244 protein-coding genes and 1 tRNA gene (2 of these 245 cut by a window edge) are annotated in these 230,686 nt (G+C 32.9%); 11 read left to right on the top strand and 234 right to left on the bottom strand.

The window, feature by feature from the left end:
• The 71 genes from R9X47_RS01910 to R9X47_RS02260 form a co-directional block, all read right to left on the bottom strand.
• A protein-coding gene (locus tag R9X47_RS01910; protein ID WP_432664998.1) for a ClpP family protease crosses the window boundary here: on the bottom strand, positions 1 to 485 show its 5' portion. The gene continues 382 nt to the left of window position 1, outside the view; the window shows 485 of its 867 coding nt (coding positions 1–485); its start codon is at positions 483 to 485; its stop codon lies beyond the left edge, outside the window.
• Positions 486 to 657: 172 nt separating this feature from the next.
• Positions 658 to 1,878, bottom strand: coding sequence for an aspartate kinase (gene dapG / locus R9X47_RS01915; RefSeq protein WP_432664999.1), 1,221 nt, complete (start codon positions 1,876 to 1,878; stop codon positions 658 to 660).
• 212 nt (positions 1,879 to 2,090) lie between these two features.
• On the bottom strand, positions 2,091 to 2,360 hold the full coding sequence (locus R9X47_RS01920) for a YlmC/YmxH family sporulation protein (protein ID WP_432665000.1): 270 nt from the start codon (positions 2,358 to 2,360) through the stop codon (positions 2,091 to 2,093).
• Between the two features lie 97 nt (positions 2,361 to 2,457).
• The gene (locus tag R9X47_RS01925) at positions 2,458 to 3,735 is read right to left on the bottom strand and encodes a M16 family metallopeptidase (RefSeq protein ID WP_432665001.1); all 1,278 of its coding nucleotides are present in this window, start codon (positions 3,733 to 3,735) and stop codon (positions 2,458 to 2,460) included.
• A 134-nt stretch (positions 3,736 to 3,869) separates the two neighbouring features.
• Positions 3,870 to 4,577, bottom strand: a complete 708-nt coding sequence (locus R9X47_RS01930; RefSeq protein ID WP_432665002.1) for a polysaccharide deacetylase family protein — start codon at positions 4,575 to 4,577, stop codon at positions 3,870 to 3,872.
• A gap of 100 nt (positions 4,578 to 4,677) precedes the next feature.
• The gene (locus R9X47_RS01935) at positions 4,678 to 6,780 is read right to left on the bottom strand and encodes a polyribonucleotide nucleotidyltransferase (protein WP_432665003.1); all 2,103 of its coding nucleotides are present in this window, start codon (positions 6,778 to 6,780) and stop codon (positions 4,678 to 4,680) included.
• Between the two features lie 276 nt (positions 6,781 to 7,056).
• Positions 7,057 to 7,323, bottom strand: coding sequence for a 30S ribosomal protein S15 (gene rpsO, locus R9X47_RS01940; RefSeq protein ID WP_432665004.1), 267 nt, complete (start codon positions 7,321 to 7,323; stop codon positions 7,057 to 7,059).
• Positions 7,324 to 7,530: 207 nt separating this feature from the next.
• Complete coding sequence (locus tag R9X47_RS01945) at positions 7,531 to 8,466, bottom strand: bifunctional riboflavin kinase/FAD synthetase (RefSeq protein WP_432665005.1); 936 nt, start codon at positions 8,464 to 8,466, stop codon at positions 7,531 to 7,533.
• Between the two features lie 20 nt (positions 8,467 to 8,486).
• Entirely contained in the window at positions 8,487 to 9,383 is an 897-nt protein-coding gene (truB, locus tag R9X47_RS01950; RefSeq protein ID WP_432665007.1) for a tRNA pseudouridine(55) synthase TruB, read from the bottom strand.
• Between the two features lie 58 nt (positions 9,384 to 9,441).
• Positions 9,442 to 10,407, bottom strand: a complete 966-nt coding sequence (locus tag R9X47_RS01955) for a DHH family phosphoesterase (protein WP_432665008.1) — start codon at positions 10,405 to 10,407, stop codon at positions 9,442 to 9,444.
• Complete coding sequence (rbfA, locus tag R9X47_RS01960; RefSeq protein ID WP_432665009.1) at positions 10,400 to 10,780, bottom strand: 30S ribosome-binding factor RbfA; 381 nt, start codon at positions 10,778 to 10,780, stop codon at positions 10,400 to 10,402. The genes R9X47_RS01955 and rbfA overlap by 8 nt, the downstream gene beginning before the upstream one ends.
• Before the next feature lie 25 nt (positions 10,781 to 10,805).
• Entirely contained in the window at positions 10,806 to 12,839 is a 2,034-nt protein-coding gene (infB, locus tag R9X47_RS01965; protein WP_432665010.1) for a translation initiation factor IF-2, read from the bottom strand.
• 329 nt (positions 12,840 to 13,168) lie between these two features.
• The gene (locus R9X47_RS01970; RefSeq protein WP_432665011.1) at positions 13,169 to 13,477 is read right to left on the bottom strand and encodes a L7Ae/L30e/S12e/Gadd45 family ribosomal protein; all 309 of its coding nucleotides are present in this window, start codon (positions 13,475 to 13,477) and stop codon (positions 13,169 to 13,171) included.
• Positions 13,467 to 13,745, bottom strand: coding sequence for an RNase P modulator RnpM (gene rnpM, locus R9X47_RS01975; protein ID WP_432665012.1), 279 nt, complete (start codon positions 13,743 to 13,745; stop codon positions 13,467 to 13,469). Before rnpM ends, R9X47_RS01970 begins: the two co-directional genes overlap by 11 nt.
• A 22-nt stretch (positions 13,746 to 13,767) precedes the next feature.
• Positions 13,768 to 14,820 (bottom strand): transcription termination factor NusA, encoded by a 1,053-nt coding sequence (nusA, locus tag R9X47_RS01980; protein ID WP_432665013.1) that lies wholly within the window; start codon positions 14,818 to 14,820, stop codon positions 13,768 to 13,770.
• 12 nt (positions 14,821 to 14,832) lie between these two features.
• Positions 14,833 to 15,300, bottom strand: coding sequence for a ribosome maturation factor RimP (gene rimP, locus R9X47_RS01985; protein WP_432665014.1), 468 nt, complete (start codon positions 15,298 to 15,300; stop codon positions 14,833 to 14,835).
• Between the two features lie 406 nt (positions 15,301 to 15,706).
• Positions 15,707 to 19,993: a PolC-type DNA polymerase III gene (locus tag R9X47_RS01990; protein ID WP_432665015.1), complete on the bottom strand. Its 4,287-nt coding sequence runs from the start codon at positions 19,991 to 19,993 to the stop codon at positions 15,707 to 15,709.
• A complete protein-coding gene (gene ispG / locus R9X47_RS01995) occupies positions 19,994 to 21,070 on the bottom strand; it encodes a flavodoxin-dependent (E)-4-hydroxy-3-methylbut-2-enyl-diphosphate synthase (protein WP_432665016.1) in 1,077 nt (358 codons plus the stop codon).
• Between the two features lie 26 nt (positions 21,071 to 21,096).
• Positions 21,097 to 22,107: an RIP metalloprotease RseP gene (rseP, locus tag R9X47_RS02000; RefSeq protein WP_432665017.1), complete on the bottom strand. Its 1,011-nt coding sequence runs from the start codon at positions 22,105 to 22,107 to the stop codon at positions 21,097 to 21,099.
• 11 nt (positions 22,108 to 22,118) lie between these two features.
• Positions 22,119 to 23,264 (bottom strand): 1-deoxy-D-xylulose-5-phosphate reductoisomerase, encoded by a 1,146-nt coding sequence (locus R9X47_RS02005; protein ID WP_432665018.1) that lies wholly within the window; start codon positions 23,262 to 23,264, stop codon positions 22,119 to 22,121.
• Between the two features lie 24 nt (positions 23,265 to 23,288).
• Positions 23,289 to 24,080, bottom strand: a complete 792-nt coding sequence (locus tag R9X47_RS02010; RefSeq protein WP_432665019.1) for a phosphatidate cytidylyltransferase — start codon at positions 24,078 to 24,080, stop codon at positions 23,289 to 23,291.
• A 15-nt stretch (positions 24,081 to 24,095) separates the two neighbouring features.
• On the bottom strand, positions 24,096 to 24,851 hold the full coding sequence (locus R9X47_RS02015; protein ID WP_432665020.1) for an isoprenyl transferase: 756 nt from the start codon (positions 24,849 to 24,851) through the stop codon (positions 24,096 to 24,098).
• A gap of 53 nt (positions 24,852 to 24,904) precedes the next feature.
• A complete protein-coding gene (locus tag R9X47_RS02020) occupies positions 24,905 to 25,102 on the bottom strand; it encodes a hypothetical protein (RefSeq protein WP_432665021.1) in 198 nt (65 codons plus the stop codon).
• A gap of 5 nt (positions 25,103 to 25,107) precedes the next feature.
• Positions 25,108 to 25,662 carry a ribosome recycling factor gene (gene frr, locus R9X47_RS02025; protein WP_432665022.1) on the bottom strand — a complete coding sequence of 185 codons (555 nt, stop codon included), beginning with the start codon at positions 25,660 to 25,662 and terminating at the stop codon, positions 25,108 to 25,110.
• Positions 25,663 to 25,664: 2 nt separating this feature from the next.
• Positions 25,665 to 26,375 carry a UMP kinase gene (gene pyrH, locus R9X47_RS02030; RefSeq protein ID WP_432665023.1) on the bottom strand — a complete coding sequence of 237 codons (711 nt, stop codon included), beginning with the start codon at positions 26,373 to 26,375 and terminating at the stop codon, positions 25,665 to 25,667.
• 373 nt (positions 26,376 to 26,748) lie between these two features.
• The gene (gene tsf / locus R9X47_RS02035) at positions 26,749 to 27,396 is read right to left on the bottom strand and encodes a translation elongation factor Ts (protein ID WP_432665024.1); all 648 of its coding nucleotides are present in this window, start codon (positions 27,394 to 27,396) and stop codon (positions 26,749 to 26,751) included.
• Between the two features lie 94 nt (positions 27,397 to 27,490).
• Positions 27,491 to 28,240 carry a 30S ribosomal protein S2 gene (gene rpsB / locus R9X47_RS02040; RefSeq protein WP_432665025.1) on the bottom strand — a complete coding sequence of 250 codons (750 nt, stop codon included), beginning with the start codon at positions 28,238 to 28,240 and terminating at the stop codon, positions 27,491 to 27,493.
• Positions 28,241 to 28,863: 623 nt separating this feature from the next.
• A complete protein-coding gene (locus tag R9X47_RS02045; protein WP_432665026.1) occupies positions 28,864 to 29,382 on the bottom strand; it encodes a DUF6115 domain-containing protein in 519 nt (172 codons plus the stop codon).
• Between the two features lie 11 nt (positions 29,383 to 29,393).
• Positions 29,394 to 29,684, bottom strand: a complete 291-nt coding sequence (locus R9X47_RS02050; RefSeq protein WP_432665027.1) for a hypothetical protein — start codon at positions 29,682 to 29,684, stop codon at positions 29,394 to 29,396.
• A gap of 13 nt (positions 29,685 to 29,697) precedes the next feature.
• The gene (locus R9X47_RS02055) at positions 29,698 to 31,101 is read right to left on the bottom strand and encodes a DUF342 domain-containing protein (RefSeq protein ID WP_432665028.1); all 1,404 of its coding nucleotides are present in this window, start codon (positions 31,099 to 31,101) and stop codon (positions 29,698 to 29,700) included.
• Between the two features lie 13 nt (positions 31,102 to 31,114).
• Positions 31,115 to 31,852 carry a sigma-70 family RNA polymerase sigma factor gene (locus R9X47_RS02060; protein ID WP_432665029.1) on the bottom strand — a complete coding sequence of 246 codons (738 nt, stop codon included), beginning with the start codon at positions 31,850 to 31,852 and terminating at the stop codon, positions 31,115 to 31,117.
• Positions 31,853 to 32,097: 245 nt separating this feature from the next.
• Complete coding sequence (locus R9X47_RS02065; protein WP_432665030.1) at positions 32,098 to 32,586, bottom strand: chemotaxis protein CheD; 489 nt, start codon at positions 32,584 to 32,586, stop codon at positions 32,098 to 32,100.
• Positions 32,576 to 33,202 (bottom strand): chemotaxis protein CheC, encoded by a 627-nt coding sequence (locus R9X47_RS02070; RefSeq protein WP_432665031.1) that lies wholly within the window; start codon positions 33,200 to 33,202, stop codon positions 32,576 to 32,578. Before R9X47_RS02070 ends, R9X47_RS02065 begins: the two co-directional genes overlap by 11 nt.
• A gap of 14 nt (positions 33,203 to 33,216) precedes the next feature.
• Positions 33,217 to 33,660: a chemotaxis protein CheW gene (locus tag R9X47_RS02075; RefSeq protein WP_432665032.1), complete on the bottom strand. Its 444-nt coding sequence runs from the start codon at positions 33,658 to 33,660 to the stop codon at positions 33,217 to 33,219.
• Positions 33,661 to 33,692: 32 nt separating this feature from the next.
• Positions 33,693 to 35,747: a chemotaxis protein CheA gene (locus R9X47_RS02080; RefSeq protein WP_432665033.1), complete on the bottom strand. Its 2,055-nt coding sequence runs from the start codon at positions 35,745 to 35,747 to the stop codon at positions 33,693 to 33,695.
• A gap of 3 nt (positions 35,748 to 35,750) precedes the next feature.
• Positions 35,751 to 36,818 (bottom strand): protein-glutamate methylesterase/protein-glutamine glutaminase, encoded by a 1,068-nt coding sequence (locus R9X47_RS02085; RefSeq protein ID WP_432665034.1) that lies wholly within the window; start codon positions 36,816 to 36,818, stop codon positions 35,751 to 35,753.
• Positions 36,819 to 37,481 carry a flagellar brake protein gene (locus R9X47_RS02090; protein ID WP_432665035.1) on the bottom strand — a complete coding sequence of 221 codons (663 nt, stop codon included), beginning with the start codon at positions 37,479 to 37,481 and terminating at the stop codon, positions 36,819 to 36,821.
• A gap of 80 nt (positions 37,482 to 37,561) precedes the next feature.
• A complete protein-coding gene (locus R9X47_RS02095) occupies positions 37,562 to 38,449 on the bottom strand; it encodes a MinD/ParA family protein (RefSeq protein ID WP_432665036.1) in 888 nt (295 codons plus the stop codon).
• Between the two features lies 1 nt (position 38,450).
• Positions 38,451 to 39,599 (bottom strand): flagellar biosynthesis protein FlhF, encoded by a 1,149-nt coding sequence (flhF, locus tag R9X47_RS02100; protein ID WP_432665037.1) that lies wholly within the window; start codon positions 39,597 to 39,599, stop codon positions 38,451 to 38,453.
• Positions 39,599 to 41,626: a flagellar biosynthesis protein FlhA gene (gene flhA / locus R9X47_RS02105; RefSeq protein WP_432665038.1), complete on the bottom strand. Its 2,028-nt coding sequence runs from the start codon at positions 41,624 to 41,626 to the stop codon at positions 39,599 to 39,601. The genes flhF and flhA overlap by 1 nt, the downstream gene beginning before the upstream one ends.
• A gap of 90 nt (positions 41,627 to 41,716) precedes the next feature.
• Positions 41,717 to 42,799, bottom strand: coding sequence for a flagellar biosynthesis protein FlhB (flhB, locus tag R9X47_RS02110; RefSeq protein WP_432665039.1), 1,083 nt, complete (start codon positions 42,797 to 42,799; stop codon positions 41,717 to 41,719).
• 72 nt (positions 42,800 to 42,871) lie between these two features.
• On the bottom strand, positions 42,872 to 43,639 hold the full coding sequence (fliR, locus tag R9X47_RS02115; protein WP_432665040.1) for a flagellar biosynthetic protein FliR: 768 nt from the start codon (positions 43,637 to 43,639) through the stop codon (positions 42,872 to 42,874).
• 96 nt (positions 43,640 to 43,735) lie between these two features.
• A complete protein-coding gene (fliQ, locus tag R9X47_RS02120; protein WP_432665041.1) occupies positions 43,736 to 44,005 on the bottom strand; it encodes a flagellar biosynthesis protein FliQ in 270 nt (89 codons plus the stop codon).
• A 10-nt stretch (positions 44,006 to 44,015) separates the two neighbouring features.
• On the bottom strand, positions 44,016 to 44,798 hold the full coding sequence (gene fliP, locus R9X47_RS02125) for a flagellar type III secretion system pore protein FliP (protein WP_432665042.1): 783 nt from the start codon (positions 44,796 to 44,798) through the stop codon (positions 44,016 to 44,018).
• A gap of 159 nt (positions 44,799 to 44,957) precedes the next feature.
• Positions 44,958 to 45,272 carry a flagellar biosynthetic protein FliO gene (locus R9X47_RS02130; RefSeq protein WP_432665043.1) on the bottom strand — a complete coding sequence of 105 codons (315 nt, stop codon included), beginning with the start codon at positions 45,270 to 45,272 and terminating at the stop codon, positions 44,958 to 44,960.
• Between the two features lie 24 nt (positions 45,273 to 45,296).
• Complete coding sequence (locus R9X47_RS02135; RefSeq protein WP_432665044.1) at positions 45,297 to 45,659, bottom strand: response regulator; 363 nt, start codon at positions 45,657 to 45,659, stop codon at positions 45,297 to 45,299.
• A gap of 21 nt (positions 45,660 to 45,680) precedes the next feature.
• On the bottom strand, positions 45,681 to 46,862 hold the full coding sequence (fliY, locus tag R9X47_RS02140; RefSeq protein WP_432665045.1) for a flagellar motor switch phosphatase FliY: 1,182 nt from the start codon (positions 46,860 to 46,862) through the stop codon (positions 45,681 to 45,683).
• The gene (gene fliM, locus R9X47_RS02145) at positions 46,855 to 47,850 is read right to left on the bottom strand and encodes a flagellar motor switch protein FliM (RefSeq protein ID WP_432665046.1); all 996 of its coding nucleotides are present in this window, start codon (positions 47,848 to 47,850) and stop codon (positions 46,855 to 46,857) included. The genes fliY and fliM overlap by 8 nt, the downstream gene beginning before the upstream one ends.
• Positions 47,851 to 47,868: 18 nt before the next feature.
• Complete coding sequence (locus tag R9X47_RS02150) at positions 47,869 to 48,285, bottom strand: flagellar basal body-associated FliL family protein (RefSeq protein ID WP_432665047.1); 417 nt, start codon at positions 48,283 to 48,285, stop codon at positions 47,869 to 47,871.
• 274 nt (positions 48,286 to 48,559) lie between these two features.
• Positions 48,560 to 49,312, bottom strand: a complete 753-nt coding sequence (locus tag R9X47_RS02155; RefSeq protein ID WP_432665048.1) for a flagellar motor protein MotB — start codon at positions 49,310 to 49,312, stop codon at positions 48,560 to 48,562.
• Positions 49,305 to 50,099 carry a motility protein A gene (locus R9X47_RS02160; RefSeq protein WP_432665049.1) on the bottom strand — a complete coding sequence of 265 codons (795 nt, stop codon included), beginning with the start codon at positions 50,097 to 50,099 and terminating at the stop codon, positions 49,305 to 49,307. Before R9X47_RS02160 ends, R9X47_RS02155 begins: the two co-directional genes overlap by 8 nt.
• 3 nt (positions 50,100 to 50,102) lie before the next feature.
• Entirely contained in the window at positions 50,103 to 50,324 is a 222-nt protein-coding gene (locus R9X47_RS02165) for a flagellar FlbD family protein (protein ID WP_432665050.1), read from the bottom strand.
• 96 nt (positions 50,325 to 50,420) lie between these two features.
• Positions 50,421 to 51,749, bottom strand: coding sequence for a flagellar hook protein FlgE (locus tag R9X47_RS02170; protein ID WP_432665051.1), 1,329 nt, complete (start codon positions 51,747 to 51,749; stop codon positions 50,421 to 50,423).
• An 81-nt stretch (positions 51,750 to 51,830) separates the two neighbouring features.
• Entirely contained in the window at positions 51,831 to 52,199 is a 369-nt protein-coding gene (locus R9X47_RS02175) for a TIGR02530 family flagellar biosynthesis protein (RefSeq protein WP_432665052.1), read from the bottom strand.
• A 25-nt stretch (positions 52,200 to 52,224) separates the two neighbouring features.
• On the bottom strand, positions 52,225 to 52,626 hold the full coding sequence (locus R9X47_RS02180; protein WP_432665053.1) for a flagellar hook assembly protein FlgD: 402 nt from the start codon (positions 52,624 to 52,626) through the stop codon (positions 52,225 to 52,227).
• 13 nt (positions 52,627 to 52,639) lie between these two features.
• On the bottom strand, positions 52,640 to 54,070 hold the full coding sequence (locus R9X47_RS02185) for a flagellar hook-length control protein FliK (RefSeq protein ID WP_432665054.1): 1,431 nt from the start codon (positions 54,068 to 54,070) through the stop codon (positions 52,640 to 52,642).
• Positions 54,071 to 54,106: 36 nt separating this feature from the next.
• Entirely contained in the window at positions 54,107 to 55,357 is a 1,251-nt protein-coding gene (locus tag R9X47_RS02190; protein WP_432665055.1) for a hypothetical protein, read from the bottom strand.
• A gap of 5 nt (positions 55,358 to 55,362) precedes the next feature.
• The gene (gene fliJ / locus R9X47_RS02195; protein ID WP_432665056.1) at positions 55,363 to 55,809 is read right to left on the bottom strand and encodes a flagellar export protein FliJ; all 447 of its coding nucleotides are present in this window, start codon (positions 55,807 to 55,809) and stop codon (positions 55,363 to 55,365) included.
• Between the two features lie 18 nt (positions 55,810 to 55,827).
• On the bottom strand, positions 55,828 to 57,138 hold the full coding sequence (gene fliI, locus R9X47_RS02200) for a flagellar protein export ATPase FliI (RefSeq protein WP_432665057.1): 1,311 nt from the start codon (positions 57,136 to 57,138) through the stop codon (positions 55,828 to 55,830).
• A 5-nt stretch (positions 57,139 to 57,143) separates the two neighbouring features.
• On the bottom strand, positions 57,144 to 57,887 hold the full coding sequence (locus R9X47_RS02205) for a FliH/SctL family protein (protein WP_432665058.1): 744 nt from the start codon (positions 57,885 to 57,887) through the stop codon (positions 57,144 to 57,146).
• The gene (fliG, locus tag R9X47_RS02210) at positions 57,880 to 58,890 is read right to left on the bottom strand and encodes a flagellar motor switch protein FliG (RefSeq protein ID WP_432665059.1); all 1,011 of its coding nucleotides are present in this window, start codon (positions 58,888 to 58,890) and stop codon (positions 57,880 to 57,882) included. The genes R9X47_RS02205 and fliG overlap by 8 nt, the downstream gene beginning before the upstream one ends.
• An 11-nt stretch (positions 58,891 to 58,901) precedes the next feature.
• Positions 58,902 to 60,455 (bottom strand): flagellar basal-body MS-ring/collar protein FliF, encoded by a 1,554-nt coding sequence (gene fliF / locus R9X47_RS02215; RefSeq protein WP_432665060.1) that lies wholly within the window; start codon positions 60,453 to 60,455, stop codon positions 58,902 to 58,904.
• A gap of 134 nt (positions 60,456 to 60,589) precedes the next feature.
• Complete coding sequence (gene fliE, locus R9X47_RS02220) at positions 60,590 to 60,880, bottom strand: flagellar hook-basal body complex protein FliE (protein ID WP_432665061.1); 291 nt, start codon at positions 60,878 to 60,880, stop codon at positions 60,590 to 60,592.
• A gap of 21 nt (positions 60,881 to 60,901) precedes the next feature.
• On the bottom strand, positions 60,902 to 61,342 hold the full coding sequence (flgC, locus tag R9X47_RS02225; RefSeq protein WP_432665062.1) for a flagellar basal body rod protein FlgC: 441 nt from the start codon (positions 61,340 to 61,342) through the stop codon (positions 60,902 to 60,904).
• 4 nt (positions 61,343 to 61,346) lie between these two features.
• Positions 61,347 to 61,751 (bottom strand): flagellar basal body rod protein FlgB, encoded by a 405-nt coding sequence (flgB, locus tag R9X47_RS02230; RefSeq protein WP_432665063.1) that lies wholly within the window; start codon positions 61,749 to 61,751, stop codon positions 61,347 to 61,349.
• A 398-nt stretch (positions 61,752 to 62,149) separates the two neighbouring features.
• Positions 62,150 to 62,929 (bottom strand): GTP-sensing pleiotropic transcriptional regulator CodY, encoded by a 780-nt coding sequence (codY, locus tag R9X47_RS02235; protein ID WP_432665064.1) that lies wholly within the window; start codon positions 62,927 to 62,929, stop codon positions 62,150 to 62,152.
• A 319-nt stretch (positions 62,930 to 63,248) separates the two neighbouring features.
• Positions 63,249 to 65,327, bottom strand: coding sequence for a type I DNA topoisomerase (gene topA, locus R9X47_RS02240; protein WP_432665065.1), 2,079 nt, complete (start codon positions 65,325 to 65,327; stop codon positions 63,249 to 63,251).
• Positions 65,328 to 66,073: 746 nt separating this feature from the next.
• Positions 66,074 to 66,772: an SIMPL domain-containing protein gene (locus tag R9X47_RS02245; RefSeq protein WP_432665066.1), complete on the bottom strand. Its 699-nt coding sequence runs from the start codon at positions 66,770 to 66,772 to the stop codon at positions 66,074 to 66,076.
• A gap of 310 nt (positions 66,773 to 67,082) precedes the next feature.
• On the bottom strand, positions 67,083 to 67,280 hold the full coding sequence (locus tag R9X47_RS02250) for a cold shock domain-containing protein (RefSeq protein ID WP_432665067.1): 198 nt from the start codon (positions 67,278 to 67,280) through the stop codon (positions 67,083 to 67,085).
• A 203-nt stretch (positions 67,281 to 67,483) separates the two neighbouring features.
• Positions 67,484 to 68,566 carry a DNA-processing protein DprA gene (gene dprA / locus R9X47_RS02255; RefSeq protein ID WP_432665068.1) on the bottom strand — a complete coding sequence of 361 codons (1,083 nt, stop codon included), beginning with the start codon at positions 68,564 to 68,566 and terminating at the stop codon, positions 67,484 to 67,486.
• Between the two features lie 21 nt (positions 68,567 to 68,587).
• A complete protein-coding gene (locus tag R9X47_RS02260; RefSeq protein ID WP_432665070.1) occupies positions 68,588 to 70,120 on the bottom strand; it encodes a YifB family Mg chelatase-like AAA ATPase in 1,533 nt (510 codons plus the stop codon).
• A gap of 320 nt (positions 70,121 to 70,440) precedes the next feature.
• Between R9X47_RS02260 and R9X47_RS02265 the strand changes: the two genes are divergently transcribed.
• Positions 70,441 to 70,596 carry a hypothetical protein gene (locus R9X47_RS02265; RefSeq protein WP_432665071.1) on the top strand — a complete coding sequence of 52 codons (156 nt, stop codon included), beginning with the start codon at positions 70,441 to 70,443 and terminating at the stop codon, positions 70,594 to 70,596.
• A 117-nt stretch (positions 70,597 to 70,713) separates the two neighbouring features.
• Here the strand turns inward: R9X47_RS02265 and R9X47_RS02270 are convergent, their stop codons facing one another.
• Positions 70,714 to 70,851 carry a hypothetical protein gene (locus R9X47_RS02270; protein ID WP_432665072.1) on the bottom strand — a complete coding sequence of 46 codons (138 nt, stop codon included), beginning with the start codon at positions 70,849 to 70,851 and terminating at the stop codon, positions 70,714 to 70,716.
• Positions 70,852 to 71,217: 366 nt separating this feature from the next.
• On the opposite strand from R9X47_RS02270, the gene R9X47_RS02275 reads away from it, so the two are divergent.
• A complete protein-coding gene (locus R9X47_RS02275; protein ID WP_432665073.1) occupies positions 71,218 to 71,388 on the top strand; it encodes a Spo0E family sporulation regulatory protein-aspartic acid phosphatase in 171 nt (56 codons plus the stop codon).
• 41 nt (positions 71,389 to 71,429) lie between these two features.
• On the opposite strand, the gene R9X47_RS02280 is transcribed toward R9X47_RS02275, so the two are convergent.
• On the bottom strand, positions 71,430 to 71,651 hold the full coding sequence (locus R9X47_RS02280) for a hypothetical protein (protein ID WP_432665074.1): 222 nt from the start codon (positions 71,649 to 71,651) through the stop codon (positions 71,430 to 71,432).
• Positions 71,652 to 72,078: 427 nt separating this feature from the next.
• Between R9X47_RS02280 and R9X47_RS02285 the strand changes: the two genes are divergently transcribed.
• The gene (locus tag R9X47_RS02285; protein ID WP_432665075.1) at positions 72,079 to 72,612 is read left to right on the top strand and encodes a LysM peptidoglycan-binding domain-containing protein; all 534 of its coding nucleotides are present in this window, start codon (positions 72,079 to 72,081) and stop codon (positions 72,610 to 72,612) included.
• Positions 72,613 to 72,964: 352 nt separating this feature from the next.
• On the opposite strand, the gene R9X47_RS02290 is transcribed toward R9X47_RS02285, so the two are convergent.
• The 72 genes from R9X47_RS02290 to R9X47_RS02645 form a co-directional block, all read right to left on the bottom strand.
• Complete coding sequence (locus R9X47_RS02290; RefSeq protein ID WP_432665076.1) at positions 72,965 to 73,522, bottom strand: hypothetical protein; 558 nt, start codon at positions 73,520 to 73,522, stop codon at positions 72,965 to 72,967.
• 70 nt (positions 73,523 to 73,592) lie between these two features.
• Positions 73,593 to 74,084, bottom strand: coding sequence for a hypothetical protein (locus tag R9X47_RS02295; RefSeq protein WP_432665077.1), 492 nt, complete (start codon positions 74,082 to 74,084; stop codon positions 73,593 to 73,595).
• Positions 74,085 to 74,278: 194 nt separating this feature from the next.
• Positions 74,279 to 74,569 carry a hypothetical protein gene (locus tag R9X47_RS02300; protein WP_432665078.1) on the bottom strand — a complete coding sequence of 97 codons (291 nt, stop codon included), beginning with the start codon at positions 74,567 to 74,569 and terminating at the stop codon, positions 74,279 to 74,281.
• A 634-nt stretch (positions 74,570 to 75,203) separates the two neighbouring features.
• Complete coding sequence (gene imm47 / locus R9X47_RS02305) at positions 75,204 to 76,004, bottom strand: Imm47 family immunity protein (RefSeq protein WP_432665079.1); 801 nt, start codon at positions 76,002 to 76,004, stop codon at positions 75,204 to 75,206.
• Positions 76,005 to 76,259: 255 nt separating this feature from the next.
• Positions 76,260 to 76,670 (bottom strand): Imm48 family immunity protein, encoded by a 411-nt coding sequence (imm48, locus tag R9X47_RS02310; RefSeq protein ID WP_432665080.1) that lies wholly within the window; start codon positions 76,668 to 76,670, stop codon positions 76,260 to 76,262.
• Positions 76,671 to 76,800: 130 nt separating this feature from the next.
• Complete coding sequence (locus R9X47_RS02315) at positions 76,801 to 77,304, bottom strand: hypothetical protein (RefSeq protein ID WP_432665081.1); 504 nt, start codon at positions 77,302 to 77,304, stop codon at positions 76,801 to 76,803.
• A 155-nt stretch (positions 77,305 to 77,459) separates the two neighbouring features.
• Positions 77,460 to 77,813, bottom strand: coding sequence for a DUF4280 domain-containing protein (locus R9X47_RS02320; protein ID WP_432665082.1), 354 nt, complete (start codon positions 77,811 to 77,813; stop codon positions 77,460 to 77,462).
• A 13-nt stretch (positions 77,814 to 77,826) separates the two neighbouring features.
• Positions 77,827 to 78,396, bottom strand: a complete 570-nt coding sequence (locus R9X47_RS02325) for an imm11 family protein (protein WP_432665083.1) — start codon at positions 78,394 to 78,396, stop codon at positions 77,827 to 77,829.
• Between the two features lies 1 nt (position 78,397).
• Positions 78,398 to 78,997 carry a hypothetical protein gene (locus tag R9X47_RS02330; RefSeq protein ID WP_432665084.1) on the bottom strand — a complete coding sequence of 200 codons (600 nt, stop codon included), beginning with the start codon at positions 78,995 to 78,997 and terminating at the stop codon, positions 78,398 to 78,400.
• Entirely contained in the window at positions 78,994 to 80,403 is a 1,410-nt protein-coding gene (locus R9X47_RS02335; protein ID WP_432665085.1) for a phage tail protein, read from the bottom strand. Before R9X47_RS02335 ends, R9X47_RS02330 begins: the two co-directional genes overlap by 4 nt.
• A 49-nt stretch (positions 80,404 to 80,452) precedes the next feature.
• Entirely contained in the window at positions 80,453 to 81,037 is a 585-nt protein-coding gene (locus R9X47_RS02340) for a hypothetical protein (RefSeq protein ID WP_432665086.1), read from the bottom strand.
• A gap of 420 nt (positions 81,038 to 81,457) precedes the next feature.
• Entirely contained in the window at positions 81,458 to 81,784 is a 327-nt protein-coding gene (locus R9X47_RS02345; protein ID WP_432665088.1) for a hypothetical protein, read from the bottom strand.
• A 204-nt stretch (positions 81,785 to 81,988) separates the two neighbouring features.
• The gene (locus tag R9X47_RS02350) at positions 81,989 to 82,345 is read right to left on the bottom strand and encodes a hypothetical protein (protein WP_432665089.1); all 357 of its coding nucleotides are present in this window, start codon (positions 82,343 to 82,345) and stop codon (positions 81,989 to 81,991) included.
• Between the two features lie 83 nt (positions 82,346 to 82,428).
• A complete protein-coding gene (locus R9X47_RS02355; RefSeq protein ID WP_432665090.1) occupies positions 82,429 to 82,602 on the bottom strand; it encodes a hypothetical protein in 174 nt (57 codons plus the stop codon).
• Positions 82,603 to 82,619: 17 nt separating this feature from the next.
• Positions 82,620 to 82,976, bottom strand: coding sequence for a hypothetical protein (locus tag R9X47_RS02360; protein ID WP_432665091.1), 357 nt, complete (start codon positions 82,974 to 82,976; stop codon positions 82,620 to 82,622).
• A complete protein-coding gene (locus R9X47_RS02365; protein ID WP_432665092.1) occupies positions 82,970 to 83,203 on the bottom strand; it encodes a hypothetical protein in 234 nt (77 codons plus the stop codon). The genes R9X47_RS02360 and R9X47_RS02365 overlap by 7 nt, the downstream gene beginning before the upstream one ends.
• A 242-nt stretch (positions 83,204 to 83,445) precedes the next feature.
• Complete coding sequence (locus R9X47_RS02370; RefSeq protein ID WP_432665093.1) at positions 83,446 to 83,889, bottom strand: hypothetical protein; 444 nt, start codon at positions 83,887 to 83,889, stop codon at positions 83,446 to 83,448.
• Between the two features lie 216 nt (positions 83,890 to 84,105).
• Complete coding sequence (locus tag R9X47_RS02375; protein ID WP_432665094.1) at positions 84,106 to 84,453, bottom strand: hypothetical protein; 348 nt, start codon at positions 84,451 to 84,453, stop codon at positions 84,106 to 84,108.
• Positions 84,453 to 84,665 (bottom strand): deaminase domain-containing protein, encoded by a 213-nt coding sequence (locus R9X47_RS02380; protein WP_432667575.1) that lies wholly within the window; start codon positions 84,663 to 84,665, stop codon positions 84,453 to 84,455. The genes R9X47_RS02375 and R9X47_RS02380 overlap by 1 nt, the downstream gene beginning before the upstream one ends.
• A gap of 96 nt (positions 84,666 to 84,761) precedes the next feature.
• The gene (locus R9X47_RS02385; RefSeq protein WP_432665095.1) at positions 84,762 to 84,935 is read right to left on the bottom strand and encodes a hypothetical protein; all 174 of its coding nucleotides are present in this window, start codon (positions 84,933 to 84,935) and stop codon (positions 84,762 to 84,764) included.
• A 132-nt stretch (positions 84,936 to 85,067) separates the two neighbouring features.
• The gene (locus tag R9X47_RS02390; protein WP_432665096.1) at positions 85,068 to 85,250 is read right to left on the bottom strand and encodes a hypothetical protein; all 183 of its coding nucleotides are present in this window, start codon (positions 85,248 to 85,250) and stop codon (positions 85,068 to 85,070) included.
• A gap of 134 nt (positions 85,251 to 85,384) precedes the next feature.
• A complete protein-coding gene (locus R9X47_RS02395; protein ID WP_432665097.1) occupies positions 85,385 to 85,726 on the bottom strand; it encodes a hypothetical protein in 342 nt (113 codons plus the stop codon).
• A 5-nt stretch (positions 85,727 to 85,731) separates the two neighbouring features.
• On the bottom strand, positions 85,732 to 86,397 hold the full coding sequence (locus tag R9X47_RS02400) for a hypothetical protein (RefSeq protein ID WP_432665098.1): 666 nt from the start codon (positions 86,395 to 86,397) through the stop codon (positions 85,732 to 85,734).
• On the bottom strand, positions 86,367 to 86,609 hold the full coding sequence (locus tag R9X47_RS02405) for a hypothetical protein (protein WP_432665099.1): 243 nt from the start codon (positions 86,607 to 86,609) through the stop codon (positions 86,367 to 86,369). Before R9X47_RS02405 ends, R9X47_RS02400 begins: the two co-directional genes overlap by 31 nt.
• Before the next feature lie 57 nt (positions 86,610 to 86,666).
• The gene (locus tag R9X47_RS02410) at positions 86,667 to 87,260 is read right to left on the bottom strand and encodes a pentapeptide repeat-containing protein (RefSeq protein WP_432665100.1); all 594 of its coding nucleotides are present in this window, start codon (positions 87,258 to 87,260) and stop codon (positions 86,667 to 86,669) included.
• 11 nt (positions 87,261 to 87,271) lie between these two features.
• Positions 87,272 to 90,139: a contractile injection system protein, VgrG/Pvc8 family gene (locus R9X47_RS02415; RefSeq protein ID WP_432665101.1), complete on the bottom strand. Its 2,868-nt coding sequence runs from the start codon at positions 90,137 to 90,139 to the stop codon at positions 87,272 to 87,274.
• 18 nt (positions 90,140 to 90,157) lie between these two features.
• On the bottom strand, positions 90,158 to 90,550 hold the full coding sequence (locus R9X47_RS02420) for a DUF4280 domain-containing protein (RefSeq protein ID WP_432665102.1): 393 nt from the start codon (positions 90,548 to 90,550) through the stop codon (positions 90,158 to 90,160).
• Between the two features lies 1 nt (position 90,551).
• Positions 90,552 to 91,070 (bottom strand): hypothetical protein, encoded by a 519-nt coding sequence (locus R9X47_RS02425; RefSeq protein ID WP_432665103.1) that lies wholly within the window; start codon positions 91,068 to 91,070, stop codon positions 90,552 to 90,554.
• Positions 91,067 to 92,263 (bottom strand): pentapeptide repeat-containing protein, encoded by a 1,197-nt coding sequence (locus R9X47_RS02430; RefSeq protein WP_432665104.1) that lies wholly within the window; start codon positions 92,261 to 92,263, stop codon positions 91,067 to 91,069. The genes R9X47_RS02425 and R9X47_RS02430 overlap by 4 nt, the downstream gene beginning before the upstream one ends.
• A 7-nt stretch (positions 92,264 to 92,270) precedes the next feature.
• Positions 92,271 to 93,698, bottom strand: a complete 1,428-nt coding sequence (locus R9X47_RS02435) for a phage baseplate assembly protein V (protein WP_432665105.1) — start codon at positions 93,696 to 93,698, stop codon at positions 92,271 to 92,273.
• A 25-nt stretch (positions 93,699 to 93,723) separates the two neighbouring features.
• Positions 93,724 to 94,311, bottom strand: coding sequence for a hypothetical protein (locus R9X47_RS02440; RefSeq protein ID WP_432665106.1), 588 nt, complete (start codon positions 94,309 to 94,311; stop codon positions 93,724 to 93,726).
• Between the two features lie 115 nt (positions 94,312 to 94,426).
• Positions 94,427 to 95,200, bottom strand: coding sequence for a hypothetical protein (locus R9X47_RS02445; protein WP_432665107.1), 774 nt, complete (start codon positions 95,198 to 95,200; stop codon positions 94,427 to 94,429).
• A 143-nt stretch (positions 95,201 to 95,343) separates the two neighbouring features.
• Positions 95,344 to 97,860 carry a molecular chaperone gene (locus R9X47_RS02450; protein WP_432665108.1) on the bottom strand — a complete coding sequence of 839 codons (2,517 nt, stop codon included), beginning with the start codon at positions 97,858 to 97,860 and terminating at the stop codon, positions 95,344 to 95,346.
• Positions 97,861 to 97,881: 21 nt separating this feature from the next.
• Positions 97,882 to 98,577: a hypothetical protein gene (locus R9X47_RS02455; protein ID WP_432665109.1), complete on the bottom strand. Its 696-nt coding sequence runs from the start codon at positions 98,575 to 98,577 to the stop codon at positions 97,882 to 97,884.
• Entirely contained in the window at positions 98,574 to 99,848 is a 1,275-nt protein-coding gene (locus R9X47_RS02460; protein WP_432665110.1) for a normocyte-binding protein, read from the bottom strand. Before R9X47_RS02460 ends, R9X47_RS02455 begins: the two co-directional genes overlap by 4 nt.
• Positions 99,849 to 99,868: 20 nt before the next feature.
• Positions 99,869 to 101,659 carry a PP2C family protein-serine/threonine phosphatase gene (locus R9X47_RS02465; protein WP_432665111.1) on the bottom strand — a complete coding sequence of 597 codons (1,791 nt, stop codon included), beginning with the start codon at positions 101,657 to 101,659 and terminating at the stop codon, positions 99,869 to 99,871.
• A gap of 12 nt (positions 101,660 to 101,671) precedes the next feature.
• Positions 101,672 to 102,523: a PP2C family protein-serine/threonine phosphatase gene (locus R9X47_RS02470; protein ID WP_432665112.1), complete on the bottom strand. Its 852-nt coding sequence runs from the start codon at positions 102,521 to 102,523 to the stop codon at positions 101,672 to 101,674.
• Between the two features lie 4 nt (positions 102,524 to 102,527).
• A complete protein-coding gene (locus R9X47_RS02475) occupies positions 102,528 to 103,031 on the bottom strand; it encodes an FHA domain-containing protein (RefSeq protein ID WP_432665113.1) in 504 nt (167 codons plus the stop codon).
• Positions 103,032 to 103,061: 30 nt separating this feature from the next.
• The gene (locus tag R9X47_RS02480) at positions 103,062 to 103,613 is read right to left on the bottom strand and encodes an FHA domain-containing protein (protein ID WP_432665115.1); all 552 of its coding nucleotides are present in this window, start codon (positions 103,611 to 103,613) and stop codon (positions 103,062 to 103,064) included.
• Positions 103,614 to 103,626: 13 nt separating this feature from the next.
• On the bottom strand, positions 103,627 to 104,049 hold the full coding sequence (locus R9X47_RS02485) for a DnaJ domain-containing protein (protein ID WP_432665116.1): 423 nt from the start codon (positions 104,047 to 104,049) through the stop codon (positions 103,627 to 103,629).
• A gap of 274 nt (positions 104,050 to 104,323) precedes the next feature.
• Complete coding sequence (locus R9X47_RS02490) at positions 104,324 to 104,749, bottom strand: membrane-associated protease 1 (RefSeq protein WP_432665117.1); 426 nt, start codon at positions 104,747 to 104,749, stop codon at positions 104,324 to 104,326.
• 21 nt (positions 104,750 to 104,770) lie between these two features.
• Positions 104,771 to 105,196: a membrane-associated protease 1 gene (locus R9X47_RS02495; RefSeq protein ID WP_432665118.1), complete on the bottom strand. Its 426-nt coding sequence runs from the start codon at positions 105,194 to 105,196 to the stop codon at positions 104,771 to 104,773.
• 83 nt (positions 105,197 to 105,279) lie between these two features.
• Positions 105,280 to 107,445, bottom strand: a complete 2,166-nt coding sequence (locus tag R9X47_RS02500; RefSeq protein ID WP_432665119.1) for a transcriptional regulator — start codon at positions 107,443 to 107,445, stop codon at positions 105,280 to 105,282.
• Between the two features lie 93 nt (positions 107,446 to 107,538).
• Positions 107,539 to 109,224: a vWA domain-containing protein gene (locus tag R9X47_RS02505; RefSeq protein WP_432665120.1), complete on the bottom strand. Its 1,686-nt coding sequence runs from the start codon at positions 109,222 to 109,224 to the stop codon at positions 107,539 to 107,541.
• Between the two features lie 726 nt (positions 109,225 to 109,950).
• On the bottom strand, positions 109,951 to 110,307 hold the full coding sequence (locus R9X47_RS02510; RefSeq protein ID WP_432665121.1) for a YraN family protein: 357 nt from the start codon (positions 110,305 to 110,307) through the stop codon (positions 109,951 to 109,953).
• A 15-nt stretch (positions 110,308 to 110,322) separates the two neighbouring features.
• Entirely contained in the window at positions 110,323 to 110,580 is a 258-nt protein-coding gene (locus tag R9X47_RS02515; protein ID WP_432665122.1) for an EscU/YscU/HrcU family type III secretion system export apparatus switch protein, read from the bottom strand.
• A gap of 4 nt (positions 110,581 to 110,584) precedes the next feature.
• A complete protein-coding gene (locus R9X47_RS02520; RefSeq protein ID WP_432665123.1) occupies positions 110,585 to 112,234 on the bottom strand; it encodes a hypothetical protein in 1,650 nt (549 codons plus the stop codon).
• A gap of 30 nt (positions 112,235 to 112,264) precedes the next feature.
• A complete protein-coding gene (locus R9X47_RS02525; protein WP_432665124.1) occupies positions 112,265 to 113,038 on the bottom strand; it encodes a ribonuclease HII in 774 nt (257 codons plus the stop codon).
• Positions 113,039 to 113,177: 139 nt separating this feature from the next.
• Positions 113,178 to 114,050, bottom strand: a complete 873-nt coding sequence (gene ylqF, locus R9X47_RS02530) for a ribosome biogenesis GTPase YlqF (RefSeq protein WP_432665125.1) — start codon at positions 114,048 to 114,050, stop codon at positions 113,178 to 113,180.
• A 5-nt stretch (positions 114,051 to 114,055) separates the two neighbouring features.
• Complete coding sequence (lepB, locus tag R9X47_RS02535) at positions 114,056 to 114,529, bottom strand: signal peptidase I (protein WP_432665126.1); 474 nt, start codon at positions 114,527 to 114,529, stop codon at positions 114,056 to 114,058.
• Positions 114,530 to 114,688: 159 nt separating this feature from the next.
• Entirely contained in the window at positions 114,689 to 115,033 is a 345-nt protein-coding gene (rplS, locus tag R9X47_RS02540) for a 50S ribosomal protein L19 (RefSeq protein WP_432667577.1), read from the bottom strand.
• Positions 115,034 to 115,175: 142 nt separating this feature from the next.
• A complete protein-coding gene (trmD, locus tag R9X47_RS02545) occupies positions 115,176 to 115,934 on the bottom strand; it encodes a tRNA (guanosine(37)-N1)-methyltransferase TrmD (protein WP_432665127.1) in 759 nt (252 codons plus the stop codon).
• Positions 115,931 to 116,443: a ribosome maturation factor RimM gene (gene rimM / locus R9X47_RS02550; protein ID WP_432665128.1), complete on the bottom strand. Its 513-nt coding sequence runs from the start codon at positions 116,441 to 116,443 to the stop codon at positions 115,931 to 115,933. Before rimM ends, trmD begins: the two co-directional genes overlap by 4 nt.
• Positions 116,444 to 116,643: 200 nt before the next feature.
• Positions 116,644 to 116,874 (bottom strand): KH domain-containing protein, encoded by a 231-nt coding sequence (locus R9X47_RS02555; protein ID WP_432665129.1) that lies wholly within the window; start codon positions 116,872 to 116,874, stop codon positions 116,644 to 116,646.
• Between the two features lie 23 nt (positions 116,875 to 116,897).
• Positions 116,898 to 117,167: a 30S ribosomal protein S16 gene (gene rpsP, locus R9X47_RS02560; RefSeq protein WP_432665130.1), complete on the bottom strand. Its 270-nt coding sequence runs from the start codon at positions 117,165 to 117,167 to the stop codon at positions 116,898 to 116,900.
• Positions 117,168 to 117,248: 81 nt separating this feature from the next.
• Entirely contained in the window at positions 117,249 to 118,589 is a 1,341-nt protein-coding gene (gene ffh, locus R9X47_RS02565; RefSeq protein WP_432665131.1) for a signal recognition particle protein, read from the bottom strand.
• Between the two features lie 30 nt (positions 118,590 to 118,619).
• Positions 118,620 to 118,994 carry a putative DNA-binding protein gene (locus tag R9X47_RS02570; protein WP_432665132.1) on the bottom strand — a complete coding sequence of 125 codons (375 nt, stop codon included), beginning with the start codon at positions 118,992 to 118,994 and terminating at the stop codon, positions 118,620 to 118,622.
• 211 nt (positions 118,995 to 119,205) lie between these two features.
• Positions 119,206 to 120,153, bottom strand: a complete 948-nt coding sequence (ftsY, locus tag R9X47_RS02575) for a signal recognition particle-docking protein FtsY (RefSeq protein WP_432667578.1) — start codon at positions 120,151 to 120,153, stop codon at positions 119,206 to 119,208.
• Positions 120,154 to 120,575: 422 nt separating this feature from the next.
• Entirely contained in the window at positions 120,576 to 124,142 is a 3,567-nt protein-coding gene (gene smc, locus R9X47_RS02580; RefSeq protein WP_432665133.1) for a chromosome segregation protein SMC, read from the bottom strand.
• Positions 124,143 to 124,466: 324 nt separating this feature from the next.
• Complete coding sequence (locus tag R9X47_RS02585; protein ID WP_432665134.1) at positions 124,467 to 125,522, bottom strand: elongator complex protein 3; 1,056 nt, start codon at positions 125,520 to 125,522, stop codon at positions 124,467 to 124,469.
• A gap of 31 nt (positions 125,523 to 125,553) precedes the next feature.
• Positions 125,554 to 126,252, bottom strand: a complete 699-nt coding sequence (gene rnc / locus R9X47_RS02590) for a ribonuclease III (RefSeq protein ID WP_432665135.1) — start codon at positions 126,250 to 126,252, stop codon at positions 125,554 to 125,556.
• 363 nt (positions 126,253 to 126,615) lie between these two features.
• A complete protein-coding gene (gene fabF / locus R9X47_RS02595; protein WP_432665136.1) occupies positions 126,616 to 127,860 on the bottom strand; it encodes a beta-ketoacyl-ACP synthase II in 1,245 nt (414 codons plus the stop codon).
• A 35-nt stretch (positions 127,861 to 127,895) separates the two neighbouring features.
• A complete protein-coding gene (gene acpP, locus R9X47_RS02600) occupies positions 127,896 to 128,129 on the bottom strand; it encodes an acyl carrier protein (RefSeq protein ID WP_432665137.1) in 234 nt (77 codons plus the stop codon).
• Positions 128,130 to 128,201: 72 nt separating this feature from the next.
• The gene (gene fabG, locus R9X47_RS02605; protein WP_432665138.1) at positions 128,202 to 128,945 is read right to left on the bottom strand and encodes a 3-oxoacyl-[acyl-carrier-protein] reductase; all 744 of its coding nucleotides are present in this window, start codon (positions 128,943 to 128,945) and stop codon (positions 128,202 to 128,204) included.
• Between the two features lie 27 nt (positions 128,946 to 128,972).
• A complete protein-coding gene (gene fabD, locus R9X47_RS02610) occupies positions 128,973 to 129,908 on the bottom strand; it encodes an ACP S-malonyltransferase (protein ID WP_432665139.1) in 936 nt (311 codons plus the stop codon).
• A gap of 15 nt (positions 129,909 to 129,923) precedes the next feature.
• Complete coding sequence (gene fabK / locus R9X47_RS02615; protein ID WP_432665141.1) at positions 129,924 to 130,865, bottom strand: enoyl-[acyl-carrier-protein] reductase FabK; 942 nt, start codon at positions 130,863 to 130,865, stop codon at positions 129,924 to 129,926.
• Between the two features lie 34 nt (positions 130,866 to 130,899).
• On the bottom strand, positions 130,900 to 131,892 hold the full coding sequence (locus R9X47_RS02620) for a beta-ketoacyl-ACP synthase III (RefSeq protein WP_432665142.1): 993 nt from the start codon (positions 131,890 to 131,892) through the stop codon (positions 130,900 to 130,902).
• Entirely contained in the window at positions 131,885 to 132,892 is a 1,008-nt protein-coding gene (plsX, locus tag R9X47_RS02625) for a phosphate acyltransferase PlsX (protein WP_432665143.1), read from the bottom strand. Before plsX ends, R9X47_RS02620 begins: the two co-directional genes overlap by 8 nt.
• A 261-nt stretch (positions 132,893 to 133,153) precedes the next feature.
• Complete coding sequence (gene fapR, locus R9X47_RS02630) at positions 133,154 to 133,711, bottom strand: transcription factor FapR (RefSeq protein WP_432665144.1); 558 nt, start codon at positions 133,709 to 133,711, stop codon at positions 133,154 to 133,156.
• A 254-nt stretch (positions 133,712 to 133,965) separates the two neighbouring features.
• On the bottom strand, positions 133,966 to 134,145 hold the full coding sequence (gene rpmF, locus R9X47_RS02635) for a 50S ribosomal protein L32 (RefSeq protein WP_432665145.1): 180 nt from the start codon (positions 134,143 to 134,145) through the stop codon (positions 133,966 to 133,968).
• 2 nt (positions 134,146 to 134,147) lie between these two features.
• Complete coding sequence (locus R9X47_RS02640) at positions 134,148 to 134,660, bottom strand: YceD family protein (RefSeq protein WP_432665146.1); 513 nt, start codon at positions 134,658 to 134,660, stop codon at positions 134,148 to 134,150.
• A 223-nt stretch (positions 134,661 to 134,883) separates the two neighbouring features.
• Positions 134,884 to 136,077 carry an acetate kinase gene (locus R9X47_RS02645; RefSeq protein ID WP_432665147.1) on the bottom strand — a complete coding sequence of 398 codons (1,194 nt, stop codon included), beginning with the start codon at positions 136,075 to 136,077 and terminating at the stop codon, positions 134,884 to 134,886.
• 558 nt (positions 136,078 to 136,635) lie between these two features.
• Between R9X47_RS02645 and R9X47_RS02650 the strand changes: the two genes are divergently transcribed.
• Both R9X47_RS02650 and R9X47_RS02655 read left to right on the top strand, forming a co-directional pair.
• A complete protein-coding gene (locus R9X47_RS02650; protein WP_432665148.1) occupies positions 136,636 to 137,895 on the top strand; it encodes a nucleotidyltransferase in 1,260 nt (419 codons plus the stop codon).
• Between the two features lie 83 nt (positions 137,896 to 137,978).
• Positions 137,979 to 138,473 (top strand): nucleoside recognition domain-containing protein, encoded by a 495-nt coding sequence (locus R9X47_RS02655; protein ID WP_432665149.1) that lies wholly within the window; start codon positions 137,979 to 137,981, stop codon positions 138,471 to 138,473.
• Positions 138,474 to 138,539: 66 nt separating this feature from the next.
• On the opposite strand, the gene R9X47_RS02660 is transcribed toward R9X47_RS02655, so the two are convergent.
• The gene (locus R9X47_RS02660) at positions 138,540 to 138,779 is read right to left on the bottom strand and encodes a hypothetical protein (protein WP_432665150.1); all 240 of its coding nucleotides are present in this window, start codon (positions 138,777 to 138,779) and stop codon (positions 138,540 to 138,542) included.
• A gap of 137 nt (positions 138,780 to 138,916) precedes the next feature.
• On the opposite strand from R9X47_RS02660, the gene dut reads away from it, so the two are divergent.
• The 3 genes from dut (at position 138,917) to R9X47_RS02675 (ending at position 141,846) form a co-directional block, all read left to right on the top strand.
• The gene (gene dut, locus R9X47_RS02665; protein WP_432665151.1) at positions 138,917 to 139,351 is read left to right on the top strand and encodes a dUTP diphosphatase; all 435 of its coding nucleotides are present in this window, start codon (positions 138,917 to 138,919) and stop codon (positions 139,349 to 139,351) included.
• Between the two features lie 156 nt (positions 139,352 to 139,507).
• On the top strand, positions 139,508 to 141,007 hold the full coding sequence (locus tag R9X47_RS02670) for a recombinase family protein (RefSeq protein WP_432665152.1): 1,500 nt from the start codon (positions 139,508 to 139,510) through the stop codon (positions 141,005 to 141,007).
• 47 nt (positions 141,008 to 141,054) lie between these two features.
• On the top strand, positions 141,055 to 141,846 hold the full coding sequence (locus tag R9X47_RS02675) for a hypothetical protein (protein WP_432665153.1): 792 nt from the start codon (positions 141,055 to 141,057) through the stop codon (positions 141,844 to 141,846).
• A gap of 118 nt (positions 141,847 to 141,964) precedes the next feature.
• Here R9X47_RS02675 and R9X47_RS02680 read toward each other — a convergent pair whose 3' ends face one another.
• The 7 genes from R9X47_RS02680 to R9X47_RS02710 all read right to left on the bottom strand — a co-directional run bounded on the left by R9X47_RS02680 (position 141,965) and on the right by R9X47_RS02710 (position 148,031).
• A complete protein-coding gene (locus R9X47_RS02680) occupies positions 141,965 to 142,414 on the bottom strand; it encodes an ATPase (protein WP_432665154.1) in 450 nt (149 codons plus the stop codon).
• A gap of 13 nt (positions 142,415 to 142,427) precedes the next feature.
• The gene (gene coaD / locus R9X47_RS02685) at positions 142,428 to 142,901 is read right to left on the bottom strand and encodes a pantetheine-phosphate adenylyltransferase (protein ID WP_432665155.1); all 474 of its coding nucleotides are present in this window, start codon (positions 142,899 to 142,901) and stop codon (positions 142,428 to 142,430) included.
• Position 142,902: 1 nt separating this feature from the next.
• Positions 142,903 to 143,457 (bottom strand): 16S rRNA (guanine(966)-N(2))-methyltransferase RsmD, encoded by a 555-nt coding sequence (rsmD, locus tag R9X47_RS02690; protein ID WP_432665156.1) that lies wholly within the window; start codon positions 143,455 to 143,457, stop codon positions 142,903 to 142,905.
• Positions 143,458 to 143,597: 140 nt separating this feature from the next.
• Positions 143,598 to 143,795 carry a small, acid-soluble spore protein, alpha/beta type gene (locus R9X47_RS02695; RefSeq protein ID WP_432665157.1) on the bottom strand — a complete coding sequence of 66 codons (198 nt, stop codon included), beginning with the start codon at positions 143,793 to 143,795 and terminating at the stop codon, positions 143,598 to 143,600.
• 180 nt (positions 143,796 to 143,975) lie between these two features.
• A complete protein-coding gene (gene recG / locus R9X47_RS02700; protein ID WP_432665158.1) occupies positions 143,976 to 146,033 on the bottom strand; it encodes an ATP-dependent DNA helicase RecG in 2,058 nt (685 codons plus the stop codon).
• Between the two features lie 17 nt (positions 146,034 to 146,050).
• Positions 146,051 to 147,658 carry a DAK2 domain-containing protein gene (locus R9X47_RS02705; RefSeq protein ID WP_432665159.1) on the bottom strand — a complete coding sequence of 536 codons (1,608 nt, stop codon included), beginning with the start codon at positions 147,656 to 147,658 and terminating at the stop codon, positions 146,051 to 146,053.
• A gap of 13 nt (positions 147,659 to 147,671) precedes the next feature.
• A complete protein-coding gene (locus tag R9X47_RS02710; protein WP_432665160.1) occupies positions 147,672 to 148,031 on the bottom strand; it encodes an Asp23/Gls24 family envelope stress response protein in 360 nt (119 codons plus the stop codon).
• Between the two features lie 275 nt (positions 148,032 to 148,306).
• Here R9X47_RS02710 and rpmB point away from each other — a divergent pair, with 275 nt between their 5' ends.
• A complete protein-coding gene (rpmB, locus tag R9X47_RS02715) occupies positions 148,307 to 148,498 on the top strand; it encodes a 50S ribosomal protein L28 (RefSeq protein WP_432400679.1) in 192 nt (63 codons plus the stop codon).
• A gap of 153 nt (positions 148,499 to 148,651) precedes the next feature.
• Here the strand turns inward: rpmB and R9X47_RS02720 are convergent, their stop codons facing one another.
• The 18 genes from R9X47_RS02720 to dapF form a co-directional block, all read right to left on the bottom strand.
• On the bottom strand, positions 148,652 to 148,828 hold the full coding sequence (locus tag R9X47_RS02720; RefSeq protein ID WP_432665161.1) for a hypothetical protein: 177 nt from the start codon (positions 148,826 to 148,828) through the stop codon (positions 148,652 to 148,654).
• Positions 148,829 to 149,123: 295 nt separating this feature from the next.
• Positions 149,124 to 149,768 carry a thiamine diphosphokinase gene (locus R9X47_RS02725; RefSeq protein WP_432665162.1) on the bottom strand — a complete coding sequence of 215 codons (645 nt, stop codon included), beginning with the start codon at positions 149,766 to 149,768 and terminating at the stop codon, positions 149,124 to 149,126.
• Positions 149,769 to 149,777: 9 nt separating this feature from the next.
• Positions 149,778 to 150,437, bottom strand: a complete 660-nt coding sequence (gene rpe / locus R9X47_RS02730) for a ribulose-phosphate 3-epimerase (RefSeq protein ID WP_432665163.1) — start codon at positions 150,435 to 150,437, stop codon at positions 149,778 to 149,780.
• 2 nt (positions 150,438 to 150,439) lie between these two features.
• Positions 150,440 to 151,321 (bottom strand): ribosome small subunit-dependent GTPase A, encoded by an 882-nt coding sequence (gene rsgA, locus R9X47_RS02735; protein ID WP_432665164.1) that lies wholly within the window; start codon positions 151,319 to 151,321, stop codon positions 150,440 to 150,442.
• An 11-nt stretch (positions 151,322 to 151,332) separates the two neighbouring features.
• Positions 151,333 to 153,237: a Stk1 family PASTA domain-containing Ser/Thr kinase gene (gene pknB, locus R9X47_RS02740; protein WP_432665166.1), complete on the bottom strand. Its 1,905-nt coding sequence runs from the start codon at positions 153,235 to 153,237 to the stop codon at positions 151,333 to 151,335.
• 15 nt (positions 153,238 to 153,252) lie between these two features.
• Entirely contained in the window at positions 153,253 to 153,993 is a 741-nt protein-coding gene (locus R9X47_RS02745) for a Stp1/IreP family PP2C-type Ser/Thr phosphatase (RefSeq protein WP_432665167.1), read from the bottom strand.
• A gap of 372 nt (positions 153,994 to 154,365) precedes the next feature.
• Complete coding sequence (gene rsmB, locus R9X47_RS02750) at positions 154,366 to 155,709, bottom strand: 16S rRNA (cytosine(967)-C(5))-methyltransferase RsmB (protein ID WP_432665168.1); 1,344 nt, start codon at positions 155,707 to 155,709, stop codon at positions 154,366 to 154,368.
• A gap of 135 nt (positions 155,710 to 155,844) precedes the next feature.
• The gene (locus R9X47_RS02755; RefSeq protein ID WP_432665169.1) at positions 155,845 to 156,534 is read right to left on the bottom strand and encodes a zinc metallopeptidase; all 690 of its coding nucleotides are present in this window, start codon (positions 156,532 to 156,534) and stop codon (positions 155,845 to 155,847) included.
• Between the two features lie 4 nt (positions 156,535 to 156,538).
• Positions 156,539 to 157,303 (bottom strand): DUF116 domain-containing protein, encoded by a 765-nt coding sequence (locus tag R9X47_RS02760; protein ID WP_432665170.1) that lies wholly within the window; start codon positions 157,301 to 157,303, stop codon positions 156,539 to 156,541.
• Between the two features lies 1 nt (position 157,304).
• Entirely contained in the window at positions 157,305 to 158,237 is a 933-nt protein-coding gene (fmt, locus tag R9X47_RS02765) for a methionyl-tRNA formyltransferase (protein ID WP_432665171.1), read from the bottom strand.
• A gap of 11 nt (positions 158,238 to 158,248) precedes the next feature.
• Complete coding sequence (gene def / locus R9X47_RS02770; RefSeq protein ID WP_432665172.1) at positions 158,249 to 158,695, bottom strand: peptide deformylase; 447 nt, start codon at positions 158,693 to 158,695, stop codon at positions 158,249 to 158,251.
• 90 nt (positions 158,696 to 158,785) lie between these two features.
• A complete protein-coding gene (priA, locus tag R9X47_RS02775; RefSeq protein WP_432665173.1) occupies positions 158,786 to 161,053 on the bottom strand; it encodes a primosomal protein N' in 2,268 nt (755 codons plus the stop codon).
• 36 nt (positions 161,054 to 161,089) lie between these two features.
• Complete coding sequence (gene coaBC / locus R9X47_RS02780; RefSeq protein WP_432665174.1) at positions 161,090 to 162,298, bottom strand: bifunctional phosphopantothenoylcysteine decarboxylase/phosphopantothenate--cysteine ligase CoaBC; 1,209 nt, start codon at positions 162,296 to 162,298, stop codon at positions 161,090 to 161,092.
• Between the two features lie 142 nt (positions 162,299 to 162,440).
• Positions 162,441 to 162,650, bottom strand: a complete 210-nt coding sequence (gene rpoZ / locus R9X47_RS02785) for a DNA-directed RNA polymerase subunit omega (RefSeq protein WP_432665175.1) — start codon at positions 162,648 to 162,650, stop codon at positions 162,441 to 162,443.
• Positions 162,650 to 163,264, bottom strand: coding sequence for a guanylate kinase (gene gmk, locus R9X47_RS02790; RefSeq protein WP_432665176.1), 615 nt, complete (start codon positions 163,262 to 163,264; stop codon positions 162,650 to 162,652). Before gmk ends, rpoZ begins: the two co-directional genes overlap by 1 nt.
• Positions 163,265 to 163,276: 12 nt before the next feature.
• Entirely contained in the window at positions 163,277 to 163,552 is a 276-nt protein-coding gene (gene remA / locus R9X47_RS02795; protein WP_432665177.1) for an extracellular matrix/biofilm regulator RemA, read from the bottom strand.
• Between the two features lie 13 nt (positions 163,553 to 163,565).
• Complete coding sequence (locus R9X47_RS02800; RefSeq protein WP_432665178.1) at positions 163,566 to 164,447, bottom strand: YicC/YloC family endoribonuclease; 882 nt, start codon at positions 164,445 to 164,447, stop codon at positions 163,566 to 163,568.
• 120 nt (positions 164,448 to 164,567) lie between these two features.
• Entirely contained in the window at positions 164,568 to 165,413 is an 846-nt protein-coding gene (gene dapF / locus R9X47_RS02805) for a diaminopimelate epimerase (RefSeq protein WP_432665179.1), read from the bottom strand.
• 167 nt (positions 165,414 to 165,580) lie between these two features.
• Between dapF and R9X47_RS02810 the strand changes: the two genes are divergently transcribed.
• Entirely contained in the window at positions 165,581 to 167,365 is a 1,785-nt protein-coding gene (locus tag R9X47_RS02810; RefSeq protein ID WP_432665180.1) for an Rqc2 family fibronectin-binding protein, read from the top strand.
• A gap of 148 nt (positions 167,366 to 167,513) precedes the next feature.
• Here the strand turns inward: R9X47_RS02810 and pyrR are convergent, their stop codons facing one another.
• The 63 genes from pyrR to R9X47_RS03125 form a co-directional block, all read right to left on the bottom strand.
• A complete protein-coding gene (gene pyrR, locus R9X47_RS02815) occupies positions 167,514 to 168,050 on the bottom strand; it encodes a bifunctional pyr operon transcriptional regulator/uracil phosphoribosyltransferase PyrR (RefSeq protein ID WP_432665181.1) in 537 nt (178 codons plus the stop codon).
• A 98-nt stretch (positions 168,051 to 168,148) separates the two neighbouring features.
• Positions 168,149 to 169,060, bottom strand: coding sequence for an RluA family pseudouridine synthase (locus tag R9X47_RS02820; RefSeq protein WP_432665182.1), 912 nt, complete (start codon positions 169,058 to 169,060; stop codon positions 168,149 to 168,151).
• 224 nt (positions 169,061 to 169,284) lie between these two features.
• Positions 169,285 to 169,932 carry a TraR/DksA C4-type zinc finger protein gene (locus tag R9X47_RS02825; RefSeq protein ID WP_432665183.1) on the bottom strand — a complete coding sequence of 216 codons (648 nt, stop codon included), beginning with the start codon at positions 169,930 to 169,932 and terminating at the stop codon, positions 169,285 to 169,287.
• A 60-nt stretch (positions 169,933 to 169,992) separates the two neighbouring features.
• Positions 169,993 to 170,271, bottom strand: a complete 279-nt coding sequence (locus tag R9X47_RS02830) for a DUF5665 domain-containing protein (protein ID WP_432665184.1) — start codon at positions 170,269 to 170,271, stop codon at positions 169,993 to 169,995.
• Between the two features lie 346 nt (positions 170,272 to 170,617).
• Positions 170,618 to 171,316 (bottom strand): 5'-methylthioadenosine/adenosylhomocysteine nucleosidase, encoded by a 699-nt coding sequence (locus tag R9X47_RS02835; protein WP_432665185.1) that lies wholly within the window; start codon positions 171,314 to 171,316, stop codon positions 170,618 to 170,620.
• 142 nt (positions 171,317 to 171,458) lie between these two features.
• Positions 171,459 to 171,914 carry a DivIVA domain-containing protein gene (locus R9X47_RS02840; protein ID WP_432665186.1) on the bottom strand — a complete coding sequence of 152 codons (456 nt, stop codon included), beginning with the start codon at positions 171,912 to 171,914 and terminating at the stop codon, positions 171,459 to 171,461.
• 122 nt (positions 171,915 to 172,036) lie between these two features.
• Positions 172,037 to 172,828 (bottom strand): RNA-binding protein, encoded by a 792-nt coding sequence (locus R9X47_RS02845; RefSeq protein ID WP_432665187.1) that lies wholly within the window; start codon positions 172,826 to 172,828, stop codon positions 172,037 to 172,039.
• Positions 172,829 to 172,841: 13 nt separating this feature from the next.
• Positions 172,842 to 173,102, bottom strand: coding sequence for a YggT family protein (locus R9X47_RS02850; RefSeq protein WP_432665188.1), 261 nt, complete (start codon positions 173,100 to 173,102; stop codon positions 172,842 to 172,844).
• Positions 173,103 to 173,126: 24 nt separating this feature from the next.
• A complete protein-coding gene (locus R9X47_RS02855; protein WP_432665189.1) occupies positions 173,127 to 173,579 on the bottom strand; it encodes a cell division protein SepF in 453 nt (150 codons plus the stop codon).
• Positions 173,580 to 173,646: 67 nt separating this feature from the next.
• Positions 173,647 to 174,345 carry a YggS family pyridoxal phosphate-dependent enzyme gene (locus tag R9X47_RS02860; RefSeq protein WP_432665190.1) on the bottom strand — a complete coding sequence of 233 codons (699 nt, stop codon included), beginning with the start codon at positions 174,343 to 174,345 and terminating at the stop codon, positions 173,647 to 173,649.
• 55 nt (positions 174,346 to 174,400) lie between these two features.
• Positions 174,401 to 175,645: an HlyD family efflux transporter periplasmic adaptor subunit gene (locus R9X47_RS02865; protein WP_432665191.1), complete on the bottom strand. Its 1,245-nt coding sequence runs from the start codon at positions 175,643 to 175,645 to the stop codon at positions 174,401 to 174,403.
• A gap of 224 nt (positions 175,646 to 175,869) precedes the next feature.
• Positions 175,870 to 176,247, bottom strand: coding sequence for a hypothetical protein (locus tag R9X47_RS02870; protein ID WP_432665192.1), 378 nt, complete (start codon positions 176,245 to 176,247; stop codon positions 175,870 to 175,872).
• Between the two features lie 147 nt (positions 176,248 to 176,394).
• A tRNA-Pro gene (locus R9X47_RS02875) sits at positions 176,395 to 176,471 on the bottom strand.
• 276 nt (positions 176,472 to 176,747) lie between these two features.
• Positions 176,748 to 178,226, bottom strand: coding sequence for a stage IV sporulation protein A (spoIVA, locus tag R9X47_RS02880; protein ID WP_432665193.1), 1,479 nt, complete (start codon positions 178,224 to 178,226; stop codon positions 176,748 to 176,750).
• Positions 178,227 to 178,394: 168 nt separating this feature from the next.
• On the bottom strand, positions 178,395 to 179,423 hold the full coding sequence (locus tag R9X47_RS02885) for an NAD(P)H-dependent glycerol-3-phosphate dehydrogenase (protein WP_432665194.1): 1,029 nt from the start codon (positions 179,421 to 179,423) through the stop codon (positions 178,395 to 178,397).
• Positions 179,424 to 179,449: 26 nt separating this feature from the next.
• Positions 179,450 to 180,769 carry a ribosome biogenesis GTPase Der gene (gene der / locus R9X47_RS02890; protein ID WP_432665195.1) on the bottom strand — a complete coding sequence of 440 codons (1,320 nt, stop codon included), beginning with the start codon at positions 180,767 to 180,769 and terminating at the stop codon, positions 179,450 to 179,452.
• A 2-nt stretch (positions 180,770 to 180,771) separates the two neighbouring features.
• Positions 180,772 to 182,106 carry a DUF512 domain-containing protein gene (locus tag R9X47_RS02895; RefSeq protein WP_432665196.1) on the bottom strand — a complete coding sequence of 445 codons (1,335 nt, stop codon included), beginning with the start codon at positions 182,104 to 182,106 and terminating at the stop codon, positions 180,772 to 180,774.
• 168 nt (positions 182,107 to 182,274) lie between these two features.
• Positions 182,275 to 182,466, bottom strand: coding sequence for a capping complex subunit for YIEGIA (locus R9X47_RS02900; protein WP_432665197.1), 192 nt, complete (start codon positions 182,464 to 182,466; stop codon positions 182,275 to 182,277).
• A 20-nt stretch (positions 182,467 to 182,486) separates the two neighbouring features.
• A complete protein-coding gene (locus R9X47_RS02905; protein ID WP_432665198.1) occupies positions 182,487 to 183,395 on the bottom strand; it encodes a YIEGIA family protein in 909 nt (302 codons plus the stop codon).
• A gap of 283 nt (positions 183,396 to 183,678) precedes the next feature.
• On the bottom strand, positions 183,679 to 184,500 hold the full coding sequence (gene pgeF / locus R9X47_RS02910) for a peptidoglycan editing factor PgeF (RefSeq protein ID WP_432665199.1): 822 nt from the start codon (positions 184,498 to 184,500) through the stop codon (positions 183,679 to 183,681).
• Positions 184,501 to 184,642: 142 nt separating this feature from the next.
• On the bottom strand, positions 184,643 to 185,104 hold the full coding sequence (gene nrdR / locus R9X47_RS02915) for a transcriptional regulator NrdR (RefSeq protein ID WP_432665200.1): 462 nt from the start codon (positions 185,102 to 185,104) through the stop codon (positions 184,643 to 184,645).
• A 120-nt stretch (positions 185,105 to 185,224) separates the two neighbouring features.
• Complete coding sequence (locus tag R9X47_RS02920) at positions 185,225 to 185,548, bottom strand: YlmC/YmxH family sporulation protein (protein ID WP_432665201.1); 324 nt, start codon at positions 185,546 to 185,548, stop codon at positions 185,225 to 185,227.
• Between the two features lie 364 nt (positions 185,549 to 185,912).
• On the bottom strand, positions 185,913 to 186,698 hold the full coding sequence (gene sigG, locus R9X47_RS02925) for an RNA polymerase sporulation sigma factor SigG (protein ID WP_432665202.1): 786 nt from the start codon (positions 186,696 to 186,698) through the stop codon (positions 185,913 to 185,915).
• Positions 186,699 to 186,851: 153 nt separating this feature from the next.
• The gene (sigE, locus tag R9X47_RS02930; protein WP_432667579.1) at positions 186,852 to 187,553 is read right to left on the bottom strand and encodes an RNA polymerase sporulation sigma factor SigE; all 702 of its coding nucleotides are present in this window, start codon (positions 187,551 to 187,553) and stop codon (positions 186,852 to 186,854) included.
• 46 nt (positions 187,554 to 187,599) lie between these two features.
• Positions 187,600 to 188,451 (bottom strand): sigma-E processing peptidase SpoIIGA, encoded by an 852-nt coding sequence (gene spoIIGA, locus R9X47_RS02935; protein WP_432665203.1) that lies wholly within the window; start codon positions 188,449 to 188,451, stop codon positions 187,600 to 187,602.
• Between the two features lie 284 nt (positions 188,452 to 188,735).
• Entirely contained in the window at positions 188,736 to 189,545 is an 810-nt protein-coding gene (gene spo0A, locus R9X47_RS02940) for a sporulation transcription factor Spo0A (RefSeq protein ID WP_432665204.1), read from the bottom strand.
• Between the two features lie 240 nt (positions 189,546 to 189,785).
• Positions 189,786 to 191,090 carry a SpoIVB peptidase gene (spoIVB, locus tag R9X47_RS02945; RefSeq protein ID WP_432665205.1) on the bottom strand — a complete coding sequence of 435 codons (1,305 nt, stop codon included), beginning with the start codon at positions 191,088 to 191,090 and terminating at the stop codon, positions 189,786 to 189,788.
• Between the two features lie 342 nt (positions 191,091 to 191,432).
• Positions 191,433 to 193,151: a DNA repair protein RecN gene (gene recN / locus R9X47_RS02950; RefSeq protein WP_432665206.1), complete on the bottom strand. Its 1,719-nt coding sequence runs from the start codon at positions 193,149 to 193,151 to the stop codon at positions 191,433 to 191,435.
• A 14-nt stretch (positions 193,152 to 193,165) separates the two neighbouring features.
• Complete coding sequence (locus R9X47_RS02955; RefSeq protein ID WP_432665207.1) at positions 193,166 to 193,615, bottom strand: arginine repressor; 450 nt, start codon at positions 193,613 to 193,615, stop codon at positions 193,166 to 193,168.
• 174 nt (positions 193,616 to 193,789) lie between these two features.
• Positions 193,790 to 194,596, bottom strand: a complete 807-nt coding sequence (locus R9X47_RS02960) for a TlyA family RNA methyltransferase (protein WP_432665208.1) — start codon at positions 194,594 to 194,596, stop codon at positions 193,790 to 193,792.
• A 219-nt stretch (positions 194,597 to 194,815) separates the two neighbouring features.
• On the bottom strand, positions 194,816 to 196,699 hold the full coding sequence (dxs, locus tag R9X47_RS02965) for a 1-deoxy-D-xylulose-5-phosphate synthase (RefSeq protein ID WP_432665209.1): 1,884 nt from the start codon (positions 196,697 to 196,699) through the stop codon (positions 194,816 to 194,818).
• A gap of 99 nt (positions 196,700 to 196,798) precedes the next feature.
• Positions 196,799 to 197,416 (bottom strand): hypothetical protein, encoded by a 618-nt coding sequence (locus R9X47_RS02970; protein WP_432665210.1) that lies wholly within the window; start codon positions 197,414 to 197,416, stop codon positions 196,799 to 196,801.
• 845 nt (positions 197,417 to 198,261) lie between these two features.
• Complete coding sequence (locus tag R9X47_RS02975) at positions 198,262 to 198,705, bottom strand: divergent PAP2 family protein (RefSeq protein WP_432665211.1); 444 nt, start codon at positions 198,703 to 198,705, stop codon at positions 198,262 to 198,264.
• A gap of 17 nt (positions 198,706 to 198,722) precedes the next feature.
• Positions 198,723 to 199,613 carry a polyprenyl synthetase family protein gene (locus R9X47_RS02980; RefSeq protein ID WP_432665212.1) on the bottom strand — a complete coding sequence of 297 codons (891 nt, stop codon included), beginning with the start codon at positions 199,611 to 199,613 and terminating at the stop codon, positions 198,723 to 198,725.
• 138 nt (positions 199,614 to 199,751) lie between these two features.
• Complete coding sequence (locus R9X47_RS02985; protein WP_432667580.1) at positions 199,752 to 199,997, bottom strand: exodeoxyribonuclease VII small subunit; 246 nt, start codon at positions 199,995 to 199,997, stop codon at positions 199,752 to 199,754.
• The gene (gene xseA, locus R9X47_RS02990; RefSeq protein WP_432665213.1) at positions 199,990 to 201,216 is read right to left on the bottom strand and encodes an exodeoxyribonuclease VII large subunit; all 1,227 of its coding nucleotides are present in this window, start codon (positions 201,214 to 201,216) and stop codon (positions 199,990 to 199,992) included. Before xseA ends, R9X47_RS02985 begins: the two co-directional genes overlap by 8 nt.
• A gap of 31 nt (positions 201,217 to 201,247) precedes the next feature.
• The gene (locus tag R9X47_RS02995) at positions 201,248 to 202,192 is read right to left on the bottom strand and encodes an O-sialoglycoprotein endopeptidase (RefSeq protein WP_432665214.1); all 945 of its coding nucleotides are present in this window, start codon (positions 202,190 to 202,192) and stop codon (positions 201,248 to 201,250) included.
• Positions 202,185 to 202,595: a transcription antitermination factor NusB gene (gene nusB, locus R9X47_RS03000; protein ID WP_432665215.1), complete on the bottom strand. Its 411-nt coding sequence runs from the start codon at positions 202,593 to 202,595 to the stop codon at positions 202,185 to 202,187. The genes R9X47_RS02995 and nusB overlap by 8 nt, the downstream gene beginning before the upstream one ends.
• 176 nt (positions 202,596 to 202,771) lie before the next feature.
• Positions 202,772 to 203,161, bottom strand: a complete 390-nt coding sequence (locus R9X47_RS03005; protein WP_432665217.1) for an Asp23/Gls24 family envelope stress response protein — start codon at positions 203,159 to 203,161, stop codon at positions 202,772 to 202,774.
• A gap of 282 nt (positions 203,162 to 203,443) precedes the next feature.
• A complete protein-coding gene (locus R9X47_RS03010; protein WP_432665218.1) occupies positions 203,444 to 204,148 on the bottom strand; it encodes a SpoIIIAH-like family protein in 705 nt (234 codons plus the stop codon).
• A 116-nt stretch (positions 204,149 to 204,264) separates the two neighbouring features.
• Entirely contained in the window at positions 204,265 to 204,858 is a 594-nt protein-coding gene (gene spoIIIAG, locus R9X47_RS03015; RefSeq protein ID WP_432665219.1) for a stage III sporulation protein AG, read from the bottom strand.
• Positions 204,859 to 204,874: 16 nt separating this feature from the next.
• On the bottom strand, positions 204,875 to 205,501 hold the full coding sequence (gene spoIIIAF / locus R9X47_RS03020) for a stage III sporulation protein AF (RefSeq protein ID WP_432665220.1): 627 nt from the start codon (positions 205,499 to 205,501) through the stop codon (positions 204,875 to 204,877).
• Between the two features lie 8 nt (positions 205,502 to 205,509).
• Positions 205,510 to 206,694, bottom strand: coding sequence for a stage III sporulation protein AE (gene spoIIIAE, locus R9X47_RS03025; RefSeq protein ID WP_432665221.1), 1,185 nt, complete (start codon positions 206,692 to 206,694; stop codon positions 205,510 to 205,512).
• Positions 206,695 to 206,705: 11 nt separating this feature from the next.
• Entirely contained in the window at positions 206,706 to 207,092 is a 387-nt protein-coding gene (gene spoIIIAD / locus R9X47_RS03030) for a stage III sporulation protein AD (RefSeq protein WP_432665222.1), read from the bottom strand.
• Positions 207,093 to 207,108: 16 nt separating this feature from the next.
• Positions 207,109 to 207,306: a stage III sporulation protein AC gene (gene spoIIIAC / locus R9X47_RS03035; protein WP_432409659.1), complete on the bottom strand. Its 198-nt coding sequence runs from the start codon at positions 207,304 to 207,306 to the stop codon at positions 207,109 to 207,111.
• 20 nt (positions 207,307 to 207,326) lie between these two features.
• Entirely contained in the window at positions 207,327 to 207,848 is a 522-nt protein-coding gene (spoIIIAB, locus tag R9X47_RS03040) for a stage III sporulation protein SpoIIIAB (RefSeq protein ID WP_432665223.1), read from the bottom strand.
• Positions 207,838 to 208,896 carry a stage III sporulation protein AA gene (gene spoIIIAA, locus R9X47_RS03045; protein ID WP_432665224.1) on the bottom strand — a complete coding sequence of 353 codons (1,059 nt, stop codon included), beginning with the start codon at positions 208,894 to 208,896 and terminating at the stop codon, positions 207,838 to 207,840. The genes spoIIIAB and spoIIIAA overlap by 11 nt, the downstream gene beginning before the upstream one ends.
• 293 nt (positions 208,897 to 209,189) lie before the next feature.
• Complete coding sequence (locus tag R9X47_RS03050; RefSeq protein ID WP_432665225.1) at positions 209,190 to 209,606, bottom strand: CD1247 N-terminal domain-containing protein; 417 nt, start codon at positions 209,604 to 209,606, stop codon at positions 209,190 to 209,192.
• Positions 209,607 to 209,741: 135 nt separating this feature from the next.
• Positions 209,742 to 210,299 (bottom strand): elongation factor P, encoded by a 558-nt coding sequence (efp, locus tag R9X47_RS03055; protein ID WP_432665227.1) that lies wholly within the window; start codon positions 210,297 to 210,299, stop codon positions 209,742 to 209,744.
• A 152-nt stretch (positions 210,300 to 210,451) separates the two neighbouring features.
• Positions 210,452 to 211,513 carry a M24 family metallopeptidase gene (locus tag R9X47_RS03060; protein ID WP_432665228.1) on the bottom strand — a complete coding sequence of 354 codons (1,062 nt, stop codon included), beginning with the start codon at positions 211,511 to 211,513 and terminating at the stop codon, positions 210,452 to 210,454.
• Between the two features lie 788 nt (positions 211,514 to 212,301).
• Positions 212,302 to 212,565 (bottom strand): late competence development ComFB family protein, encoded by a 264-nt coding sequence (locus R9X47_RS03065; protein WP_432665229.1) that lies wholly within the window; start codon positions 212,563 to 212,565, stop codon positions 212,302 to 212,304.
• Between the two features lie 43 nt (positions 212,566 to 212,608).
• Positions 212,609 to 217,540, bottom strand: coding sequence for a VWA domain-containing protein (locus R9X47_RS03070; RefSeq protein ID WP_432665230.1), 4,932 nt, complete (start codon positions 217,538 to 217,540; stop codon positions 212,609 to 212,611).
• Positions 217,541 to 217,571: 31 nt separating this feature from the next.
• Positions 217,572 to 218,090, bottom strand: a complete 519-nt coding sequence (locus tag R9X47_RS03075) for a PilW family protein (RefSeq protein WP_432665231.1) — start codon at positions 218,088 to 218,090, stop codon at positions 217,572 to 217,574.
• Positions 218,091 to 218,124: 34 nt separating this feature from the next.
• Positions 218,125 to 220,464 (bottom strand): hypothetical protein, encoded by a 2,340-nt coding sequence (locus R9X47_RS03080; protein ID WP_432665232.1) that lies wholly within the window; start codon positions 220,462 to 220,464, stop codon positions 218,125 to 218,127.
• 12 nt (positions 220,465 to 220,476) lie between these two features.
• Positions 220,477 to 221,211, bottom strand: a complete 735-nt coding sequence (locus tag R9X47_RS03085; protein WP_432665233.1) for a type IV pilus modification PilV family protein — start codon at positions 221,209 to 221,211, stop codon at positions 220,477 to 220,479.
• A gap of 15 nt (positions 221,212 to 221,226) precedes the next feature.
• A complete protein-coding gene (locus R9X47_RS03090; protein ID WP_432665234.1) occupies positions 221,227 to 222,477 on the bottom strand; it encodes a hypothetical protein in 1,251 nt (416 codons plus the stop codon).
• Positions 222,464 to 223,036, bottom strand: coding sequence for a PilN domain-containing protein (locus R9X47_RS03095; RefSeq protein WP_432665235.1), 573 nt, complete (start codon positions 223,034 to 223,036; stop codon positions 222,464 to 222,466). Before R9X47_RS03095 ends, R9X47_RS03090 begins: the two co-directional genes overlap by 14 nt.
• 10 nt (positions 223,037 to 223,046) lie before the next feature.
• On the bottom strand, positions 223,047 to 224,105 hold the full coding sequence (gene pilM / locus R9X47_RS03100; protein ID WP_432665236.1) for a type IV pilus assembly protein PilM: 1,059 nt from the start codon (positions 224,103 to 224,105) through the stop codon (positions 223,047 to 223,049).
• A 15-nt stretch (positions 224,106 to 224,120) separates the two neighbouring features.
• A complete protein-coding gene (locus R9X47_RS03105) occupies positions 224,121 to 224,867 on the bottom strand; it encodes a prepilin peptidase (protein ID WP_432665237.1) in 747 nt (248 codons plus the stop codon).
• Positions 224,868 to 224,885: 18 nt separating this feature from the next.
• Positions 224,886 to 225,227: a type II secretion system protein gene (locus R9X47_RS03110; protein WP_432665238.1), complete on the bottom strand. Its 342-nt coding sequence runs from the start codon at positions 225,225 to 225,227 to the stop codon at positions 224,886 to 224,888.
• Positions 225,228 to 225,363: 136 nt separating this feature from the next.
• On the bottom strand, positions 225,364 to 226,572 hold the full coding sequence (locus R9X47_RS03115) for a type II secretion system F family protein (RefSeq protein WP_432665239.1): 1,209 nt from the start codon (positions 226,570 to 226,572) through the stop codon (positions 225,364 to 225,366).
• Positions 226,573 to 226,668: 96 nt separating this feature from the next.
• Positions 226,669 to 227,724, bottom strand: a complete 1,056-nt coding sequence (locus R9X47_RS03120) for a type IV pilus twitching motility protein PilT (RefSeq protein ID WP_432665240.1) — start codon at positions 227,722 to 227,724, stop codon at positions 226,669 to 226,671.
• Between the two features lie 10 nt (positions 227,725 to 227,734).
• Positions 227,735 to 229,411: a GspE/PulE family protein gene (locus R9X47_RS03125; RefSeq protein WP_432665241.1), complete on the bottom strand. Its 1,677-nt coding sequence runs from the start codon at positions 229,409 to 229,411 to the stop codon at positions 227,735 to 227,737.
• Positions 229,412 to 230,649: 1,238 nt separating this feature from the next.
• On the opposite strand from R9X47_RS03125, the gene R9X47_RS03130 reads away from it, so the two are divergent.
• Positions 230,650 to 230,686, top strand: partial view of a hypothetical protein gene (locus tag R9X47_RS03130; protein WP_432665243.1) — the beginning only. Its footprint extends 122 nt past the window's final position; only the first 37 of its 159 coding nucleotides appear in the window; the start codon lies at positions 230,650 to 230,652; its stop codon lies off the right edge, out of view.

Here is a 230,686-nt window from a genome sequence, read left to right on the forward strand (position 1 = left end):
ATTACGAGTCCGTTCATTCTTATTGGATGTATAGTCATAGTCGCTGTTGGTACAATAAAAGAGTAATCACAAGATGTAGCAAGGGGTACTCCAATGCTATGGCTTCCTCCCAACACTAGAGAAACTGTAGGCTTTGACAAGCTAGCTATCATTTCAGCAATTGCAAGCCCAGCCTCCACATCACCACCAACTGTATTTAGAATTACTAGGAAACCTTCAATTTCCCTATTTTGTTCAACTGCTACCAATTGTGGAATAATGTGCTCGTATTTTGTTGATTTATTTTGCGGTGGAGATGCACTATGGCCTTCTACATGACCTATAACTGTTAAAAACTGAATCCTGTTACTTGTACTCGGAACATTCTGTGTTCCCATTTCTTTAATATTTTTTAAGTTTGGATTTTCATTTACACTAATTTTTGCTTTTTTAGGTTCATCGCCTTCCATGTTTTCAGAGAAAAGACCTATATTATTAAACTCCATTAACAACACTCCTATATGTAGCTTTTGTAGTTTAACCAGATTATTTATGGAAAGTTTAAAAACTGAAAGTAATTTTGAATCTTCTATGAATAATTCTGGTCTAATATTATTATTTTAGCCATAAAAAAAAACTACTATACTGAAAATAGCATAGTAGTTTTTAAAAATAAAATTATTTGTTTAAATCAAACTCTTTGTGCAAAAGTTTAACTGCCTTTAAAAGATTATCTCCGTTTATTAGACATGATATAGTCGTATTGGAGTCAGATGATTGTAATATTTTTATATTACCCTTTGACAATGCCAAGACCAACCTTGCCATTACACCCGAAACTCCATGAATTTTGTAGCCAATAATTGTTACTTTACTACAATCTGTGATCATATTATATTCTACTTCATAGTTATTTAAAATATTTTCAATAGCTTCTATATTCTTTTTCTCAATAGTAAAGACCTTTCTGTCGTCAAAGAAGTTAATCATATCAATACTAATATCTTTCTTCATTAGTTCTCTTAATAGAAATTCATTTCTCTCATCTTCTGAAGTAATATTAAGCTTCACCTGCACTATATCATTCATATGTGCTACAGCGGTAACTAAATTCTCAGTATACCCCACCTTTTTAGGAAGCTTTAAATGAGAGTACTGGCCATTAATAACAGTTCCATCTGAATCATTGAAGGTATTCTTTACCTTTAAAGTGATATTTGATCTCTGGGCTATTTCTACGGCTTTTGGATGTATTACCTTTGCACCACATCTTGCCATTTGATAGACTTCCTCATAACATAGAGAGTCTATTACATTTGCTTCTGAAACAAGTCTTGGGTCAGCTGTCATAACCCCATCAACATCAGTATAAATTTCTACCACCTCTGCTTTTAAGGCTTCTCCTAGGATTGCAGCTGACGTATCACTGCCGCCCCTCCCTAGGGTTGTTACATCTCCATCATCTGATACACCTTGAAAACCTGTGACAATAACTATCTTATCCTCTTTAAGATGATTTATCATTTTTGATGGATCAACCTTAATTACTTCAGCTTCACCAAAGTTAGAATTTGTTGTTATACCTGCCTGAAATCCTGTCATTGCCACAGCATCATAGCCCTTAGACTTAATGGTGTTCGCCATCAAGACTGCTGAAATTATTTCTCCACAGCTCATTAACAAGTCTAATTCACGGCTTGAATACTCAGGGTAAATAGATTTTGCAAGCTTAAGTAGAGTATCTGTTGCATAGGGATCACCATTCCTACCAATGGCAGATACTACAACAACGGGAAATTTACCAGATGCCTTTGTTTCAATAATTTTTTGTGCTACCTTATCTCTTAAATCCTTTGTAGCAACAGAAGTACCACCAAATTTTTGTACAACTATGTCCATATTTGTCCCCCTTGTACCATACCCTTGGGTCTGATTATATTTCATAATATGAATATTACTGCAGTGATGTTACTTCTTATATGGATTAATGTAAATATCTATATAGAACGCACTTATAAATCTACATTTTAATTTGTTGAATATCCAACGTTTCAAGGCTTTTCAACAAGTCAAAATGCAAAAGATTTATTGCGACTTCTATAGTTGAACATCTACAGATATAAATTACTATTACCGTATTGATCTCTATCAAGTTCAATGATAATCATGTCGCTTCCAATTTTTTTCACGCACTCCCATGGAATTTCTAGAAAGTCCTTTTCAGAGAAAATTGAAAAATGACTTTTCATATCTGGCACTAACAGCGCCTTTATTTTACCGGTTTTTTCATCTATAAGCAAGTCTGATTCTGCAAGCATTCCTAATCTACAACCATCACTTAAATTAACTATTTCCTTACCACCAAGTTCACCAAATTTCATAATATTCTTCCTCCTTATGTTTTTTTCTCATTATTAATATATTTATAAAAATTGAGAAAGAAATATTACTAAATTTAATTGGGGTTTAGATTTAGGTTTAAGAAAGTGAATCTTTTATATATTCAAATGTATCTTTAGTAGTTTTTTCATCCAGTTTCCCCACAAGGGATAGACTTACCTTATCACTAGTAAAGATTTTATCTACCACATTTCTTATATCAGACATATTAATATCATCTATTATTTTAAGTATTTCCTCCATACTACGGAGCTTCTTACCGTATATTTCAGACTTTCCTAGCATAGTCATAATGCTGCTAGTGCTTTCCAGTCCTAATATATAATTACCTTTTAATTGTTCCTTAGAACGCTTTAGCTCATCTTCTGTGATACAATTTGCAATAAGATTTTTGGTTTCATCAGTAATCAATCTAACAGCATTAGATAGCTGAGATGGATTCAAACTCAAGTAAATAGAAAATAGTCCAAAGTTTTTATAAAAACTTGGATGGGAATAGATTGAGTATGCTAAACCATGCTCTTCCCTTACACTTTGGAATAGTCTGGAACTCATACTCCCACCAAATATATTGTTTAGCACATATAGTGGATACAAATTCTGTTCTCCATTATTAGGTATGCCTTCAAAACCAAGGCATACATGAACCTGCTCAATGTCTTTGTTTTTATATGTGTAATTACTATGAAATACAGGTTTATTAATAATACTACCCTTATTGGTTTTAAAAGAGAAGCTTCCAAATTTTTTGTTGAGTTCGTCGACTAAGTGCTTTTCTTCAAAGCTACCTGCAACGGAAATGATTATGTTATCACTAGTATAATTGTATTCCATAAACTTAAGTATATCTTCTCTTTTTAGGGACTCTATTGAATCATATGTCCCAAGAATTGGGTATCCCAATGAATGTTTATGAAAAATTGTCTTTGATAATGAATCATATACTAAATCCTCCGGAGAGTCTTCATACATACTTATTTCTTCACAAACTACACTTTTTTCTTTCAGTATTTCATTTTTATCAAATTTTGAGTTTAATAACATATCACTTAAAATATCAATAGAAATATCTATATGAGAATCTAGTACCTTAGCATAATAGCATGTACACTCTTTACTTGTAAAGGCATTTAATTGTCCTCCTATACCGTCCATATGGGATGCAATTTCCTTTGCTGATCTATTAAAGGTTCCTTTAAAAAGCATGTGCTCAATAAAGTGTGATACTCCATTATTTTCATTGGTTTCTGCTATAGACCCTGTATTAATCCATATACCTATTGATGTAGATCTCACATGTGGGATTCTTCTTGTGATAACTTTAATACCATTATTTAAAGTAAATTTTTTATGCATTCTTATCTCCCTTGTTTTAAATTTTCAAAGGGTGTGTCTCACAATGACGAATTTCTGAGATAACCCATAATTTTAGGATTACTTTTTTAGTAATCCTAACTTAGACTAAGACTATTATAATTTAGTTTATATATTTAATCAAGGGGCTTCAATACGTCTGTAACAGTACCAACCTTTATATTCTTATTATTTATTGATTGGATAAGGTGCTCTAACGCTTTTACTGTTTCTTTTTTAGGATGCATTAAAACGATTGATCCCTTTAAAGGTTTCTTTAAAACCCTTTCAATTATCTTATTATATGTAGAATCATTTCTCCAATCAATTGTATCTACGTTCCACAGGATTGTCTTATATCCTAATTGCTCTGCTACCTTTAATGTCGCTTCATTATAGTCCCCTGCTGGAGGCGCAAAATAGACCATATCTATTCCTAGTATATCCTTAACTATATTATGGGTCTTTTCAATTTCTACTCTATTATCCCCTTCACCTAATTTACTATGCATTCTATGACCATACCCATGATTTCCTATCTCATGGCCATTCTCGTGGATTTTTTTTAGCATTTCGGGGTTATTCTTGGCCCATCTTCCCGTAACAAAAAAAGTGATTTTGATATCATACTTCTGGAGTATATCCAGAATAGGCGGAATAAGCTCCGTTCCCCAGTCAACATTACAGGTAAATGCTGTGTAGTCTTTATTGTTACCACTACGAATAGGTTCAATTTTTCCACTCTTAAAAACAGATAATACAGTGTCATTATACATAAAGAATGAAAAGACTAAAATAACTAATAAAATAATAGGTATTATAAATGTTTTAACAGTTCTTGTCATAGATACCCCTCCCTTATGTAATCTTATGAAGTGAGGGCATAATATATGCTTATTGAACATTTTGTTAAAACATATAAAAAAAAACATAAACCTTGTTGGTTTATGCTTTCTTATTTTTTTCTTCATTTGCTGCTAAAGCTGCTTTTCTAGATAGGTTTATTCTACCCTGCTTATCTATTTCAACAACCTTTACAACGATTTCGTCTCCAACCTTAAATAGGTCTTCAACCTTTGCTATACGTTCTTTAGCCACTTGAGAAATGTGTACTAGTCCTTCTTTACCCGGTAGTACTTCAACAAATGCACCAAAGTTAGTTATTCTTACGATCTTTCCAACGTAAATCTCGCCTACTTCTACTTCTTTAACTATTTCTTCAATAATCTTTATTGCTTTATCGCCCTGCTCCATGTTGTTAGCAGTAATAAATACTGACCCATCATCTTCAATATCTATCTTAACATCTGTTTCAGCAATTATTCTATTGATTGTTTTTCCACCTGGTCCAATAATATCACGTATTTTCTCAGGATCAATCTTCGTTTTTATTACTCGTGGAGCATATTTAGACATTTCACCGCGAGGAGTTGAAATTACAGAATTCATTTTATCAAGAATATATAATCTTCCAAGCCTTGCTTGTTCTAAAGCTCTTTCTAAAATTTCCTTATCTAATCCATGTATTTTAATATCCATTTGAATCGCAGTTATACCTTCTGCTGTTCCAGCTACTTTAAAATCCATGTCTCCTAAAAAGTCTTCCATACCTTGAATATCACTTAGTATAGCTACTTTATCATCATTTTTAATTAATCCCATTGCTATACCCGCTACAGGTGCCTTTATAGGTACACCAGCATCTAAAAGGGATAATGTACTTCCGCAAACACTGGCCTGTGATGAACTTCCGTTTGAGCTAAGTACTTCAGAAACCAACCTTACTGCATATGGGAAATCTTCTTCAGAAGGAATTACTGGCTCAAGAGCTCTTTCAGCTAGGGCTCCGTGACCTATCTCTCTTCTACCTGGTCCTCTAAGGAATCTTGTCTCTCCAACACTATATGGAGGGAAGTTATAATGATGCATATATCTTTTGGACTCCTCAAGACCTAGTCCATCTAAAATTTGAGCATCTCCAAGGGCTCCTAAGGTTGCAATAGTAAGAACCTGAGTCTGACCTCTTGTAAATAATCCTGAGCCATGTGTTCTTGGTAATAAACCAACTTCAGAGCTAATTGGTCTAATTTCATCTGGTTTTCTATTGTCAGGTCTTATTGATTCATGGGTAATCATTTCTCTTACGATTTCTTTAATCATTCCATCTAAGGAAGCTCGTACATCCTTTTCATTTTCAGGATATTCTTCGACGAACTTATTCATTACTTCTTCTTTAACTTCGTCAATATTTTCGTTACGTTCTTGTTTATCTTTTGTTCTAATAGCTTCCTTCATCTTTGCTATTGCATATTCTCTGACTGCAGTATCTACAGCTTCGTCTACTTTGTATAGCTCTACTTCTTGCTTTTCCACGCCAATTTCATCAGCAATTTTCTCTATAAACTCTACAATTTTCTTTATTTGCTCGTGGGCAAACATTATACCATCAAGCATAACACTTTCAGGAATTATATTGGCACTTGCTTCAACCATCATAATAGCATCTTTTGTTCCTGAAATAACGAGATTCATCTCTGTAATTGCTCTCTGCTCAGTTGTTGGGTTCACGACAAAGTTTCCATCTATTAAACCAACTATTACAGATCCAGTTGGCCCTTGAAAAGGTATGTCGGAAATAGATAATGCTATAGAAGAACCTATCATCGCTACAACATCTGGTGTACAGTCCTGCTCAACTGATAGTACCGTAGCTATAACTTGTACGTCATTTCTATATCCCTTAGGAAATAGTGGACGAATAGGTCTATCGATCAATCTGGAAGTCAAAACAGCCTTTTCAGAAGGTCTTCCTTCTCTTTTTATAAAGCCGCCAGGAATTTTTCCTACTGAGTATTGCTTTTCTTCAAAATCAACACTTAAAGGAAAAAAATCAATGCCTTCTCTTGGCTTGGAAGATGCAGTTGCAGTAACTAGTACCACCGTCTCTCCGTAACTAAGAAGTACAGCTCCACCTGCTTGTTCTGCTACCTTTCCGATTTCAGCTTTAAGGGTTCTACCAGCAAGTTCCATTTCAAAAACTTTAACCATTGTATACCTCCTTACAAAATATATGATTTAAATGTATACTAATTTATTTCTCTATTAAAATATTATTTCCTACTATGTAATAAAAAAAACTAAAATGTAATATCCTTTATCAATAGAAATTGCGATAAATCTTCTACATCTTGATTCTCTGAACAGCTTTGAAACATTGGCTATTCAGAAAATCAAAATGTAGATTTATAAGCGCATTCTATCTATATGGAGAATTTTTCCTTAAGATAATAAAATAATAGAGCGGGTTGGATCCCCGCTCAAAAACTATTTTCTTAATCCAAGTTTAGCTATTAATTCTCTATATCTTTGGATATCCTTATTCTTAAGATAGTTTAGTAAGTTTCTTCTTTTACCAACCATCTTTAATAGACCTCTACGTGAATGATGGTCCTTCTTATGAGTTTTTAAATGCTCATTAAGATCATTGATTCTAAAAGTAAGTAACGAGATTTGAACTTCAGGTGAACCAGTATCTGATTCGTGTACCTTATGTTCTGCAATAATCGTATCTTTGATTTCTTTAGTTAACATTAACTTCACCTCCTCTTTTATTATCCCCTAATGCCTAGAAAACGTCGGTGATTCGATAATCTAAGCGAAAGGTTTCTACGCTATGCAATTTTAACATAAAAATTTAGTGTTGTAAATATATATTTGAAAAATAAGCCTAGATTATTTATAGAAAGTTTGAGAATACGCATTTTATCTTGAATTTTCTATGAACAATCTGGGATAATTTTAAAGTTCAAAGGTTTTAAAGTATTCTTTACTATATATAATGTCTTTATTAATCTGATCACATAAATCATCAATACTATTAAACTTAATCTCATCCCTTATTCTATGAAGAAAATGAACTTCAACTTCCTCACCATATATGTTTTTATTGAACTCCAATATATATGTTTCTATATTATAGTTTTTTTGATTAAAAGTAGGATTAAAACCCACATTAGTTATACTATTGTATACACGGTTACCTACTTTTGTTTTAGAAACATATACGCCAGGCTTTGGCAAACTCATATTAAAGTCTATTGATATGTTAGCTGTGGGAAACCCAAGTTTTGAACCTAACTGTTTTCCTTTTATAACTTTGCCAATTATCGAATAGTTTCTTCCTAAAAACATATTAGCCTTTTCTATTAAGCCTTGAGATAAAAAGTGTCTAATAGCTGTACTACTGATAATTTTATCTTCTAACTTAACTGGAGGTACTATTGTTAGATCAAAGGAATAGTCCTTGGAAAATTGCTCAAGCAAGATAATATCTCCTTCAGCCTTTTTTCCAAAACGACAATCGGTGCCTACAGTCATTGAAGACATATTTAATTTCTCTAATAGAATTTTTGCAACAAAATCTTCGGCACTAATATTCCTTTGGAAATCATCAAAGTCAACCATAAACAAAAAATCAATGCCAATTTCTTTAAATAGGTCTACTTTTTGCCTTTTGCTTATGATTATTTTGGGTGAATTTTTTGTATTGATAACTCCTCTTGGATGATTGGAGAAGGTATAAATAACACTTTTAAGGTTCTTCTTACGACAATTCTCCACAAGAGAATTGATTAGTGTTAAATGCCCCTTATGTATCCCATCAAATGAACCAAGAGAAACTCCAGTCATATGTGATAGTCTATCTATTTTCGATAATGAATGTATTACTTCCATAGAGCTTCTCCTTACTAAATTTAAGAGAATAATTTTTTCATTTTAATAAATGACATGCCAGCTTCATTATAATATATTCCTAAGGCAATGAATTTATCATCTACATAGAGTCTTACTATATCTCCATCTTGAATTTGATCACTTACTTCAAATCCATTTTCCTTCAAAGTGACACCATTAAGAATAAATTTCAAAGCATATGGTCTGACATTAACTCGAGGCATGAACTGTAGTGGATAATCTATATTATAAAGGTACTTATTTTCAATTCTATCTATATCAGCTTCATTTAATTCCTCAACGGTTATAGTGTTTTCTAGCTTAAAAACACCACTTTCAAGCCTTTCTAGAAAAGACATGTGGGCTCCTGGACCAAGGGCCTGTCCTATATCATGGCATAAAGTCCTAATATAGGTTCCCTTAGAACATTTTACATCAAAAAGGACTCTATTATCAACTATTTTCAAAATATTTAAATAGAAAATAGTGATTTTCCTTGCCTCACGCTCAATCTCTTTTCCTTCCCTTGCAAGCTCATACAGCTTCTTTCCTTTATGCTTCAAGGCTGAATACATTGGAGGAATCTGAAACTGCTCACCCTTAAAGTTGTTAAACACTTCTATAATATCATCTTCTGTAACATTTACAGGGCTCTCTGATATAATATTTCCCCATCTATCTTGGGTGTCTGTAGCTCTACCTAGGGTAAGTTCAGCTCTATAGACCTTTGTATCATGTTGTAGATACTCAATGATCTTTGTAGCCTTACCTATACATACAGGCAGCACTCCTACAGCCATTGGGTCCAATGTCCCCGTATGTCCAACTTTTTTTAAGTTTATCTTTTTTCTTACTACAGAAACAATATCATGAGACGTCATATTTGGCGGTTTAAGAATATTTAGTATACCTTTCATATCTTCACCTATATCATATATATAGAACGCATTATAGCCTCAATACTATTTCTATATATTAAAGTTTATTTTTAAATTTTTCTACTATAATTTTTTTTGCATTTTCAATAGTATCATATATTGTGCAACCCGATGCTTTCTTATGTCCTCCACCACCGAATTCCATCGCAATACGACTTACATCAAAGTCATACTTAGATCTAAATCCAACCTTAATTTCATTTGGTGAAAGTTCTTTAAGAAGTATAGCCACTTCTACTCCATGAATATCTCGGCCATATTCAATTATTCCGTCGGAGTCAGATGTGTGAGCATTACTTTTCTTAAACATCTGTAATGGCACAGATATAATTGACAGTTTTCCATCATAATAGATTTCTAACGAATTCAAGGCATCAGCCAAAAGTCTTATTTTATTAACTGGTTTATTTTGATACAGCTCAGTTACTATACGGGTAGTATCTATGCCTACTTCTAATAGATTCGCAGCTATTCTTAGTGTTTCTGGTGACGTATTGCTATACTTAAAGCTTCCAGTATCAGTTGACAAAGAAACATACAAAGATTCGGCTATATCTTCTTTAATTTCAATATCTAATTCTTTAATGATCTTATAAATAATCTCTCCACAGGAAGATGCCTCTGAATCAACTATATTATACTTACCATAGTAGCTATTGGTTCGATGATGATCTATATTAAGTGTTTCTTCGCATAAATCTAAAAGTCTACCTCTATCACCTAATCTATCGACATCACTAGAATCTATAGTTATAACTAAATCTGGATTGTCGTTTAAATCCAGAAAAAGTTCAGTAGACATAATATTATTATCGCAAGCCAAAAAAAGTAAATTTGATGGTATTTCATCATCAAGAATTATTGATACGTCCTTATTAAGTAGGCAAAGAGCTTTTTTTAAGGCTATGGATGAGCCTAATGTATCTCCATCGGGAAGTATATGGGGAAGAATGACTATCTTCTTTCTTCCCCGTATAATATTAGATATATTCATACTACTCATTATCATCAACTTCCTGATTTACATGTAAGTCTTTGTTTACCTTTTCAATAAGATCGTTCATGTACATCCCTTGCTTTATAGAGTTATCGGATTTAAATATAGGCTCCGGTGTGTACCTTAGCTTTAATTGCTTCCCTAACTCTTTTCTGATAAATCCCTTAGCTTTGTTTAGAGCTTCTATGGTTTCAACGTTATCGTGCTCCTTATCGAAAGAGCTTACATATATATTTGTATATCTCAGGTCTCTAGTAGTTTCAACATGGGTAACACTTAACAATTTCGAAATCCTAGGGTCCTTTAACTCATTTCTAATAATACTACTTACAATTTTCTTAATCTCTTCAGAAATTCTACTTGATCTGGAGTAGCGCATTTTTTCACCATCCTTATTGAGACATTTATGTTCTTGGAATTTCTTCAATTACATATGACTCAATTATATCTCCTTCTTTGATATCATTATAGTTTTCAAGTCCTATACCACATTCATAGCCTGAAAGAACTTCTTTAGCGTCATCTTTAAATCTCTTTAGTGAAGATATCTTGCCATCTAGAATTACAATTCCATCTCTAACAAGACGAACGCTTGAGTTACGAGTAACCTTTCCTTCAAGAACGTATGCACCTGCGATAGTTCCAACGTTTGGAACTTTAAATGTTGCTCTAACCTCAACCTTACCAAGTACAACTTCTTTAAATTCAGGATCCAACATACCCTTCATTGCAGCTTCAACATCTGCTATTGCTTCATATATAATTCTGTAAGTCTTAAGGTCAATACTTTCTCTTGCAGCTAAGTTTGTAACACTTGAAGAAGGTCTAACATTAAATCCAATAATAATAGCATTAGAAGCAGAGGCAAGTAAAATATCTGACTCTGTAATTGTTCCAACAGCGCCATGAATAACATTTACCCTTACTTCTTCATTAGTTATTTTAATTAATGATTGTTTTAAAGCCTCAACAGAACCTTGAGCATCAGCCTTAACAATAACATTCAAGTCTTTTACTTTTCCTTGCTGTATTTGCTCAAATAAATCTTCAAGTGACACTTTTTGTGTAGATTTTAGATTTTTCTCTCTGATTTCTTGTTGACGTTTTTCAGCAATTAATCTTGCTGTTTTATCATCTTCAACTTTACCGAATCTATCACCAGCTTCTGGTACATCAGAAAGTCCTAGTATCTCAACTGCAGTAGATGGTCCTACCTGTTTAACTCTTTTACCTTTATCGTTAAACATAGCTCTTACTCTTCCGTAAGTATGCCCAGCAACTATTGAGTCCCCAACGCTTAATGTCCCTGTTTGAACAATTACTGTTGCAACTGGTCCTCTACCTTTGTCAACTTCAGCTTCAATTATTGTACCTACTGCAGGTCTATTTGGATTAGCCTTTAGTTCCTGCATTTCAGAAACTAAAATAATCATCTCTAGTAGTTGGTCAATTCCTTCACCCTTTAGAGCAGAAACTGGTACACTAACTACATCGCCACCCCATTCTTCAATGAGTATGCCATGATCAGATAGTTCTTGCTTTACTCTATCTGGATTGGCATTAGGCTTATCTATTTTATTTACTGCAACTATCAGTGGAACCTTAGCTGCTTTGGCGTGATTAATCGCCTCAATAGTTTGTGGCATAACACCATCGTCAGCAGCTACAACTAAAATCGCTATATCTGTGATTTGAGCTCCTCTAGCACGTAGTGTTGTGAAGGCTTCATGACCAGGCGTGTCTAGGAAAACAATTTTCTGTCCGTTTATTCTAACTTCCGATGCTCCTATATGTTGTGTTATACCACCTGCTTCTCCAGCAGTAACCTCAGTTTCTCTGATTGCATCTAGAAGAGAAGTTTTACCGTGATCAACGTGTCCCATTACAGTTACAATTGGTGCACGATCTTTTAAATCCTTAGGATCATCTTCTATTTCATCAAACATATCGGGTTCTTCTTCTGGTGCTTCTAAAGATGTTTTGAATCCATACTCTTCAGCTATTACTTCAGCTGTTTCATAATCGATTTCTTGATTAATAGCAGCCATCACTCCAAGATTCATTAATTTCATGATAATTTCGTTTGTACTGGCTCCTACTTTTTCCGCAAAATCTTTAACAACTACTTTTTCTGGAAGCTGAAGTTCATTTTCATTGGTAATTGTGTTTTCATTAGTCAAATTATCTTCCTCGCTTTTTCTATCTTTAACTTTCTTCTTTTTAGAATTCTTTTCATTCTTAGGTGCATCATTTGAATCTACTTTTTTAGTATCATCCTCTTCAGGACTATAGTATTCAAGAATAAGACTTGCAGCTTCATCTTCTAGAGTACTCATATGATTAACAACTTCAATATCAAATTCCTTTAGTTTGTTTATAAGTTCTTTACTTGACACACCGATTTCCTTTGCTAACTGATAAACCCTAGTTTTTGACACATATTTCACCCCCTAAAATATTGACGGATTAAAATTCGTCTTAGGTTGATGTCAAAAGCCCAAGTTCTAACGTGAACTTTTCTCCCAGCCTATTTACAGAGACTCAAATAGAACTATTAATTTATACACATCAAAACCCCCTTGAAGAATCGAGTATTTTGATATCTATAAATTAAGTTCTACTATATATAATACGGCAAAGATCTCACATTCTAGAGATTTGACAACAAATGTTTCTAAGAATAGCAAATCTTCGGAAGGTAATAGATTTCTCGTAACTTATATATATGAACTCTATATATTTGACTTTGTTAATAATCCGTGACGAATCATTTTTCGTTTTTATAAAGGTCCAATATCCTTGCCGAAAATTTTCCGTCTTTGATACCAATTATTGCTCTGTTGAATTTGCCTATTGCATTTGACAGTTCATCTTTACTTCCAAAAACTATACATGGAATATTTTTTGATTCACAAATACTCATAAATTTATTCTTACTATTGGCCGAAGCCTCATCAGATATAATTAAAAGTTTAATTTTATTCTTTTTAATGAAAAGCTCGCAGGTGTTCTCACCTGATAAAAGATTTCCAGATTTCTGTGCAAATCCTAAAAGTGATAAAATTTTAGCTTTCATTTTTTCTAAGCTCCTCTGTTAACTTTTCATATATTTCATCAGGAATCTCCTGTCCAAAAGCTCTATTAAGGGACTTCCTCTTTTGAGCTGCCTTTAGGCAGTCCTCATTTGGACAGATATATGCACCTCTTCCGTGGGCTTTACCAGAAAAGTCAACGTTAATTTCGCCATCTTTCTTCTTAACAATCCTGATAAGTTCTTTTTTTGTTTTCTGCTCATTACAGCCCACACATTTTCGTAGAGGTATTTTCCTTTTCGTCACAATCATACCTCCCTGCGATACAAGCTCTCTATTCTTCCTCAATAGAAGCTTGATATTGTGATTCACTCTTTATATCAATTTTCCATCCAGTTAACTTTGCTGCTAATCTAGCGTTTTGTCCTTCTTTACCTATTGCTAAAGATAACTGGTAGTCAGGAACTACAACTAATGCAGATTTATCATTATCATCAATTGCTACTTTAAGAACCTTTGATGGACTTAAAGAATTTGAGATAAGTTTACCTGGGTCTTCATCCCACTTAATAATATCAATTTTTTCTCCTCTAAGTTCATCAACAATATTTTGAACTCTAGAACCTCTCTGTCCAACGCAAGCACCAACTGGATCTATATTCATATCAGAAGAATATACAGCTATTTTTGTTCTAGAACCAGCCTCTCTTGATATACCCTTTATTTCAACAACTCCATCATGGATTTCAGGTACCTCTAATTCAAAAAGTCTTTTTACAAGACCAGGATGAGTTCTAGATACAACTATTTGTGGACCCTTAGTAGTCTTTTTAACTTCTACAATATATGTCTTTATTCTGCTCGATTGCTTATAGGTTTCACCTTCAATTTGCTCATTGGGAAGCAATACTGCTTCAACTCTTCCAAGGTTTATGTATACAATCCCTTTACTAATTCTTTGTACAATTCCAGTAACAATTTCACTTTCCCTATTTACAAACTCTTGATATATAACTGATCTCTCAGCTTCCCTTATTCTTTGAACTACTACCTGCTTAGCAGTTTGAGCAGCAATTCTACCAAAGTTTCTAGGTGTTACTTCCTTTTCAACAATATCTGCTACTTCGTAGTTCGGATTAATCTTCTTAGCTTCTTCTAAGCTTATTTCAAATAAGTCATTTTCCATATTTTCTACTACTTCTTTGCGTGAGAATACCTTAACTCCACCATGTTCTCTGTCTATTATAATTTTTACATTTTGAGCTGAGCCAAAATTCTTTTTATAGGCGGTAATTAACGCAGCTTCAATAGCATCAATTAATGTCTCTTTAGATATTCCTTTTTCTTTTTCAAGTTGGTCTAAGGCATCAAACAACTCATTTTTCACAATATATACCCCCTAATCAAAGTTGATCAACAGCTTAACCAAAGAAACCTTGTCTCTTGCAATTTCAATAGTTCCTTTAGCTTCTCTATCTATTAAAATCATGTTATCCTTAAGTCCTAATAAGTTACCTTTAATTATTTTTTCACCATTTAGCGGATGATAAAGTCGTGCTTCTACCAACTTTCCTGAATATTTTTCAAAGTCAGTATCTTTTTTTAGCGGCCTTTCAATTCCTGGTGACGAAACCTCTAGAAAATAATTTTCTTTAATTGGATCTAAAGTATCAAGCCTCTCACTTAGATATTCACTAACTGATTGGCAGTCATCTAAGCTTAGTCCATCATCCTTATCTAGATAAACTCTGAGATACCTATGTTGACCTTCCTTAACAAACTCTATTTCAACTAAATCCAATTTTTTTTCCTCTAAGAATGGTAAAACTATTTCTTCGACTATATCTACAACTCTTTTCTTTTTCAACTTCTAACCTCCTTTTAAATATTAGTTATAACCGTATTTTTCCGTAAATTACTACACTCTATACGTGTATGAATAAAATCTTCTTTTATGTTGCGCATTTCTCCAAGATTTTATTTTATAATTAATGGACTTACAATTCCAAACTTCTTATAACATAATGACAAAGAGTGGGAAAGTCCCACTCTTTAAGAAATGTCATATTATTATATGGAAATTATATCATAAAGAGTAAATCGGTGCAACTTTAAACCTAGATTATTCATGGAAAGTTTGAAAGTATACAAATAGTTTTGAGTTTTCTATAGAATGTTCCTAGTGAAGCTTAATTTATACATTTCAAAATGCCCGATGATTCTGGAGATTTTGATGTGTATTTTCTTTAGAATCTCTATCTGGGTAGTCTGAGTTAAAATAGAGACAGTTGATTTCGTTTTGGCAAACTATTTAAACATCCGTGATTTTCTAAGGTTTCAATAACTGTCTTAGAAACTTTAGTTTTCAACCTTATATCCTCAATTGACAGGTATTCACCTTTACTACTTTCAGTCGCAATATTTCTAGCAGCATTTTCACCAACCCCTTGCAAGGCTCTAAGTGGCGGCAATAAACAATTATCCTTGATCCTAAATTTATCTGAATCAGAATCATATAAATTAACTCTCAAGAATTTAAAGCCACGACAGTACATTTCAAAAGCCACTTCTAATACTGTCATAAGATCTTTTTCCTTTTGACTTGCGCCATTACCCAAACTGGATAACTCTTTGATCTTATCTATCACGGCTTCCTTACCTTTACAAACCAAATCTGCATCAAAATCATCTACTTTGGTTGAAAAATAGGTTGCATAGAAAGCCAAAGGATGGTGTACTTTGAAAAATGCTATTCTAAAGGACATCATTACATATGCTACTGCATGGGCTTTAGGGAACATGTATTTAATCTTTTGGCATGATTCTATATACCATTTTGGAACCTTCTTTTCGTTCATAAGAGCTTCATTTTCTGGAGTCAAGCCCTTACCCTTTCTAACCCTTTCCATTATTGTAAAGGCCTCTTTTGGTGGTAAGTCTCTTAAAATCAAGTAGTTCATTATATCATCTCTGGTGGAGATAACATTCTTAAGCTCAGCTGTACCAGCTCTTACCAAATCCTGTCCATTGTTGAGCCATACGTCAGTCCCGTGGGACAATCCACTGATTCTAACTAATTCTGCGAAGGTTGTAGGCTTCGTATCCACTAACATCTGTCTTACAAATTTTGTACCAAATTCCGGTATACCTAATGAACCCACGCTTATTTTAAAGTCATCATCAACTATCTTTAAAGTTTCCGTTGAAGTAAATATTTTTATAGTTTTCTCATCATCCAGTGATATAGCTTGAGGGTCAACTCCCGTAAATTCCTCTAGCTCCTTTATAATTGTTGGAACGTCGTGTCCAAGTATATCCAGCTTAAGTAAACGACCACTTATTGCATGATAATCAAAGTGAGTGGTTATTACCCCTGATGATTTATCATTTGCAGGGTATTGAACCGGTGTAAAATCATGGACTTCCTTGTAATCAGGAACAACCATTATACCTCCCGGGTGTTGGCCAGAAGTTCTCTTTACTCCTGTACAACCTGAAGCCAATCTTAAAACTTCTCTACTATTTTCAATAACTTCTTTTTCTTCAAAATATTTTTTCGCAAAACCAAAGGCGGTTTTCTCTGCAACAGTACCAATGGTTCCCGCTCTAAATACGTATCCTGTTCCAAACAGTTCCTCTGTATATTTATGGGCAACTGCTTGATATTCCCCTGCAAAGTTAAGATCGATATCTGGTTCCTTATCCCCTTCGAAACCAAGGAAGGTCTCAAATGGTATTGCATGGCCATCTTTATTATACTCAGTATTACACTTTGGACAAAGCTTATCCGATAAATCCGCTCCACTTTCATATGATCCATCGGTTATAAATTCTGAGTTCTTACAGTTTGGACACACATAGTGAGGTGCTAATGGATTAACCTCTGTAATATCACTCATAGTTGCAACAAAGGATGATCCTACGGAACCCCTTGATCCAACAAGGTATCCATCCCTTAAGGATTTTGTAACCAGCTTTTGTGCAATAATATACATTACTGCATAACCATTGCTAATTATTGAGTTTAATTCTCTATCAAGTCTTTTCTGTACTATTTCCGGCAGTGGAGTACCATAGATACTTTCAGCCTTTTCGTAACACATATTTCTTAAATCCTCATCGGAACCTTCTATCCTTGGAGGATATGTATCCTCAGGTATAGGTAAAATTTCTTCCACAGAGTCAGCTATAATGTTTGGATTTTTGATTACTATTTCATGGGCTGTATCCTTATCAAGATAATTAAAATCCCTTAACATTTCCTCTGTTGTTTTGAAGTATATAGGTGGCTGATTATCTGCATCGGAGTATCCTTGACCAGTCATCAGTATCTTCCTCAAGGTCGAATCTTTAGGATCTAAAAAATGAACATCTCCTGTTGCAATCACTATTTTATTATATTTTCTCCCAAGTTCTATGATTTTTTTATTTATTTCCTTCAAGTCGTCAAAGCTTTTTACAAGACCCTTTTCTAACATAAAACTGTTGTTTTCTATTGGCTGTACTTCTAAAAAGTCATAAAACTTAACGATATTTTCTATTTCCTGATCACTCTTATTACTCATAATGGCTCTATAGAGCTCTCCAGCTTCACAAGCAGTACCTATAATCAACCCTTCTCTCATGGTAGAAAGCAAGCTCTTTGGTATTCTAGGTCTCTTGTAGAAGGTTTCTAAGTGTGAATGTGTAACAAGCTTATAGAGATTTTTCAGACCCGTATAGTTCTTAACTAAGATATTTATATGATTTGTATCAAGCTTAGTGTAATCAACCTTATCACTAAGTAGCCTGTTTATTTCCTTTAATGAGTTAATTTCTTTTTCTTTTAGAATTTCTATCAACTTAATAAATATTTTACCAGTGGCTACTGCGTCATCAACAGCACGATGGTGATTTTCAAGTTTAATTTTGAAATGCTTAGCTAAATTATTTAACTTAAATCTTTTAAGTTTAGTAACCAATATTCTACTCAAAGATAGTGTATCAACAATAGGATTATTAAACTCAAGATTTAATTTTCTTAGATTCTCCTTTATAAAGGAAGTATCGAAAGATGCATTGTGGGCAACTACTGGGTCATCGCCTATAAAGTCAACGAATCCTGGTAGTACCTTGTCTATTGTAGGCTTATCCCTTACCATATCGTCGGTAATTCCCGTAAGCTCCACAATTTTAGGGGGAATTTTAACTTCAGGGTTTACTAATGCAGAAAAGTTGTCTACAATTTCCCCGCCCTTTATTTTCACAGCTCCGATCTCTGTTATCTTATCATGCTTAAAGGAAAGTCCAGTTGTCTCAATATCAAATACTATGTATGTATCATCTAGAGTCTCATCACCACAGTTTTGAACTAGTGGGGACCCGTCGTTCATTATATATCCTTCAATTCCGTATATAACCTTAATTCCATGTTTCTTGCTTGCAGATATTGCTTCTGGATAGGCTTGAACAACACCATGGTCTGTAATAGCTATAGCTTTATGGCCCCACTGCGCAGCTCTCTTTATGAGGTCCGAAGCATTACAAACACCATCCATTGAGCTCATCTTTGTATGGGCGTGTAGCTCTACTCTTTTTTCCTCACTGCTATCTACCCTACTTTCATCCTTCATAAATGAGTCATTGATATCTCTAGCCATAATAATTGATTCTTTTTCAAAGGTGTCGTATCTTACAGCGCCTCTAAATTTATAGTAATTCCCTATAGAAATACTTTCATTTATGAACTCCGCATCCTCTCTACTAGCAAAAATCTTAGCTCCTATTGATGATGTATAATCTGTAATAGAAAGAGTTATTAATATCTTTCCACTTTTTAATTCTCTTTCCTCTTTTTGAAACACCTTGGCCTCAACACAAACCATTCCATCTTCTTCAGATAGACCCTTTATCTTAACAATTTCCCCAGTTATTTTCTTCCCATGGATATTTTCCTTTTGCTTTTTAGATTTATCCTTCTTTTCAGTACTTGGCTTTGGAGCAGGATTACTTGCCATAATCTTGCTAAGTATAGAATTAAGCTCTTTTTCCTGTTTCTTTATGTATGTTTTATTGCTATCATCTACAGCTGACTCAATAATTTTGAAAGCAACTTTTATTTTTCTATCAAGATCATTTTTAAAAACATCTTCTATTAATTTATCGCATTTTTTTATATTAAGATTTTCTAGCCCTACTGGGTTATCCACTAAAATCTCAAGGCAATCCGTTGAGTTATCGTATTTCCTACTGCAATTATTAAGCCATCCTGTCATGGATGGACTCTGTGTTTTTATCTCATATAATATGTTGTCCCAGTAGTCTGAAACAAGTTTCTCCATGTCATCAGATAAGGAGTTATACTTAGTATTTATAGAGACCCCCTCAAGGAAGGGCAGTCCCTTGCTAATATTCGACTTAAGTTCGAATATCCTTTGTTTTTTAAGAATGTCACCGGCATTTAAGGTCAAACTTAGAGTTTTTGTAGATGTATTATACTCTATTGAGTTAAGGGAAATATGTGATTGGTCATCAAGTAGTTTCTTTAAACTAGTAAGTGATACATTTGTACTTATACTCATCTATTTACCTCCATGAGAATCTGTGTTCATAGACTTAACTTCTTCTAAAATAGCTTCTACTATTTTATCTTCCGCAACCTTTCTGATTATTTCCCCTTTTTTAAATAATAAACCTGCATTTTTTCCTCCAGCAATACCTATATCTGCTTCTCTCGCTTCCCCAGGACCATTTACTGCACATCCCATTACAGCAATTGTTATGTCCGAATTTAAATTCTTTAGTTCATTTTCTATTTTATTTGTCAGATTTTCTAGGTCTATTTGGCATCTACCACATGTAGGGCAGGATACAAAGTTCACACCGAAATTTCTGATTTTCAGTGACTGCAATATTTCTCTAGCAACTTTAATTTCTTCAACAGGGTCACCGGTTAATGATACCCTCATAGTATCCCCCATACCATTTAGAAGTAAAGAACCGATTCCAATTGCAGACTTTATTGTCCCTCTCCAAACAGTTCCCGCTTCCGTGATTCCTATGTGAAGGGGATAGTCAACCCTTTCTGACAAAAGTTTATAGGCATCAAATGTCAGACCGACGTCGGATGCCTTAAGAGAAATCACTATTTTATCATAATCCAAATCCTCTAAAATTTTTATGTGTCCCATAGCACTTTCTACAAGGGCCTTTGGTGTGATTCCATACTTCTCTATTATACCCTTTTCAAGTGAACCAGCGTTAACACCTATACGAATAGGAATCTCTTTTTCCTTTGCCTTAGTTACAACCTGTTTAACTCTTTCAATATCTCCTATATTTCCAGGATTTATTCTTAATTTATCTATACCATTTTCTATACATTTAAGAGCTAATCTATAATCAAAGTGAATATCTGCAACCAGTGGCAGCGATATATTCTTTTTTATCTCCTTTGCCGCCATAGCAGCTTCCATATCCGGTATTGCTATTCTAACTATTTCGCACCCTGCTTCTTCTAAACTCTTAATCTGAGATATGGTTGCCCCTATGTTTCTAGTGTCGGTATTAGTCATAGATTGGATAGATATTGGAGAGTCTCCTCCAATAAAAATATTTCCACATTTGATTTTCTTTGTACTTTTTCTAACTATGTTCATATAATCACCAACCTATTATAGATAGTTTACAATATATTAAACTTTATTATATCCTTAACTAATACTACTACCATTAGAATCATTAAGACTACGAACCCAATCATATGTACAAACCCTTCTTTTTCAGGATCTATTGGTGAACCCTTAATTAATTCAATTATAGCGAAGATAATTCTACCTCCATCTAAAGCTGGAAATGGTAAAATATTCAAGATCGCTAAGCTGATAGATATGTTAGCAGCGGATGCTAATAAATCGTATATACTACTTCTAGCAGCTTCACCAATAAAGTGAACCATTCCGATTGGACCAACTACCTGTGCCCCAGCAGAAAGCTCTCCCCTAATCAACTGAGATAGAACTACAAATATTTGCTTTATACCGTAAAATACACCTTTAGTTGAGACTACAATCGAAGAAGCTAGAGATTTCTCTATTGCTGGACTAATGCCTATCATTCTCCTCTTTGTTGCTTCATCCACCATAGGCTTGATGTCAAAGGAAAGTTTTCCACCGTTTCTAATTACTTCTATTGTTATAACTTCACTTTGGCTCTTACTTATGGTCTCAACAACATCACTCCAGCTGGTAATATCATTGTCATTAATCTTAACAATTTCATCACCAGATTTTAAACCAGCCAACTGCGCAGGAGAGTTTTCAGTTACTTCATTGATTATATTAACTGGCATTCCCATGGCAGAAACTACTATAGTTAATAATAATATCGCTAAAATAATGTTCATGATAGGCCCAGCAGCTAATACAGATATTCTTTGTAGAGGAGATTTCTTCGAGAAGCTTCTTGCATCATTAGAAGATTCATCTTCTCCTTCCATTTTTACATATCCTCCAAGGGGTAGAACTCTTATAGAGTATTCAGTTTCTTTACCTTGGTAGCTTATGAGTTTCGGTCCCATTCCTAAAGCAAACTGATGAACCTTAATATTATTTAATTTAGCTAACGCAAAATGGCCAAATTCATGGAAGAATACAAGAAGGCCAAAAACGAAAATAAAACTAATGAAAGTTTGCATATAATCCCACCTTAGAAAAATTTATTGATGTATTCTCTAGTGATTTTATCTGCTTCAATTATATCATTTATATTAGGATTTTTTATTACTTTAAACCTATTCATTGCTTTTTCTATTCTATCTGGTATATCGTAAAAGCTGATTTTACCATCTAAAAATTGAAGCACCAGTTCCTCGTTAGCCGCATTTAATACTCCAGGCATTGTTCCTCCAATATCTAGTGCCTCAAATGCAAGATCTAAACAAGGAAAAGTAATTCTATCGGGTTTTTCAAAGGTAAGCTCATTAAATTTTTCAAAGCTCAATCCTTCACTGTTTGATGTTACTCTACCTGGATAAGTAAGTGCATATTGAATTGGAAGTTTCATGTCAGGAACACCAAGTTGGGCTAATATAGACCCATCAACGAACTCTACCATAGAGTGAACAATACTCTGTGGATGTACGATAACATCTATTTGTTCTCTTTCAATATCAAATAACCACTTTGCCTCAATCACTTCAAGGCCTTTATTCATTAATGTGGCTGAGTCTATTGAAATCTTTCTTCCCATTGACCAATTAGGATGTTTTAAAGCATCCTTTGGCTTTACATCCTTAAGCTTCTCTCTAGTTAATCCCCTAAATGGACCACCTGAAGCGGTTAAAATCACTTTGTTTACTTCTTTAGTATTATATCCCTGCATACATTGAAATATTGCACTATGCTCGCTATCAACGGGTATAATATTTACGCCATTCATCTCAGCTTCCTTCATAACTAGTTCCCCAGCGGTAACTAAGGTTTCTTTGTTTGCAAGTGCAATAGTCTTTTTAGCTCTTATAGCATTTAATGTGGGCATCAGACCTATATTTCCTACAACTGATGTCACTAATATATCAACTTCATCGATAACCGATATTTCGATTAAACCCTCGATTCCATATAATACTTTTACATCAAAGCTAGATACATTGTCTCTTAATATTTTTGCTTTCTCTTTATTATATACAGCCACATACTTAGGTTTAAATTCTTCAATTTGTTTATACAGTAAGTCTAGATTATTATTACCGCTTATTGCAACAACATTAAATAAATCTGGATTTTCTCTAATAACTTCTAAAGTCTGAGTACCAATTGAACCAGTTGAACCTAAAATTGATATATTCTTCATATGTAAATCCCCCAGCAATGCATATTATAGGCCATTTAGGAAAAAAGCAGCGTAATAATATACAAATGGTGCTACTAATAATATACTATCAAATCTGTCTAATATTCCTCCGTGACCAGGCATTATATTTCCAAAATCTTTTATTCCCACAGCACGTTTAATTCTCGATGCAACTAAATCACCGCCCTGAGATATGATACTTCCCAAAAATCCTAGTACTATTGAGTGAAAGATAAATTCTGGTATAAAGATATACGCAAAAAGAAATGATGCAAGAACACTTCCTAAAACACCACCAATAAATCCTTCAATAGTTTTCTTGGGACTAACTTCGGGAAAAAGTTTCTTAGAACCGAATATCTTTGATCCTAAAAAGTTTCCTGCAAAATATGCAGCAGTATCAGCACACCAAGCGATAATAAAAATGAACCATACAAACAATCCGTTTTTAAGATCTGCTGTCAGAATAATGTGTATTAGTAAATACGGTATGTATAAAAAACCTAATAGTGTTACAGCTACATCTGTATAAGTAGTTTTCTTAGCAAATAAGAAAATAAGTAGAGTTGTTACAGTAACTAGTACAAAAGCTAAGTTTATATAATCACTTCTGCTATTTAGAAACATAAATATAGTATATATATACCCCACATAACTTAATGGAAATATACTCTTATGATGAAAAGAATCATAAAATTCTCTTAAAGCTAGTAAAACTACTAATAGAGATGATACTTTTAAAACAACACCTCCACTATATACTAAAAAGATTAGTAAAGGTACACCGATAACGCCCGTTAATACTCTCTTCAACATAGGATCACCACCTTATTAAAGGCCTCCAAATCTTCTTTGTCTCTGCCCAAATTCAATAATTGCTTCAACCAAATGGTCCGGTTTGAAATCTGGCCAATAGACTTCTGTAAAATACAATTCGCTATATGCTATTTGCCATAGTAAAAAGTTGCTTATTCTTTGCTCCCCACTAGTTCTAATAAGTAAGTCAGGATCTGGAATAGCCTTTGTATATAAATGCTGTGAAATGGTATTTTCATCGATATCTTCGATATTTAATGCATTGTTACTTACATCTCGACAGATATTCTTTACAGCATTTAATATTTCTGATCTTGCGCCATAATTAAGGGCAATGTTTACTGTTAATCCTGTATTTTCTCCAGTTAGCAGCATTGCCTTTTCGATTTCCTTTACGGCCTTTACTGGCAATCTAGTGATATCACCGATAGTATTTATTTTCACCTTATTTCTATGAAGGTCTTTTATTTCTTTTCGAAGGTATAGAACTAGTAATTCCATAAGGCCGTTAACCTCTTCATCAGGTCTATTCCAATTCTCTGTTGAAAAAGCGTACAATGTAAGATATTGTACTCCAATATCGGAAGCACATTTAATAACATCTCTCAAGGCTTCCACACCAGCCTTGTGTCCGGCAATTCTAGGTAATCCTCTTTTCCTAGCCCATCTTCCATTCCCATCCATAATAATTGCTATATGTTTAGGCTTACTACCTTCATCTATTTCTTTAATGGTTTCGCTAGAGTTTGATTTTTTTGTCTTCATAAACATAAGTTCTAAAACCTCCATGTTACTAAAACATTTAACCCTCCAAGTAAGGAGGGCTAGATATAACTGACGGTTATTATAATAGTATTGTCAAAATTTTGCTGTCTTACAACTCTGCATTCATTTTTTTTATACTCACTACTTTTAAAGGGCGATGCAGTTTCCCTAATTGTTATGTTATAGAAATTTTTAAGATTTTCAATTTCACCCGAAATATCTTCAAGTTTAATACCTATTAAATCAGGTATTCTCATTAAAGTTATACCTCCAAAATTTCCTCTTCTTTTCTAGATATTAATCCATCAACTTCTTTAACGTACTTATCAGTCATTTTTTGAACTTCATCTTCAGCTCTCTTTAAATCGTCCTCAGTAAGCTCATTGTTTTTGCTCATTTTCTTTAATTTATCATTTGCTTCTCTACGTTCATTACGAATAGCAACTTTGATTTCCTCGCCAGTTTTCTTTACAACTTTTTGAAGTTCTTTTCTTCTTTCTTCAGTTAGCATTGGAATAGCTAATCGTATAATCTTACCATCATTTGAAGGATTTATTCCAAGATCAGATTGTATAATCGCTCTTTCAATATCACTAATAGAATTCGCATCATAAGGTTGAATAACAAGCAATCTTGGCTCTGGAGCACTAATACCTGCTAATTGCTTTAATGGAGTAGGCGATCCATAGTATTCAACTGTAATCCTATCTAACAGGGCAGGATTTGCTCTACCAGCCCTTATGCTTTGTAATTCCTCTTTAAGCACGTTAATAGATTTCTTCATTTTTTGTTCAAAATTCTTATGAACCTCTAACATAATTAATCCTCCTTTACATATGTACCGATTTTTTCTCCTAAAATAACCCTTTTAATGTTTTCAGGGTGTTTAAGGCTAAATACGATAATAGGAATTTGATTGTCCATACATAGAGAAGTAGCAGTAGAATCCATTACTTTTAAACCTCTATTTAGTACATCTATATATGTAAGATTGTCAAATTTTTTGGCATCTGGGTTTTCTGCAGGATCACTATCATAGACACCATCCACTTTTTTAGCTAACAGAATTACATCAGCTTCTATCTCAGCAGCTCTTAAAGACGCTGTAGTGTCCGTTGAAAAGTATGGATTTCCTGTTCCAGCAGCAAATATTACTACTCTTCCCTTTTCTAAATGTCTAATAGCTCTTCTTCTTATGTAGGGCTCAGCAATTTGTCTCATCTCAATAGCAGTTTGAACCCTTGTCAATATATCAATGTTTTCCAAAGCATCCTGTAAGGCCAATGAATTTATAACTGTTGCTAACATTCCCATATAATCTGCTGTTGTTCTGTCCATTCCTTCACTGCTTCTGCCTCTCCAGAAATTACCACCACCAACAACAACAGCAACCTCAACGCCTAATTCAATAATTTCTTTAACTTGGATTGCAATCGAATCAACTACTTCTTGATTTATTCCAAAACCCTTTTCACCGGCTAACGCTTCACCGCTTAACTTTAAAATTATCCTTTTATATTTGGGCCTCACAGTAATTTACCTCCGTTCCACCTTCTACTTATTCTACAAAAATATCTCAAAACCCTCTAAAATATTTTAACAAAAATTCTAAAGGCCTATAATTTTCTATTCGTTATAAAAAAGTCCTTGCTAAAGCTTTTTAAGGTAGACTTTTTTGAAACACGTAACGAAAATTATATTTATTAGTAATTCAATAGTGTATAATTTCCTACGTGTTATAAAAAAGTCCTTGCTAAAGACTTCTAAAGTCGACTTTTTTGAAACTCATAACGGAAATTGTATCTATATTAACACCACATGTGGTGTACAATTTCCTATTCGTTATAAAAAAGAGAACACCTTTGTGCTCTCTCAATTTTTAGTTTTCCGTAGTTTTCATTATTTACTTTGCAATTTGCTTTGCAACTTCTTCAGCAAAGTTTTCTTCCTTCTTCTCTATACCTTCGCCAACTTCATATCTAACAAATCTTCTGATATTTAAGTTTTCACCAATCTTAGCTATTTTTTCGTTTAGTAAGTCTTGGATAGTTATATCAGGATTCTTGATAAACGTTTGCTCTAAAAGACAAACTTCTTTATAGTATTTTTCTATTCTTCCTACTACCATTTTGTCAACGATTTTTTCTGGCTTTCCTTCATTTAAAGCTTGACTTCTTAATATTTCTTTTTCTTTTTCGATTACTTCTGCAGGAACTTCTTCACGTCTTACATATTGTGGGTTTGAAGCAGCAACTTGCATAGCTATATCCTTTGCAAAAGTCTTGAACTCTTCATTTTTAGCAACGAAGTCAGTTTCACTGTTAACTTCAACAATAACACCTATTCTTCCACCGTGTATGTATGATTCTATTAAACCTTCAGCTGCGATTCTTCCAGCTTTTTTAGCTGCCTTAGCTAATCCCTTTTCTCTTAATAACTCTATTGCCTTTTCCATATCTCCATTTGTCTCAACAAGAGCCTTTTTACAATCTAGCATTCCAGCACTAGTTTTTTCTCTTAGTTCCTTTACCATTGAAGCAGTAACTGCCATTTTTATTCCTCCTCTTTACTCTATAATAAAAGGTAAGAGTAGTAAGGGAAAAACCCCTTAAGCCCTTACCGTTAGAATTCTGTTAAAGTTAGTATTATTCTGCAGTTTCGTTTTTAGTTTCTTCAGCTTGTTTAGCTTCGGCTTCTGGGGCATCAAATTGTTCGCCTTGTCTTCCTTCTATAACGGCATCTGCCATTTTTGCAGTAAGTAGCTTAACAGCTCTTATCGCATCATCATTTCCAGGAATAACATAGTCAACTTCATCAGGATCACAATTTGTATCTACGATAGAGATAATTGGTAATCCAAGAATTTGAGCTTCTTTAATAGCGATTCTCTCTTTTCTAGGGTCTACTATAAATAAAGCATCTGGTGTTCCATTCATAGTTTTGATACCGCTTAAGAACTTTTCTAACTTCTCTTTTTCGTGTCTTAACTTAATAACTTCCTTCTTAGGAAGAACGTTGAATGTACCATCTTCTTCCATCTTCTCTAAATCTAATAATCTTTGGATTCTCTTTCTTATTGTCTTGTAGTTAGTAAGCATACCACCTAACCATCTTTGGTTAACATAGTACATACCGCATCTCTTAGCTTCTTTTTCAATTGCCTCTTGAGCCTGCTTCTTAGTACCTACAAAAAGAATCTTCTTACCTTCTGAAGCTAACTCCTTAATGAAGTCATAAGCTGATTCAACTTTTTTTACAGTTTTTTGTAAGTCAATGATATAGATACCATTTCTTTCTGTAAAAATGTACTCAGCCATTTTAGGATTCCATCTTCTAGTTTGATGTCCAAAGTGAACCCCAGCTTCTAATAATTGTTTCATTGAAATTACTGCCATTTTCTACACCTCCATGGTTTTTTCCTCCGTCTTGGTCATTTTCTCAAAGAACCTCAAAGGGCACCAATTTGAGAATTTCAAGACGTGTGTATTTGTCACCTTAAGTAGTATAACATATTAAATAATGTTTATGCAAGAAAAAAATTCTATTATAGTCATGCTACCTTAGAGCTCAAAATAAATTTTATTGAAATAATGAACGATTCTACATTCTTTCAGTAAAATTTATTAATCTTTAGAATAGCATTACTTTATAGTGAGTTCCTAGTGAAACTTAATTTATACATGTCAAAACATCTGAAGATTCTGGGGATTTTGATGTATATAAGTTAAAGCTCTCACTGAAATCTCTATGTAGTCATACTACCTTAAAACCTAAAATAAATTTTGCTCAAAACAATAAAGATTTCTATATTCCTTCAGTGAAATTCATTAAACAACATTCAAAGTATATTATAACCAAAAAAAATAAATTTAACCATAAGACATAGCCGTTCTTGAAAATTCAAAAGAATATAGAATATTCTTAAGCTTTTAACAAATATTCTCAGTTTAATAGAAAACAGAAATAGAAAAGCCTAATTAATAGCTTTTCTAGAATCTCCATCTATATTTTTAATATCCTAACCCTTAGTTTTTTTCAAATTTAAAATTAAAATAACTTCACCAGTACCTATATTTAGTTCCCTGGCAATTTGCTGTACACTAAGGCCCTTGTTTTTAAGTTCAATAATTTCTGTGGCCCTATCGCTAGAAAGAAAGCTTTTCTCCACTATAGGATTTTTATTATCTACTATATTATCTATATTATTATTTATATTGTTTTCGTAGTTATCATTATTATGCACGTTAGGCTGAGTAACATGTTCATAATTTTCTGATGCTTTTCTGTCGACATGATGAATCTTGTTCTCTAACCTCTCATATTTTTTTTCAAATTCATTTATGGTGTTATTGAATGTGTGATTAATATCATAAATTATATTTTCTAGAGATTCTATAGTGATCACTAATTCATCATCATTCTTTAAAACCTCATCTGATACATCGTCTGCATCATCTGGATTTGATTGGTTTAAAATAAATATGGTTGAAATGAGTATAATAACTATACCAATAACTAATAGAAATAAACTTAACATGCCACACCTCATTAAATTCTTATATCAATTTGTGAGTTCACATTGTCATTGGATCCATTGTCTCTATTTTTATTATTTTCCTTGCTATATATTAGCTTATTCTTATCATTCGTCTTAACTGACGGATTGTCCTTTTTGTCAGTTGTATTAACCTTTTTCAATTTTTCTTTTTCAGTTTTCTTACTTTTATTTAGGGATTGCTGAATAATATTTTCGCTTCTATTGACCATATCCTGATTAATCTTAGAAATATTTTGCGATTTAGGCATTAAAACCTGCATGTCCATAGGTCTAATAGGCATAATATCCACTCCTTTACACTAGAGGAGAAGTCACTATCTCACCATCTTCTTTCATTAGTTTCACGTTAATCATTGATTTCTTTACAATATAATGTGAATTGTTAATCCTAATGTTTGTGCCTGGATATATTTGCTCGCTTGATATGTTACTACTTTTTAATGAATCTAAAAGGGTATATAGTTCCTTCATTCTTTGCTCCATATTTTTAATCTTTGTTATATACTGTTCTCTTGTCTTTAAATACTTAGTTAAAAATATTTCTTTCTTTGGATCCTGACTTCTTTTAGACTGTAGAATATCAATAGCTTGATTAATTTTCTTCATATCTGCTTTAGCATCTTCAATTGAACTCTTTGTATTCTTTAGTTCAATTAACAAACTCTCATCTATTCCTACATAGATCCTTGTGGTTGATCCAATCTGACTTCCAATAGTTTTTGCAACTACTTGTTTTCTGACATTTATACTTCCACCTAATATTAAACCCTTCTTTTCAGAGGCGACAATCCTTCCCAGACATGTTATATCACAATGGATTATAGAATCACAAAAAATATCGCCCTTTGCCTCAGCATAACAACTTTCCATAAAGTGAGCCGATATATTTCCACTTGATACTAACTTTGCATTATTGTGTACCCCTTTATGAATTATGATATTTCTTGCAGTTATCTCAGAACCTTCTACAACTCCAAAGATTTCTACGTCGTCTCCTGAATTAATGGAAAAGCCAGTATTTACATTTCCCTTTACTAGTACTTTTCCTTCAAAATTAATGTTTCCAGTGGATATTCCAACGTCATCATTAATTTCTAGTATTTTAATAATGCTGATTCTACCATCATCAACTTTAATCATTCCGCCTTCACTTGCTAATAAAAGTATTCCATCATCAGAAACAGTCACATTTTTACCTACTTTAAAGTCAACAAGCTTTCCTGGCTTTCCCTTAATTGTTCTTCCAGTTACAGTTTTACCATCTTTCGATTCTGTAGGCAATATTTTCTTAGCTAATATCTCACCTTTACTTGCCTTAAGTATGTAATTTATGTGTTTGTGATCAACAGTTCCATCGGAAAGCATCGTAGGTTTTTTCTTATTTTCCATGTCAAAATTGTACTCAATTCTTCCTGGTTCACCATTTATATGCTGTTCACCTTCAGCTACCGATAGTTTATAGATATCGTGAGGATTATTTACTATAGTATCTATAACATCATTTTTTAAACCAAAAACAACATTTTTCCTTTTTAAGGCACTAATAATATCATCTCTGCTTATTGAAACTTCATCTCCTAAAGATTCAATGGTAATAAAAGCTTCATAATAATTACTAGAGATGTCAATAAAAATATCGAAGTTATCATCGTTTTGAGTTTCTACAGCTTTTTCATTTAATATGTTGTTATTATCCATGCTCTCACCTACTTTATGTATATATACTTTTCAAAGAATTTTTTAACTTAATAATACATTTGGTATGAAGTTGAGAGACTCTTGACTCAGAGATATTCAAAATTTTTGAAATCTCTTTGTAGGTTAATTCAGAAAAATAGTATAGATTAATGATAGTTCTCTCTCTTTCTGGAAGCTTCTCAACTGTTTGAATTAAAATTCTTTTAGTTTCTTTTTTTAGAAAGCTCGTTTCAGGACTAGTCTCGATATCATCTGAAACTAAGTTGAAATTACTATTTTCTGAAATTCTCTCGTCAAGAGATATAATAGAAAAAATTGAAACCTCGGATAGAAAATTATGCAACTCATCTGTAGATAAGTTTAACTCTTTAGCTAATATTTCATCTTCTATATCAAATCCATGTTGACTCTGGAGCTTTAACATAACCTCTTCAAGTTTTTTATATTTTTGTCTAGTCGATCTTGGTACCCAGTCAAGATTTCTCAAATGATCGATAATAGATCCTCTAATACGAAAATTAGCATAGGTTTCAAATTTCACATTCTTATCAGGGTCAAATTTTTCTATTGCATCAATCAAACCTAAAATACCATAACTAACAATATCATCATATTCAACATTAGAGTTATAAGAATGGTATAGTCTGCCAGCAATAATTTTGACAAGCTCAACATTTTCTACGATTAGTTCATCCTTTACTTCCTTAGATTTATTCTTCTTATATAACTTCAATAATTCAATATTAGCCATAAAATATTCCCTACTCCTTAGAACATTTTTGATTTCCTCAAGCATAGAAACTTAAGAAAATAATGAAAGTTTGTCCTTAAATTTGCATAATATTCACATATAGACTTTTTAGTTATTGTTTCATTCAGGACGAATAGAAGATCAAATAAATTAGGTTTTTATATCAACTTGTTCGATAAAGTCATATATGTAAATTGTATGCATCGTAAACTTAGAGATTATTATTATTGATATTACTTTTTTTCTTAGAATTCTTTAACACCATGTCCAATTGTTTTAACTACCAATTTACCATCGGTAGAATGAAATTCAATTGTTCTTCCATGGCCTCCACCAGTATCTTCAGCTTTAATAGGTATCTTATATTCTTTAAGTATTTCTTTTACAGCAATTGCGTTTCTCTCACCAATCTTCATAATATCATTCTTAGTAGAAAAGGAAAACATTTGTGCTCCACCAGCTATTTTACTTATCATCCGATATTTTTTTGCGCCCTTTTTCACCATGTCATCAATCAGGAGGTCTATACCTGTGTCTGCAAATTTAAATGGATTTGTGTTATTCTTAATGGTTTTACTTGATGGTAACATAATATGTGCCATCCCTGCAACCTTTGTCACAGGGTCATAAACACAAATGCCAACACAGGAACCAAGACCTAGAGTAGTTAGTACTCCGGGAGATTTCACTGTTTTTAAATCAGCCATCCCTACCTTTACTACATCAGCCTTCATTAGTAACACCTAGACTTTTTAACAATATATCGTATGAATCATAATCTGGAACTAGTAAAAAGAAACCGCTAACGTTATCATTTCCATTTCCTTCCAAAAACTCCGTTTCAATGATTAGTATCTTATCACTTACTTGACCAAATTGAATAGCTGGTACGCTAAGTATAGCTCCGGCCATATCAATAGCCAATGAAGGGACAGATATCTTTAAGTTTAGTCCTGTTAAAGCTGATAATGAAGAAACATAAGCACCTGATAGAATATTACCTATTTCGTTTAAAGCTGACTTTGCGAAATCATCAATAATATTTGCTTCGTAACCACTCATGAGCAAACTTATTAGATTCTTTGAAGACTTTATGTCTAATAGAAACATAATGCTTCCATTCAAGTCCCCTTCTATCTTGAATAAAATACTACAAGTTAAAGCCTCTGCACCTCCAAGAAATTCAGGAACATCAGCAAATTCTAAAACATTAACTTTAGGAACATTCATGTCAATTTTCTTATTTAACATTTTGGCTAACGCAGTAGCTGCATTGCCGGCTCCTATATTACCAATCTCTTTTAATACATCTAGGACTAAGGTATTCATATTATTCAGATAATTATCCATTCTAACACTCCTTATTATAAGTCCTTTTCTATCTCATTTATATCTAATACTTTGTAAAGATCAATAATCATTATTATACGGTTGTTCTTTTTTCCTATACACTTAACATAACTTTCCTCATTGCTTCCCTTTAAAGCTGGAGCATCATCAATGTCATCATCACCTAACTGGATAACTTCTGATGAAGAGTCAACAATCATTCCAACTGTTACTTCTTCTAGCTTTACTATAATTATTCTTGAGTTATCGTCATATTCTTTCGGGGCAAGTTTAAACCTTTTCCTAAGGTCAATTACCGGTACAACGTTACCCCTTAAATTAATTACTCCCTTAATAAAATTTCTAGTGTAGGGAACACGAGTTATTGGCATAACCTTTTCAATAGTTTCAACGTTATGAATATCTATACCATAGTACTCATTTTCTAGCTTGAAAAGAACATATTCTTGGATAGCCATAAATATCCTCCTTCTTAGTTGAATTTCAATATTTAAAACAGTGAGTTTGGATCAACAATTAATGCAATTTGACCATTACCTAAGATTGTAGCACCTGCTATAATTTTTATTCCAGATAAGTATTTTCCTAATGATTTAATTACTACTTCTTGTTGGCCAATAAGGTTGTCTACAACTAATCCTGCCATTTTGTCACCCTTTTTAACCACAACTATAATCATTTCATCATTATCTTCAGATATCTCGTCTACTTGGAGGATTTTATTCATTCTTAATATTGGTAGTGTATTATTTCTAAATAGAACAACTTCTTGGTTTTGTACTTTTCTAATGCTATCTGACTTAATCGTAGCAATTTCTTTAATGGAGTTTAGAGGTAATGCGTACTTTTCTTCACCGATAGTAACCATCAAAGCTTGAATAATTGCTAAAGTTAAAGGTAATCTAATAATAAACTTAGTTCCTTTATTTTGCTGCGAATGCACCTCAACTAATCCGCCAAGAGACTCAATCTTTGTTTTAACAACATCAAGACCTACACCTCTTCCAGAAATATCTGAAATTTTATCAGCTGTACTAAAGCCAGGCTTAAACAATAGGTTGATAATCTCCTGATCATTCATATTTGATGCTGCTTCACTCGTCACTAAACCTTTAGATATTGCTTTATTTTTAACCTTATCTATAGGAACACCCTTACCATCATCTTCAACCTCTATTACAACGTTGTTTCCATCTGGATAAGCTCTTAAATAAACATTGCCACCCGTAGGTTTGTTTAATTCTTCTCTAGTCGCTGGATCTTCAATACCATGGTCAATAGAATTTCTAAGTAAATGAATTAACGGATCTCCTATTTCATCTATTACTGTTCTATCAACTTCTGTTTCTTCTCCAGTCATATATAGATTTATCTCTTTGCCCAATTCCTTTGATAAGTCTCTAACCATTCTTGGGAAACGATTGAATACTCTTTCTATAGGAACCATTCTTACCTTCATTACTGCATCATGAAGACTAGTTGTTATTCTTTCAAGGTATTCAACTGCATCATTCATATTTGTATTAAGCTTAGATTCCTCAATATCCTCTAATCTTGTTTTAATTATTATCAATTCACTTACAAGATTCATTAAATTGTCTAAACGATCAATATCAACTCTTACAGTTTTTGAAGTTTTTGATTTAGCTTTCTTTGCTGTTTTAGCCGGAGTAGGATTACTTTTCTTTTCTACTTCCTCACTAACTTCATTAATCTTCTTAACAGGGATGTCTTTGATAGGTTTATTAGTATTTGCTTGTGGCTGAATTTCTTCAATTAAAACCTTGTTTATTTCCGAAATACTTTGTATCTCGTTATGTGTCGTTCTCTCATCTAATTTTGTAATAAAAATTATTTCAAATGAATCATCAAATTTTTCATCTTCAATTTCCTCAGCAGTAGGCTTTGACTTTATAATGTCTCCAAATTTCTCTAAAGTATTGAATACTATAAATGCTCTTGCAGCTTTAAGCATACAGTTTGCATTTAAAACCACCTTAATCTTAAAAGAGTTGAAATTGCTCTCATTTGCCTTCCTAACAGTCTTACTTGTAATGTCTTCAAGTTCAATCGAAAACTCACCACTTACGTCTTTTACTGCATCAGTGTCACTAATTTCTTCACTTACTACATTAGCCTCATCCTTGCTTTCAACAGAATATTCGTTATTCATAATTTTACTTAACTTGCCTATAAGTGGTTTAGGATCTAAGTCACCTTCTACACCGTTCTTAATAATTTCGTTTATGTATTCTTCCAAGGTATCAAAACATTCAAATAAGACATCCACAATATGCTCGTTTAATCCAATTTCCTGGTTTCTCACGGATTGAAGAACATTCTCCATCTCATGGGTTAAATGAGCCATTTTCATATATCCCATTGTCCCTGACATACCCTTTAGTGTATGGGCTATTCTAAAGATCTCGTTAAGTATTCCTAAGTCGTCAGTAGTAGCTTCAAGTTTTAAAAGTAATTCATTCATACTTTGAAGATGTTCCTTAGATTCCTCAATAAAAATATCAATATATTGATTCATGTCCATCACTTACACCTCCACTGCTTTTATTATTTCATCACTAATATCATCAATCGGTAAGACTTTATCAACAACTCCAAGCTTTATTGTCGACTTTGGCATACCAAATACTACACAACTTTCTTCATCCTGGGCTATTATATATGCTGAATTATTTTTTAGATTTTTAAGGCCTGCAGCTCCATCGGAACCCATACCAGTAAGGATTACTCCTATAATATCCCTAACACCTGTTCTAGCTAAAGAATTCATAAGCACATCTACTGAAGGTCTATGGCCTGATACAGGTGCCTCCTTATTCAACTTAATTACATAAGTATCGCCTTCTTTAACAATCTCCATATGCTCAGAACCTGGAGCAATATAAGCGTGTCCGGGAAGTAGAATATCATTATGTTCTGCTTCCTTTATACTAATTTCAGATATTGAATCTAATCTGTTTGCCAAAGACTTAGTGAAACCAGGTGGCATGTGCTGAACAATTACAATAGCGGCGTCAATATCCTTAGGGATATGGGGTAGAACATTCTGTAGAGCTCTAGGTCCACCAGTAGAAGTACCTATGGCTACAATTTTTTTCATTCTACTCTTACTAGAAACTGTTCTCTTTGTCCTCTGGACTGTTTTTCTGGTTACACCTAGACTATCATTTTTGTTGAGAAGGTTCTTTCTAAATTTAACCTTAGATGCAATAATTACCTTGTCAATCAATTGCTTCTTCATATCATCAACATTGATTTTAAAAATGTTACTAGGTTTTGCTATAAAATCTACTGCTCCATATTGTAATGCCTTAATAGTTGAATCGGCACCTTCTTTGGTTAAACTACTTAGCATAAGGACTGGTACAGGATAGTCATTCATTATTTTTTTGAGTGCACTTAATCCATCCATTATAGGCATTTCAACATCTAAAGTGACAACATCCGGCTTATCCTCTTGTATCTTTTTTATAGCTTCTTCACCATTTTTTGCAGTATTAATTACATCAATGTCTGGATGAGAACTAACTATGTCAGACAGTATTTTTCTCATGAAAGCTGAATCATCTACTATTAGCACCTTTATTTTAGACATTTATATCAACCCTTTTTTTCTTAATTTTCTTTGATTCTTGAATATAAAGGATATGATTTTCGAGCGAATACTTTCGTCTATAGCTGTAAAACAGATACCTACATCATACTTTATTATTGAATCTGCTTGTGGTGAACACCTAATAACCTTTCCAAATGGTTCAACAACATCATTATCAAGATCCATAATACATTTCACTACTGTATCCTTTGGTAGTTTCTCTTTTGTAATTAGTCTCAAACCACCTCCACTAATATCTTTACTAATTGCAGCAATAGTTTTTATAGGTGATCCATTTTCAATTATTTCTAAATCCATATTTAGTACTATACTCAATCTAAAGAAGTCTCTTCTTTGAAAGTGTTTTATATCACTTATCTTCTTGACTAAAAGTATTTTTATATTTTCTTTTTCCATCCTATTGACTACTTCAGCAGTAAAGTAAAATGTACCTTTGTTCTCTTTACTAAAAACTATATTGATTCTTTTTTCAGAAGCGATAGGATAAATTTTACCTTTATGAATAGGCATGGCTATAGAAATACGGTTATCATTGATAACAGATAAAATACTACTTTTCATCTTAAGAAATGATTCTCCATTATCAATTTCGATTTCAATATTTTCACCTAGTTTAAGTAATTTACTTATCTTTTTTTCCAAGAATGATCCTCCTCAAATTGCTCTGTCAATACAAAACTTTAACAGTTTAATAAAAATTTCAGCATTTACTATATACACTTCTACATTTTATTAAAAAGATTATTTACAAACCTTTTAAAGCTTGAGAAATTTTTCAATTCTCTCTGATTATTCAAAAGATTATATGCTACTGATTCAATTCCTTTACTAGCAACTGAATTTGGAAACTTTATCATAAATGGTTTTTGCTCCTTTACAGACTTTCTTACTGCTACATCTTCGTATATAAACCCTAATTTCTCAACTTGAAAGTCTAAGAACTTTTTTGTTGCTGAATTTATTTTGTCAAAAACTTCGTGACCTTCTTTTGTGGATTCAATCCTATTAAGCACAAGCTTAATGGATTTTTTCTCCCTCTTAATATTCTTTATAAGGGCATAGGCATCTGTAATAGATGTAGGTTCCGGTGTAACAACCAATATAACTTCATCGGATGCCTCTATAAAGGATACGACAGAACTATTAATTCCAGCACCTGTATCAATTAAAATATAATCTGAACATTGGTTTAGCAAATAAAAGTTTGATATTAGGTTTTCGATTTCATCCTTAGATAAATCAATTAAATCCATTATACCAGAGCCACCAGAAATTATATTTATACCATTAGGGCCCTTTACTATTGTATCCAATATACTAAGTTCATTTCTAATGACGTTAGCTAATGTAAATTTAGGTATCAGCCCTAAAACAACATCAATGTTACCTAACCCTAAATCGGCATCTATTATTGAAACTCTTTTGTTTAATTTGCTCAATGCTATCCCTAAATTTATTGTAAAATTTGTTTTTCCAACTCCACCCTTACCACTAGTAACTGCTAGAACTCTTGCGCTATTCTCTGGTTTTGTACTCATATTTATTACTTTATTTTTGCTTTCTTTAAAGCTTCCTATAAGTTGTCGTAAATTATGCGCTTGATCCTTCATATTAATCACCTACAAACAAGTTAACAATATTGTCAATATCGATGAGTTCTATATCGTCAGGTACACTTTGCCCGGTAGTTACATATGATAGTGGCATCGAGGAAAGAAACTTGGCATTTAAAATATTGCCTAAGGATGATGCCTCATCAATTTTGGTAAATATCAAATTATAATAATCTAGAAATTGATATGAATCTATTATTGCTTTCATATCTTTATAGCCAGTTGTCAAACTTAAAAGTAAAAATACTGTAGGTGACTCTACAGTTGATATTAGAGTCTTAAGTTCAGCCAGCAATTCTCCATTCTTATGATTTCTTCCTGCAGTATCTACAAAAATGAAATCTTTATCAGCATACTTTTCCATTGCATCTTTAAGCTCACTTTGCTCATATATAACTGTTATCGGCACATTTAGGATCTCACTATAGGTTCTAAGTTGATCAACAGCCGCAATTCTATATGTGTCCGAGGTTATTAATGCAACAGATTTGTTATGCATAATCGTTTGTTTTGCTGCAAGCTTAGCAATAGTCGTGGTTTTTCCAACACCTGTTGGGCCCACAAAGAAAATCACATTCTGTTTTTTAGAATTATTATCAATAACAAAGGGAGTACCCAAATAGTCTTTAAGGATAATTTTAATTGCATTTTTAATAGACTGATCATTTTTATCAGAGATACTTATTTGTCTACTAACAATTGATAAAATCTTATCTGAAACGGATTTGATAACATTTTTATCTTCAAACATATCCTCATATTTTTTTAAGATACTTGCTACTTCAGACTTAGGTTCTCCATCGATCTTTTTTAATACATTTGTTAAAAGTGATTTGATTGAGCTTATTTCATTATTGATGGTATTCACATCTGTCATCTCGGAGTTCAGGATGTTTGAACCTTCACTACTTGAAAAGGTTCTCTGTCTAGTTAAGTTTTGCTTAGGTGAATTTATAGCTTTATTCTCTTCCTTATTCTTAGAATCCACTGCGGCAACAACTTCAAATAATGGCTTTTTGAAAAGCCCACCTAGTCCAGGCTTCTTGATTTTTCTTGTGTGAAGTATTATCGCATCTCTTCCTAGTTCACTTTTTACCTTAATCATAGCCTCTTGAACATCTTTGGCTATATATCTTTTAACTTTCATTATATCTTCACCGTCCCTATAGACTGAATCTCAACATCAGGGTCTATTTCGTTATAGGATAATACAATCAAATCAGGTATAAGTTGTTCTGTTAGAATTTTAAAGTAAAATCTAACTATAGGGGCCGTTACTACTATAGGCTGCTCACCTACCGAAACTAACTTTTGTATGTGCCCAGAAAGATTATTTAATATAACTTGTGTTGTAGTAGGATCTAAGGATAAATATGATCCGTGCTCTGACTGCTGAATTGACTGCATAATCACTTTTTCAAGTTCAGGATCGAGCATAACTACCTTAGCGCTTTTATTAGGTATATATTGCTTAGTTATTGATCTCCCTAGTGCTTGTCTTACATATTCAGTTAACATGTTTGCATCTTTAGTTAACAGACAATAATCCGCTAGGGTCTCCAGAATTGTTACTAAGTCTCTAATTGAAACTTTCTCCTTAAGCAAATTACATAAAACCTTTTGAATTTCGCCATAACTCATGAGTTTCGGTACTAACTCATCAATCAGTGCAGAGTGATTTTCTTTAACATTATCAATTAGAGTCTTAACTTCTTGTCTTCCTAACAATTCGTAAGAATACTTTTTAATAACCTCAGTTAAATGAGTTGATATTATTGACGATGGATCAACTACTGTATAACCCAGAATTTCTGCCTTTTCACGATCATCATCAGTAATCCACTTTGCTGGTAGACCAAAAGCTGGTTCTACTGTATCAATACCAGGAATTGTATCATCAGCATTTCCTGGATTCATAGCTAAAAAATGATTAAACATTATTCCACCTTGTGAAACTTCTGTCCCTTTAATTTTTATTACATAGTTATTTGATTCCAACTGTATATTATCTCTAAGTCTTATCATTGGAACAACCATACCAAGCTCCAAAGCTATCTGCCTTCGAATCATTACAAGTCGGTCAAATAAATCTCCCCCCTGATTCGGATCAGCCAAAGGTATAATACCATAGCCAAACTCTAATTCAATTGGGTCAACCTGTAATAACGGTATAATATTTTCTGGCTTTCGTATCTCCTCTACCTCGGCTACTTCTTCTTCTACTATTTCATCACTTTCGTTTTTGATGATTTCATTACGTAGAATGAATCCTAAGTAAATAAATAAGCCTGATAGTGTAAAATATGGTACAGTTGGCAATGGGGTAATACCTAAAACAAATAAAACTCCACTTATTATAAACATTACTTTTGGCTGTCTAAATAATTGATTTATTAGATCATTTCCTAAGTCAGTATCTGATGCAGCTCTTGTAACTACAATACCTGTTCCAGTTGAAATTAACAAGGCAGGTATCTGACTTACTAGACCATCACCAACAGTTAATAATGTATATTGCTGTATAGCTTCGGTAACATTCATTTTCTTCATAATGACTCCAATAACGAAACCAGCCGCTATATTTATTATAGTAATAATAATCCCCGCTATGGCGTCTCCCTTTACAAACTTACTTGCACCATCCATGGCTCCATAAAAATCGGCTTCATTTTGTATTTTCATTCTTCTTGCTCGAGCTTCACTCTCCGAGATCAAACCAGAGTTAAGATCAGCATCGATAGCCATTTGTTTTCCAGGCATAGCATCTAAAGTAAAACGTGCTGCAACCTCGTAAACCCTTTCAGAACCTTTAGTAATAACTAAAAATTGAATGATAACAATGATAATGAAAATTATGAAACCTACTATAGCGTTACCACCGATAACAAAATTACCGAAGGCTTCTATTACACTTCCAGCATTTCCATCTTTCAAAATATATCGGGTTGTCGATATATTAAGTGATAACCTAAAGAGTGTAGTTATCAATAAAAGTGATGGGAATATTGAAAATTGTAAAGGCTCTTTATTATATATTGAAATTAGTAATATTAATAAAGCCAATGAAATATTTACGCTTAATAATAAGTCCAAAACAACTAAAGGCACAGGAATTATTATTATCATAATAATCGCTATTATAGCTACGACAACAATAATATCGCCAAATTTCATTTGATTTCCTCCTAATTGAACAAATTAAATTATTACAATGTCATGTAATAGATATCTACCAAAGTCCTAAAGTGAAAGATTTTTCTGATTCTAACCCTTTAAGCTGTAAATATATGCTAAAACTTCTGCTACAGCATGATATAAGTCTGGAGGAATAAATTCTCCTATATCAACAGTATAAAATAACTTCCTTGCAAGTGGTTTATTCTCATAAAGTGGTATGTTATTCTCAGTTGCAATTTTCTTTATATTCTGTGCAATCAAATCTTGCCCCTTTGCAATTACCTTTGGTGCTTGATGCCCATCATCGTTATAGGCTAATGCAACAGCAAAGTGAGTAGGATTGGTAATAACAACATCAGCCGTTGGCACATCCTGCATCATTCTACTCATCGCTATCTGACGCTGTTTTTGCTTTATCTTTGATTTGATTTGCGGATCTCCTTCAGTCTGCTTATACTCTTCCTTAACATCATGTTTAGACATTTTAAGTTCCTTTTCAAATTCCCACTTCTTATAGAAGTAATCTAATACTGCTAAAATAAGAAGTATCATGGAACATCTCATTGTTATGGCTAAAACAACTTTCCATAAATAAGCCATTATATGTTCAATATTCATATCAAAAACATTAAGTATATTGTTATATTCCTTAATTAAATAATTTACTGTGACTAATAAAAGAATAGCTATTTTTAAAAGTGCTTTTACAAGTTCCACAACGGATTTTAAAGAAAACATTCTTTTAAAACCACTTATGGGGTTAAGTTTGTCTAATTTAACTGCAAGTGTTTTAGTAGTAAAAAGGAACCCTACTTGCATATAACTACAAATCAGGCCAACAGCTAAGGAAAGAAACAAAAGAGGTAAAGCAAGCTTTAAAATAGTCCATAATACTTCATTAGACATAAGAGTAATATTTTTAACCGTGTAAAAATTATTAACAGATGAAGAATAGTTTAGTATCTTATTGTAAAACTTGTCCATTTCCTTATACCAATAGCTGTGAAAAAAGTTAATTGCAAGAAAAACACAAATCAATACTAAAGCAGAGTTAATCTCTTTGCTTTGGTGTACCTGACCCTTTTCCCTAGCTTCTCTTCTACGTTTAGGAGTTGCTTTTTCAGTTTTCTCACCTGTGAAAAGCTGTAGGTTAATCTTAAAAATTGTCATTTAACCATCCTTATATTAACTTTGTCCAGTTTGATCATAGAAAGCTCTGAATTTGCTATGATTAATATTAGATTAAATAGCTTTGTCAAAGAATTCTTTAATATAGTCAAACATTATTGAAAAAATGTTATTAAAGACTCCAAGATAAAGTGGTAATATTATAAACAAAGTAACCAGTCCTATAAATACTTTCAATGGCATTCCCACCATAAAAACATTCATTTGTGGCATAGCTCGAGATAAAATTCCTAATAAAACATTCGCTACAAAAATCGTTATAATTATCGGAGCCGACATCTTGAAACCAATAATAAATGAAACTCTTAAGATTTCAGTAACCTTGTCCACAAATAAGAGGTTAATATTTTGATATCCTATAGGGATCACCTTGAAACTATATAAAATAGCCTTTATTACCATATGATGTAAATCTGCAGCCAAAAAAACTAATGTAGCTATAATATAGTAAAAGTTAGCTGTTATTGGAATCTGTGATTCATCTTGGGGACTTATCACGCTTACCATAGAGAATCCAATATTTCTATCTACCATAACCCCTGCTAAATAAATCGAATTTAGTACTAAAAGAGATATGAATCCTATAATAAGTCCAATAAAAAATTCAAAGATCATAAAGTATAGTAATTGATATATGCTAATAAAGTTTATTTGCTCTGAAAATATAACAATAGGAAAAGCTACTAAAGTTAAAAAACCTGAGAAACCAATTTTTAAAGGTATTGGAATAGTCTTGTTTCCAAATAATGGTGTCAACAAGAAAATTCCACTAATCCTACTAAAGACTAAAAATAATAAAATCGCTTTTTCCATTATATCCATTTAAAATCTTCCATTCTATTTATGTTAGCAAAGCTCAAATTACTTTATTAGCAACTGATATAGTCTTCCAAGATTTTAATGGAAATTGATTTTTGACTAATTAATAAAGTTATTTATATTTGAAAAAATATATGTCGTAAACTCTATTGCTTTTCTTAGTAGCCATGGTCCTAACATTATTAGTGATAGAAAAACAGCTAGAATTTTAGGTACAAAAGCTAAAGTTGCTTCTTGAATTTGAGTGGTTGCCTGAAATATACTTACAGCTAAGCCAACAAACAATCCAGCTAACAATAATGGTGACGCTAATAATATCACTGTAAACATGGCTTGCTGCAATATATCAAGTACTAAACCTTCATCCATCTTAACACTCCTAATTAAACCCAACTAAAATGTGTTTAATGATTAGATTCCAACCGTCAATCATTATAAAAAGTAGTATCTTAAATGGTAGTGAAATCATAACAGGTGGTAACATCATCATTCCCATAGACATTAATGTACTTGCAACTACCATATCTACAACAATAAAAGGTATAAACAATAGAAATCCAACTCCAAAGCCAGTTTTGAGTTCACTTATTATAAAAGCAGGAACTAAAGCCCTTGTTGGTACATCCTCAAGTTTTTTTGGCTTTTCAACACCTATAGTATTTATAAATAGCGCTAGATCCTTTTGTCTTGTCTGTTTGAACATAAATTCTCTTAAGGGTTTGACTGCCTCATCAGTAGCCTCCTCAAAAGATATTTCACCATTAGTATAAGGTATAATGGCGTTTTCATTAATGGCATCAAACGTTGGTGCCATAATAAAAAATGTCAAAAATAGTGCTAACCCAATTAAAACCTGATTAGGTGGCGTTGTTTGGGTAGATAATGCTTTTCTTAAAAAGGATAATATAATTATTATCCTAGTAAAGCTTGTCATCATAATTAATATTGATGGAGCCAAAGCCAAAACAGTGAGTAATACAATTATCTCTATGCTCGATGCAATCTCCTCTGGACTTTCAGCTGAATCAAAATTTAAACTGATTTTAGGAATAGGCACCTCCGGCTCAGCGTAAACCGTAGATCTATTTGTAATAGCATAAAAGTTACTTAGAAGAATTACTATTGCTATAGTGATGATAAAATATCTTAATATTTTATTCATTTTTTCATCCTTACCTGTAATATAGTCCAGAATAAGAAAACAGAGTTGTTAAAGTCCTAAGTTGAAAATAAGTGCTCCCATAATATGATCTAAACGCTCATAATTTTCTATTCACTATCACTAACATTCATTTAGGATTTTTTAATAACATTTTCTCTGCTACTTACTCTTAAAATTTTTAAATATTTCACTAAATGATATATTACTCTGCATACTATCATCTATATGTAAAGAATCAAGTTTATCTATCAATTGTGCACCACTTTTGCTCAAATACATAAGATAGTAATGGCTTTCTAATTGAATTAAAATAAGTGACTTGTCCACACCTAGTGGCAATTTCTCAATAAACTTAATATTTCTTCCCGACATATTACCCTTAATTCCACCGGATACTAGCCGAGTTGTAAAAAAGGCTAAAACTATAATTAAAATGGATGCAAAGAATACAATAATAGGATAATAACTATTCATTTAAGTAGCATTTCTCCCTTCAATCTAACCAAGAACTTTCTTTACTGCTTCGATTACTCTATCTGCTTGGAAAGGTTTAACAATAAAATCACGTGCACCAGCTTGTATAGCCTCAATAACCATAGCCTGTTGTCCCATAGCCGAGCACATAACTATTTTTGCATCTGGAGATAACTTTTTAATTTCTTTAACAGCTTGTATACCATCAACCTCTGGCATAGTAATATCCATAATAACTAGATCAGGACTTAACTCTTTATACTTTTCAATCGCCTTTTGACCATTTTCTGCTTCACCTAAAACCTCATATCCATTTTTTGATAAAACATCACGGATCATCATCCTCATAAAAGCTGCGTCGTCAACTATTAAAATTCCATTTGCCATAATACTTCCTCCTTTAATTATCTAGAAATTATTTAATCGTTTTTGTGGATTTATAATCTCAGTAATTCTAATCCCATAGTTTTCATCAACTACAACCACTTCACCCTTCGCAATCTGTTTCCCGTTGACAAGAATGTCTAGAGACTCCCCAACAAGCCTATCTAGCTCTATAACTGTACCAGGACCAAAATCAAGGATTTCACTGATTTGCTTTACTGACCTTCCTAGTTCTACAGTTATACCTAAAGGTACATCTCTAATAAGCCCTATGTCACTATAAGAGTTATACCCATCATTCATATCATCGAAGCTTTCAAATTGTAATGGTTTAACATTAACAGGATCTTGGTTAACATTATTGCTAATTCTATTGCTTGAATTTGAAATACTACTATTATAGCTTGCATTGTTATCATTATTTCTGATATTTTGAGGTTGTTGGACATGAGTTTGATTCGGAATATTATTTACACTATCATCAACAATATGATTATCTTCAGATAATATATCTGCATTTACTTGACCATGGGACGAATTACTTCCCATGTTTAACAACGGAGATACCAACTTCTTTGCAAATTCAATTGGTATTATCTGCATTATTTCACTATCTATTAGATCTCCAACTGTCATGTTAAATGCTATTTTAACAATACTTTGATTTCCACTAAGCAACATATCTTCATAGTTTTTAGTTGATAAGTCTACTGAAAATGCTTCTGGCGGAAGAATGTCAATTTTTGTACTGAATATTTCGGAAAGAGATGTACATGATGACCCAATCATTTGGTTCATAGCCTCACCGATAGCACTTAAATGAATGTCAGTAAGATCTTGTGAAACGTTTTGTCCATCACCACCCATCATCAAATCAGTAATTATTTTTACATCTTCTTCATTTAGAACTAAAAGGTTAAATCCTTCAATTCCTTCTCTATATTTTATTCTAACAGCAACACATGGTATAGAATAGTTACTTGAGATCTCATCAAGTGTTGTCACTGAAACCTTTGGAGTAGTAATTGTAACCTTCTGTCCTAGCAAAGTAAACAAAGTAGTAGCCGATGTTCCCATGCTAATATTACCGACTTCTCCTAAAGCATCCTTTTCATCATTTGACAAGTCATCATAGTCTTCTGGAGCATCGGATGATGATCCTTTTAGTAAAGCATCTATTTCTTCTTGAGAAAGCATATCAGCCATTTAGCTCATCTCCTTCCTGTATAAGGTCACTAATTCTAATAGCCACTTTCTTCTTTATAGTACCGGGTTTACCTAAAAACTTTTTTTGTCCCCCTACTATAACTTTTATATCTTCATATATTTTTGTATCCAGCTGAACAACGTCGCCAACTTGAAGATTCAAAAAATCACCAACAGTTATATCAGCGCTACCTACAATAGCTTTAACATTTACAAAAGTTTTCTCTAAGCCAACTTTTATAGCATCCTTCTCTTTACTAGTAATTTCTTTATTATTGGATGAAAACCAAAGCTTTGAGTTAAGTTTTTGAATAATAGGCTCAAGAACAAAATGCGGGATACACATATTTAATAAGCCTTCAACTTCACCAATGCTTATGCTCAGAGTAACTAATGCAATAGTCTCATTAGGTGAAACAATTTGAGCAAACTGGGAGTTTGTTTCAATTTTTTCCAATGACGGATTTAAAGTTATAATATTCTCCCAAGACTCCATTAGCAATTTGTTAATTTTGACAAGTATCCTCTTCAAAAGAGTTATTTCAATTTCAGTGAAAGTACGACTTTCCTTAAGTAGTCTACCATTTCCACCTAAAACTCTTTCAATCATAGAAAAAGCTACATCAGTTGAGATATCCATTATTATCTGACCATTTAATGGCGAAAAATCCATAATAGCAAGAACTGCTGGATCGGATATGGAGTTGCTAAACTCATGATAAGTTAGCTGCTCAACTGAAAGAACATCTATATTTATTAATGTCCTTAGGTAACCAGATAAAAAAGTGTTTAGAAGCCTTCCAAAATTTTCATGGATTATTTGTAGTGTACGTAATTGCTCCTTGGCAAATTTGTCTGGTCTTCTAAAATCATATTTTTTTACCTTTTTTTCTATGGTTTCATCCTTAAATTCTTTGACGTCTACTTCACCAGTGCTCAAGGCCTGGAGCAGGTCATCAATTTCGTTTTGTGAAAGGACATCTGACAACTACGTCACCTCCAACTATTATTGGATTATAAATTCAGTAAAGTAAATATTTGAAATATCTTTGGATTGTGTTATTTCCATTACACTATCCAAAACAGCTTTTCTGGCATTTTGTAAACCTTCTTTTCCTGATAATTCCTCTGCAGTTTTACTCCTTAATAATTCTAGCACACTGTTAGTTATCTTGACCTTGCTTTTGTTAAGAGTTTCAAGAACCTTAGTATTTGTATACTCTATTGTTATACTAGTCTTAAGAATGTTACTGCTATCTTTCAAATTAGTGTACATGGCATCTAGCCTAAATTCATAGTAATCAATTTTCTTCGCCTTATCATCTGACTTTTTGTTTAGAACAAAAAAGAATATTGCACCAAAGATTAAAGCTAAAACCAATAAACCAATCAGGCTAAACAGTATAACCTTTTTCACAGTCATAATATTGTCCCCTTTTTAATTCAAATGTGAAAATTAATCTATATTGTCATATCTCAGAAATTAGAACTTCATTAATTATAATAACATATTTAGTTCTATAATAGACTCTTTTTTATAAAGTCATCTTCATAAGATAATGCAATTTTCAGAAATACAACTTATAAACATAGAATGCACTTATTAATTTACATTTTCAATTTCTGAATACTAAAGACCTCTAGGTTATTCAGGGATTGAAAATGTAAAGTTTCATTGCAGTTTCTATATGGAAAACTTAATAATTTGGCTCGCTTTTTTCATTGTCTGAATTCAGTATTACAATATCCACTCTCCTGTTTTTAGCTTTATTTTCATATGTATCATTCGGAGCAACAGGGTGGTATTTGCTATATCCAGAAACCGATATTTTATCAGGCTTCATTTTTGTTTCCTCAATAAAAAATCTAGCAACATTAACTGCTCTAATAGTCGATAATTCCCAATTTGTAGGAAATTTTCTACTATTCTTTATAGGATCTGAATCAGTATGACCCTCTACACGAATAAATTTATCAGAAAACTGCTCTTGATTAAGTAAGTCTGAAATAAATCTCAAGGTCTTTTTAGATTGAAATTTTAGCTCAGCTCTCCCAGAATCAAAGAGAACATTATCATCAAATCTTAGTAAGAGGCCTCTATCATCTAGCTCTACCTTGATTTGATCCTCAAGGTCATTATCCTTTAGATGTTTTTCAAAACTTGCCTGTAGAGCCTTCAATTTAGTAATTTCCTTTATATTAGCTGTAATCTTATTAGTAAGGGTAGAATTGTTTACGAAATGTGTATCATCTAAGGTCTTTCCCCCACTTAAGACTCCAGCTGACCCCTGAAAAGATTCCATAATTGCTTGAAATTTCTTTGCATCTATTGTCGAAAATGCGAACAATAACACGAAAAAGCATAGTAGCAATGTCACTAGGTCACCATAGGTAGCCATATATTCAGGTATTCCACCTGCTTCTTCCTCCCTTGGTTTTCTTCTACTCATTAGCAGTAGCCCCCATATCTTCTTGATTACCTAACATTTTTCTAACTGCAGGTGACAAGAAAGCTTTAAGCTTCTCTTCGATAATTCTTGGGTTTTCACCGGCTTGTATTGAAAGAAGTCCCTCTATCATAATTTCCTTGATCAATACTTCCTCTCTACTTCTGAGTTTTAACTTTTTCGCCAATGGAATACAGATGAGATTTGCAAAAAGTGTACCATATAAAGTTGTAATTAAGGCAACAGCCATACTTGGTCCAATTGTCGATGGGTTATCTAGCTGTTTAAGCATTGCAACCAAACCAATCAATGTACCTATCATACCGAAAGCTGGAGACAGAGTTCCCATTGTATCTAGTATACTCTTCCCTTCACTGTGTCTTTCTTCTAAAAAGGCAATTTCTGTTTCAAGTATATTCTTAACCAGTTCTGGATCTGTACCATCTACTATAAGCATAACACCCTTTTGAAGAAATTCGTCATTTATACTTTCAACAGCTTCTTCTAGAGCAAGCAAACCTTCTCTTCTTGCTATATTTGCAAGGTCTACAACTTTACTTATAATTAGACCAGTTTCTATATTATTATTTGAAAAAGCCTTTTTTACAACGTTAAAGGTAGCCAATACTTTTTTTAATGGATAAGCTATGAAAGTAGCCGCAAAAGTACCACCCATAACAATTAAAATTGAAGGTGTATCCCAATACCAACTAAGACTACCTGCATTCATAATTCCCCATAAAATAAGTACAACACCTGAAATCAATCCTACTATGGTTGCTAAATCCAATGACTACACCTCATTTCCTTGATATTTTATAATGGGATTACCTTGCCCAAAAACTTTCCTCTTATATTCTACAACTTTGACAATAACTTCGTCAATACTCTCTGATACGACAATTTTCCTACCAGTAGTCATGGATATTACTGTATTTGGCGTTGCTTCAATGAACTCAATTTGCTCACAATTCACAACAAGCGCCTTTTCATTAAGCCTAGTTAAATATATCATTTGAACCATCCTTTGTTATCTCTATAAGCCTCTGGACCACCAAGGCCCAGAGGTTATTTATAAAACATAAAAAGTAAAATTCTCTTTTACAAGTTACTATCTCTTAAGATTAACTAACTCTTGAAGCATTTCATCGGTAGTTGTAATAATACGTGAGTTCGCTTGAAAACCTCTTTGAGCAGTTATCATCTCAGTAAATTCAAGGGACAAGTCAACATTTGACATTTCTAATGAACCAGGCTTTAAGTCCCCAAAGCTTCCTGTCATTGGCGCTCCATATTTAGGAGTACCTGAGTTAGGTGAATCAATAAATAGGTTCCCACCTATTTTTAAAAGGCCGGCTGGATTGTCGAAATCAACCAATCCGATAGTAGCTAAAACCTTATCTTCACCGTTAGTGAAGGTTCCAAATATTTCTCCAGTAGTGGCTATATAATAACCGTCTAATGTTCCAGCTGATCTTCCAGAAAGCTGAACACCCTTTACATCAGACTCACCGCTAACCTGATTAAGAATTGGTTCATTATCATCGTTTACAAAAACATCAGGTGACATCGCTATAGTTATATCATCTGCGCCAGGATATGATAAGGTAAAGGTTTCAGGAGTTCCAGCTGGACCAACAGCTGCAGTACCTGCCGCGTCAGAATAAAGCCCACTATTAAACACAACAGGTGGAGTTGCAGTAGGGTCCGCATTCCGAGCCTCACAAACCCCTGAAGAATTAAATCTTATATATCGTTCAGCACCAGTACCACCATACATAACGGTTCCAGCCTCATCCGTAATTGTTACCTGTCTAGTACTATAGGCAGGAGGACCAGCATATTTATTAACTGCCCCAAAATCAATAGTAAGGTTATGCGTATCACCTAAACTATCGTATACTTTAACAACTGTAGAAGCAGTAGCATCATCAATATTGATATTTCCATTCAATTCTATTCCAGTCGTAGCTGTTGCGGGCTTAATTTCAGATCTGTTAAGCTTTATTGGCTCTAAATTCTTATCTAAAACCTTGTATCCACTAGGTGTTACAAAGTTTCCTTCTTGATCAAAATCGAAATTTCCTGCCCTGGTATAGTAATGACTCTGAGCATTGGCGTCTCCTGACACTATAAAATATCCATTTCCATCTACCATTAAATCTGTGGTATATCCAGTACTTTGCACTGTACCTTGAGTATGGTTAACACTTATAGATCCTACACCAACACCTAGACCTATTTGCTGTGGATTTGTTCCACCTCTACCACCCTGTGGAGCACCTGCACCACTAATTGTCTGAGCAAAAATTTCTTTAAAAGTAATTGAACTTCTTTTAAAACCTACAGTATTTACATTCGCTATATTGTTACCAATAATATCCATTTTAGTCTGGTGAGTTCTTAGCCCTGATACTCCAGAGTACATTGATCTCATCATGGTAAATGACCTCCTTATTATTTGCCGTAATCTATCTCTTCTGTCATTCAGAGATAAAAAGCTTCCTTCTGAAGGTCCAGCTTATATTATTACGGCTCCATCAATATTTGTAAAAATGTTTTCTTTTAGCTGCTCATCACTAGCGGCTGTAATAATAGTTCTATTTTTTACGCTAGCAATAAAGGCTTTGTTATCCATTAGAATAAGAGCTTCTCGTACACCTTTCTTTTCTGCCTGCTGAATAGCACCATTAATTTTGCTTATTTCAGTATTTGAAAGGTCAATGTTTCTAACCCTCAGCCTCTCCAGAGCATGCTTTGAAAACTTTACATCTTGTTTCTTTTCAATACCACTTAAGATTTCTTGAAAAGATTTTTTCTGCGTAACTAAGTTCTGCGTTGGTTTAATATTATTGCTCTGACTAATAATCAAATTATTATTAAGTCTCACTTATTTAATAACTCCTCTCCTTCTTTTACTCGTCATCATCAAAATAGCTTTCAAAGGCATTATTCAATTTAATTAACTGATTAATTATCTCTGTATCTTTTTCTAAAGTTGTTTCTTGATTCTCATTTAACTCTTTAATTAACTCGCTTTGCTCAAGTATCGACTCATTAGTCTTATTCATTAAAACAACGTTTAGCTCCATAGCAGTATTTAAATTAGTTAACTGCTCTAAAGAACTAAATTGTGCCATTTGAGAAATAAATTCCTTATCCTCAATAGGATTTAATGGATCTTGATTAGCCAATTGTGTAGTTAAGAGCTGTAAAAAGGCATCTTTATCAAGCTCAGCGTTTGGGTTATTAGAATTTTGATTCTCAGGTTTTGGTACTAAATTGGTATTAGGGTTGTTACTCACTGCATCAGCCATTGGCTCCACCTCCTTAACCTAAATAGTCGATTGTAGACGTCAATCCATCAATACTTTGGTGACTTGTAGAGTAAGTATCATTTGCGAAAACCTCACTCTTAATTGACATCTTCTTAGATTTTCCTTTGTTAAAGTATGAAAAATAATTTTCACTATGCTCTGAATCTTTATTTACTGAAACATCAAATTGTTGTATTTCAAAACCTTTATCCTTCAAAGCATTTCTAAGATCTTCTAAGTTTGATTCAATAGTCTCTTTTACTATCTGACTTTCAACTTCAAACCTAGCTACTAGCATACCTCTATCAACTACAATTTTCATAGACAATTTACCTAAATTATCAGGCTTCATCTTTATAAGCATTTCTGAAACATCCTCTGATATATTAATTTTCGCACCTTCAATAATTTGGTTGAAAATTTTCATATCAGTTTTTACAACATTTTCTAAGGTTTTATCTGTATTAACAGTTTCAAAACCTTTAAACTCGTCTATTTGAATGTTGTTCGTACCTGATAAATCAAAATCTTTTTGCTTGGTTTCTACATTATTAATATCTTTTTTGATAGTAAATAACTGTTTATCTTTATCGGTACCGTCTGATGAAGCAATTGTCTCTGATTTTTTATTAACGTCTTTTTCAGCATCCTTTTCAGAATTTTCTTCAGTATGTTTTGAAATATTTTCTTCTACATTACTTTCAGCTTTTTCCTCAACTTTTTTTACTAAAGTTGCCTTTTCATCTTCAGTACTAAGGTTTTTATTGTTTACCTCTTCTTCAACACTAACTTTACTGTCATCACTTACATCCTTTGAATTCTCAACTAGTTCCTTTGGAACATTACTCAAAGATGCTGTAGTTGCTAGATCAAGGGTTTCTAATAGTTGTCCAATTTTTACCAACTTATCGCTAACCTCTACGCTTTCAATATCTTTAGTAATCAATTCTAAATCAGTTACCACATTCTTTAGCTCATCAAGGTTTAACTCTGATTGCTCAAAATCGCTAATTATTTGCTGCAACTTCTCCTTGTCCACTATATCATTCAATTGTAAAGTATGTATTAAGTCTTCGATTAAAGAAGTTAGCTCATTTAGCATTTCTTCTTCGTCTAAAGTATCTACATCTTTTGATTCCTCTGCTTCATCTACTTTTACTTTCTCTACTTTAGATATCTCATCTTCAGAAAGGCTCTTTTCATCAGTTGGCTTAGTTTCAGACTCCTTTAAGGCTTTAGTTTCTTCCTTCTTATCAGGCTTATCAGACGATTTAACAGCAGACTTTTCTGCAGCTTTCTTTTCATTCTTTTTATTACTGAGTACTTTACTAAAACTATCATCTTTACCACTCGATGGTTTACTCTTAGGTGATTCTGAAGTTTGAGTTTTTGAAAGCATAGTTCTTTGAAACATCCTTGCTTGAATTATATCACCATTCGTCATTTTTTCACCTCCTTTCAATAATTTTATATGTAAATTTTAAAGTTCAGGCATTGTTAGCTTTCTTGTTATTTCCGATGATAAACTTGTATCAAGGGTTGATAATATAGAAGCTAGTTTTCTTTCATTAAATTTCTTCAACATTGCTAAAGCTAGATCTTCATCGCTTATAGATAGAAGTTCTCCGTTGAACAATTCATAAATCTGGGGTTCACTACTATTTCTTATCATTCTCTTAATAAGCTCCGCTATTTGAGCATCGCTCATTTTTTCATATATTGAGGTTAATTCAGTAACATTACTATCAAAATCTCTGTATACTTTATAAGCTCTTAATATATCTTCGGTAAATAAGTCTTCACCTTTTACCAGTATTTCTTTTTCCTTAATGGTGTTTATCAACTCATGAACAAATTCTTCATTATCCAGCTTAGCAAGAATCATAGCTGATTTCTTAACACCTAGCGCCTTGTATATTATGGATAGATCGCTTAGTTTGTACGTCTGAGTATTCCCAATAATATCAACAAGCTTCTCAGGACTTTCAGTAGAATAAATCTCAGCTAAATTCTTGAGTTTTTTTTCATTATCCTTGATTGAACTTAACATATTATTTATATCTCTTTTTTTCTCATCAAAACTAAAATTACTAATTATTTTGGTAGCTATATCCTTCTCTAAGTATCTTAAAAGCTTAACCGCATTTTCATTTTTCATATTTTCAAAAATGCTTCCCATCTCAGAGTAAGAAACCTTTTTGCTTTCTAGATCAGATTTGATTTCTCCAATTGCGGTTATTGTCGATAACGATTCATAATACTTAGCCAAATCAACTACTTCTTTTTTCTTTTCCTCATCAATTTGCTCTATAGTTCTTATTAGAACATCTTTTTTCAAAAGATTTTTTCTGATTTCACTTGTAATATTCTGAGTCTTATTCGGTTTCAGCTTTAGCATTACCTTGATAAGCTCATTATAAAGAACTTCATCTTCATTCTTAATCAGTGTTAACTTATCGCTAGCTCTACTATCGTCAATTTCAACGAGATATTTAGCTATAGCAATCTTTTGACTATCAACTTCCTTCTTAGTTGGATAGGAGTTGAAATAATCTCCAACAGGTCCAGGTAATTGAACCAAATACTTATTTGCTTGCATTTTGAAATCATTATTCGTATAGTAAATAAGACTCACAATAAGTAAAGGTGTTATTATAAACACTGTAAGAATTATCATTAAAATTTTTCCGACTCCTAGTCCTTTTTCTGACTGATTTTCTTTATTTGCCATTATAATCACCTATGTAGTAAGCTATTTTTGTAAGTAACAATTTGATCAACTGCATTTTCCTCGAGTTTTTTCAGAACCATATTGTGTTCATTAAGCTTTTTTTCTTTTAATTTTTCCATAATCTTTTTCTCTTTCATTGCTTCCAATAATTCATTTTTAATTGATACTATTTCATCTTCTTTTTTCTTGATCAAGTCATTTTGAAAAACCATTTTTCTATTTAATTCTTCTCTATAGCTTTCAATGGTTCTCAAGAAAATGAGTTTACACCCTTCTGAAGTCTCATTTCTTAAAAGTTCAGAATACTTTCTATCCACAAGCTGCAATTCATTCAACTTATTCTTTTCTTCGTTTAGAATACTATAAGCTTGACCTAATCTGTTTTTAATACTATCTTCCTTGTTCTCAAGTAGTGATAAAATGCTCCTATATTTAAATTTGAAGTTCTTCATATAAATCATCCTCTCGGCCTATATATATGTAACCTCTTCTAAACACTTTAATGTATCTTCAAAACTAATTTTTTCGTCTACACCTTGCTTTAGTAGTTCATTAAAAGAATCAATTTTTTCTATAGCTAAGTCGATTCTTTTATTACTGCCCTTAGCATATGCACCAATATTTATTAAATCCTCAGATTCTCTATAAACAGCAAGGTATTCTCGAAAAACTCTTGATGCATTCAAATGAGAATCCATTACTACGTTGGGCATAACTCTGCTTATGCTGTGTAAGATATCAATTGAAGGATAGTGTCCCTGACTAGCTAACTTCCTTGATAAAAAAATATGACCATCAAGGATCCCTCTTACAGCATCTGTTATTGGCTCATTTAGATCATCTCCATCAACAAGCACTGTATATAACGCTGTAATAGAGCCTTTTTCAGAATTCCCAGCTCTTTCTAGAAGCTTTGGGAGTGTAGCAAACACAGATGGGGTATACCCCCTAGTAACAGGAGGTTCACCAACAGCTAACCCTACCTCTCTCTGTGCCATAGAAAACCTTGTAAGAGAGTCCATCATTAACATAACGTTTTTACCTGCATCTCTAAAATACTCTGCTATAGCCGTAGCAATATATGCAGCTTTAGTTCTAACTAATGCTGGCTGGTCAGATGTTGCTACTATTACCACAGATCTTTCCAAGCCTTCATCCTTTAGATCATTTTCAATAAATTCTCTTACTTCTCTTCCACGCTCACCTATGAGAGCAATGACATTAACATCAGCCTTGGTATTTTTTGCTATCATACCCATTAACGTACTTTTTCCCACACCACTACCTGCAAATATTCCCATTCTTTGCCCTTTACCACACGTTAGAAGACCATCAATAGCTTTAATGCCTAATGGAAGGGCCTCAGTAATTTTATCTCTAAGCAGTGGATTTGGAGGAGCATTGTCAACAGAGTATCTACTTTTAGATGATATTAAACCCTTTCCATCCAAAGGATTTCCCAATCCATCTAATATCCTACCCAGTAGATGTTGTCCTACATTTACCATCAGGGAATGCCCAGTTGCCACAACTAAGCTCCCAGGGCCTATACCACCCATATCTCCTAAGGGCATTAAAATTACTGTTTCATTTCTAAAGCCTACTACTTCAGATTTAATTGGCTCTCCACCCTTCAGTGGATGTATATAGCACACTTCTCCAATCTCAACAGCTGGACCTTGTGATTCAATCGTAAGCCCAACTAATTTAGAAACTTTACCACTAAATTTAAGTAGGTTTGTTTTTTCTATACCATTAAGATATTTCATAACAAAGGACATACTAATCACTCACTTCTTAATAGTTCTTCAAACATTTCTTTGACCTGACTAAATTGAGTCCAAATACCACTGTCAACACTCCCAGCTTCCGAGTCTAATATACAACTGCCCTTTGCTAGAGATTTATCCTGTTTGATAACAATATCATTAATATTTTGACTTAATACCAATATCTTATCTTTAATACTTATAGCAAAGTCATAGTCATCCGGGCTTACTCTTAAAGTTAAGTCCTCAGTATATGCACACTTCTCTAATCCAAGATGAACCAAACTCTGTATTATACCCTGATCCTCTTCTATCGTTTTGTTTAGTATCTTCTCAATTGTCGAAATAGTTAATTTAACAACATCTTCTTCCAGTCTAATTGCCGCAGACTTCGTATCAGCTTCTACCTGCCTTTTTATCGTTAGGGCTTCCTGTATAATACTATCAGCTAGATTTTTCCCTTCCTCAAAGCCTTCATTTCTGCCTTCAGAAAAACCATCTTGTCTAGCCTGTTCCATGACAGCATTTGATTTTTCATATGCATCAGAGATAATCTTGTCTGCTTCCAAGCGAGCATTTTGATATAATTCGTCCATTTCCTTCATCTTCTCTGCTACAATAACTTCAAGATTTTCTTTGACTTTTTCTTCATCGTTTTCTTCAACAGACTTTATAGGTTCCTTTCTAATAGGAATGCTAAGTGGTAGTTTGAATTTGTCATTATCTAAAATAATCTGCGAAGACTTCAAAACTCTAGACAATTATTTCATCTCCTCCACCACGTGATAGAATTATTTCTCCGGCTTCTTCTAGCTTCCTGATAATATTAACAATTTTCTGTTGAGCCTCTTCAACATCTCGCAATCTAACTGGTCCCATAAACTCCATGTCTTCCTTAACCATTTCAGCCATTCTTTTAGACATATTAGCAAAAATCATATCTTTTACTTCTTGAGTAGAACCCTTTAACGCTATAGAAAGTTCATTGTTGTCAACTTCTCTAATAAATCTTTGTACGGATGTACTATCAAGAGTAATAATGTCTTCGAATACAAACATTCTCTTCTTAATATCTTCAGCCAATTCTGTATCTTGAATCTCAAGGGTTTCCATAATAAACTTCTCTGTTCCTCTATCTACAGAATTTAGTATATCAACAATAGTTCCAACACCACCAGTCGATGTATAATCTTGAGTCACCATAGAAGACAGCTTTCTCTCTAAGACATATTCGACCTCTTTAATTATTTCCGGTGAAGTTCTATCCATGGTGGCAATCCTTTGGGCAACATCTGCCTGTTTTTCTTGAGGCAGTGCTGAAAGAATCTGTCCTGCTTGATTCGCTCCTAAATAAGAAAGTATCAATGCAATTGTCTGAGGATGCTCATTTTGAATAAAGTTTAGAAGTTGGCTAGCATCTGCCTTTCGTACAAAGTCAAAAGGTCTAACTTGAAGAGATGCTGTTAACTTATTAATAATTTCTAATGCTTTATTTGATCCCATTGCCTTTTCAAGTACTTCTTTTGCGTAATTAATGCCGCCTTCAGAAATAAAGTTTTGCGCAAGGCATATCTGGTAAAATTCTTCAAGGACATCATCTTTTTCTTCAGAACTTATTTTTCTCATATTTGCAATTTCAAGTGTAAGTTCTTCTATTTCATCATCATGCAAATGTTTAAATACCTTTGCAGACTTATCAGGTCCTAGTGAAATCAACAGAATTGCTGCTTTTTCACGACCAGATAATCCAACTTTTCTTGCCATGGATAACACTCCTAATCTTCATTTAACCAGGACCTAAGTAACTGGGCAACCGCTTCTGGTTCTTTGTCAACGAATTTTTCTATTTGATATTTATAGCTAGACTTATCATTTGCACCAATTTCTATTTCTTCAACTTCATCTTCTATTCCTATAGCTGATTCATCTAAAATATCGTTCATCTCATTCTTTCTTCTTCTAATTCTCAGCATAGCAAATATTGATCCAATAGCTAGCAATAATCCTACAACTCCAATGCTCATTAAAGGAATATTACTCGTAATTCCAGTTGCTTCTTCGCTACTTATCGATAACAAGTTGTCCTGCTGTCCCTGGTTAAAGTCTCGTGCCATTACCTCAACTTTTTTTGTTTCAAGTCCAGCTGCAGCTGAAACCAACTCTATTAATCTACCTTTATGCTCATCAGTGAGTTCACCGTTTTCAAGTGTCTTTCTATTTAAAATAATTGCAACAGTTATATCTTTAATATTTCCTGATTCCTTTACAATGCTTTTTCTAATCTCGTTTAACTCATAATTAACACTCTTATTATCCTTTATATATGTTGTATCATCTGAGTCAATTTCATTGTATTGAGTAATTGCTTCCGAATTAGAGTCTGTACCAGGCGGCCCTCCAGCAGCACTATTTTTTACCTGTTCTTTAAGTTCTTGATAACTTCGTATCAATCCGTTTGACTCTCCTTCGATAGGTGAAGCAAATTCCTTAATATCAGTAACTTCTCTATCAAAATCAAGTTTAACATTTAGCATAATATCGACATTATCCGAACCATATATTTTAGCTAAAAACTCTCTTAAGCTTCGCTCTAAGTTCGCTGTAACTTTCTCTTGAATATCCATTTTTTTATTCATAGAATATCCATCACTATCTATCGATCCATCGTTTAACATTTTTCCTGTATTATCATGAATAGATATATTGTTCAATTCTAAACCTTCTACGGCATTCGCTATAAGCATTACTATACCGTTAACCTCTTGCTCATTTAATTTAAATCCTTGCTTTAATGTTAATAGAACCGATGCCTTTGATTTTTTAATATCCTCAGTCAAGAAATTCGAGTTGTCAGGAACAGTAAGAAGAACTGACGCTTTTTTTATACCACTTATCTCCTCAATAGTTCTTGCTAATTTACTCATCTCAGCTTGAAGATATTTTTTTCTTTTATCATCATTGGTCATCGTCAAACTATTACTACTAAAGGCATCCTCCCAAGTTATACCAGCTTGCGGAAATCCTTCGATCGCGAGGTTCATTCTAGCCTTGTTAAGATTCTCTTTAGGAACCATTACTGAGGTTCCTCCATTTTCAGATTTATAAGGAATATTCATTTCCTCAAGTTTTTGAGTTATTTCACCAGAATCCTCTAAGGGTAGACCACTGTATAAAGTCACATACTGGGGCCTGGTTACGTAAAAAATTGAAAGTGCTAAAGTTAACACTAAAAAAAAACTTCCCAGACCAATTAAAGTCTTCTGTTTTTTATTAAGGGACTGAAAATATTCGTTGAATTGATTTCTTATCTTTGTTATTGAATCCCCCATCTATATCCTCCATTCATTGCCAAAAAAAATTTTCGATTTAAAATATTCAAGGTGGATTTTGATCAATTTACATTATTCATTTTCTACACTATAAAGTACTCTCAAAACACCTTTAATACTAAAGCAGTATCTATCTATACTTGCATTCTCATTATTTCTTTATAGGCATCCATAACTTTATTTTTCACTTCTATAGCAAAATTCAAAGCAATATCTGCCTTTTGCGAAGCTATCATAACATCCTGTATGTTATCTACTTCTCCAATAGCCAACATTTGACCCATTCTATTTGATTCATTTTCATATGCATTCAATTTGTCAATTGCACCCATTAAGAAATCTTTAAAATCATTTGTATTAGCAATTTTCTTATCATTAATATTAGTTTTCAATAATTCCGAGTTGTAGATATTTGATATTTTCATAATTTACCCCCTAAAGAAAAGTTAACGTCCAATTTCTAAGGCCTTCATAGCCATACCTTTGCTAGTATTAAGGGCAGTAACATTTGCTTCATATGCTCTTGAAGAAGAGATCAAATTGATCATTTCAGTTACTATATCAACGTTTGGCATTAAAACATATCCTTTTTCATCGGCTTCAGGATGTCCAGGTTGATAAATTCTTTTAAAGGGTGACTTATCTTCTTCTATGCTACTAACTTCTACCCCATTCCCCAACTTCTGACCATTCTTAGCAGCATCAAAAATTTCCGAGAATGTTTTTCCTTCCTTCTCATTGAATATAGGAACTTGTCTCCTATAAGGCATGCCGCTACTTGTCCTAGTTGTGTTTGCATTAGCAATATTCTTAGAGATAATATCCATTCGCAATCTTTCTGCTGTTAAACCAGTAGCACTTGTATTGATAGACTTAAAAAAATTCATTTATCTACTTACCTCCTTGAGAAATCGCTGTTTTAATTCTTTTCAAATGGTTTGATAATTCTTGAGTTAAAGCATTAAATTTTATAGCATTTTTGGCTAGCTCTGCCATCTCTACGTCTATATTAACGTTATTCTTATCTTTCCTAAAGCTTGTACCCATTTCTCTTGTAACAGTAGGTTCCATAGAGTCTATGGTGTTATTTGGAAAGTGCTTAGGATGTGTCTTGCTTAATTCCATTGAATTGCTATTTATATAATTCTTTAACACAGAATCAAATTTAACATCCTGTCTCTTGTATCCAGGCGTATTTACATTCGCAATATTATTGGAAATAGCTGTATTTCTTAACCAAGAAGCGTCTAATGCTTTTTGATAAATATGAACATTCTTGTTTACTTTGTTAAGCATTCTTAAACCTCCAAATCTTTTGCTTTATGTCATAATTCTACAAATCTTGTGAAATACCTCCTAAAAGTCGCTTTTATTTTTTTAAAAAATCATAATATTATTTTACATTAATAGACATAAAATGTTAATTGGTTTTTCTATCCCCATCCGAATTTAGTACTTTCTAACTATGCCCGTCGATAAATCTCGACTTTTTTTGACTTTTTACTCACTTTATTCTTTAAATATTACGCCTTATTAAGTGTAGAAATTGCTCGAATTAAAAGTCAACAATTAAGCCTTATCGTTTACAATTCCAATGGATTTCCACTTCTTTTTTTCAAATTAAAAACTCAAGAGCACTTAACTCTTGAGTTTTATAAAGTCTTATATCGCTATATGAAATGAATATATATATGTTATTTCTTTAGATTTTTTAATTCCTCTAATAACTTGTCATTAAGTATTTTTATGTGAGTACCTTTCATTCCCAATGACCTTGATTCTATAACACCAGCACTTTCAAACTTTCTTAAGGCATTTACAATAACAGACCTTGTAATTCCGACTCTATCAGCAATTTTACTTGCTACTAATAGGCCTTCAGAACCATTCAATTCCTCAAAAATATGTTCCACAGCCTCAAGTTCAGAATATGATAGAGTTCCAATAGCCATTTGTACTATTGTTTTCTTTCTAGCTTCTTCTTCAATCACTTCACTCTTAGCCCTTAAAATTTCCATACCGACAACTGTGGCAGAGTATTCTGCTAAAATTAAATCTTCATCATTGTAGCTATTACCATGTCTAGCTAAAACCATAGATCCTAACCTTTGTCCACTACCATTGATTGGCACTATTGTAACTAGTTTGTTATAGCTTTCGACATCATATTTAAAGATTTTTAATAATTCGTCTCCGGTAATATTAAATTTTGTTTCATAGATTTTAAGCAATTCATCATTGTATTCTGTTGGAAATTTCTTATCTTCAGTTTCTTTGTCAATAATTATTGGGCAATCTGATGAGTCAGCTAAACTAACTCCCAGTACCTTTCCTTTGCTACTCGCAACATATACATTAGCATCTAGTATTTCACCTAGAGTTTCACATAATTGTGCAAATGAAACTGGAGTATTCCCTGATTGCTGAAGTATCTTGTTTAATCTTCTCGTTTTTTCTAATAGCGTATTTGCCATAATGTTCCTCCTTGTTATATTTAATTATAAAATCAAACTGCATAAATAATCTATTTATGTGGCATTCTATTCAATCTTGCGAAACTTTTATAGCTAATAATTATTGTTTTACAAATTGAACTAAGTAATTAACTCGTTTTTGTATTTTCTATAACTACTCGCAGTAAGATATTAAGTCTGAATGTATATATTATGCAATTTGTATGATTATCATTTTATTTTTTTTATTTAAGAACGTATCAAAACCATCCTTATTTAATTGTTCCCAAATTTCCTTACTTTTAAGCAGAATTACATTTTCTGCTCTTAAGTCAAATAGTTAATCCTTGTCTTCAGTCTGCATTTCTTCTTCATATTTACACTCTTTATTGGAACATACAATCGTCTTTTTACTTTTTGTATTCTTTATTACAAGTATAGATTCACATGTTGGGCATTTTCTATTAATCGGTTGCTTCCATGTCATAAAGTTACACTTTGGAAAATTGCTGCAACCATAAAATATTCTACCCTTCCTAGTCTTTCTAATTACTACATCACCATCACAGCGAGGACAATTTACTCCTGCTTTATTAATAATTGACTTCGTGTGACTACAATCAGGATAATTTGAGCAAGCAAGAAACTTCCCAAATCTTCCATATTTAATCATCATAAAGTTGCCACACTTCTCGCAGACTTCATCGGTCATTTCAGTTAGATCTATTTCTTCAATTTCTTCTTCTGCTTTTTCTAAAATTTCCTTAAAAGGCTTATAGAAATCATCTATTACACTCTTCCAAGGTATTTCGCCTTCTTCTATCTTATCAAGATTTGACTCCATATCAGCTGTAAAGTCAATATTAACGATTTTTTCAAAGTGCTTTTCTAAGATGTCATTAATTAGAACTCCAAGTTCTGTAGGTTTAAGAGCCTTTGCTTCTCTTTCAACATATCCTCTACTTAAGATTGTAGTTATTGTTGGCGCATAGGTACTTGGTCTACCTATTCCCTTTTCCTCCATTTCTTTAACTAATGCTGCTTCAGTATATCTAGGAGGTGGTTGAGTAAAGTGTTGCTTTTTATCAATGTTTTCGGCTTCTAGTTTTTCGCCGACATCTATTTTAGGTAGTTCTTTTTCTGTAATCTTAGTAAAGGAATACACTTTAAGGAAACCGTCGAATTCCAACTTTGTTCCCTTCGCTTTAAAAAGATATTCACCATTAACTATATCAACATTGTAAGAATTATATGTTGCATCTGACATTTGACTAGCTACAAATCTTTCCCAAATCAATCTATATAAATTATATTGATCATTACTTAAAGAGCCCTTTATGCTACTTGGTGTCCTAAAAACTGAAGTTGGCCTTATAGCTTCATGGGCATCCTGAGCGTCCTTCTTATTTTTTGTTTTAGGCTGTTGTTTACCTAAGTAGTCCTTTGTGAACTCCCCTACAATATAATCCTTTGCATCAGCCTTTGCTTCATCAGAAATTCTAATTGAGTCAGTTCTTATATAAGTTATAAGACCGACGGTACCTTCACCTTCTACGTCTATACCTTCATATAATTGCTGAGCCAATACCATTGTTTTCTTTGTAGAATAACCAAATTTATTAGAAGCTTCCTGTTGTAAACTACTTGTCGTAAATGGCGGATATGGCTTTCTTCTTTTAAGCTTCTTATCTAGATTATCAACTTGAAATAAGTTGCTCTCAATCTTGTCTACAATATCATCAACCTGTGCTGAATTTTTCAATTCTGTCTTTTTACCATTTACACCATAAAAACTAGCCTCAAGAGTTCTTAACTGATCTAATGATTTAAGCATTAAGTCGATTGTCCAATATTCCTTTGGTTTGAAGTCTTGAATCTCTTTTTCTCTGTCACAAATTAGCTTTGTAGCTACTGATTGTACTCTACCAGCACTTAAGCCTCTTCTTATCTTCTGCCATAATAGAGGACTAATACTATAACCCACCAATCGATCTAAGACCCTTCTTGCCTGTTGAGCATCAACAAGTTTTTTCCTAATCGGTCTAGGCTTCTTTACAGCACCCTTTATTGCCTTCGATGTGATTTCATTGAACTCTATTCGACATTTATCATCTTCATTAATTGATAAGATATTTGCTAAATGCCAAGAAATTGCCTCTCCTTCTCTGTCGGGGTCAGTTGCCAGTAAAACCCTATCTACTTTTTTAGCCTCAGATTTTAATTCCTTGATAACCTTACCTTTTCCCCTAATAGTTATATATTTAGGATTGTAATTATCTTCAATGTCTATTCCTAATTTACTTTTAGGTAGGTCTCTTACATGACCAATGGAGGCTTTAACCTTATAATTCTTTCCAAGGAATTTACTAATGGTTTTAGCTTTGGCTGGTGATTCTACTATTACAAGAGTTTTTGCCATTTTTGCACCTCCAAAATTACATCACAATGACTGATATTATAACAAAAATATTTTGCAATTTCAAAACTTTTAATATATTTATAATATATTTTTTGAAAATAAAATTTATTAAGGAAATTTCATAAATTACTTTTTATTTGTAAATGTACTAGAAATAGTAGATTTGGAGCCATTTCATAAAATAAAGAGTAACTTCCTGGATAATAGTAAAATTATAATTCTAATATATTAAAAAGTGATATTATAAGCCATTTTTCAATATTTCTAGCGAACTGATTATATATATCATTATTCTTATATCAGACTTTTTTACTAATTATTATAATTTTACCTGAAAAATTGTACATTTATTCCTTTGATTTAAATATACATGTTTAATTCTTGCTTACCTGCACTATACATTAACCAAAAGTCTTCCTTGGAAAAATTGTAAAAGTTCTTAAGCCTTAAATGCTTTTTAGTAAGATTAATCCTTTACTTCTAAAGTAATACGTAGTTTATTATAATACTTTTGAATAACTTGAAATATAAATCTCAAAATCATTTCCAAAATATTAATAATATAACAAACTATTTTATTATTCTATCAATTATTCCAAATTCCTTCTTTTTGTTATTCATTTGCGAAAAATTCTGATAAATCAACATTTATTGAGAATACTTTTCATTTTGTAGTATATGATACAAATCAGATCTTTGCAAGGATTATATGTTTTTTAATACAGTTTATAATCCTTAGTTCATTTCTAAACGTAATATGAAAATACTGCTTCTATCTTAGATTCAAATCCTATCTCTCCAGGCATAATTGGAGTTGTTACCTTAGTAGATTCTAGGTATACTCTTTCTAAAGAAACATCAGCTAATCTTTGTTCTTCAATTTTAATTGGCGCTTTGCTTATTTTATAGTTAAATCTTCTTTCTATACTTATCACCTTTTTAATAGCATCTTCTATTGCAAGATTTAATGCATTTCGATAGTATTGATTAGGATCCTTAACAGTAAACTTTACATCACTTACATTGTTTGCTCCAGCTTCTACTGATGCATCAACAATTTCACCGGTTTCTTCAATATTATTTATTCTTATTTCTAAGTTGTTTACCACTCTATAACCTCTAAATATTTTCTTTCCTTCAACAAAGTCATACTCCGGTGTTATAGAAAAAGATTGTGTTTTAATATCTTCTTCTCTGATATCCATTCTTTCTAAAGAGTCTATTACACTTCTAGTTTTCAAAGTATTTTCTTCTTGGGCAGTTTTAAGTTCCTTATTTTCTGTTACAATTCCTAATGTCACTATAGCTACATCAGGCCTTGCTTTAATACTACCTATACCAAACAGTTTCATTTTGTAACTTCCCGAAGCACTCTTTTGATAATCTCCGTTTCGATAGCTGTTTGGGTAACCTGTTGCCATGTTGGACATTAAAAAATGAGTCATTTCCTTCCACTCCTATCACATTATTTTCGAAATTCGTCTATAAAACATTAAAACTATATAAAGATAGACGATCTCAAAACCTAATTACCTATAATGTCATAATATGAATATAGTTTCTTTTGTGAAACTAGTAAATCTGTTGATAAAACCTCTTAAAAATGCCCATAAAAAAAGACCAGAATATTTTCTGGACTAATGTAATAGCCTTTATACTAAATTTACTTATGTAATATACATTAAAAAACCCTGAGCTATTTCAGGGTTTAGGTAGTCTATATATTAAAATATGTAGTCATCAATAATATTCTAATTATAGTTTTACTACGTTAGTTGCTTGAGGTCCTTTGTCTCCTTCAGTTACATTGAACTCAACTTCTTGCTCTTCTTCTAAAGTCTTGAAACCATTTCCTTCGATAGCTGAGTAATGTACGAATACATCATTTCCGTCTTCTCCAGTGATGAATCCATAACCTTTTTCGCTGTTAAACCATTTTACTTTACCTTTCATGTGAACAATCCTCCAAAAAATTTATTTTGCAATTTGCAACTCTTCTCTCCAAGAATATCACCTATATCCCTTCCTGTCAAGCCACTTGGGACAAAAATATTTAATTTCAAAAGGCAATGTTTACAAGTAAAATTAGAAAAATCTACAGTAGACAATTAAGTATTTTCTGACCATTATTATTCAGATTTTTAATCCTTAATAATCTACTTTACTATTATAATTTTCCCTGGGAGTTGTTCTATTATCTCTTTAATTTCTAGTATGGTAACTATACTATTTAGTGTGCCCGCATCTAAGTTTAATATTGATCCTATCATATCCATATGTATCGGCTGTTTCTTCATAACAATTTCAAGAACGTCTCTCTCAGTATCACTGAGATCCAGATGCATGTTATCTTTTTCTTTCATTTGTTTTTGGATATTAAACTCCTCTAGGATATCTTCTACACACGTTACAGGTTTAGCCCCTTCTTTGATCAACTTATTAGTACCTTGACTTACACTGCAATTGATATTACCTGGAATAGAGAATACATCCTTTCCCTGTTCAAGTGCAAAATCCACCGTTATAAGTGTCCCACTTTTCAGTCCTGCCTCGACAACTAATACACCCTTACTTAAACCAGATATTATTCGGTTTCGCCTTGGGAAGTTCCCGGGAGTTGGATTTGTACCCAGAGGATATTCAGATATCACAGCTCCATTCTCTATAATATCCCTCATCAAGTTTGCGTTACTTTTTGGATAACAGATATCAACACTACAACCTAAGACAGCAATAGTTCTTCCACCACCATCCAACGCTCCTCTATGAGCAGCTGAGTCGATACCATAGGCCATTCCACTTACTACTGTGATTCCATATGATGCTAATTCCTTTGCAAACTTGTAGGCTATATTTTTCCCATAGGAAGTACACTTTCTTGAACCGATTATTGCAATTGCGTTTTTATCCTCCTTAATTATTCTTCCTCTCTCATATAGTAAGTGAGGTGGGTCTGGAATATCCTTTAGAACATCTGGATACAGATCATCATTTTTATCTATACAGTTAACCTTCTTAGATGTTATTTTTTCTTTATATTTCTTTACATATTCTATATTACGTGTCTCAATAAGTTTGTCTAAAGCCTTTTTTCTTATATTAGGTACACTATTAATATCACTTATTGGTGCATTCCACAGAGCCTCAAATGATCCAAAGTACCATAGTAGTTTTTCAATAGTCGTATTACCTATTCCATTTATAGAATTTAACCAAATAAGATAATCCTTTTCGTTCATTGTATCTCTTCTCCTAAAATATTATATGTTCCAGAAATTCTTGTCCAAGCTTCTGTATTGAATAGCCTCAGATAAATGCTTCACTTCAATTTTTTCACTATTATCTAAATCTGCTATTGTTCTACTAAGTTTAATAATTTTATTATATGAACGAGCACTTAATTTTAGCTTTTTAAAGGCTACTTCCAATAGATTGTTTTGCTCTTTACCTAACTCACAATGTTTTTTAATAAGCCTTGGCGGAAGCTGAGAATTGCATCTTATATTTTCTTTTTTATACCTATCAAGCTGTATAAGTCTAGCCTTGTCTATATTTATCTTAATCTCCTTCGATGTTTTTCCTTTACTTTTTCCCGCTAGCTCCTTATACTCAACTGGAAATACTTCTATATGCATGTCAATTCTATCTAGTAAAGGACCAGAAATCTTAGATAGGTATTTTTTCACCTGATGCGGCGCACAGCTACATTCGTTTTTGGGATCATTGTAGTATCCGCAAGGGCATGGATTCATACTAGCAACTAAAATAAACTTAGATGGATAGGTTACCGTTGCGTTCACCCTAGATATGGTTACCTCTTCATCTTCCATAGGTTGTCTGAGAACTTCTAGAACACTCTTTTGAAATTCGGTAAGTTCATCTAAAAACAAAACTCCTAGGTGTGCTAAAGAAACATCTCCTGGCTTCGGAACTTTCCCACCTCCAATGAGAGATACTCTAGAGGCTGTGTGATGTGGAGCTATAAAAGGCCTGGTACTTATAAGTGCAGAATTACTCGGTAATAGTCCTGAAACACTATAAATTTTTGTAACTTCAATAGACTCTTCAATATCCATATCAGGAAGTATAGTTGGAAACCTTCTTGCTAGCATTGTCTTTCCAGCGCCTGGAGGGCCAATTAATATTATGTTATGGCCTCCCGCAGCTGCTATCTCAAAGGCCCTTATTACACCTTGCTGACCAGAAACCTCGCTTAAATCAACATCATAGGTTTTAGGGCTTTTCTTTTTCTTTTCTCTATCAATACTATAATCAACCTTCAGCTCTCCTTTTAGAAATTTCATAACCTCAACTAGATTCTCAAAGGGATAAACTTCGATATCCTCTATGATGCTAGCTTCCTCAAGGTTTTCCTTTGGAATAATTATTTTTTTATAGCCCTTTGCCCTTAAGGAAATCACAATTGGAAGTACTCCTATTACCCTATTTAATTTACCATTTAAGGATAACTCGCCTATAAATGCATATTCCTTTAAAACCTTATTTGAAATCTGATCCGATGCACCTAATAGCCCCATGGCTATTGGTAAATCTAAATGGGTGCCTTCTTTTTTAGTATTTGCCGGTGCCAAATTTATAGTAATCCTCTTTACCGGAAAACTAAATCCCGAATTCTTTATTGCTGCTCTTATTCTCTCCTTTGATTCCCTTACTGCAGTATCAGGGAGACCAACGATTGAAAAGGATGGTAAACCACTTGATATATCAGCTTCTACATTCACTATTTCCCCATCCAAGCCAAGAAGAACACAGCTGACGATATTTGATAGCACTTTATTCCTCCTTTGTGACTAAGTGTTTTATTTATTATTCAATACATTTCTAGAATATCCTTCATAATTTTGTAAAATATATTAGAAATAGACAAAATTATACATCAGTTTATCATAATTATATTATGTCGATTCATTTTGATGCATCTTTCTAAGTTTTCTTTAGCTAGAATAAACTCACTTCACTTATGGTTTCATCAACTACTTATTATAAATTTTCTGCATGATTATATCATTATTCATATTACAGCTTGTCCACCCAAGTAACATCATAAGAACAATGTATTAATTATCCTTCAAAGTTGATTTTAGTTGCTAGTATGAATCCATGTCCTTGCGGATACTATAATAACCCTAAAATAGAATGTAAATATATATCATATTGGATCAGAGAATTTCATTTATATAACACCATGACTACCCTCTTATCTCACTCGTTCAACCATCTTACAATTCTCCAAAACAGAAAAATCTGATATCCAATCATTACAAAGTTCAGTGTGATAATCATCATTGCATTATGTCTATTTAGAAACTGTAATATAAACATTAAAACTATGAAAATAATTGAAGCTGCCACAAACTTATAAAGCCTATTCATTCTTTTCAATTCCTCTCTTAATGAGATCTATACCTTCCTCTACAAGCTCATCAACTGTTTTACTAGAATTTAAATATACCTCTTCAATACCTTTAGCTACCTCCATAGCAATTTCATAAAGTCTGCCCATGTTTCTCCCCCTTTACAAGTTAGACTCTCCTGAAGAATTTTTTAATCTGTAATTACTCGTTGGATATACCTAATTCATATCATTTTTTTAGTAGATCATTAGCAGTTACAATTCTGACCTTTTATATCTATTAAGCTATTTATAATAATATTCTTATAATTTTTTTTAGTTCTTACATAACAAAAACCACCTACTATAAAAGAATAAGGTGGTTTTAATATATAAGTTAACATTTTATTTCTTTAAAAGTATTTTTTTACATTCCCTACATTTTTTATAAATGTTATAAAATTTTAGTAGTACAGCAGGCTGAATCTAGTCTAATAATATTGCAAAAGAAAATACTGTATAAAAGGGGTATGCAAAATGAACAATTCACATAAGTTACAAAAATTAATCAGTCAAATTGATGAAACTAAGATTAATCTATATAAATTAGTTGAAGACAAGCAATGGAATCTCTTGGACGGTGAGGTAATTAAATTAAGTCAATTACTAGATGAGTTACTGTTAGAGTACCATCATATAGAAAAATAGTAACTAGCTAATTTGGATTCAGTCTGCTGTACTTTTACTTTTCATCCAAATAAAATAACAGCGTCCCAAGAGTAACCTTTAAGTTCCTTCTTGAGACGCTGTGCATATTTCCCTTTCCTTTTCTGCATCTTTCTCTTTTTACTTTCATGAACTCCACATCCTGTTTTTACAACATCTAAGTGTCGTCCTTGTTTTCCAGCAGAATTAATGACTAAATCTTTACCACTAATAATAATCTTGTCTTTTACTTTCTTCTTTCCCATTTAATCACCTCATTATTATTTGTATAGTTTAATAATAGCAAAGAATGTATCAAACTTCAATCTCCTTGGAAATCTTTATTAGATTCTTCTTAATTATAGTACCTATTTTATATCAATCAATAATTACCTAGGAAATGTACAAGAATGTACATCATAGTCTACAAGTCAGCATAAAAGTAGCTCAATATACAAATTACTTCTGTACTTCAAAAATAATGTCAGATAATATAAATTCCTGGCTCATATAAATCTTTCCATTAGCTCTTTACAGTATGACCTGTAAGAATGGTGTATAAGGCGTTTATTAACTATTTTTCAGCAATAGTCTTCGCAATCATATCTCCATATCTATTAGCTTTATTTTTAACATTTCTATACCACTTTGCATATTATGGTCTAAAGACCTTTTTAAGATGGAGTGAGAAATGTGCGCCATAGAAAATTAGAACCCCGTAAACCGGAAAAATGTTATAAGCATTCAGCAAGCCAATACACGGTAAAAAGAGGAGATACATTATATAGTATTGCATCTGATTTCGGAATATCGGTACATGATTTAGCAATGAATAATGTACATATTCCTAATCCAAGATACCTTATCACAGGTGATGTTTTATGTATCCCAAAGAAAACAGCTTTGTGTTCATTTATATATCCCACTAAGGCGACACCAAAGAACTCCTATGCAGTTATTTCTAGACTAAATGGTATAACATGTATTGTTAACCTACCTTATGTCAGGAACTTTGGTGACGAATTTGTATGTTATCATTGCTATGCTGTGGATCTAAATGAATTCAGATATGTAGAATTGACCCATATTTCCAAGAACCCTTCAATCTGGATGGGAGAAATCAGAGAAATGAATTTGAATCCTCAAACAAGGATTATTATTAGTGCCGTTAAAGAAAATGAAATACACAAACCACCTGGTGACCTAATATTGTTTGACAGTAAGTAAGTTTATTAAATCCATACTATTTATGGAAAATTCAAATCACGTAATAGTCGTTTTTAAAAGAAAAAGCAAAGTCTTCTTTAAAAAATCAAAAGAAGACTTTGCTTATCTCTATTCTTAACTCTTATATACCTTTAAATAGAATACTGGGCGCAGTTGTGTTTTTATTTAGAGCTAGTCTACTTGTTTAGGTTCATCTCAAAACATAATCTTGTCATTTCATTATCATATATTAGCTAATGCCGCTTCTACTTCCTTACATGATTTTCCATGGCACTTTTCACAAGATACTCATAAAATTCTTCAAAGGCAACAACTTCAGAAGGAATTGACAATCTATCTGTGCTGTTTTAAATTAAACAATAGAAGCATTTATTTTCTCAGCATGAGGTTCATATTTAACTTCTATATCTTTTTCCTTATTGATATTCAAACCTTTATATCTAAGAGTACACTTTAGAATAAATTCTTCTTTGCCTTCAAAGTTAAAGTTGAACTTGTCCTCAAACTGATAATATCTTACTTTATCATTTGCTTTCTCATATTTAAGGTGAGTATCTTCTTTATCAACATTGTATATTACTAATGGTTCAGACCTTATGTTTTTAAACTGATACTCCACTTCATTCGATGAACTAATTTCTAAATAATCAATGTAGATCTCATCAATTTGATCATCTTTTACTTCTAATGCCAAGAATAGACTATATGGTCCTTTAGTGACCTCTTCATTTATCCATCTTAGACTTAGTTCAATTGCGTCATCCTCATATGTATATACAATTTTATTATCATTCTCTTTTGCCACATAGTTTTCATAGATTACTGCATTAACATCCCTATTCATTGTTACAATAATATTAGTCAGCACCACGATAACTAAAATAACAAATAGAATTTTTTTATATTTCATCTTTGACAGCTCCTAAATCACTATTATCAGTTAACCACATTATTCTACTAAGTGAATTTGATCAAGGCTTCTATTTATAAATCATCTTAGCTTCAGTTATGTTCATATTTACATTTGGTGGAATTTCTATGTCTTTTATTTTATCAAATTCTTCTAAATCACTATCTGATTCATCTACATATCTCCACATAACTCCTAAGGATTTTTCATCAATTCTTTTGATATAAATATCTGTCCCGGCACCCCCAAACCAAGCTCTACATGCCATAATAGGATTTTTGAGCTTACCCAGACTTTCAAAATCACTTATATCTTCAGGGTAACCTAAAACCTTTTCAATTTCTATTTTTTCACCATTTATTAATAACGAGACATTTGTATAGGGAATCTCAGTTCCATTTTCATCTGTTTTTACCGATGTTTCAAAATGCCATCCTATATCAATTTCTTTATCACTTGTTAATTCAGGCTCATTTTTATTTTCTTCTAAAGAAGAGCTTATACATCCGTTTACTATTAACAGAATACTACATAATGTAATTAGAACTATTACTTTTTTCATAAATACGTCTCCCTAGTCCGTTCTAGTTTCTATTTTACAAGGAGAATTAATCTGTCACCTTCTCCTTCTAACACCACTATTCTCCACTTCCTTTAAACATTTTAATCTTTCCTTTAACCAACAACGTATCAAGATCACTTAAAGAGTCCCACATTAATCTTTTTTCAATCATCTCTACAAGTTCTTTGTCTTGCTCATCTAAACCTATATATATCTTGGTATTCCTTTATATAACCTAATTTCTTTAATGAATAAATGGCTAAATGACCTATCTTGCAAAGTCCCAAAATTTTGAATCTTGTGTCCATAAAATTACTAAATTGAATAAGTTTCTGACATACGAATTCGCTCTTAATATCATATTGTATAAGTTTTAACATCACCTGTTGTAAAACTATAACATTAGGAGTTTCAAGATTTTCTATCAGCTCTTCATTTGAAAGCTCATCATTCATTATTCGTTTTGATAAACTCAAATAACTCATCTATACTCACCACCTGGTAATATATACTGATTAACAATCCATTCTCTCTCCCGTCTATAATTTTCAAATAGTTACTCAGCTTCATCATATTGTACATTAAACTTATAAGGACAGATTAAATTTATTGTATTTTTCATTGATTTAATTCTCCTTATTTAGAAATGATTATTGACTTAAGCAAGATCATGATTACCTTCTTTAATATTCTTCTATTGTGCCTGCAGATTTTTAAAGATATAGTCTGGTAATTTTGGTACTCTAATAGAAATTCGGATTCAATTTACATTATCAAACTGTTAATGTAAATTATACCAACGTTCTCACATATGTGTAAACAAACAAGTGGAAATTATGTGAATATTAGGTCTTAAAGTATATATTTTAACATTCTTCTCTAATACTTCCGGCCTAGAACTCTAAATCAAATGAGTAATTTTACCCATAACTAAGCAATGATATTTGACTCATTCGCCACCGGGTAGCCCTGCATAAAAAAGAAAGCAGTGAAGCTTTAGTACTACATATGCCCCACCGCTAACATTATTTTATTTGAGGACGTAAACAGTCGGTAATTTACACACAACTATTTACAGTCCTTGATCCTTTAATTACGACTACAAACTCTATTTCCCATTTAATATATTTTATGTCCATAAAAATATTTACATCCTTTTTCCCAATTCATTTTTGAAAGTTTTTTAACATATTCAAAAACTTTTTTCATGGTTTCATCATCTACTATTGTATAGTATTGTACAGGAGATTCAATACCACTCCAAATTGAAAGTATTGTTGGAATAAGAATTTCTTTTAGTTCTGTTCCACATTTTCTAGAAAGAACAGTTAGATCTAGTAATCTTTTTGTCAATGCTCCTGGGAATGCTAACTCTCCTTTATAATAATATTTCTCCGCATCTACCTTCTCTCTTTTATTTATAAAAAATGTTCTTATTTCATCATCTGAGGCACTTTCTGAAATTGATTCTTGATAATTTAATATATCTTGTAATGCATCTCTTATTGTGGTTTCAACATAAGTGTCTTCCCATTCTTCTAAAAGTGAAAGTAAATATGGAACAACTTCATAGGATAATGCTTGTTTTGAATATGTCACAAAAACATTAACTGCATCATCATCAGAATCTAATAGCATTTTCAAGTTTTCATTGTTAGAAATATCCCTATGGCTTGCAATTGAACAAAATACTCTAATACAAAGATTTATTACACTATCATCATTGCTTTCATTCATAATTTTAACTAATAACTGCTTCGCTGAAAAATCTCCAAGTTTTAATAAATCAATTACTGCTAATAGCTTCCTTTTTTCATCATTTTCATTATTAATTTTACTCCACAATTCTTCCTTGCTAATATTATTAGGAGTCTCCCCATACCATATCCCTTTACACATTATATTATCTAACTCGTCCATACACCTATCCTTCCAATCCATATCTTATCTTCTTAGTCCATCATTTCATTTCTATCTTAGCATAAAAGCCTAATTCTCTCAGGCTTTTGCTTAAATGCTAGATCAAGCCCGAAAGGACTGAGCTCGTTTCCATTGCCATATTCTGTGCAAAAATACCTTTGCGTTGTATATGAAATATTTGCACAGCTATTTTCATTTGTTTTTAAGTATCCTAATATCCCTCACCATCCGAGAGATTAGAGATATTAAATTCTACTAATTTTTATATTCACCAGTAACAATAACATCAATTAAGTTTGTAAGTCTATCATATACTTCATTATAATTACTGTCTTTATATTTAGGATATACATATTTCCCTTGATATACCATAATCCTAAATACCTCACTACCGCCTTTTTCAGTACTGTCTACAATATTTTTTATAGTATTAATTGTTTTTTGTTTAGAATACTGAAAAACTTCCATTATAACTTTCTCAATGGCAGAATATTGAATACTTAATAAAATCTGATTTTCTTCTGCCATTACACTTATCATTCCAAATGAATAAGCAATTAATATTTCTTTTTCCTGCTCAGTTAATTCTTTCAACTCAATCTCAAGAATTTCAAATAGACTTTGAACTAATTTCTTACACTCTACTAAAAATATATCCTCTTTCACTTATATCATAACTCCCATTCTCTATAACATAAATTGCTTTTTCTTGAAAGCTAAATGCATATTCATAATTTTATCAAACATTTTATAACTTTTAACGAAAATGCTTTTATCTATTTAGTTACATCCTTTTTTAAAAAATAATTATTTTTCCCTCTGGATACGTTCCCTTCCAACCACAAGGGAAATAACCTTGCTCATAAATACTTAATAATTCATTATAAAATGGTTCTTCCTTGTATTCACGGAATGCATATAGTGCTAGAAAAAACATTAAATTTGATCTTATTGTTCTTTTTATTTCTTCAGATTCTCCATATTTAATATTCCATTTTTTTTCTACACAATTAGTGATTTCCGGTAATATATCTTTTTTTATTACTTTAATAACATCATTCCAACGATATTTAGTCTCAACTCGATATACAGTAATATATGAACTTACATCTTGCCGCTTATCTAACAAAAGATTAGCCCATCTTGTACTTGAACAATGTTTTATTGTACTTTCTATACCTTTAGAATAACTAATTTCATATTTAGATGCAGCACTCATACTCCCACAATTCTCAAACCAAGATATGTTTTTTAATCTTTCCACCATATCTTCAACTGATTTTTTCACCAATTCTTCCATTAAAATTCTCACCTTTCCATAGCATTTAATCTACCTAGGTATTCTAGGAACTTCATCTACTTCTGTAAGTCCATATGCTCTTTGCTGATCTGCTGCTATTTCAGTCATTCAATCTTCATCACTTTCTGATAATCCTGCATTAACCATAGAATTTTTCAATGTAGAATTATATAATCAGTTGTTAGGGCTTTTTTTCCATCCACTAGGGCATCTTCCTTTGTATTTATCCAGTCTACTAGAAATTCTGGGGTGCATTTTTTGCCAGTTATTCTACTTCCGTCCTCTTCACTTTTTAAGTCTACTGTTTCTGGGCAATTATTTTCTGGACTACTGCATATACCGAAGTATGGTACGTTATCTTCTGCTTTGTTGTCTTCTTCATTCATCATTGGCTTTTTATTCACGTACGACCCATGACTTATTGGCAAGCTTATTTTTCTAGTGTGACTTCCAAATTTACATCTCATCTTGGCCCCTCTAACTACATATGCTTTGTTTTCAGAAGCCATAACTCTATACCCCTTAGCTTACGTCTATTCTTTCTAACTTTATCCCTTTGAAATCTCTTCTTAACAGAGCCTCGGCTACATGTAGGTCTACTACTACCGCCGTCCCTGCTATTTCCTTTATTTTAAATATTTGTTTATCCTTTATCTTATCAGCATCTAGTATTAGTTTCTTTATCTGATTTCTTTCTAAGGCTTCTTCCATATACTCTAGCCTATGTTTTTCCTTAAAGGAGTAAATCTCTGTATCTTTACTAAATGCACTTATTTCTTCTAATATAGGTAGATGATAGTTCCTTTGTATCTTTCTTTTTATGTCTATTAATGTTATTCTCTTGGTTGTAACTTTTTCATCAAATTTTCTTATCAGTTCCATTAATCTGTCTGAGTATAGATATATTTGTGTGTCTAGTATATCTAGATAATCGGTCTCATAATCGCTTCCCATTATTCGAAATATATTGAGATCCTCAATTTTATATAGGTTCTCTTCCCTTAGGTATTTTCTGTCAATTTTTTCTACCATGTTTTTTATTATAGGTGTGTTTACATATCTTTCATCCTGCCTTAGTAAAAAATAGTCCATCTTAATCACTCTCTTTTTGGTATATTACTTTACTGTCTCCCTTGTATTCTCCAAATAATATAGAGTATCCACCCTCTGATACTATTTCTTTAAAGGACTTTAGCTCTATTAGTTTTTCTACCATATCTTTTACCATCTCACAGGCTAAAGTATGGTATTTACTTACTTCCACCTGCTTTATTTTTTCTATATCCATCGATGTTATCGTTCTCAAGTATTTTTTCTTTTTTACTTCTAGCTCCTCCATATGGTCGAATAAGGACTTGTATATGAAATCTGCATTCCAAAATTCATATGCTTCCACTTCATCTAGATACCAATCTTCATCGTAGAATTCTATTCTATATACGCCCTCATTCTCCATTATTTTAGTTCTTAAGATAGAGAAATGTATGTATTTAATTTTATTTTTTAAATTTTTTTCCTGCATCTCTTTAGTCTTTTTGCATAGCTTGTCAAATATATCTATGAGCTCTTCTTCGATTTCATCTTTACTACATAAGTACCTGTTTTCTATATTTTTCAGTTCATTTATCCATCTATCTACTAGGTGATTCCTTGCTAAATCCTCTATGGCTGCTTTCTTTTTATCCGTTATCATTCTATATTTACCTTTCCACCGCTAAGTGTTATATCTTCAAGTATATTAAGGACAGCTTCTCCTTGTTTTAGACTTATTCCTTCATCACCCTCCATAAGGATTTTGCTGCTGTTTAGCTCTATATTACCATCAGATTTTATTTGCACTTCTTTATTACTATTTATTTCTATTCCGCCATTATCACTTAGCCGTATTAATAATCCTCCGTTACTTATTATTTCTACTGATCCCTTTTGAAATCTTATTTCCTTACCATATTTTGTGGCAAGGCTTTTTATTTCTGGATTCTGTCTTCTGCTTTGGTCCTTTGACTGTAGATTTACTGAACTTTCTACAAATGCATTTTCTTCCTTATCATCTGGAAAATATAGTTTTACTCTATCGTTTTTTTCCGGCATGAAGTACCATCCACTACCATCCTCTGAGGAATATACTGTAGAGTATTGAAACCACATGGATCCACTTTTTGGATTGTTTTCATCTATATCTAGCTTTATCATTACCATATCTTTTTCTATGTCAGCTACAGATCCAAATAATGATACTCCTTTAATAGCTTCGTTATATTTTTTTCTTCTTGCTAATCCCTTCATATCCATAAGATAATATCTATTATGTAATCTACTATCCTTAATTCCTATTATGCTTTTATAGACATAGAGCTTTCTATTTTTGAATTCTATCATTTGACATAGTTCTAGCACCTTTTCACTGTTTATTTCATAGCTAATCAGATTTTGCTCCATTAGGTCTTCTATTTCATTGTCATGCTTTAACTTATAGTCCATTAGGTCCTTCTTTATAGAGTAGTCGAATTCCTCAAGGTTATAGTTTTTTAAGTTCTTAAGTACCCCTATGTAAAACTTAGGCCCATTAAAGTATTTATTAGGTGCTACAAAACTATTAAAATGAGATGCTAGTCTCTTAGCAAATTCCCAGTCAGTTTCCCTATATTGTACTATTAGTTTCTCAATATTTTTTCCCTCAAGAATTTCATCTGTAAAACCTGCATTTGGATAGTCCTTTATGGTTTCATTAAATAGGTCCATATATGTCATAGCTTTGTTTTGATATGATCTTTCTTTTTTTACTATATCCATTAAAAAAGTTGCACTTATTCCGTAAACCTCTAGCTCTCTAACGTTTCCCTTTGCTTCAATATTTATGTTTGTCACCATACCAGCAAATAGAATATCCTGCGAGTCATCATTTTTTAGATATATTTCAATTTCATCCATATCGCTGGCACTTTCTACATATTTATCTACATCATCTTCATTTATAATACCTCTGATATAGACTTTAGTGTGTTCATTTATTTCTTCTTCAATTTTTAAGTCTAGTACTTTTTCAAATTTGTAAGGCTTTATAACTAAATTAACATATGTATAAGAATCTTTAACCATATACATCACCTTCTTTTATCTATCATTTTGTAGGGCCACATTAAATCTTTTATTCTTCATCTAATTCTACTCGTATAGATTCAATCATCTGAAATGCTACGTCTCTCCAGGCTTTATAATCCCTATAGAGGCATGCAAATTTACCCATTAGCACCTTTTCTTCAAATTCTAAGAAAAACATAACATTGTAGATCGGTTCATCTATAGCAGAGCTTTTAAAATCAAAAAATCCAATGTTTTTGTCACTTGCCTTTCTAATACCATGGGAAAATATTAAATTCGATGGATTCATTCTTTTAGTCATATCTTTCATACCCATAGTAAGTTCCTCTACTAAGTCTTCTGTAATATCTTGGTCTATTCTATTAAAGGTAATATCTACACTGCCTTCAAGGTTTGTCTTAATTATCTCGGGTCTTTGTATGTATGGATATTTTATTGCTTTAGCTTCCTGAGTCATATCTTCAAAGTCCTTCGGTATTGTCATATATAGCTTGTCTTCATAAAAGCTTTTTTCTTCAAATTCGTATAGCTTGTCCTTTACTCTTATTGCTTTATCCTTTATGCTTTTTTTCTCCCTTAATCTTTTCTCAGCCTTAATCATTTCTACTATTTTCTCATCAGTAAATTCCATCTACTCTGTCCCTCCTTATGAATGTTCTTAAAATATGTCCACCAGTTTTTAAAGATATAGTCTGGTAATTTCGGCACCTGATAGAAATTCGGCATAATTTACATTATCAAACTGTTAATGTAAATTATACCAACGTTCTCGCTTACGTGTAAACAAACAAATGGAAATTATGTGAATATTAGGTCTTAAAGTATATATTCTGGCATTTTTCTCTAATACTTACGGCCCATAACTTTAAGATTAAATGAGTAATTTTACCCATAATCAAATCTGTTCATCCTGTGCCAAAGCTGCACGAATAACCCATTTTCTTTGTTAAACTCAATTCTATAAAGCAATTTCTAGTATATATAATTTTTTCATAGAAAAAGGACTATAAACAGTCGTTAACTTACACACAACTATTTACAATCCCCATATTTATAATAATTTTAGCAATGACCACATTTTATTTTTATATTTCTCATAAATCTCATTGACTCTTTTGCGTTCTCTAAAATCGTCTCTCCAAATAAAAAAATCCGTTAATCCACCATGTGGTGGGAAAAAACTCCTACAAATCTCTTTAATTTCGACTAAAATGTTATCTATATTATTTTCTTCCGATGTAAGAGCCTCATTCAAAACTTTAATTGCATATTGCATTTCTTTCATTACCTGCTCAATATCGCTTGTATCTTCATTCCTTAAAAACTTATATAGATTATTTAATGTATCAAATAACTCTAAAGCTAATTTTTTTTTCATTTTAAATCAACTCCTTTTATGGTAGAAATGTTTCTGACAACGGCTCAACTCCTTTAATCAACCAGGGTTTTTCAATAAATATCTGTATTCTATCTTGCCCACCTTGATAAATATCTCCCTAATAGCCTACTGGGCCTTTATATATTGTTGGGTGGCACTAGAAACTCCGTCCTAGTATCACCTGTTTTGTTGAAGTTAAATGTTTTATGATTTATACGCTTCTGATTTAATGAAATTGTCTACTAAAAATTTATCTGTATCATCTAGACCCTCAAAGAGTTCATTAAACAGATTATTTGCATCTTCATTGTCTAAAAGTGATAATGTTGCTATAGCTGCATGACCAAACTGCCATGGTCCAACAAATTTATTATCTTTCAAAAGTTTACTGAGTTGAGTTAACCTATTAACTATTCTCTCATCACAATAATTTCTCTCTATTATTTTAAACATTGCCATAGCTGCAACTCTTAAGTTTTCAGATTTTAAGCAAATAATTAAATCTTCATTTTTGATTTTATTATTTTTAATTTCTTCTACTAATTCAGCAATTAAAGCCATAAAAAATCATCCTTCCATAATTATTCTATAGGACCATATCTTTCAATGTTATATTGTTTTTCAGCTTCAAAGTTCTTTTGAAGTTACTCGGCAACATTATCTAGACCCAACCTTTTTGCCTCTTCAATTTCAATAGTATAAGATTTAAGCTCATCTGCAATTCTTGCTTCCCAATTTTGATATGATTCATCAGCAGAAGGAAATCCATTTTCTTTAGCTTCTAAAAAATGACTATACTCGTGCCTTAAAGCACTCATGAATGCATCAGGATCAATCAGAATCTGTCCAGGTACTCCTTTTCTAAGAGGCCCGTAGCCATGGCACCTTTTCTAGGGACCTCCTCTACTCCATTCTCTTCTAATTCCTGAATTAATTTATTCCATTCTTCTGGATGCGATTCAGAACCTCGACCAAATACATCTCTAAATGGATCATCAGGACTATCAAATTTAGTTACCTTTTTTACATTTTCTATAAATTCATCAGTAATTTCACTCGTCTCCTCAACCCCACTATCCCGACCTTTCAAATTAGGATTACTTGCCTCTATCATCTGCTGTTTATTTGATGCTGGGTCGGCTAGTGGTAAAGCCGGTAAAAGCTCTCCTGTACCATTTGGTGCATTTAACAAGGGCTTGCTGGTATAGGATAGGGTAGCATCAACGCCCCTGTTTCTCCTATCGGTACAAGCTGTGAAGGACCGTTAAATAGAGGGTGTAACATCATATTCCCTGCACCTTCTATAGGCACAGCATTTGGTATTGGTAAATTCCCTTGATAGGATGGTACTAATCCATTTGCATTTCCTGCTGGTAATGCCATTGGCTTTGATGGATTAATCCCTCCCCATTGGAACATAAAAAACCTATCATTATTAGTAGTCTTAGCATATCCTAAAGGGTGACACTAGAACCGTCCTAGTGTCACCCCAATATGCTAAATCAATGCCTGTAACATGCCTAAGGCCAGAGCAATTTAAATTTTTTATATCTATTTTTTCTACTTAAGATTCTTGAATCTTATAATACGATTTTATATCTAACTCTCTAACATCCATTTTACGAAATTTTATCCTTCCACCATTTCAATTTATTTAAATATTAATTATTCATATTTTTCTCTTTATTTCTTATATGCTCTAACTCAAATTCTGTCGGCTCTTTCTTTTCATCTACGACTTGTCCATATATATTATACTTTCTATATTTAGTTTGAATACCAAATCTGTACTCTCCCTCTTCAATAAGTGTATTTTCTTCGCTCCATTTTTTATATTCCCCATCTGCTATACCATCTTTTTTGTTGATTATTCTCTTAACACTTCCATTTAAGTAAAAATCAACTTGTAATCCATCTACATATCCATCTTTGTAAAAAACATATCCACTAATTTGATTTTCATTGATACTTTCATAAACTAATCCTGTATAACCTTTATCAGATCCTGCCTCAATTAATTTTTCTGTAAACATTTCTGTTTCTAGATTTTCATAATCAACGCCATTCTCTATCACATATTTCATATCTAAAATTTTATTTTCCATTAAGCAAATCCTCCAATCTAAGTTTCATTGTTTCTTCATCTTCTAACATTTCTGGATTTATAGTTGTACCATTAGTAATATATTGGCAATGTAAACAACGGGGCATAGCCATTCCTACCTCAGGCATCGAGCTGGGTGACACTAGAACCGTCCCAGTGTCACCCTCTTTTAGTTTATGCCATTATCAATATTTGTTTTAATAAACTAGCTAAAAAATTACTTTACTAGTTCTTTATACTTACACTCAACAATATCAATGTCCTCTTCCAAATATTCAATTTCTGAGTCATTTAACCTCTTCTTAAAATCAATCTTTTTAGACAAGTCTAATATCTTTTTCATATCTTCAATATCATATTTTGACAATTCCTCTTTATGTCTTAACTTTAGTATAATAATCGTTGAAATCGATATTATACTCTCAATATTATTAGAACTAATATACTCAAAAAATGCTTCATAGCAAATACCTGCGGCTTGCCCATAAGAGTATCCATTGTTTAAAGCTTCTTCATAAAAGCTATCAGTAATTAAATATTTTAATTCGAAAAAATTAACATCCATTAATTTCTACCTCCCTTAGTTTTATATACTATTTCAATATCATTATTAGGGCAGCGTTTCTTAAATTGTTCAATTACCCTCTGGCAACTAGGACAACAGTTTAAATCTGTATAAAGCTTTATTTTTCCTGATGCGTTATCACCATCTATAATATTATCTTTGTTAACTTTTAAAGTTTCAAATATTCTATCCTCTTTTTTTGGCTCACTAATATATTTTCTAACTCTTCTCTTTGCGTTAAACTTTCAATATTATCTAAATATTTTATTGCACTATGAGAACATAAAACTCTTTCTTTTCTAATCCTTCTATATCAACTTCAGCATAACAAAATTGTACTTACCTTTAATACGCTTAGGTATATTCTTTCTTGCTCCTTTTAATTTAGTTATAAATCCTGTATCCAAATCTTCATCTAACTTTCTTATCATAACAGATGTATGATTATCTGCCCCCTCAACACCACTATCCCGACCACACAAATTAGGATTACTTGCCTCTATCATCTGCTGTTTATTTGATGCTGGGTCAGGTCGGTAAAAGCTCTCCTATAGCGTTTGGTGCATTTAGCAAGGGATTACTAATATATGGTGCCATCAACGCCCCTGTTTCTCCTATCGGTGCAAGCTGTGTGAAGAATCTTTAAGTAGAGGGGGTAACATCATATTCCCTGCACCTTCTATAGGCACAGCATTTGGTATTGGCAAATGCCCTTGATAGGATGGTACTAATCCATTTGTATTTCCTGCTGGTAATGCCATTTGCTTTGATGGATTAATCCCTCCCCATTGGAACATAAAAAACCTATCATTATTAGTAGTCTTAACATATCCTAAAGGGTGACACTAGAACCGTCCTAGTGTCACCCCTCCCTTTTTTATGCAAACGGTGATTCTCCTTTATTCTAAAAGTTACCTATTAGTTATCGTATTTATGAGTACCACTCTTCTTTTGAAAATTTATCTGCATTCTCATTTGGTTCTATTGCCCATTCCGTTACAAAGTTTATAATTTCTCCTAGTACTAAATTCACTTCATTATTTTTTATTATAAAACCTCTATGTCTATTCCAACTCATGTCAATTTCTACATTTATATTCAGTTCTTCTTCACATCTGCTTAAGAAATCACTAATAACTAAAGAAAAACTAATATTTTTAAAATTATCCGAAATCCATATAATTGATGATTCTTCATTTTTCCTTTTTACGCGAAATTTTAAATTGTTATGTACAAACCAACTCATATCATTTTCTCTTTTTTCTTCGTTCATAGCTACTAATTTCCTCCTATATTATCATATAATCCAGTTAAAACATCCATGGCTGGATTTGTTCTTAAACTTCCATATATCACAGCTTCCCATGAGCCATATTTTTCGAAAAGTTGTTCATGAGTAGGTCCCTCTGCTCTTCCATACTGAAGAAGATTTCTTTCTTTCATTGCTTTTAATCCCTCTATATTATTAGATTTTATATAAGTTTCCATTCTCTCTTGATTTCGTTGTTCAACTTTCAATCGAGCAATAGCCTCTATCGATAGTCCGTCTTCTTCTAGCTTAGCTATTTCTTCTTTTAGCTGAATTTTTTTATTTTTTAACTTCTCAAGATATTTCATTCGTTCCGCTCTTGCAAAAGCAACTTCGTCAGGATTAGTCCTGTCTACACCAAATTTATTCAATGGTGATTCCTGCTTAGGTGAATATCCATAAACAGCATCAGGGTTACTTTGAATCTCCTTAGCTATTTTAGGATTATCTAATGGATTTTTAAATTCAACTTTACTCGTCTCCTCAACCCCACTATCCCGACCATACAAATTAGGATTAGCTGCCTCTATCATCTGCTGTTTATTTAATGCCGGGTCAGCTAGTGGTAAGGTCGGTAAAAGCTCTCCTATAGCGTTTGGTGGATTTAACAAGGGATTACTAATATATGGTCCCATCCCCCCCCTGTTTCTCCTATCGGTACAAGCTGTGAAGGACCGTTAAGCAGAGGGGGGAGAATCATATTCCCTGCACCTTCTATAGGTACAGTATTAGGTATTGGTAAATTTACTGGATAGGATGGTACTAATCCATTTGCATTTCCTGCTGGTAATGCCATTGGTTTTGATGGATTAACCCCTCCCCATTGGAACATAAAAAAACCTATCATTATTAGCAGTCTTAGCATATCCTAAAGGGTGACACTAGAACCCTAGTGTCACCCTTCCTATGAGCAATTTGCTATTATCCACTCCCTTGCTTCTTCTGATTTCAACAATATAGGTTTCTCCAATGTACCAATATTAATGCTTTCAAAGTGAGCTTCTTCTATACCTTTAATATTCTTCAATGTCACTCCGTTTAATAATGTTTCTTCAAATGTCGTCACACTTATGTCTACATTATCTAGTCTTGCATTACTGAAATCAGTTAAGTAAAAATAAACATTTATCAGATTACAATCTATTAAATCAGCATTTTTAAATATCGCTTCCCAACAATCACCTTTACTAAATCTGACATTTTTAATAAAGGCATTAGAAAAATCTGTATAACTCAGATCTGATTTATAAAAATCACATTTATTCAAATTAGTATTTCTAAAAGTTGATGAACATAAAACTGATGCATGAAAATCGATATTTTCCAATTTAAGATTATCAAAAGTACAATCTGCTAAATATGCTTGTTCAAACAATTTATCAGATAAATCAAAACTTCTTAAGTCCACTTCATCTAACCTTAACATCTCACCTTCTTTACCAATTGTCTCAACCCACTTTTTATGCAATTCAAACTTACTAATAATATTATCTTCCATCTGCGCCCTCCTTAAGGGTACCATATTATTCTATCTGCTATTCCTGCTTCATCAATTGCTTTCTTCAGTTGTTCAATATGTTCAGGTACCAATTTTCGTGTATCAATAATTACGTTATTTCCACTCTTAAACTCTTTTTGAATCTTCTTTATGCCTCGTTGTATTGTAAAAGCCCCTTTACGCGGACTTGTTATAGGCTTTCCATTACGTCCCATAGGATATGATTCAAAACTTTTTACATCCCATTTTATTCCCGTGGTTTCATCAATGAATTCTGCACCTTTATCTATTTGTGTGTCACGAATAATCCTTCCTAAATCTCCACGTTCTTCTAAAGCAAGACCAACTTCTCTTTCTTTTATTCCCTGCTCTTCTATTTTGAATCCATGAGAAGGATCTCTTGCTAAATCATCTAATTCAGCTTGAGTTCTTCCACCTGTATAAACCTCTTCTACCATTTGCTCAGCCTTATTTACTTCGATGCAAGTTTCACCCGTCACCTCAACCCCACTATCTCTACCATATAAATTAGGATTACCTGCCTCTATCAGCTGCTGTTTATTTAATGCCGGGTCAACTAGTGGTAAGGTCGGTAAAAGCTCTCCTATAGCGTTTGGTGCATTTAACAAGGGATTACTAATATATGGTGCCATCAACGCCCCTGTTTCTCCTATCGGTACAAGCTGTGACGGACCGTTGAGTAGAGGGGGTAGCATCATATTCCCTACACCTTCTATCGGTACAGCATTTGGTACTGGTAAATTTACTGGATAGGATGGTACTAATCCATTTGTATTTCCTGCTGGTAATGGCATTGGTTTTGATGGATTAATCCCTCCCCATTGGAACATAAAAAACCTATCATTATTAGTAGTCTTAGCATATCCTACACGTAGATGAGAATTTTCTAAGGTTACTCTATTACTAACCTCTGGTATAGGTGAGGTTCCTCTTCCAAAAATTGCTCCAACAAAGCCTTGTCCTGGGAAGTATCTACAATTAACATATGTGTCTATATACTGGGCAAAGGGCATCGCCGCCATTCCATAGGATAGTGCTGTCATACTGATTCCATATCCAGCACCTATGAATGCAAACCCTCTCTCAGCTCTCCAAGCTACATCTTCATAGTCTGCACCTGACATCATCTCTGCCCCTGCAAGGCCTACATCTATGGCTCCTTTAGTTGTTACGGCTGTTCCTACTGCTAGCCCAACACCTATACCGACTCCTAATGCCATACTTGCTGTTCCTGCTGCTAATAATCCTCCTACCAATGGGGCCGCTACTACACATACTGCTACCGCAACTGCTACGGCCGCTACGGCTACTACCGCTAGTGCCAATCCTTTAAAGAAGTTACCCCATCCCCCTTTTTTCTTCTCTGGTTTAGGCTTTTGGAATAATGTCGGTCTTGGCTCTTCTTCAAAGGGAAAGCTTTGCTTTGTCCTACCCTCTAGGATTGCTTTGTTCTTGACTGCTATCTGTATGTCTGTTGGGTTTAGGTATAGTCCTTTTTTTAGTAGAGATGCTGTGCCACTACGACTGTCCTTTCTAATACCTAAGTGAACTCCCTCTAGGGCTTTTATTTGAATATTTTTTGCTTTTAGGGATAACAATCCATTGCACTCTATTGCTATTCCCATATTGCTTTTTACATCTACCCCTTCTTCTTTTCCCATCTTTATGTTTTGCTTCTCATTATTTAGTATATCCTTTTTTCCTTCAAATTCAAGAGATGTAGGGGTAAACTGTATCTTTTTTCCCTCTTTATTCGACCAAAATTTTGTATTTGGATCTAATCCTTTACCTTCGTATATGCTTTCTACAGCCAGTGCCTTTCCTTCGTTTTCGCTTGGAAAGTAGACCTTGATCCTATCTCCTGTATAGGGCATACAATACATACTGCTTGTCCCCATGGTTCCATAGGTATACCAGTTTTCTATTCCTTCTTCATCAATGTCTAGCTGGACCTTTACCTTCCTTCCTTTTACCTGTGTAACGGTTCCCTTAAGCTTTGTACCCTTAAGTATTTCGTTATGGTAAGTAGGTGGTGCTATTTTCTTATAGGGCTTCATGGTATAGATATTGGTTAGCATCCCTTTATCCAGACAACTTATCATTTTTGTTATAACATAACTTGTTTGCTTATAGTGTATAGTTTGACCAATTGCTAAAACCTCTGCCATTTCCATAGTATAGATTCGTAGTTTATTATCATATTTTATTGTTGGCTTAGGTACATTGGCTTCGGCATAGGATCCAACCTTTACTCCTGATTTATAAGGTGCTTCCGTTAAATCTATTTCCTTACTATACTGTGATAATCCTATGTGAATTTGTGGCTTATTGGCTGTATCCCTTACTATGACTGACAGATTAATCCTAGAGGCCATACGCTTTATAAATTCAAAGTCCGTTTCTTCATACTGTACTAGATAGCTTCTTATTTTTTCATCTACCTTATTATCACCTATAATCCCAAATCCCTCATAGTCTTTTCCTATTTCTTGTAGTACTCCCTTATAGGTAGCTTCTTCTTTGTCAAAGGAACGTTTTTTCCTTTTCTGATCTAGCCACCATGATGCTGATAGTGCCTCAACTGTTATGTAGTTGACTCCTTCAATGGTTATGGCTTCTACGTGGCTTATGCTTCCTTTAAATAGTACTTTTTTCTCTTCATAATTAATACCGATTTCACTGTTATATCCTATTTTTTCTATGAGCCTTTCCTTTGTCTCTTCTGATACCATACCCACAAGGTTAAGCCTGCTATGATTGTCTATTTCTCTTTCTATTGTTAGGTCTATTATATGTTCAAGTTTAATGTCTCCAGTCACATCTAGGTCTTTTATTGTTAAATAATCTTTTTGTGACATGATTTTTACTCCCCTGTCTTATTCCTCTTTTTGTTCATGGTGTACAATTGTTACCTCTCCCCCAAAAAAGCAATAGTTCTTACAATTATCTGTAAGGGCTGGTGCTCCTTCTACAAGCTTGTTATCTTGACCACCTTGCCAAGGCCCTATTAGTTTTGCGGTGCATAAACAAGCTGGTTCTCCCTTTTCATCACAGCCCTTAGGTCTTGGGTCATTGGGGATGGTTGCCATACAATAGCCAAAGTGGGATATATTCTCTCCTTCTTTGTAATCATTAATTGTAAGTTGTGGCTTCCCCCCAATATATACTCCATGACATCGAGGTATCATAATACGACTTGTCATCGTTCCATTACTACATGCTAATTTTGCTCCCCTCACTACATACATTTTTTTCGTATTTTCTGCCATTTTACTCTCCTTCTTCTACCCTCACTTTTTCATATCTAATTCCTGTTATTTTTCTTCTTAAGAGGCTTTCAGCTACGGTCAAACTTATTATCAGCGCTTTTCTTATATAAGGTCCATCATTACCCTTGAGTGTGCTGACTGTTAGAACATCTTTTTCTTTAACGCTGCTTTCTCTTACAATAAGCTCTTTAGCGCTTTTTCCAAAGCCTAGTTTTGACTTTTCGCTAATGCAATCTATGGGCTTTAATTCTATAAGCCAATAACACTGACTTTTCTTAGCCGTACTATCCAAGAATACAATTTGCTTAAATACGATATCTCCATCATAGATTTCTAATACCTTTTTAACTTCATCCTTTACAAAAATGTACCCTCTAAGATGAAAAATTGGTGATTCTAATGATTGTTTCTTGCTATCATAATAGATGATCAGGGCTTCCTCACCCTTTAACTTACTTTCATAGGTATTCAAATTTATTGATAGGGTGTTCTTTTCACCTTCAATTTTATAGTACATCATAATGTATACCTCTTAATTTCCTGACGTTGTGACTCTGTTAATGACAACATTTCTAATCCTGCTGGATCAAAGAGACATTCATTTAGGCTAGTCTCTTTAAAGGATACATTATCAAATGTAGCTCCTCTAAAATCACAGTAAGACAAATCACTTTTTTCAAACAAACATTCAGTAAATCTCGCATTTCTAAAATTTGCACCATATAGGGTACTATTTATACAGTTTAGCTTCTCCCAGCTACTTTCCATACACTGGATTCCTATACACCCCGGTTGAATAGGTAAGCCCTCTACATTTCTCACATCTGCATAGACGTAATCCATAGAGATAGTATTTAAAACTGCTTTATTTAGACATGCATCATGTAGTATAGCTCCCTTCATACTTACATTTTGCAGGGATGAGGATTTGAGGGAAAAATTACTTAGTAGTGTCTTGTCTAATTTGACATCTTTGAAACATCCGTCATTAAAGATGCTATTTCTAAAATCGTAGTAGGTATAATCTTTATTTTGAACCTCTAATCCTTTTTGGCATAGACCAATGGCCTTTTGATCATTTATGTATTCAAGATGAGTTAATGCTTTTTCATTGTTCTTATAGGTGTTTTTCGTGGCATCAATGATTTCTCCACTATCATGGTATTCTCCAACTATAAAACGAAAGTTATCGGTCTTGGTTAGTTCACGAAAAGATTCTAGCGCCAGTACATCATCCAGTGCATATCTTGCAAGTTGAATGAAGTAATAACTATATTGAGCAAAATAGGTTAAGGTAAGCTTTTCTATTTCCTCTTTAAGCTGAGGCTTTATCATTACATGTCTATTACTTTTCTTTAAAAGCTCTTCTTTAAAAAGGATTAGACTTTCTATATAGGGCATCATACTATAGCTAAGTTCAATGGCTTCTAAATCTTGATAGCCTCTTTCGTCATAGGCTTCTACCATAAACTTCCCATGTTTTAGCCAAAAAGATGTATATAGGGTGGATAAATGGATACTTTGTATGCTTTTCTTCCTTCCCTGTTCCTGAGCCAATCTTATCTTTTTACACATCATATCGACAGCTTCTACTATCATTCTTGCATAGTCTTCTTTGTTTTTGAAAATCTCTGCCTTGACTTCACTATGATGTTTCAAGTAATAAGGATAGGCGTCTTGTAACATAAATATTTCAATCTGCTCTTTTCCCATACCTTACCTACTTTCCATTGACTTTTACATGGTTAGCATCTATCAATACATCGTCAGCAAGATCTATGGTCGTTTCTCCATTTACCCCTGACACTAAATGTATACCTTCTGCAGCCATTTCAATCTTAGTATCGGACAAAATGTTAATGGCTTCCTTAGCTATAATATTTATATTCGTATCTGAGCAAATGCTAATCCCCTTATCATCATCAAGCCTAATATATAACTCCTCACCTTTAGAAGTTATATATATGCCATTTGGCGCTACCTTAATTTCTTTTCCATGTATTGTACTTATATAACGAATATTTGGATCAATATCACTTGGATCTATAGGAATAGCTTCTGTTGCCACACCATTTTCTTCTTCTCCATCTTCAAAGTAGACCCTTACTCCATCGCCTATTTCAGGCATGAAATACCATCCCACATTGTTCTTTGATGCTGACACCGTTGCAAAGGGAAACCAATAGGCTGTCTTTTTTGACTGTTCATTATCTATGTCAAAATGTACCTGCACCACATGATCTTTTACATCGATTACTTTTCCAAAGAGTGAGACACCTTTCAAGGTTATAGGTTTAAAGGTAGGCACATATAGTCCTTTACGTGGCACTAGTGTATAGTAGAAATGTATATCTGCGTTTTCAAGAACTATCTTTACATCTTTGACATATAACTTGATATGGTTAAAGATTACCTTGGTTCCTGTAAACATAATGTTAGAGCTTTTAATTGAAAAGGCTGTATAATCTATTTCAATTACATCAGATTTATAGTTTTCTTCCATCAATTTATACTGTTTAAAATCTCTGCTTACTTTATACTGTTGTACAAACTCAGTTATATCTCCAAGATCCACTTCATTTGGAGCATCTAACCAAATTTTGAGTCCCATTAATTCTATAGGAGAGACTAATCCCATACCAAGCTTAGACATCACACGTTTTAAAAATTTCCAATCCGTTTCACTATATTGTATATAAGGCCTATTTACCTTACTTCCTTCTACTTTCATGTCCGAAAACTTGAAGGCCGTTTTTGAATAATCACTTAATACACTTTTAACCAGATCTCCGTAGGTAATGCTTGTATCTTGAAAGGATCTCTCTTTTGATTCAATATCTAATAAATAGCTGTAGGAGATACCTTTTAATGTTAAATAGGCCACTAAGCCTATAACTTCTATTTCCATTTTATAAACTAATCCTTGAAACAATGTAGTGCTTGTTTCATCTTCCGTTAACACTACTTTGATTGGATCTAGTGATGTGATTTTGTGACTGTATTTTTCTATATCCTCTTCATAGATGATGGCACCTATTTCTAAAGTTCCATGTTCATTAATTTCACTTTTAATTTCACATTGTTTAAGAGAACTTATCCTTAGTTCTTCTTCTTGTACATAAAAATGAATCTGCTTATGATTAGCCATTACTTCCCTCCCCCTTTTACTTACTTTAATAGACTTCTACGGTTTGCATGATTGCTTTCCCTACAGTTTCCCAGTCTTCTAATTGATGCTCCATACAATTAAAGTTAATAATTACGGTTTTTTCTCCTTTGGTTGTAAAGAAAATAAAGTTGTAAATAAAACTTTCTTCTACAGGACAAGTAAATGCAACATAAGTTATTTTATATCCATTTTCCATAAAAAGGCCTTCTTCAAGCCATTGAATATCTGTATTAGCCTCTTTTTTCATATTTTTAGCCACTTGTTCTTTATAATGCTTTAATTCTAATTCTTCTGCCTTTTTGTTAAAGAAAGAAATAATAATATGTATGTCATGGGCAAAACTATTGTAAATATAAGCATCACCATCTGCTTCTTTTTCAGAGAAATTAGTGGGTAGCATAAGAGAAATAAAGCCTTTAAAAAAGTTTTTTCTTTCAAAGAAAACTTCTTCTTTTGAAATTACGGTACAGCCTTCTTTAATTTCTTGTATTTGCCTGCGGCTTCTTTCTTTTTTAGCCAGTAACTTCGTAAGCATGTCTTGCTCTTGTCTGGCTTTTAAGATTTCTTCATCTCTGTATTGTTCTCGTTTCATCTGTTATCACCTATCTATAAGTAATTGAACTTTTATCATTTCTGAAAATTTGGAACAGCTTGTCCTTTATTCCTATTGTTTTTCATCGGTAAATTCCATCTACGCTGTCCCTCCTTTAACCTATCATTATCTTTTGATGTAGCGAGTCCCTAATACCATCCCTACGTTTACTCCCTCTGACATTTAATAATATGTCGAGTAAGTATTTGTATATTTCTTCATTGCTAAACTTATCTCTATTTATTGAAAGCCTAGAGTTTATATATTGTCTGATTAAGCTTCTCTGTATCCTCTTCTCATTTAGGCAAAGCATACAAAAGCTTATATCAAAAGGATCTTCTAGTTTATACTTAAACATCTCCTTAGCAAAGTTGCTAGATATATATGGTGATACTGTACTTTCTTCTGGAGCAGAATATTGGGTATTTATAATGTTCACCGTATTATAATAAGTAGATAAATCTTCAAAGCTTTCATGCTCTATTCTTAATCTCGCTTTATGTCTAAGTTTAAATCTACAAAGCTCAAATTCGTGTGACTTAGTAGAAACATCTTCGTCTAGAAATATCTCACCCTTGAATTCGAAAAAATCAGGGGAATTTTTTCTTTTATGTAATCTCATCTTTAATACTGTTAACTTCTCATTGCTGCTATATTTTATAGATAACTCTTCTTTTATAAAATATATATTCTTATCAAATACGATAATCCCAGGCTTAACTAGAATTTTATCCTCCTCTACTGCTATATCACACCCTGTGAGTATCCCATTTGAATAATCTTGAGTTAATATGTTTACAATATCAATTGGAAAATCCCTAAGCTTATCTAGCATTTCCACCTTTAAAATTCTTTGTTTTTTGAATATAGGATATTTATTTATAAACAACTTTTTCACCTATTTCTTTTTTTATTTCAATCAAGCAAATTGCATAATTACCATCTGAAAAAACTTACTACTATATATGGTGTTAAAATCCCTATAGCTATACCATATTTATTATGCAATTCTGCCAAATTAGAATTATGCAATTACCTCAATCCATCGTAAAAATTTAGTTCCCATGAGTCGTCTTCAAATGAGTAAAATTGCTCTGGTCCTATGAGAAGGGAATCCTCTCTTCTTGCAATAGGAACTACTCCAAAGCTCCATGCGGATTTCTCCGGCCAAAGGAAAAACTTTATTTCATCATTCGATATGATATCGGTTTCGAACTGAAATATTGTATTAGGATACTTTTCTTCAATCTCTGTTACTGTAGTTTTCCTATAGCTATCAAGGCTACTATTATATATAAATTCTTTTACTGTATTATTACTTGAGTCCTTCATATATAGTTTAAGAGCAATCTCACTACCCATATACCTTGATATAGATTTACTAGTTTTTTCATTATGTAGGTTATGGACTAATTCCTGCTCTTCATTTCTATGATTGAAGGCACTTATTTTATAGGGAATCTTTAATACCTCTGTGTCAATATTGAAATTAGCTAATCCCAAGTCTCTTAGGTATAAGTATCTTAAAGCTCCTTTAAGAGAATCAAGCCTTAGATCATACTCCTTATATTTCTTTTTAAATTTGATAATTTTACCTGGAACAAATTCCTTTATGGCATCTTTAAATAAAGTAATATGGAATGATTGGCCAGTTAATTTTATAAGTGAGTATTTTAGTATATCTCCATCTTCGTATGTATCCTCTAGGAATGTTTTAATTATGTTATATATATCACCCTTTAAAAGAGCCTCGATTTCATATCTATTTATTCTTATGTCATCCAGTTCTTCTAAATTAACTAACTCATCGTGATAGTAATAATGAAGTTTCCATCTATCTAACTTAATCAGTTCTCTATTATTATCTTCTCTAAAGGTTATGGTTTTTTCATAAACATTATCTTCTTTGAAAAAGTCTTCTTTAATGTTTTGAGCTAGTTCAAATAAATAGTAGTAGTTTCTTTTTATCTTTATATAATCATCAGCTTTTTTAGTCTTATATCTATTGAATTTTGTTGGTATGATTTTTTCTGCTCTCTCATATTCTTCTTCTAGGTCTTTATAGACTAAAGAATTACCCTCTTCGTCGATAATTCTATAGATATCCTTGTCAAGATAAGAAATGATATCTCCTTCGGCTCTAGCGTCATACAGGGCCCTAGATATCAATATCTTTAAGTATTGTAATATTCTAAAGGTTATATTATCTCCACCGAAATTCATATCTCCATTTTGATAATAAGAATTCAAATCTACTTCATAGGAGACTCTATTGCTTCTTATTTTAAATTCACAAGAATTTAGTTCTGTTTTCCTACTACCACAGTCAATAATCAGCGCCTCATATTTTTTCTCCTCCTCATAGGCATTCCCGTCTATCAGGCTCCAAATATTATTTAATACAGACGCGCTGCATTCGTCTATTTGATCTAAGGAGTTAAATTCATATTGTGGAAGCAGTTCTTTAATGATTTTAGAATATCTTTCTCTTTCTTTAATTGAAAAAATAATATTTATCTTGTTGAATCTATGTTTCGTATGCTGTTGAGCCACATCTACTAAGTAGTCAAGATAGGCTTTAAATATTTCCTTTCTCTCTATGCTCTTTTTATTACCATATTTATCAGTTATTTCTTCATACTTGTCAATGTTATTTAGCCATCTTTTTATATTGTAAAATACATTAATGTCTTTATATTTGTCCTTCTCTTTGTAAATATTGATAGCATCATGTCCGAATAAGTACTCGGTGCTATCTTCACCTATGCTTTTTATTGCAACTGCTGTAGGTATTAATGGGGTTTCATGATAGCCATTATTATTTCGATTTAAAACCTTTACAATCTTCATATAACTATCTTCATCTTCTAATGAATCATCGTTGATCCTATAGGTTCCAAGTGTCGTATTAGTACTACCTATATCTATGATTAAAGGTTCCTTAGACTCCTTCAAATTCTCTATAGATAGGTTTAAGATAGGTAGCCTATAAAACTCTATTGTAGAAGGCTGTTTCTTGTTTTTTTCAGTGTATACATTATAAATTTGCTCCGAATATTTTTTAGGTAGGTATATCAGGCTAAGCTTATGATTTCCGTAGGACTTTACTTCCATATCCTTGCTCTTAAAAAGATAAAATCTTTTATTAATATTTACCAGATTAAATATAGTACATAGGTTAAAATCCTCATCAACTAAAGGGATGTTAACCTCCTCAAGTATCTCCTTTGATCTTAATTCATATTGATAAAAGTAATCTATTTTTGAGCCACCGTATAACTTAATCTCCTCTGGATATGATATTTTTTGATCATGTAGCTCCTTTTTAATGGTATTTTTCAAAAATCTACTTAAGTTTTCAAAAGCAGAACTATTGTATCTTTCTATAAATAGATTTTCATCCATACCTCTATATTCCATAATGGTATCTATAAGTTCACGTTTAGTTAGTTTTCTTATATTAACTATAGCTAGCTTCTCTTTAAAAGATATTTCCTTTAATTGATACGTTGTCATATTCATTAAATCTTCTTTTTTATAAAGTGCCATAAAATTTTCACCCACTTCGACCTAGTATAATACCATTTCTTCTATCATCATGGTATTATCGACTCCGATTATACCAAAGTGATATTCCCAATATAGGCATACATCATATCTGATATTTAGAAACAACTCTATCAATAAATCAATTTTCTTATCTAGATCAGTCTCTCTTTTTTCTCCTAGATAAATTAGTATTTCTTTTTTGTTTTCCTTATTTTGATATATAATACTTCTTCTAAATATTTGCTTTACTATACTCTTAAATAATTCTATTGATTCGCCTGTTTTATATAGGGTTATAATATGGTTTAATAAAATATCTCGTTCTTTAAAGTCAAACACATTAATGTTCATCCTTAAATTCTCTGATAAAAAACCCTTTAAAATATCTTCTAGTACAAACCTTTTATAATATTCTTCTTTGTATAAACCCTGCTTCAAATCTAGATTTCCTAAATAGTGAATTAGTATATCGAACAGAACTTCTCTAAATTCCACGCTTTCTATGTTATCAATGTGAAACATATTTTTAAATATCTTGAAGAATCTATAGTATGGATTTACTTCAATAATATTCTCTTTATCTATTTCGCTCTCATTTAGATTTTCAAAGGAAAGTTCCATATATGGACTGTATGAGGATGGATATTTAAATATTAGCTTTTCATCGGTTATATTAAGTTCTTTTGCTTTAATTAGTAAATCCCATACATAGTTCATATTAATCTTCCTTCACAAATATACTCTGGATAATACACCTGGATTTCTGAAATTATAAAGCTAAGGATATCTCTAATAATAAAGTTTGATTTATCACTAGATTGAAATTCTAATACTAATCTCTTATTTGAATCAAAGTCTCTTATTTCATCAGCAATAAACTCATTCATATTGTATGTTTCAATTATGTTGTGACTAGATGTCTTCTCAATATAAACATCCTTAAATGTTAGGTACCTATTTAATTCAAATGCATTTATAATTCTCATTAGCTCAGCCTTAGTTTTTATATTATTGTTATTGTAGTTTACAAATTTCTCAATGAAGCTTATATTCTTTGAATTAGAAAAAAGAGCATAATCATATCTATCAAGCTTGCTGTCCTTTTTCTTTACTATTCTAAATACATTCCAGGCCCTTGCATCTTCTTCTTTGGCAGTTATTATCAAGGTGTTTTTTGTTTGTCTTACATTTTTTATTTCTTCATTTATACAGTCAAGTAAGTATCCACTCTCAGATTCCTCTTCTAAGGTTATCAGATGCTCAAAGTTTATTTTATCCTCACAAGGTACTGGGAATCCCGTACTCTTGAGCACAAGCCCTTCTATATTCCAAAGTGGTACCATGTCATACTTTACATATTTTGAGTATTCTTTGAAGTCTACTACAATGTCTTCTATTTCTTCCTCTAGAATTTTTTCATCGTACTCAACTAGGTTTACGTCTACTATTTTCGATATATATGGTGCATTTATAGTTCTCCACGGAATGCTATTCTTCATAAATATCTTATACATTTTCTCGATTATTTCATGATATTCATTGTTCCTTGTTACCACAAATTCTGCCTCATATGTATTGATATCAGTCTTAATTGTTCCTTTGAATCTATTGTTTTCATTCAGAATTTTAACAAGTTCTAAGTAGTCACACTGAAATAGTACCTTATTGACTTTTATTTTATTTTCATCTGAGCTTTCCTCAAATAGGCTTTTGTAATCGATCTGCTGGTCATAGGTATCATCATCCTTCATTGGATGTAAGAAGTAATGTATTGGATCATAATTCTTCTTAGAGACTATGGTAGTGTAAATGCTAAAGTTTTTTTGGTTATATTCAATTTCATCAAATATTCTCTGCTCGAGCTTTTTATACATATTGTCGTCATGCTCACATAAAGGAATAAATATTCCATTTAGTAGCTCCTTAAGCAGTGCTCTATCTTTTAAATTTTCCATATCATTTATTCGATTGTGAATCTTCTCTAACATATTTAATACCTTCCCTTTGCTTATATCCCCGGACTAGGAATTAAGGGGTCTATCCCTTCAATTTTTTCAATTACCCTATTTGCATCTTCTTCAAGCTCAAGCTCATTATATATATCCTTTGATAGTATATATAACATCTTAGCCCTTTGCAGGTTATTATTATTAAACTCTTCATCACCACTTTTTTCGTACTGACTTGCTTTATATTCCTCGGCTTTGGCATCTGTAAGCTTATTTTCTACATCCAATAATCTTTTTTCAATTTGCTTGGTGATTTGAGTCATGTTTAGCTCTTTATATGAAAGCAATGCTATTTCATAATGCAGTTTTGCATTAGGATAATCGCCTATTTTGTAGCTTGAGTTAGCATCTTTATATGCCTGAATAGCGCTTTCTTGTAGAGCAATTTTCTGCTTATTTATCTCATCCTGCTCAAGCTTTTGATTCTCCCTATCTTCATCTTGTTGCTCCTTGTTCTTTTGATTTAACTCGTATATCTGCTCTAGTCTCTGTACAGCTTCGTCCTTTGCCTCTTTATAGTATAAAGACCTTGCCAGGTCTCTAGCTTTTATATAGGCCTCTTGGCTTCCAGATAAATCCCCAATTTCAAACTTCTTATCTGCTTCCATTAATAGGTCTGAGACTAATATATAGCTCTTCGTCTCCTCAAGGTTCTCATATATGTATTCAAGACCTATGTTGTCGAGATAGTAAGCTTTATTTTTAGCAATTAGGTACTTATCTACAGCCTCACTATATTCCTTGTTCTCTAAGGACACATCAGCTTCTATAATTGATTCCATAAGCTTTATTCTTTTATCAATAAAACTCCTATCCTCTCCTGACTCCAATTTCTTAGCTAATTTAAGAGCCTCTGTATACTCTTCTTTTGCTCTTAGATAATTGTTATCCCTTATATATTCCATAGCATTTTTTCTATAATAGTCCATATCTTCAATATTCTTTAACTTGGTTTTATGCTTTTTATACAAAAAAAATCCTAGAATTGATAATAACATTATTATAATTATAGAAATTACTATTACTTTCTTGATTGTCTTTTTAAGCTTAGGATTTTCATATATTTTATCTATGAAAATTATTGCGATAGTATAATTGTCTAAGTCTTTTAACTGCTTAGACATAATCAATTCTTCTATATTATTGATTCCTTCTTCTGGGTCGGCTATCTCTGATAACCCATCTAAAAGCTCACTCTTATAGAGATTCTCCCATACACCTCGGGTGTACAATGTAATGGTATCACCACTTTTCATCCTATAAGCCTTTGATATAAATGGTGTCAGTCTTTCTTTTTGCCCTAGATAGCAATATAAATTGTTTCTTTCTTCATGCTTTGCTGCCTTATCCAAAGAAACCTTTTCTTCTTTTAAAAGTTCCTGGGTTAGTGATTGATCCTTACTTTCATATTTTACATAACCATCCCTGAATAAATTAAATCTAGTATTTCCCACAAGGGCGTATCTGCATTTTACATAATTAGTAACTACTATCGTAACCGATGCCTTTAAAGCTTCCTTTAAGCTTTCTTTTCTAAGTTCTTCATTGGCCTTTATTAATAGTTTTCTTAGGCCTCTCTTTCCCATGGTTGGGTGTTCAGTAAAGGAGCTTATTATTTGCTTTACAGCTAGTTTTGAGCTGTTTAAGTCCTTGTCATTATCTATCCCATCGGCAATAACATAAATCGCATATCTATCTAATTCTACAAAGGCAAAGTAATCTTTGTTTTGTAGATAACTTCCTGATTCAGAGACAAATTTAGTTCTTATCTTAGAGTTCATTTTTCGCATAAAATTACACCCTTAATTGTTAGTTTTATACTGCATTAAAATAATACTTCCATTCTCTTTTTTATGACTTGTGTTTTTTTCAAATTCTTTTTCCAGTTTTTCACAGGAGTTATTGAAATTCCCTTCAAGGATTTCCTCTACTTTTATAAGAGGTATTGATTCATATATTCCATTGGTCATCAAAATGACAATGTCATTCTTTTTAAGTTTTATAGGAATATCATAAATTTCTATTTCTTTGAAACCATCTTCACCTAAGTAATTTAAAAGTCTTTTATTTTTCAATGCCTCTATAGCCTTTTCTCTGCACAGCTTTCCATTATAAAAGCTTTTTTTAGCATATATGTCTACTGTATGTCCTTCACTCAGGGGGATTATTTCCTTGTTTCGATAAAGAAATATCTTCACATTCCCCGCCAGTGCATAATGTAATAAATCAGATTTTATTAGTGCACACGCAACGCTTGTACCACCTAGTTCATCATCTATAGTTTTTAAAATCTCTTTATTTGCTAAATTGAAGCTTCTTTTAAAAAAATAGTTTATATTATCTAATATATCAAAGTTTCTGAAAACCTCTTCAAAGGTCCTTACCGCTATTTCACTTGACTTTCTTCCTACAAGATTTTTACCATGTCCATCTGCCATAATGGCCATAGTAGCGTTATCAAAGTAACTTACTAAAGAATTGTTTTCATCATATTCTTCCTTCCCTATGAAGGAGTCCATGTTTATAACCAGATTATTGATTCTATTATCCTGAAAATGATATCTTTCAAAATATACTCTTAATATTATTAGGCCTAATATAACTAATAATAAGTAAACCATTATGCTATTACTTTTTAAAATAGATACTATCATATTCTTACTCCTTCATTACGTCATTCCATTCAAAATGATCTCCACAAAATGCTGTAAACAGAAATTTGCTATCTCCCAATTCAATTACATCGTATGGTGATAGTGGGGTGGGAACATAAACTGCCTCATTGTTCAGGTAAGCAATTCCAGATGCATCCCCCGGCAGTAGAACAAAGTTTCTCTTTTTAGAATCATAAACTATAACTGCGTGATTTCTTCTAGAAATTTTATTATCGCCTAAGATTTGTATATCCATATCATCGGCTCTACCTACGAAGTTTTTTCCCTCTCGTATTTTGAAATCTTTACCTTGCCTCACTCCCTCTATGCAAACAATCCATCCACAAACAGGTCTAGTCTCTTCTTCAAACAATTCCTCTATTTCTAGATCGCTTTTAGCGGACAATTTTTTCTCTTTAGTCTCAGTTTCTATATAGCAATATGGGCATACGCTCCCGTATCTTCTTGAACTAAACATATGTCCATTTTCACATCGTATTAAACTCATAAATAAACACTCCTCTTCATGAATAGGCTATTATCGGATTAGGAGTTTTGTTTTTCCTATAAAAACAATATCCCCTTTTTCTAACATACATGGTTTATCCTTCGATATTTTGTATATGTAATTATCATCTTTTTGAATTTTGACTCCATTCTTCGAATATAAATCCTCTATATACCAATTGTTTGAGGCAAAATTCAAAACAGCATGTTCATTGTCAATTAGGGATGAATGTATAGATGTATCTAAATCTATATCAACTCCTCTATTTTTCGTATTTCTACCTATCACTAAGGATATTTCATTTAAAACTTCCCATTCTCTAACTATGCTATCTTCTTCATTTATTAGAGCTATAGAGTTGATCTTGTTATTATTTTCTTCTTGATTGACGTGCTTATCTTTATAGGAAAAGCTATTAACTAAACAATACAGTGCAGTGAAAGTTAAGATAAATATAATCGAACTTTTCAACATTCCACTTTGGATATTTGAATATTTATATACGTATATAGTTGCTGCTGCAAAGCATACGGCTAAACCTAGCTCTATTAAAAACATGATTTTATTTTTTTCTCTACTCAAACCCATCACTCCGTCAAAATTTCTTTGCTTTAAAAAAACTATTAAACATTTCACTTGTATCTAATGGATTAGATTTTTTATTAGTACCCTTCTTTACCTTCTTACCGCTAGGGTCAAATCCAAAGAAGTCTTCAAATTCCCTCGAGATATTATTAAAGTTAAAGTTTGTGTCCCTCTTACTTGATTGATATCTATCTTGCTTTTTATTGTTATTAGTCCTGTTGTCATTTGAAAGCCTTTTATCATACTCTTCTCTTAAATCTGCATTACTTAGAACCTGATAGGCATCTGCTGCTTCTTTAAACTTTTCTTCTGCTGTTTTATCTCCCTTATTTAAATCGGGATGATACTTCTTTGCCATTTGCCTATAGGCTTTTTTTATTTCTGAATCATTGGCATCCTTACTGACTCCTAATATTTCATATAAATTTTTCATTGCTGTTACCTTCTCCCTTTTATTTTATGTATGGATGTCTCAGAATGGCGAATTTCTGCGTTATTTGAAATGTTCACTGACTTGGCACGTACATTAGTACTAGCCAAACCGTTGAAATTTCAAAACCTTGAACTTCACTCATTCTGAAACACCCTGGGGCTGTGCTCATGGGAAACCTTTATGAGACAGCCCCACACAATTATTTAGGTCACTTCCATGGGAGAAAGCTGACCAAAAACGAAGGGACACAAGTCCCTAAGTCTTAATTTATTTACTAGATTCCATAGCCACCTTCAACAGTTACGCCTGAAAGCTTGTCCTTCTTCTGTCTTATGATAAGCTTGAAAGTTCCTATTCCCTCTGTATCTCCAAAATGCTCTATATAGTCTACTACAAAGGCATTTGGGAAAAAGATTTTTCTCACTACTTGATCTGCAGATATAACTTCAACTGTAACTTTTCTATAGCAGTCTGCCTTTTCAGCCGGTACTAGTGACCATAAACCCAATTGTCTAGTACTGTCAAATGGATCACCATCTACGGCAGTCAATATTTTTCCAGATATAGTTAAGGTAGAACCAACATCCTTAGTTCTAGCATTTGAATCTAAAGGTAAGTCTGTTTTCAGTTGAACTTTTTGAACACTTTCGACACTTAAGTCTATAGTTTCTGGACCTTCAATTTTAACTCTAAAACCCATAAATCGCACATCCTTTCATTTTTATTCTTCAAATCCACCTTCTAATTTAACGCCAATTGTTTTGTCTTTCTTCTGCTTCATGTGTAGATAGAAGGTTCCTACGCCTTCTTCATCTCCATAATCTTCTGTATAATCTACAATAAAGGCGTTAGGGAAGTTGAATTGTCTAACTACTTGAGATGCAGCGATTACATCTACAGTAACCTTTCTATAGCAATCAGCCTTTTCCCCTGGCACTAAAGACCATTGAGCTAATTTCATAGAATGGTCTGCTTCTTCACCATCTACAGCGGTTAGTATTTTCCCCTTGATTATGAGAGATGTTCCTAGGTCTGTTGATCTTGCATTAGAATCATCAGGTGTGTCTGTCTTAAATTCAACAGTCAATATGTTCTCAATTCCTAGGTTAATGCTCTCAGAACCTTCTACATTAACTCTAAAACCCATTGTAACTCCTCCTTTTGTTATTTATATTTATTGAAGCTAAGCTATGAATACAGTGAAGTACATAGCTTAGTCAATATACAGGTTTAGCTAGCTGAATTTCTTGTTATTTCAACCTCTAAGTTTTTAACGCTTCCATTGAAAGTTATATCTATATTGCAGCTTCCTATTTCCTCGTCTATTATAAAGTTAATATCATCTCCATCTTTGATTATGGAGTTTATGAAGCCCTTATCAGTCATCCATCTACTCTTCTGGCTATTTGGATTATTACTAAAAAACTTAATAATGTTGTCTTGTTTGAAATCGTTGGTATGGAAACGAAGCATTCTTTCAATATATGTTGTCACTATAGTCTTATATATGGATTCAAAATCGTTACCTACAACTTGTAAACTTCTTGCCTTATAAACAGTGATTTTTTTAATATCAAAACCCTTTATCTGAGCATTTTCAGAAGAAAAGACAAAACCAAAATTCTTTCTATTTATTGCATTTTTTATATTATTAGTAAATCCTGAAATCTCCTTAGCTAAGGTAGTAGTAACATTTAGTGCATAGTCATCTGCCTCTATATCAAATCTAACTCCAGGATACTTAGGTGTGGCTTTTTTAAATACTCCCTTTAAATACTCTGGGCATTGATATGCGGCTGATAATCCAGCTGCAACATAGGAGGCATCTATATAAACACCTTCAATCCAAAGCCTTAAAATATCCTCTTTCTCCTTAGACAAGTTTGCAAGACCCTTTTCATTTAATACTATCTTGCTGTCAAGTATAACCCCAGATTTATCCTTAGGTATAATGGTAAAGTTCGGTATACAAGGTATTGCAAATTCACTAAAATCCTTTTTAGTCAACGGCTCACATTTATCAACATATTTCTCTATTCCATTTACAGCCATATTTGAAAAAGTTGTTTCTTCGTTGGTTTCAAAGCTGAAAAATAGCTGTATCTTATAGTCTTTAACCACATTAAGTAACATTGTAAGAGATTCAATTGTATTCATGTCAGCTTTTTCAGACTTTTGATTTCCTTTGAATCTACTTCTTTTCAACTTGGCCTTTTCCTTAATTTTCATTTGGATTGACGGAATTATACCAAACCATATAGTATTTGAAAAATCGTTTTTATCGTTAACCGTATTAAAATAGGTTATAAGTCTTGGCATATTGCTACTTTTTACTGTCATATCTAATTTGTTGTTAGTAATTATTAGACTAGGTCTCATTCCTTTGTTTTCAGTTTTATACTGATCAAAGAACATTTTTACGCCAAGAATTTTTTCAATTAGAGGCTTTACTGTTTTTACAAAGTCATCCTTAGCTGTTTTGTAAAATTCTAAATAGGTATTGTAATTATTTACTTCTGTTTCTACATCAACCGTACTTTCTAAAGTGGATGTTAGAGGGCAGAAGGTACGTACTACTAAATCCCCTACATAATCTGAAGGCGTTTCATTAATAGCATAATAATCCTCTTTAAAGGCTTCTATAAGGCCTGTATTAGCATTATCATCTAAAGCAACAAGTGCATTTTCTTCTTCCTTCGGTGCTTCTAAGATTTTAAGCTCACCTTTTTCTCCCATGCTTAGAATACCAATTTTTAATTCCTCGTCATTTTGCTCATTATCACCTTGGCCAAGTAATAATCTTGTTTTTATGTCTTCAATTGCCAAGGGAAGCATTGCCATAATATTGTTATAATTATTGCTTGCATCTTCAAACATATAGTTCAATTTGTCTCCTAAATCAAGCTTTTTAGGATCACCTTCTTCTAGTTCTTCATATTGGCTATACACATATTGAATTTCTTTTCTGGATTGTCTTATATCGTCCATTACTTTTTTTGGGGATATCATGTCCAGTAGATTTTCAAATTTAAAATCTACATTTGAAAGTCCTTGAGCCGTTTTTGCTTCTATTAAGCTACACAGCATATTTAAGAAATCATTTGACTTATTTATTGGTATCTCTACAATGTGCTCATCTGGCAGATTTTCTGGCTTTTTCAAAGTATACATAACCTTTTGATTAGAAGCATTATAAAACGAATATACTACTGGAGAAAATTTTTCTAAAAACTCATCAAAGTCATTTACCAAAAGTTTTTCATTTATTTCTTTGATTTTTTGATCATCCAAGCTGTCTAAACCTTTGGTGTCACCTATCATCGAAATTAAATCCAATTTTTCAGGATTTATTTCTTCGAAAAGAATGGTCCTATTAGTTTGATTTATAATTTCCATAGCTAAGCCTCCTAAAAATTAATACTATTTATTCTCGTAAAATCCACTCTAATTTTCTTTAGAATTAGAATGAATAAAACAACAGATTCTGGGTTAAATCTTTCTAAAGTGTAGTTCCAATTCTGAGTAATTGTCTTCAAATGTAATATGAATCTTCTGTTTATAATCAAGTACACAATTTTCATTCTTCTTGATTATTTTAGAATTGATCATCATTGTGGCCTTAGAGTTATTTACAATTAAAACACTTTTATCAAAATATGGTTTAAAGTAAATATCCTTCAGTTCCAAGTTGTCAATTTCAATCCCTGCATCCTTCATAAGTTCTTTTAAAGTTATCTTTTTTCTATTATATTGATACAAGTAAAAAGTCAATGGTTCTATGTCCTCATCGGAGTCTTTAACTCTTATAAAGTATGCATTCACTTTACCATTAAAGTTCTTTTTCTTTTCTATCTTGAAGTTTTTATAAATATAAAAACCAATAACTGAAATGATTAATACTAAAACTCCTATGATGTAAAAAATATAGTATTTATAGATGGATATCACTTTAACATTTATAGGATCAGTTATAATGCTAGCTCCTTCAGAATCTACTGCTTTAATCTTAAACTCTAGCTCCTTCAGACTATCCCTTGATACATGCAATGAATTACCTTCAAGCTTTAAATCCTCTTTATTATTGGCTATGAGTTCAAATGACAGTGGATCATTGTCTTTGTCCTTGAAAAGATTATTTAAATCATATTTCTTTTCTTCCTTTGACCTTGGCATAGTTATGCTCTGAGTCCAACTACTTTCAGGCCTATTGTTTTTTATTTGATAGACTTTTTTATCATAAAGGAATGTACTTTCATTAAGCTTTATTTCTACATTTAGTGTATATTCTCCACTGTTTTGAACCTTGTTGTCCATACTAAGTTCATCATTTAAAAACTTGACGGGGAGATTTGAGGAATCCTTTATACTTTTCAAATTAGCTTGTACATCTAGTTTTTTGTAAAAGTTATCATCTATTATTTTTTCGTTATCACTATCTTTGAAATAGGCGTTAATTTTAAAGGTTTCATTTTTCTCTATAGTTTCTGGAATATTTAAAATTAATTTGTTTTGAAAATCTTTAAATGTTTCATTTGTGAAATTATACTCCCCTCCATTATCTCTATAATAGAGACCCCTTGTCTTCTCTGAAACACTTTTTAAAATATCTAACTCCTCTTCTTCTGAACTAATGTCTATGGACAAAATAGGAACATAGTCCCTTCTAAACTTTTCAATGACTATATCTATATCTTTTTTTGAATCGGCTTCTGTCCTATCCTTATTTTTAGGTAGAGAAATTTCTCCATCGCTTATTAGAAAAATCAGGTGATTACTTGGTTTTTCCTCATTGTTTTTATACATAATTTCGCTGGCTTTTTTTAAGCCTAATCCAAAATCTGAGTATCCAATATTCTTTATACTCTCTATTTCATTTAAAAAAAGCTGCTTTTCCTCATCTGATTTTATAATCCTAAAATCAGAATACTTACTAATCTTATGATTATAGGAAACATATGAGATTTTAGTATCTTCGGGAATAATATCGTTTAATAATTGCCTAAGGACTAGCTCCTGTTTCTTTTTTACAACTGCATTATTTATTGAGTTACTTGAATCTAAAACTAAAATGACATTCCTTTTTTCATTTTCTATCTCTATTTCTTCTGCAAAGCTAACTAAACTACTAGAAAGAATTAGAAATATGACGAGTATTAATAAGCCCTTACACTTCAATAAAAACACCACCTTATAAATGTTCTTCTAATACGTTCTCTGAATTTTAAATATATAATCTTCTAATTTCGACATTTTCACTGCAATTCGGATGTTTTTTTACATTATAAACCGCATATTGTAAATTATACCAGCGCATTGATGTGACTGTAAAGCAGGAAATGTATAATATTTGAATATTAAGCCTTAATGTTCATTATTTGACATTTTTTGCTAAGATTTAAGTCCTAGGACCTTTTGAAGTAAATGAACATTTAGACCTATTTTTTATTTTTTTAAAAATTTTTTTGCATAATAAAATAGCAGCGCTTTAAGAATAACCTTTAGGTTATTTCTTAAAGCGCTGCATTAATGTATTTTACTAGGTTTTCACATAAACGATAACTAAATATCTTTATCAATCCATTAAAAAGTAAAAATTATCGTGTTAATAGAGGAAAAAATTTTATTAATAATAATCCAATTATTGTACCTATTAAAATTTGCATTCCCGAAAGTCTTCTATTTCCAATCATACTTTACCCCTTTCAGTATTTAACCGATCATTATTATGACTATATGACTCGTAATCAGGTTTTAAAGCTTCAACTTAACTACCATTGAAAGTTAAATATAAAGAGTTCCAAGTAAATCTTAATTTATATATGTCAAAATATCTGATACTTCTAGGGATTTTTGATGTGTATAAATTAAAGTTTTGACTGGAATCTCTATATCTATGTAATACTAACAGACTATATTCTCTATATGGTTAATTTTTATATCTTTTGGATTTTTCATAATTACTTCTATAGCATCTACTCTTATATCGGAGTCGTATATTTTATTTTGCGCTAAATAGAATTTTAGAGTTTTTAATATCCTGCTTATCTTTACTCTGCTAATAGACTCGATCGGTCGGCCAAAGCTTTCATCTTTCCTAGTCTTTACCTCAACAAAAATGTAACACTCTTTATTGTGGGCTATGATATCAATCTCTCCAAATCTGCATCTATAGTTACGATCCAATATATTATAGCCTTTTCTTTTAAGAAATTGCGCCGCCTTCTCTTCCCCAATATCCCCAATTTTCTTTGTATTCAAAGTAACTAATCCTCCTTAGTAGTCATCCAGCCTAGCTATAAAGGATAAAACCTCAGCAACTACATTATAAAGCTCTTGAGGTATCTCATCGCCAATAGATAGATTATATAATTGCTTAGATAGTTTTTCATCCCTATATATAGGAATACCATTTTTCTCAGCTAATTCCTTTATTTTATCAGCTGTAAAGCCCCTACCCTTTGCTACTACCTTTGGAGCAATATCATCTTCCGGACTATATTTTAGAGCATTAGCAATTGTTCTCTTAGTCATATCACTACACCTTTATATCTAATGTATTTAGTTTGCTTTTTTTATCACTAAAATCTAGATTAGTCAGATCCATTTTTTCATCATTAACGCTGTATTTAAAAATCACATTATTGAAATCATATTCTTTAAGCTTATTTGCTAGTAAAGCCTCATTATTTTCAATAACTTTTCTTATTTTTTTATTTGTAATTCTAAAGTTTAAATTTATATCCTTTTTATTAAGCTCTATTAAGACCTGTACTAAATCTAAGTTATTTGTGTTTAACGAAATAAATATTTTTGCATTTTGGGAATTTATTTTTTTCCTACTTTCTGCATCCTTTTTGATATAGATATCTAAATTTTTCTGAGAGTTATTAATATTTATAGGAACTTGGATAAAAGCCATACTCTCATTTAGTCTATTAACGAAGTCAAAGGATGTTTTAATTTCATCAATATGCTTACTTATAAGATTACGGTTTTCACTGTTTGATATACTATTCTTTATATCATCAAGACTTTGAAAAAGTTCTTTCATTGTTGATGTAAATTCTTCTTTATCTTTAATACTCGATGCATCAAGCTTTTGCATAAGTTTTATAAGCTTGCTTTTCTGATCATTATTCTGTAAGACTCTTTCAGGATTAATGCTATCCTTAATGTTTTCATCCTCAGATATGTCAGATTTTTGTATAGGTCCCATAGGCTTATTTTTCAGGGTATTAATTTGCAAGCCCTTTTCAAGTGTAGAACTGTCTTTAATACTATTCTCCTCTGAGGCCTCAAACTTTTGCATTATTTTTATGAGCTTATTTTTATAATCATTATCCTGTATGCTTTTATCAATAACGATGTTATCTTTAGCACTATTATTACTCGTGGTTTCATCATCCAATAGCTTTATAAGTCCTTCTATTTGGCTTGTTATGGTTTTCTTACCGGATACTATATTATCAACTAAAACATTATCTTTAATATTAAAATCTAGACCATTCTTCAACATAAATACTAGTTTCTCTAATGGATTTTTATTCTCTCCATCTAGAAATTCATTAATAAATGGAAAACTGCTATTAATGTTGCTACTAACATTACTTTGATTTTCATTAGACATTGTTTTAAGCACTTGTTGACTAGATTTATCTGCCAAATCAACTTCATTGCTTGTTATGAGATTCTTTAAAGCCTCTTTAACATCACTATTAATAGTTTCTGAACTCACCGGTAGATTGCTTTCCTTAATAAGCTCAAAAAGTTTACCATAATAATTTTTCGTAGACGATATTGTAGATAAATTTTCTTTAGTTATAGGTATTTGATTTTTAAATAATAGTTTTATAAGCTCTTTGTTCTCATCATCAAGTTTTATACCCATCTCAGAAAGCTTGCTTTCAAATAGAGCTAGCTTCGAAATATTACTTTTTATAATAAACTTGTCCTCTGACATATCAGCTACCGTAAATTCTATAAGATCTCCCACATTATAGCGTATGGATGACATGTCCTTTGCTTCGAGAGTAAATTTTCCGTTTACCTCCAGCATAATGCTATCTCCGACCATGGATAAAACCTTAGCTCTCAATAAATCTCCAACTTTGAGCCTCGATAGTAAGTCCTTACTTTCTACACTGGCATTTTTGAAAACAGAATTCAGTAGATTTTGAATTTCCATTATTATCACCTTGTTCCTAGCAGCCAATAGCTACTCTATATTCTTTAAAAAACTTCTCCTATGTATTGGTGTTATTCCATACTTTCTTATTGCTTCATAGTGTTCTTTTGTGCCATATCCTTTATGCTTAGAAAACTTGTAGTCAGGATATTTTAAATCATATTCCTTAACTATTCTATCCCTTGTAACCTTAGCAATTATAGATGCCGCTGCTATTGAGATGCTTTTGCTGTCACCTTTAATGATACTCTTTTGCTTAATATTTATATCGGCTATTTCCAGTGCATCTATTAGCATAAAATCAGGCTTCATCTTCATAGATTCGATAGCTCTTTTCATAGCAAGCTTAGTGGCATTAAATATATTTATCTCATCAATCGTTGTATTATCAACTATTCCAACACCTATGTCAATAGCAATATCTTGAATTTTTTCATATAGTTCGTCTCTCTTTTTCTCAGATAATTTTTTTGAGTCATTTACACCCTCTATTAATTCGTACTTAGGTAGAATTACTGCTGAAGCAACAACTGGCCCAGCAAGGGGTCCTCGTCCAGCTTCGTCTAACCCTGCTATTAGCTCAAATCCAAAGTTAAAACACTTACCTTCAAATTGCCAAAGAGTCTTTAACCTTTCGATCTCAGCTTTATTTTTTTCCTGTTGCTTCTTTAGCTTGTCCCCAAGCTTTTGAACATTTTTTCGAGTGTCTTGATTCAGAATATCTATGTATGTATATCTTTCCTCATTATCTAATAAATCTATGTAATTTTTTATATCTTTGAATGCCATTTTTGAAAAATCCATTATTCCAGTCCTTTCTATATGTTAGTTAAGGGTTTAATAATACTAATTATAACATAAAAAAATAAGAGGCTGTCTCATAATAATCTCTTATGATTCCAGCCCCATGTATTTTTGTAATCCATTATTCAAAACATCCACTTTACTCTTCATTCTCTTCTACAATTAGATCCTCAGGTGCTTCTAACGTAATCTTTCCTATTGTGCCTTTTCTAAACTCGTCTAGAACTATGTTTGAGACCTTAGAATAATCAATCAAACCGCCAGATCTCTTACAACCGCGTTTTGCTCCTATGTCTTCCATAATCACCACTGGGTCTTCACTAAGCTCATCAAGTTTATATCTATTCTTTAAGTTATCTGGATATCTATTAGACAGCCTTTCCAATAGCTTAACACATATTTCATCAGTGTCTAATATTTCGTCCTTTATTGCCCCAGTGAAGGCTAAATTTAGCCCTACCTTTATATCATCTATCTTAGGCCAAAGTATACCAGGTGTATCAAACAAGTCCAAGTCATTTCTTATCCTAATCCATTGTTTTCCCTTTGTGACTCCAGGCTTATTACCTGTTTTAGCAGATTTCTTACCAGCAAGTTTATTGATTAATGATGATTTACCTACATTAGGAATCCCAACAATCATAACTCGTATAGGACGAACCTTACGTCCCTTGCTTTTCATAGCGTCTATTTTGTCCTTAACAGTAACTTTAACAGAATTGATTAGATTGCTTATCCCTTCACCCGTAAGTGAGTTAATTGGTATTGCTTTTATACCTAAATCACCATAATAAGAAATCCATTCCTTAAGCAGTTTAGGGTCTGATAAGTCAGACTTGTTAAGGGCTATGATCTTAGGCTTATTTCCAATAAGATTGTCTACATCAGGATTTTTACTGCTTATAGGTATTCTAGCATCTAAAAGTTCCACAACAACGTCTACAAGCTTTAAATTCTTTTGAATAAGCTCCTTGGTCTTTTTCATATGACCAGGATACCAGTTTATAATCATTTATATCACCACTTAAATATTATTTTTCCAATTATATTTTCCTTATTAATAAACCCTATTTCTTCATATCTACTATCAATACTGATTTTTCTATTATCACCAAGAACAAAAAAGTGGTTCTTAGGAATAAATCGTCTATAAAAATTGTCATTGGATACTTCAGTAGCATAGGGTTCATCAATTTTGTTATCATTTATGTATATCTTTGAAGATACAATTTCAACAGTTTCATTTTCTAGTCCAATAACACGTTTAATAATATACTTACTATTATGCTTATTTAACTTAAAAACTATTACGTCTTCTCGCTTAGGACTATTGAAGCTGTATGCCATTTTGTTAACCAAAACCCAGTCTCCATTGTCAAAAGCCGGATACATAGAACTTCCCTTTAACTTTATGGGCTTAAAGAAAAAACTAACCACAGTAAATAAAACTATAACTACCATCAATATATGCTTAAATGTCATTCTGAACATTTTTTATACACCAAATTCATTTCGAAGTCTTTTATTTTTCTTGTATTTAAATGATTCTTTCTATGGGAGATGATTCAAATTCATAACCTTAATCATGAAAGCCATATTCTTTGACATAACACAAAAGGGACTGAAACCAGTCCCCTTAAATCAGCTAGATTAGCGTCTTCTTTCTTTAACTTTAGCAGCTTTTCCAACTCTTTCTCTTAAGTAATTCAGTTTAGCTCTTCTAACTTTACCTCTTCTTGTCACTTCGATTTTATCAATCTTAGGTGAGTGAAGTGGTAATGTCTTTTCAACACCTACTCCGTAAGAAATTTTTCTTACAGTAAATGTTTCTCTAACACCGCCGTTTTGTCTCTTTAAAACAACGCCTTCGAAAATCTGAATTCTCTCTCTTTTACCTTCCTTTACCTTTAAGTGAACTTTTACAGTATCACCTATGTTAAATTCAGGTACATCAGACTTAAGTTGCTCTAGGTCTAATGCCTTAATGATTTCCATATTCATATTTGCTACCTCCCTCCGTCATAGACGTTCATTCCCTGCTGTCTGGAAGAGGACCGTCCGTATTGCCACCAAGTTATTATATCACAGCATACAAAACTGTACAACACTATTTTTTAAATTATTCCATATTTTTATACTAAAGTTCTTCATTGACGATCTCTACAAGTAATTTTTTCAGCTTAATTTTCTCTTTCATGCTAATATCATCTCTTTGAAATAGCTTTACTATTAGATCTGGCCTTCTCTCAATAGTTATTTTTAACGATTCTTTTGTTCTCCATTCATCTATCAACTTATGATTTCCCGATAAAAGTATATCTGGTACAGATATGTCATCATATGTAGCTGGTCTTGTATAATGAGGATATTCTAAAAGACCATTATAAAAGCTTTCATCTTCAAAGGATTCATCCTTCCCTAATACTCCAGGAATTAATCTACATACCGAATCTATGATAACCATTGCAGGAAGTTCTCCGCCAGTTAAGACATAGTCCCCTATAGATATCTCATCGGTAACCCACTTATCAATAATTCTCTGATCTATTCCTTCATAGTGACCACATATAAAAATTAATTCGTCTTCCTTTGATAGGTTGTTTGCCATTTCTTGATTAAAGGTTTTACCCTTTGGAGTTAAATAGATGACTCTCCTCTTTTTCTTATCCTTCGTTATGGATTCTAATGCATCAAATAAAGGTTGATTCATTAAGACCATCCCAGATCCTCCACCATATGGATAATCATCTACTTTCTTATGTTTGTTTGCTGAAAAATCCCTTATGTTTCGTGGATTTATTTCAATTATACCTTTTTCCCTAGCTCTGCCAATAATACTTTCACTCATTATATTATTAAACATTTCCGGGAACAGAGTTAAAATATCTATAATCATTCTATCATGCCCTCTATGAGTTTAACTTTAATTATCTTGTCCTCTATATTTACTTCCTTTATAAATTCCTTAACAGCAGGGACGAAAATTTTCTTTTTAGTGCTTTTATATTCAATCACATAAAGGTCTTGAGCTGTATTTTGCATAACGTCTACAAGCTTTCCAATATGTGAATCTTCCTCATCAACGACCTTAGAGCCTATTAAATCAAAGATATAATAGGTATCTTCAGGTAAATCACGTGCTTCATCCTTGTCTATAACAATATACTTGTCTTTAAGCTTCTCAACGTCATTAATATTATTTAGGCCCTTAAACTTTAGTATTATCAGCTTACCTTTATATCTTACTTTTTCAATTTCAAGCTTTAGGTTGCTCCTGTCATCTTCTAAAGTGATATATTGCAATTCCTCAAATCGTTCCTTATAATCAGTAAGTGGGTATACTCTAACATCGCCTTTTAAACCTTGAGTACTTACTATTTGACCTATCCTAATTTGCTCACCCACCTAATCACCCTTTCATAACGAAATATCGATGGTATAAAGTTCATACAGTAAAACTTAATTTATACATATACAAGTCCTCAACCATTCTGAGAGTTTTGTATATATATAAATTAATAGTTTTACTTGAATCTCTATATTAATATTAACCAAAAAAAAATTTTTAAACCACAAAAGGATTAGGTACCCCTAATCCTTTTAGACTATTGAATAATTTCAACTACAACTCGTTTGTTTTCTCTAGTAGCAGCTGCCTTTACAACAGTTCTGATTGCTTTAGCTATTCTGCCTTGTTTCCCAATTACTTTACCCATATCTTCTGAAGCAACTTTTAGCTCGATTATAACCGATTGAGTACCTTCTATCTCATTAACTTGTACTTCTTCGGGATGGTCAACTAATGCTTGCGCAATAATCTTCACTAATTCTCCCATAATTTCACCCCCTAGAAGCCAAATTATGCTTTTTTAGCTTCTTCAAACTTTTCATTAATACCATGCTTTTTGAATAAATCTCTCACAGTATCAGTAGGTTGTGCACCATTGCTTAACCATTTAACAGCTTTTTCATCATCTATCTTTATTTCAACAGGCTCTGAAACTGGGTTGTAGTATCCGATTTCCTCAATACATCTACCATCTCTTGGTGAACGTGAGTCTGCAACTACTATTCTATAAAATGGTCTCTTCTTAGCTCCCATTCTTCTTAATCTGATTTTTACCGCCATGCTATTCACCTCCTTAAAATTTTACATATATTTTAAAATATTTATATATAACCAACATTATTTATCTATGGTTGGTTATTCTTAAAAGAACGGCAATTTAAATTTACCGCCTTTTTTAAGCCCTTTTTCCATACCAGAAAGTTGTTTCATCATCTTTCTAGTCTGTTCAAACTGTTTAAGCAGCTTATTTACTGCTTGAACACTAGTTCCACTACCCATAGCAATTCTCTTTCTTCTGCTACCTTTGATAATGGAAGGATTTTTTCTTTCTTCTGCAGTCATAGATTGGATAATAGCCTCTATATGAACTAACTCTTTTTCATCAACATTTAGATTTTTGAGTTGTTTATTATTTACACCAGGCATCATTTCCAATATTTGATTAAGTGGTCCCATGTTTTTCATCTGCTCAAGTTGATCTAAAAAGTCTTCTAAATTAAAATCTTGTGTTTTAATCTTCTGCTCTAACTTCTTTAATTTATTCTCATCAAAGTTTGCTTGAGCTTTTTCTATAAGACTTAGTACATCACCCATACCCAATATTCTTGAGGCTAATCTATCAGGATGAAAAGGTTCTATATCAGTTAACTTCTCACCAACCCCAATATATTTAATAGGCTTTTCAGTAACTGCTCTAACAGATAGTGCCGCACCACCTCTAGTATCACCATCAAGTTTAGTTAAGATAATTCCATCTATACCTAACTCTGCATTGAATGACTCAGCAACATTTACGGCGTCCTGACCAGTCATAGCATCTACAACTAACATAATCTCATGAGGACCAATTTCGGCTTTTACATCCTTTAATTCATCCATAAGTTTTTCATCTATATGAAGTCTTCCGGCAGTGTCGACTATCACGACATCGTTACCGTACTTTTTAGCATGTTCTATACCTGCCTTAGCTATATTCACAGGGCTTATCTTATCACCCATAGAAAAAACAGGAATATCAAGCTGCTCACCAACTACATGTAGCTGCTTTATTGCCGCTGGTCTGTAAATATCACATGCTACTAAAAGAGGTCTTTTACCAGACTTTTTAAGCTGTCCACCTAGTTTACCACCTGTAGTAGTCTTACCAGCACCCTGCAATCCAACTAGCATAACAATTGTAGGAGGTTTAGAGGAAAATTCAATTTTACTCTGTGTATTTCCCATTAAATTGGTTAATTCTTCATTAACTATTTTTATAACCTGCTGACCAGGAGTTAAACTCTCTAAAACTTCATGACCAACGGTTCTTTCTGTAACCTTCTTTATAAAGTCCTTAACAACCTTATAGTTTACATCTGCTTCAAGTAATGCAAGCTTTACCTCACGCATTGCAGCTTTTACATCTTTCTCTGTAAGCTTACCTTTACCCTTTAGTTTTTTAAATGTGTTTTGAAGCTTTTCGGAAAGACCTTCAAAAATCATTTACTAACCTCCTTAAGAGCTTTCACTATATTACAAGCTCTCATCTAAAATGTCAAGAAGTGCTCTTTTCATGCTTTCTATTTCACTCAAAATATCACTTTTCTCATAATCAGAATTTATTGTATTAGTCAAACCATCTATCTGGTTTATTAACTCATTGACACTATTTCTAGTATTTGAAAACTTAGCAAGCAATTTAAGCTTTTCTTCATAATCATTCAAAATCTTTCTCGATCTCTTTATCGTATCATAAACAGCCTGTCTACTTATTCCTAGATTCTCTGATATCTCCCCTAAGGAAAAATCATGCTCGCAATACAATTTTAATATTTCCTGTTGTTTTTCAGTAAGTAGACTACCATAAAAATCAAACAAATTGCCTAATCTAATTCTTTTTTCAAACATATTAACACTTCCTAGAAATATACCTGTAAAGGTTTTGTGCTTTACAGATGTATTTTATACTACTATTATTTCATTGTCAATAGAAAATATTAAAAAAATCTATTAAATAGAGTTTACATAGTAAAATTAATCTAAATATACACAAATACTTAGTACTTCTGGGAGTTTTAGGTATATATATTAATCTAGATCACACGTTTATACCAAGAAACTAGCTTTCGCTTAATAAAGCATCAACAAAGTCCTTTGCATTAAAAGGCTGAAGATCTTCTATTCCTTCACCAACACCTATATACTTAACAGGAATATCTAATTCTGATGTTATACCCATTACTACTCCACCCTTTGCTGTACCGTCAAGCTTCGTTAGTACTATTCCAGTTATACCTGCAACCTCTCTGAAGGTTTTTGCTTGTTGAATTGCATTTTGGCCTGTGGTAGCATCCAGTACCAATAGAACCTCTTTTCTTGCTTCTGGATACTCCCTTTCAATGATTTTAAATACCTTGCCTAGCTCATTCATTAAATTCTTTTTGTTGTGTAGTCTTCCTGCAGTATCACATATTAAAACATCAATTTTTCTAGCCTTTGCTGATTGGATAGCATCGTAGATTATTGCTGCTGGATCTGAACCTTCCTGCTGATGAATAACATTTACACCAACTCTGTCTCCCCATACCTTTAACTGATCTATTGCAGCAGCTCTAAAGGTATCTCCTGCTGCTAACATAACCTTCTTACCTTGAGATTTTATGTTGTAGCCTAGTTTCCCTATTGATGTAGTCTTACCTACCCCATTAACTCCTATAACAACAAGAATAGCAGGAGATGGAGATATATTTAGAGCGCTATCCTGTGTAGTAGTTAACAGGTCCTCCATAATTTCCTTTAAAACAGATTTAACATCTTCTGTTTCAGTTAATTTTCTAGTTTTAATCTCATCCCTTAATCCATCCATAATCTTCATAGTCGTATCCATTCCTACATCAGATACGATAAGGATTTCTTCTAACTCTTCAAGAAATTCTTCATCAATTTTTGTATAAGATTTCATTAGTGTATCGATTTTTTCAGTAATACCTTTTCTAGTTTTTGTTAATCCTGATTTTAATTTTGAAAAGAAGCTTGGTGCTTTCTCCTTTGGCTCAGCGGCTTCAATTTCCTCAGCCTCATGTTTTTCCTCTATACTATCATTCACTTCTACTTCAGCGTATTCTACCGGGGTCTCTTCGACTTCTTCAGCCTTGTATTCCTCCTCAATAACCTTCTCTTCTTCTATGATCTCTTCATTACTAATCTCTTCTTCACTTGTTTCCTCAGGAGCAATTTCTTCTTGTAGTATTTCCTCTTCTACAATATTTTCTTCGATTTTCTCTTCATTAGTTTTCTTGATTTTCTTAAAAAGTTTTTTAAACATGCCTATTCCTCCTAAATATAATAAATAAATTAACTTCTTGTGCTAGTAAACTATACATTATCATTTTCCAATGCTTAGGGAGTTTTGATACAGGTTCATTGCATGAACGAAAAGGAAATATCATAGCTCCCCGCTTCGGCAACTAACTGAGCGTGGTAAATTAACTAACTAGCTACATCACTAAGTTTTACAGAAACCACCTTTGATACCCCATATTCTTGCATTGTAATACCATATAGGTAATCAATAATCTCCATAGTTCCCTTTCTATGAGTAATAACTATAAACTGTGAATTTTTTGAAAACTCCCTTAAAAACTCTGCAAATCTAAAAATATTTACATCATCTAAGGCTGCTTCAATTTCATCCAATATGCAAAATGGAGTCGGCTTAGTTCTAAGGATAGAGAAAAGTAACGCGATTGCAGTCAGTGCCTTTTCCCCTCCAGAAAGTAGGGTTAAATTTTGAAGCTTTTTTCCTGGAGGTTGTGCTATAATCTCTATATTTCCTTCTAAAACATCTCCACTATCATCTAGAACAAGTTTAGCCTTTCCACCACTGAAGAGCTGATTGAAAATCACACTGAAGTTTTCATTTATTTGGTGAAAACTTTTAACAAACTGCTTCTTCATAGTAGCTTCTAGTTCACGAATTACTTGATCAAGAGAATCTTTTGCTTTGATTAAATCTTCCTTTTGTGAGTTAAGGAAAGAATATCTTTCATTTACTTCTTCATATTCCTTTATTGAGCTCAGATTAACTTCTCCTAGCTTCTTTACTTCCTTGTTTAGATAATTAATTCTACTAGATGCCTTGCTTAAGTTTTCTATTTCACTTCTATGATCTAAGGCATCCATATAGCTTAACTCATATTTTTCCCATATTTTCTTTATATAGTTATCGTGCTGAAGCTCGAGTCTTGCTTTCTTTACTTCGATTTTATGCAAACTTTCTTTCAAATCATCTAATGCATTATCTATATTATCTATTTTTGAAAGAAGATCTTTGTTTTTTTCATTCCAAACATTTCTTTCCTCAGTATATTTGTTAATATTATAGTCAATTTGCTTACTAAGAATATCGTTGTCATTAATAGATATTTGTATCTTTTCAAGTTCCTCAATATACATTTCTTTTTCGGTTTCTAACTCTTTTAATTCGTTCTCTCTACTCAATCTATTATTTTTCCATACTTCAATAGTATTCTTTATTCTATCTATTTCACTTAAGGAATTTTCTCTTTTTCCCTTTATGGAAGCTGATTTAACCTTTATTCCAGTAATGTATTCCTTTAAGGAGTCTGCTTCCTCTTGTTTATCACTAACAAGTCCGTTTATTTCTTTTATGTTTTCCTGGAGACTTAAATTTTCTGATTCTAGTTCCTTTATTTTTACTTCCTTTTCTCGAACCGAATCATCCATATCCTCTAGCTCAACCTTAAGTTCATCAAGTTCACTCTTTAAGTTATTCATAGATTGACCTAGGGATTCTCCTTGATTCTTGATATTCATTACAATATTTTCTTGTTTAAGCTGCATAAGCTTCGTCTCTTCAATAGAGGCCGAATTGCTCTTAAGTTTTTCATTTACTTCCTCTATCTTGTTCTTAAGGGCTTCTAAATCTTTTTCATTTTCAACAGTCAGCTTGCTCAGGTCACTTATTTTATCCTCTAGCTCAGACAATCTTCTTTTTCTGCTGAAAACATTTGCGATCTTTGATTTATAACTCCCCCCGGTAATTGTACCACCAGGATTTATTACATCACCATCAAGGGTTACTATTTTATATTTCTTTATTGATTTTGAAATTTTAACAGCCGAGTCTATATTATCCACTATTAAAGTTTTTCCAAGTAAGTAAGTGAATAGATTGCTATATTCCTTAGAGCAGGAGATAAGCTCACTCGCTACTCCAATATATCCTTCTAAAGCCTTAGTCTCTCTGCTGATGTCTCTTTTCTGCCATGATGATACATTTGATAAGGGAAAGAAGGTTACCCTTCCTAGATTATTTTTCTTTAGGTATTTAATAATCCTTTTGGCATCGCCTTCATCGTTACAGACAATATTTTGCATAGAATAACCTAGGGCAACCTCCATAGCAATCTCATATTCCTTAGGTATGCTCATAAGCTCTGCGACTACACCATGTACGCCCTTTCCAATTTCCCTTTCATTCTTGCATATCTGTAGGGTCTTCCTTACACTGGTGCTAAAACCTTCATAGGATTTCTCCATGGCATCAAGTAATTTTCTTTGGGACTGCATATCCCTTAGATTATTTTTGTCTATTTCATATTTTTTAAGCAACTCTCTGTGTTTATTAGTATAATCATTGTTACTGTTGATTAACTTCTCTTTTTCAAATGTTTTCTCTTTATATGACTCCCTAATTTTTTCTAGTTCTTCAGAAGCCATCTTCAGATTTTCTAAGTTTTCTTTTTCGTTGTCGCTTATACTTTGTTTTTCATCTTTAATTTTTCTAATTCTATTTTCGATGTTATCCTTCATTGTTTTAATACTATTAACTTCACTTTTAGTAGAAGAGACTAAGTTAAGAATCTCTATAACTTTACTCTTTAACGCTTCTAACTTATCTTGCTTGTCACCTATCAACTTTATATTAGTATCATATTTGCTGTTCTCACTTATTAGTAATTCATTATTTTCTGCTAGTAAACTTTCAAGCTGTTCTTTCTCCTCCAACAGCTTTGATAGTTCTATATGAATATTTTTATCTTCACTTGATATATTTTCAACTTCACTTTCTATTCTTGTCATGTTATTTTGTATATTCTGGATTTTTTCCTGATATAGTACCCTATCTCCTTCTAGCTGCTTTATCAAGTTCTTGATTTCATAGAAATTATCCTTAAGACTTTGAATATTGTCTTGCAAATCATCAATTTTTTTCTGACACTCTATTTGCTCACCTTCTATGTTTTCTTTTTTGCTTAGATAGTCGGTATGTTGTGCTCTTACGATGCTTAGCTGTTCTTCCTCTGATTTAAGCTTAAGCTTAACATCATCTATCTCCTTTAAAAATAAGTTAAGCTCCAATTCCTTTAGCTCTTCGGATAATTCTAGGAAGGTCTTTGCCTTTTCACTTTGAATCTTTAAGGGACCTATTCGCAGTTCCAATTCTCCTAATATATCTTCTATACGTAAAAGATTTTGATTCGTGTTATTTAGCTTCTTTTCAGCTTCTGACTTTCTAGATTTAAACTTCACTATTCCAGCAGCCTCTTCAAAAAGCTGTCTTCTCTCATCGGGCTTATTACTTAAAATGCTGTCAATCTGCCCCTGTCCAATAAGAGAGTATCCATCAATTCCTATTCCAGTATCCATTAATAACTCTCTTATGTCTCTAAGTCTGCAAGGGGTTTTGTTTATAAGATATTCACTCTCTCCAGAACGGTATAATCTCCTTGTTATAGTAACCTCACTGTAGTCTATGGGTAAGAATTTCTCGCTATTATTAAAGGTTAATGATACCTCTGCAGCACCCAGTGGCTTTCTATGGGTTGTCCCATTAAAAATAATGTCTTCCATTCTGCTTCCCCTTAAGGTCTTTGGACTTTGCTCTCCTAGAACCCACCTAACAGAATCAATGACATTACTCTTTCCACTACCATTTGGTCCAACAATACCTGTTATACCATTTTTAAAGTCAATCTCTATTTTATCCGCAAAGGATTTAAATCCATGGGCTTCAAGTTTCTTAAGGTACAAATCATACACCTCTTTTATATAAGTTTATTATAGAAAATTACTAGTAGTTCTACTTAACTAGCAATTATTGTATTAAATATATACACCTAAACATTTTATCATATCTTTAAAAAAAATAAAATAACACCTTAGAACTAGGTGTTATCAGATTGTTAACAAAGTTAACAAGATGACATGCAGTTAAAAAATTCTAAGTTCGAAGCGTGATGAAACTAAGAGGCCGCAGCATATATAAGCATACGTAAGGATTCTTAGCCCATCAACAACACAGAAACTAGGATTTATTAACAGCCTTACAACACCTTAGAACCAGGTGTTCAGGTGCTATAGTATTGCTTTATTTATTACTTTCTCATCATTTATGCGGATTTTTAACTGTTTTTTTGGTAGATTTGAATCCTTAGTTATTTTTATATTCTCAATATCATATTTGTCCTTTAAAAAGATGATATTGCTTTTCTTCATTCCAACTAGATTAGAAATCGATTTTGGATTTATGATAACCTCAAGATTCTCAACTTTACCATTATATAGTGATATTGACTCATCAATTGCCTCTTTATAAATCTCACATTCCACAAGTTGTCTAAAGGAAGGATGAAAAGGTCCTGCAGCGACATCCTTTCCACTCATAATATTTTCAGTTGGCTGTAGTCCTATACGAATAATAGGAATTCTATTTTCATAAAAGAGTTTATATAACTCCTTACAAGTTGCCACTGCTTCATCGAGTTCTAATGGCCTATATTTATCCTCTAAAAGCAATTCCTCAAGCTTAGTACCACGTATGACTAAAGTAGGATATATTCTAACAAAATCAGGCTTATAGGATATGATTTTCTTGGCAGTAACCATTGATTTTTCATAATCATCTCCTGGAAGGCCAACCATCATTTGCAGTCCTAGCTTAAATCCCCTCTTTTTAATCAATTTTGAAGCTTTATATACATCATCTATAGAATGGCCTCTATAGCTTTTCTCAAGTACTTCATTATCCAAGGATTGTACACCTAACTCAATTATCGAAACATTATACTCCTTCAGATATGAAAGTATATCTTCATCTATATAATCTGGTCTAGTAGAAAGTCTTATATCATCAATATATCCTTTTTCGTACCACTTATTAGCTATTGCTAAGAACTCTTTTTGCTTCTCAATATTTATTCCAGTAAAGCTTCCTCCAAAAAAGGCAATTTCAATATGTTTGTCTTCCTTCTCACCAATAGATTCGGAATACTCCATAATTTGCTCTTCTATTTGATTACCTGTTAGTACCGTATCTAGCCCTGTTATTTTCTTTTGATTACAAAAGATACAATCGAAGGGGCAACCATGATGCGGTACAAAAACTGGTATAATGTAATTCTTTTTACTCAATGATATACACGCCTTTCAACGATGTTTCAGCTTATTTATCCATTATATTTCCTAGGGCCATTTTTGCTGCGTTTTGTTCGGACTCTTTTTTACTTTTACCCTTTCCATGGCCTAGAACCTTGTTATTCCTTTTAACATGAGTGTAGAAGGTCTTATTGTGATCTGGACCCTTCTCATCTATTATTTCATAGGTTATTTTTACATTAGAATCATTCTGAATTAATTCCTGTAAACGTGTTTTATAGTCAATAAATATTTTTCCAGTTAAAGCATCTTTAATAACCACTTTCATTGTAGTAAGAATAAATTCCCTTGAAGAATCTATAGCCCCATCTAAATATATAGCACCAATTATTGATTCAAAAGCATCTGCTAAAAGAGATGGTCTCTGTCTTCCTCCTGTGGCATCCTCACCTTTACCAAGCATAAGATATTCACCTAAGTTAATTGATTTTGCACAATTAGATAGGGTCGTTTCACATACAATTTTTGCTCTAGTTTTCGTTAGTTCACCTTCAGGAAGGTCTGGATAATTTATAAATAAATAATCGCTTATAACCAGTCCCAGAATTGAATCTCCTAAGAATTCTAACCTTTCATTATGATTACACTTCTTAAATTTCTTTTCGTTAGCATAGGAGCTATGGGTTAGTGCTTCATATAAAAACTCTTTGTTTTTAAACTTATAATTTATTATTTCTTCGAATTCAGCAAAATTACTTTTGTTCATATTTTCCCTCCTAGAAACAGAAGGAATTTCGAATACGTTTTATTCTAATAGCTGTTATAATGTCAAGTTATCTATAAAAAGCATTCGGAAAACCTTCTTAATGTATAGAGTTCTAGTTAAACTTAGTTTATATATTCGCCTCTTCTAGGAACTTTGGATATATATAAATTAAAGTCCTTACTTGAATCTCTACGTTGTTTTTACAAATTTCCACACATTAATATTTTATACTTATTTACTTTAAAATAAAAGTACTATTTAAGTTTTATATAAAATTTAATGGGCGCCTCGACGGCTCCCATTAAATATATACATGAAAGATACTATCTTAAAATACAGGATTCAGTATCCCATATTTTTTGATTAATCATTATATTTCTTAAATAATATTGTAACATTATGTCCACCAAATCCTAATGAATTTGAAAGAGCATAGTTTACAACTTTTGATCTCCCTTCATTCGGTACGTAGTCTAAATCTAACTCAGGATCTGGGTTTGTATAATTTATTGTAGGTGGAACAAAATCTTCTTTAACAGCCAATAGGCATGCTATCGCTTCAATTGAACCAGCAGCCCCCAGTAAATGACCAGTCATAGACTTTGTTGAGCTTACTGCAAGATTATTTGCATGTTCTCCAAATACTGTTTTTATAGCCATTGTTTCAAATTTATCGTTGTAAGGAGTCGATGTTCCGTGTGCATTTATATAATCTAAATCTTCAGGCTTTATTCCTGCATCATCAATAGCATATTTCATAGATCTAGCAGCACCTTCACCACCTGGGGCTGGAGCTGTAATGTGATGAGCATCAGAGGACATACCGTAGCCAACAATCTCACCATATATCTTGGCTCCACGTTTCTTAGCATGTTCCAATTCTTCCATAATAAGAAGTCCTGCTCCCTCACCCATTACAAAGCCATCTCTATCCCTATCAAAAGGACGGCTAGCTGTCTTCGGATCATCGTTTCTTGTTGACATAGCCTTCATAGTACAGAAACCAGCCATAGAAAGTGGCGTAATTGATGCTTCAGCACCACCAGTACACATTATATCTGCTTCTCCTCTTTCAATAATTCTAAAGGCGTCACCGATAGAATTGGTTGAAGATGCACAAGCTGAAACAGATGTGATAGATGGTCCCCTTGCACCAAGTTCGATAGAAATTCGGCCAGCTCCTATATTCGAGATCATCATTGGTATAAAGAATGGGCTAACTCTTCTTGGTCCTTTTGCACTTAACTTTGTTTGTTCGTTTTCAAGGGTTTCTATACCACCAACACCTGAACCTAGTGCAACACCAAATCTGTCCTTATCAATTTCATCTAAATTCATTTCAGCATCTTCTACAGCTTGCTTTGCTGCTGCAACTGCAAATTGAGTAAATCTGTCCATTCTTCTAGCTTCTTTTTTATCCATGTACTGTGCAGGATCAAAATCTTTAACCTCTGCTGCCATTTGAGTTTTATAGTCTGTTACATCAAATTTTGTAATTATATCTACTCCATTTACACCATTTCTTAGTGCATTCCAATAGTTTTCTCTACCATTACCAATTGGAGAAATTACACCTATTCCAGTTATAACTACTCTTCTCTTACTCAATTTAATTCCTCCTATACCTGTTATAATTATTTATCTTATTTCGTTTTTTCTTCAATGTATTTTGCAATATCTCCAATATTCTTGAAGTTTTCAGCATCTTCGTCAGGAATTTCAACATCAAACTCATCTTCAAGAGCCATGATAACTTCTACAGCATCTAGAGAATCTGCCTCTAAATCATTAATTAGAGAAGTTGTTGGAGTTACCTCTCTATCAGCATCTACATCTAATTGTTCCTTTATTATCTCTACAACCTTATTAAATACCATATTTAACACCTAACCTTTCTCATTTTATCATAGTTTTTTTAATATCAAAGCATAATTCTTTTTAAAAAATTACTACATAACCATTCCACCATCTACTTTGATTACTTGGCCTGTTAAATAACTTGCTTCTTCAGAGCATAAAAATGCTACTACATTAGCTACATCCTTTGCTTCTCCAAGCTTACCTAAAGGAATATTCTTTGTATAATTTTCAACAACTTCCTCAGAAAGCTTATCAGTCATTTCAGTTTGAATGAATCCTGGAGCAACTGCATTAACATTGATACCTCTAGAAGCTAATTCCTTAGCAGTAGATTTTGTAAGACCTATAACACCGGCTTTAGAAGCAGCATAGTTTGCTTGACCAGCATTTCCCATAACACCAACTACTGAAGTGATATTAACTATTTTTCCACTTCTCTGCTTCATCATTTTCTTAGCAATTAGCTTAGTACATAAGAATGTTCCTTTTAAGTTTATATCGATAACCTTATCCCAGTCATCATCTTTCATTCTTATAAGTAAAGTATCTCTTGTTATTCCTGCATTATTGATAAGTATGTCTATGTTTGAAAAATGCTTACCTACTTCTTTAACTAAGTTATTTACATCTTCTGGATTTGAAACATCAGCCTTTATAGCCATCGCTTCTCTACCCATTGCCTTTATTTCTTCAACAACAAGGGCAGCTTTATCAGGGCTGCTAGTGTAGTTAACAACAACGTTAGCTCCATTTTCTGCTAAGTTCAAAGCTATAGCCTTACCTATTCCCCTTGATCCGCCAGTTACTATTGCGGTCTTACCTTCTAATTTCATCTCGCTACCTCCAATATATGTAGTCTTTTAATCTTCTAAAGCCTTTAAAGTCTTTTCAAGCGAAGCCATATCCTCAACGTTTAATAGTGTAACGTCACGAGAAATTCTTTTAATAAATCCTGAAAGAGCTTTACCTGGACCTACTTCTACAAAGGTATTTATTCCAGCATCAATCATTTTTCTAATTGAATCTTCCCAAAGAACAGAACTACTTACTTGGCCAACTAATAGCTCCTTAACAGAAGACTTTGATTCATAGTAGTCAGCAGTTACGTTAGCTATTACTGGGTATGCAAAGTCATTTAGTTCTACCTTATCTAATTCAAGTCCAAGTTTTTCTCCAGCGCCCTTTAACATGCTTGAGTGAAATGGTGCAGAAACATTTAGAACCTTTGCCTTTTTAGCTCCTAATTCCTTACCTATTTCTACTGCCTTTTCAACAGCCTTTACTTCACCTGAAACAACTATTTGTATTGGTGAGTTATAATTAGCTGGTTCTACAACTCCAAACTCCGATGCTCTTTCACACGCCTCTATTACCTTATCTCTTTCAAGTCCAATAAAGGCAGCCATAGTCCCTACACCAAGAGGTACTTCTTCTTGCATGTACTTTCCTCTAGCCTTTACAACCTTTACTGCATCTTCAAATGACATAACACCTGCAGCAACTAGAGCCGAATACTCCCCTAAGCTAAGACCTGCAACCATCTCAGGTACATGACCATGCTCCTTTAGCACTTCATAAATCGCTATACTAGCTGTTAAAATCGATGGCTGAGTATTTTCAGTCTTTTTTAGTTCTTCCTCTGGTCCTTCAAAACAAAGTTTTTTCATATCATATCCTAGAGAGTCAGATGCTCTTTCGAAAACATCATTTGCCACCTTAAAGTTATCTACAAATTCTTTACCCATTCCAACATATTGTGCTCCCTGTCCTGGAAATACAAAAGCGATTTTTTTCATTACATTCACTCCCTACTAATTAATGAAACGACTAATTGATTCATATACTTCTGATGCTTCTTTAATCATCTCTTCAATGATTTCCTTACAAGATTTAATGTCTTTAACGAGTCCTGCTATTTGACCTGCCATAACGGAACCGTTATCTATATCTCCATCAACTACTGACAATCTCAATTTGCCTGCGCCTAATTTTTCAAGTTCTTCTACATCATTAGTTGATTTCTCTAGTTTTTGAAACTCTTTAGCAAATTTATTTTTAATAACTCTAACTGGATGGCCAGTGCTCCTACCGGTTACAATTGTATCTCTATCCTTTGCCTTTAAAACCGATTGCTTGTAGTCTTCATGAATGTTACACTCATTTGAACATATAAACCTTGTTCCTATTTGAACGCCTTCTGCCCCTAGGGCAAAGGCTGCCATCATTCCTCTTCCATCTGCTATTCCACCGGCAGCTATAACTGGAATATCTACTGCATCTACAACCTGTGGCACTAATGCCATTGTAGTCAATTCTCCAATATGTCCACCAGCTTCTGTACCTTCTACAATAATCGCATCCACTCCTGCCTTCTCAACTCTTTTAGCCAATGCTACAGAAGGGACAACTGGTATAATTTTTGTATTTATCTCCTTTAGCATCTTTATGTACTTACCAGGATTACCGGCTCCTGTGGTAATAACCGGAACCTTCTCTCTGAGTACTAAGTCCATTATCTCATCAACATAGGGAGACAACAGCATAACATTGATACCATAGGGCTTATCTGTCAACTTCTTAATCTTTCTAATTTCTTCATCAATAACCTGGGCAGGTGCGTTTCCCGCTGCAATAATTCCGAGTCCACCAGAATTCGAAACTGCCGCAGCTAGCTCTGCAGTAGATACCCATGCCATACCACCCTGGATAATTGGATGCTCAATGTCTAACATTTTGCATATTCTTGAATTCATCAAAACGCACTCCTAAAAATACAATTTATCCCTTTTACCACTTGATTACGCAAGATCCCCATGTCAAGCCGCCGCCAAAACCAACCAATACGACATTATCGCCTTTTTTAATTTTCCCCTTTTCAAGGGCTTCATCTAAGGCAACAGGTATTGATGCAGCTGACATGTTTCCATATGCATCAAGATTAACATATACTTTTTCCATCGGTAGTTTTAGACGTTTTGCAGCCGAGGAAATAATTCTAGTGTTGGCCTGATGCGGAACTAAATAATCAATATCTTCTACACCTAAATCACATAACTTAAGGGCCTCCTTAGCTGCATTTCCCATTATTCTAACTGCAAATTTAAATACTTCACTACCGTCCATTTTTATATAATGAAGACTGTCTTCAACGGTTTGAACTGAAGAAGGCATTCTTGAACCACCAGCAGGAACATTTAAGAACTTTCCACCATTTCCATCAGCGCCTAGATGTGTAGACAGAATTCCACTTCCATCTTCTGTAGGACCTAGTACAACAGCACCTGCTCCATCACCAAATAAAACACAGGTATTTCTGTCATTCCAATTTAGAATCTTAGATAGGGTTTCTGCACCAATTACAAGGACATGGTTGTATAGTCCCGTCTTAATAAACTGATCAGCTATAGATATTCCATATAAAAACCCTGAGCATGCGGCTGATAGGTCAAATGCAGCAGCATTTTTCGCTCCCAAATTACTTTGTACAATACAAGCTGTTGAAGGGAATTGCATATCTGGCGTAACTGTCGCCACTATAATCAAATCTAAATCTTCAGCCGTAATATTTGCTCTTTCTAAGGCTATTTTTGCAGCTTCAGTTGATAAATCCGAAGTAGCGATATTATCCTCAGCTATTCTTCTAGTATGGATTCCTGTTCTTGAAACAATCCAATCATGGGATGTATCTACTATTTTTTCAATATCGTAATTTGATACTACTTTTTCAGGTAAGTATCTACCAGTCCCTAATATTCCAACACTTCTAAAGTTATTATTCAATGCTATCAACTCCTATACGATTTATTTCTTCTTCAATCTTTCCTATCACACTCTTTTTACTGAAGATTTCTCCATATTTAATTGCATTTTTTATAGCTTTACTATTTGAGCTCCCATGTGCCTTAATAACTGGTCTCTTTACTCCCAAAAGTGGAGCTCCTCCATATTCAGTATAATCAAGCTTCGATTTAAATTCTTTTAGTCCACCCTTTAAAATTAATGCTCCAATTTTACTTAAAGTATTTCTAGTAAAAACATCCTTAAGCATCGATGTTAGATTCATAGCAACGCCTTCTGTTAGCTTTAGAATGACGTTCCCAACAAACCCATCACATACTATTACATCGACTATACCATCGGGAATATTTCTAGCTTCAACATTGCCATAAAAATTCATGTCTGTATTTCTCATGATCTCATAGGCATCATTCACTAGTTTGTTTCCTTTTCCCTCTTCAGTTCCTATATTTACTATTCCAACCTTTGGTGATTTTATATCCAAAACTTTTTCTAAATAAATTGAACCCATGATTCCAAATTCCAATAAGTTTCTTGGCTTACAATCAGTATTTGCACCTGCATCAATTAATATAGAAAAACCTTTTTTTGTTGGATAGATCGGAGCAAGAGCAGGTCTGTCAATACCCTTTATTCTCCCTATCCTTAATAGACTTCCTGCCAATAGTGCTCCAGTACTTCCCGCTGATACAAAGGCATCAACATCATTTTTCTTTAGTAGTTCAAAGCCTACTACCATGGAAGAATCTTTTTTCCTACGAATTGCTTGCACTGGTTTGTCTTCATTTGTTATTACATCATCTGCATTAACAATCTCTATTCTTTTGAAATCAGTTGTATTTTTCTCCAGTTCTTTTTTTATAATCTCTTCTTTTCCTATCAGTACAATATCTGAGTCAATTTCCTTCAGTGCTAGTATGCTACCAGAAATTATAGCACTTGGAGCATTGTCTCCGCCCATTGCATCTATTGCTATCTTCATTTTTTACCCTCCCCTAGAACAAAGGCATCCAGCAACCTTAAAACTGTTACCCCAATTTCTTCATTGAAAGTTCTAAGTATTCAGGTCATTCCTTTAGGTATAAACACTTATGTGTCAATAGTACTACTGTAAATTTAATCATTAACCCATAAGAGTATAGACCTAAAAGAATGACATAAATCTGTTAGCATAAAATCTCATTTACTGCTAATCTATGTATAAAATCAAATTGCTCTTAACCGTTTCAGCCTATACAATTATCTATAAAGATACCAAGATAAACTTACCTCTAAATACTTGTTCGTCCTTAACTGATATCTTTACATGAACAAAATAGTTACTTGATCTTATTCTTGTGACTTCAGCCTTAGCAACAAGCTTTTGACCTGATAATACCGGAACCCTATACTTGATATTTGCAACCCCTGTTAAAGCCACATCTGCGTCTATCACAGCCATGGCTAAAGATTCTGCCATAGCAAATATGTAATGGCCCCTTACAATCTTTGTCTTTTTAAAAACCATGCTTGAATTAGTTTCTAAAATAGAAATTCCTCTTTTATTCAGTTCAAGATCAATTAGTTCTCCAACTATTTCTGTTTCAGCAATGGTCCTTACCTTTTTATAATTTAACTTTGCGACATTTCTTACTCGCTCTCTAAGCTCGGGTATATTAAGTCCTAATCTATCTAATCTTATCGTTTGTATACTAACATTAAAAAGTTCACATAACTCTTCATCTGTTATGAAAGGATTTTCTTCTATTTCCTTTATTAGTCTTTCTTGTCTAAGCTTTTTGCTTAATCTTTTAGAAGGCATAATTATCACCTCGTCAAAACTAAATTTATAATTATTATTAGTCAGTTATTAGTACCTGATACTAATAATTAGTATAAATGATTATTAAATTTTATGCAAGGAATTTTTTAACACATAGGAAATTATAAACAGAAACTCTTTATCGGGGTCAGATTTTTCTTCAGAAAATAGCCTCAAATAAAAAATAGTAATGACAACTTTGCCATTACTATTTTTCCCTCTAAGACTAACTAACATATATAGAAATTTGAATATTAGTCAACTTTTATAACTTCTTTGTCTCCATAGTATCCACACTCACCACATACTCTATGAGGTAACTTTGGTTCGTGACACTGAGGACAATTTACAATATTAGGAGCTGTCATCTTAATATTAGAAGCTCTTCTCTTATCTCTTCTTGCCTTCGATGTTTTACGCTTAGGTACTGCCATAATTACACCTCCTCATTATTACTAAAAAAATCTTTTAATTTTTCCAGTCTGGGGTCAATTGTTTCTAAATCACAGTTGCATTCCTTTATGTTAAGATTTTGCCCACATTTCGGACATAATCCTTCACACTCTTCTTTGCATAGAACCTTCATTGGTAAGGAAAAAGCTAAAGCTTCCTCTAAAACAACTGATAAATCTAAGTAATCACCCTTAAGGCATTCATTATCATTATTATTCTCGTCTTCAGCCACTTGAATGTCAAATTCTATATCACCAGAAATGTTCTTTTTAAATTCTTTCAAGCATCTACTGCATCTAAAAACTATTTCTCCAGAAAAACTAGCATCTATAAAGATATTTTCACTTTCTTTATAAATTTCTCCTGAAAGACTTATAGGGCTTGCTTCAACTATATTATAATCATATAGAAGATTTGAAGCTTTTAAATCATATTCAAGATTGATATCAATTGATTCAGTTTTTTCTGAAACAAGTTTAGAAATATTGATATTCATCAGTTCACCCCATAGCACGGACAGATTTATTATACAAACCCATATCTCATTTGTCAAGTAAAAGTACTTGATAATATCTAAATATTTTATCGTAAGTCATTTTTCGAAGAAAACCCGACATGGATGGACTCGATGTCCAAATTTATATTCTTAACTTATATATAGATAAATAAACAACTTTAAGATCTATTAAATCTTGAAGTTGTTTATCTTTAACTACTTATTACTTAAGAAGTTCAACAGTATCTTTAGCAATCATTAATTCTTCATTAGTAGGAACTACTAAAACTTTAACTGTTGAATCATCAGTACTTACAACAACTTCCTTACCTCTTACATTATTCTTTTCTTTATCAAGCTTAACGCCCATAAACTCAAGACCTTCACAGATCTTTTCTCTGTTTGCAGCTGAGTTCTCACCAAGACCAGCTGTGAATACTATTGCATCTACGCCACCCATAACAGCAGCATAAGCAGCTACATACTTTTTAACTCTCATATCAAACTTCTCTAATGCAAGTTGTGCTCTCTCATTTCCATCTGCTGCAGCTTGTTCGATATCTCTAAAGTCACTGCTAACTCCTGAGATTCCAAATACACCAGATTTTTTATTCATAAGATTGTTGATTCCTGCTACATCAAGATTTTCTTTTTCCATAATGAATGTTACGATAGCTGGATCAATGTCTCCACATCTTGTACCCATAGCTAAACCTTCTAATGGAGTAAAGCCCATACTTGTATCTACAGATTGTCCATCTTTAATTGCAGCTAAGCTTGCACCATTTCCTAAGTGGCAAGTAATCATTTTTAGTTCTTTCATATCTTTACCAAGAATCTCTGCTGTTCTAGCAGATACATATCTGTGGCTAGTTCCGTGGAAACCATACTTTCTTATTCCATACTTTTCATATAATTCATATGGAAGTGGGTAGATATATGCAGAACTTGGCATTGTTTGGTGGAAAGCTGTATCAAAAACTCCTACCATTGGTACTCCAGGCATTAACTCTCCGATAGCTCTGATACCAATAAGGTTTGGTGGATTATGTAATGGAGCTAATTCAATACACTCTTCAAGTGCTGCAATTACTTCATCATCAATAATTACAGAACCACTGAATTTCTCTCCGCCGTGTACCACTCTGTGACCAACAGCATTGATTTCCTTCAGTTCCTTAATAGCACCGTGATTTTCATCAACAAGGGCATCTAGTACTATTTTTAGAGCATCTTTATGATCCTTCATCGGCTGTTCAATTACAACCTTGTCCATTCCAGGAATTTCGTGCTTTACTCTAGAACCTTCGATACCAATTCTTTCAGCTAGACCTATAGCTAAAACATTTTCATTTTTCATATCAATTAATTGATATTTTAGTGAAGAACTACCACAGTTAATAACCAATACTTTCATTGATAAGCCTCCTTAAAATCTAAAAAGTTTTTTTCACTGTTAAGCAAATATCTGCTAACTATTTCTATGTCTTTTTAGAGTAAAAACTACATATGATTTCAGTCTTTCGTTCATGATAAGGTTTTCACTCAACAAATAAGTTGACAACGACAAAATAATTAATACATATTTTACTTATCAGATTTAAATACATTTTTATAATAGAATTATATCAATATTTATATTTTGATACGTAACTATATAAAAATATGTATAATTTAATCGAGAAATCAGAAATTTACCCAATCATACTAATTATAAAATAACCATAAAATTTTTCAAGCTAAAATCGTGAAATTTTTAATTTTTTTCAAAAAATAATCATGATCACATATAGATTTTTACCTACTCGAACCTTTTTTATGCTATTTTGCAATATTCTGCATTTAAATGAATGCTCTTATATCATTGCTCTAGTAGGATATGAATATGCTACATAAGTGTCTATAGTATATGTTGTAAATCACATGCAATTAGGGTAAACTTTTAGTGTAATTAGTACTCTTATGGGAGGTAAGTATGAATGTAGTCGGTTTAATTACGGAATATAATCCATTCCACAATGGTCATAAGTATCATCTTGAAAAATCTAAGGAATTGTCAGGTGCAAGCCATTCCGTGGCTGTTATGAGCGGAAATTTTCTTCAGCGGGGAGAACCTGCACTATTGGATAAGTGGGTGCGAGCAGAAATTGCTGTAAGAGAAGGTGTAGACCTAGTCATAGAACTTCCAACAATCTTTTCCTGCAACAGTGCTGAATTTTTTGCTTTTGGAGGAATAAGCCTATTAGAATCTTTAAAAATTGTCGATTCTTTTTGTTTTGGCAGTGAACTAGGAAGCCTTGATGATTTACACTTAGTCTCAGATTTATTAATCAATGAGCCCTTGGATTTTAAGGACCTTCTTAAAAAACATCTAGACAATGGACTTACATTTCCCCTAGCTAGGCAAAAAGCAATGGGAGAATATTTAGGTAACAAACTTGAAAATATCAGTACACTTAGTTCTCCGAACAATATTTTGGGTATAGAGTACCTTAAAGCTTTAAAGGTTTTGAAAAGCAATATTATTCCACTAACAATAAAGAGAATAGCAGCAGAGTATAATTCTACTGAAATAAATGGCAAAATATGTAGTGCCACTGCCATAAGAAAATTGTTAAAAGAAAGTCATACTTTTCTAGAGGATTTGGAGAATGTTGTTCCCCCCAATAGTTATGAAGTTATAAAAAAAGCAATTACCGAAGGAAAGGGGCCTATTTTTTCTAGTGATTTAGAGCAAATTATTTTTTATAGACTCCGTACAATCTCTATAGATGACTTAAAACATATCCATGATATAAATGAAGGTCTAGAAAACAGATTAAAGAGTGGTGCCTCATTGTCTGCCACCTACAGTAGTTTGATTCAATTTTTAAAAACAAAGAGATATACTCAAACCCGTCTCCAAAGAGCACTAATAAAAACAGTTCTTGGTATAACTAGCAATGATATTGTATCTTTTTCAGAGAAAAATCTCCCTCACTATATTAGAGTATTAGGCTTTAACGATAAAGGAGCGGCTCTATTAAAGAGAATTAAAAAAGAAAGTGATTTACCTATCATAACAAATTTAAAGAGATATGACCCTCAAAATGATATAGCTAGTAGAATGATAGAAATAGATAAGATGGCAACAGATGTTTATACTCTTTTATATAAAAATCTAGATTTAACTAAGGGTGGTCAGGACTATACTAAAAAGCCATACATAAACCCAAATTATTCAAGGAAAGTTTAAAAGAGTACATATAATCTAGAGTAATAAAAATCTATTTATTTCAATATATTATAAATATATCTTGGTCTAGGGAGGAAGCCGTATTGACTAACTTTATCATTATCATAACAATAATTTCAGTCCTTTTATTTTTGAGAGTAAAATATTTAGGTTTATATAAAAAGGTTAAGTTTATTACTTTAGTGTCAATTGTCTTTATAATGGTTTTTTATATCCTCATTTATCCTAGTGAAATTATTGAAGCTACCCGTAGTGGTATTTTATTGTGGGCAAATGTAGTCTTACCTTCCCTGCTCCCCTTTTTTATTGGAGCAGAACTCTTAGTTGGTCTAGGACTTGTTAAGTTTATCGGCGTTCTTATAGAGCCTATTATTCGTCCAATATTTCATGTACCTGGAGAAGCCTCATTTATCTTTGCAATGAGTATAACATCAGGCTATCCTATTGGAGTAAAGCTAACTTCTAATTTGAGAAAAAGTAATGTTATTAGTCAATCTGAAGCGCAGAGAATAATCTCTTTTTGTAGTACATCGGGTCCATTATTTATGATTGGGGCTGTAGCTAATGTAACATTGTAATATTTCTCTTCCCCTCCCCACCATCACTCATCTTAACTGTACTATAAATCTAATTACTCTTTCAATCTAGCTATTATCTTCATCATCATTATTTCTAAGTGACACATTTACAGGATAGGCACACTCTATAAGACTTTTTACAGGCTTAAAAAATAATCGTTCTAAATCATAACTAGTTATATCATACTTAGAGACTTTTTCATCTAGGGTATCTATATCATCTTCTCTAAAATTTTCTGTTTTAATTCCATCATCCAATTTAAAATTGAAATATACTCTCATGGCAAGCCCCCTCTTTTTAATCATATTTCCACCTAGGTTTGTACTATTACCAAAAGTTTTAGCCATATCGAGATCGCAATAAATCTTTAACTGGTACATATTTATGTGATATAATTTAAATCGTATTTACAATCGTAATTCATAGAATAAGGAGAGCTATTATGTTAGAACTAAAAATCAAGAAAATACATCCCGACGCAGTAATTCCTAGATACGCCCATGCTTCAGATGCTGGTATGGACATATATTCTATCGAGGAAAAGATCATTGATCCCGGTGAAACCTCTCTTATTAAAACCGGTATAGTAATAGAGCTTCCTAAGGATACAGAGGCACAGGTTAGACCTAGAAGTGGACTTGCTTTAAAATCTTCAATCACTGTATTAAATACTCCTGGTACTATCGATGAGGGGTATCGAGGTGAAATCTGTATTATTCTTATTAACCATGGTAAAAAGTCTTTTAAGGTTGAAAAGCATATGCGTATTGCCCAGATGGTTATAAAAAATGTTTTAAAAGTCAGAGTAAAGGAAGTTTCGGAAGTTTCAGAGTCCGATAGAAATACTGGTGGATTTGGTTCGACTGGTACAAAATAATATTACATATACTATATAAAAACGAAGAGACTATATGTCTCTTCGTTTTTATTTTTATATATTACCTAATCTTTAAAAAGATTTTAAAAAATAGTTCTTTATCCCCTTATGTATTCGTATTCTTTACTATACAACCAGATTCAAAGGGGGATCTTTATGAAAAAGGCCGCAATATATGCACGGGTTTCCTCAAAGGAACAAGCCGAGGAAGGCGTATCTATTCCTGCGCAGCTAAAACAACTTAAGGAGTACGCCATAAACAATGGCTATGAAATTTCATATGAATTTGTTGATCGTGGTGAATCTGCTAGATCGGCCGATAGACCGGAATTCCAAAGTATGATAGCCATGGCTAAATTAAAGCCTCGTCCCTTCAATGTAATACTCATTCATAAAACCGACAGATTTGCAAGAAATCGTGAAGATTCTATTGTATATAAATCCCTTTTGCGCCGTGAGTGCGGAGTTGAAGTTATTTCCATTACCGAAAATTTCGATGACTCTCCTACCGGAAAGATGATGGAAGGCATTATGGAGGTCGTAGCTGAATTCTATTCTGCTAATCTTGCTAAGGAAGTAATGAAGGGAATGGAAGAAAAGGCCTCAGAAGGTGGTGCTCTTGGAGAGCCACCCTACGGCTATTATATTGATACTGACAGTTCAAAATTTAGAATCTACGAACCAGAATCTAAGGTTGTTAGATACATTTATCGGCAATATATTAATGGCTCAAGTCTTAGAGCTATCGGGGTTGATCTTCGCCAAAATGGCCTAATGATGTTTGGCGAAGCTGCTCTAACCAAGAAATCAAAGGCTGTAAAGGGTAGAGGCAAATATCAAGATAGAAAGTTAAAGTGGCAGCCCAACTCTGTCCGTCGTACACTTTCAAACATTTCATATCTTGGAGATTATGTTTGGAATGGACATCTTATAAAAAACAACCATCCTAAAATTATATCAAGAGAAAATTTTGAAATGGTTCAAGATCTCCTATCAAAGAGACGCACTAGGCGTAAACAAAGTCAGGACTATTTACTTAGGGGTCTTGTACGATGTTATGAATGTGGTGGCGGACTCTCACAATTTAATCAAAGGCATGAACTATCAACTGGTGAGGTGAAGACATATACCTATTTAAGGTGTTCAAACCATGTAAGACTTAAAGTTTGTTATCCGAATCTAAGTAAAATGAAAAATATTGAGGCAGAGTTTATGGGTTTTTTTAAGAATATAATTGAAAATAAAATTGATTTTGCAAGTCTTAATATAAAGCAAGCTAATAATGAGAACATTTTAGATGACTATAATAGATTGAAAATGAAATATAATGGTATAGCTTCTCAATTCGATAGGCAAATGGAGGCCTTCCAGGCGGGCGTAATTGATTTAAAACAGCTTCAAAGGTATAAAGACATGCTTAAGGGTGAAAAAGAGCGTTTAAAAGGGGATTTAGACGTTTTAAGAAAGAAAATAGATAGTACAGAATATAATCATTCCTATTTTCTTAAAAAACTCACAAATGTATCAGCTATTATTGAAAATGTCTCCATTCCACTTGTTAACAAGAAAAATGCACTCAACTCTGTTATAGATGAAATAAGAGTTAGTTCTGAAGAGAGCATTATGGAAGTAACTTTTAAGCTAAACCTGCATTAAGCTAGTTCATATTCTATTACAATGTTAATATAGCTGTAGCGGTAGGAATGTTTAATAACCCAAGCATAGGACCATATATCCTCTTTGCTCACTATTTAGGTGCAATTACAGTAGGTATCCTATTTAGGTTTTTCAGTAGGGATGATAAGTTTAGTTATCATAGAAACTACGAAAAAACTAACATATTCAAAAAGGCCATTGATGAAATGCTAAAGGAAAGACAAAAAGACGGCAGAGCCATTGGTAAACTATTAAGTGATTCAGTTAGAGAATCTATTTCCACATTGGTTCTTGTTGGAGGGTTAATTGTTACTTTTTCAGTTTTAACAAGAGAATTATATTTAATAGGTTTTTTTAATTATGTAATAGAGGCTACTAACCTTATTTCAATAGGTAAAATTAATATTCCAAGTGATATGGTAGAAGCTATACTCACAGGAGCTATTGAAATTACCATGGGATGTAAGAAGGCATCAGAAGCTTTAAACACCTCTCCTATTATGCAAATAACACTGGCAACCATGATAATTTCTTGGAGCGGCATATCTGTTCATGCTCAAGCCGCAAGTATCCTTAACGATACAGATATAAAGTTAAACTCCTATGTATTATCAAAGTTCTTTCACTCTATAATATCCGGCATATACGTATATACTTTCTTAAAAATTAATAATTTCAAATTTGATGCGGTACCAAGAGAGGTTTTCTCTGAAGGAATTGAGAATGTCTTCAACTATACTTGGATAAACAGATTGATTTTCTCTACAAATATGTTCTTTATAATTTTCCTTACTCTAGTAGTAGTTGGTACTTTAATAGGCATTCTAAAGAAAAATTAAAAGGGTGTTTTAGAATGACGAATTTCTGCGTTGCTTAAAATTCATTCATTCTGAAACACCCTGTAGCTAAACTCATAAGAATATTTTATGAGAACGCCCCTTATTTACTTGGAACTCTCTATATTTTCATATTTTTCAATTCGTCCCTATTAACTTTAAGTGTACTTAATATCTCTGATGTATTTTTTTCTAATTTATCTAGAATCTCATCTGCATATTGTATTGATGCGACTTTCATATCATTAGCTTTTTCTTCTGATTTGGATATGATCTCTTCAGCCTTTTCTTGTGCCAATTTAACTATTTCATCTCTTTCTGCTAACTCTTCTATCCTGCTCTTAGCATTTTGGATTAATCTATCGGCCTCCTGCTGAGCCTCAACTAATATCTTATTTCTTTCTTCCTTTATCCATTGAGCTTGCTTAACTTCATCAGGTAACTGAATCCTAATTTCTTTTATTAATTCGGTTATTTCATCCTTATCAAGTAAAACCTTACCTGAAAAAGGTATAGAAGATCCGTTTTCAATCATATCTTCAAGCATATCAATAAGTTTTAAGACACTCATTCTAAATCCCCCTTTATATCTTTTTTCTCATCTCTTCAATTACAACCTCGGGCACCAACTCATCAATGCGCCCTCCGAATTTGAATACTTCCTTTACAAGACTTGAGCTTAGGTATGAATATTGGCTATTTGTCATCATAAACATAGTTTCAACATTTTTATCAAGCTTTCTATTCATTAAAGCCATTTGAAACTCATATTCGAAGTCAGAAACTGCTCTGAGCCCCTTTACTATTACATTAACATTTTTCTCCCTAGCATAATCAATTAATAGTCCTGAAAAACAATCTATTTCAATGTTGTCCATATCTGCAGTAGCTTGTCTTATCATTTCTACTCTCTCACTCAGATTAAACATTGGATTCTTATTTGGATTGTTTAACACTGCAACAATAACCTTGTCAAAAATCTCTGCCGATCTTCTTATTATATCTAAATGTCCATATGTAATTGGGTCAAAGCTTCCTGGATAAACTGCGCTTCTCATATTAATCCTCCTTGCAATAGAATGAAACCATGGTCGTTCCATATTTTCTTTCTTTAAATTTTGTTATATCTTTAACTGTTTCTGGTAATATATCCTTTATATCATGCTCTATAACAATTATACCATCTATATTTAATAAGTTTAAGTCACTTATTTCTTCTAAACAAGGAATAATAAAACCCTTTAAGTAAGGCGGATCCATAAAAATTATATCAAATCTCTCGTTATTGTCCTTAAACATTTTCAAAGCCGAAACTGCATCCTTTATTATTAACTTTATGCTATCATCTAATTTAGCTTTATTAATATTCTCTTTTATAATAGGCTGACACTTTCTATTTTTTTCTATTAAATATGCATATGCCGCTCCTCGGCTTACAGCCTCTAATCCTAAATTCCCTGTACCCGAAAATAAGTCTAGTACCTTTGAATCGTCTACATACGGAGCTATAATATTAAAAATTGACTCTTTAACCTTATCACTAGTAGGCCTTGTATCCATACCCTTTAGAGCTTTCAATCTTACACCCTTTGCTTTTCCACTAATTATCCTCAATCTATACGCTCCTCTCAAGAATATATTTTAGCATAAATGCAAAATCTGAACAAATATATTTATATAGTTCTAACATCCTAAAATATATAAAAAAAGAAGAGGTAGTAGATAAATTCTACTACCTCTTCTTTTTTTATATATTATTTTCCTGACATTTGTCTTTCAGCCATTTCAACTAATCTCTTAGTCATATAACCACCAACATAACCATTTTGTCTAGCTGTTAAGTTACCTTTGTCAGCTGTTTGGTAGTTTGCTAAGCCAAGTTCACTAGCTATTTCCATTTTCATTTGGTTAAGTGCTTGTCTAGCTTCTGGAACAACTTTTTTGTTTGCCATGTTTTTTCACCTCCTGTACTATTAATGTCTCCAGCATGGCAAAAGTATATGCTAGTAATTTTTTCAAGTTATGCTAAATCATAGTACAGGAGGTTCTTTATCTATATAGAGTACACTTATAAATCAAAATATAAAAGATTTATTGCAATTTCTATATTAATATCTTAACTCAAATCTAGTTTATATGGTAAAATCCTTAAAAACATCACCAAATAATTGTCTGACTTTATATTTCAAACGCTTTTTTTCTTCTGAATCAAGTAGCTTATATATTTCTAAAATTCTAAAAGCCTCCTTTTGAGCTTTTTTTAGAATTTCTTTATGCTTAAATATATCAGCAATCTTTAACTCAGGTAGTCCATGCTGCTTAGTACCAAAAAAATCTCCCGGTCCTCTCAGCTCAAGATCTTTTTCAGCAATAACAAAGCCATTATTGGTGCTTTCCATTGTTTTCATTCTTTCCTTAGTAACATTATTTTTACCTTCACTAATAAGGAAACAGTAGGATTGGTATTGTCCTCTACCTACTCTACCTCTCAATTGATGAAGCTGCGCTAAGCCGAATCTTTCTGCATTTACTATGGTCATTATTGTGGCATTCGGAACATTAATCCCAACCTCAATAACAGAAGTAGATATTAGCAAGTCAATTTCTTTCGCCTCAAATCTCTTCATTATGTTATCTTTTTCATCGGCTTTCATTTTTCCATGTATTAAAGCTAAATTCCACGACTTAAAAGTTGTTTCACTTAAGTCATTATACAAATCTACTGCGGACTCAGCATCAATTTTTTCTGATTCTTCAACTAACGGACAAACAATGTAGGCTTGTCTTCCTTTATTTAATTCTTCTTTTATAAAATCGTATAACTTGTACACTTTTTTGCTAGTTATATGATGGGTCTTTATGTGCTTTCTCCCCGGTGGAAGCTCGTCTATTATTGATATATCTAAATCACCATATAATATTAAGGAGAGCGTTCTCGGTATTGGAGTTGCAGACATTACTAATACATCAGGGTTTGAACCCTTTTGCTTAAGAAAACTTCTCTGACGAACTCCAAATCTATGCTGTTCGTCAGTAACAACTAGACCCAGCTTATGAAACTGAATCTTATCCTGTATTAGTGCATGTGTTCCAACAACCATATCAAGCTTTCCATCCTTAATTTGGTTAATAACTTCTTCCTTATTTTTCACACTTCTAGATAATATTCCTACATTTACACCAAGTGGCTCTAACATACTTTTAAAGCTTTTAAAATGCTGTTCAGCTAATATTTCCGTAGGAGCCATCAATGTACTTTGATAGCCGTTTAAAAAGGCTAAATACATCGATAGTAAGGCTATTATAGTTTTTCCCGATCCAACATCCCCTTGTATAAGTCTATTCATTTCCTTAGGCTGTTGCATATCGGAGATAATATCATTAAGTGTCTTCTGTTGGGCGTTAGTTAACTTAAAGGGTAGCGCTTCCACTAAATCATTAAACTCAGGCTCAACTTCAAAGGTTATCCCATTATTGCTTTTTATAAACTTCTTTTTAATCATTATTAATCCTAATTGCATAAAAAAAAGTTCTTCAAAAACTAATCTATATTTTGCTACTTTTAAGGCTCTGGGCGAAGAAGGAAAGTGAATATTTCTAATCGCATAACCTATATCGCACATACTGTTGCTTTCTAAAATACTACTTGGTAAATACTCCTGCAATATTAGAGGATTTTCCAGCACGATTTGATCTATATTACTAATAATCTTTTTTTGTGTTAATCCCTTTGTCAACCCATATTGAGGTCTTATACTGCAAAAATTCTCTAGACTATCATGTTTAGTATTACAATATTCGGGATGGTTTAACTGTATTTCACTGCCAACAATATTTATATTTCCATAAAAGTAGTATGTTTCATTTTTTCTAAAGACCTTCTTTAAAAATGGTGAATTAAAAAAAGTTATAAATCCTATTCCACCACTGTCTTTAATAGGTACTTTTAAAAGTTTCATTCTTTTCCTAGTTCTTATTTCCTTAGCTTCGCCACATACAGTTCCAATAATAGTGGCTTTCTCCATGTGACTAACTGAATCTAGGGTTTTTACATTCCGCCTATTTTGATAACCATTTGGAAAATGATACAATAAATCTCCAACTGAAAATATGTTCAGTTTCGCGAATAATGCCCTCTGTTTTGGGCCTATACCCTTAATAGCAGATATGGGGTCATTTAGTGACAACATAAAATCATCCTTAATCATTATTCAATAGAAAATATATAGTAATATAAAGGCTGTCCTCCATAATAAGTTTCAATATCTAAATCAGGATACTTTTCTTCTAGCTGTGAAGACAATTCCGTAGCTTTTTCTTCAGTTATATCTTCACCATAGTATATAGTTAGTATTTCGTGTTCATCGTCAATAACTTTTTCAAGGGTTTCTAAGGCTGCTGACGAAACGTCATCACCTACGATCATAATATCGCCATCACAGATACCAAGGATATCATCCTTATTGATGGTTAAATCATTAAACTTTGAATCCCTTACAGAATACGTTATTTGAACTGTCTTCACATCCTCAAGAATATCAGTCATTTTCTGAATATTTTCATCTATATCTGATGCAGGGTCAAACTCTAACATAGACGCTATTCCCTGTGGAACACTTTTGCATGGAATAACAACAACGTTCTTCTCACTTAATTCCTTCGCCTGATTAGCAGCAAGGATTATATTGCTATTGTTCGGAAGAATAAAAATATTGTCTGCGTTAATATCATTAACGGCTTTAAGGATATCTTCCGTACTAGGGTTCATAGTTTGGCCGCCTTCAATAACTTTATCAATATTTAAGTCCTTGAAAATGTTGCTTAGGCCCTCTCCCATAGCTACAGAAATAAAACCATACTTTTTATTATCCTTTGGAGTATTTTCTTCCTGAATAAGAGTATTTTTATGTTGATGTCTCATATTATCTATCTTTATATCAACTAATTCACCTATCTTCAGTCCAAGTTCAATTACCTTTCCAGGATTATTAGTATGAACATGTACTTTGACTAGGTCATCGTCACCAACAACCAAAAGGCTATCTCCATAACCCTTAATCTGGCTCTTAAAGCCCTCTGAATCTAATTTATTGCCTTGTATGATAAATTCCGTACAGTAACCAAATTCAATATTTTCATGACTAACTTCATTTTCAGTACTTACAGTGGTATGTTGTTTTTCTGATTCAAATACTTCTTTTCCCGAAAGAACTTCCCAAAAACCTTTGAGGATAATTATTAAACCCTTTCCTCCTGCATCAACTACACCAGCTTGTTTTAAAACAGCTAGCATATCAGGAGTCTTCTCTAGTACAGCTTCAATATGTTCGATTACCGAGTAGAAAAAATCTACAAAAGTATCATCATTGTCACATATTTCTAAAGCTTTTTCACTAGCTGCCCTAATAATAGTAAGGATTGTACCTTCAATTGGTTTCATTACAGCTTTGTAGGCAGTATTTGATGCTTCTTTTAAAGCATTGGCGAAATCTTTCTTTGAAAGAGCCTCTTTGCCTCTACAGCCCTTTTCAAAGCCTCTGAGGATCTGGGATAATATAACACCTGAGTTTCCCCTTGCTCCCATAAGAGACCCTTTAGAAGCCTTTTTTGTTACCTCTTCGATCGAAGGCTTTTCTATCTTCGAAATTTCTTTTATAGCAGAATCAAAGGTCAGTGCCATATTTGTTCCAGTATCACCGTCAGGAACAGGAAAAACATTTAAAGAATCGACTAAGTCACGATTCTTATATAATAAATTATTGCCTTGCATAAACATTTTCTTCAGTATTTCACCGTCTATCTGTCTTATATTCAAGACTAGCCCTCCCTTAAACTTCTAAAACTCGTACTCCTTCGATATTGATATTTACTTTCTTAACCTCAATACCTGTTTGGTTTTCAACGCTATATTTAACTTTATCACGTATATTATTAGCGACTACTGAAATTTTCGTCCCAAACTGAACTATTACATATAAATCAATTATGATTTGATTTTCTTCAAAATGAACCTTTACTCCTCTATGCATATTATCCCTTTTTAATAGCTTAACAAAACCATCGGCCGGGGATTTCGATGCCATACCTACAAGGCCATAACATTCAATTGCTGATATACCTGCAATTGTAGAAATAACATCGGCATTTATATCAATTGTACCTATTTCATTTTGAAATTTTACTGACATACATTATACCTCCTTTATTTTATAACAATATCTTTTTAACCTATAGATATATGATACATTAAAATATAACTGCCCATTAATCCTATAAAATATGTCCATAATAATAATTTTATATACTATATTTTATAGCAATATCGTGCTATATTCAATTATATACCAAAAAAAACAGCAAAATAATGGATTTATTAATTATTTTTATTGCATTATTTATTAATAATGTGATAAAATAAATATTGTTTTCCTAGGATAATTAACCACTCGAGGAGGTGTAATATATGGCAAAAGAATGTGTAGTTTGTGGAAAAGGTAAAATATCTGGAAATAAAGTTAGTCACTCAGTTCGTCGTACAAGAAGAACTTGGAAACCTAATGTAAAAAAGGTTAAGGCTATCGTTGATGGATCACCAAAGAGAATAACTGTTTGTACTAGATGTTTACGTTCTGGTAAAATCGAGAGAGCTATCTAGTTAAATTGTTCAAGGCCTACTTATTGCGTAGGCTTTTTGGTTTTTTTGTAGGCAATAATACAAATATCAAAAATTTACTTATTTCTAAACATAATCTTTCTTATGTGTCTATTCCATCTCTTAAAGTCATATAATATTTTATTCTAATGCAAATTAACAAAGGAACAACTTGTAACCTATCCCTATCAATATGATGCCAAGCGTAACAATCCATACACTAGGCGGAAGAAGTATTACAAATATTATTGTCGTACCAACCGCTACTAATAATATTCCTAAAATTCTATCGTTTTTTATTCTAATCTTAAAAATTCTCTTTCTACACCCCATTACAACACCTCATGTCCATTATAAATATAAGAATAGAACAATGAAAAATAATACTATTAACGACACTAGTATTACATACCAAAATTGCAAGGGAACAAATTCTATTACTATTATTGTTCCTGCCAACCCTAGAATTACGCCAAGAATTTTCCGTGCCAAAAGGCTCCTACGTAACATGACAATCACTCCCTAGGTTTATTAATATATATTATTCTTCTTAGTAAATTTATGACACAAAAAAACACTTACATATTTGCAAGTGTTTTAATTTGTATTCCTATTCTAATTCTAATTTCTAGTCCCTAGCTTTAATCACTAGAAGTAACCCTTCATTTATGCTTATAGAGCCTTGTTTCTTAGCGAATTCATTGCTAACACCTATAGAAGATCCAAAAGAGATTTCTGCATTAAATAGAGGGTATTTAAACCCTTCTAGAGTAACCCCTTTAACCTTATTGCTTAACGGTATTAGAGACAAATATTCATTATTTTCTCCTGACAAGACCAATTTATTATGCTTGTCATCTATAATATAAATTTCATTATTCTCATTAATCATTTTACCTTTAATATTCTTATCTAAGATTTTTCTTAATAGTGTTACATTTGCAATAGAGTGATCCATTCTACTACCAAGGGTCCCAATAAGAATTATTTCCGAAGGATTGTGGGATAAGGCAAAATCTAAAGCTAGCTCTGTATCAGTAGCGTCCTTATTAGTAGGGAATTTCTGAAACTCAACCTTCTTTTCTAAGAACTTTTTTTTGTGTTCTTCATCTATTGAATCTAAATCTCCAATGATTACATTTGGAACAATATTCATCTTAATTAGATGCTTAGCTCCCCCATCGGCACAAATAATAAAATCATCAGAGCTAATTACGTTATTATAAAAGCTATAATCAATAATACTCCCATTAGAAACTATAATGTACCTCATATTAACTCCCTAAACTTCTTTAAATTTTTCTTTAAATGCTAAAACATTTTCTGCAACAGAATTTCCATTAAAGATAGCCGATCCAGCAACTATTACGTTAGCACCAGCCTCTAAAACCTTGCTTACATTGTCTATCTTAATTCCACCATCTACTTCTATATCTATATCAAGGCCTCTTTCCTCTATCATTTTTCTTAGCCTATTTATCTTTTTCAGTGAACCTTCTATGAACTTTTGTCCTCCAAATCCTGGGTTTACAGACATGATTAAAACCATATCTAAATCTTCAAGGATATCCTCTATTAAACTTAAAGGTGTCGCAGGATTTAAAGAGACTCCCGCTTTGATTCCAAAGGACTTTATATTTTGTATCGTTCTGTGAAGGTGTGAACAGGCTTCAACATGAACTGTTAAAATATCAGCACCAGCCTTTGCAAACTCAGGAATATACTTATCTGGATTCTCAATCATAAGGTGTACATCAAAGGGCAAAGATGTTTTTCCATTTATACTATTTAATACAACAGGTCCAAGACTTATATTTGGAACAAAGTGTCCATCCATCACATCAATATGCAATAGTTCTACCCCAGCCTCTTCGGCAGCCTTTATATCCTTAATAAGATTTGAAAAATCCGCTGAAAGTATTGATGGAGAAAGTTTTATCATAATTAGTACCTCCTATTTTTCACATCGCTTATTTGTTTGAAAAACTCAATATAATTGTTATATCTATTACTGTTTATCTTTCCCATTTTTAATGCATCTTTAACTCCACAGTTTGGTTCATTAATATGAAGACAATTTGCAAATTTACAGTCATCATTATATCCAAGAAACTCAGGAAATAGATGGCTAAGTTCCTCTGTCTCGATATAATCAATAGTTAATGATGTAAATCCAGGTGAATCAACAACCCATCCCCCAAAATCAAGCTGTAAAAGCTCAGAATGACGCGTTGTATGTTTCCCTCTTTTTATTTTAGTGCTCAATTCACCTGTTTTTAACTCTAAACCAGATTGTACTTTATTCAAAATACTTGATTTACCAACTCCAGATGGCCCAGCAAAAACAGATATTTTGTCCTTAAGAACTTCCTTTATCCTATCTATGCCAATATCTTTTTTAGTACTACAAGGTATTATTTCATATCCAGTATCTTTATACATCTCTGTAATGTCCTTCAATAATTCATTGTCGTCTAAGTCAATTTTATTTACACATATTTTGAGTTTTAGATGATGATACTCTGACATTACTAAGATTTTGTCTAATAATCTTAGATTGGGATCAGGATTTTTTAAAGCAAAAACTATTATTGCTTGCTCTACATTTGCCACCGGTGGTCTTATAAGCTCTACCTGCCTGTCGCAAATATCTTCAATTACTCCTTGTCCCGTATTTTCATCGAAAGAAAATTCAACATAATCCCCAACTAAGGGGGTGATTTTTTTATTCCTAAATTTCCCCCTAGCTTTACATTCATAAATATCTTCACTATTTTTTATATAATAGAAGCCTCCGATTCCTTTAACGATAATGCCTCTCCTCATTCAATTCCTCCTTATTTAAACTCCCTCTCTACCGACTGTATCAATTCATTACCAAAATAAACGTCTACCTTCACCATGCCTTTACCAGATACATTTAATCTAATCTCTTCTTCATCTTTATTATGTACTGCTTCATGCAGTACTGTAGAAACGCCATTTTCAGTCTTAACAACTTTAACTACTTCCTCTTCCTTGTCAAAGGTTAAAAGAATTCTATACTGCTTTACGATTTTATCCGATTCAGTCTCTTCAGGTGGCTGTTCTACTTCTTCAGGCCCTTTACTTACAACCACATTAAAAACAGAGTTCTGTTTAATCTCTGATCCAGCAGAAATAGTCTGGGATATAACTAAATCCTTATCAATTTCCTCACTAAATTCATAGCTAACCTTGCTTAAAATCAACTCTAGCTTCTTTGCCGCATCCTTAACGTCATCAATATTCTTACCTATTAGATTCGGCATGATAACAGTCTCTATTTTACTTCCTTGACTTACGACAACATCAACGGAGCTGCCCTCTTCAATTTGACTGCCCGCCTCTGGTGTTTGTGAAATGATAATACCTATAGGTAAATCGTCATACACGTAATCAATATTTCCCATTTCTAATCTATTGTTTTCAAGAAGAATTTTTCCTTCATCAACATCTTTATGGGTAATATTTGGAATATCTACCTTCTTTGGCCCTAGACTCACAGTAAGCCTAACAGTATATTCTTCCTTAACTGGAATACCTGGTTCAGGATCTTGGTTTATTACATACCCTACAGGTATTTCGTTGTCATAAAGTTCATTCTCAACCATTACGTTTAGGCCTAATCCTTGTAATTCATTTTTAGCAATATCCTGAGATTTATTGGTGATATTAGGTACTTGTACTTCCTGCACACCAAATCTATCTTTAAATACGTTATAAAAGGCACCACCCACTACCACAAAGGAAATTACCATAGCAGATACAATACCTATTGCTATTGTCATCTTGCTCGTTCTTTTCTTCTCCCTTGGTGGTTCATCCAATACATCAAAATCATTGATTGCAGGCATTACCCTTGTAGGAGATTCATCATCATCTAAAATCGCTACACTATGCTCAGGGTTATTAAGTGCCTCCTCCAAATCATTATAGAGCATGATTGCACTTTCATATCTTTTGTTTTTATCCTTATACATTGATTTAAGAATTATGTTTTCTAGCCCACTTGTGATATCCGGGTTGATCATAGACGGTGGCACAACTTCTTCCTTTAGATGCTTTAATGCTACAGTTACAGGAGTATTCCCGGAAAATGGCACTCTTCCTGTCGTCATTTCAAACATTGTTATTCCTAATGAATATATATCAGATTTTTCATCAACAAAACCACCACGAGCTTGTTCCGGCGAAAAATAATGTACGGATCCAATGACACTCCCAGTATTTGTTATAGTTGATGAAGTAATAGCTCTAGCTATACCAAAATCCGTAACCTTAGCCCTACCATCCTCTGTTATTAATATATTATGAGGCTTTATATCTCTATGTACTATATGATTATCATGGGCATGTTGTAGTGCCAAAGCAATCTGCTTAGAAATATTTATGACTTCATCATTTGATAAAAAGCCTTTTTCCTTTATGTACTTTTTCAAGGTCTTACCATCCACATATTCCATAACGATGTAATGTGTATCATTATCGGTTCCCACATCATAAATATTAACAATATTAGGATGAGAAAGACTAGCAGCTGCCTGAGATTCCTTTTCAAACTTATTTATAAAATCCTCATCACTTATAAATTCTGGCCTAAGTATTTTCACTGCAACAAATCTATTTAAAAGACGACACTTGGCCTTATAAACTAAAGCCATACCGCCTCCACCAATCTTTTCAAGTATCTCGTATCTCTTACCTAGTATTTTTCCAATCATAGTCTCACTCCCTCATTAACTATGCCTATATCTAATAGCAATTAATGTAATATTATCGAATCCACCTCTATCGTTAGCTTGATCTACCAAATAGTCACAAGCGTCCTGAAGATTTTCCATGTCTTCAAATGACTTTTTCATCTCATAGTCATCTACTATGTTTGTTAGTCCATCTGTACAAAGAATAATAATATCTTCAGCTATGATATCGTGGTCAATAATATCCGGTATGGGACATATTTCGGTTCCTAATGCTTTGGTTATTACGTTTCTCTTTGGATGAGATTTTGCTTCTATCTCTGTAATACTACCATTCTTTACAAGCTGAGATACTAAGGTGTGATCCTCTGTAAGCTGCTTTAATTTCCCATCTCGTAAAAGATAAGCCCTACTATCTCCTATGTGCCCTAAATATATTTTGTTATCTATAAACAAGGACATCGTAATGGTTGTCCCCATACCATCACGCTCTTCATTATTTAGAGATTGCTTGTATATTTCATTATTTGCAGTTTCAATGGCTTCTTCAATAAGATCCGCAATCTTGCTCTCATCAGAAACATTTATACCACTTAAATTAACTTCCACAAACTCACTAACTTTTTCAATGGCAACCTTACTTGCGATTTCTCCAGCATTATGGCCGCCCATGCCATCGGCTACAATGAAAACACAATTGTTCTTTTCATCGATAAAGAGGGAATCTTCGTTTTTATTCCTTATCTTACCTATATCAGTTTTTGATGCCCATTCCATTAAATCACCCCAAAACTTGATTAACAATTGAAAAAACTGCATAACCACATACTATATAAATCCAATATGTACAACTGCTTAGTTTAAGAATTAACACAAATAATTTCCAAAACACGTTAGTCAAAGGATTATTACTGCAATTTTATTCAAGTTAACTATAATTTTCCGTAATCCCGAATCATTCATAGAAAATTCAAAATTATGCTACATCCTTTCAAACTTTCTATGCATAATCTGGGATAATAATTAATTTTATCATAAATTTTACTAGTTTTGAACTAGCTTAAATTGTTGTCCAATCCATTAATATTATATCAAGATCTTCGCTAAAAGTTAAAATATAGTCAAAATCAAGTTATCTCTTCTAAACTTCTACCTTACTCTTTCCATTTTGCAAATAAAGAACCCATCTGTATTTGATATATGTGGGTATAATTGTAAAAAACTTTTACTTGACCTGATTTTCTCTGGAAGATTTTTATTTATATCTACTAACGTAAAGTTATCGTTTTGCTTTAAAAATCTATTAACAATATTTGCGTTTTCCTCGTCTTGAATGGTGCATGTGCTATATACAATAGCACCTCCAACTTTAACATACTTAGAACTTACATTTAATATTTCAAGCTGAAGCTTTGAAAGTTCTTGAATATCATTAGCTTCTTTAAAGTATCTTATTTCAGGCTTACGTCTTATTATACCAAGACCCGAACAAGGCGCATCAACTAAAACTTTATCAGCTTTGCCTAAAAGATTCTTGTCCAAAGTCGTAGCATCAAATCTTTCCGTTTCTATAATAGAAATCCCAAGTCTATTAGAATTCTCCCTAACAATATCCAACTTATGATCATGTATATCCCTTGAAAGTATTCGACCTTTATTCTTCATAAGCTGAGCCATATGTGTGGATTTTCCACCTGGGGCACTGCAAACATCAATTACAAATTCACCTTCCATAGGGTTTAGTACTTGACTAACTAGCATGGAGCTTTCATCCTGTACTTGAAACAACCCTTTATTAAAAGCTTTTAAGCGATCGAGTCTACTTTTCATTGACTCCATAACTATTGAATTCTCAGCAAACTCACCTACTCTGCAAACTACATCTTCACCTTCTAGTTCCTCCATTAAAACTTCCCTTGTAATCTTTAAGGTATTAGTTCTAACAGTTAAATTAGGAGAACTATTGTTGGCCTCTAAAAGTTTCTTTGTAAAATCAATTCCATAATCATTAATCCACTTCTTAACCAACCATTCAGGATGTGAATACTTTATTGATAAATGATGGTTAGGATTTTGATCAAAGCTTGGTAACTTAACCTTATTTTGATTTCTAACATAGTTTCTTAATATTCCATTTACAAAGCCAGAAAGCCTATAATTTACCTTCTTAGCAATTTTTACAGATTCATTTACAGCTGCTGAATTTGGAACCTTCTCAAGAAATATAATTTGATATAATCCTAATCTTAAAATGTTTAAAATTTCAATCTCAATCTTATGTAGTTTAGTTTTAGAAAAATTTTGTATTATGTAATCAAGATATAGTTTATTTTCCAACACTCCATAAACCAGCTGACTAATGAAGCGCCTGTCCAAGGATGACACTTCATTTTTCTTTAGGAATTTATTAATTGCTATATTAGAAAAGGCCTGATTTTCTTCTATATCTACTAATATATTTATCGCCACTCTCCTAGGGTTTACGTTGCTCATACTATTCCTCCCGTGTATATTATGGATAATCTTTTATGGTCTATAGATTAAGATTAAGGATTAGAATCAATATTAGATCTAAACCTTAATCTCCAATACAACCTGAACCATTAAAAATAGCCCCAAAGATATTCCTTAATCTCTACTATTTCTTAAGACAAGCAATCTTAAAAGGTTTGCAATTGAAACAGCAACGGCTGCAACATAAGTCAAGGCAGCAGCATTTAAAACAGACTTTGCAGACTTTACCTCTTCGTTGTAAATTAGTCCATTTGATGTAAGCTGTTTGATTGCCCTTGAGCTGGCATTAAGCTCTACAGGTAAAGTTATTACATGGAAAGCTATTGCCGCAATGTAAATATATATACCTAAAGTTATTAACATCTCAGTTCTAAGAAAAACTCCCATAAAGGCTAAAGGTATAGCAAATTGTGAAGCAAAGGATGCCACTGGAGCAAGACTGTTTCTAAAGTTAAGTGCTGCATATCCAGTTGCATGCTGAATTGCATGACCCACTTCATGGGCTGCTACGCTAATAGATGCTATAGACGTACCATTATATACATTTCCAGAAAGCCTTATCACTTTTTTTCTTGGGTCATAATGGTCAGAAAGTTGTCCACCTATATGCTCAATCTGAACATCTCTTAAACCATTTCTATCTAATATCATTCTTGCAACCTGAACACCGGTATATCCCTTCATATTCCTTACCCTCAGGTAACGATTAAAACTGCTCTTAACCTTGCCTTGGGCATAAAATGCAAATATCATTGCCGGTAACAAGAAAATCATACTTCCATAATAGCTTGCAAATCCATACATTGTATTACCTCCTTAAGTAATGCTTTATAGCCTCTTCTACCTCATCCACATTTACAATTGTATTGTTACATGGTCCGTGGGGTCTCTCATTCTTTATCCCAATAACAGGTATTCTTTTAACGTCTAAAATACCATGGGATAAATCTCTTTCACAAGCCACTGCTATTATCCCCTTAGGTCTATGGTCCTTTATAATCTTTCTAGCTAAAGTACCACCTGTAACAACCTCAAGTTTTACATTATATTTGCTACATAACTCTAGAAGTTTATCAATATCACAGGCTCCACACCTTTGACAATTATTAATGTCGCCTGTTACCTTATGCTTGCAAAGAGACTTCTGCAGACAATGTGGAGTTATAATCAATATATCCTCTGGTCTAAGTTTCTCACTTTTTAAGATTACTATCTTATTATTAATTTCTGAAAAAAATCTCCTTATTGGATCCTTTTCAATTTTCATCATATTTGAAAACATAATCATAATCGGATATATATGTTTTATTGAGTTTTCAAAAATGGGTATTAACTTTCTCGGCATGGTGCCATTTTTAGCAATCCTAATGGTTAATAGTAATAATCCTAGTAAGTACATTACTATAGCAATGAAAATAAAGACTAATATTCCTATAATAACTATATATAAATGTAAGCCACTATTTCGAAGCAGTAGTACTAAGCCTATGGCCAACAAGAACATAACTAGGATAATCATCATTAGTATATTGAGAAATACATTCTTATCTTTGCTAAGTATCATGTTTTTCATATTATTCACCTAAAACTATGTTACTTTCTATTGTATTACCCCTTATATACTCGTCAACAGTCATTCTTCTGCTATTTGGAAGCTGGATTTCCTCAATTACAAGTACTCCATTACCAGTACTTACATAAACACCTGATTTATCAACCTTGATGATTTTACCATTTTCCTCATTGCTAGTGGTACTAGATATATTAGCTTTCCATATCTTCATCTTCTTACCTTTATACATAGTATAAGCAACGGGCCACGGATTTAAACCCCTTACTAAGTTATATATATCTTCGGCACTATTTTCCCAATTAACGAAGCCCGTTTTACTACTCAACATAGAGGCATAACAACTCTCAGAGTCATTCTGTGGAGTTCGGGGAGCTTTGTTTGACTTCAAAAGCTCTAGAGTTTCTATAAGAACCTTGGCTCCAATGTCTGATAAGATATCGTGAAGCTGTCCTGCAGTCATATCTCTTTCAATCTTCACTTCTTCTTTCAAAATCATATCCCCTGTATCTAAGCCCTCGCTCATATGCATAGTAGTGATACCTGTCGTCTCTTCTCCGTTTACTATAACCCAGTTAATTGGTGCTGCACCTCTGTACTTAGGTAATAATGAAGCATGTACATTTATACACCCTTTTTCAGGTATATCTAATATTTCCTTCGGTAAGAGCTGACCATATGCAACAACAACTATACAGTCAACATCCATCTTCTTTATAGCATCAATATACTCCTTTTCTCTTACCTTTACCGGCTGTAAGACTTCTATTCCTAGTTCCATAGCCTTTACTTTTACAGGGGGAGGCAAAACCTTCTTACCTCTCCCCTTAGGTCTATCAGGCTGAGTTATTACAGAAACTACCTCATAACCATTTTTATTCATTTCCTCTAAACAGGGAACTGCAAAATCTGGAGTTCCCATGAAAAGAATTCTCATATTCTATGCACCTACTCTTCAATAATTTTATCTGTAAATAGTATCCCATTCAAATGATCAATCTCATGACAAAGAACTCTAGCTAACAGTTCTTCACCTTCTATATGGAATTCTTCGCCCTTTCTATTAAGTGCTTTAACCTTTACATAAAATGGTCTTTCAACATCACCAGATCTCTCCGGTAAACTAAGACACCCCTCTACGTCTATATAGCTTCCATCCTGTTCTACTATTTCCGGATTAATAAGCTCTACAAGGCCATCACCAATATCTATAATCACTATTCGTCTCAAAATACCTATCTGTGGTGCTGCAAGCCCAATACCGTTTCCTGTATTGTACATAGTGTCAGCCATATCATCGATTATTTGAATCACTCTATCATTAATTTCCCCAACTGGTCTAGAAATCTTTCTTAACACAGGGTCGTCATCTGTTCTAATATTTCTTATAGCCATAAAACATTCCTCCTAGATATTGAACTCCAATTATTCATAAAAAATTCAAATTTACTTGCACCCTTTCAAACTTTTCATAGATAATTTGGGTTAAAATATATTATATGGTTTTAAATCAAAAATTAAGTGTACATTACTATCTAAGTACTTACTCTTATTAACATTACATATATTATTAATTATACCCTTTATAATCTCATGGTCAATACTTTGATATTTTAATAGTATCTGCCACCTGTAAAAGCTCTTTATCTTATTATGTATTGCCGGGTTTGGGCCAAGAAGCTGTATATTTTCTAATTCTTTATTGTTTACAGTCTCTGACTCGAGCTTTTGAAATAGCCTATTGGCAGACTTAATTACTGCTCTCTCATCCTTTCCAAGAACTATTATATTAATAATATTATGAAAAGGAGGATAACAAAATTCCCTTCGTAGCTCTATTTCCTTGTCGTAAAATTCTTTAAAATCTTGTTTCTGTGAAGATATAATTGCATAGTTGTCTGGACTATATGTCTGTATGACTACATTCCCCTTAAAGTCGTGTCTTCCGGCTCTTCCAGCTACCTGAGTAAGCAGCTGAAAGGTTCTTTCATTGGCTCTATAGTCGGGAAGGTTTAACGTTATATCTGCAGATAATATCCCCACAAGGGTAACATAGGGAAAGTCTAACCCTTTAGCCACCATCTGTGTCCCTATTAGAATATCTATCTCCCTATTTCCAAAGGCCTTAATGATTCCTTCTAGATGTCCTTTCTTAGATGTAGTATCTATATCGAGTCGTCTTGTCTTAAAAGACGGAAACAACTTATTTACATATTGTTCGACCTTTTCAGTTCCTGATCCAAAGAATTTTATGTATTTACTACCGCATTCGGGGCAGGTCTTAGGTACAACACTGTTATATCCACAATAATGACACTTTGCAATATTTTTTTTATGATGATATGTCATTGATATATCACAATTCATACATTTTACAACGTATCCACAGCTTCTACAGGAAACAAAGGTTGAATATCCTCTTCTATTTAAAAATAGAATTACTTGTTTTTTATTAAGTAAACTCTCCTTCATACTCTCATAAAGCCTACGACTAAACATGCTCTTATTGCCTTCTTCAAGCTCAATTCTCATGTCAACAATATCTACACTTGGAAGTGGATTATTGTTAAATCTATTATTGAGTTCTAAAAGCTCATATACGCCGTTTTTAGCATTGTAATAGCTTTCGATCGATGGAGTGGCCGATCCTAAAAGTAAAACAGCCTTGTTCTGTCTACATAAATATTTTGCCACATCAATTGTATAATATTTGGGATTCATTTCAGATTTATAGGACGATTCGTGTTCCTCATCTATTATAATAAGTCCTAAATTGCCACAGGGTGCAAATATAGCTGATCTAGCTCCCACAACAATCGATATTTCATTATCTTTTATTTTTTTCCACTGATCATATCTCTCACCTTGGGACAACTTACTATGCAAAACGGCAACATTATTTCCAAATCGCTTAATAAATTTCCCAACTATCTGTGGAGTGAGAGAGATTTCTGGTACTAGGATAATCACTTGCTCGCCTCTATTAACAACCTCACTTACAAGATGCATATATACTTCAGTTTTTCCACTGCCTGTAACACCGTGTAAAAGAAAGGTCTCATGCTCATTTTTCTTTATAGTTTCCAGTATATTGTTATAGACTGACAATTGCTCATCGTTAAGCATATTGGGTTTATCTCTTTGAATCTCATCTGGGTTTATCGGTGATCTATAGGTTTTTTCATCAACTATCTTAATTAAACTCTTCTTCTCCAGACCATTAATTACAGCCCTTGAAGTTTTGGCTCTTTGAATAAGATCAGTCACTTGCACTTTTTCTACCTTAGAGAGAATCTTCAAGACTTCAATTTGCTTATATGCCTTTTTTGACATTTCAGAAACAATTGAATCAAGCTCTTTAGGATCAAAGTTGATCATTGCAACCTTCTTAGTCTTAGTATTTATTTCACTATAAAATTTCGGTATTAAACATTGAATGGCCTCACTATAAGTACATAAATATGTTTCTTTAAGCCACTTGCACAAGTCTATTTGATTTTCAGACAAATTTGTATCATTGTTAATTACTTTCTTAATTTCTTTCATTCCTCTAATCTTTTTTACTGCTTCGTCTGAGTTTGGCTCAAATACAAATCCCTCTAAAAGCTTATTTCCTTTTCCAAATGGAACAAGGACCTTTTCGCCTATTCTTATCTTACCTCTCAAATCGGTTGGAATTCTATATGTAAATAGCCTGTCCGTTGCTTTTGTTCCCGTGTTTACAACTATATTACAGTATTCCATATAATTCATTCAAATGCCTCCAAGATACAAAGGAGTAGGTTTCCCCTACTCCTTTAAATTTATCAAATCATATATCTTGTCTAAGATAATATCTGATATCTCTTCCTTTTTCATTTTATCATATTTTTCCGTATTTCCAAAGCTGTCAATGATACTTACTATATTGGTATCACCTTTAAAGCCAGCACCTGATTCGGAAATATTATTAGCAACAATAAGGTCTAAATTCTTTCTCTCCACTTTGCTTTTAGCATTTTCCAGCAAATCCTTTGTTTCCGCTGCAAAACCTACTAAAACCTTGTTATCCTTCTTTCTTCCAAGCTCTAATAATATATCTGGATTTCTTGAAAGTTCTATTGCTAAGTCAGAATCGGTTTTCTTGATTTTGTTGTTTGATACTTCTTTAGGCTTATAATCAGCAACGGCTGCAGCCTTTATTATTATATCAGCTTCATCAAAATGATCTAAAACCGCCTCATACATCTGGGAAGCAGTCAGAATATCTACAACCTTTATGCCCTTTGGCTTTTCTAGATTTGTAGGACCAGAAATTAGTACAACATCTGCGCCCCTATCCCTTGAAGCCCTTGCAAGAGAATACCCCATTTTTCCAGAAGAATGATTTGTTATGTATCTTACCGGATCAATTGGCTCTTGAGTAGGTCCCGCTGTAATTAAAACCCTTTTATCTTTTAGGGGTTTATTTGATAAACTCTTAAAAACGCTTATTATTCCTTCTACTATATCTTCAGGAGCAGCCAGTTTCCCTACACCATAATCTCCACAGGCTAATCTTCCAGAAGCTGGATCAATAAACTTATAATCTAGATCCTTAAGAGTTTGAATATTTCTTTGTACAACTTTATTAGTATACATATTTGTATTCATAGCCGGAGCAATGAGCACGGGTGCCTTTGTTGCCATTACAGTAGTTGATAGCATATCATCAGCTATTCCATTTGCAATTTTCCCTATTATATTGGCTGTGGCAGGAGCAATCAAAAAAAGGTCTGCCTTTTGAGCCAAGGATATGTGCTCAACATCCCAAGTTTTAGGCTCTGCAAACATATCAGTAACCACATAGTTTTGGGACAAGGATTGAAAGCTCAGAGGGCTAACAAACTCCGCAGCGGCCTTTGTCATTATTACATTTATATTTGCTCCAAGTTTCTTAAGCTTGCTTATAACATCTAAAGACTTGTAAACGGCAATACCGCCTGTAATACCTATAACTATATTCTTATTACTTAACATATTGCACCTCTAAAATAATAGATTTTTATAGATACCTACACTTAGCCTGGATTATCTATGAAAAATCCAGGCTTAGAATTTGAAATGTCAGTAAATCCTTTAACATCTCTCTATATAGGGTATCTATAAATCTTATCTCAAATTATTCTTCAGTTTCAGTCTCTATTTTTTCGTAACCAATTTTGTCTTCAAAAAGCTCGTTAGTCGCTATTGTAACAGGCTTGTTAGAGTCTATATCTATAAGTTTTTCATTTCCATCTATTATTTGTCTAGCCCTTTTAGCAGCGGCAATAACTAAGGTATATCTACTATCAACCTTTTCTAGTAAATCGTTAATTGGTGGTTTAAGCATTATATTTCCTCCTTATACACTTTTATTAATTCACAAATATTTTCTTTTACTTTACATCTTTCTGCCTCAATAATTGAAACAAGACTATTTACTGCCTTTGTTAGGTCATCATTTATTATATAATAATCATACTCACTAATAAAGTCAATTTCTTCATTGGCACATTTAAGTCTTTTTTCAATATTATCTTCTGAGTCTCTTCCTCTTGTAACTATCCTGTTTCTAAGCTCTTTCATGCTAGGTGGCAGCAAGAAAACAAAAACACCTTCAGGATATTTTTCCTTTACTTGCATTGCTCCCTGAGGATCGATTTCTAATATAATATCATACCCTCTATCAAGCTGCTCTAAAACATATTTTTTTGGTGTCCCATATAAATTATTATAAACCTCGGCATATTCTAAAAGTTCATCCGATTCTATCATGTTTTCAAACTCATCTCTATCGATAAAGTAGTAACTTACACCCTCGGTCTCGCCCTTTCTTCTTTCCCTTGTAGTTGCAGAAATTGATAATCCTATTTCAGGCTTAACCTTTAGTAATTCTTTACAAACAGTTCCCTTACCTACACCTGACGGGCCACATACAACAAACAACGCTCCCTTTCTCTTCATACTGATTCTCCTTTAGCTATTATTCTCACTTGTCTTTTCGTTTATTTCCTTCGAGTTGAATCTATTAGCCATCGTCTCAGGTTGTACGGCAGATAATATTAAGTGGTCACTGTCGCATATAATAACTGCCCTTGTCCTTCTCCCGTATGTAGCATCAACAAGTTTGTCTTGTTCCCTAGCTTCATTAATCATTCTTTTGATGGGTGCTGATTCCGGCTTAACAATTGCTATAATCCTACTAGCAGAAATCATATTACCAAAACCGATATTAACTAACTTCAAATCCATTATTTTCCCCCTGTTACTCTATATTTTGTACCTGTTCTCTTATTTTTTCAAGTTCACTTTTTATTTCTATAACCATACTAGATATATTAATATCAGAGGATTTAGAGCCGATTGTGTTGATTTCCCTATTCATTTCTTGAATAAGAAAATCCAGTTTTCTTCCTACAGCACCTGATTCATTAGTAATACTATTTAGTTGGTCTATATGGCTGAACAATCTAACGATTTCTTCAGCTATATTGCTTTTATCAGCATACATTGATACTTCTAATGCAATTCTTTCTTCATCAATTTCTATTGTATCTTCAGTTAATTCTCTTATTCTATCGAATAGCTTAGCTCTATATTCCTTCACAATTATTGGCGTTAGTTTTTCAATTTCTTTAACAATACTATGTATTTTCTCACTTCTGCTTTTTATGTCCTCAGCCAATTTCAAACCTTCAGCCTTTCTCATACTTACTAAAGATGTAACGGCCTGCTCAAGGGCCATTCTTAATACTTCCCAAATAACATCTTCTTCATCTTCTTTATTTTCAATAGTAAAGGTATCTGGAAAACGAGTTAACTGAGCAAGTGATATTTCTTCCTTTAAATTAAGCTTTTCTTTTATCTCTACTAAGGAATTATAATATTGCTGAACGATGTTTAAGTTAGGTTTTATAATTACATCTTCATCCTTAGACTCATCTAAGGTTACATAAACCTCTATTCTACCTCTTTTAACAGAATCCTTAATTATCTTTCTTATTTTTTCTTCAAATGCAGAATATTTTTTAGGCATTCTTACTATTATATCATTATATCTATGGTTTACTGATTTGATCTCAACTAGAAAACTTCTCGACTCATCATTAGCTTCTCCTCTACCATAACCGGTCATACTGTATATCATAAATTCACTCCTCCCGTTAAGTACTTACTATCAACAAAATATTATATCATTAAAACTCCAAAATTATAAGGACTCATTTAAAGAAATCTTAATAATCAAGATTAAAATAAAACTTTACAGCTATTTTTTATTAAAATAGTATTTTCCATCACAGATTAGCTTAGCGGTGCCTTCCATAAACACTCTATTATTATTGTCTATGGTTATATTTAGCTTACCCCCAGGAACATTAACCAATACTTTTTTCCCTACATAATTTAATAGATTCGCAACAAATACCGAAGCGCATACTCCTGTCCCACAGGCTAGGGTTTTTCCTGCTCCCCTTTCCCATGTATCAACCTTCATAAATTCGCTATCAATAATCTGTACAAAATTGACATTGGTTTTTCTTGGATAAATATTTTTTTTCTCTATAACAGGTCCATACTTATATACTATATCTTCTGTTAGATCCTCAGTAAATATTATTGTATGTGGAACCCCCATCAAGATACTTGATACTTTTAAACTAGTTTCGTCAACTGTTATTTCTTCATTTATAAAGCTTTGCTTTTCAGTATTAACTGGTACATCTGTAGCCTCTATACTTGGTATTCCCATATCAACTAAAATTTTTTCAGCTTTTCCATCCTCAGCTACAGTTAGATTTATTATTTTTTCACCGGCTAGTGTTTCCACAGTAAATACCTCTTTGTTAACAATACCCTTTTCATAGGTGAACCTCGAAAAACATCTTATTCCATTTCCGCACATTTCTCCTAGAGATCCATCTGAATTGTAATAATGCATCCTAACATCACTTGTTTTTGATTCATCAACAATCATCAGTCCATCGGCTCCAATACCAAAATGCCTATCGCAAACCTCTTTAGCTAAGGCCGAATAATCAATGCCGTCAACTTCTCCTGCTGTAACAATCACAAAATCATTACCAGCTCCGTGCATTTTGCTAAAATTTATCATATTAACACCTCTACCTCCTTGTAATAACGAATCAATACGTATAATACATATTATATATCTTAATGGCATTATGTTAAACCCAAATTATCAGTATAGCCTTTAAAATTTTATATTTTAGTGTTATACTTTACAAGTCCAAGATTATTTTATATTAACGGAGGGATAATATGCCGTTTGATGGCTTAGTTATAAATTCTTTAGCATTTGAACTTAAAAATGCTCTATTAAATAAAAAAATTGAAAAGATATATCAACCTGAAGAAGATGAAATACTAATTAAATTTAGAAATGTTGAAAACAACAATAAATTATTAATATCAGTTAACAGCAGCTTTCCGCATTTGTGCCTTACAAACTCACAAAAGAGTAATCCTTTAAAGCCCCCCATGTTCTGTATGCTTCTTAGAAAGCATTTACATGGAGGCAAAGTTGTAGATGTTTATCAGGTTGATTTTGAAAGAATAATTGTACTATCGATTGAAAGCTATGATGAACTAGGAAATATCAGTATTAAAGATTTGGTAGTTGAAGTCATGGGTAAGCACAGCAATATAATTTTAATGGAAAAAGATAATCTAAATATTATTGATAGCATTAAAAGAATTCCTACAAGTATCAGTAGACAAAGACAAATTTTGCCCGGACTTGAATATAGGTATCCACCATCACAGGATAAGCTAAATGTCTTTGATATTGATTATACTACTTTTATAGATCAACTTGAAAAAGCTTCAGAAAACGCTCAGATTTATAAAGCTTTATATAAACTATTTCAAGGTATAAGTCCAATAATCGCTAAGAATATTTGCTTCAATGCAAAAGTAGATACTGATATTCTAATCTCAGAGATTTCAAAGGAAGATTTAAAAAGAATTTGGGATAGTTTTGTATCTCTGTCGGATAAGCTTCATAACAATGAGTATTCTCCAAATGTGATTTTTGATTCAATTGAAAATAAAGCAGTTGATTTTTCTTCACTTAGTTTAGGTATCTATGACAACCAGCATTACACACAAACCTTTCTTCCATCCATAAGTAATGTTATAAACAGGTTCTACTTTGAAAGGGATAAATACAATCGAATCAAGCAAAAATCTACGGATATAATGAAGGTCTTAAATACTCGACTAGGGAGACTATATAATAAACTTCAAAAACAAAATGAAGAATTAATTACTGCCGAGGGAGCTGACAAATACAAACTCTATGGAGAACTAATACTGTCTAATATGTATCAAATAACAGCTGGAATGAAGGAAGTCACGGTTCAGAATTTTTATGAGCCTGAAGCCCCTGATTTAGTCATCCTCCTTGATTCAAGATTGACTCCATCAGAGAATAGTCAAAGGTATTATAAGAAGTATAATAAATATAAAACGGCTCAAGAGAAAATAAGTGAACAGATAAGAGATACGGAAAGTGAGATTGAGTATTTAGAAAACGTACTTACAACCATAGAGAATACCGATGATATAAATAACATCGATGAAATAAAACAAGAACTTGTTGAGCAAAAATATATTAGAAAAAGAAAGACTAGTAAAAATAAAAGCAAGAAAATCGACTTCAAGCCTCATAAATATGTTAGTAAGGATGGTTTTATGATCTTTGCAGGTAAGAATAATAAGCAAAATGATCATCTAACCTTAAAATTTGCTTCTAAAAAGGATATTTGGCTTCACACGAAGGACATCCCCGGATCCCATGTAATAATTAAAACCGATGGAAAAGATGTGCCAGATGAAACCATTATGGCAGGTGCAATTATTTCTGCTTATCACAGTAAAGGTAGACAATCTAGCAATGTTCCTATAGATTACACCCATGTGAAGTTTGTAAAAAAGCCGTCGGGTGCAAAGCCTGGAATGGTTATCTACGAGAATTTTAAAACAATTTATGTTACACCTCATGAAGAAGAAATCAAAAAATTAGAGGTGGGTGTCTCAGAATGACGAATTTCTGCGTTATTTAAAATTTAAGCGACTTGGCACGTACACCAGTACTAGCCAAGCCGCTTAAATTTTAAAACCTTGAACTTCATTCATTCTGAAACACCCTGGGGACTATACTCTTAAGATGCCTTTTATAAGATAGTTCCTTTTATCTTTCATATATGACCACTTCATTATCTTTATCAACTTCATCCAAATGAACACTTATTACTTCTTTTCTTGAAGTAGGAGCGTTCTTCCCTACATAATCTGGTCTAATAGGCAGCTCTCTATGTCCTCTATCAACTAAAACAGCCAACTGAATAGTCTTAGGTCGTCCAATATCTATTAAGGCATCCATGGCCGCTCTAACGGTTCTTCCTGTGAAAATAACATCATCAATTAGTACAACATTTTTATCATCTATTCCAATTGAAATCTCGCTTTTCTTAATAACAGGATTATCGTCTACCTTTGACAAATCATCTCTATACAGAGTAATATCTAGGGAACCAACTTCTACATCAACTTCTTCAATCTCTTTAATCTTTGAAGCTATTCTTTTAGCCAATGGAACTCCCCTCGTATGTATTCCAACCAATACCACCTGCGATACCCCTTTATTTTTCTCAATAATTTCGTGGGATAATCTCGTTATAGATCTGTTTATTGCTTTCTCATCCATTATTCTTGCTTTGAACTTCATTTTTTCCCCTCCATATATTTAACCCATATTGTTCATAGAAAACCTCAAACCTGATATACACTTTTTCAAATTTTCTATGAACAATCTGGTTATAATAATTATCTTAACTTATCGAGTAACGACTTAAAATAGTCAGGCAATTCGCTGCTAAATTCCATGTATTTCTGAGTTGATGGATGTACAAAACCTATTGTCTTTGCATGAAGCGCTTGTCCATTTAACTTAAATTTCTCCTTTTTAAAGCCATAAAGTGGGTCACCCACTAGCGGATGTCCTAAATATGCCATATGTACTCTTATTTGATGTGTACGACCTGTTTCTAGCTTAAGTTCAACCAGATTAAAACCTGAAAACCTCTCAAGAACTTTAAAATGAGTAATAGCTCTTTTAGAATTATTCTCTACTACAGCCCTCTTAAATCTATTTACTGGATGTCTTCCAATTGGTAGATCAATCGTACCACTGTCGGTTTCAAGGTTTCCATGAACTAAGGCATTATAAATTCTATTTGTACTATGTTCCTTTAACTGCGCAGCTAAGGAATTGTGTGCCATATTGTTTTTAGCAATCATCAAAAGGCCTGATGTGTCCTTATCAATCCTATGAACAATACCAGGTCTTATTATTCCATTTATTGAAGACAGTTTTTCTGAGTAATATAACAATGCATTGACTAAAGTTCCCGTATAATGGCCTGGAGCTGGATGAACAACCATGCCCTGAGGTTTATATACAACCATTAGATCTTCATCCTCATAAACAATTTCAATAGGAATATTTTCAGGTTCTAATTTTAACTTTTCAGGCTCAGGAATAATTATTTCAATTTCATCATTCATGCTTACCTTCAATTTTTTTGAAAGAATTACTTTGTCATTAATTTTCACATTTCCCTTTTCAATCAGTTTCTGAACATAAGATCTGGAAAGATCATTCAGTTCTCTAGACAAATATAAATCCAGCCTAATTGATTCCTGGTTACTATCAACAGTTAATTTAATTTCGTTCAAAATATCTACTCCTTTAAATCCGAATTATTCGTGAAAAATTCGGGTTAAAACTTGTACATGTATTATAACATAAAAAGATGAGGGTGTACTACAATGACGAATTTAAAAATTCAACGATCTGACACGTACCTTAGTACTGGCCAAATCGTTGAACTTTTAAACCCTTGATCTTCACTCATTCTAAAACACCCAAGGCTGAAATTATAAGACAGCCTCCTTATGTTTTACTCTTTTCTCTCAGATTCCACCTGACTTTCATAATATTCATTACTGATATCATCAACATCTTCAACTTTTCCTGAAATGTTTTTATCATACATATTGTTATCATACCAATCTAAGGCCATTTTCTGCTTGTCTGTTTTATTATATCTGGCTACAGCTTGCCAAGAATCTTCACCATCGAAGCAGTTAAATTTTGAGTCATCATTAAATGTTCTTCCAAAAGGAGAATCTAAAACTTCTTCTTCTACTGGTCTGGTATGGATTCTTTCCTCTAAACTCATATGCTCATTTTCTTTACTGCAATGTGAACATTGCAGCGTATATGGTATCACTTCTAATCTTTCCTTATTTATAGATTTTCCACAGCTTTCACATACTCCATAGGTACCATCTTCGATTTTTCCTAGTGCATCATTTATTTCTACTAAATGTCTCTTCTCGCTCTCTTCCAAATTAAATCTCATTTCCATTTCAAAGGTTTCACTGCCAATATCTGCAGGATGATTATCATAAGTGGAAAGTTCGCTATAATAGTCCTTAAGTGGGCTATGTACACCATTTTCTTCTTCACTTTCAATTCCATTCATAACTTCTTGCTTTTCTTCAAGCAACCTATCTCTAAAATGCTCTAAATCTTTTCTATCCACTTTAAGCCTCCTATCTACAAAGGTGCTAACACTAAAATTTGAGAAAATATTTAAAGTTGGTTACCTATAGTTCTCAATTATATCTAGCAACTCTGCTATATACTTACCTATTAGAGGAAGATTAACTAGCTGCTGAACAAAGTATATGATAACAGCAGCCAATATAGTAAATCCTATAGCCATTCCAAATCCACGTGCTAACCCTCCAACCAAGTTAATAAATATTAACCGCTTTGGGTTATTAATGATTTCGGTATACTCTTGAATTTTTGTCTTTTCCAATGCAACAGAAAAATCCTCTAGCTTATTCTCTAGTGTTCTCATTTTTTTGTCAGGCACTTTGTAACACTTCCTATTTTTTAAGAAAATAATCTGGGTTCAGTACTATTTTGCCCTTTTTTAGTTGAAATATAATCTTAAACCAATTAAAAAAACTATAGCAAATACGCTATAGTTTTGAGGCTGTTAACAAACCCGAATTTCTTCGTTGTTGCTTCAATCAAGAACTCTTACGTATTTCTTTATACGCTGCGATCTCTTGCTTTCAGCACGCCTCGAACTTCGAGCTTCTTAACAGCCTAACATCTTGTTAACTTTGTTAACAATCTGAAAACTATAGCAAATACGCTATAGTTTTATCTATGAAAAATATGTTATTAATTGAAATCTATGTAATATATTTTTACTATAATTGCTTTAAAATATCCATTAATATATCACTAGAATTTTTAGCTGCTTCAAGTACAAATTCATTAAAGTTCTCATGGGCCGTTCCATCAGCTTTATCAGATATAGCTCTTATTATCACAAATGGAATATTATTCAAGTAGCTTGTATGACCTATTGAAGCACCTTCCATTTCCGTACAATAGCCTTCAAAGTTATCCCAAAGATGATTCTTCTTATCTGGGCAAGCCACAAATACATCACCCGATAGTATCCTTCCAATCATGGTGTTATGCTTTACAGTCTCGCTTTTACTAGCATTAAAAGCTAGATCTACAAGTCTCTTATCAGCTTCAAATATGTATGTATCCATTCTAGGTATTTCCCCTAGCTTATATCCAAAACCAGTAGCATCAAAGTCATGCTCAATAACATCTGAAGAGATCACAATGTCTCCTACATTTAAATCTCCATGAACTGCTCCTGCAACCCCTGTATTTATGATGTGAGTTACATCAAAGTTACTAGCAAGAATTTGAGTGCAGATCGCAGCGTTTACCTTTCCTATACCGCAACGAACAAGTATTACATCAACATTTTCTATAGTTCCCCTATAAAAATTCATTCCTGCTTTACTAACTGTCTCTTCGATTTCCATATTTCCCTTTAGTATTTCTATTTCTTCGTCCATAGCTCCAATTATGCCTAATCTAGTCATAGATATCCTCCTTTAAATTTCAACTGTACTTTCGTACATACTATACATATCTTCCAGTAAACACTTTAACTTATACACATCAAAGCTCCCCAAAATCATTGGATATTTTGCTATGTATAAGTTGAGTTTCACCAGATACTCTCTATATTTGACTTTCCATAAAAGAGTTTGATACTATATCTAGCTGAGATTCCAGTAGTGTTTTGAATCTTGTCTTAAAAATTTGAAAATCCTTTTTTGCTTCTTCATACTCTTTCCTAACACTTAAAACTTCATTGTTAGCACCCTCTATAATTCTCCTAGCCTTATCTTCAGCTTCCTGAATAATTAGCTCTGCTTTCTTATTTGCGTTTATGGCAACTTCTTCTGCTGTACTTTGAGCAACCACTAAGGTATCTTTAAGCGTTCTCTCTAAACTATTGTATTTTTCAAGCTGTTCCTCTAACATTCTAATCTTCTCTTTATATTCCATATTTTCATTGTAAATTTTTTCATAACTATCAATAACCTTATCTAAAAAGTCATCAACTTCGATTTCCTTGTAACCTCTAAGAGCCTTTGTAAATTCCTTATTTTGTATATCCAATGGTGTAATCATTTTATACCCCCAATCCTGTAAAATTTATGTAGTAAAACATAAGTTGTACATATTCAAATGCTCTAACAATCAATGATTTTAGAGCTTTGTATGTGTACAAAGTAATAGTTTTTCTTCGATCTCTATATAAATTTTTTTATTGATATCCTTAGTCTATCTTTTTTGGTTTTACCTAAAACCTTATCCAGAATTATTCTTCCTTTACCTCTGTAGGAAATTACGTCGCCTTCCTTGATATTGTATGATGGTGAGCAAATTGGAACATGATTTACCTTTACTTTTTCTTTCCTTATGTCGACAGTGGCTTTACTTCTTGATTCACTAAAGCCTGAAGATGAGATAGCATCAAGTCTTAAAGATTTGACCGTATCAGTAATTATCTTAAATTCATTATCTTTAGGAATAATATTTTCCAAATGGTCTAAATAGGCAGTTATATTATACTTTCCGATTTGAGTTAAATTAAGCTCAATGAATCTAGCAACCTCTTCAAGCGCTAAAATTTGTATCATATCTTCACTAATTATAATATCGCCTATTTTTTCCCTTTTTAATCCTAAACCTAAAACAGATCCTAAAACTTCTCTGTGACTAATTTTTTTCCCCTTAGGTAAATCTTCTATCTTTATAACTTTAATTGGTATGTTTTCATCATCTTTATCAAGGTAGTCGGGATATATTATTACTACTTTTCTTTCAGCATCCTCAAAACCACCTGTAGTATCAAACTGAACGTATTCATAATCCCTCTTCAATATTTCAGTGCATATAGTTGCTATATAGGGATCAAGAAAGTCAGTATACTTAAATATATTTCTTTCAACAGCTATTTCAAGCTTATCTAGTACCTTCAGTAGTTCTATTTCGTACTTATCACTAAGTGAATACCTTCTTGCAATACCTTTTCTGTCCAAAAAACCACACTCTCTATAATATACTCAATATTACTCTTTGCAAAATATCTAAGGCTACTATTGCTAAAAGCGGGGAAAAATCAATCATCCCTCCAACTCCTAATTTTTCTTGAAGTTGTCTAAATGGATATAAAATTGGTTCAGTTATCTGATGCAATATATTATAGATTGGGTTTGAGTACCCACGGCTAAACCATGAAAATAGTGCCCTTGCAATGATAAGAAAGTTAACTACTCCTACAAATCTAATTATAGTTTGCTTTAAAATCCACATTTTACCACCTTCCAAATTGTTTTATCATTTTTGCCATGGAAAAATCCCTTGATTACTAAACTCTTCTGACAAATTCCCTGATACATCTATGTTGTTTGGAGCTAATATGAAAATACCCTTTGAAACTTTTTTTATTTGACCATCTAAAGCATAAATTGCGCCATTAAGAAAATCGAATATCTTTTTTGCCAACTCTTGATCTAATTTTTCCAAATTAATAATAACAGGCTTTCTACTTTTTAGGTTATCAACAATATGTGGTGTTTCTTCAAATTCAGTAGGCTCGTATATCACTACATTCATTTGCTTATTAGTATGTATATTAACTATTTTATTCTTCATCGGTTGAGCTACAACACTGTTATTAATTGCATTACGTACTGGTGGCTCTTCATTGTTAACTTCATGTATCTCTTCTTCCTCGTATTCATCTAACCCCATAAAGAATTTAACTTTATCCATAAACTTTCCTGACATAATATACCTCCTTATATTTCCTTTTGTAAGTCTCTATTGATAGAGAACTATTTATGTATTTATTCTTTTATTTACTATAATCTCTTTCTCCAAATATGCCAGTACCAACTCTAACCATATTTGCCCCCTCTTCAATGGCTACCATATAATCATTTGTCATTCCCATAGAGAGATAGTTCATATAGACATTCTTAAAAGTAGAGTTCTTCAACCTATCAAAAATATCCTTCATTTTTCTAAAATGCTCTCTAACATCTTCTGGATCAATAACGTAAGGAACTATAGCCATTAAGCCTTGTACTCTTACATTTTCTAATATAGAGATTTCCTTTATAAAACCATCTAGTTCGTCCTCAGCTAGTCCAAATTTTGTATCTTCATCAGCTATATTGACCTGAACAAGAACGTCCATCACTCTACTAACTTTTTTTGCTCTCTTATCAATCTCTTTAGCAAGTTTTATACTATCCACAGAATGTATCATATCTACTTTGTCAATAATATACTTAACTTTATTTGTTTGAAGGTGACCTATTAAGTGCCAATTAGGTTCACATTCTATTTTATCATATTTTTCCATTATCTCTTGAACTTTATTTTCCCCAATGTTTTTAATACTAGTTCTTAAGGCCGTATTTATTCTCTCAGCATCAATAGTTTTGGTTACAGCAATAAGGTTAACTTCTTCTGGACTTCTGTTGACTTTTTCACAGGCCTTTTTTATATTGTCTTTAACAAAATTAATATTATCTTCTATTATACTCATTATGTGCCTCCTTTTATAGTATATATACTAGTATAGGTTAAATACTCAACTTTTCTTAGTAGATTATATCCCCTTCTTTATATTTTTTTCCATAACGTAAAACTTCATCATATAGTTTTACCGTCCTAACACTTTTTATGGAGTCACCTTCTTTAACATCAAAGGTATTATTCTGTACTATCGCATAGTCATCGTCATAGCCAAGCACTTTTATTCGTTTAAATACTGCCTTTCTATTTACATCTAGTAAAAATACACCTAACTGTTCATCCTTTTCAATGATTGAATCCCTATGTATCTTTAATCCCTCATATTGCTCTTTTATTATATTAAGATTAGCTTTCCTTATCTTATTAAAATTGTTTACATATTGATTAGTTTTAACTATTATAAAACTATTAGAATCATCATTAATTTTATCGATAACCTTTCCTTTTATTCTTGTATCAGAGATATCTATAGATATTTTCTTTCCTATCTTAAAGGTATTAGCATCTTTAGAGTCTGTAACAATTAGAATATACCAGCTTGTATTATCTGTTAACTTAAATATACGCTGATCATAAATTACCTTATCATATTTTAGTTTATTCGAAACCGGCTCCATTGTTTTTATGAACTCATATTTTATATTCCCTAAATTATTAGGTGTCAGGATTTCTTCAAACCCATCAATATAGTAACTGACAATCCCTGATTCTGAACTATTTATCTCAATGATAGAATTCTTTATTTTACTTTCAAGTATATCTTTTTCTCCTTGCAGCTTTTCCAAGTTTGATCCTGAAAAGCTTTTGTCTCCACTAACTCTTCTTTTCTTATCCACCTTATTTTCTAAGCTTTTTTCCAATTGTCTAATTTTCTCAAAATCTTCATTTATTCTAGCACTTCTCAGCTCTTCTACAATTCTACTTATCTCAGTGTTTAGTTTATCTATATCCACTTTAAATAAATTACCTTTACTAGACTGTATCTCATCAATTCTGTCATTTAATTCAACTAAATTCTGTCTGTCCTCATCACTTACGTCAGAGGTATAAATTTCAGAAATCTTATAGTTCTTCTCAACCTTTTCTCCCTCTTCAGCATAATACTTAATTATACCTTCATTAGGTGATTTGATTACTCTCTCATTTCTGATGATTACACACTGATAATTCCTTTCAGTACTTAGTTCTCCAAATTCAACTATTTGGGTATCCGGCTGCCTTATGAATACACCATATATAAGCTTGTACGCAAAAAAAATCACAATTACTGAGAAAAATAAAACTCTATATAATTTTTGTCTTCTTTTCATTTTATCACCTATAGATAAATGATTTCTTAGTTATGAACTCCACTATATATTTATTCTTCAAATATGTTGTTTTTCCTCTAGTTATTTATAAAAATTGTATAGTAATTTAGTCCTGTTATCACCAAAGTGTTAATAGAAGCATAAAAGCATAGAATCTTTTCCCTTTGATCAGATTTCTCTTCGAGAAGTAGCTTCAAAAAAAACTAAAGACTACTTAACGTAGTCTAAAACAATTTTCCATACCTGCTTAATATTCGTAATCTTTTTATTTTGCTCACATTTAATTCCACTATCTTATCCTCTAGAGTAAGTATGCAAAGAGTATTATCTTCTCTTTTAGCTCCTAAAACAGTTCCTTTTATAGATCTGCTGTTTTTAAGATAGATTTTTATTTGATCCCCAATTGAAAGATTAATATTGCCCAACTTAAATATTTTCAAGTCCAACTCATCTAATAGAGTTTGAGTTATCTTTTTGCTTTTAAAAGATACCCTATTATTAAATAAGTCATACTTTTCCTTAAGTAGGGATAACAAGTATCCGAATATAGAAACAATCAACAAAACTATAGAGAATTTTAACAAATAATCAATGTAAATCATATAATCACCTATTTTGAATAAAGGAATCAACAGCTCCCTCATGTTTAAAGAAACTCAGACCTTTCATTTTTAGTCAAAATTTTTCTATTGAAATCATCTCAATAAAAGAAAAAGCTATGAAACAAGTCATAGTCCAAGACATTTAAATGGTCTGGGTGAGAGGATTTGAACCTCCGACCACCAGAACCCCATTCTGGTGCGCTACCAAGCTGCGCTACACCCAGAAAACCCCTTACATTAATATTATACACAATTTTCAATATTTATCAAGCGAGCTCGTTATACATAAGTTAATATAGAGGGATTACTAATCCCTCTCAGATTGTTAACAAAGTTAACAAGATGATAGGCTGTTAAGAAGCTCGAAGTTCGAGGCGTGCTGAAACCAAGAGACCGCAGCGTATATAGACATACGTAAGGGTTCTTGGCCCATCAACAACGAAGAAATTCGAGTTTATTAACAACCTCAGAGGGATTGCTAATCCCTCTATATTAAAACATTAAATGATAATGCAAATTAAGTTTCTACTTTCCTCGTCAATAATTTTCTGAAGTGTCTTCTGCAGCTTCATTTTAACATTGTCAGGCATCATGAATAGCTTAGTTTGAAGTTGTTCTTTTACTAGATCTTCGAGAGATTTACCATACATATTTGTTTCCCATATTTGCTTAGGATCAGCCTCAAATTCCTTCATTAAATAACCTAGAAGGTCTTCACTCTGCTTTTCTGTTCCTACCAGTGGTGAAACCTCTGTAGTAATATCTGCCCTTATTAGATGTAATGATGGCGCATTAGCCTTGATTTTCACACCAAATCTACCACCTTGCTTGAACATTTCAGGCTCATCTAGTTCTAGTTCATCAAGAACCGGTGGCACAACACCATAGCCAAAGGTCTTAGCACTCTTAAGGGCTTCTTCAACCCGGTCATACTCCCTCTTAGCCTTTGAGAAAGATTTCATTAGGCTAAGAAGCTGATGGTCACCCTCTATTTTATACCCAGTCAATTCTTCTAAAATATCGTAGAACAATCCTTCCTGAGTATGCATTTTTACATCTGCTTTACCTTGACCAAGGTCAATATTACTTATTTCTGCTCCAGTTAATACTTCTACTTCATCAAACTTGCCTGTTAGATTATCTATATCCTTAATCTTCTTCGTATCATCAATAGCATCCTTTATTGTAAGTAATATTTGATTTTTAAGCCAGTGGTTAGGATCTAAACCTTCAATCCATTTCGGTAAATTGATTCCTATCTCTTTAACAGGGAACTCAAAGAGAATTTTTTGAAGTACTGTATTGATATCCTCAATTTCCATCCTAGCACAGTTTAGAGGAATTACAGGAACTCCATATTTTTCTTCTAACTCTTCTCTGAGCTTTACAGATTCTTTAGCCTCTGGGTTAATAGAATTAAGCAGCATTACAAATGGCTTTTTGAGTTCCTTCAATTCTCTTACTACTCTTTCTTCAGCATCTATGTAACTATCCCTTGTGATATCAGTAATACTGCCATCTGTAGTAATCATTAATCCAATCGTTGAATGATCGGTTATAACCTTTTTAGTGCCTATTTCCGCTGCTTCCTCAAATGGTATTTCACTTTCAAACCATGGTGTCATTACCATTCTCGGTTCACCATTCTCCTGGTGTCCTAGCGCGCCCCTAACTAAATATCCTACACAGTCTATCATTCTTACTTTGAACTTAGCATTTTCCTTTAATGCAATTTCTATAGCTTCATTTGGTACAAATTTGGGTTCCGTTGTCATTATGGTTTTTCCTGTTCCACTTTGAGGTAGTTCATCCTTAGTTCTTTCTTTCCTATAAATGTTTTCTATGTTTGGTATTACTAATAAGTCCATAAATCTTTTGATAAATGTTGATTTTCCAGTTCTTACAGGTCCAACTACGCCGATGTAGATATCTCCATCCGTTCTCTCTGATATATCATTATATATATCGAAACCTTCCATCATATCCCTCCTAACATATAGTTTGTATACATTTTTATACAACTATTATTAACATTATAAATATATGTCTTTCTCTGCAAAATATGACTTTCATGTACAAAAAAAAGATACCTATTATTAAACAAGTATCTTTTTTGCTTCAGTAATAAATTAAATTTTTATATACCTTTACCATTTATCTACGTAATCTTCCATAACCTCTTCTATTTCATGGGTTTTACTTCTAAGCATTAAATTAGTAACTGCTTCCTTTGCCGAACGTCCTTCATATAGTATTTTATAAATTTCATTAGTTATTGGCATTTCTATATTATATTCCTTTGCTAATCCATGGGCGGCTTTGGTTGTATAAACACCCTCTACAACCATTCCAATAGAAGTAACAGCTTCTTCTAGCGATTTACCCTGACCAAGGGCTATACCGCATCTTCTGTTTCTACTATGCTTACTAGTACAGGTTACTATCAAATCTCCGATCCCTGTAAGTCCTGCGAATGTACTTATGCTTGCTCCCATAGCCTCTCCCAAACGGGCTATTTCCCTAATTCCTCTAGTCATTAGTGCAGCATTAGCATTATCTCCGTATCCAAGACCATCACTAATACCAGCTCCTAGAGCAATTACATTCTTTATTGCTCCACCTAGTTCAACACCTACAACATCGGGATTTGTGTACACCCTTAAACTAGGAGTTATAAATACATCCTGAACAAACTCAGCTGCAAATCTACTTTTCGAAGCAGACACAATTGTCGTAGGAATTCCCTTACAAACTTCTTCAGCATGGGATGGCCCTGAAAGAGCTACATAATGGTTGTCAGGGTAAAAACTAGCTACTATTTGCGAAACTCTTAATAGTGTACTATTTTCTATCCCCTTAGCAACATTTACAAATATTTGCTCCTTTTCAACATGTCCTTGTATCTTCTCTAAGGTTTCCCTAACCCCCTGAGATGAAACTGCAAGAACAATAATGGAACATCCACTTATACACTCAGTTATACTTGTGTACATATTTATATTTTCACTAAGATCCACCCCTGGAAGGTATTTTGAGTTCTTCCTAGTACATCTTAAGTTTTCTATGTGTTCTTCATTTCTTCCCCACAGATTAACTCTGTGACCTTTATTACCTAATACAATTGATAAAGCTGTGCCCCAGCTACCTGATCCTAGAACGGCTATTTTCTCTTTCATATCTCAACCTACTTTCTAAAACAAAATTATGGATTCTTTTTCGCTCTGCATTCTATTACTATTGGTGTTCCTTCGAAATTATAATTTTGTCTAATCTGATTTTCTATGTATCGTATGTATGAGAAGTGTGCTAGCTCCACATCATTTACAAACAAAACAAATCTTGGAGGCTTTACAGCTACTTGAGTACCATAGTAAATTTTCAGTCTCTTGCCCTTATCTGATGGAGGTTGATTAAGAAGTATAGCTTCACTTATTAAGTCATTTAGAGCACCAGTAGATATTCTAAGTGAGTGTTGATTAGCTACATATTTAATATACTCTAGTACTTTATTAACTCTTTGCTTAGTCTCTGCTGAAACAAAAAGTATCGGTGCATATTTCATAAATGCAAATTGCTTTCGTATTTCCTTTTCAAATTCGTTATATGTATGATTATCCTTTTCGATTAAATCCCATTTGTTCACTACAATAATAGAAGCTCTTCCAGCTTCATGAGCATATCCTGCAATTCTCTTATCCTGCTCAGTTACTCCTTCCTTTGCATCTATCATTATTAAACAAACATCACTTCGTTCTATTGCGGTAAGCGACCTTATAACACTGTATTTTTCTATATTCTCATAAACCTTACTTTTTCTTCTAATACCTGCCGTATCAATAAAGACATATTTATCTTCATTAAATTCAAAAGGTGTGTCAATTGCATCCCTGGTAGTTCCTGCAATATCACTTACTATAACCCTGTCTTCACCCAAAATAGTATTTATTATTGAAGATTTTCCTACATTAGGCTTTCCGATTACTGCTACCTTTATCACGTCTTCATCATAGTCAGTTTCAGCATCATCAGGGAACTTTTCTACTATTATGTCTAGCAAATCTCCAAAATTCAGAGCGTTTATTGATGAAATTGCAATTGGTTCCCCTACACCTAATGTATAAAAATCATAAAATGAATCTGGAAGTTTGTTAGTGTCTACTTTATTTACCACTAAAACAATTGGTTTCTTTGACCTACGAATCAGGTTTGCAATTTCTTCGTCGGCAGATGTTATACCGTCTCTACCATCAACCATGAATACTATTACATGGGCTGTATCTATTGCAATTTGAGCTTGTGTTCTCATCTGTGAAAGAATTATATCCTTAGAATCGGGTTCTATTCCTCCAGTGTCTATAAGAGTAAAATTGTTGTCAAGCCATTCAACATCTGCATATATTCTGTCCCTTGTAACCCCTGGTTTATCCTCAACAATAGATATCCTCTTTCCTGCCATCTTATTAAAAAACGTTGATTTCCCTACATTTGGTCTACCAACAACTGCTACTATAGGTTTTCCCATATTTATTCCTCCACTATATCTTTTAATATACTTTCAATCATCGATTTGCCTTCAACTTCACAAACTATAACATCTTTTTTTAGCGCCTTCTCTACATCTTCCACAGTAAAGTCATCTAAAAATATTGGCTCATCTGATTTTAACATGCTTTTAGGAATTAAAATTTTATCTCCCAATTCCTTGTCCTTAAGCTGGTCTATAATATCTTGACCCGTTATCAAACCTGAAACGGTAATGGTCTCACCGAAATAGTTATTTATTACAGCAAAAGTATTGATCTTAAGTTTCGATACTCTTTTTGTCAGTCTTGCAGCTAAATCCTTTATAAAGTTTTGGGCCGAAACCCCTGTAATAATACTTATACTTTTATTTACCTCTGTATTTTCTGGTATGTTTTTTAAATATTCATTAAACTCATACTCTAGTTTTCTAATTAAGCCCACTCCATTTTCGATCTGTGGAAATCCTTCATAATCATCATATTCAGGCAAAGGCCTTTCCGCCATAATATAAAATTCATCGGATAGAAACACAAAGTTCGTTCCAATTCTTTCTTTAAGTACACCTTGCCAATTATGTACTTGCTCAATTACTTTAGAAGCCTTTTCTTTATCAAATATTTCCATAGAGTATAGATTATCTCTAAACTTTGTTACACCTACAGGTACTATTGCTAAGCTATGTAAATTGGGATATACACTATTCAAATCCTCTATTGTCTTGTCAAGTTCTTTACCATCATTCACATTAGGACAGAGTACTATTTGTCCATTAATCAGTATTCTGTTTTCTGTTAGCTTCTTAATTCTTTCCAGTACATTACCAGCACTTTTATTACCTAGCATTTCTACTCTTAAACTAGGATTGGTAGTATGAATTGAAACATTAATAGGACTAATATTGTATTCAATAATTCTATCTATATCTTCATCAGTCAAATTAGTTAAAGTTACAAAGTTACCTTGCAAGAAAGACAATCTAGAGTCGTCATCCTTAAAATATAGGGTCTTCCTCATTTTTTTTGGCAATTGGTCAATAAAGCAAAAAATACACTTGTTTTTGCAATACTTAGCCTTATCTAGAATAGGATTATCAAATTCTATGCCTAAATCCTCATCATAGTCCTTGTCAATTTCCAATACCCAAATCTCACCATCTTTTTTTTCTATCTCAACTTCTAAATAATCATCAGAAATTAGAAATAAGTAGTCCAATATATCCGTTATCTCTTTTCCATTGATGCTTAAAATCACATCGCCTATCTCAATTTCAAGCTCTTCAGCTATACTGTCTGTCTCAATTTTAGATATAACGTTCTTATAGTTTTTTTCATTCATTAAAACACCTGCTTTAATATGAATATTGTTTGTCTTGTTTAATTATAATAGAAGTTTAAGAATAGTCAAGTATTATGCAGTTATCAGTTACAAGCTCCAAGTAATCTAGAAAGAAATTCACATCTTGTGCTAGAAAAATAAAACTTGGAACTTGTACCTTTTGATCTCTCAATGCCTTACCACCGCATAAACTCCATTTCTTAAATCATGAACCATTCCCATAGTTATTTTAGCAATAAGTAGGGCTGTCTCTTCCTGCTTTTCTTCACTATCAACGTAGAAAATTGGTGCAGATGCCGATGATACATCTCTATTCAATGAAACCAAAGCGATTATATTCTCTTTTATCCCTATATCCATAATAGACTCCTCTCTTTACTTTATTTTTCTTTCAAATTTTTCCCTCTAGGCTTTCTTCTACAAGTTTCTAATACAGGGGTTTTCCTGACAACATCGACCAAAAGATCCACATTGGGCTCCATAGGAATAAGAGCCATCACTAAATTACCATTATGGGGATTTCTCCTAGCTAGTGGTGTAAAATCAGGTTCATCAATATCTTTTCTTATCCCAAGTTGAGTAGCTGCTTGATGTTGTATTGCTTGTCGCTGTCCAATATTGGATAGGGTAGCACTTGCACTTGGATCTCTTGGAATAATCTCTACTGCTATTCCCCTTTCTTCATAGATTTTTCTAGATCCCTTTAATCCTATATTCATAATTATTACATCGTTAATTGTCAAAAGCGGCCCATCAAAGCTTATCTTTGCAGGTTTTATCTCTGCTATTTCTCCAATCAATTGTCTTGTTAGGAGTTTTCTTAGAGTCAGCATAGCAGCTATTCCGACTATTACTCCTGTTATAACCTGTAATTCTTGTTTTGCTTTTAACACCCTAGATAAATTCATTGCTAGGCTAGTAAGTAAGGAGGTCAACATTACCATGTAATTTCGTGCTTCAAATGCCTTTGCTATATCCTCTATGTAAGCAGTACCTCTGGGAACCAATTCTGTTGGTTCTATATTATCCAGGCTTTGTCTCTCTAGGTTACGAACATCCCTAAATTGTTGAGCTGCTAGCGATAGAAAGGTAACTGCTCCAAATTCTTTTGTGGCCAATGCTGGCACTGCCACTGCTCCAAGGGATGAAGCTATAAGCCCAAGGGTAATGTGTGATAAAAACCCTTGAGGATAGCTTGGGTACTGTCTATGGTCAATTCTCATCATATATGTACGTGATAGTATACCAACTGCAATTGAAACAATAATTGATACTATATAGTTTTCCATAGAATTCCTCCTTGATGTTGTTTTATCCCGGATTATTCATGAAAAGTTTGAAAGGATGCAAGTAATTTTGAATTCTAAGACTTTCATCAAGTTCGAAGGCATACCCAAACGGTACGTCGAGAATTTGATGGAGGTCTTATAATCAAAATGACGCAGCAGAGTTTTGGATTTTTCATAAATAATCTGGGTTTATGTAAGCATTAACTCTTTTTTATTATTTCACATTTAGATTATTTAATGAGTATTTAAAGCACAAAAAAAAGAACGTCTGTATACGCTCTTTTTAGATCAACTGCAATATCGCTGCCATTCTACCAGTTTTGCCATCTTCGGCTCTATAAGAAAAGAAGAGATCATTATTACATTTAGTACATATATTACTTACGGTTATGTTTTCATCTGGTATTCCTGCCTCTATTAAAGATATCTTATTTGCTGTCCACAGGTCCAGCAAATACTTTTCATCTCCTTTATCTTTAATAAACTCATTAACATTATCGTAATTCTCCTTAAATTTACTAACTACATAGTCATCTACTTCATAGCAGCAATTGCCTATAGAAGGTCCTATCCCAACAATACAGTCCTTTGGATCAGAGTTAAAATCGGAAGACATCTTTTCAATTACCTTTTTCCCAATTTTCTTTACTGTCCCTCTCCAGCCTCCATGGGCTAAAGCTATGATTTTTCTTTTTTTATCTAAAATGAATATAGGAACACAATCGGCATAAAGAGTAACTAAAGCTACATTCTTATTATTTGTTATTAATCCATCAATTTCACTCAATTTATTGTCAGTTATTACTCCATTACCTCTATGTTCCTGACTGACTATCATTATGTTATCCTTGTGAACTTGATCTGAAAGAACTAAATTTCCAATATCTATATCTAAAGTATTACAAATAATTTCATAGTTTATATATATATCTTTTTTATTATCTTCTGTTTTCGTACCTAAGTTAAGGCTTAAATATGGAGCTTTACTAATCCCACCAAGCCTCGTGGTAAAACAATGCTTTACCAGCCCAGATTCTTCAAAAGATGGTATCTTAAAAAATACCACTTCACCTTTTTCATTTTTAGCAAATTTCCAATTACTCATACTTATCACCTATGAAACTTGCATAATTAACATATTTAATATCAAAATGCAACATATAGATACTCTGCGTGGCTCTCTCAACTCCATTTTGCATTTTAAAATCACTTACATGTATTATGCAATTTCCTCTCCTAATTATATATTAGTCATTTTTTTCATTTAATAACTTTTTCACTTCTTCCATAAAGGTATTAATATCTTTAAACTGTCTATACACTGATGCAAATCTTACATATGCTACCTCATCGATGTTTTTCAAAGCATCCATAACCATTTTTCCAATGCTTTCAGACATAACTTCTTTTTCCATACTATTGTGAAGCTGTCTTTCAATATCATCCACTGTTTTTTCAATTAACTGCATAGATACAGGGCGCTTTTCACAAGCTCTTATCAAGCCATTAATAATTTTATTTCTATTAAATGATTGACGATTTCCATCCTTTTTTACTATAATTATTGGTATTTCTTCAACTTTTTCATAGGTAGTAAATCTTTTTTTACAAGTAATACATTCTCTTCTTCTTCTAATAGCTTGTCCTTCGTCAGTCGGCCTTGAATCAACTACTTTAGTTTCGTAATGGGAACAAAATGGACAATTCATCTATATACCCTCCCCTAGTCAAATTTACTAAAATTATATACTATTTTATGATTTTCGTCCATTAAAGGTCACCAACATTGTAATAGAATAAAATTTAAAGTTGGTTACTAGATATAAGTTTTATTCCTCATCTTCTTCTTTTTCGAGAATATTATCTAATATAAAATTTAAGTCCTTAGATTCCTTTTCTTCCTCATCATAATACAATGGTTCTTTAATTTCAACGAGAATAACATCTTCACCGATTTTAACTATTCTTTTCCATGGGATTATCTGATCACTATCTTTGTTAAATATTTTTAGAAACTTTCCCTCACTAGGTACTACAATAGCTTCAACTCTATTTTTTTCTAGATTAATTTCAAAATCATATATAAATCCAATCCTACTTCCATTTGCTACATTAATAACCTCTTTCATCCTTAAATCCGATGTAGTTACCATAAGATCACCTCACTCAAAAGTTTGTACACTAACACTATATATAATTAATATTATTTTTTTCGTTATTCTATTCGTAATTTTTTACGAAAAAAGAAACTTAAACCCGGATTTTTTATGAATACTCTGGGTTAAAATCATCAAATTTTCACTAGATTTCTCTTCAAGAAATAGCCACAATAAAAAAAGACTCTAAAATGAGTCTTTTCAGATTGTTAACAAAGTTAACAAAATGACAGGCTGTTAAGAAACTTGAAGTTCAAGGCGCGCTGGAACCAAGAGACCGCAGCGTATATAGACATACGTAAGGGTTCTTGGTTGAAGCAGCAACGAAGGATTTCGGGTTTGTTAACAGGCTCAAAAGACTCTAAAATGAGTCTTTTATATACTTCTGCATATGCTTAAGTGCTGTCTTTTCCAGTCTAGAAACCTGGGCCTGTGATATCCCAATTTCGTCTGCAACCTCCATCTGTGTCTTTCCTTTAAAAAATCTTAATGTAAGTATTAGCTTTTCTCTATCATTAAGCTTCCTTAATCCTTCTCTTAAAGCTATACCTTCTATCCAACTTTCATCGATACTTTTTTCGTCGCTTACCTGATCCATCACAAAAATAGCATCGCCGCTATCTTGATAAATCGGTTCAAATAATGAAATTGGATCTTGAATCGCGTCTAAGGCAAATACTATGTCTTCCTTTGAAATATTTAACTCCTTAGAAATCTCGGCTATTGTGGGTTCCTTTGAATTTTTGTTAATTAACTGATCTCTAACCTGCAGTGCTTTATAAGCTTTATCTCTAAGCGACCTACTTACTCTTATAGCATTGTTATCCCTTAAGTATCGTCGGATCTCTCCAATAATCATTGGAACTGCATAGGTAGAAAATTTTACATTTTGACTAAGATCAAAATTGTCTATTGCTTTAATAAGACCAATACAGCCAACTTGAAATAAATCGTCTACATATTCCCCTCTATTATTAAAACGTTGTATGACACTCAATACAAGTCTTAAGTTTCCTTTAATAAATTTATCGCGGGCCTCCATATCGCCATTATGTATAAGTGGAAACAATTGCCTCATTTCTTTGTTCTTCAACACAGGCAGTTTTGAGGTATTAACTCCACAAATTTCAACTTTATTGTTATACATTCCGTCATGCCCTCCTATTTTAGAAAATTCCCCCTTTCAAAAAAAATTATTGCCTAAAAATTGCTATTTAATACTTGAGATTTTCTAGATTATTCTATTATGTTTTGCCACAAAAAAAGAAAAAGAAGAGTGAATCCAGTGGAATCAACTCTTCTAAATCATTCTATTTATTTCTTTTTTTAGTCTAAAAATTATTCTCTTTTCCAGTCTAGAAATATAGGACTGAGAGATACCCAACATGTCTGCAACTTCTTTTTGTGTTTTTTCCTCACCATTTGATAATCCAAACCTTAAATCCATTATCCTTTTTTCTCTATTTGATAGTTTTTTTAATGCGATTTTCAATAGTTCTCTATCAATCTCTTCCTCTAGATTTTTGTAGATCAAATCATTTTCTGTGCCTAAAATATCAGATAATAGAAGCTCATTACCATCCCAGTCGATATTAAGAGGCTCATCTATGGAAATCTCAGATTTCACTTTATTATTTCTTCTTAAAAACATTAGAATTTCATTTTCTATACATCTTGAAGCATATGTAGCTAGTTTGATCTTTTTATTGGGATCAAAGGTATTTACTGCTTTGATAAGCCCAATAGTTCCTATCGATATTAAGTCCTCAACGCCTATACCTGTGTTTTCAAACTTTCTTGCAATATATACCACAAGTCTAAGGTTGCGCTCAATTAGTACGCTTCTAACAGACTCATCACCATGTTGCAGTTTAGTAACGAATAATAGTTCTTCCTCTGAGTTAAGGGGAGGTGGCAGTGTCTCATTCCCTCCGATATAATAAACAGTATCTTCAGATAAAATATTCAGTTTTTTTAATACTTTAATAAGAATAAGCTTCATTTTAATTCTTAGTTTGTTAAAGTAACCCATTTATTAACCCCCCTAATTATACCAATATGTCTGGATTTAACAAAGCTCTATAATCACCATTCTTAGATAATCTATTTGTACTTATCCCAATGATAGTCTTAGTTATGTTCATCTCATCCCCTTTTATTTCCAACATTACTTTATCAGGTTTAAATCCAATCAATATCCCATTTTCCTTGCCTAAGGATGTAAATGGTATTATTCTAAACCTATTCATCCAATTAGAACTTTGAAGTATTGTTGATACATTTTCAAGTTTCTTAGAATTATCATCCCGAAAAATATCTTTTATGCCATCGGGCAGTAGTTCTTCAATTGCATTGTATTCTACTACTATCACTGGAAACTGTGATATAGGATCAGCGAGGGTATTGCCAGTATCAATTAATGCATTAATCTCTTTCTTCTTGCTATCAAATTCAATTATAATCTGTTTATAAAGGTTTTCTTTATTAATCTTATTCTTTAGAAATCCAATACTAATTACAATCAATACATAGGCCACCGCAACAGAATAGAATAACGCTCTAAAACTGAAATTGTTTGAGTAAAATATACCATTGCTAAGGATTGTATTAAAATTAGTAAAATAAAACAATGCAAAGGCTGTACCACCAAAAACAAAAGAAACTAGGTAAAATACACTTAGATACTTAAAGAAATCTCTAAATTTTTCTGGTGTAAATGATATAACAATTATCAACATAGAGGCCACTAGTTTCATTGAAAATGAAAGAAGGAAATGTAATGATGGAAAAAAGATTATAAAAGCGTATAGAGCCCCTACAGCCGCCCCTAATCCTAATTTAAAAGTCTTTCCTTGATATTTACAAAAGTAACTCGTTATATGAAGAATTATAAAGTTCATAATAAAATTCTCCAAGAACAAATATTCAGCATAAATCTCAATCATTCTTTCACCTCAATATCTCTCATTACATGAGGAGACAATATTACTTACTATTTATTATTCAGTTTGTTTATAATATATGTCTATTATAATAATTAAATATATAAAAATCTGTCATACTTTGAAGTCGAAAGTGAACTTTTATAATACAAAATTTTCCACAATAAAACAATGCATAAAAAAAACACCTCCAATTAAAGATGTTTAAATCTTATAATTACGAGGTGTTTATTGTTATGTAATTAGCCTATCTTTTGCTCAATTCTTAGTTTATCTGCAACCATTGCTATAAACTCACTGTTTGTTGGTTTACCTTTACCATTATGTACTGTGTATCCAAATAATCTATTTATCGTATCTATTTTTCCTCTACTCCAAGCAACTTCTATAGCATGTCTGATTGCTCTTTCAACTCTACTTGGTGTAGTATTGAACTTTTCAGCTATATTAGGATATAATTCCTTAGTAACAGCACTTAGATATTCAATATTCTCTACTACCATACCAATAGCTTCTCTAAGATATAAATAACCCTTTATATGAGCAGGAACGCCAATTTCGTGTATAATATTTGTAATTTCTGCCTCAATGGATATACTTTTCTTCTGATTACTGTCTAAACTTGAAATACTATATTCCTTTAATGATCTTCTTCTTTCAAAATTCTCTTCTGCATTCCCCATTAATTGCCTAATTCTCTTTATAAATACTTCGAAGTCAAATGGCTTTACCACATAATAATCGGCGCCTAAGTTAATGGCTTTCTGAGTGATTCTATCTTGTCCTACTGCAGAAAGAATTATAACCTTAGGAATCTTAGGTATATCTAAAGAATGCATCTTCTCAAGTACGCCTAAGCCGTCTAAATGCGGCATAATAATATCAAGAATCATGACGTCTGGTGTGGTTTGAGCCAAAACCTCTATGGCTTCTATCCCATCCTTAGCAACCCCAACAATCTCTAAATCATTCTGTTTACTTAGATATTCATACAAAATATCACAGAAATCTTTATTATCATCTGCTATTAATATCTTTATTCTTTCTTTCACAATGTTACCCCCTTATAATATGTTCTAACACGCATAAAGATTGAATTCGACATAAACAATAAATCTCCTTCCCTTTTTTAAAATTTTCCAAAAAATTATAGCATCAGACAATTAAACCCAGATTATTTATATAAATTTCATGGCTAACTGCATATTCTAAAATATCTGGACTTAAAAAGCGACCCCAGTCTTTTATGACCTCAGTCGCTTAATTGATCTAATAAATTTTAAAACATTTTTTTAGCTTGCTTTTCTTAATTTTCTCTTATCTACAGATTTTATTCCTGATTCCTTTAACATCCATTCAATAAAAATTCCATATCCCTTAGTTGGGTCATTTACAAACACATGGGTTACTGCACCAATTATTTTATCATTTTGTATGATAGGACTTCCACTCATACCTTGTACAATTCCACCTGTTTTTTCAAGAAGATCCTTATCGACTATCCTTACTATCATACTTTTATTACTCAATTTTCTTTGAATATTAATTTTCTCAATTACTACATCATATTCCTTAATACTATTATCATCGGTGGTAGTAAGAATCTTCGCTGGGCCCAACTTGATCTCATGCTGCATTGCAATCTCAATCGGTTCTTTATAAATTGGATTCTCAAGCTTCGTGTACATTGTTCCATATATACCATAGTCTGTGTTTTTTTCAAGCTTGCCAAGTGGATCTGTTGTTTCTAGGAAGATTCCTCTTATTTCGCCTGCTTTACCTCTTTTTCCTTGTTTTATGGAAACCACCTTTGACTTCAATATTTCTCCTTTTCCTATAGGCAATATTTTTCCTGTTTCTGCATCAGATATTGCGTGACCTAAGGCTCCATAAACTTTGCTTTTAGGTTCATAGAATGTTAATGTTCCTACACCTGCTGTTTTATCCTTAACCCAAAGTCCTATTTTATAATTACTATACATTTTACTCTTCACTGGTCTTATTTTAAAGTTCAGGTAGCTTTCATTACGCTTTACCTTCACCTGTATTTCTTTCCCTTTATTTCTGTTAATCAGCTCTATGACATGGTCCGCATCCTTCACCTTTGTTCCGTCTATCTCAAGTATGCTGTCGCCTATTCTCAGTCCACCATCATAGCCTGGATTGTAGTGCTTATTGTCGTATCCTTCTATTTCTTCTAATCCAACCACTAATACTCCTTTAGTGTTCAGTTTTACTCCAATCGAATTTCCACCAGGTACTAGCTTTAGTCTAGGAAATACATCAATCTCTAATTTCTTTACAGGCAATATACCTAGTAGTTTTATTTGAAGATTTGTTTTTCCATTTTTGAGTGGTATTATCTTTACTTTATTATTTTTTTCGTCATTATCATCTTCTACTGAAATCTCAATTATCTCATCTTCTTCATTGTTTGTGATCTCAAAGGGATATTTAATGTCTAAAATTCGTCCCTCTCCCTCAAATATATTTATTTGAGCTGGATAGTAAATAAATTTAGCCACATTAAATGAAACTAAACTTAAAAACATTGCTAAGACTGTAAAGATGATAATTTTTTTCTTCTTATGTCTCAAAGGAATCCACTCCCTACATTAATCACTCCCCATATCAAGTATTCAAAGAACATAAATTCTCCTCAGTAAATCTTGCTTTTTCATTTTTATTGCATGTTTTTTTAGATTTAATGAAAAAATAATTGTTGATTTACTGATTTTAAATTTAGGCTCTATTAATAATGTAGCCTATTATCAAAGTCATTATTCTATATATGATGTTTAAAAATCTATCAATTTTTGGGTTAAAATAACCGAATTTTCAAATAACGACTCTCTATACATCGAGTTTCTTCGTTTTTTTAAATTTCTTTTACAAAAAATAAAAAAAGCCGCAATTTATTGCGACTTTCACTTGTTTAATTATGAAATAAATCCTTTTTTAGTTTTTTCAGCCATATCTAACAACTCTCTTGCATGCTTTAAAGTTAAATCAGTTATCTTATATCCACCTATAAGCCTGCTTATTTCATTGGTTCTTTCCTCAATGCTGAGCTTTCTAATCAAAGTTTTTGTTTTAGTGTCAGAAACCTGTTTCTCAATAAACAGATGATTATCTGCCATCACTGCTATTTGAGGCAAATGAGTAATACATATGGTTTGATGTGTCTTTGCTATAAGTGCAATTTTTTCTCCAACAACATTTGCAGTTTCTCCACTTATACCTGTATCAATCTCATCGAAAATAAGAGTAGGTATATTATCAATTTTTGCTAATATTACCTTCATAGCAAGCATAATTCTTGACATTTCACCGCCAGATGCAACTTTTGCCAAGGACTTTAACGGTTCACCAGGATTAGTTGAAATTAAAAATTCGACTCTATCAGTACCGTATTTTGTTAACACCAAATTATCGTTTTTATCAAAATTAGGTTTTATGCTAACTTTGAACTCAGTCTTCTCGAAATTTAAATCCCTTAGTTCACCCATCATTTTTCCTTCGAATTTCTTTGCTATATCTTTTCTTTGGACACTCAGCTTATTACTTAGCTCCAAATACTCAGCTTTTAATGCTTCAAGCTTTTTACTTAAGACTTCTATTCTATTAGTGCTATCTTCTAATTCCTCAAGTTCCATATAGAGTTCTTCTCTATACTGCAAAATTTCTTCAATAGTATTTCCATACTTCCTTTTTAAATCATTTATGGTGTCCAATCTCTTTTCTATCTCTAATAACAGTTCAGAATCATATGTTATGTTTTCATTATAACGTCTCATGTCATTTGTAATATCTTGTAATCTATAAGAAATATCCTGAAGCTCGTTACTAAATCCCAATATATCTTCATCAAGGTCTGATATCTTACTGAATTCTACCAAAACCTTGGATAATATCCCTAATATCGATTGTTCATCATTTATTCCAGCAGAAATTTTCTCATGACTTTCATGTATAACAGTAAATATATTCTCACTATTTTTTAATAGGTCATATTGTTTTGCTAATTTATTATCTTCATCGGTTTTAAGGCCACATGAATCAATTTCATCAATCTGAAACTTTATAAGATCTATTCTTCGTTCTCTCTCTTTGTCATTTTGATTTATAGAATTTAGCTTTAGTTCGGTTTCCTTTAATTCACTATGCTTCTTTCTAACCTTTGCTAGGTCTTTTGAGAGAACTTCATTTCCAAACATGTCTAACATGTGTAAGTGATTTTCTGTGTAAAGAAGGGATTGATGTTCATGCTGTCCATGAATATCAATAAGCATTTTGGCAACTTTCTTTGCAAATGATAACTGAACAATTCTTCCATTTATCCTTGAAATGCTCTTTCCAGTGCCAAAAATTTCTCTATTTAGAATAATAATATTATCTTCACAATCAATGCCATATTCAAAAAGTAAATTCTTTAATTCTTCACTTTTAAACTCAAAAACTATTTGTATTATTGCTTTGTCATTACCAGTTCTAACATAGTTTTTACTTGATTTTCCGCCTAAGGCTAGACCTATGGCGTCTATTATAATAGATTTTCCTGCTCCCGTCTCACCAGATAGGACATTAAAACCTTCAGTAAAGTTGATATTCACATTTTCAATCAAAACAAAATTTTCAATATTTAGTTCAAGGAGCATATTGCCCTCCCATTTTATCTCATTAATTTTTTAAACTGATCCATAATTTCATGTTTATCTGCATTCTCTCTAACCAATATAAAAATAGTATTATCGCCTGCAATCGTCCCCACTGTTTCTTTAACATCTAAAACGTCAATGGCTTCAGCTGCGGCATTGGCTGCACCACTAAGGGTTTTTAGCACAATAATATTTCCTGAATGGTCAATAGATAAAACGGAGTCCTTAAAGATCTTTATTAAACGATCTGATATTACACTCTCTTGCTGTTTGATAGCAGCATATTTATATCTGCCATTCTTAGTTAGAACTTTTATCAATCTAAGTTCTTTAATATCTCTGGAAACCGTAGCCTGAGTAACATTAAAGCCATTCTTTTTTAAGTATTCTGCCAGTTCTTCTTGAGTTTCCACCTCATAATCTTCAATAATCTCAAGTATTTTAGCATGTCTAGAGTATTTCATAAAAACCTCCCAGAAAAAAATATTTTTATAGGAAAACCTTTTTTTACGGTACTGTATAAATATTCTACACTGTATTACAATTTCCTCTTTTTTTGCCCAGATTATTCATATAAAGTTTGAGCTACGCTAACAGTTCTGAATTTCTATGAATAATTTAGATTATATACTCCTTATCTATAATCCTTGATGTGCTCTTTCTACTACTTCTAAGGCTAACTTCTCGACATCTAATTCTTCCTCTGATGGCTTATTAAATACATACGCAAGGAATTCAATATTTCCCTTTGGTCCCTTAATAGGAGAATAGGTAAGTCCTTCTATCGTCAAGCCTAACTCATACGTAAACTTCAATAGTTCTTCAATTACTTCTTTATGAACACGCTTGTCCCTTACAACGCCTTTCTTCCCAACCTTCTTTCTACCTGCTTCAAATTGAGGTTTTATAAGAAAAATAACCTGTCCATTTTCCTTCACCAATTCCTTTACTACAGGTAGAACTATCTTAAGAGAAATAAATGAAACATCAATTGATGCAAAATCAATTCCTTCTCCAATATCTTCCGGCTTTACATATCTAACATTAGTTCTCTCCATGCAGACTACTCTCTCATCCTGCCTAAGTTTCCAATCGAGTTGTCCGTAGCCAACATCTATAGAAAATACCTTTTTAGCTCCATTTTGAAGCATACAATCTGTAAAGCCCCCTGTTGAAGCACCAACGTCCATGCAGGTCTTGTCCTTAAGATCTATCTCATACTTCTCTATAGCTTTCTCAATCTTGAGTCCACCTCTACTTACATATGGGAGCGCTTTCCCCCTAACCTCTATGTTAGCCTCAGCATTGACCTTCATTCCAGCTTTATCTACCTTTTGATTGTCCACATATATTATCCCACTCATAAGTGCTTTTTTTGCCTTTTCACGAGTCTCAAAGAGGGCTTTTTCAACTAGTAGTGTATCAATTCTAACCTTTTTCTCCATGTTATTCTCCTTAATTATAGCGATCTCCTAGTAAAACTTTCTCTATGCATATGCAAATTTCAAGCGCTCCTTGAAGTTTTGTATATGTATAAATTAGTAGTTTTACTGGAATCCCTATATCAATATTTACCCTGCTCAACTTTCGTTTAAACCAGTATTATTCATAGAAAGTTTGAAAGCTTGCAAGTAGCTTTAAACCCTTCTATGAATGCTCTGGCTTTAAACTTCTGAAAGCTTGATATCTTTAATTACCTCTTTATATATGCCTTGGGCATATAAGTTATAATGTCTAAACAGTAACTCTGTATCTCCATGTTCTATAAATTTATCAGGAAAGCCAAAAACTTTTACCTTTTTATTATTTATTCCATAGTCATTTAGCATACTTAGAATTTGGCTTCCGAAACCTCCTATTTTCACATTATCTTCCAATGTGATTACATAGTCAGTATCTTTTATATTGCCTAGTATAGTCTTTTCATCAAGGGGCTTAATAAACCTTGCATTTATAACAGTGCTTTCAACACCATCTTCCCTTAATAATTCAGCTAATTCCAATGCAGTTCCAACCATCTTACCAACAGCAATAATGCTTATATCCTTTCCTTTGGAAATTATTTCAGCTTTCTCTTCAAAAATATCTTCATTACTATTTTCTATAGTTAGGGTTTTACTTATCCCTCTTGGATATCTTATAGCAACAGGACTATCCTGAGAAAAAGCATATCTAATCATCGTTCTAAGCTCGTCCCCATCCTTTGGAGAAAGAATTTTTAAATTAGGTATGTTACTTAAATATGATAGGTCAAAAACTCCATGATGAGTTTCCCCGTCCTCTCCAACTATACCTGCTCTATCAATACAAAAGACTACAGGTAAATTCTGTAGACAGACATCATGCAACACTTGGTCATATCCTCTCTGTAGGAAAGTTGAATAGACAGTGAATACTGGCCGTAAACCATTCGCAGCTAATCCTGCTGCTAAGGTTACCGCATGTTGCTCAGCTATTCCCACATCAAAAAATCTATCAGGATACTCCTTAGAAAACTCTGTAAGTCCAGTTCCAGTAGGCATAGCAGCTGTTATAGCAACAACATCGGGGTTCTCCTTAGCCACTTCAATCAATGTTTTCCCAAATATTTTGGAATAAGTTTGTCCTGCTGGATTACTGATCTTTTTACCGGTCTTTAAATCAAATGCACCTATTCCATGATACTTATCAGGGTGCTTTTCAGCGAACTCATAGCCCTTACCTTTTTTTGTGATGGCATGAATAAGAACTGGTCCCTTCATTCTTTTTGCTCTTTTAAGTACTCCAGTGATTTCCTTTATGTCATGGCCATCTATTGGACCAATGTATGTAAATCCAAGCTCTTCAAATAGCATACCAGGAACAAAAAAATACTTTATAGTATCTTTTGCCTTGTGAGCTGTTTTTACAACGGATTTACCTATAGCCGGAATTTTGCTTAATATTTGCTCCACATCGTCCTTTACCTTGAAATACATTGGGTCTGTTCTCATTCTATTTAGATATTTTGACATTCCTCCAACATTTTCAGAAATCGACATGTCATTATCGTTCAATATTACTATAAAGTCCTTTTCAGAATGACCTGCATGGTTTAAAGCCTCAAAGGCCATCCCACCGGTTAAGGCACCATCACCAATAACGGATATAACGGAATATTTTTCCCCTTTAATATCCCTAGCCATGGCCATACCGAGTCCTGCTGAAATCGAAGTACTACTGTGTCCTGTCTCGAAGGAATCATGGGTACTTTCCTTACGTTTTGGAAAGCCACTAAGACCATTGAATTTTTTTAAAGTATCAAAGTCATCTCTTCTTCCTGTTACGATTTTATGTACATAGGCCTGATGGCCAACATCCCAAATCATTTTGTCCTTTGGGCTATTAAAGACCTTATGCATAGCAAGGGTCAATTCAACAACTCCTAAGTTCGATGCTAAATGCCCTCCTGTTTTAGAAACCGATTGAAGCAAAAATTCTCTTATTTCTTCACTAAGTTCAACTAGCTTTTCATAGCTTAGTTTCTTTATATCCTTTGGTGAATTAATAGTTTTAATAAGTTCACTCAAATCACTTCATCTCACTTTCTTTTTTGTTGATTATCTTTAGCCTAGATTATTCATAGAAATTATGGGATTTGCAGTATACTTCACATAAATAATCCGGGATTAGTTTTTCTTATTGTTTTTCGGTAATAAATCTATCTTTAACTTAATATTTAACCAATGAAGTACTTTTGAAACGTAAAAAACAATTTCTTTAGACTTTTTTAGCGCAATTTCTTTTCCTAGAGCCTTCCCACCAACTGTTATAGACGCAACCATCCCACTTAATATAGTACCGTAAATAGCAGTATTAATGCCACTATATACCTTACTTACTTGTACCAAAATTATTGTTCCTGCTGCACCACTGATTATTCCAGCAATGTCTCCAATAACATCGTTACAAAAATTTGATACAGGGCCTGCATTTTTTATTAATCTAATGGCATACTTTGCAGCCTCTATCTTTTTTGATGCCATTGCATGGAATGGTTTTTCATCGGCAGTAGCAACAGCTATACCAATTAAATCTGATACTATCCCTATAAATACGATTATTATCAAAATCAGAAAAGCTATAGATACAGTAGTATTCCTTAATAATGCTTCAGAAGAAAAACTCATCAACACAGCCAAAATAAAAGTAATTATTGTAATATTTACTACCCACTTAATATTATACCTTTTGAACTTTAAAGCCAATTTACTACTTTTCTTTTTTTCGATTTTTTTACTACCCAATCAAAACACACCCTTTTACCTTGGGGTAATTTATGTATATGTTGTATAGCCCTAGGGCTTTTAAGTCCATATATGTTAGCAAGTTCTTTTAGTTAGTAATTATGCAATTTGCTCATTGAAAAAAACTGATAGCTAATGCCATCAGTTTTTTACAACTATCACCCGAGGGTAGTATATTAAGTAAACTTTACAGCTTAGGTCTAGTAGGATTTCCCATATAGGTACTGTTCCGTTGCCGGATCAGCGGTTTCCCATTAAACCTATATTCGTATTGTTGCCAAATACAAAACTAGACTACCACTAAGTCTGTACTGTAATCCTTAATATACCTCCATGACGGAACAGTCTAGGAGTTTTCCTCAACAGGCAAACTAATTCCTAGCCTCTTTTGCAGAATAGGTTTAGAATACAAATACTGCCATTTTATGGGCCCATAAAATAGAAGCATATACATACCCGTCCACCTATTCCACTCAAGGCAGGCTACACTGCACGTAGCAGAGAAACCACCACATTGCAGGTTCATCCTAAATTAATAAATAATCTAGGTCTCCGCGGATAGAGGGTCAACGCCCACATGCCATTGTGGATCGCCCCCTGATCCTTACTCCCAGCATCAACCCCCGACTGGGCGTCGCAAGCCAATACCAGGAACTTCATCGATGTGCCCTTTGACGGATTTTTAGGCCCGCCTTCAGAATTAGAAGCTCTGACTAGAATACTGCACCTCTCAAGTGTAAAAGACATTATAGCATAAAAATCTATAAACTTCAAATGTAAAATTAGGCAATAATCTTTTTAGATCATTTAATTAATTAAAAAATTCAACAGTCCTAAGGACCGCTTTATATCATTAAGTTTGCAACGACAATCCCTAATAGAGCACCAGCAAAAACCTCCACAGGTGTATGGCCTACAAGCTCCTTTAGCCTTTTATCCTTTATCGGCCTATGCTTATGCTTATCCTCTAATATTTTATTTAATATTATCGCCTGTTTTCCAACAGCCCTTCTAACTCCTGCTGCATCATACATAATTATCAAAGAAAACACCAAAGCTATTCCATATGAAATGGAGTCCCAACCTGCTTTTAATCCTACAGCAGTAGACAAGCCCATTACCATTGATGAATGAGAACTTGGCATTCCACCTGACCCAACAAACCTGTAGAGGTCAAATTTCTTTTTAGTAAGAAGGGTAAGAACAACCTTCATTGCTTGTGCAATAAACCAGGAGGTAAGGGATGCATTAAACACATCATTTTTAAAGAGTTCAGTTATAAATGTCACTCAATTTCCCCCTCAATCTAATATTCTCTACTTCTTAAGAACTCTACTAATTTCCTTAAGAAATCTGCTTTTTCATCAAATAATTCTAAAGACGTTAAACTATTTTCAAATAGTTCAGACGCCATTTCCTTTGACTTCTCAATTCCATATATAGAAGGATAGGTTGATTTTTCATTATCTATATCGCTACCTACTTTTTTCCCAAGCTTAGCCTCATCTCCAACTACATCAAGTATATCATCAATTATTTGAAATGCTAATCCGATACCTCTTCCATAGGTTTGTAGTGCTTCACACTGATTTTCAGTAGCTCCACCTATCATTGCACCGGCCATGATTGAGGCTTCAATCAGTGCAGAAGTTTTAGTAAGATGAATGAAGTCTAGGGTTTCCTTTTCAATTCTCTTTCCCTCAGACTCTAAATCCACTACCTGTCCACCTATCATCCCCTTAACCCCTGAAGCACTTGCAATGCTATGCATTGCTTTCATACCTCGCTCCATTGCTTTGGGGTCAGAAATAACTTTTTCAAGCATTGTTTCAAAAGCCATATTTAAAAGCCCATCACCGGCTAAAATTGCGATTCCATCACCATAAACCTTGTGATTTGTTGGCTTACCTCTTCTATAATCATCATTATCCATAGCAGGAAGATCGTCATGGATTAGAGAGTATGTATGGATCATTTCCATAGCACACGCAAAGGGCATTGCATCATCACTGGTTCCACCAACGAGCTTGCAAACCTCTAATAATAGTATTGGTCTTAATCTTTTGCCCCCAGCTCTTATACTATATTCCATTGATTCAATAACCGTTTTTTGAAAACCTGTTTTGTCTTGAAAATATTTATACAATGCATCCTCTACTTCATTTTTCCTTTGTAAAAGCTCAGACTTAAAACTCATTTTTCTCCTCCTCAGAAACTACTACATAGAGTTCTTAGTGAAACTTAATTTATACATATCAAAATATCTGATGATTCTGGGGATTTTTGATGTATATAAATTAAAGTCTTCACTGGAATCTCTATAACCCAAGAGACTCTATATAAAATCCGGGTTAAAGGGTTTTTCAACTAGTTCTTCATCTTCTTCTAATAGTAACGAAATCTTCTGCTGTGCATCATTTAAAACATTATTACAAAGCCTATAGAGCTTTATACCTTCTTCAAAGTATTTTAGCGATTCCTCAAGTGAGATATTACCATCTTCAAGAAGCTTTACAACTTCCTTGAGCCTAGTAAGATCACCTTCAAAATCTCTATGATCATTTACCTCTTTTTTATCCACCAAAAAAGCTTTCTCCTTTCTGAGTTTCATCAACAGTACACTTTAATATACCTTTACTCAATAATATGTTTACCTTATCTCCAATATTAACATCATCTATATCAGTAATAGTCTTACTTTTTTTCTCATTTAGCAGTACACTGTAGCCCCTATCAATTGTTGAAAGAGGGCTTAGATTATTAAGATTATCTCCTAAAGAGGTCAGCATTTCCTTAAAAATAGCTATATCCCTTGTCATATTGCTTTTAAGATTAGTATACATATAATCCAATGTTTGTTGCTCTTCTCTTATTTTAAAGGATATATGCCGTTTAATTCTATCCTCATTATAACTATCTAAATTATCTCTTAAATAAGAAAACTTATTTATCATATTATTCTTTAAATTATTATAAAAATACTCGATTGTACTCTCAATATCACTAAGATTTGGAGCCGCTAATTCGCCAGCAGCCGATGGTGTTGGAGCTCGTAAATCCGAAGCAAAGTCCGATATTGTAAAGTCAGTTTCATGACCTACAGCGGAAATTATAGGCTTTTTTGAGTTATAGATGCTTGTTGCAACCACTTCTTCATTAAATGCCCATAATTCTTCTATTGAGCCACCACCCCTTGACAAAATAATTAAATCTATATCATCAAATTTATTTAGTTTCGCTATAGCTTCTGCTATCTGAGATGCAGCATGCTCCCCTTGAACTAAAACAGGTGAAACAAGAATATCAACCAAATAATTTCTTCTCGTTATAACAGAAATAATATCTCTAATAGCTGCTCCCGTTGGTGAAGTTACAACAGCTATCTTTCTAGGAAAGAACGGTATCCTTTGCTTTTTATCTTCGTCAAAGTATCCTGCCTCGGATAGCTTTTTCTTCAACTTTTCAAATTCAATATGGAGCTTACCTAAACCTATCTCCTCTAAACTACTTACATATAACTGGTACTCACCATTTCTTTCATATATTGAAATATGTCCTTTAGCTATAACCTTCATACCATCTTCAGGCATAAAATCAAGCTTTTTGAAATCGTTATTAAACATTACACATCTAAGTTTACTATTTTCGTCCTTAAGAGAGAAATAACAATGGCCGCTGTTATGTAGCTTGAAGTTTGAAATTTCTCCTTTTATAACTAGGTTATTTAAAATAGGATCATACATTAATATTCTTTTTAAATAATTATTTAACTCGGATACTGTTAAAGTTCTAATTCCCATTGTAAAAAAATGCCTCCAATATTCGCATCGATTATTTATGTATCCCAAGTAGTGCGGTTCCAACCGCATTATCAGTACAAAATTCTGGCTTACCAAAATGAACACTTATTCCTTTAGCATTTAATTCTCTATATAGATTATCTCTCAAAAATCCATTTGATGCAACTCCACCGGCTATTAAAATTTTATTAATTTTATACTTTGATGAAGACTCGTAGATAACGTTGTACAATGACCTACTAATACAAGCGAATAGTGCCTTAGCTATATCACTCATGCTCTTATTTCCTTCTTCTACCAATCTCTTAGTAAAGGTCTCTACTCCTGAAAAATTAATATAAGTATCCTTTGTGCTAACGGGTAGCTTTATCTTTCCCTCTATACCTTTTTCAGATATTTTATCAAGTTCTTTTCCTGCTGGAAATCCCAGCCCCATCATTACGCCTATTCTATCTACCAACTGCCCAGCACTGATATCTTTTGTACCACCAATGATTTCACATTCATATCTGTTTTCATTCTCTTCTACCTTTAAAATTTCTGTAGTGCCTCCAGATATATGAACCGCAATAAACTCATTTTTAGTTACAACATCAGAAGACCATCTAGCCGCTTCGATATGCCCCTCCTGATGGCTATATTCCTCAAATGAAACATTTAACGAGGAAGCAATAGTTCTGCCAAAGGAAACTCCAGATAGAAATACAGGCATATAAGAGCCTTCTAAGTTTCTTGGCTTACTACTACAACATACTTTTATGATCTTCTTAGTATCTATTTCACCGCAGACCTCTTCATATAGGTCCGGGAAATTCTTCATATGTTGAAAAATTGCTTCCGATTGCCTTAAACCTCTATTCCCCTTCTTAACCTCTAGTATCTTTCTTTTTTCAAGTACAAGCCTACTTTCCTCATCAACAACAGCTATTGATGTAGTATAACAGCTTGTATCGATTCCTAGAAGATATTTACTCATCCAAAGCTTCCTTGTTCACTACAGACCCAAGAAGTCCACTTATAAAGCTTGAAGAATCATCGGTACCATATCTCTTTCCAAGCTCGATTGCTTCATTTATCGATACCTTAACAGGTATATCATCTCTATACATCATTTCTGTTAATCCAAGTCTAAGTATTGCCAAATCTATCTTGGACAGTCTATCAATATCCCAGCCCTTTAAATTGTCATTTATAAGCTTATCAATAGTTTCTTTATTAGTTACAAATATATTAATCATTTCATCTATGTATTTCTTGTCCTTATCATTATCTATTGCACCTTCAACATATTTTTCAGCTATATCTGGCTCATATTCTTTATGAATCTCCATTTGGTAATACGCTTGCATAGCTGTCTCTCTAGCCATTCTTCTACTCATCTTTCTCCTCCTTAGTTTAGGAATATTTAAAAAATAACTTCTAAGCTTATTTTTCACAAATTTTCCTATAAGATACATCTAACATAAACAAACTAACTCTCCTAATAAAGAGAGTTAGTTTTTAAAAGATCCAACCCATATTAAAGTAATGCTACTCTAAGGTAGCATAACTATAATTACTCTTCTACTTCTTCCTCTTTTTCCTTCTTAGGTATATATACACCTTGAACATGAATATTTACTTCAACAACTTTTAGTCCAGTCATAGTCTCAATCGCACTTTTTACACCTTCCTGAACCTTCCAAGCTACATCGGGAATCTTTACACCGTATTCTACTACAACGTTTAGATCAACGGCAGCTTCCTCTTCACCAACTTCAACTTTAACACCCTTTGAAAGGTTTTTCCTACCTAATAGGTCTGAGATATTACCTGCAAATCCACCGCTCATTGAGTATATACCGCCTACTTCTGCTGCAGCAAGTCCAGCAATAGTTGCCACTACTTCATCAGAAATCTTTACTTGTCCATATTCTACATTATCTATGCTTGAATTATTTTCCATAAAATTACCTCCAATTTCCTTTATTATAATGATTATTATATCAAAATGTCTTTTTATTTACAATTAAAGATGAGAAGTTATTTTTCATATATAACTCCTTGATGTACGCTCATTTAACCTTCAGAACGAAAGTAGACTTTGAGGTTTCCTTTTGAGCGATTTTTATAAACCTGTTTTAACCTTCTAATTTCAATACAAAACAGGTTCATAGCATGAGCCAAAAGGATTCTCAAAGACTACTTGAGTATGTAGAACCTTACAAGCGTACGTCTCTATAAACTACTACCTACTCTGAATCTTTATATTATCTATCGAATATTTTGTCTCACGTGTAACTATATCTAATATTTTTGCTATGTCAGCTTGGGCTAACTCTTCACTTTGAACTGTGATATAAACTCCCTCATTAGTAATAAATACAACTGCATCTTCGTAACCTTTACTTTTAATTAGGCTCTCTACTATTTTCTCCTTATTTATAACATCTATTACTTTTAATTTTTTATCAACAGCTTTTTTTCTTGAATCCTCATCGACTTTTTGATTATTAATTATTTCATCGAATCTTTCAATAGTCTTCTCTCTTTCAATTTCAATATCAATCTTAGCCTGTAAAAAATAGTTTGCCTTAGCCAGGTTATTGCTTACTAGGGAATCTTGAATGTTTGTGTTTGCCACTGCCATTATATCCTCTAACTCATTTTTTGAGCTATCCACAATATCGGTTTCCTTTTCATCTTCTACCATCGTCATTGATGACGTTGCAGTTTCATCGTCAGCTGGACCTTCATGTATAATAGCGTCTGTAGAAGGCTCCTCTTCATTATTCATTTCCGAGAGCTGCTTCTCCTCATATTCCTTTAACCCTGATGAAGTCTCTAAAGCCGAACGCTTATTGATCATATAATTTAAATAGCTTATTGAAATTAGTACAAATACCAAAGATAGTATTATTAACTTTCTTCTCTCAAATTTAAAATTAAACATTTTATATCCCCCTTTTTATAGTCATGATACCTTAAGATTTTAGATAAATTTTACTGAAATAATAATCACTTCTACATTCTTCAGTAAAATTTATAAACATTCAATGTGTCATTACTTTAGTTTCTACCATAAACCTTAACTTTATGACTTTTTATCTGAAAAATAGTAGTAACTGCTTCTATTAGCTCATTTTTAATCATTGGGTCTTCAGCACCCTGTGCCACTACAATAACTCCCCTTATCATAGGTTTAATCTCCTTAATTACCATCGGCGAATTATTATAGTCTTTACTGCTTACTGTAACTATATTTTGTGTTGTATTTTCCTGTTTAATAACCCTTGTACCACCTTGCTTGTCATTTTCCTCTGTTGTTTGCTCAGATTTAGTAACGTTTGATGCAGGTACAACCTCAGTGCTTGTTTCATATGTAATCATAACTTCAACTTCTCCAACACCATCAATCTTGTTTAAAATCTTTTCTAATCGATCCTCCATACTATCACTATATGCCGTTTCAGGTATTTTGTTTTCTACCGAAACCTGCTCTACCACATTATTATCTGCTTCACTGGATTCTTCCTTTGGAAAGAAGACACTATAGGAAATCAGAAATATTATGCAAACTATGACAATAGCTGCCAAGTGGCCTATAAGTTGTTTCGTATTTCCCTTCCCTAGTTTTTCCTTTAACTTTTTAAAAAGATCCATCCCTTATCCCCCTCGCTTATTTTCTTATTACTACACTTTTTTTATTTAAGTTATAAATATTTGAGACATCGTCTCTTATTTTATTCCTTAAATCTATATTTATGTTATCCTGTTGATTATTATTATTACTTTTTTTACTTTCTTCATCGATATTACTATCAGAAACATCGATTTTCACAATAGGAATAGTATCATCCTTTGAGGATTCTGTTTTTTCAGCTACGGACATTTCCAGTTTCTTTATTTCTCCTATTTTCCCCTTACCTTTATCTTCAATTTCAATAGATACTTCAGTAACCTTAACATCATATTTACTCTCAACCCTATATGCAATATCCTTCTTAATCCTGTCTTTATATAAAGCAGATAACTGGTCCATCTGTCTACTCTCAATATTTGAAGTAACGAAAGCATACTCACTTTTACTCAGTTCACTAGAAATCGTGAAAACCTCATTCTCTATGTCACCTTTATTGTTCAATATATCTAATATCGGATTTAATATAACTAGCATAACTATGAAGCCCAGTATTAGATTTACATATTTTTTGATTTTGCCATCAGGCATTAATAGTTCTAAAAAGCTTATAAGTATTATTATTGTTACAATATTAGTGATCCAATCCTTTATAATCTCAATCATCTTTTCACCTACCTTATCATTGCCGTAATGTTTCCTGCGCCTACAACCGCCGTTACAGCAATGAAAAACATGATAGCAACTGATATTACGGTGGCTAGTACTATTACTAGTGAGCTGCTCATATCGTTTAAGCATCCTACTATCTTAGTATCACTGATTGGTTCAATTAATACAGCAGTAATTTTATATATAACGATAAGTGATATTATTTTTAACATTGGGAATGTAACTATTGTTAGTATTGTTACTAAACCTACAACACCAACAGCGTTTTTGATAAGTAATGAACATCCGAAAACCGTATCAATTGCCTCGGACATAAAACCTCCAACTATCGGTATAAACCTGTCCATAGCGAACCTAGCTGTTCTTAAGGTAACACCATCTGTACTGGATGCCAAAACCCCTTCAATAGTAATTATTCCTAAAAATATCGTGAGAACAAGCCCTATAAGTGCTATGCATCCTTGCTTTAATATTGATGCTAATTTTGAAATATGGATTTTAGTTGGTAGATTATTTACTATTGCTAGTATTGCAGATAACAATACTAGTGGTAATATTACATCCTTCATGATAGTACTCGTAATACCTATGGAGGCTACAATAATCGGTTTAAATAAAGCCGATGCTGTTATACTGCCTACTGCCATAAGCAAAGTCAGCAGTACCGGCATCAGAGCCTGCATGAAACTAACCATATTATCTATCGCTTGATAACCTACCTGCATGGCTGCTATAAATCCTTTTATACAGATACCAGCTATTACTAAGTAGCATGCATAGAATGCTATCTGACCTGTGGTATTATTATCAAAGGAATTCGTAAGGTTATTTAGTAATCCACATAGGACTGAAATAATAATAAGCTGTGCCAACAATTTTGAGTTTACAATAATTTCCTCAAAAAGTCGCTTACCAACCCCTGCTAGAATTCCCTTGATCGAAAATTCCAATTCTCCCTTTACAGCCTTTACAATAAAAGTTTTTATGTCTATATCAGGTATGCCTGTTGAATTTTGGTTATTCATCGTGCTTATCAAGTCTTCCATTTCCGTCAAATCTATTGTATCCAATTGCTCTATTATAATTTTCTCCGTTAACCCTTTAGATTCATCATTTTCTTCATTACCATAGGCTATATTGATTGATAGGATAAATATCATCAATATAATAGTAATTTTCCTCTTCATTAGCTCACATCCTAAGGCATCAATTTAATTATTAGGTTTAAAACCGATAGTAAAATTGGTAATGCCAAAACCATTATTAATATCTTTCCTGCGAATTCTATCTTTGAAGCTATGGAAGACTCTCCACAGTCTCTACAAACTTCAGATCCAAATTCAGCAATATATGCAATCCCAATGATTTTGAATACTGATTTCAGATAAATTACATCCATATCAAGCTTATCAGCTAGTCCATGTATTACTTCAAATATAGATGCTAATTTACCTATTACAAGTAAGAATATAACTACTCCTGTGGCTATGCTTATATGAACACCATACTCAGGCTTATATTGCTTTACTATTATAGCTAGTAAAGTAGCTGTGATTCCTAAGCCGACTATTTTAAATATTTCCATTAAATCACACCTTATGTTAATATATTTCAAACATTGCTCTTACTGTTGTGAACAAGTTGTTAATCAGCTTTATTACCATAAGCAAAACAATTATCAGCCCAGTTATAGTAGTCATAGTCGCCATCTCTTCCCTATCAGAGTGCTTTAATACTTGGTTTAATATCGATACTAAAATACCTATAGCAGCAATTTTAAAGATCAAATTTATATCTATTGCCATAATAACCCTCCCCATTAAATTAAAATTATTACTATTGCCAATCCCAGCAAAACTCCTAGTCTATTGAACATTCTTCCATTTTTTTCTTTTTCGGCAGTTGCCTTTATTTTTTGTTCCTTTAGTAGCATCTCAGTATATTGAAAATGTTTCTTCTGAGTATCCTTGTTTCCAAAACCAAGTTCCTTTGAAAAATCTATAATTATCTCTATATCCTCCTTTGATAAGGAAAGACTATCTATATTCTTATTAATGGCCTCTTGCCATATCACATCTATTTCATATCCTTCCCTGCTATCCAATCTCTTCCATGACTCCTCGAATAACCAAGATATACTGCTGTGACTTCTTTCCGATAGCTTTTTCATAGCTAGAGGCAATGGAGTAGAATAGTATAATATATAAGTCTCTAAACTGTTTAGAGCGTTTGTAAAATAACCGAGCTGCTTCACCCTAAGTCCGTATCTTAATGCCATCAGATACCCTATTCCTGATGTTGCTAGCAATAGAATTACAGCAACTATAGATTTAAGTACCATACTGCTCCCTCCTATCAAGTAGGAGACCGTCATTTAGAATCTCTTCACTTTCTAAATTGATTACTTCCCTTACCGTTCCGACCCTTGGTTTGTTTGTTAGGATTATAACTCTTTCAAAGATTTTCTTTTCTATTAGATCCGTAATATTGCTTCTCCTACTTATTTCTTCAATGCTATCCCCGTGAACAGTAGTTATAAACTTTACGCCAGCATTAATTGCCTCCTTCAAAGCATATATATCCTCATCCCGTCCTATTTCATCGGTAGCTATTACCCTAGGGGACATTGCTCTTATAAGCATAATCATCCCCTCCGCCTTTGGACATCCATCAAGGACATCGGTCCTCATTCCAACATCCTTTTGCGGTACCCCATCATAACAGCCAGCGATTTCAGATCTTTCATCTACTACAGATACATTTATTCCTCTAAAATCATACTTTTTTGAACCGCTGCTAATAAGTCTTATTATGTCTCTCAATATTGTTGTTTTGCCGCACCCAGGTGGAGACACTATAAGGGTATTAAATATCGATTCTGAGCTCTTCATTATGTATTTAATTACCTTTTCCCCACAGCCACGCTTTTCTCTTGATATACGAATATTTAAACCAGATATATCTTTAATGGTCTTAACCTGATTTCCCTCAATAACTGCCTTTCCACAAATTCCTACCCTATGGCCTCCCTTTATTGTTATAAACCCGTTCCTAATTTCTTCTTCAAGGGCATAGGCAGAGTAGTCAGTTACCAGCTGAAAACAAGTTTTCACATCTTCCTTATTAATAGCAATTACACTGATATTTACCTTTGTATTTCTCCCGTCTTCTGTAAGATAATAGTCTTCCCCACGACAATTTATTATTAAAGGCTTATTGACCCTCAGCCTTATTTCCTCGATATCATTAATAAATCTATTTGGTAAATTATTAAAAATATTTCTGAGCCTAATCGGTAATATCTCCAAAATTTCTCTATTGTTTATGCAATTACTTTCTCTTAGGTTATTTTTATATATTCCGAATTCTTTATCCCCTAGTTTGCTCATAACATGTCCCTCCTTTTTATTAAATAATATTTTTTAATTAGAAATTTATGCTTGTTTTTTTTGCAAAAAAATAAAAACCCGATACAAATGTATCGAGTCAGATTGTTAACAAAGTTAACAAGATGTAGGCTTTAACAAATGCTCAAGTTCAAGGCACGCTTAAGTCGAGTAGCGGAGCTTGCTAGACCCGCAAGTGTTAGGCAGAGACTTAAGCAGTAACGCAGAAATTGGACGTTTGTTAACAGCATAAAACCCGATACAAACGCATCGGGTTTTATTTCTTCAATGTAATTCTATTTCTCGTGATTACAACAACAATCGTCGCAATCTTCAGTTATTTGTATAGTCTCATCGCACTCAGGGCAAGCAACCTCTAGTTCACCCTCTTCATCAAGCATATCCTCATCAACGTAGATTATCTCACCACATGAAGGACACTCAATTTCATCAAAGTCAATAAATTCATCATCATCTAATTCATCAATTTCTTCATAGAAATCGTCTTCTAAATCAGTTAAATCTTCATCTATTGCATCAACATATTCACTTACTTCAGCTAGACCTTCATCTAACTCTCCCATTGCTTCAGCAAAATCATCAAGGACATCAATAATATGAACTAAAAGCTTACCTTCCTTACTGCTTGCATCTAGCTCCATACCATCCGCTAATCCTCTAAGATATGAAACTTTTTCGTTTAAGTAGCTCATATGGTATTCCTCCTCATTTGTTTAAGATTTTTTTTGCCCCAGATATATAGTTCTACTTAAATCACTATAATATTCTGGGTTTATGTAACAAAGGATATAATCCCTTTGTTGCAAATACTATTTGTATTATTACCCTTATGCTCTAGATAAATACTCTCCAGATCTAGTATCTATTTTAACTCTGTCACCTTCATTTACAAAAAGTGGTACTTGTACCTCAGCTCCAGTTTCAACCTTAGCTCTTTTCGTAACATTAGTTGCTGTATCTCCCTTAATACCAGGTTCAGTTTCAACAACTTCTAATTCAACAAAATTAGGTGGTGCAACTTGGAAGCACTTACCATTATAGAACTTTAATGTAGCATTCTCGTTCTCTCTAATATATTTAATAGCACCTTCAACCTGATCTTGAGTAAGTGGTATTTGCTCATATGTTTCATTATCCATAAAGTAGTAAAGTTCTCCATCATCATATAGGTATTGCATTTCTTTTGTCTCAATGTGAGCCTTTGGGAACTTTTCATTTGGATTGAAAGCTTCTTCTCTAATAGAACCTGTGATTATACTCTTATACTTAGTTCTTACGAAAGCAGCTCCCTTTCCAGGCTTAACATGCTGGAAGTCAACAACCACAAATGGTTGACCATTAATCTCAAATGTTACACCTTTTCTAAAATCTCCTGCTGAAATCATTTAACAATCCCTCCATAGTACTTTAATTCTATAATTTTCTTATTTATAGTCATATCTCAACTCAGGCGAGAATTTTGACTAATTTATTGGACTTAATGTCCTTAAACCCGGATTATTCATGAAAAATCCGGGTTAATATATATTAATTGAGTCTATAACTCAATTAAATGCTTAGGTGATTTTGATAATCTCTCACATCCATTTTCAGTAACAACAATTAAATCCTCTATTCTAACACCAGCAAAGTCAGGTAAATAAACACCAGGCTCATCGGTAACTACCATATTTGGCTCCAAAACATCTTTTCCAAGGGGAGATAATCTAGGTGATTCATGTACTTCTAAACCAACACCATGTCCTAACCCATGTCCAAAATATTCTCCATATCCCTTTTCTGTAATAATATCGCGGGCTACCTTGTCAGCATCATAGCCTGTAATGCCAGGTTTGATAGCTTTTAGCGCGGCTTCTTGAGCCTCTAGAACAACATTATAAATCTCTTTTTGCTTTTCAGAAGCTTTTCCAACTACAATTGTTCTTGTCATATCTGAACAGTACCCATTATATACACAACCAAAGTCTAGAGTTACAAAGTCACCGTCTTCAATAACCTTGTGGGATGCAACACCATGGGGCATAGAAGAACGTATACCAGAAGCAACTATACTGTCAAAAGATGTTGCAGTGGCTCCTTTTTTCTTCATAAAACTCTCTAGTTCAAGAGCTACTTCCCATTCAGTAATCCCTGGCTTTATTACACCACATATGTATTCAAAGGCTTTATCAGCTATTTCCGCTGCCTTTCTAATCTCATCGATCTCATCTTGCTCTTTTATTGTTCTAAGCTTTCCTAAAGTACCCTTTAATGGCTTTAGCTCTATTCCAACAAGCTTTTCATTAAATTCATTATATTGGCTTACAGTTACAAATGCATCCTCAAAGCCCATGTTCTTTAACCCTAATTCGTTTAATATATCATATAAGGTTCTATCATTAGTATGTTGAACTATCTCAAAGTCTTTGCACTGGTCAGAGGCTTGCTTAGTATATCTGAAGTCTGTTATAAAAAGGTTCTTGTCTTCAGTAATAACAACATAACCCGATGTACCAGTAAAACCAGATAGATATCTTCTATTTTCAGGCTTAAATACTATAGCGGAGTTTAAATTATTCTCCTTAAGGCTTTTTCTAAATCTTTCTACCTTATTATTCACTTATATACCCCCATTATAATATATTAATGTTAAATACTAATTAATTATATAGAGGTCCGAGTAAATCTTAATTTATACATATCAAAATATCTCATGCTTCTGAGGATTTTTGATGTGTATAAATTATAGTTTTGACTGGAATCTCTATATTGAAATTCGATTAAAACTATTAAAATAGTGATAACTTCTACATTTTTGCTTTGGAATTTGTCAACCTTTGAAGCTGGTTAATTTTTCCCTCATCCTACTAAATAATAATAACATAAAAATCTATGTTTGAATACAATTTATTGATTTTCAAGCCTTTGCTTTATTATTTACAAATTCCTTCATTAATAAACTCATGCAACGAAAACATAAATAGGGTGTCTCAGAATGACGAATTTCTGCGTTATTTAAAATTTCATCGACTTGGCACGTACATTATAGAGGTTCTAGTAAAGACTTCAACTTATACAGGTCCAAAACTCTTAAAAACCCTGAGTATTTGTACCTGTATAAATTGAGTTTTACTAAGAACTCTATACGACTAGCCAAACCGATGAAATTTCAAAACCTTAACCCCGGATTATTTATAGAAAATTTAAAAGGGTGCAAGTAGTTTTGATTCTAAGACTTTCATCAAGTTCGAAGACATACGTACGTCGAGGGTTTGATGGATGTCTTAGAATTAAAAGGACGTAGCAGAGTTTTAAATTTTCTATGAATAACCCGGGGTTGACTTCATTCATTCTGAAACACCCCGGGGCTGAACTCACAAAATTGTTTTATAAGCCAGCCCCCTTTATCTAGTGCCTAGGATTCTTTGTAACAACATCTATGGCATCGATTAATGCCTTCATTACATCTGTCTCAAATTGACGGCTCATCTCATCTACCTTTGAATATAGCTCTCCCTTATCGGTAACAACGTAATGGGGTTTTAGCTTGTTTAGGGCAATTGCCTTTATATCCAAAATACACTTATCACAGGTGCAAATATTATCAAAGGCTCTAAGTAAGTTTGGTAATGTATGATCTACCGCAATTTCCATATAGTTTTTTAAAAACATATATATTCCCCCTAAACATAGTTTTTGTCTTATCTTAATTTTATTACAAAATGTTGGGTTCTTCAACAACATTTATCTGTAACGTTGGATCTGGATCTGGATTATAGGTATCTGATTCACCTGATTTAATACCTTCAAATTCATCTATCATAATTTTATATTTCGTTTTTCCAGCTTCTGCCTTATCATCTTTAATAACATCGAATTCCAATAGAGCTTCACAGTTACTCTCTTTTGAAATAGAATTAATTTCTATTGTACCATCATTAATATCCCAATCAGTATGCTCTTCTCCATTAATCTCTAACTTGATTTTCTCGAAGCCAGTTTCAAACTTGCCATCGGTATCTGCTGGATCTCTTTGTAAAACCAACCTTATTCTCACCGTATCCAAAGTCTTTTGTAAAGTAAATTTAACCTTAACTATCAGTTTTCCATTTTTAATTATATCCGACTCTGACATATCTTTTGCATCTGTAATATTTTCATTCTCTATTAATAGCAAATCGTTTACTACTTCAGTATCACTGTTCGAATTTCCTACGTCGTCGGTTGCAGTCGCCGTTATAGTCAACTTCCCATCCGCTAACTCTCTTACGTCGAAGCCATCTATTTGGAAATTTCCATCACTATCTGAATATGTTGTTTTACTTACTTTGCCGTCTTCTTCATCGGAAATGACTACCTTAACCTTTATGTCTGCCTCAGTGCCTGTATCTCCTTCAATAGTTACGTCATCCTTTTCCGACTCGCTTATTATGTCATCTCCCATTATAGGAGTATCTATTCTTATAGGTGGTGGAGTTCTGTCTATCTTTACTGTTTTAGATACTTCTTCCGACGAATTGCCATTGTCATCTATTAGCTTAGCAACAATTTTTGTTTCTCCTTCTCTTATGACATCAAAAATTTGATCATAGTCAGTCCAGCCTAATATTTCTTCTCCCTCATCAGAAGCAACATCTATAAGCTTGTACTGGATAGTTATTCCAGAAGTATCTACCATATTAGTAGATATTTTTACTGGTACTTTTTCAGCATTTGTCCATTCTTCATCTGCTTCTATTATTGGAGCAGGAAGACCTGTTATTTCGATGTCAATTCTACCGGCATCACCCAGTGGTACTACAAGTGGCGACCCATCGATATCCTCAAATGACAACTCTGCGTCTTGACCCAGTTTAAAGTTTCCTGCTACCTTTCCATAGCCATCAATTGCAAATGATAAACTATCTACATCTGGTTCATATGTTGTTTTAGCATCATTCAGACTATATGTAATTGAATCAACAAAGTAAGTTAAGTCTTGTCCTACTACTGTAACTCCACTAGGAAGATTATCTGTTTCAATCACTATTCCATCAGGGATTGTTTCAGAGAATACAATTGCCTTAATAACCTCTTTATCTGGTAGGTTACCCACACCTGACAGTGCTGAGATACTTTGAGGTTTTATTTCATAGCTTAATTCAAATGGTTCCTTAAGATATGCACTTGACTTATCTATACTCCTATCAAAATTAAGGACTGCAGAATTCTTATTCCTTACCTCAACTGTAACCGATGGAAACTCCATCTGACTTTTAGCGTCATTAATGTCGGTAAATGAAATGATAGACTTGCCAAATTCACTTAATGTATAACTTCCTGGTGTGTTAGTGCTTAAATCTACTACAAAGCTTACTGGATTTGCTACATAGACTTGTTCTCCAACATTACCAGTCAATTGATATTCTATGTTTTCCATGTTAACTTTAATAGCCTGTCCATTTACAACTACATCATCACTTGAGTTAGGGTCAATATCTATATTTGCAGGATATTCATCCTGAAGAAGTACGTTGGTCAAACTTATACTTTCGTTGTAGACTCCGTTTTCATTTTTGTATGTACTCGTAGTCTTTATTTCTTCAGGTTGAACAGTATATTTTAACTTGAATATATCCTTCTCTTGTACAGTGCTTCCACCTATAACTTCCTTAGATAAGTTTAATGAAACCCCAGCATCAACGGTAAAAGGACCATATATTCCCTCTCTTGTGACTTCACCATCTTCACCTGTTTTGAAGAGAATATAATAATCACCGGATTCAGTAGGAAACTTCACACCTTCACTTCCAGTAAATATTGTCTTGTCATATTCTCCTGGTGTTATATTCTTAGATGGATAAAACCATTCTGCTGGTACCCTTGTAGATGGTGTATTACCATTATTACTGTACTTCATTTCAAAATGAGCCCAACCGCCCCAGTTAAAATATTCTAAGTATATTGGGTAGAACTTATTAGCTTTTAAATGAAATACTTCATTTGTAGTTCCAAACCTTGACCCTTGAGGCTTAAACATATTGACAAAGCTCTTTGTTTCACCTTCAACAGTTATATAACCTTTACTACCATCGTCAGAATTAGCGCCAAACTTGTAATCTCCATCGACTGGAACCTTAATATATCCCCAGAATTTTGAGGCTTCCTTATAATTTGCATTTGTATTTCCGTTTGCTCCAGTTACATTCATATTTTTCATAAATATTGAGTTTGTTACCCATCTCTTAGCAGATGTTCCATCGACTTTTTTATAATCTTCCCAGTCACCATACTCCGCCGCACTTGTTGAAAATGATGCAGATTTATGATATGTAGCTTCAAATGGCACTTTAAAAACCTCCTGGGGATTACTCCATTTGTCTGTCCCACTTAAGGTTGGCATGTGGCTAACATCATAGGCTCTTTGATTAAGGTATCCCTGTTTTTCTAAAACAACGTCTTCATTTACTGTTTCTTCGTTTAAGTCTAGACTTAACCAACCATCTTCAGGCATATCCTGCGGCTCAATGGAAGTATTCATAAACTGATATTTAAAGAAATTAACTTCTTCTCCCATTACATTTATATCTGCAAAGGCATCACCCTTTAAAACGATGTTAGGGGTTAATATCTTTTTGACTCTTACATCGGAGGTATCACTAAGAATTTCATAGGTGTCTCTGAGTCCTTCTCCATCACTAACCTTGATGTTAATATCAGGTGGAGCAGGTGGACCCTCAACAGTTATTCCTCCAAATTTTAATGTAGATCTGTTGCTATATCCGTTTTTTACTGAAATCTCAATTTCATTTTCTCCATATATCAAATCAATTAATTGCGTATAATTTCCATCATCAGTCAATCTATCCGTAGCTGCTATTTCCCCATTGATTTTCATACTTGTAATCGTAGTGTTTTCTTCTGTCTCTAAGCTTAAGCTTCCCTTAATTCCATCAGGAGTTTTAGTGTCATCTTGAATTTCGATTGGATTTAATCTAACAAGAGGAACAGTTTCTGTCACAAAATTCTCATATACATCCGTAGCCTTCATATTAACAAACATTGCATCTATATCTGATTTAGCAATATTAATATTAAAGGTCTTGTCCGATTGATACTCACTGAATTCATCTCTTTCGTCCTTGCTCCAGAGAATATCTCCTTCTGTATTTGAAATCACGATTTCTGCCGGTTCGTCAATAGTTAAAGCCAAGCTATATTTCTCCCCATCATCTTCATGATCCGTCAAATAGCCTGATACTTGAGGTGGTTCTTTTTCATACACTGATATATCTATTCTTGGGAAGGATTTTTGACCATCGGTTCCATCTATATCCTTATAGTCGATATAAGAGGTATTATTGTCACTACTATCCTTTCCTAGGTTATAATCTCCAGCAGTATTACCCCTTAGCTTGATAAAAAATTCAAAGGGCTCTGCCTCAAATTGATTTGTTTCCTCATTTAGTATGTATGATATACTTCCTATATCTCCAGTTACTATTTGATTATTTATATCTAACCCTTCTGATACTTCTACAACTTCCATTCCCTCAGGAAAGGTCTCTTGAAATCTTATACCATGAATAGGCAAATCGCTCTGTATTTGCTCTGCTAATTTTTCATACACTTCGATTATATCCTCAGCTGTCTTTGCTTCCTTATAAAAACCGCTAGAGCTATCTGCTATTTGTTGGAGCTTGTCCTTATTTACGTCATTACTAAAACCAACAATAAAAGTATTGATTTCAGAATCATCATCGGTAATCATTTGGCTAATGGTATTAGCGTAGTTTTGAGATAATCCATTATAATCACCAGTACTAGACCAATTTACATAATACTTTGTGTGCGTAGCACTACTTGTTCTATAATCTACTGAATTTATCCAAAATACGGGAGATGTTGTAGAACCCTCTTTTTTTTGTCCTATAGCTTGATGCCATTGCCCATAATAATCTTCATACCAATATGTACCATTATAGTAATTGGAGTAAAACTGTCCTGCAATTCGATCATAGGTAAATGCAGTAGGATCTCCATCTGTCATTAAAATAATATACTTCCTTTTTTGATCATCATCCAACTCATCCAATAAATAATACGCTCTTCTAAGTCCATCACCTATATTAGTACCTCCATTTGCACTTAAACCATTTATTGCTACTTCAAATTCAGTAAACTCATTAGAATTTGCTAACTTTACAAAATTCTTTCCATTTATATTATTTAAATTGGCTGTATTGCTATAAGAAACAAGAGAAGAACTGACCCTATCATCTTCTTTTAATTTGTTAATAAACAGTTTTGCTGCATTCTTTGCAATAGTCATTCTCTTATCTTCTGTATTATATGTGCTACTTCCGTTGAGATCACGATTCATACTACCGGATGTATCCATTACTAAAACAATCTCTTTATCCTTCAGATATGATTCTGGTACTATATCCTCAACAGGTATTGGTTGCGGTTGAATCATGTAATTTATTACAATCTCTTCATTAACTAAATATTGATTTTTCTCAACTTCTTTTACTAAGTTTATTGGTGCCTTGACATTTTTAGTTATAGAATCTGCGTAACTGTTTGGTACTATAATGCTACTAATAATTATGGTAATGACAAGTAACATGCTTCCTATTTTAAAATATCTTTGTCGTCCTCTCATGAAAACTCCCCCTTTCAGCGCTTATAATTTTTTAAGGCTTAGCATTTCTAAAGTACACTTGATTTCTATTTAAGGTAATATCTGAATCATTAAGTTCTGTTGTTATAGTTATTTCCACACCTATAACAGTGTTCTGATCATCAAGAATTTTAGTTACATCAAACTCTTCAATATGCTTTGCATACTCACTAGTAGTAATACTTGCTTTATTCACACCTTTCCCTCTACTTAGGGTTTTGCTACCATTATCAAAGTCGTATTGAAGATAGCTGCTTTCATTTATCTCAAAGATAATCTCCTTAACACTACCACCGCTATAGGTCTTTATTGGCTCTACTATACCCCTTGCTTCCATAATATTATCTACTATTTCATTCATAGCAATCTGAATATTATGCTGAGCCTCAACTTGATCCTCGGCCCTATTAAAGGTTTTAATATTATTTATTAAAAAGGAAGAGATCGTTATGAACACTATTCCCATTATGGCCATAACAACAACTAATTCCACCATAGTAAAACCCCTATTGTTACGAAGAAACTTCATCATTCAACAGCACCCTTCCTATGATCATCAGCTTTAACTATTTAACTCTTTCCCAGTAAACATCCACAACGTCTTCATATTTAAGATAGGAATTTAGATCATCTGCCCCTGCTTCAGATTCATACAGAAAGCTAACTTCATCTCCATTATTGACAAATTGATTAGCTAAGCTCCCAGAATCCTCTATTTTATCTTCATAAACCGTCTTATAAATATAGTTTTCATCATTGGTTATAGTTTTAATATTATCATCTTCTATATAGATATTGCCCACGGCTGAAATCGTTCCTCTATAGCTTAGTCTACCCCTTAAGTACACTTTTCCCTTTGTAACAATAATCCCCTTTAAACCTCCTATATTAGCAGAGGAAATATCAATTTTTTCATCATCATTTCCTATCCCTGATGAGTCTCCATACTGACCAATAATATATAGATCTTTGTTAGCATCGTCGTTTATAAAAACGACTTCTTTAATAATCTTTTCTGCTACCCCTTCTCCGATTTTAAGATCTTCATTTATATAAATATTTTCATCAAACGAGAACCTTCCATATTGAGCACCATCAGCATCACGAATATGTACCTTCTTACCCGTATCTGATTCGATTTCATCGGACATGTTATTGACATGCTTTTCATACTCTTCGCTCTTTGTATTAAACATGTAATCATTGTCTACAAAGGGCTTACTGGGATAAATCACTCCATTACTTAAATACGCTCCCGTGGAAAATAGTACATGGCCATCATTTGTATTAATGTCTATACCTGAACTCCCTCCAAGTTGAAGTCTTTCGGGATCGTCAGCTTCTGAATGGGCTTGGTTATAATAATAGAAATACTTGCTCTTTTCAATAGCGTTCATTTCTGTCTTTGTCTCATCCTTGAGTTTATTTACTAACACAAGGGGTTGAAAGATTTCAGGCTCAAGATTATTATATTTACTCTCATCTTCTTCTGGTGTGTCTAGATCATCATCGATACCACTTAAAACTTCAGAATAGGCCTTATAGTTTCCTTTTATAGAAACACTCTCGCCCGTTTGATAGTCTTCGATAGGTAAATTGATATACACCGTTCCCCCCATAAAGATCTCCTTTGTGACTTTTAGGAAGGACTCTGTTCCAATATCTTCACTATTTATAACAATACTACTACTTTCATGATGGGCTGTATCGCTATTTCTCCCATCTGAAAACCCATAGTAGCTTCCATTGATTTCAATCCTTGCCTTTTCACCATTTAATTCTATGTCATCGGCTGTATTCACGGAATAATCATCGTCTGATGTGCTTCCTACTGTAATGGTGCTCCCTGAAGTTCCATCTTGGATAACTAAGCTGTTACAATAAACATTACCATTAATATTTATTGAAGAATTGTCTGCATTTGTATGTAAATAGCTATTAGTTACCACATCTCCATTAATAGTAACTTTGCCATTTATTTTCCTATCTTTATCACCTACAACTACCCCACCATAATTTCTTGAATCCTTTTTATCCGTAGGTATAGTTCCATATGCATATATATCACCGTTAACCTCAACATTTTCTCCTGTTACATATAGATTATTCTCTGTTGTTATTGCCTTTTTCCATAGAATATTTTCGGCCAGCTTTGCCTTTACATTTTTAACATAATAAGAGGCATTATACTTTGGTATTTTAATCGAAAAACGTCCCTTTACCTTCTTCGTGATCTTTTCATGCTCAAAACTAGATAGTAGCGTTATTTCATAAGGAATTGGTTCATCTGTCTTATTATCCATTTCGACTGCATCAGAAGGTCTTCCATTTGAGTCTACACTGATTGAATCGTTCTCTATTTTAAATTCAACAGCATCTTCTACCTTAACCCCAGCGTTATCATCATCAATCGAACCATCTACAATACCATATTCATCGTTATCATTCTTAATCTCTAGATTGGCTTGCAGATTATCATTCATGTATTTTGAAAAACCTAATCGGAACCATTCTTCCATGAGGGGTTTAATCTTTTCCTCATTCACCTCACCATAGCCGTGATTTCCGATAATAAATACACTATCGTCTAACTCTGTATCTTCTGGAGGATCAAATGCTTCTTTTGCTCTCTCTCTCCTAATGAAGTCACTCAGATTATTTTTCACCTCAGTATTTCCTGATTCAATTCCCGCTTCTATCTCCTTACCAATTACTGCATATGCTTCCTCTAGACCGGCCTCTGCAAGATAAAAGGATGTCTTTATATTTTTATCTACTATTTTCATTTTATAATTTATGACACTTAATGATATGATAGCAGTTCCTAAAATACTTAAGATAGAAAGGGTAACTAGCACTAGCAAAAGTGTCGATCCCCTTTTAGATTTTAAAATTCTTTTTAGCATCTGAGGCACTCCTTAATCAATAGTTTTAAAACTAGCCAACTCCGTTATCGTTTTACTTCCCTTTTTAACAATTATTTTGATTTTATATACTCTGTTTTTCTTTTCATTCACTACGGACTCGTCATAAACATTTTGATAGGTATATACTTCTCCACTCTCTGTATCAATAGTAACTACCTTTCCTCCCGATGATGACTTTACCTTAAAAATATTTACCCTTTTACCCGACTCATTTGAAACTTTTAATTCTTTATCCGTACTTGCGTTACACTTCATTTCAATATTTATTCCTGTTTCTATAGAATCACTAGAAATTAGGCTAAGCAGCTTAGAACTAAGCTTAACAGTCCCATCACTCTCTATAATTAAGGTATTATTCGTATCATCTATTTCAGATGCATTAGCACTATAGTTATACTCTATACTCTGTCCAGTTGAGTTTTCATATGAATCCTCTTCATTAAACTCATTAATTGCAACTTCTACAGTCATGCCACTATTTGAATCTGTATCTGATACATATCCTGTGTTGGTATCGGGATCAATATAACTAATCGTATCAGCCATAAATTTTTCCATATAGCTCTGAGCTACTTGGTTAGCTATCATCTTTTCCTTAGCAAATGAATTATTTCTAACACTAGATACAAACAGTGAACCCAAAGGTGTTACGATAATCCCCAATATAGCTATGCTTACTATGATCTCTATTAAAGTTATCCCCTTGTTCTCCTTAAGTACTTGCATCTTGATTCCCCCAGCTTATCTCTTTACGGATATATTCCCAATCTTCTTTAAGATATTTACCCTTGACTTTTTACTATCATCATAATCAATCTTAACGCTTAAACGTAGATTAGACTTGTTAATTAGGGCCATATTCACGCCACTATTATCATCTTTACTATTTCTTTCATGGGATATTATATTAAGCTTCAACTCTTTGCCATTTGGCTTAAATTCTACCCTATTCCCATCATAATCCTCAGGGTAGCTATCGGATTTAGTTTTATATTTGTAATAGTACTTATCTCCCTCTTGTAGTATCTGAAACTCTACATCCTCAAAGCTTGGATTATCGGCGTATACATAACTCCTCATTGCCGTATCCTTTGTCTTTCCAATAATTATTGTTGGTAAGTCTGATGTAATTGGCTTCACAGTCATAATGAAGTCATATCTTTCTCTACTGGCAGTTTTAGAATCATTATTATCTGTTCCAACATATCCACTAAAGGGGTTGAATGGATTTTCTCTCCCATATTCATCCTCAATATCCCACTTCAAATAACTTTCATCTTGATCACTAGGTTTTAGTTTCCTTACAGCATAGAAGTCTAAAAGGATATTCCCCACCATAGGTCCCTCTTCTGGGTTTGATAAGCTGAGATTTTTAACAATAATCTTCTTGTCCAAGGCTTCTACGCTTTTTATAAAGGCTATTATATTTTCATATTTTCCTTCAAAGTTAATAGTAGCAGTCATTGTCTCCAGCTGAGTCTTCAAATCCTCTTCCGATGAATTACTATTCTCTTTATTTTCATTACTTTTTTCTCCAGAATCCTTTTCACTATTGCTTGAAACATTGAACTCACCATGGTACTCTTCTACTAGTTGCTTAAGATGATACATCTGATTACCATCTTCCATTTTTCTTGTTTCTATCCGGTTTATTTCTTCATTGGTGAATCCAATACTTGAAACTTTAATATTAGCTTTTTCAGCCATCTCATCTATTATTGTAATGTACTTTTCTTGTATAATCCTTGGAAATAACCTTTGACTACCATAGATTATTTTTGAATTCATAATTTTAAAGTCTTTATGTATTTTATTATTTGGCGAGACAGCAATCTTTGCTTTCTGAGCCTTCTTGCTATAATCCTCAACCTCTGCCTTCAATTCTTTAATCCTAACTAGCTGTGGCGCCAAAATAAACTTATAGTAACCTACTATCAATATCAATACACCTAAGGATAGTAGTAAGATTTTTTCACGTTTAGTTAGCTTCATTTTTACTCACGTCCTTAAATGTAAATATCATAGTAAACATGTAATTATCACTATCTTCGGATTCTTGGTTAATGGAAGTAACATGTACCTTATTAAATATATCTAGTTTTTTCAAATTATGTTCAAACTCAGCTATAGGTAATCGCTTTTTAGATATCCCCTGCAATTGCATTCCCTCATAGCTTAGTATCATATTCCTTATAAACAAGTCCTTAGGAATTGTAGCAGATATCTCTTCCATAAGACCGCTTTTTACAACATCTATGCTATCTATGTTTATATTGATTTCTTCTAGAGTAGTATAGTATTTCTCCATTATGGCAATATCTTTTTTCTTTTTTTCAACCTCTTTTAACTTTTCAGTTACTTCCTGTGAATTTAAATATTCTTTTAGATTCATTGCATCCTTTTCAAGTTCCTTAGCTTTCAAAAAATTTATGTAATTGAAACTTCCTAAACCAACTACAATTAACGCTAAGATAACTCCATAAATTGCATATTTATATTGTGAAGTCTTTTTTGTTTCAATAAAGGATGAAAAAAAATTGAAATCCTTCATTATAAGCCACCTACCTTCTCATAATACCTGCCACGGCATTTAAGTAATAATCTAAGTCCATAGCTTCTAGTTTCTTTGCTAATTTTATGTTGCTGATTTCTTCAACCCTAAAGGTAGGTATATTCAACATGGTATTAAAGAATTTCGCTATACCTTTAATTTTTGAGTTTCCTCCGTATATGTATATCTCATCAATTTTATTTCCCATATTTCTACTTGTGTAGTATTTAAATATCCTCTGTATTTCTTCTATCCATGTGTCAATGTTTGATCTTATAAGCTCATTTATCATGTCATATGATGATAGGTCGCTTTTAAAGTTTTCAAGATCAACGTGTTCGATTTTCTTTTCTTCTGCTTCATTTACAGCAAGATTGAAGGAGTTGGCTATATTGATATTGATATTCTTACCACCCTTTGGAATAATCCTACTGAATCTTTGAACTCCTCTATCGATTATAATTAGGTTTATATGAGAATGACCTAAATCTATAACTGCAACAGTCTTATCTAAACTGGATCTTTCACCATTCAAATTTACCTTTCCGTCAAATATCTTTGAAATCGCATTATCATGAATATCAAGGGCAACGGGCTGTAGCTTTAGGTTACTTAGCAACTTCAGATAGTCGACAGACATCTTCTTTGGCAGTATAGCGGCAAGTATCCTTACTTTTTTAACAGCTTCATCAAAAAATTCTTCTATAATCTTAAATTCAATCAGATGGTCCTCAATTATAATCGGAAGATACTGCTGTATTTCAAAGTGTACTAAATTTTTAAGTTCCTTCGGTTTAGCACTCGGAACTACAATCTCCCTGGTAATAACAGATGAGCTTGATATAGTACATATAGCCTTCTTAGCCTTTATTTTCTCAGCAACTAGTAGTTCCCTTACAGCCTTCTCTATCTTCTCTAGCATAACTAGTTCCCCATCCTGATAGGAATTTGCAGGAGTAGGAATCTTGTATAGTTTTTCAACTAGGATCGCCTTCTTTAATTGTTTACCAACTACAATTTTTATATCTGATGTTCCTATATCTATTGATAATACTCTTTTTGAATACAAGTCTTTCACCTCTTTCTACAGCCACATTCCTATATACATCTGTATCAACTGATCACCATATAGCATCGTAACAACAGCAGCAATGGCGATAAATGGTCCAAAGGGAATATAATCCTTTCTTCCTTTTATTTTAGAAGCTAGTAGAATCACCGATACTATTGCTCCTATAACAAAGGATAATAAAGATATAAGGAGTATATCTCGCCATCCTAGGCAAAGGCCTAGAGCTCCCATGAGCTTAATATCTCCACCACCCATAGCTCCTTTTGTGGCTATTGCTATGACTAAAAATAGTCCTCCACCAATAAATAGACCTATAGTACTATTTACAAGGCTAGTCCTATTAAGGTTTAATATAATAAAGACAATACCTATACTTAGGCAAAATATATTCAGTCGGTCTGGTATAATTTGATATTTAAAGTCTATAAAAGAAATCACAATTAAGAGACTCGACAAAATAGCGTACTTAAAAAAGTATACTGTTAAACCAAATTTTAAATATATTAATACATAAATAAAACCATTTAAAAATTCAACAATTGGATACTGCGGGGAAATCCCCTCCCCACAGTATCTGCATTTTCCTCTTCCTATTATGTAGCTTAATATTGGTATTAAATCTAATGGTTTCAATCTATTTTCACACTTCGGGCAGTGTGAAGGTGGATATGAGATTGACTTTCCTTTAGGTATGCGGTATATGCATACGTTTAAGAAGGAACCCATTGATAAGCTTATTGCTAAAACTAGATATTCCAACACTTATCGCTCCTAGTATTATGGTTTTGTTACATTAACATCTCCATCAGTTTCAATTTCTATTGAGGTAATACCTGATGGCCATTCATCTAAATAATCGTTCCAATCAGATTTACCATCAGTTGCACTCCAGGTAGTATCACTACTTGGATATCCATTCGCTGCAACCCACATAGCTGCTGCACTTCTTACTAGTCTTTCATGTGCATCAGTTTGTAGATCCACAGCATCATCCCTAAACCCACCTATCCTTGGTATAGCAATTGCAACTAAAATACCTATAATTGCAATAACAACAACAAGTTCAACTAATGTGAAACCGTTCCTATTTCTAAGTCTCTTATGAATTTCTTTAAACATAATGTTCCCTCCCTAATTTTTCATATAAATTGTTCCTAATGTTAATCTAATCAAATATTCTTTACTTTATTGCCCCCCTTCTTTTGCCTATATAGATTTGCAACCTAAGTTTTGCAATCACATATCTATATTCAACTTAAAGATTAACTGTATTTATCATATCAAACATCGGAAGCACCATAGCAATAACTATTGCTCCAATGATGACTGCCATAAAAACTATCATAAGTGGTTCTAACATTGTTACCATCTTATGCATAGCAACCTCAACCTCTTCATCATAAAAGTTTGCTGTTTTGTCAAGTATTTCATCTAGTGATCCAGATTCCTCGCCGATTTTTATCATTGACACAACCATGGGAGGAAAAAACCCTATTCTATCAATTGGTGTTGCTAGTTCAATTCCCTTCTTAACCTCTTCCTTAACATCTAAAAGTCCTTTTTCAACAATCTTATTTTGAACTATCTTTGATACAATCTCTATTGCCTGTATTAAAGGAATGCCACTGACTAATAAAGTAGACATAGTCCTTGTAAATCTTGAAGTTACAACCCTTTGCGTTGTTCCTTTTACCACCGGAATTTTCATTTTGATATGATCAATAAAGAAACTTCCTCTATCTGTTGCCATATATTTCTTTATACCATAAATGCCCATAAACAAAACAAGTATCAATAGGTACCAAACCTTTTTCATCATATTACTTATAATCAGTAGTATTTTGGTCGGCAGTGGAAGCTCTACTCCACTAGTGGTAAACATACCTACAAATGTTGGCATTACAAATGTTAAAAGGAATACTACTACCAAGACAGATACTGTACTTAAGATTATTGGGTAGATCATAGCCCCCTTGACTTTATTTTGTATCTTGTTTTCCTTTTCAAAGTGAACTGCCATCCTCTCCATAATGACATCTAGGGTACCACTTACCTCACCTGCCTCAACCATGTGAATCAATAAATCCGGGAAAGTACTTCTTTGATTCTTTAATGCCTCGGAAAACGTCAGTCCTTTTTGTACCTCTTCATATACTTCTTCCAGTACCTTCTTAAGCTTTTTATTATCGGTTTGAAACCTCAATATATCAAGACATTTTATTAGTGAAACCCCTGCATTAAGCATCACATGGAATTGTCGACAAAACACTGCTATATCCTTTGTCTTTACCCTTCCAAATATCTTAACTCCAATTTCTGTCCCCTTAACAACCTCTTCCACCTTTAGAGGGTATAGATTCTTTTCCTTAAGCATAATTAAAACATGATTCTTACTTTCAGCTTCATAATTCCCCTTTAACTTCTCCCCAGTGCTCCTTAAAGCTTCATATTTAAATTCGGGCATGCGTTCCCCCCTTCGGTTTATTCCAGATTCTATTTTTCTTTAAAATGAACATTGATTAACTGTTATAGTAAATAAAGCAATATCAATTTTACAGACCTATACACCCATGTATCTATCTATCATATTTCTGTCAACTGCATAGGAAGTTGCTGTTTCCATTGATATATTTCCTCTTCTTACAAGTTCACTTATCGAGCTGTCCATGGTCTTCATACCAAACTTTGATCCAGTTTGAACCAAGCTTTGGATCTGATGGGTTTTTCCTTCCCTTATGAGATTTCTTATTGCAGTTGTACCAACCATTACTTCCATTGCTGCTATTCTGCCACCTTCATCATGCCTCGGTAATAGTTGCTGAGATATAACCCCTTCTAAAACCGTTGATAGCTGTATCCTTATCTGCTGTTGCTGGTAGGGTGGAAAGACATCTATTATTCTGTCTATTGTCTTTGCAGAGCCTATTGTATGTAATGTAGATAATACAAGATGTCCTGTTTCTGCAGCCGTTATTGCAATGGATATAGTCTCTAAATCCCTCATCTCTCCTACCAATATTACATCTGGATCCTGTCTCAATGCCGATCTCAGGGCATTTGAAAAGCTTCCTGAGTCATTACCAATTTCCCTCTGATTCACTATGCTCTTGTTATGTTTGTGAAGATATTCTATTGGATCCTCTAGGGTTAATATGTGACAGCTTCTATCGTGATTTATAAAATCTATCATAGATGCCAGTGTAGTGGACTTTCCACTTCCCGTTGGCCCGGTAACCAGTACGAGTCCACGCTTTTTAAGAGCAAGTTCCCTTACTACCGGCGGCAATCCAAGTTCCTCCATAGATGGTATTCTCAGTGCTACGATCCTTATTGCAATCCCATAGCTTCCCCTTTGTCTATAGGCATTTACTCTAAATCTTCCTAGGCTACGCTGAGAATAAGATACATCTATCTCTCCCTTTTCCTCTAAGACCTTCAGCTGTTTTTCATTTAAAAGTTGTTTTATCAATACCTCTGTATCCTCGGGCTTCAATGGAGTATCCCCAAGCTTTCTTAAATCTCCAAATACCCTCATAATCGGCGGTATTCCTACGGTCAAATGTAGATCAGAAGCTCTAAACTCATTGGATTTTCTTAAAAGATCATCTAAATTCATTCTATACCTCCTAATCTAAACTATAGGTTACTCTAAACAGTTCTTCGATTGTAGTGACTCCCTCCAGTACAAGTTCCCTACAATTATCTCTAAGATTGCTTGTCCCATGTTTTCTTGCTGTTTCCCGGAGTTTGTCAACACTTTCGCTTCTGTCTATCTGCATACGCAATTCCTTTACTATTGGCATTACTTCATGGATAGCAATTCTACCCTTATAGCCAGTGTTGTTACAATGTATGCATCCCTTACCTCTGTATATTTCAACACCTTCGTTAACTTCTAAAGCCTTCTTTTCCATTTCGTTTGGAGTGTATTTCTCTTTGCAGTCATTACATATCTTACGTACCAGACGCTGTGCTACTACCCCTACCACTGATGAAGATACTAAGTATGGTTCGATTCCCATATCAGTAAGCCTTGCAACGGTAGCTGCAGTATTGTTTGTATGCATGGTACTCAAAACAAGATGGCCTGTAATAGCTGCCCTAACAGCTATCTTCGCTGTTTCACTATCTCTTATCTCCCCAATCATTATGATATCAGGGTCTTGTCTCAATATAGACCTTAGTGCATTTGCAAAGGCCAGCCCTGCCTTTACATTTACAGCGACTTGATTTATACCATTTAATCGATACTCAACGGGATCTTCTACTGTTATAATATTTCTGTCGACTCTATTAAGCTCTCTAAGCAAAGTATATAGCGTCGTTGTTTTACCACTTCCAGTTGGTCCAGTAACCAAAATAATTCCATTTGGATTTTGTACAATATTATCTAAAAGCCCTAAATTGTACTTAGTAAAACCAAGCTGACTTTTTGACATTAAAAAACTGCTTCTATCTAAAAGTCTGATTACTATCTTTTCCCCATAAACCGTTGGAAGTGATGATATACGAAGATCTATATCCCTTCCGTCAATATTGGTTTCAACCCTTCCATCCTGTGGAAGTCTTCTCTCGGCTATATTCATCTTTCCCATGATCTTTATTCTAGTCACTATGGCCGAGTGGGTAGATTTTGCTGGAGTCATTATTTCCTGAAGGTCGCCATCTATTCTAAACCTAACCCTGATGGTGTTTTCAAAGGGCTCAATATGTATATCACTTGCCTTTGACTTTACCGCCTGCTTTATAATAGAGTTGACCAGTCTAACCACAGGAGCATTATTTATTTCATAGAGTATCTCATCATCTAAGGTCTCTATATCATCAACCTTATATTGTCTCTTGAAATCCTCTATGGCCTTTTCAGCATTTTGCTTCCCATAATACTCATCAATAGCGCCCTCTATATCTCGCTTACTTGAGATAATAGGCTCAACTTCTAGACCTGTTGCAATCTTAACGTCATCGATGGCAAAAATGTTTAATGGATCTGACATTGCTACCCTAAGAAGTCTTCCTTTTTTGCTTACCGGTATCAATAAATGTCTTCTTGCAAGATCTTCATTTATTAAGTTTGGAATTTCAGGGTCAATATAGTGCTTTTCTAAATTCATGTGAGGAATACCTAGTTGAAACTCCAAGACCTCAATAATTTGTTCCTCAGTAACAAATCCACTAGATGTTAAAACCTCTCCCAATTTTTCACCTGAAGATTTTTGAATACCAAGGGCCTGGCTAAGCTGATCCGACGTTATTATACCGGCATCGATCAATAAATCTCCTAGTCTTTTTCTATTTCTCATATAATCACCTATACTATTCTTTATCCAAAACTGTAAAATACGGATACAAAAAGCTAACTATAAAACTAGTCTTATAGTTAGCCGGTTACGCCACTACATCAACATAGCATGAGGCGTCCATATTTAGCTATGTATCTTCTGTTTCCTATTAAATGCTTATTTAATTTTTTAAATACATAATTAATTCAAATAAGCATTGTAATTAATTACTATTCTAGCTAAATTTAATATTACCTTCTAATTTTTAGTAATTTCTTATTTTTTTCTTAATTTTTTCTCGAGATTTCAGAAAAAAAATAGGGAAAATTCCCCTACACATCTGTTATTTCCACTACTTTCCATGACATGTCTTACCATATTATGAATTTTACCACAGTTTTTTTATCTTGTTAGATAAATTTTCCCAATTGCATAAATTTCGGAGTGAAATATTAAAATTTAAGAGTGAAATGAAAATGACTTTAACGATGTCTAAGAATTAGAAGTTATAATCATATTTTTTTTACTTATGAATATTATATTTAAACGTAGTATATTTAACAAAAGAAAGGATGATCGTAATTGAAGACATGCGACTTCATTTCCAAGTGTTCATATATCAATGAAACAGTAAGGTATGAAAAATCATATACAGATGCATTGAAATCTAATTTTTGCAAGTTTTATTTCAGAAACTGTGCCATTTGGAAAATAGCTGAAAAGAATGGACTAGATAGTGTTCCAAAAAATCTTTTGCCCTTCCAACACAAAATTGTTAACAGGGTTTTGTAGAGCAAAATGTATTTGATAGCTTCTTTGCTTAAGATTCTCTTTTGGTTTATCGGTTTGAATAGGGAAATTTATTTCTTAATTAGTTTTAAAAAAAATAGAAATCTCGGGAAAATGCATCGTTTGCATTCTTCCGAGATTTTTTATAACACATATGAAATTAAATACTTTTTTATTCTTCATATCCACACCGTGGACAACTTTTACATCAGCCACCTCTTCTTACCATTTCTTCTCCGCAAATTGGACAATCCATTATGTTTCTCCTTTCGCTTTAACCTAAATCTTAGTTAACTCTAAATTATGTAGCAATCTATATTTACCCTATTAAACTTTTTTGTAACATACAATTATTTCCTGTCATAAACTATTTTATAAGTGCTATACCTTTTCTTTTAACACATTGAAGTTTTATAGAATATTATGTTATTGAGCAGAGTTACATTTAGAAATCTTTGGGAGGTGAATTAATGTCTGATAATTTGTTTAATGGATTACTTGGTGGCA

Source organism: Wukongibacter baidiensis (genome assembly GCF_050888315.1).
Classification (GTDB): Bacteria; Bacillota; Clostridia; order Peptostreptococcales; family Caminicellaceae; genus Wukongibacter; species Wukongibacter baidiensis.

What these genes read in the sequence shown, in the direction of transcription:
- dapG (WP_432664999.1), bottom strand. Translation starts at nt 1,878, where the DNA reads ATGGACATAGTTGTACAAAAATTTGGTGGTACTTCTGTTGCTACAAAG.
- R9X47_RS01920 (WP_432665000.1), bottom strand. Translation starts at nt 2,360, where the DNA reads ATGAAATTTGGTGAACTTGGTGGTAAGGAAATAGTTAATTTAAGTGAT.
- R9X47_RS01925 (WP_432665001.1), bottom strand. Translation starts at nt 3,735, where the DNA reads ATGCATAAAAAATTTACTTTAAATAATGGTATTAAAGTTATCACAAGA.
- R9X47_RS01930 (WP_432665002.1), bottom strand. Translation starts at nt 4,577, where the DNA reads ATGACAAGAACTGTTAAAACATTTATAATACCTATTATTTTATTAGTT.
- R9X47_RS01935 (WP_432665003.1), bottom strand. Translation starts at nt 6,780, where the DNA reads ATGGTTAAAGTTTTTGAAATGGAACTTGCTGGTAGAACCCTTAAAGCT.
- rpsO (WP_432665004.1), bottom strand. Translation starts at nt 7,323, where the DNA reads ATGTTAACTAAAGAAATCAAAGATACGATTATTGCAGAACATAAGGTA.
- R9X47_RS01945 (WP_432665005.1), bottom strand. Translation starts at nt 8,466, where the DNA reads ATGGAAGTAATACATTCATTATCGAAAATAGATAGACTATCACATATG.
- truB (WP_432665007.1), bottom strand. Translation starts at nt 9,383, where the DNA reads ATGAAAGGTATACTAAATATTCTTAAACCGCCAAATATGACGTCTCAT.
- R9X47_RS01955 (WP_432665008.1), bottom strand. Translation starts at nt 10,407, where the DNA reads ATGAGTAGTATGAATATATCTAATATTATACGGGGAAGAAAGAAGATA.
- rbfA (WP_432665009.1), bottom strand. Translation starts at nt 10,780, where the DNA reads ATGCGCTACTCCAGATCAAGTAGAATTTCTGAAGAGATTAAGAAAATT.
- R9X47_RS01970 (WP_432665011.1), bottom strand. Translation starts at nt 13,477, where the DNA reads ATGAAAGCTAAAATTTTATCACTTTTAGGATTTGCACAGAAATCTGGA.
- rnpM (WP_432665012.1), bottom strand. Translation starts at nt 13,745, where the DNA reads ATGATTGTGACGAAAAGGAAAATACCTCTACGAAAATGTGTGGGCTGT.
- R9X47_RS01990 (WP_432665015.1), bottom strand. Translation starts at nt 19,993, where the DNA reads ATGAGTATAAGTACAAATGTATCACTTACTAGTTTAAAGAAACTACTT.
- ispG (WP_432665016.1), bottom strand. Translation starts at nt 21,070, where the DNA reads ATGAACATAGTTAGAAAAAGTACAAAGAAAATCAAATGTGGAAATATT.
- rseP (WP_432665017.1), bottom strand. Translation starts at nt 22,107, where the DNA reads ATGCAAACTTTCATTAGTTTTATTTTCGTTTTTGGCCTTCTTGTATTC.
- R9X47_RS02005 (WP_432665018.1), bottom strand. Translation starts at nt 23,264, where the DNA reads ATGAAGAATATATCAATTTTAGGTTCAACTGGTTCAATTGGTACTCAG.
- R9X47_RS02010 (WP_432665019.1), bottom strand. Translation starts at nt 24,080, where the DNA reads ATGTTGAAGAGAGTATTAACGGGCGTTATCGGTGTACCTTTACTAATC.
- R9X47_RS02015 (WP_432665020.1), bottom strand. Translation starts at nt 24,851, where the DNA reads ATGTTTATGAAGACAAAAAAATCAAACTCTAGCGAAACCATTAAAGAA.
- R9X47_RS02020 (WP_432665021.1), bottom strand. Translation starts at nt 25,102, where the DNA reads ATGAGAATACCTGATTTAATAGGTATTAAACTTGAAGATATTTCGGGT.
- frr (WP_432665022.1), bottom strand. Translation starts at nt 25,662, where the DNA reads ATGTTAGAGGTTCATAAGAATTTTGAACAAAAAATGAAGAAATCTATT.
- tsf (WP_432665024.1), bottom strand. Translation starts at nt 27,396, where the DNA reads ATGGCAGTTACTGCTTCAATGGTAAAGGAACTAAGAGAAAAAACTAGT.
- rpsB (WP_432665025.1), bottom strand. Translation starts at nt 28,240, where the DNA reads ATGGCAGTAATTTCAATGAAACAATTATTAGAAGCTGGGGTTCACTTT.
- R9X47_RS02045 (WP_432665026.1), bottom strand. Translation starts at nt 29,382, where the DNA reads ATGTTAAGTTTATTTCTATTAGTTATTGGTATAGTTATTATACTCATT.
- R9X47_RS02050 (WP_432665027.1), bottom strand. Translation starts at nt 29,684, where the DNA reads ATGCCTATTAGACCTATGGACATGCAGGTTTTAATGCCTAAATCGCAA.
- R9X47_RS02055 (WP_432665028.1), bottom strand. Translation starts at nt 31,101, where the DNA reads ATGGATAATAACAACATATTAAATGAAAAAGCTGTAGAAACTCAAAAC.
- R9X47_RS02060 (WP_432665029.1), bottom strand. Translation starts at nt 31,852, where the DNA reads ATGGCTAATATTGAATTATTGAAGTTATATAAGAAGAATAAATCTAAG.
- R9X47_RS02065 (WP_432665030.1), bottom strand. Translation starts at nt 32,586, where the DNA reads ATGAAGGCTGATGTAGTAAAGGTAGGGATGGCTGATTTAAAAACAGTG.
- R9X47_RS02070 (WP_432665031.1), bottom strand. Translation starts at nt 33,202, where the DNA reads ATGGATAATTATCTGAATAATATGAATACCTTAGTCCTAGATGTATTA.
- R9X47_RS02075 (WP_432665032.1), bottom strand. Translation starts at nt 33,660, where the DNA reads ATGGCTATCCAAGAATATGTTCTTTTCAAGCTAGAAAATGAGTACTAT.
- R9X47_RS02080 (WP_432665033.1), bottom strand. Translation starts at nt 35,747, where the DNA reads ATGGACATGAATCAATATATTGATATTTTTATTGAGGAATCTAAGGAA.
- R9X47_RS02085 (WP_432665034.1), bottom strand. Translation starts at nt 36,818, where the DNA reads ATGTCTAAAATAAAGGTGCTAATAGTAGATGATTCAGCTTTCATGAGA.
- R9X47_RS02095 (WP_432665036.1), bottom strand. Translation starts at nt 38,449, where the DNA reads ATGAAGGATCAAGCGCATAATTTACGACAACTTATAGGAAGCTTTAAA.
- flhF (WP_432665037.1), bottom strand. Translation starts at nt 39,599, where the DNA reads ATGAAAGTTAAAAGATATATAGCCAAAGATGTTCAAGAGGCTATGATT.
- flhA (WP_432665038.1), bottom strand. Translation starts at nt 41,626, where the DNA reads ATGAAATTTGGCGATATTATTGTTGTCGTAGCTATAATAGCGATTATT.
- flhB (WP_432665039.1), bottom strand. Translation starts at nt 42,799, where the DNA reads ATGACAATTTTTAAGATTAACCTACAGCTTTTCACAGGTGAGAAAACT.
- fliR (WP_432665040.1), bottom strand. Translation starts at nt 43,639, where the DNA reads ATGGATATAATGGAAAAAGCGATTTTATTATTTTTAGTCTTTAGTAGG.
- fliQ (WP_432665041.1), bottom strand. Translation starts at nt 44,005, where the DNA reads ATGGATGAAGGTTTAGTACTTGATATATTGCAGCAAGCCATGTTTACA.
- fliP (WP_432665042.1), bottom strand. Translation starts at nt 44,798, where the DNA reads ATGAATAAAATATTAAGATATTTTATCATCACTATAGCAATAGTAATT.
- R9X47_RS02130 (WP_432665043.1), bottom strand. Translation starts at nt 45,272, where the DNA reads ATGAATAGTTATTATCCTATTATTGTATTCTTTGCATCCATTTTAATT.
- R9X47_RS02135 (WP_432665044.1), bottom strand. Translation starts at nt 45,659, where the DNA reads ATGGCAAATGGAATTTTAATAGTTGACGACGCAGCTTTTATGAGGATG.
- fliY (WP_432665045.1), bottom strand. Translation starts at nt 46,862, where the DNA reads ATGGCTGATATGCTTTCTCAAGAAGAAATAGATGCTTTACTAAAAGGA.
- R9X47_RS02150 (WP_432665047.1), bottom strand. Translation starts at nt 48,285, where the DNA reads ATGACTGTGAAAAAGGTTATACTGTTTAGCCTGATTGGTTTATTGGTT.
- R9X47_RS02155 (WP_432665048.1), bottom strand. Translation starts at nt 49,312, where the DNA reads ATGAGTAGAAGAAAACCAAGGGAGGAAGAAGCAGGTGGAATACCTGAA.
- R9X47_RS02165 (WP_432665050.1), bottom strand. Translation starts at nt 50,324, where the DNA reads ATGATATATTTAACTAGGCTTAATGAAAAGGCGCTTGTTGTGAATTGT.
- R9X47_RS02170 (WP_432665051.1), bottom strand. Translation starts at nt 51,749, where the DNA reads ATGATGAGATCAATGTACTCTGGAGTATCAGGGCTAAGAACTCACCAG.
- R9X47_RS02180 (WP_432665053.1), bottom strand. Translation starts at nt 52,626, where the DNA reads ATGGCTGATGCAGTGAGTAACAACCCTAATACCAATTTAGTACCAAAA.
- R9X47_RS02185 (WP_432665054.1), bottom strand. Translation starts at nt 54,070, where the DNA reads ATGACGAATGGTGATATAATTCAAGCAAGGATGTTTCAAAGAACTATG.
- R9X47_RS02190 (WP_432665055.1), bottom strand. Translation starts at nt 55,357, where the DNA reads ATGGCAAATAAAGAAAATCAGTCAGAAAAAGGACTAGGAGTCGGAAAA.
- fliJ (WP_432665056.1), bottom strand. Translation starts at nt 55,809, where the DNA reads ATGAAGAACTTCAAATTTAAATATAGGAGCATTTTATCACTACTTGAG.
- fliI (WP_432665057.1), bottom strand. Translation starts at nt 57,138, where the DNA reads ATGTCCTTTGTTATGAAATATCTTAATGGTATAGAAAAAACAAACCTA.
- fliG (WP_432665059.1), bottom strand. Translation starts at nt 58,890, where the DNA reads ATGGCAAGAAAAGTTGGATTATCTGGTCGTGAAAAAGCAGCAATTCTG.
- fliF (WP_432665060.1), bottom strand. Translation starts at nt 60,455, where the DNA reads ATGGGGGATTCAATAACAAAGATAAGAAATCAATTCAACGAATATTTT.
- fliE (WP_432665061.1), bottom strand. Translation starts at nt 60,880, where the DNA reads ATGAAAATATCAAATATCTACAACTCGGAATTATTGAAAACTAATATT.
- flgC (WP_432665062.1), bottom strand. Translation starts at nt 61,342, where the DNA reads ATGAATTTTTTTAAGTCTATCAATACAAGTGCTACTGGTTTAACAGCA.
- flgB (WP_432665063.1), bottom strand. Translation starts at nt 61,751, where the DNA reads ATGCTTAACAAAGTAAACAAGAATGTTCATATTTATCAAAAAGCATTA.
- codY (WP_432665064.1), bottom strand. Translation starts at nt 62,929, where the DNA reads ATGGCAAATACGCTATTAGAAAAAACGAGAAGATTAAACAAGATACTT.
- topA (WP_432665065.1), bottom strand. Translation starts at nt 65,327, where the DNA reads ATGGCAAAAACTCTTGTAATAGTAGAATCACCAGCCAAAGCTAAAACC.
- R9X47_RS02245 (WP_432665066.1), bottom strand. Translation starts at nt 66,772, where the DNA reads ATGACTCATTTTTTAATGTCCAACATGGCAACAGGTTACCCAAACAGC.
- R9X47_RS02250 (WP_432665067.1), bottom strand. Translation starts at nt 67,280, where the DNA reads ATGAAAGGTAAAGTAAAATGGTTTAACAGCGAAAAAGGTTATGGATTC.
- dprA (WP_432665068.1), bottom strand. Translation starts at nt 68,566, where the DNA reads ATGAACGAAAAGGATTATCTTATTTGGTTAAATTCTATAAATGGAATA.
- R9X47_RS02265 (WP_432665071.1), top strand. Translation starts at nt 70,441, where the DNA reads ATGAATCCATGTCCTTGCGGATACTATAATAACCCTAAAATAGAATGT.
- R9X47_RS02270 (WP_432665072.1), bottom strand. Translation starts at nt 70,851, where the DNA reads ATGGGCAGACTTTATGAAATTGCTATGGAGGTAGCTAAAGGTATTGAA.
- R9X47_RS02275 (WP_432665073.1), top strand. Translation starts at nt 71,218, where the DNA reads ATGAACAATTCACATAAGTTACAAAAATTAATCAGTCAAATTGATGAA.
- R9X47_RS02280 (WP_432665074.1), bottom strand. Translation starts at nt 71,651, where the DNA reads ATGGGAAAGAAGAAAGTAAAAGACAAGATTATTATTAGTGGTAAAGAT.
- R9X47_RS02290 (WP_432665076.1), bottom strand. Translation starts at nt 73,522, where the DNA reads ATGAAATATAAAAAAATTCTATTTGTTATTTTAGTTATCGTGGTGCTG.
- R9X47_RS02295 (WP_432665077.1), bottom strand. Translation starts at nt 74,084, where the DNA reads ATGAAAAAAGTAATAGTTCTAATTACATTATGTAGTATTCTGTTAATA.
- R9X47_RS02300 (WP_432665078.1), bottom strand. Translation starts at nt 74,569, where the DNA reads ATGAGTTATTTGAGTTTATCAAAACGAATAATGAATGATGAGCTTTCA.
- imm47 (WP_432665079.1), bottom strand. Translation starts at nt 76,004, where the DNA reads ATGGACGAGTTAGATAATATAATGTGTAAAGGGATATGGTATGGGGAG.
- R9X47_RS02315 (WP_432665081.1), bottom strand. Translation starts at nt 77,304, where the DNA reads ATGGAAGAATTGGTGAAAAAATCAGTTGAAGATATGGTGGAAAGATTA.
- R9X47_RS02320 (WP_432665082.1), bottom strand. Translation starts at nt 77,813, where the DNA reads ATGGCTTCTGAAAACAAAGCATATGTAGTTAGAGGGGCCAAGATGAGA.
- R9X47_RS02325 (WP_432665083.1), bottom strand. Translation starts at nt 78,396, where the DNA reads ATGGACTATTTTTTACTAAGGCAGGATGAAAGATATGTAAACACACCT.
- R9X47_RS02330 (WP_432665084.1), bottom strand. Translation starts at nt 78,997, where the DNA reads ATGATAACGGATAAAAAGAAAGCAGCCATAGAGGATTTAGCAAGGAAT.
- R9X47_RS02335 (WP_432665085.1), bottom strand. Translation starts at nt 80,403, where the DNA reads ATGGTTAAAGATTCTTATACATATGTTAATTTAGTTATAAAGCCTTAC.
- R9X47_RS02340 (WP_432665086.1), bottom strand. Translation starts at nt 81,037, where the DNA reads ATGGAATTTACTGATGAGAAAATAGTAGAAATGATTAAGGCTGAGAAA.
- R9X47_RS02345 (WP_432665088.1), bottom strand. Translation starts at nt 81,784, where the DNA reads ATGAAAAAAAAATTAGCTTTAGAGTTATTTGATACATTAAATAATCTA.
- R9X47_RS02350 (WP_432665089.1), bottom strand. Translation starts at nt 82,345, where the DNA reads ATGGCTTTAATTGCTGAATTAGTAGAAGAAATTAAAAATAATAAAATC.
- R9X47_RS02355 (WP_432665090.1), bottom strand. Translation starts at nt 82,602, where the DNA reads ATGAGTGCTTTAAGGCACGAGTATAGTCATTTTTTAGAAGCTAAAGAA.
- R9X47_RS02365 (WP_432665092.1), bottom strand. Translation starts at nt 83,203, where the DNA reads ATGTTCCAATGGGGAGGGATTAATCCATCAAAGCCAATGGCATTACCA.
- R9X47_RS02370 (WP_432665093.1), bottom strand. Translation starts at nt 83,889, where the DNA reads ATGGAAAATAAAATTTTAGATATGAAATATGTGATAGAGAATGGCGTT.
- R9X47_RS02375 (WP_432665094.1), bottom strand. Translation starts at nt 84,453, where the DNA reads ATGGATGTTAATTTTTTCGAATTAAAATATTTAATTACTGATAGCTTT.
- R9X47_RS02390 (WP_432665096.1), bottom strand. Translation starts at nt 85,250, where the DNA reads ATGTTCCAATGGGGAGGGATTAATCCATCAAAGCAAATGGCATTACCA.
- R9X47_RS02395 (WP_432665097.1), bottom strand. Translation starts at nt 85,726, where the DNA reads ATGAACGAAGAAAAAAGAGAAAATGATATGAGTTGGTTTGTACATAAC.
- R9X47_RS02400 (WP_432665098.1), bottom strand. Translation starts at nt 86,397, where the DNA reads ATGGGACCATATATTAGTAATCCCTTGTTAAATCCACCAAACGCTATA.
- R9X47_RS02405 (WP_432665099.1), bottom strand. Translation starts at nt 86,609, where the DNA reads ATGATAGGTTTTTTTATGTTCCAATGGGGAGGGGTTAATCCATCAAAA.
- R9X47_RS02410 (WP_432665100.1), bottom strand. Translation starts at nt 87,260, where the DNA reads ATGGAAGATAATATTATTAGTAAGTTTGAATTGCATAAAAAGTGGGTT.
- R9X47_RS02415 (WP_432665101.1), bottom strand. Translation starts at nt 90,139, where the DNA reads ATGTCACAAAAAGATTATTTAACAATAAAAGACCTAGATGTGACTGGA.
- R9X47_RS02420 (WP_432665102.1), bottom strand. Translation starts at nt 90,550, where the DNA reads ATGGCAGAAAATACGAAAAAAATGTATGTAGTGAGGGGAGCAAAATTA.
- R9X47_RS02425 (WP_432665103.1), bottom strand. Translation starts at nt 91,070, where the DNA reads ATGATGTACTATAAAATTGAAGGTGAAAAGAACACCCTATCAATAAAT.
- R9X47_RS02430 (WP_432665104.1), bottom strand. Translation starts at nt 92,263, where the DNA reads ATGGGAAAAGAGCAGATTGAAATATTTATGTTACAAGACGCCTATCCT.
- R9X47_RS02435 (WP_432665105.1), bottom strand. Translation starts at nt 93,698, where the DNA reads ATGGCTAATCATAAGCAGATTCATTTTTATGTACAAGAAGAAGAACTA.
- R9X47_RS02440 (WP_432665106.1), bottom strand. Translation starts at nt 94,311, where the DNA reads ATGAAACGAGAACAATACAGAGATGAAGAAATCTTAAAAGCCAGACAA.
- R9X47_RS02450 (WP_432665108.1), bottom strand. Translation starts at nt 97,860, where the DNA reads ATGGCACTTTATAAAAAAGAAGATTTAATGAATATGACAACGTATCAA.
- R9X47_RS02455 (WP_432665109.1), bottom strand. Translation starts at nt 98,577, where the DNA reads ATGAACTATGTATGGGATTTACTAATTAAAGCAAAAGAACTTAATATA.
- R9X47_RS02460 (WP_432665110.1), bottom strand. Translation starts at nt 99,848, where the DNA reads ATGTTAGAGAAGATTCACAATCGAATAAATGATATGGAAAATTTAAAA.
- R9X47_RS02465 (WP_432665111.1), bottom strand. Translation starts at nt 101,659, where the DNA reads ATGCGAAAAATGAACTCTAAGATAAGAACTAAATTTGTCTCTGAATCA.
- R9X47_RS02470 (WP_432665112.1), bottom strand. Translation starts at nt 102,523, where the DNA reads ATGATAGTATCTATTTTAAAAAGTAATAGCATAATGGTTTACTTATTA.
- R9X47_RS02475 (WP_432665113.1), bottom strand. Translation starts at nt 103,031, where the DNA reads ATGAGTTTAATACGATGTGAAAATGGACATATGTTTAGTTCAAGAAGA.
- R9X47_RS02485 (WP_432665116.1), bottom strand. Translation starts at nt 104,049, where the DNA reads ATGAAAAATTTATATGAAATATTAGGAGTCAGTAAGGATGCCAATGAT.
- R9X47_RS02490 (WP_432665117.1), bottom strand. Translation starts at nt 104,749, where the DNA reads ATGGGTTTTAGAGTTAAAATTGAAGGTCCAGAAACTATAGACTTAAGT.
- R9X47_RS02495 (WP_432665118.1), bottom strand. Translation starts at nt 105,196, where the DNA reads ATGGGTTTTAGAGTTAATGTAGAAGGTTCTGAGAGCATTAACCTAGGA.
- R9X47_RS02500 (WP_432665119.1), bottom strand. Translation starts at nt 107,445, where the DNA reads ATGGAAATTATAAATCAAACTAATAGGACCATTCTTTTCGAAGAAATA.
- R9X47_RS02515 (WP_432665122.1), bottom strand. Translation starts at nt 110,580, where the DNA reads ATGACTAAGAGAACAATTGCTAATGCTCTAAAATATAGTCCGGAAGAT.
- R9X47_RS02520 (WP_432665123.1), bottom strand. Translation starts at nt 112,234, where the DNA reads ATGGAAATTCAAAATCTACTGAATTCTGTTTTCAAAAATGCCAGTGTA.
- R9X47_RS02525 (WP_432665124.1), bottom strand. Translation starts at nt 113,038, where the DNA reads ATGGATTTTTCAAAAATGGCATTCAAAGATATAAAAAATTACATAGAT.
- ylqF (WP_432665125.1), bottom strand. Translation starts at nt 114,050, where the DNA reads ATGATTATAAACTGGTATCCTGGTCATATGAAAAAGACCAAGGAGCTT.
- lepB (WP_432665126.1), bottom strand. Translation starts at nt 114,529, where the DNA reads ATGTTCAGAATGACATTTAAGCATATATTGATGGTAGTTATAGTTTTA.
- rplS (WP_432667577.1), bottom strand. Translation starts at nt 115,033, where the DNA reads ATGGAAATCATTAAGGCATTAGACCTAGAGCAACTTAAGTCTGATGTA.
- trmD (WP_432665127.1), bottom strand. Translation starts at nt 115,934, where the DNA reads ATGATTATAGATATTTTAACTCTGTTCCCGGAAATGTTTAATAATATA.
- R9X47_RS02555 (WP_432665129.1), bottom strand. Translation starts at nt 116,874, where the DNA reads ATGGGAGAATTAGTGAAGATTATTGCGCAAGCATTAGTTGACCATCCC.
- rpsP (WP_432665130.1), bottom strand. Translation starts at nt 117,167, where the DNA reads ATGGCGGTAAAAATCAGATTAAGAAGAATGGGAGCTAAGAAGAGACCA.
- ffh (WP_432665131.1), bottom strand. Translation starts at nt 118,589, where the DNA reads ATGATTTTTGAAGGTCTTTCCGAAAAGCTTCAAAACACATTTAAAAAA.
- R9X47_RS02570 (WP_432665132.1), bottom strand. Translation starts at nt 118,994, where the DNA reads ATGTTTGAAAAAAGAATTAGATTAGGCAATTTGTTTGATTTTTATGGT.
- rnc (WP_432665135.1), bottom strand. Translation starts at nt 126,252, where the DNA reads ATGAACAAAAGTAATTTTGCTGAATTCGAAGAAATAATAAATTATAAG.
- acpP (WP_432665137.1), bottom strand. Translation starts at nt 128,129, where the DNA reads ATGGTATTTAATAAGGTTGTAGAGATAATAAAGGAACAATTAGATGTA.
- fabG (WP_432665138.1), bottom strand. Translation starts at nt 128,945, where the DNA reads ATGAAATTAGAAGGTAAGACCGCAATAGTAACTGGCGGATCAAGGGGA.
- fabD (WP_432665139.1), bottom strand. Translation starts at nt 129,908, where the DNA reads ATGAAAAAAATCGCTTTTGTATTTCCAGGACAGGGAGCACAATATGTT.
- fabK (WP_432665141.1), bottom strand. Translation starts at nt 130,865, where the DNA reads ATGAATTCAAGAATATGCAAAATGTTAGACATTGAGCATCCAATTATC.
- plsX (WP_432665143.1), bottom strand. Translation starts at nt 132,892, where the DNA reads ATGAAGATAGCAATAGATGCAATGGGCGGAGACAATGCTCCAAGTGCT.
- fapR (WP_432665144.1), bottom strand. Translation starts at nt 133,711, where the DNA reads ATGCCTTCTAAAAGATTAAGCAAAAAGCTTAGACAAGAAAGACTAATA.
- rpmF (WP_432665145.1), bottom strand. Translation starts at nt 134,145, where the DNA reads ATGGCAGTACCTAAGCGTAAAACATCGAAGGCAAGAAGAGATAAGAGA.
- R9X47_RS02640 (WP_432665146.1), bottom strand. Translation starts at nt 134,660, where the DNA reads ATGAATATCAATATTTCTAAACTTGTTTCAGAAAAAACTGAATCAATT.
- R9X47_RS02645 (WP_432665147.1), bottom strand. Translation starts at nt 136,077, where the DNA reads ATGAAAGTATTGGTTATTAACTGTGGTAGTTCTTCACTAAAATATCAA.
- R9X47_RS02650 (WP_432665148.1), top strand. Translation starts at nt 136,636, where the DNA reads ATGAATGTAGTCGGTTTAATTACGGAATATAATCCATTCCACAATGGT.
- R9X47_RS02660 (WP_432665150.1), bottom strand. Translation starts at nt 138,779, where the DNA reads ATGATTAAAAAGAGGGGGCTTGCCATGAGAGTATATTTCAATTTTAAA.
- dut (WP_432665151.1), top strand. Translation starts at nt 138,917, where the DNA reads ATGTTAGAACTAAAAATCAAGAAAATACATCCCGACGCAGTAATTCCT.
- R9X47_RS02670 (WP_432665152.1), top strand. Translation starts at nt 139,508, where the DNA reads ATGAAAAAGGCCGCAATATATGCACGGGTTTCCTCAAAGGAACAAGCC.
- R9X47_RS02675 (WP_432665153.1), top strand. Translation starts at nt 141,055, where the DNA reads ATGTTTAATAACCCAAGCATAGGACCATATATCCTCTTTGCTCACTAT.
- R9X47_RS02680 (WP_432665154.1), bottom strand. Translation starts at nt 142,414, where the DNA reads ATGAGTGTCTTAAAACTTATTGATATGCTTGAAGATATGATTGAAAAC.
- coaD (WP_432665155.1), bottom strand. Translation starts at nt 142,901, where the DNA reads ATGAGAAGCGCAGTTTATCCAGGAAGCTTTGACCCAATTACATATGGA.
- R9X47_RS02695 (WP_432665157.1), bottom strand. Translation starts at nt 143,795, where the DNA reads ATGGCAAACAAAAAAGTTGTTCCAGAAGCTAGACAAGCACTTAACCAA.
- recG (WP_432665158.1), bottom strand. Translation starts at nt 146,033, where the DNA reads ATGTTGTCACTAAATGACCCCATATCTGCTATTAAGGGTATAGGCCCA.
- R9X47_RS02710 (WP_432665160.1), bottom strand. Translation starts at nt 148,031, where the DNA reads ATGTCAGTAAAATTTCAAAATGAAATAGGTACAATTGATATAAATGCC.
- rpmB (WP_432400679.1), top strand. Translation starts at nt 148,307, where the DNA reads ATGGCAAAAGAATGTGTAGTTTGTGGAAAAGGTAAAATATCTGGAAAT.
- R9X47_RS02720 (WP_432665161.1), bottom strand. Translation starts at nt 148,828, where the DNA reads ATGGGGTGTAGAAAGAGAATTTTTAAGATTAGAATAAAAAACGATAGA.
- R9X47_RS02725 (WP_432665162.1), bottom strand. Translation starts at nt 149,768, where the DNA reads ATGAGGTACATTATAGTTTCTAATGGGAGTATTATTGATTATAGCTTT.
- rpe (WP_432665163.1), bottom strand. Translation starts at nt 150,437, where the DNA reads ATGATAAAACTTTCTCCATCAATACTTTCAGCGGATTTTTCAAATCTT.
- rsgA (WP_432665164.1), bottom strand. Translation starts at nt 151,321, where the DNA reads ATGAGGAGAGGCATTATCGTTAAAGGAATCGGAGGCTTCTATTATATA.
- pknB (WP_432665166.1), bottom strand. Translation starts at nt 153,237, where the DNA reads ATGATTGGAAAAATACTAGGTAAGAGATACGAGATACTTGAAAAGATT.
- R9X47_RS02745 (WP_432665167.1), bottom strand. Translation starts at nt 153,993, where the DNA reads ATGGAATGGGCATCAAAAACTGATATAGGTAAGATAAGGAATAAAAAC.
- rsmB (WP_432665168.1), bottom strand. Translation starts at nt 155,709, where the DNA reads ATGAGCAACGTAAACCCTAGGAGAGTGGCGATAAATATATTAGTAGAT.
- R9X47_RS02755 (WP_432665169.1), bottom strand. Translation starts at nt 156,534, where the DNA reads ATGTATGGATTTGCAAGCTATTATGGAAGTATGATTTTCTTGTTACCG.
- R9X47_RS02760 (WP_432665170.1), bottom strand. Translation starts at nt 157,303, where the DNA reads ATGAAAAACATGATACTTAGCAAAGATAAGAATGTATTTCTCAATATA.
- fmt (WP_432665171.1), bottom strand. Translation starts at nt 158,237, where the DNA reads ATGAGAATTCTTTTCATGGGAACTCCAGATTTTGCAGTTCCCTGTTTA.
- def (WP_432665172.1), bottom strand. Translation starts at nt 158,695, where the DNA reads ATGGCTATAAGAAATATTAGAACAGATGACGACCCTGTGTTAAGAAAG.
- priA (WP_432665173.1), bottom strand. Translation starts at nt 161,053, where the DNA reads ATGAATTATATGGAATACTGTAATATAGTTGTAAACACGGGAACAAAA.
- coaBC (WP_432665174.1), bottom strand. Translation starts at nt 162,298, where the DNA reads ATGTTAAGTAATAAGAATATAGTTATAGGTATTACAGGCGGTATTGCC.
- rpoZ (WP_432665175.1), bottom strand. Translation starts at nt 162,650, where the DNA reads ATGCTTAAACCACCAATTAACGATTTACTAGAAAAGGTTGATAGTAGA.
- gmk (WP_432665176.1), bottom strand. Translation starts at nt 163,264, where the DNA reads ATGAAGAGAAAGGGAGCGTTGTTTGTTGTATGTGGCCCGTCAGGTGTA.
- remA (WP_432665177.1), bottom strand. Translation starts at nt 163,552, where the DNA reads ATGGATTTGAAGTTAGTTAATATCGGTTTTGGTAATATGATTTCTGCT.
- R9X47_RS02800 (WP_432665178.1), bottom strand. Translation starts at nt 164,447, where the DNA reads ATGATATACAGTATGACCGGTTATGGTAGAGGAGAAGCTAATGATGAG.
- dapF (WP_432665179.1), bottom strand. Translation starts at nt 165,413, where the DNA reads ATGATAAATTTTAGCAAAATGCACGGAGCTGGTAATGATTTTGTGATT.
- R9X47_RS02810 (WP_432665180.1), top strand. Translation starts at nt 165,581, where the DNA reads ATGCCGTTTGATGGCTTAGTTATAAATTCTTTAGCATTTGAACTTAAA.
- pyrR (WP_432665181.1), bottom strand. Translation starts at nt 168,050, where the DNA reads ATGAAGTTCAAAGCAAGAATAATGGATGAGAAAGCAATAAACAGATCT.
- R9X47_RS02835 (WP_432665185.1), bottom strand. Translation starts at nt 171,316, where the DNA reads ATGACTAGATTAGGCATAATTGGAGCTATGGACGAAGAAATAGAAATA.
- R9X47_RS02840 (WP_432665186.1), bottom strand. Translation starts at nt 171,914, where the DNA reads ATGATTACACCATTGGATATACAAAATAAGGAATTTACAAAGGCTCTT.
- R9X47_RS02850 (WP_432665188.1), bottom strand. Translation starts at nt 173,102, where the DNA reads ATGTGGATTTTAAAGCAAACTATAATTAGATTTGTAGGAGTAGTTAAC.
- R9X47_RS02855 (WP_432665189.1), bottom strand. Translation starts at nt 173,579, where the DNA reads ATGTCAGGAAAGTTTATGGATAAAGTTAAATTCTTTATGGGGTTAGAT.
- R9X47_RS02860 (WP_432665190.1), bottom strand. Translation starts at nt 174,345, where the DNA reads ATGAGTATAATAGAAGATAATATTAATTTTGTTAAAGACAATATAAAA.
- R9X47_RS02865 (WP_432665191.1), bottom strand. Translation starts at nt 175,645, where the DNA reads ATGAAAAGAAGACAAAAATTATATAGAGTTTTATTTTTCTCAGTAATT.
- R9X47_RS02870 (WP_432665192.1), bottom strand. Translation starts at nt 176,247, where the DNA reads ATGATTTACATTGATTATTTGTTAAAATTCTCTATAGTTTTGTTGATT.
- spoIVA (WP_432665193.1), bottom strand. Translation starts at nt 178,226, where the DNA reads ATGGAAGGTTTCGATATATATAATGATATATCAGAGAGAACGGATGGA.
- R9X47_RS02885 (WP_432665194.1), bottom strand. Translation starts at nt 179,423, where the DNA reads ATGAAAGAGAAAATAGCCGTTCTAGGATCAGGTAGCTGGGGCACAGCT.
- der (WP_432665195.1), bottom strand. Translation starts at nt 180,769, where the DNA reads ATGGGAAAACCTATAGTAGCAGTTGTTGGTAGACCAAATGTAGGGAAA.
- R9X47_RS02895 (WP_432665196.1), bottom strand. Translation starts at nt 182,106, where the DNA reads ATGAATGAAAAAAACTATAAGAACGTTATATCTAAAATTGAGACAGAC.
- R9X47_RS02900 (WP_432665197.1), bottom strand. Translation starts at nt 182,466, where the DNA reads ATGGATATAGGGATAAAAGAGAATATAATCGCTTTGGTTTCATTGAAT.
- R9X47_RS02905 (WP_432665198.1), bottom strand. Translation starts at nt 183,395, where the DNA reads ATGGAAAACTATATAGTATCAATTATTGTTTCAATTGCAGTTGGTATA.
- pgeF (WP_432665199.1), bottom strand. Translation starts at nt 184,500, where the DNA reads ATGAGTAATTGGAAATTTGCTAAAAATGAAAAAGGTGAAGTGGTATTT.
- nrdR (WP_432665200.1), bottom strand. Translation starts at nt 185,104, where the DNA reads ATGAATTGTCCATTTTGTTCCCATTACGAAACTAAAGTAGTTGATTCA.
- R9X47_RS02920 (WP_432665201.1), bottom strand. Translation starts at nt 185,548, where the DNA reads ATGGTAACTACATCGGATTTAAGGATGAAAGAGGTTATTAATGTAGCA.
- sigG (WP_432665202.1), bottom strand. Translation starts at nt 186,698, where the DNA reads ATGTATAACAATAAAGTTGAAATTTGTGGAGTTAATACCTCAAAACTG.
- sigE (WP_432667579.1), bottom strand. Translation starts at nt 187,553, where the DNA reads ATGAAGCTTATTCTTATTAAAGTATTAAAAAAACTGAATATTTTATCT.
- spoIIGA (WP_432665203.1), bottom strand. Translation starts at nt 188,451, where the DNA reads ATGAACTTTATAATTCTTCATATAACGAGTTACTTTTGTAAATATCAA.
- recN (WP_432665206.1), bottom strand. Translation starts at nt 193,151, where the DNA reads ATGCTCCTTGAACTAAATATTGAAAATTTTGTTTTGATTGAAAATGTG.
- R9X47_RS02955 (WP_432665207.1), bottom strand. Translation starts at nt 193,615, where the DNA reads ATGAAATACTCTAGACATGCTAAAATACTTGAGATTATTGAAGATTAT.
- R9X47_RS02960 (WP_432665208.1), bottom strand. Translation starts at nt 194,596, where the DNA reads ATGGAGAAAAAGGTTAGAATTGATACACTACTAGTTGAAAAAGCCCTC.
- R9X47_RS02980 (WP_432665212.1), bottom strand. Translation starts at nt 199,613, where the DNA reads ATGAGTTTTAAGTCTGAGCTTTTACAAAGGAAAAATGAAGTAGAGGAT.
- xseA (WP_432665213.1), bottom strand. Translation starts at nt 201,216, where the DNA reads ATGGGAATTAGAACTTTAACAGTATCCGAGTTAAATAATTATTTAAAA.
- R9X47_RS02995 (WP_432665214.1), bottom strand. Translation starts at nt 202,192, where the DNA reads ATGAGTAAATATCTTCTAGGAATCGATACAAGCTGTTATACTACATCA.
- nusB (WP_432665215.1), bottom strand. Translation starts at nt 202,595, where the DNA reads ATGAGTAGAAGAATGGCTAGAGAGACAGCTATGCAAGCGTATTACCAA.
- R9X47_RS03005 (WP_432665217.1), bottom strand. Translation starts at nt 203,161, where the DNA reads ATGGAAAATAATTCAAGCATAGATAATGTAGAATATGGACAAGTAAAG.
- R9X47_RS03010 (WP_432665218.1), bottom strand. Translation starts at nt 204,148, where the DNA reads ATGTTTAATTTTAAATTTGAGAGAAGAAAGTTAATAATACTATCTTTG.
- spoIIIAG (WP_432665219.1), bottom strand. Translation starts at nt 204,858, where the DNA reads ATGGATCTTTTTAAAAAGTTAAAGGAAAAACTAGGGAAGGGAAATACG.
- spoIIIAF (WP_432665220.1), bottom strand. Translation starts at nt 205,501, where the DNA reads ATGATTGAGATTATAAAGGATTGGATCACTAATATTGTAACAATAATA.
- spoIIIAE (WP_432665221.1), bottom strand. Translation starts at nt 206,694, where the DNA reads ATGAAGAGGAAAATTACTATTATATTGATGATATTTATCCTATCAATC.
- spoIIIAD (WP_432665222.1), bottom strand. Translation starts at nt 207,092, where the DNA reads ATGGAAATATTTAAAATAGTCGGCTTAGGAATCACAGCTACTTTACTA.
- spoIIIAB (WP_432665223.1), bottom strand. Translation starts at nt 207,848, where the DNA reads ATGGTACTTAAATCTATAGTTGCTGTAATTCTATTGCTAGCAACATCA.
- spoIIIAA (WP_432665224.1), bottom strand. Translation starts at nt 208,896, where the DNA reads ATGAGCAAACTAGGGGATAAAGAATTCGGAATATATAAAAATAACCTA.
- R9X47_RS03050 (WP_432665225.1), bottom strand. Translation starts at nt 209,606, where the DNA reads ATGAGCTACTTAAACGAAAAAGTTTCATATCTTAGAGGATTAGCGGAT.
- efp (WP_432665227.1), bottom strand. Translation starts at nt 210,299, where the DNA reads ATGATTTCAGCAGGAGATTTTAGAAAAGGTGTAACATTTGAGATTAAT.
- R9X47_RS03065 (WP_432665229.1), bottom strand. Translation starts at nt 212,565, where the DNA reads ATGTTTTTAAAAAACTATATGGAAATTGCGGTAGATCATACATTACCA.
- R9X47_RS03070 (WP_432665230.1), bottom strand. Translation starts at nt 217,540, where the DNA reads ATGAGAGGACGACAAAGATATTTTAAAATAGGAAGCATGTTACTTGTC.
- R9X47_RS03075 (WP_432665231.1), bottom strand. Translation starts at nt 218,090, where the DNA reads ATGATGAAGTTTCTTCGTAACAATAGGGGTTTTACTATGGTGGAATTA.
- R9X47_RS03080 (WP_432665232.1), bottom strand. Translation starts at nt 220,464, where the DNA reads ATGCTAAAAAGAATTTTAAAATCTAAAAGGGGATCGACACTTTTGCTA.
- R9X47_RS03085 (WP_432665233.1), bottom strand. Translation starts at nt 221,211, where the DNA reads ATGCAAGTACTTAAGGAGAACAAGGGGATAACTTTAATAGAGATCATA.
- R9X47_RS03090 (WP_432665234.1), bottom strand. Translation starts at nt 222,477, where the DNA reads ATGAAGCTAACTAAACGTGAAAAAATCTTACTACTATCCTTAGGTGTA.
- R9X47_RS03095 (WP_432665235.1), bottom strand. Translation starts at nt 223,036, where the DNA reads ATGAAGGATTTCAATTTTTTTTCATCCTTTATTGAAACAAAAAAGACT.
- R9X47_RS03110 (WP_432665238.1), bottom strand. Translation starts at nt 225,227, where the DNA reads ATGTTTAAAGAAATTCATAAGAGACTTAGAAATAGGAACGGTTTCACA.
- R9X47_RS03115 (WP_432665239.1), bottom strand. Translation starts at nt 226,572, where the DNA reads ATGCCCGAATTTAAATATGAAGCTTTAAGGAGCACTGGGGAGAAGTTA.
- R9X47_RS03120 (WP_432665240.1), bottom strand. Translation starts at nt 227,724, where the DNA reads ATGAATTTAGATGATCTTTTAAGAAAATCCAATGAGTTTAGAGCTTCT.
- R9X47_RS03125 (WP_432665241.1), bottom strand. Translation starts at nt 229,411, where the DNA reads ATGAGAAATAGAAAAAGACTAGGAGATTTATTGATCGATGCCGGTATA.